Raw genomic sequence first — 230,686 nt, 5'->3', positions numbered from 1 at the left:
GCCAGAGTATTAATTGTGCTGAGTCACCTAAGTTTATTTCAATCAGTGGGCATGAATAAATTCAACTATCTTACGCAATATAAAATTAAGTAATATTGTCTGTTAGTCAGAGCTTCAGTCCTGACTACAAACCTTTGATTATTCATGCCCACTTATCACTTAACTTATCTATCGAATTTGGAAAGTAGCCAATTGGCTGATTAAATGGTCAAAATAGGGAGCAAGAATTTGCTGCCGATCGGCTTGGCAGCGTTTCAAACTAGCAGCCTTGATGCTTTTTAAGCCTAAAATCATTGCATCCAATGGAACTTGTAATTCCTGATAGAGCAAATTCATATAATGCAGTCCTGTGGGACTTGTATATTCAGTGTGGCCACCTGCTATGCCATAAGTAATGCAGCGAAGAAAATGCCAAAAATCTCGCCAGCAAGCTTGGGCGCGTTCAGGTGGATAAAGACCGCCTCCAGGCTGGATAATTTCGGGATAAGTTGCCAAAACTTGTTCTCTAGATTCGTCAACGATTTCGGCGGCGCGATCGCGTAACAATTGAGCAACAGGAATCAACTCAGAATTATCGGGTGACAAGGTTGTAATCTGCGATAAATCTTCATCGCTTAGGTAGCGAAAAGCATCATCCGCAGCTTGAAATATTGCGATCGCTGCTTGTGGATGGGACTGTTGCCACTCAGCAAAGCTGACAATTCTAGCTTTAGCGATTAATTCTTTAACGGTTTCGCTTAATTGAGTCATTGATTTAGGGGATAGGGTATTGGGCATTGGGGTGGGGGAGCAGGGGAGCAGGGGAGCAGGGGAGCAGAGGAGAGTTCTTCTACAAGTTCTTTCCCCTCTGCCCCTCTGCCCCTCCGCCCCTCTGCCCCTCTGCCTCTTGTACCCAATGCCCTTAGATTCAATCTTCTTAGAATGCGATCGCCATTTGGTGACACCTGTAAAATAAAGTAAAGAATAGCTGTACCAAATGCACTTATGGAAATCCATAAAATCCAAGCTGAACTAAAGAACCCAGATTTTCACTATCGTCTAAAGGCGATCGCTGCTCTCAATAGTTATGAATCAGAAGTTGCAGTTCCTCTGCTCACCAGTAAACTTCATGACTCAGAATTTTTGGTGCGTTCTTTTGTGGCCAGGGGTTTGGGTAATCAACAATCAGCGGAATCTTTTGCGGCTTTGATGCAAATTATGAAATTTGATGATACTCCCAACGTGCGGGCTGAGGCGGCAAATTCATTATCGCTATTTGGCAGAGTCGCAGTTTCTCATCTAGTTTTGGCATATTATCAGGATGACCACTGGCTAGTTAGACGGAGCATTTTGGCTGCGATCGCTGAAATGGATTGCCCTGAAGAACTATTTGATATCTGCGTTCAGGGTTTAAAAGATGAAGATTTCACAGTTCAGGAATCTTCTGTTGATGCACTTGGCTTACTGGCTAATTCTAACCAACGTGCTGCGGCATTATCCCAAATACTAACGTTGGTGAATGATGAATCTTGGCGGATGCGCGTGCGAGTTAGTTATGCTCTCAAACGATTTGACCAACCGGAAGCCAAAGCAGCCCTGAACCAACTCAGACAGGATGAGGATCACCGAGTTGTTGGAGCTGCTTTAGAAGACCTGTTGCCACAATAGCGGCGTGGGTTTGTCCGCAATGCAATATTGTGAGAAAACCGATCGGATAAACAGTAAATATTTCATTTTACCTTAAATTTGACCAAAATATCCGGTTAGTCTGCCAAACTCTGGAATAAAAGATCAACTTTTTCTAGATGAGGAGGCATTTGTGACTGATATACAAGCTGGTCAAATGACTTGGCGACTACCAGATTCCTCAGAATGTGCCTTACATTTGCGGCATAATGCTTCGGAACCTTGGCGATCGTATAAAGAATTTCCCCAATATGTTCTACCAGATCCGCCCGGTTTTTCCGAAGGATACGCGACATTTTTAGCACTTCTAAAAAAGAACTGGCAATCATTATGAAAAGTGCTGAGTTAAAAGTGATGAGTGCCTATAAATTACTTTTTCATTCATACTCACAACTCAGCACGGGCTAAACGCCCCGCTACCGCTAACGTTACTCAGCACTATATTGGTCAAGCACTTAAACTTTCACGAGTTGTTGTGCGGGTATAGGCGTTCCAAACGTCGAGTTCTGAATATGGACGGCTAGAAAGCATGGCTTTAATTGCTTCTGTAAGTCCTTGAGCAAGAGTAAAATCTGCCCCAGCGATACTTAGAAGATTCTCCATCTCTGCATCACTGAGATCGGTTGCTCGCAGGTCTGTATCCCGCAAATCGGCTCCAGTCAATCGAGCATTTCGTAAGCAAGCCCCTGTCAAGTAAGCTTTTGTCAAATCAGCACCACTCAAATAAGCACCTTGCAAATTGGCTCCTGTCAAGTCAGCGCCACTCAGGTAGGCTCCACGCAGATTAGCACCTTGTAAATCTGCATTTCGTAAAGAAGCTGTATTCAGAAAAGCACCATTGAGATTAGCACCCGGCCCTACGGCTCCCGAAGCTTTGTAGTTATATTCTTTGGGCCATTTCGTTTGTGAATCATAACGCGCTAATTGGAGTTTGGCTCCCTCCAAATTTGCACCACTCAGATTTGCTTGTTGGAGATCGGCACGGTTTAAATAGGCTCCCTGCAAATTAGCCCCACTCAAATCGGCTCCTTGCAGATTAGCGCCTCGCAAATCAGCCCCACTCAAATCGACATTACTTAATACCACCTCACTGAGATCGGCTCCTAATAGCTTGGCTTTACTCAAGTTAGCTTGTCGGAAATCGACTTCCTTTAGATTGAATTGGTACAACTCTACCGAATCCACAGGGATTCCGGCTTTCAGGGCTGTTAAAATTTCTGGAGTTGGGCTGGGGCGTTCGGCAAAGCCGTTGCCGTAGGCATCGCTAGTAATAAGTTGAATTTCACTATTTGTCATCAGCTGATTAAAATATCACTTTTGGAGTTATTCTACACTTTAGCTAAATCGGGACTTCATCTCATCACTAGTATTAATAACGCCAAAATTTGATAAAACGAGGTTTCAAAACAGATGCATATAATACCACCTTTGACAATGATCGACTTCTTCCGTAAAAGTGAAGGTACATGGTTTACGGAACGCGCCGTTCATCATTTTGACTCGGCGGCGGATGAGTCGGGGGAGTCGAATTTAATTATTAAAGTCATGGGAAATGACGATCCGAAAGTCCAGGAAGTTTGTAAAGCCCAAGGGATAGATCCTAGTAAAGCAACAAGCGGTGCTAGCTTTGCATGGCAAGCTAACCTAGATACAAGGCTACCGAATAGCGATAATGCTGCGATTTTGGTTGATGTTCCTGACGAAACGAGGCGTTCTGGAAAACTGATTCGCAACCAAGGCTATGTTGAGAGTATTCCAGTTGTGAGCCGATATCGGTTTGCTGATGATGGAGTGCTGACGATTGATACTGACTATGACAACAATCAAGGTCAGGAACGTTGTTGGTTTGTTACGGATGATTTTCGTGTCAGGGTCAGTACGGTACGAATGATGAACGGAATCAACTTGATGACTTATTGTTCCGAACGTCGCTGTGTTTCCCAAGAAGTCTTGGAGCAAATGATCGGTCGTAATCATGCTAGGCGTTAGTGGGGAGAAGTGGAGAAGGGGAGCAGGGGAGCAGGGGAGCAGGGGAGCAGGGGAGCAGGGGAGCAGGGGAGCAGGGGAGAAGTTGCAGTAAATTTTTCCCTTCTGCACCTTTGCCCCTCTGCCCCTCTGCCCCTCTGCCTCTTCCCTATGCCCCATTAAGGAATGTTGCTTTGTTTCTCATAAATGAGACGTGTACGATCGCCATAACTTATTTTCATGCAAGGGTTAACAAATCATGCTCCATGTATAAGCCTTTCCTGGAATTTTTAGAAAAAGAGCTATTTCAGCGGTTTGATTTACAAAGTAGGGTCATTCCCCCTAGTTTGGAATTCAAAGTTAGCGATCGCGGCAGAAACCCAGCAACTATTCGCAGTTGGTGTTACCAATCTCAAGAGTTGCGGAAAATTCGCTATACCTACATTGATGCTGGGGAAAGCGCTCAAATTTTTAACAGCGTGATTTATCCCAGTCATCACTACGATTTACCTCTGTTAGGGATTGATTTTTTATCCTTTGGGAAAGTCAAAAACCTGATTGTGCTTGATTTCCAGCCTTTATTTCAGGATGAAGATTATCAAAAAAAATATATATTTCCGCTAAAATCTCTCCACGATAAATACCCGGATTTGGCGCAAAACTTAGAAATGAAGTTTTACGATGCCAACCAGTATTTTTCTAAATATCTATTGTTTGCCAAAACCGACCCGGAAACAGTGGCAACACGAGTCTTTGAAGCTTTTCAGGATTATTTAAACTTGTATTGGCAAATGTTAGCAGATGCCAAACCACTCCAAGACCCTGAAGATATCCAGCGGATTGTCAAAGCCCAAAAAGACTATGACCAATATAGTGCAGACCGCGATCCAGCATCTGGTTTGTTTAGCAGTTACTTTGGTCATGAATGGGCAGAACGCTTTCTCCATGAGTTCTTATTTGAAGATGCTGTTCCCCTAGCAGTCGGTGCCGGCAAAAGATGAAGGCAGGAGGCAGAAGGCAGGAGGCAGAAGGCAGGAGGCAGAAGTTCTTTAATTATTAATTTTGAATTTTGATTAATTTTGAATTTTGAATTTTGAATTTTGAATTCGGAGCGAAGCGACGTGACACTCTATCAGCCATTTCTCGATTATGCGATCGCCTATATGCGATCGCGTTTGGATTTACAGCCCTATCCTATCCCCACTGGGTTTGAGTCCAAGAGTGCTGTTGTGGGCAAGGGAAAGAATCAGGAAGAGGTTGTCACCACCAGTTATGCTTTTCAAACTTCAAAATTGCGGCAAATTCGTGCAGCTCACGTACAGGGTGGCAATTCGCTACAAGTTCTGAATTTTGTAATTTTTCCCCGCCTCAACTACGATTTACCATTTTTTGGGGCAGATTTGGTGACATTGCCAGGAGGACATCTAATTGCTTTGGATATGCAGCCCCTATTTCGCGACGATCTAGCATATCAAGCAAAATATACTGAACCAATTTTGCCCATTTTCCACGCCCATCAACAACATTTGTCTTGGGGAGGGGATTTTCCCGAAGAAGCACAGCCTTTTTTCTCTCCCGCTTTTCTGTGGACTCGCCCTCAAGAAACGGCTGTAGTAGAAACTCAGGTGTTTGCCGCTTTCAAAGACTATTTGAAAGCTTATCTCGATTTCGTAGAGCAGGCAGAACCTGTAACAGATTCACAAAATTTACTAGCCATTGAGCAAGCCCAACTGCGATACCTGCGATATCGGGCTGAAAAAGACCCAGCGCGAGGAATGTTTAAACGCTTCTATGGTGCCGAATGGACTGAAGAGTATATCCACGGCTTTTTATTTGACCTAGAGAGAAAATTAACAGCCATTAACTAGAGGCTCTTTGATCGCACTCAGTGCTGAGTACCTCGTTACTGAAGACTCATCCAAGTCACGTTAAACTAGGAAAATAATCTCAGTAATACCAATTCAAAAAATGTTTGCGACACGATCCGCTGATGCGCACCTTCCCCGATACCTCGGAAAGGGTTGGCGAGGGATCTTATCTATATGTTATGTGTTGCATTCTTTTTCAAATTGGTATTAGCTGTACTTAAACTAGTTTGTCTTCATAATGGTTTCCACCTTTCCCAATCCTTCTTCTGTCGATCTATCTCGCATCCGACTTTCGATCCGCTCATTGCAACCGCAATTAGTAGAGTGGCGGCGGCGATTACATCAACAACCAGAGTTGGGTTTTCAAGAAAAACTAACGGCTGAGTTTGTATCACAAAAGCTGCAAGAATGGGGAATTGAGCATAAAACTGGCATTGCTCACACTGGCATTGTTGCCACCATCAAAGGTAAAGGGCAAGATTCAGAAACAATCCAAAATCCAAAAGTTTTAGCGATTCGCGCGGATATGGATGCTTTGCCAATCCAAGAACTCAACGAAGTTCCGTACAAATCGCAACATGATGGAGTGATGCACGCTTGTGGACATGATGGACATACAGCGATCGCTTTAGGTACAGCTTATTATCTCCAGCAGCACCGTCAAGACTTCTCTGGGATCGTAAAAATTATCTTTCAGCCAGCGGAAGAATCACCAGGAGGCGCAAAGCCGATGATTGAAGCTGGAGTTTTGAAGAATCCTGATGTTGACGCGATTATTGGTTTGCACTTGTGGAATAATTTGCCTTTAGGAACAGTGGGTGTGCGGGCTGGCGCATTGATGGCAGCAGTGGAGTGCTTTAACTGCACAATTTTGGGCAAAGGTGGACACGGCGCACTACCCCATCAAACTGTTGACTCCGTTGTTGTTGCTGCCCAAATCGTCAATGCTTTGCAAACCATTGTCGCTCGGAATGTTAATCCTATTGATTCAGCAGTAGTAACAGTCGGCGAACTTCACGCTGGAACTAAACGTAATGTAATTGCTGATACAGCGAGAATGAGTGCTACTGTCAGGTATTTTAATCCTAGTTTGAAAGGCTTTTTTAACCAGCGTGTCGAGCAGATTATTGCTGGAATTTGTCAGAGTCATGGTGCAAATTATGACTTAGAGTATTGGTCACTTTATCCACCAGTAATTAATGATATTAAAATAGCAGAACTAGTGCGATCCGTAGCAGAAGAAGTGGTAGAAACTCCTGTGGGTATTGTGCCAGAATGCCAAACTATGGCTGCTGAAGATATGTCATTTTTCTTAGAAGAAGTTCCTGGTTGTTATTTCTTTCTCGGTTCTGCTAATCCGGCGAAAGACTTAGCATATCCCCATCATCATCCTCGGTTTGATTTTGATGAAACTGCTTTAGCAATGGGTGTGGAAATATTTATTAGATGCGTGGAAAAGTACTTTGTTTCATGTCATTAGTCATTTGTCCGTTGTAATGAAAAGGGTTGCAGGTTTAGGGTGTGGGGTGTAGAGAACCAGTGACTTAAAAGCAGGGGTTTCAAAACGGACGCTGTATTTCTTGCACATACGTGTCTCAAAAATGCTTGTTTGGTTAAGACTTAAAGATCGAGCCGATAAAATAGGTCTAACTGCTTATCAACTCAAGCATGGGTTATTATCAAACTACCTGATTCAACAACTGAAACGTCCCACCATTTCTATGTCGTTGGTCTAGTTTCTGGTGGCGATCGCTTGGGTTAAAAGCGGCTCATCAAATCCAAGCGCGTAACTTTCTGTACGGATGCTTACCTCACCCCGGATACAGAAGAAGGCCGCCCGGCGATGCCTGTTCGCTCTTTGCGTGTGGTTAGTCCTTTGGGGTGGACGATGGAAGTGGACAGACTTCCATAGCTTGAATCAAGCCGTGTTCAAGGGTGAATCGATGGCCCACGTGCTCATCGGCAAGAACTGCGTAAGCCTTGTCACGCACGCACATCAACCAAAATGCGCCCAGCCTCCTCCGAGTAAAAGGAAACCGGCTCGACGTGCGGATTGATTTCACTCCATTGCTCCGTCCAGTAAGCGCGAACTTCTTCAGACCCACGGACAAAACCGCCTTTGAACGCTTTCGGCCAAGCCACGTCCGGAGTCATGAGGGCAAGGGCAGCGTCAATGTCTCGCGCGTTGAAGGCTGCGTAAGCCGCACGGAGCAGTTCTATTAGGAGTGCAGGTTGATCTGACATTTATTGGTATGGTGAAGGAGATGCAGTAAGGACTAATAATTTATTGTACCAATGCTGCGGACAAAACTAGGCACCAATAACGCCGTAAGAGCGTAGGTTTTGGTAGTTTGTTTTCGCTTTTTTTCAGAATGTCCCCAGATGGTGGTTTCGATGAAGTCTTGCTGTCCAAATCTCTGCTGACTTTTAACTGTTCTACTTCTCGCTGTAGTTCTAAGATTATTTTCTGTAAATCACGTATTACCTTGCTCTGCTCAATAATGATATCCACCAGTTCTTCTTTTGATAACTGGTTCAAGCTTTCTCGATCTAATTCTTGAGGCAGGTTTTGGTTCATATTTGCGATATTTTCCCTCAAGTGCCCCCTTTGTCAATACCCTGCAACCTGAATCCTTACCTTGCTTGATTTAAGACCCTCTGATCTCCTAATGTTTCAATTCCACTGCGGTTGTAACCCCAAACCAACTCATAAATCCAACTTCGGCTATAGCCTGTGACTGCTGCTACTTCTGGTGTACTCATACCTTTGGCTAACAGCCAAATTATCTGGTAATGTGTCCGCAATACTGGTTCTTTGGCTTGCCGATAACCTGCTTCTAACTTTTCCAAACTCAGATGTGGCTCAATTTTGATGATTTTTGGCATTGCGATCGCACCAATTCATGCACCTCTATCTATATTAATTATGGGTGATTTGCCGGACATGATATTACTCCTCAGCCCCAAGCAAATACTGTTTCTTGAAAGAGGGATAAATTAAGAATTCAAAACCCAAGTTTTTTTACTGGAAAACCAACAGGTTAATGTTCTCTAAGCCCGATCTAGTAAAGCAGTTAAGAAAAACTAGACAGCAGTCCTCACACGCCCTATTATAAACGAGACGATCGGTTATCTTGTCTGGTCTGGAGAATTATGAGTCAGTCAGGAGAGTCTTGATGAATGGAGCCGAAGCTAAAGGGGCCTTTGGAGAAACACTTGCGTCTTATTACCATCAGAGTGATAGCGAAACTGCGACCTTGGCTTGGTCACAGCAAAGTACGTTCGCTATTACACGACTCCACTCGGACGTTGGGCTGCCTGGCACCTCAAACCCTATTCCTGAAGAGTCCGCAATTCACGTATCCGTTGCGATCAAGCCCGTTCCCTTACACAGCTATGAACTCTGTATCGACGATCGCGAGATTGCGGTTCCATACATACCTGCGTACCGGACAAGCATTATCGATCTGCAATCGAAACCTGTGTGCTTCGTTGATTGCGGTTTTGACTATGTTCACTACCACGTACCTCGAGAGGGCCTCGACGAAATCGCACGAGATCACAACATCCAGCCGATTGGAAGCTATAAATTTGCGATTTGTGAGGACGATCTGGTCATTGCACAGATGACCAAGAACGTTCTACCATTCATTGGGTCGCAAGATTGGCCTAGTTCCCTCGCTCTCGATCAGTTCAGTCTGATCTTCGGTGCACATCTGCTCCAAAAGTACGGCGGCTTGTCTCGTCTACCAGAAGTCTCGCCGCGAGGGCTTGCCGCATGGCAAAAGCGTCGGGCCACTGAACTTTTGCTGGAACACCTTGATGGGAATGTCCATCTCGCTAGAGTTGCTCAGGAATGCCAAATGTCTGTGAGTCATTTCGCACGGTCGTTCAAAGTGAGCTTTGGTGTTTCGGCTCACCGTTGGCTCATCGAACGCCGCATAGAGCGTTCCAAGGAACTTCTCATCCAAACTCGCACTCCTTTAATCGATGTCGCGCTGCAATCGGGTTTCTCCGATCAAGCTGCATTCACCCGAACCTTCCATCAGGTTGTGGGCGACAGTCCTGGACGTTGGAGGCGAGAACAAGTCGGTCGCTGAAGTTCACTCTCCGGCAAAGCAGCTAATCAATAAAGACACAAAAGAGCAATTTCTGGGTTTCACATCTCTGTGAAGCCTTGTCTGTGGGCGATCGTTTACGTAATCCTGCTCGTAGCACATTTGCCAACAACATCGACTGCTACTTAAACCCCTAACTGAATCCTTTGGCTTCTTGGGCCTTGGTCAGCACCCTGTCAAAGCGTGCTTTGCCGGACATCATACGTGCGTACTCCATCTAAATTAGAGCCTGGTTCGGCTCTTTGCCACTCCAGCCGACTGGTTATTAAGATGCCGTTCTCAACGGGTGCGCCGATAGCTCTGCTCACAATTGCTGATAATTACAAAATAAAGGCATTAAATAATGAAAAAAAGAGAAAAAATTGAACGCGATTTTCAAAATCTTCTTGAAATTATTGAAAACCAACGACCAGGATATATAGTTGCAATGGACGAAGGAGTATCTGATGAAATAATCAGAGATTGCATCAAAATTCATCCAATTCCTGAAGGTTTAATGGCTATATACTCTTGCGTCAAAGGTTTATCTGTATCTAAATTAATCGAAAAGTTTGATTATCCTACAGATTTCATTCCTGGTTGCGATTTAATAAATATTTATGAATTTGATAAAATAATTAATCTTTTAAAAGCAGTACATAGAAACCCTGAGCCTTGGGCATGGCAACCAGATATGATTCCTTTTCTAGTGTATTGCGATGTTGATTACTATTGCGTCAGAACATTGCCTTCAGACCAATCTGTTGTATTCTGTTCAAAAGAAAACCAATGGATTACCATCTGTCAAAATATTGAAGATTTTATTTTAATAATTACTGAATGTTATAAGCAGAATGCTTATTTCTTAGATGATGTATACTTGCAAAAAAATTATGATTTGGAAGAAAAAATTATCTTAACTTTCAACCCTAATTATTATTCTCAAAATGACTTACAACCAGAAGCATGAGCAAAAATATTTTTATATAAATGTTATATTTTATTTTCAAGAGAGTAAGGATGAATATGATGCTTTACCTCCTTCCATTACTGTGCGAGAAATTTACTATTACATTGTTATTCCTGGTTTTCGCACTCAACAAGTCAGCTTAATTACTACTCTTTTAGATAAAGCAACTTATTCTACTCTTGAAAATGTTGGGCTTTACGGTAAACGTTGGGATGTTGAATTAGATTTGAGACATATAAAAACTACCTTGGGTATGGATATTCTCCGATGTAAAACCCCTTCAACGATCCGCAAAGAAATCCATGTTGATTTACTCGCTTACAATTTACTTCGGAGCTTAATGTGGTCGGCTGGGACTACTTACAATACTCCTCCAAATCGTTTATCGCTTCAAGGTACTCGACATCATTTACTGAATTTTATTCCTAAATTAGAAACTGCTCACTCTCAAAAACGCATCCGACTTTATCGTAGTTTGCTGAAAATTATTGTTCACAAGGTTGTCCCCGACCGTCCTGCACGCAGCGAACCACGAGTCACCAAACGCCGCCCCAAAGCTTACCCCAGATTGACCAAGCCCAGACATGAATTACGTCATCAATTGCAAACGGCTTAATTGATAAGGCTTTCCGCTTTTCTTAGTGCCATTCCATTGCGACTCCTTCGGATTAATCGATCGGAATGGTTGAACACGCCACTTGTGCTGCATACTAGACCGTAGTAGCGAAATGCTGAGTGTTGCGCCTTCTTGTGCAAGCGATCGCAATCACCTCAGCAGTAGGATACTTGGCCAGAAACGGTAACTGAACTCCTTTGCGCTATTGGGGCATAGTCAGCACTATGCGAAAGCGTGCTTTGCCGGACATCATGCGTGCGTAGGCTTCAGGAGCCTTCTCAAGGGGCATGGTCTCGATCGTGGGACGGATACCCTGAAGAGCACTGAATTTTAATGTGTCTTCCTCCTCGATGGGTGTGCCGACGTTTTCGCCTTGAATGGTCTTCGACCCAAAGATAAGTTGTGTAGCATTAATTTCGATAGGTTCCGAGGAAACACCGACTACAACGAGCTTGCCACGTGCCGCAAGACCCCCGACAAGAGGACCCATCGATTTTCCACTAGCCGCAGTGGCGAGAATCGCATTCGCTCCACCCATTTTGAGGAGTGCCTCTGCGGGATTCTCCTCTGTGCTGTCGATGTATCCATGCGCCCCCAACTGGTGAGCCAGTTTTTCTTTTTCCTTTCCCCGCTGAATCGCCAAGGTGTGAAATCCCATCCTGGATGCGAATTGCAAAGCCAGATGACCGAGACCCCCGATACCTTGTATGGCGACCAAATCTCCAGCGCGAAGCTTTGAGTTGCGGAGTGCGTTGAAGGTAGTGAGACCCGCGCATAAGAGCGGAGCAACGTCTACAGAGGAAAGGTCTTGCGGAATGGACGCAAGCGCCCGCGCCTCAGCGATGACGACTTCCGCATAGCCACCATCTGTCGTAATACCAGATATAATTAGGTTCGTACAATTAACGATGTCACCGCGTCGGCAGGGTTCACAGTAGCCGCACTCGCCACCGAACCAACCAACACCCACGCGCTGGCCGACCTCCCAATTCACGACGCCCTTTCCAACGGCTTCGATCCGACCAGCGATTTCGTGACCTGGTACGCGCGGATAGATAATTCCTGGCAAGGAGTTTTCGACGGTAACTGAGTCGCTGTGACATACACCGCAAGAATCCACTCGGATGCGGACCTGGCCGGCTCCAGGATCGGTAATCGTTCGCTCGACGAGGTTGAAAACACCCGGAGAGGTGACTTCTACTGCTTTATAGGAATTTTTCATGGGTTGATGTTGATTCACCTGTGCTGAGTTGTGGGGCTTACTGTGCCAGAGAAGCCGCCGCGAGTGCGATGATGTCGGCGACCTCTTGCGGGCGGGAAACAAAGGGAGCGTGGCTTGCCGACACAGACTGCACGGTGGCACCCATCCGTTTAGCCATGAACTCCTGGGCTGGCGATGGGATCATCTGGTCGTCAGTGCACACCAGATACCAAGAAGGAATCATCTTCCAGGCGGGTACACCTTCTTTGTCGGTGAAGCTGGCGACGCTCAACGGCCTCTGTACCGCAGCCATGACGGCAGCTTCGGTTGGGCTGGCATCCGCGGCAAACGCCTGATGGAAGCCCTCCCGGTCGATCCAAAGAAAACCGTTGTTGTCAGACCATATCGCCGTAGAGCCAGGCGACGGCGAACCCTGTTTGCTGAGGGAATCAAGGCTCTCACCTTGGTCAAGACCGAAAGCTGTGATATAGACGAGGGCTTCCACGTCGGGAGTCTCGGTGGCCGCGCCAGTAATCGCAGCACCGCCATAGGAATGCCCAACCAGAACTGTGGGTCCTGTCTGCATCGAGAGAAGACGACGCGTGACCGCAATATCATCTTCGAGCGAAGTCAGCGGAATCTGCGCCGCTGTTACATTTAAACCCTTCGCCTGAAGCAAAGGGATTACCTTGCTCCAGCACGAGCCGTCAGCCCAAGCACCATGTACCAACATCACATTTATACTTTTGTTCATACTTCCTCCATTTGGAAAACAAGTTCTTCGTTCGCTCTCTCGTGTTCGCTGCGCTACACCTTGGCGTTCTCGTGATAGAACGGGTAGTCCGTGTAGCCGTGCGCGTCGAAGGTGTAAAAGGTGTTGCGATCGTAAGCCGTAAGTGGCAGCCCTTCTTTGAGGCGGCGGGGCAGATCGGGATTAGAGATGAAATGGCGGCCGAAAGCCACCGCGTCTGCGGTTCCGTTGTCCAGGATGGCCTCAGCAGTGTCTGGCTCAAATCCGCCGGCAGCGACGATCTTGCCTTGGAAGATCGTCCGCATTTGCTCGGCGGCGATTGCCCCTTGATGCTCCAGAACGACCACATTGCCCTTCACGCGTGGTTCGATGATGTGGAGGTAAGCGAGTCCGATCTGGTTCAGCTGTTCTGCGACGTACTGGAAGAGCGCCTGCGGGTTGCTGTCTGACATGCCATTCCACGTGCCGCTCGGACCGACGCGAACTCCAACGCGATCGCTCCCCCACACTGAAGTCATCGCTTTGACTACCTCAAGCAGGAATCGCGACCTGTTTTCAATGGAGCCGCCATACTCGTCGTTTCGCTTATTGCTGCCGTCTTGCAGGAACTGATCCATGAGGTACCCGTTGGCAGCATGTAGCTCTACGCCTTCAAAACCGGCATCCATAGCCCGTTCTGCCGCCCTACGGTAGTCCTCAACGATGAGCGATATCTCTGCGATGGCAAGCGCCCGATGCGGTGACGGCTGAACCCAACCACTGGATGCTGAAACCAAATGCGACGGGTTCTGCCAGTAAGCTGGATCGACGGAAGCGGAGACAGGCATCTCACCACCAGTCAGTTCAACATGCGAAGAACGGCCGGTATGCCATAGCTGTGCAAACATATGCCCGCCCTTTGCATGGACGCCGGAGACGACCTTCTTCCAGCCTTCAACCTGCTGGTCGGAATAGAGGCCTGGGGCACCTAGCCATCCACGGCTTGTTACCGAGATATTGGTGGCTTCGCCGATAATGAATCCACCCTCGGTAGCCCGTTGAGCGTAATACTCAGCCATGAGATCGCCGGGAATGGAATCGGGCTGAATAGAGCGCGAGCGAGTCAATGGAGCCATCACGACGCGATGCTTCAATTGCATTGCTCCAAACTGAACGGGAGTGAAAAGTGTGGCCCTGTTCATTGTCATGTTCATCTTGGCATCTCTAACTGTGATAATCCGCGCTGGCAACAAATCCAGGTTAGCCGGATGGGTTAGCGGAATTATTGTTGAAATCGGTTATTCTTCTGATTTCTTTATGAGCGAAATTGCAAATACCTCTCGACCGCTCCAATGCTATTAAGGCATCATCTAAAAAGGTTTAATGCCGAAATATTTCTTTTTGCCATTCTTTAAGATTCTTACAACTCATTGACACACAAGCATTGTGAGAACTTGATATTAAGCTGTGTAATTAATTCTTCACTTAAATCAGAGCTTAACTGGCGGATCTTGAGTGGTGGAATTTGAAGAAGTTTCGCAGACTAGTTCATTGAACCTTTGAACCTCGATCTTGAAGTTTGCAATCTATGAACCTGATACAATCGCTGCGACGACAGGGACAATCGGTTTGGCTCGATGGATTTGAGCGAGGCTGGATTAGTCAGGGAGAATTGCAGCATACCATTGATGATGGTGTGCGGGGTGTACTCCTGACTTTTGAAGGTTTAAAGCTTGCTATCCAGGGGCAGGAGTACGATCGCGACTTCAGCGTACTGACTCAACAAGCAGTCAATCGAACGGCTCGATCGGATTATGACTATATCGTTAAGCGGGATCTGCAATTAGCGGCTGATTTACTCAAACAAGTACATTCTCAGACTCAGGGACGAGAGGGTTATGTTCAAGTTGATTTCCCGCCTCATGCATTATTACAGGCTGAAACAGCGATCGCAGAAGCTCAGAAAATTTGGCAAGAGGTTGGGTGGCAGAATTTGATGCTGAGAATTCCAGCGACGCCAATCATGCTTCCGGTGATTGAACAATTGATAGGCGATCGCATAAATGTGAATGTGACGTTTGTATTTTCTCAGCGAACCTATGAGCAGGTATTTGATGTTTATCTCAGCGGCCTAGAGCGACTAATTCACCAAGGAGAGTCGGCGAACGATGTTGTTTGTTTTACCAGTTTTTCGATTGGGCGCTTGGATGCTGCTCTGCATCCCCTGACATCTTTTGGAATCACGCAAGCCGAAATCCTCTACCAGCATTTTCAAAATTTTTGTCAAAATGCCCGTTGGAAAGCGTTACGGGGAAGGGCAAACCCACTTCGTCTAGTGTGGGATTGTACAGATATTCAGCCTCAGGATGCCTGGCGCTATATTCAGGTGTTGGCGTTTCCTGGAACTGCAATCCTGCTGTCAAAAGCAACACTGGAAATGTATCAACAGGTTTCTCTACTGCCCATGAGTGTGATTGGCAGCGAAAGAGTTGAGCAGATGCTGACGAACTTCCCGCTTGTAGCAATTCCTTTGGATGAACTGGTCGATCGACTTGTGGATGAAGAGATGACGCGATCGCTCAACGCCTTCGATCGGTTATTAGACGAGATTGCACAAAAACTGGATGTGCAATCGCCCTAATGCTGAATGGCACTAAGAAAAGGTAAAATCGTTGAGACAGCAGGGGTGCTCTTGAGCACAGGAGCAGGGGAGAAAGAAAAAATTTTAGGCATTGCGTTCAGATATTTAGAAATTCCCCTCTGCCCCCCTGCACCCCTGCCCCTCTGCAATCCTGACGCCGCCTATCCTTCAGCTTAACTTAGTGCCATTCGCCCTAATGCTCAATTGCCCCCAACGTTTTAAGCGTGGATTTTTGAGCCACTGTCAACCCGGTTGCACCTTGAATATTCATGCCTTCGTAAAGACGATCCACCGTCAACGTTCTGATACAACGTCCTGTCGTCACATCCCATAGCTTAATCGTGCGATCGTCACTGCCACTGAAGAGAATTTGACCGTTGGAGCTAAAAATGACTGACCGAACCCAACTCGTGTGTTCGCGCCAGACTTGAAGGCAATGCCCCGTTTGGAGATCCCACAGTCGAATGGTTTGGTCAGCACTGCCACTGGCTAAGAGGCGACCATCTGGGCTGATGGCAAGCGTCCACACAGCTCCCGTCTGCCCCTGCAAAGTCTGCAAGCACGCTCCAGTTTGCAGATCCCACCATTGGATCGTTTGGTCATGACTGCCGCTTGCCAGTCGTTGACCACTGGGATCGAATGCCACTGCGAAAACTGAATCTGTATGCCCCTGCAATAGCTTCAGACACGCTCCGGTTTGCACATCCCAGAGCCGAATAGTGTTATCATAACCGCCACTTGCCAACCATTGACCGCTGGGATCGAATGCGATCGCCCGAATGCTGCTTTCATGACCGCGTAACACCTGCAAACAGCGATGAGTCTGTACATCCCAAAGTCGCACAGTGCGATCTTCACTACTGCTTGCCAAAACCTGCCCCCCTGGACTAAACAGCACTGCCCACACAGACGCGCTGTGCGCTGACCACTGGTCGAGATGCCCAGTTTGGACATTCCATAGGGCAATTGAGCCGTCATGTCGATTGCTTGCCAGCGTTTGACTATCGGGACTAAAGCTTAAATTGCTTAATGATGCAATCCAACGGGTCTTGCTGGATAAGGTTTTGTAGGGGCGAAGCGGCGATAGATTGTCATCCAACGGCAACTGCCACAACTGGATCGTCTCATTCTGACCGCTACTGGCAAGCATTCGATCGTCCGCACTGAGACTCAGGGAGTGAACGCCACTGGTATAGCCACGCAACGTTTTGAGGCTCTGTCCGCTCTGCAAATGCCACAATCGAACTGTATTATCTTGACCTGCACTGATCAACCATTGCCCGTCCGCGCTGATAACAACCCCATAAACGTCGTGTATGTGACCGTTGAGTACATGGACGGCTTGCCCGTCTGGGACGCTCCAAAGGCGCAGAGTACCATCGGAACTGGCGCTAGCGAACAAACGACCATCGGGGCTAAAGGTGATGTCCCAAACCCAATCGGTATGTCCTCGCAGTAGCTTGAAAGCGGGATTTGACTGTTGATCGTTGGAGCAATAACCGCTCCACAGTCGAATCGACCCATCGCGACAGCCACTGGCTAGCTGTTGCCCGTCAGGGCTGTAGCGCACACACTGAACCCCGCTGGTATGCCCCTTTAAGACATTCAGGCAGTTTCCATCGCGGACATCCCAGATCCGAAGGTCAGTATCATGACTGCTACTGACCAAAGTTTGCCGATCGGGAGCGAAGTGAACGGCGTAAACGCTTTGGGTATGCCCTTGCAAAACATGGAGACACTGCCCTTGCAAATTCCACAAGCGCACCGTATGGTCTTCACTGCCACTCGCGATTCGCTGACCATCGGGACTGAAGCTCACTGACCAAACACAGCTTGTATGCTCTGTAAGCACCTGCAAGCAGCGCCCGCTTTGGACATCCCACAAGCGCACCGAAGTATCACTACTGCTGCTGGCTAAAGTATTGCCATCAGGACTAAAGGCAACTGACCAAACCCAGCCCATATGACCTTCAAAGGTCGCTAACAGTTGGGTTGTGGTGATGTTCCAGAGATGAATGTTGCCGCTTGAGTCGCCAACGGCGATTCGCTCACCGTCTGGACTAAGGTCGATCGACATCGCAAGACTGAGTGTTTCTGAAAAGATGGACTTGGCTAAAGCGGCCTGCTGAAAATTGACCCCTGCTAAATCGACCTGCCGGAAGTCGGCTTGTTGCACCACGAGATCGGAAAAGTCAGAGCCACGCAAATCTACTTGAAGCTGCACCAACAGGTTGATCAGGTTGCCGCCAATGTACCCTGGGGTTTTTCCTTGCTGCGCCAATAATTGTCTTGCTCTTGTCTCGATCGCTGCCACACTACCAAAACGAGACAGGAGTCGCTCGATCGCAGATTGCACAATCAACCGGATTTGAATCTCTCGGATATAGTCTTTTGCCTGCACCTGCATTAAGAGATGACTTCGCAAAACGTCAATCTGCTGTGTCTCAAATTCTGCACAGACCTGCTGTACGAATCGTTCTGTGACATATTCCATCACAACTGGTTGCAAGAAGAATAACCCATCCGTTTTTTCGAGCAGCGTCGGCTTTGCCTTCTCGATTAAAGATCGCCTCAGCAGCGAGTTGACCAGATTGGGCACACTTTTCTGATAAATAAGATCGAGCGCATTTTCTTGCATGTCTGCGAGCGAGATTGGCTCGCGATGAATGGCTTGCCAGAACATCAGATGCTGTTCGTTTTCGGTTAAGCGATCGAACTGACGATCGAGCAAATCGCGGATGTCGGTAAAAATAGAAATCCCCTGATTGAGATACGCTAATACCTCTGCAATACTGCCGTTAAACAAATCCTGGATGGCAGCCGCCACTAGTTTCAACGCCAGAGGATTGCCGCCATAGTGATGAATTAGGGTCTGCCATTCGGCTTCGGAACCTGTAAACGTTCCCTTTTGTCGAAAGATGGCGCGTCCGTCAGCGGGTGTTAGTCCACTCAAGGTCAGCGATCGCACTAGAGCCTGTGCGCCTTCCATCAGCACCATTTCCTGTGGCTTTTCTCGACTGGTAAGCAACAAACAACTTGGGTGAGGCGTTTCGCCAATGGCTCTGAGCAACTGTCCGTAACCTTCATAACCCGATCGCCATTGTCCCACCTGCTCGCTGTGCAGAATGATTTCAGCATTATCCAGAATTAATAAACACCGCCGCGATCGCAGGTAATGCATCAATTTCGAGAGCTTTTCATCGAGCGTGGTGGGAATCACTGGATCTTCCCCGTAGAGCGGCATGAGAAACTTCAGCAGGCTCGACAAAAGTTCATCCACGGGTGGCGCGTTGGCGATCGCTCGCCACACGACGACTTCAAATTCTGTCTGCATCCCAAGCGCAGCCTTGACGGCGATCGTACTTTTACCAATGCCCCCAATGCCCAATAACCCGACAATGCGACAGCGCTCAGACACAATCCACTGCCAAAGTTGCGCTAGTTCTGCCGCACGCCCATAAAACACCGAGGTATCAACCGCATTGTCCCAGTCATGTTGCGGATCTGCTCGTCGGGTTTTTGCCACCTCAGGTGATGAATCGGGGGATGTAAAGTCTGCGTTCGTTAATTCCAGTGCAAATGCTCCAAAGAGATACTCTAATGACTGGCGATCGACCCCCAGTTCGCGCTTGAAGATTCGAGCAAGGGTATTCAGGGAGAGTCCAGCGCGATCGCTGATATCTTCCTGGGTAAAGTGCTTACCCCAAGTCTCGTCAGATTCCGCCTGCTGTTTTGCCGTCTGAAACTTCTGCCACCCCTGAGGTGATAGGATGACTCCTCGAACTCGCCCAGATTTTGGCGCCTTTTGATAGTTCATAGACAAGCGAGGGCAAAGGGGCAACGTGAGGCTTCCCCTAAACAATACCGCATTTTTCTCTCATGCCGAAGGGTTCGCTGATACAGGTAAATCGGCAAATGATGCCATTCTTACTGAAGCAGATAGGCTTAACCGTCCCCAACTCGCTGCCTGCTGCTTTCTTCCTGCTTAAATTGCGTTTTAACTCAAATAACTTGAGTGGTCTGCATGGAGCGATCGCTGCATTATGAGCATAAGCAAATGTTGCGAATCAAAGTCGCCAACCCAAGCAAAAGCAATTTACTAATTTGAGGATATTAAGACTATGAGCAAGCTCACAGGTAAGGTAGCAGTCGTTACAGGCGCATCCAAGGGCATCGGTGCCGCGATCGCCAAGTCACTTGCCGTAGAAGGTGCAGCAGTCGTCGTCAACTACGCCTCTAGCAAATCTGGTGCAGACAAAACGGTCAGTGAGATCGTCGCCGCCGGTGGCAAAGCTATTGCCGTGGGTGGTGATGTCTCCAAGGCTGCTGAGGCACAGGGCATCATTGACGCAGCTATCAAGAACTACGGACATCTCGATATCCTCGTCAACAACTCTGGCGTCTACGAGTTCGCTCCGATCGAGGACATCACCGAAGACAAGTTCCATAAGATTTTCAACATCAACGTACTCGGTCTTCTGCTCATGACGCAGGCAGCTGTCAAGCACCTGGGCGAAGGTGCCAGCATCATCAACATCGGCTCTGGCGTCAGCCGTATTACACCTCCAAACAGCGCGATTTATACCGGCACCAAGGGCGCTGTTGATGCCATCACGGGTGTACTCGCCAGGGAACTCGGGCCGAGGCAGATCCGCGTCAACTCCCTTAACCCCGGCATCGTCGAAACTGAAGGCTCAGTAACTGCTGGCTACATCGGCTCTGACTTGGAGAAGGCATTCGTTGCTCAGACACCGCTTGGTCGCGCGGGACGACCCGGAGACATTGCCTCCATTGCCGTTTTCCTGGCATCAGACGATGCTGGCTGGCTCACCGGCGAACAACTGCTCGCTACCGGAGGCCAGCGCTAATCCATACGGACTCCCACTCGACCGAGTACCTCATTCAACATACATCTGCATCTGTGATTGAGTGAGGTCGGTTCCACCGTTATGCAGCGAGGCTTTTTCACAAGCACTCTCAAGAGGTAACACATGAACAAGCTCAAGAAATCTCAACCCTTAGAAGTCTCCGTCAACTCTATTTCTCAAACTGCCGTCAAGGAGGTTTTTTCATGAATACGCAGAACGATAAGCTGTTTCTAATTACAGGAGCGACCGGGAACACGGGTGACACCACAGTGCGCCTGCTGCTTCAACGGGGGTACCGTGTCCGTGCCTTCGTCCACCGTAGCGATGCGCGTTCCGAGAGCCTGTCCGCAGCAGGGGCTGAGATCGTTGTTGGGGATCTTCTCGACTTCCACGCGGTCAGCTCTGCAATGCGAGGGGTGACGGGAGCGTATTTCTGCTACCCGATCAATCCCGGACTGCTCGACGCCACCGTCATCTTTGCCCAAGCAGCCAGCGAAGCCGGTGTCAAGGCAGTGGTGAATATGTCCCAGATATCTGCACGCCGCGAGGCGAACAGCGATGCCGCACGCCAGCACTGGCTTGGCGAACGCCTGCTGGATCGAACCGCTATGCAGACGACACACCTGCGACCGACGTTCTTCGCCGAATGGTTGACATGGTACTGGAATTACCGTGGTGACGAGGGTGTTCTGCGACTTCCTCTCGGAAACGGTCGCCACGCACCGATCGCTGGAAAAGACCAGTCCTACGTCATCGCTGCCATTCTGGAAAACCCGGAACCGCACGATCGCCAGATATACCCACTCTACGGCCCGGTCGAGATGGACTATTATGCGATCGCGTCGGCGATCTCCCAGACATTCGGCATCCCCGTGCGGTATGAACCTATCGATGTTGCCACGTTCGCACAAGGGCTGAATGCAAAGGGATTCCCATCTCACCTCGTCCAGCACCTCAGCAATGTCGCAGTCGACTACCAAAACGGGATCTTCGCCGGAACCAACAACTTCGTCGAGGTCATCGGCAACAGAACCCCGATGACCGTTGATATGTGAACGCCAACAAGGAAGCCTTCACGAAGGATGGTCCCTACGCCATTACCTCGGCCCCGGTTCATGCTCTTCCAATCTAAAGAGACTAATCGGGTGAAGTTTTTACTGCTGATTAGAAACGCATCTCTCAAAGCATAAAAACCAGTCGGAATTTTATGTCGAGATTGCTATACACACAGGACTTACGCAACTGTCATATCATGTCCGCATAATTAGTTATGTATAACCACAGTCATTGCACCCCACCCCTTAATCCCCTCCCCGCAAGCGGGGAGGGGAGACAAAGCGTAGCTTTGGCGGGGGTGGGGTTCTTCGGGTTTAATAAGCAATTAAGCGGACATGATATCACAGGCGATCGCTTGTGACAGTTGCGTAAGTCCTGTTTCTTTTTTCCATATTTAAAAACAGGGGCTTGTACCCGTTGGGTCTGGGAGAGCGTTCATTATCTACACCCCACACCCCATACCCTTCTTGGTAACAAATGACAAAGGACGACCATAACAAAAATTTTGACAATCTCATTTAGGATTGCTATATCTCTAATTTCTGACTGTCGGTTTCTGTTTATTGCTAACTTCTAAAGGCAGGAAAATCGTCATCACTTCCCCATAGTGTGGACGCTGGCGCACAATTAGTTTGCCACCGATCGCCTGAAACAAATGCTTTGTTGCAGCGATATTCAAACTAATCGTACCTGTTTCTGGTTGGAACATCAGCAGTTGACCTAGAGCTTTGCGAATTGGTGGCGTTGCAGGTATGGCGGCTTTATTTGAATCTTTGCACCGGAATTGCGGCGATAATTGTAACTTCAGTTGATCTCCAGCGGGGATAACTTGTACTTGAATATGGCTGCCAGCAGGTAAGCTGCGAGTAAAATTTTCCATCAAACCAGTGAGAACCTGATCCAACATGGTGGGATTGCTTACCACTGTCGGTAATTGCTGGGGTAAAATAACATTTAAAGTTAAGTTCCGCCGATGGGCTGCTTGTTCCCAACGGGGAATGCTCTGCTGCAACACTCGATCTAAAGACATCGGTGTGAGTTGAGTTTTTGACGATTTTGCTGAGGCAGTAGTTTCTAGTTCTGCGGCCTTAAACAGCAATTCCATACGGTCAATTTGCTCTGTACACTCATGATCGATAATTTTTAAGCGATTGATCGCGCTAGCATCTAGGTCTCGCCGCTTTAACAGCAGACGAGTCATGGTGCGAATAGTTGTTAAAGGTGTGCGGACTTCGTGAGCAAAGGCTTGGAGCAATTCTACATCAGGATTTGGAGAAGGTGTGGCCCCCTCTGGGGATAAGGGGTAATGGACATTGGGCATCCCTTCGGCTTCTCTCAGTGCAAGTGGGCATTCAGGATTGGAGAAAACTCTTCTCCCCTGCTCCCCTGCTACCCTGCTCCCCTGCTCCCCTACTTCTTCCCCAGTCCCTAGTAAAGATTCTCTAGTCTCTTCTGGTTCTGTTAATTCCTGAAGCAATAACTGACTAAAGTGAATCATCATGCGGTAGTCTGGTGCTACCGGAGAATACTGTTCTACTAATGCATCCAACCGGGCGAAAAATTCTGGATTAGCCAGCATTACCCGTGCCCCTAGCGATCGCCAAGCCTGCTGCACTATCTCTGGCTCAAAAGAAAATGAAAAGGTTTTTTTACCGTTTTTGTGGGTTGCTAAAACTAGCACTAATCTAAATTTATCTGTAAAAACTAAGCAAAACTGTTCTGCACCCAGAGGATCGGCAGGTAGTAAAGGAAGTACCGAATCATGGGGAGCAATGTCTTCATTTACAGAAGCGTTGGCGTAGTCTGCCGCAGGTATCGCACCTGGCATCTGAAATGGCATCAGCGCCAAAGGGTTAAATGGTTTTGCTGTAAAAGTTACTGTTTGTAAACTTTGAGTCAATTTTGGTTGACTAAATAACGGTGCTGGTGCAGCTAAAACTAATCCTTGGGTTGTGTCAACTGAAGGGTCTGCTAAAGTATTTAATAGCAAATGTTCTGTCGCTGCGAGGCTGATACGCCACTGCTGCTCTGCTTTAGCAGGTGAACATTCTGCCACACTTGATTGATTTTCAGCCAAGATTTCGCTCAGGCTTGGCAATATCCATTGGTACACAGGCTTTCACCCCTTAATTCAAGAGCGACTAACAGCGTCTAGGTTAGACATTTCACTACTATCTAAGAGGTTATAGCTATTTGGATACTGGTGACAGTGGTAGAACCGAACAATTCAGGGGCAATTCCCCTCTAACTGCGATGTCTACGATGGCCACTGAGCTTGTCGTACCCCTCCGGGGAAGCAAGCTACGCGCAGCGTCTCCAAGAGTTGTGCGGGCTATTCGGCGTCGCACTTAGGGGCTGCAAAACATTGGCACTGACTTTTACCGATGGGTATTGCGATCGCCGACTGATAATTGTGCTGGTTTCCCGACTCGAATTGGGATTGTAATTATAAACTCTGCACCTTGTCCCGGTGATGAAATACATTGCAAAGATCCACCATGCTTGCCAGTAATTATCTGGTAGCTAATCGATAAGCCCATGCCAGTCCCCTTCCCAACTGCTTTCGTGGTGAAAAAAGGGTCAAATAAACGCGACTGGATTTCTTCTGGAATTCCTACTCCATTATCAGCAATCCGAATAATTACATTTTCATTTACCTGTTCAGAAGAAATGCGAATCAAGGGATTTGGACAAATTTCTTTTTGGAAACAATCTTCTAAAGCATCAATTGCATTTGCCAAGAGGTTCATAAATACCTGATTCAGTTGCCCTGCAAAACACTGAATTTGAGGTATTTCACCGTATTCTTTAACCACTTTAATTTCAGGGCGATTATTTTGTAATTTCAAACGGTGTTGCAAAATTAACAGACTACTTTCGATTCCTTCATGGAGATCGGCGGTTTTAAACTCAGCTTCATCCAAACGAGAGAAAATTCGGAGACTGAGAACAATTTCCCGAATGCGTTTAGCCCCCATTTTCATTGAGGTTAACATCTTAGGCAAATCTTCTGTTAGGTACTCAATATCTGCTTCTGCGTTAGCATTTTTTATTTCTGGCTCTGGGTTAGGATAATAATTTTGATATAGCTTAATTAATAGCAGCAACTTTTGAGTGTAATCATCAGTGTGTTGCAGGTTGCCGTAGATAAAATTAACTGGATTGTTGATTTCATGGGCAACTCCCGCTACTAGTTGACCCAGACTCGACATTTTTTCCGATTGAATTAATTGCATTTGGGTTTTTTTCAGGTCTTTCAGAACTTGTTGAAGTTCTGCTTCTGCCTGTAGGCGTTCGCTAATTTCGTCTCGTAATTGTTCGTTAGTATTGACCAACTCATCTCTAGAATATTGGAGATCGTCTGCCATTTTGTTGAACGAGCTAGCTAACTCCCCAATCTCATCGTCAGAGCGAATATTAACTCTGGTATCCAGCTTACCTTCAGCCAGATTCATCACAGCTTGCTGGAGTTTTATAATCGGTTTTGAGATGGTTATGGAGAGCAGATAACCTACTACTAATGCAAAGATACCACATCCCAAACTGATGACAGACGTGACAACAATATTTTTATGGGCTATTGCTAGTGCTGCTTTATAAAGTGGTGTATACTCCAAAATTACTGCACCCATTGTTTCACCGTTGCTAGTTTTAAAAGCAACAGCAATCAATTGAATTCCATTTGGGTATTCAGGACTGGTCTCAATATAGGTTCTTGGTACACCATCGTGAATAGTTTTACCAACTTCATTATTGCGATCGCGATCTAATCGCGTACCGATATCTTCCGTAACTACATCTGCCAAAATGATTTTATTACGGTCTACAATCTCCAAATCGCGCTGACGTTGCTTGTGTAGCGATCGAACATGCTCCTGTAAATGACCTAACATCCGATCTTGCGATCGCATTTTGTGGTTTTCAAGCTCATGACTGAGAAAATATCCCAGTAGTCCAGCAACTTCTTCGGCCTCTTGTTGAGCAAGATACTTAGCTATATTCAATTGTTGATTAGCACTAATCGTACCAATAATTCCTGAGAGAGTAGCCATTCCTAGAGTACCCAAAATTAATTTTTGACTAATTTTCATTCCTTGCTCAAAACCTCAAGTGCTGACTGCTGTGCTAATTCAGTTTTCGGGAGTTTGCCCTTTTCCTAAAATTCCCACTTATCAGCCTGAAAGCTACAGAATCAACAGCCATTAGCCAAATCTTTAATCTGGTTCTTTTTGGAACTCCGTTTTGGGCAAACTATACTTGCAACACAAAATCTGATGCCGTGAGAGTTGGCTAATCGCTGTTGCTGATGGATTTGAGCCAATACCAGTTCCAGCAAAATCGGCGATAGTGTCATCACCATCGCCAAGGCGGAAGACAAAAGTATCATTGCCATTGCCACCGGAGATAGTATCATTGGCTGCCACAGGTGTATCGTTGACGGGTTTGACATTGAGATTGAAAGTACTAGTAATGGTACCGCCATTGCGATCGCTGACAGTGAAAGTGAAACTGTCACTGCCGTTGAAGTTGGCATTGGGGGTGTAGATGAAAAAGTCGTCGCCGAGATTGTCTGGAGTGTTGTAGTCGTTAAGTGCCAGTGTGCCATTAGTAGGGTTGGTGAAATCGCTAATAGTTAAAGTATCGCCATCGATAACTGTATATCTACGCAGAAGATTGCTAGCAAGGATGTTAATGGCGATATCTTCGTTAGTGGTAGCGGCAGTCGGAAAGCCAAACACTACATAGCTTTCCCCTGCAAGAATCTGAGCGTTGGGGGAGGCATTACTTGCCCCGATAATCAAGTCATCGAACATCCCATCGTCACCATCCGCCGAATTTCATCACTCTTAAAGCCGATCGCCATTGGACGACGCACCCCTGGTAGCGCCACCACGTCGTATAATTCCAGTACCACTCCCTCCATTCGCAGGGAATGCACAATATCACCGCTTTTCAGGTCAATCACCAGTAGCCCACAGCGAGGTTCAGCATTTTTTTGAAATAATTTTTCGTCTAGAGGCAATCCACTAAAAGTCTTGTTATGCCTGGGCTGGGAAACTCCAACGATCGCAAAGTCGCCATGAAATGCACAACCGCGCATATATCCTGGACAAAATGCCACAGGTTCAAAGCTGCCCCGTTTCAAGTCTAGGTAGCCAAAATCTCCTGTGCCAGAGTTAAGTAACCACAGCTTATCTTTATACCACCGAGGGGAATGGGGCATGGAAAGTCCTCTGATGAGTATCTCGTTACTTTCCACATCAATGACGCAACCACCATCAGCTCGCCTGTCCCGCCATCCTTCTGCCATATCCGACTGACTCACAGCAGTAACATATCTAGGTTGACCATCTCGTATTGCTAACCCGTTGAGATGACACCTGTCTTCTGCGGCCAATTTACTAATAAACGGCGGTTGCCAGAGGGGAATGAAACTATGGGTTTGACTAACTTTGGCTAAACAGCTAAATAGGGTATTGACAAATGTTAGATGCTGTAAGTCATTATTTGCTTGAAAATTACTCAGGGCGATATCATGGATGTCTAAGTCTCCAGTCACATAACTCACTTGGGGCAAATAGACAGCATCATAGTTGTTGTGAACTTGTCCTGGTTGTAAGATGTTTTCAAAGCGCCACAGTTGATATAGCGAACTCATATATAAGCTACTATCTTGGGCATACAAACCCATGCAACGCTCAAAGGTGCGCTCAAATACAGATAGTTGGCCGCTAGATTGTAAGCCGATGAAAAATAATTTACCTGCTTGATAGGTGGTAAAGGCCAGACTCAGATTTTGCTCGAACAGCCACGGAGTAAACTGGCGAGAAGCATTCAACTCCAAGGAAGCAGCTACAGGATTTTGATTCATTTTTTTCCCAGCGAGGAAGTTCATAATTCTTTTCTAATGCTTTCTACGAGACGCTGCGCTATCGAGCGTCACGGCTTGTCGTAGACATCGTATTTTTTAGGTAGATTAGCAATAGACTATCTCAAGGGCACTTTATGACTTCTTTTGATTCAGCTAAAGATTTGGTACTAGTTGCTGGTGCTACAGGTGGAGTCGGGCAATTAGTGGTAGGCAAGTTACTCGAAAAGGGTTTAAAAGTTCGCGTTCTGACACGCAATGCTGCAAAAGCTGAAGAGATGTTTAACCAAAAAGTGGAAATTGTCGTTGGCGATATCCGCCAGCCAGCTACACTGCCAGCTGCAATGCCAGGTGTTACCCACATCATAAATTGTACTGGAACTACTGCCTTTCCCTCTGCGCGATGGGAGTTTGACCAACCCCCGAACTTGATTGAATGGGGAATTATTTTCCTTAATCCCAAATCTAGTGAAGCAAAAGCAAAGAATAGTCCGGCAAAAATCGATGCTGAAGGTGCCAGCAATCTAGTAGCAGCAGCACCCCAGAATTTGAAGCGATTCGTTTTCGTCTCTTCTTGTGGAATTCTTCGTAAAAACCAGTTTCCTTTTAGTATTCTTAATAGTTTTGGCGTGTTGGATGCCAAACAAAAAGGCGAAGAGTCCATTATTAATTCAGGATTGCCCTACACCATTATCCGCCCAGGACGCCTCATTGACGGCCCCTATACCTCATACGACCTCAACACTCTTCTTAAGGCAAAAACTGGGGGTAAATACGGTGTGGTCATAGGCACTGGGGATACACTTTCGGGTGATGCTAGCCGGATTGATGTCGCAAACGCTTGTGTAGAATGCCTTTTTCAACCAAGTAGTTCTAGGAAAATTTTTGAAATAGTCAACCAAGGACAAAGACCACCTGTAATTGACTGGGAAACTCTTTTTTCTGGGATTTAGTAACTGCTGAGTGCTGAATGTTGAGTGCTGAGTTTTGAGTTTTGAGTACTGAGTACTGAGCTATTATTCTCTCCCCATACCCTATGCCCCATGCCCAATCCTCACTGCTTCTGTAGTTTATTGCCTTAAAAGACGGCAAACACCACTCGGACGTTACGGTTCACCCTAATTACTGAAAGTATTAATTCTTCTACATTAGACAGAGTGAAGACAAATTAATCCATGAACCAACTAAAAACACAATTTAGTTAGTTTAACCGTCCCAAGCAAGGTTCGGGAAACCACCCTTCATGGACTGGCTACCAGTAAGCTTCAGTATATATATCAGCATAGTCTGGAGTTTTAACCCCAGGAAAGCCAAATCAAAGGTATTCATGCTGAACTGGCTGATTTATTGACCCTGTTGGTTCAAAATTTAGTGCTTTATATTCTCATTCATTCATTTGTAGTTATACGGAGCCAGCACCTAAAATGGCAAAAGTAGTTGGAATTGACTTAGGAACAACGAACTCCTGCGTGGCAGTGATGGAAGGTGGTAAACCCACAGTAATTGCTAATGCTGAAGGTTTTCGGACAACGCCATCAGTAGTCGCATTTGCGAAAAATGGCGACAACTTGGTTGGCCAAATCGCCAAACGCCAAGCGGTGATGAACCCCGAAAATACGTTTTACTCAGTCAAACGCTTTATCGGTCGCCGCTACGATGAAGTTAGTAATGAAGCTACGGAAGTTTCTTACAAAGTTCTCAGCAGCAACGGCAATGTCAAATTAGATTGTCCAATCGCTGGTAAACCGTTTGCTCCTGAAGAAATTTCTGCAAAAGTTCTTCGCAAACTAGTTGAAGATGCCAGCAAATACTTGGGTGAAACTGTAACCCAAGCTGTAATCACTGTTCCCGCATACTTCAACGATTCCCAGCGACAAGCAACAAAAGACGCTGGGAAAATTGCCGGGATTGAAGTTCTGCGGATTATCAACGAGCCTACCGCTGCTTCTCTGGCTTATGGATTTGACAAGAAGAGTAACGAAACCATCCTAGTATTTGACCTTGGTGGTGGTACTTTCGACGTATCCGTGCTGGAAGTAGGAGACGGAGTTTTTGAAGTATTAGCCACATCTGGTGATACCCACCTTGGTGGTGACGACTTTGACAAAAAAATAGTTGACTTCTTAGCTGAGAAGTTCAGGAAAGCCGAAGGTATTGACCTGCGGAAAGACAAACAAGCTTTACAACGTCTGACTGAAGCCGCAGAAAAAGCCAAAATTGAGCTTTCTAGCGTTACCCAAGCAGAAATTAACCTACCATTTATCACCGCTACCCAGGACGGGCCCAAGCACCTGGATACAACCCTGACTCGCGCTCAGTTTGAAGAACTTTGCTCTGACTTAATCGACCGTTGCCGTATTCCTGTGGAAAACGCCCTCCGAGATGCTAAGTTAACCAAAGGCGATATTGATGAAGTGGTATTAGTTGGTGGTTCTACGCGGATTCCCGCAGTTCACCAGATTGTGAAGCAGGTATTGGGTAAAGACCCCAACCAAAGCGTTAACCCTGATGAAGTCGTAGCAGTTGGTGCAGCGATTCAAGCCGGCGTACTGGCTGGCGATGTAACTGGCATCTTGCTGTTAGACGTGACACCTCTATCTTTGGGTGTGGAAACATTGGGCGGCGTGATGACCAAAATTATCCCCCGCAACACCACAATTCCTACCAAGAAATCGGAAGTCTTCTCCACTGCTGTGGATGGACAAACTAACGTAGAAATTCACGTTCTCCAAGGTGAACGCGAATTCTCTAACGATAACAAGAGCTTGGGAACCTTCCGCCTCGATGGTATTCCTCCTGCACCACGCGGCGTTCCTCAAATCGAAGTGGTCTTCGACATTGACGCTAACGGTATCCTTAACGTCACAGCTAAGGACAAAGGTACTGGTAAAGAACAGTCCATCAGCATAACCGGCGCTTCCACCCTGGATAAAAATGACGTTGACCGGATGGTAAGAGAAGCTGAACAGAACGCTTCATCTGATAAAGAGCGGCGTGAAAAGATTGAACGCAAGAACCAAGCTGATTCTTTGGCATACCAAGCTGAAAAGCAGTTACAAGAATTGGGCGATAAAGTTCCCGATGCTGACAAGACTAAAGTCGAAGGTTTAGTGAAAGAAGTGCGGGAAGCAGTTGCTAAAGAAGACGATGAGCAAATCAAGAAGCTCACCCCAGAATTGCAACAAGCGTTATTCGCTGTTGGTAGCAACATCTATCAACAAGCTGGTGCTAGTGCTAGTGCCGGTGCGGGTGCTGGTGCTACATCTGGTGGTGAACCTCAAGATAGTAGTTCCTCTAGTTCTAGTAACGGCGACGATGTGATTGACGCTGATTTTACAGAGAGCAAATAATTCCCCTACTTCTTTTGGGAAGATTGTTTTGTTCGACCTCATATTACCCACTCAGGCAAATGCCTGAGTGGGGATTTTTTTTTAGGAGTTAGGGGTTAGGAATTAGGTATATAAAGTCCGGTTAATCTCTTATGCCATATCCACAAGCACCTTGGACACTTCAAGGCTATGCTATCCAAACTCTGCATTTGGTAAATATTGACCAAGTGCGCCCTTTGATTCCCTTAGAGTTAGAAATTATTTCTGTATGGCCTGGTAAAACCCTCGCTAGCGTGTATTTATCTAATTACGGGTCAGGCTCGGTACTGGAGTATAGTGAGTTAATTGTTGTCCCAGCTTTGATTAATTACCAGAGGAAAATCGGCGCTTGGGTTTCCCATATTTATGTAGATAATGCTGATTCGATGGCTGGCGGTCGAGAAATTTGGGCACTACCAAAGGAACTAGCTAAGTTTACCTGGGAACAAGGAAAGTATGTTAGTGTGCATCAGGGAAATCAGAGATTGTGTAGTCTTAACTATAATCAACAAAGCTTGGCATGGAGACAGTGGTTAAGTGCTTCTGCTTTCAGCGCCAAGGGTGCTGATTTGCTGATATTCCCAGCTGAATTTGAGTCTGTGTTGGGTTTGATTGGTTCTAAGTTAGAAATCCCCGCTGAAAGTCCTTTTTCTGGAATAGGTTTAGGTCAGCCTTGGTTAACTGTGCGTTGTGAGCAGATGAGTTTGCAGGTTGATGCGCCAAAAGTGGTAGGTCAGATGGGTATCAATAACTTCTCGGTTAGGCATTTTTAATTCGGAATCAGGTTTTGGGAAAAGTGAAAAGGTTAAGGGTTAAAGGTTTTTGCTTTCCTCTTTGCCCTTAACCGAAATAAATTATTGAGAAATTTATACCAATTCAATTAATGATTGCAACACATCCTTGGGTAAAGACGCGATGAATCGCGTCTCTACAAATGGTCTATTTGTCGCATTCTTTTTTCAAACGCACTTTCAAGAACAGCATCATTTTAGGCAATGCCTGCGGCGAATGTAGCGATCGCTATTTTCCACCTTGGGATTATAAAATATACTAACTTCCCAACATCTGCAAGTTATGTAAAGTGGCATAAAGCCCTCCTTGTTGCAGTAGTTGCTCGTGACTTCCCTGTTCGATTAATTCGCCACGCTTGAGAACAAAAATCCGGTCTACATTACGAATCGTAGACAAGCGGTGAGCGATAATAATGGCGGTACGTCTGAGCAAAAGCTGGTTTAATGCCTCTTGAACTGAAGCTTCTGTACCAACATCTAAACTAGCGGTAGCCTCATCTAGTACCAAAATTTGCGGATTGCGAATGGCAGCCCGCGCAAAGGCTAAAAGTTGCTTTTGACCACTAGAAATATTTGTGCCCCGTTCTCGAAGTTGAGTATCATAACCTTGGGGTAATTCTTCTATAAACTGGGCAATGTTGGTTTCTTCGGCTGCTTGTTGAATCTGTTCAATGGTGTAGCCATCTCCTAAAGAAATGTTGCTTTTAACATCGCCAGCAAACAAAAAGCCTTCTTGTAAAATTACTGCCATGTAGCGCCGCAGTTCTGCTTGTGGTACTTCCCGAATATCGACGCCATCTATGAGAATGCGTCCTTGGGTGGGTTCGTAGAGGCGGCACAAAAGACGGATAATGGAAGTTTTACCTGCACCAGTGGGGCCGACTAATGCCACTTTTTCACCAGGGTGAATGGTGAAATCTAAGTCTTTAATTACGTAATCATCATTTTTGTAAGCAAACCAGACGCGATCGAAACGAATCTCTCCCAATTCTGGGGGGGAAGTGAGGTCTGGGGATTCTAGATTTGCTAGGATTTCGTCTATGTAGCCAAATTTCGCATCAAATATTGAGAAGCGAACATTGGCGCGATCGCGAATTTCTATCGGTTCGTCTAATATATCCCCTACGCGTTCAATGGCAGTGAAACCAGCTTGAATTACTGTAAATTTTTCGGCAAAAGCCCTTAAAGGGTCAAATAATCGCTGGGCATACAATATAAATGTCGATAAAGTCCCGAAAGTCAAGTTTTTTTCAAACAGCAACCAACCACCCACGCACAAAACACCTGCGATCGCAATCAGTCCAATCCATTCTAAGGTTGCGGAAACAAATGAATCATAAAAGATGGTTTTATCCATTTGCTGAGTGTAGTGGCTGTTCGTCGCACGAAACAATTCGGCATTAAATTTTTCTCTACGGAACAACTGTACGACGTTAATACCAAGCACATTTTCTTGTAGCTGTGAATTCAGGGTCGAAAGTTCTTCTCGCCCTTTGTAATTGGCTTTGCGGTACTGTTTTTGAATGTAAACAATTACCCAGCTAGTCGGTAACAGCATCAATACCAGCAAGCAAGAAAGTTGCCACTGGATGGAAAACATTAAACCCAAAGTCACCAGCATTAAAAACAAATCGGATATAATGCCAACCGCCCCAGTCGAAAAGACATCGCCTAACACTTCTACATCGCTGGTGATTCTGGTAATTAATTTACCTACAGGTGTGCGGTCAAAAAAGCGCACTGCTAGAGATGTTACATGCTGAAATAAGTCTTGGCGAATTGCTGCGGTGATTTGTTGTCCTAGCTTTTGGACTATATAACCTTGAAAACCTGTCAACATCAATTGGATGGCGATCGCAATTACCAATAATCCCTCTAGGATATTCAGCCCTTGCGAGAAGGGACGATTCCTGAAAAATTCGTAAGTGCTTGGTTCATGACGAATCAGAGAGATTACTTGCCCAATCAAGAAAGGTTGTACGGCATTAGCTAGTGCGATCGGTACGAGTAGGCACATCGACAGCGCCAGTAGCCGTCCGTTACGACGGGCATAGGGCACCAAACGCAAAAATAACCGCCAGTCATTTTCACGCCGACGATCTGGTGTATAAGATTTTTTCAGAGATTGGTAGATGCTCATAGTAAGAGCATTATATTAATGTTTGGAAAAAAACACGCTTGTTTAAAGTAGTGTTTATTTTTCTACTCTGATACCATGCCTGAGATAGAAACTGCAAGATTACTACTAGTGCGATTCGTTGATTAGTGAATCACGGTAATCAGTCCGTACATAACTAACCCAGCCCGTCAGCAGATTACTGACACTAAAGGCTGAACTCTCGGATTGATGCAGGTGCAAGTCCTGTCATTCAGACTCAGAATTGACTCCTTATCTGCCCACACTGACCAGACTCGGTTTCTGGAGGGTGAAGCTGGGAACAGGGCGCAATCAGACGACCGTTGCGGGTTGACACTGGCGCTAACAGGGAGTTCCTATGATGAAACAGAGCCTAAAAAAGCGACTTAAGTCTAGACAGGGCGCAACACAAAAATCCCTGACCTCACTGGAATTAATTCCCGCCGTTCTGAGTTGAAAAACGGTAAGAGTCTAGGGAATCCAGCAGTCGAATTGGCTACATCTAACGGAACAATCAATCTCTCCGAGGGAACGAATAAAAACGAGTTGTGGGTCTAGGGGCTTTTCGTTCCCCAAGTAGCCCAGACGAGCGGAGGAATCCCCACAATTCGGGTAGGACAGACCGTAATTGGTCTGAGGTGTTCAGAATACACAAACTCTAGAAGAGAAAATGATTAGACACAGTGTAAAAACTAGTGAATCTTGGAGAGCTTTACCGTGGAAGAAATTCCGCCGAAATCTTTTCCGCCTTCAAAAGCGCGTGTACAAAGCTGTTCAAGTTGGCGACAAGCGGAAAGCTAGGTTTCTCCAAAAGCTTATTCTAAAATCCACCTCGGCTCGATTTCTTGCAATTAGACTTGTATCTCAGCTAAATGCTGGCAAAAAAACGGCGGGTATTGATGGTAAGAAATCCCTCTCATTTGAAGAACGCTTCAACCTTGAAGAACTACTGAAAATGAATAGTGGAAATTGGAAGCATCAAGGACTACGGGAAATCCCCCTCCCCAAAAAGGATGGGACTACCAGAATGCTAAAAATACCAACCATCGCGGATAGAGCTTGGCAATGCCTTGCAAAATATGCACTCGAACCAGTACACGAAGCAACATTCCACGCCAGGAGTTATGGGTTCAGAACTGGGCGCTCTGCCCATGATGCACAAAAGTACATCTTTGACAACCTATGCTCACAAAGCAACGGAATAGATAAAAGAGTTATAGAACTCGATATCGAGAAGTGCTTCGACAGGATTAACCACTCAGCAATAATGGACGAACTCATCGCCCCCAAAGGCTTAAAACTCGGTATCTTCCGATGCCTTAAGGCTGGAGTCAACCCAGAGTTCCCGGAACAGGGAACACCCCAAGGAGGAGTGGTCAGTCCAATACTTGCCAATATTGCACTCAACGGGATTGAGAGTATACACAGATACCACACCGAATACAAATACGGTAAAAGGATCACAAACAACACCGCAAAAAATAGAATTGTCGAGCCATCAATCCGATACGCGGATGACATGGTTATTATACTCCGACCCGAAGATGATGCGACAGAGATACTTGAAAGAATCAGCGAGTTCCTCCGCAAACGCGGAATGAATGTAAGCCAAAAGAAAACCAAAGTTACCGCTACGACAGATGGGTTTGATTTCCTCGGCTGGCACTTTAAAATCCAGAAAAACGGAAAGTTTAGATGTACTCCTTCAACGGACAATTTCAAAGCACTCCGTAAGAAAGTAAAACACATCGTTAACAACTCGAATTATGGTGCTACCACAAAGGCTGAGAAATTAGCCCCGATAGTTAGAGGCTGGAGGAATTACCATAAGTTCTGCAAGATGGACGGGTCTAGAAACTCGTTATACCACATTCAAAAAAGAGCTTACACGGTATTCAACAAGGAAACCAAGCAAACCCGCCACTCTAGCAAGAAATTACTAGATAAAGCATTCCCAGCAGTTCCTTACTCCGAAAATAAACACGTCATGGTTAAAGGAACCAAATCCCCCTATGACGGAGATATAGCCTACTGGAGCGAACGTAACAGTAAGCTCTATTCTGGCGAATCCTCTACTGCTCTTAAGAAGCAAAACCATAGATGTGCTTCCTGCGGCTTAAAATTCATCGATGAAGAAAGGGTTCACCTGCATCACATCGACGGAAATCATGCCAACTGGAAGAAAAATAATCTTGAAGCAATTCATGAGAGTTGCCACGATTACAAACACATGAGCAAAAGCACAAGCTAAGAACATCGGGAGCCGTGTACACGGAAACGGGTACGCACGGATCTAACTGAGAGGTGCGGGGAATAATATCCCCCATCGACTCAAACAGACCCGATATTCCTCAAGATTTGGATGATTCCCTTTACATTTTGCAATCTTAAAACTATCAGTCCCCTACCCAGAAATGTTGCCACTGTTTAATTTAATTTGGTGGCTCAAAACGATTCACAACCGCAGCCCACAGAATTATTGGCGAACCAACTCCTAAACATAAGGACTTTTAGTCTTCAGGGTGCGCTAACTGGGTTACAGCACAAAGGCTTGATTTATAATGCCGATCCAGGTTATCAACTGGCATTGCCTTTACTGGCCTTGTGGTTGCGGCAACAGTTGAGTTGAAAATAGCGATTTAACAACAAAATTTCCGACTTTTGAAATAAATCGGGAATCGGAGGGCGGACTGCTATGCATAGGTGTCAACTTAACGCTAAACCCGCTTGGTGACAACGTTTTGCCCTCACCCCCAGCCCCTCTCCCATCCGTGAGAGGGGAGCTAGACATTCAATTCCCCTTCTCCCAAGGGAGAAGGAGTTAGGGGATGAGGGCGTGAGGGATTTGCAAAATGCCTGTCCTATATAGTTTTCGGCTTAAGTTGACAGCAATGACTGCTATCCGCTCCTAAAGTATTTGTATTAATTGCTTCATAAATATTCATGTAAGTATGAAAAAATAGCATACTTATCTGTTTACGTCTTATATCTAAAGATAGAAGATTGAGGTTAAAATTTGGGAAACCTAAGAGGGGTTCATTCCCAAGAGATGTTCTACCTACTTATCGCAGAATGCAACTGAGGTCAGATGACGCAACCTTTAAATCAAGTCAAAGAATGGGAACAACGTCGCGATCAAGCAAACCGCTACTACCAACGGGGGAAATTTCAAGAGTCTCTCGATCTTGCAACCAAAAATTTACACTTGGCTAGAGCAATCCCAGACCGAGCCAGAGAAGGTTATACATTAAACGACTTGGGTTTAGCTCACCTCAGTTGCTGGCAACCTCAAAAAGCATTAGAGCGTTTTCATCAGGCGCTTTCGGTTGCTGTTGAAATTGGCAACGCGCCAGCAGAGGCCACTGCACTTAGCAATCTGGGTTCTACCTACAGCCGTCTTGGACGCTTTTCGCAAGCGTTGGAATATTTTGACAAAGCACTGCCAATCTTTAGGCGATCGCAAGATACTCAAAGTGAAGTTTCTACTCTTAATGATGTCGCACTAATTTATACCCGTTTAGGAGAACCAAAACGGGCACTGTTGCTACAACACCAAATTTTGAGGATGCGGCGATTGTTAGGTGACTTTTCTGGTGAAGCAACAACGCTCAATGGCATTGGATTTGCCTACAATGTCTTAGGCAAGTTTGAGCAAGCGCTAGAATTTTTTCAAGCAGCACTGCCAATTCAACGAGCTGTGAAGAGTTTGCTTGGAGAAGCAACTACCTTAAACAATATTGCTTCTGTATATCATGATTTAGGACAACCAAAACAAGCGCTATTGCTCTACTATCAAGTTCTTTTGACACGTCGAGCAATCAGCGATCGCTCTGGTGAAGCAACAACCCTTCACAACATTGGTTTTACCTACAGCACCCTGGCAGAACATCGCCAAGCAATGAAGTTCTACAAGCAAGCCATTGTGATTTATCAAGAACTGGGCGATAATCTCGGAGAAATTTCAACTTTGCTAAATATGGGAAGCGTTTACGCCACCACGAAACGCAAAAAAATGGCGCGATCGTGCTACCAAAATGCCCAAGAGTTAGCAGAGCAAATTGAATATCAGCCACTTTTAGAAAAAGTACAGCAGTTCATAGATTCTCTGTAGCGTCCAGTTCCCCTTCCTCCCAATATGGGAGAAGGGATTAGGGGATGAGGGCAACCCTACTAGTGAAATTAAATATGCGTTATGCAGAACCCTTGTAGAGATGTAGCAACTGCTACGTCTCTAGATTCTTTTTTACCCTAGCTACAATACCAAAGTTGTAGCTAGAAGAAAGACATCTGTGAAAGCTTACGAAATTCAAAGCAACGCCGGAATTGATGCCCTGGCATTAGTCGATCGCCCCCAAGCAAAACCCGCAGCTGGACAAGTTCTGATTCAAGTGAAGGCAACATCTTTAAATTATCGCGATTTGCTTGTCATTGAAGGAGCTTACGGTTCTGGACAGAAATATCCCTTAATTCCCATGTCTGACGGTGCGGGAGAAGTTGTAGCGGTGGGGGAAGGTGTGACACGGGTAAAAATAGGCGATCGCGTCGCTGGTATTTTCTTCCAAGACTGGATTTATGGCTCTTTAACCAAAGAGAAAATGAAATCCGATCTCGGAGGCGGTATCGATGGAATGCTGGCTGAGTATGTCTTATTACACCATGATGGTTTAGTGATATTACCTGACTACCTATCCTATATTGAAGGCGCAACTTTACCCTGTGCAGCAGTCACAGCTTGGCACGCACTGGTGACAAAAGGCAATATTGGCGCAGGTGATAGTGTTTTATTACTCGGTACTGGAGGAGTTTCAATTTTTGCTCTCCAGTTTGCCAAGATACATGGTGCTAGAGCGATTATTACTTCTAGCAGTGATGAAAAGTTGGCACGAGCCAAACAGCTTGGTGCTGACGAGACAATCAACTACAAAACAACACCAGATTGGGAAAAGCAAGTTTATCAATTAACCAATCGCACGGGTGTAGATGGTGTAGTTGAGGTAGGCGGTGCAGGTACTCTGCCAAAATCGTTACAAGCAGTCCGCATTGGGGGACGTATTAGTTTGATTGGCGTATTGTCAGGTAGAGGAAATAAAATTGACCCCATGCCAATACTTTTTAAGAGTTTAACAGTTCAGGGAATTTATGTTGGCAGTCGGGAAATGTTTGAGGCGATGAATCAGGCGATGCAGCAGCATCAAATCAAACCGATTATCGATCGAGTTTTCCCCTTCAATGAAGCACGAGAGGCTTATCATTACCTCAAAAGCGCGGCTCACTTCGGTAAAGTCGTAATGACGCTCGCGGACTCGCTAACGCTACGCTAACGTAATTCGTAATTTTAAAAAGTTTAATTCTATGTTTCAACTGGGGTTTGAATTCCCAGTTGAAACATAGTTATACCAATTGGAAAAAACAATGCGACAAATAGACCATTTGTAGAGACGCGATTCATCGCGTCTTTACCCAAGGATGTGTTGCAATCATTAATTGAATTGGTATTATGAATTACGTTTAAACAGCAGCGAGAGTAGGCGCAGCAAATTTAGCATATCGCTCGATGTAGAATTCTTTAGAGTGAGCGATCGCTTTCACAGATTCACGCTCTTTCAAAGCATGTTTCCACTGGCGTAGACGAGTAAATTGCTCTGGTATTCCAAAGCCACGATACTGCTTTAGTGCAGCCCAGCGCTCAAACCAAGGAAAATAGGTAAAATCGACCAAACTGATAGATTCACCAAACCAGTAAGGGCCTTCTCCAGATAGCTTTGCTAAACCTTCGTTTTCAATGAATTCCAGATGTTTATATAGTTCCTGTTTCGCTTCTTCTTGTTTTTCTGGATCTGAACTCCGCAGCAGCGTAGAAAAAGCGGGAACGAATCTGGTGTTAGCAAAATCGATCCAAATACGAGCTTGTGCCCTATCAATGGGGTTGCTGGGTAACAATGGTGGATTGGGAAATACCTCATCGAGATATTCGTTAATTACTGCTGACTCCCAAACTCGGTTATCGTCATGAGTTAGTGCAGGAACTTTACCATAAGGAGAAACTTTGGTAAACCCTTCAGGCTTATTCTGCAAATCAATCTCAATCAAATCGAAGTCAATGCCTTTCTCTTGGAGTACCAAGCGGGTACGGTGAGCATAAGGACAAACAACTGCACTGTATACTTTAATTTCAGCCATGTTTAAGTTCCTTGGTAAATAGGACTTGTTAATCGCCATTGGGAATTGAATTTTCATCCAAAATCCCAAATCTTAAATTGTTAGTGTCGCAAAATCTTGTTGAAGCGAACGTAGCGTGAAAAATTATCGACACTAAGCAAACTTTTAATAATCAGAAGCTCGTAGTAAGGACTTTAGTGCTTAGAAAATAAGGACTTTAGTCCTTACTACAAACTTGCCTTGACTCGTTTCTGAACAATTCACACTCACTACTCAGCCCTCAGCACTCACTACTCATAACCTGGATTTCTCACAAGTGAGAAATCCAAGGGGTGTGGGAGGATGGGGAAGAAGTCTTACCCCCCACACTCCCCACACTCCCCACACTCCTCTTCCCCTGAAGCCTATGCGTGAGAAATCCGGGATAACTCTTATGGTGCTGGGTTTGGCGACTGAGCATGAACTATATCCAACTCTTCCAAAATGTCTTTGTCGAGAACTACATTCAGACTTTCTAAATTCTCTTTAAGTTGTTCCAATGTGGTAGCACCAATAATAGTGCTAGGCACAAACCAACGACTCCGCACAAATGCTAAGGCTAGATGCGCTGGACTTAGTTGATGGCGCTTGGCAATTTCTACATAAGCTGATACAGCTTGACTGACTTTCGGTTTCAGATAGCGCTGACCAAAATTTTCAAACAAAGTGACTCTGGCTTTCTCTGGTTTGCCGTTTAGATATTTCCCAGTCAAGAAGCCAAATGCTAAAGGACTATAAGCTAGTAACCCAATTTCTTCGTGATAAACTGCTTCTGCTAAGGCTCCATCAAATACTCGATTCAATAAGTTGTAAGCATTTTGAATGGAAACAACTTTGGGCAATCCTAATTGTTTAGCAGCATTACTAAACTGGGCAACTCCCCAAGGTGTTTCGTTACTCAAACCGATATAGCGAATTTTACCAGCCTTAATTACATCGTCAAAAACTGCCAGTTGTTCAGCAATGGGAACCGTTTCTCCCACCTGAGTCGGATCGAACACTGTTTGTCCAAATCGTGGCACGTAGCGATCTGGCCAGTGAATTTGATACAGATCGATATAGTCTGTCTGTAATCTTTTTAAACTATCATCTACAGCTTGTTTGATATTATCACGATCGATTGCTTTGGCTCCTCCACGTACCCATTTAAAGCCTCGGCCGGGGCCAGCAATTTTAGTAGCTAAAATAACTCGATCTCTTTGTTGACGTTTTAACCATTCCCCAATGTAAGTTTCTGTTAATCCATAAGTTTCGCCACTTGTTGGGACAGGGTACATCTCTGCTGCATCAATAAAATTGACTCCTTGGACAATAGCATAATCTAGTTGCTCATGGGCTTCTTCAATAGTATTTTGCTGTCCATAAGTCATAGTACTCAGACAAATTTCAGAAACTTTTAAGTCACTCTTGCCAAGTTGGTTATACTTCATCTTTCTGCGTTGTTATTCAGTCAATTTAACAGTGATATTTTTATTGGAGATTTTGCATTTTGTCAAGCGCATTATTATTTTTTAAGTAAATTAGCTTCAAACAATACTGGATTTGGCACTAAGCCAATATAAATTTTTCAGAGAAAATATTATTTATACTACTGTAAATCAGTAGATAAAAAGTAGTTAATGTATATAGCTGTTTATTATTGCACAGATGAACCAAATAAGTGAGTTAGTTTTGGGTCATCAAAATTTTAAATATGTAGTCGAAAATACTTGCTTTTATTGAGTATTTGTGAAATGGACTGCTTTAGACTGAGTACATAGTACAATAAATCGGTATGCTTACCGTAGTATTTTAAAAATCTTAAGATTCTTCTAGAATAAAGTCTTAATAAATATTCATATTAATATGATTATTTCTAAGTACCTTCTTTTTAAGACAGTTAAAATATACCAAGATCGGTTGGGAGAGCTAAAAACATTTGGTAGCAATGAAAAAGATTTAGGTTTTAATGACTTGTATAATCAGGAATTTTTTGCTGCGATCGCTGACAACGATGCTCATGTCTATAGCAATATGATTAGCGAATATAATTTTATTTAATTTATGCGATCGCAAATGTAATTAAGTTAATTTCGTTGGATTTTTTGTTATTATAAACAACTCATTTAGTGATATCATAAACATGAGTATAAAAACCTCAATCTCTTACTAAAACTTTTTTAGGGAATACACCTTTTGACATTAAGGCTAGACTCTGGATTTTCTCCTTATGCCGTGAGTTGTCTTTTCTAGAGACGGCTATATTTAGGAAAATCCCAATGTCATTAGATAGAAATATCGTTGAGAAACCAGCAAACAAGCTGCTGGCAGCTTTGCCAGCCAGTGATTATGAACGCCTTGTGCCCCATCTAAAGCTAGTTTCGCTCTCAAATCGGCAAATACTCCACGATGCAGGCGAAGCGATCGCACACGTCTATTTTCCTAATAAAGCAGTGGTTTCTATAATCACCACTATGGAAGATGGCTCGACTGTAGAAGCTGGTTTAATAAGCAATGAAGGTATGGTGGGTATCCCAGTAATTTTAGGAGACAACATCACAACCACAACAGCATTAGTGCAGGTTCCAGACAGTGCTATGCAGATGGATGCAAATATATTCAAAAGCGAGTTTAATCGGGGTACAGCCCTTCAAAGCCTGTTGCTGCGCTACGTGCAAGGTGTATACACTCAAATAGCACAAGGATCTGCCTGCAACCGTCTTCATAAGCTAGAGAGGCGGCTGGCTCGCTGGCTGCTAACAGTTTCCGATCGTCTTGAATCAGAAAAATTTCCCCTCACGCAAGAATTTATTTCACAGATGCTGGGTGTACGTCGTGCTGGTGTCACCGAAGCAGCGAACATCCTAAGCGAAGCTGGAATCATCACCTACCACCGCGGTCAGATTAACATCCTGAATCGACAGGCTTTAGAAAAAACCTCTTGCGAATGTTATCAGATTATAGAAGATGAATATGTCCGTTTATTGGGCAATAAGCCCAATAAACGGAAAAAATAATTTTTTTTGAGCCTCTATGTACGATACCGCACAGACTTGAAGAAATGTGTTCATTTAAGATTTTTTAGATTGTCCCCGTGTTTCTTTAGGAATACACCTTTTGACATTAGGATCAGATCCTTAATCCTTTCCTTGTGCCCTGAGTTGGCTTTTCTAAAGTCATCTACCTTAAGGAGAGTGACTTCTAATGTCATTAGATAAAAACCTCTTTCAGCAACGACCAAATAAGCTGTTGGCAGCTTTGCCAGATAGTGATTATCAGCGTCTTTTCCCCTATTTAAAACTAGTTCCGCTCCAAGTTCAGCAAATTCTTTACGAAGCAGCCGAACCCATCACACAGGTATATTTTCCTGATAAAGCAATGGTTTCTATAGTCACCACTATGGAAGATGGCTCAACGGCGGAAGTTGGGATAGTAAGCAATGAAGGCATGGTGGGTATCCCGGTAATTTTAGGAGACAACACCACAACCACAACAGCCTTTGTGCAGATTTCGGGTGCTGCTATGCAAATCAATGCAGATGTATTGAGAGCCGAGTTCAATCGGGGCGGAGCTATTCAAAGCGTGCTGCTGCGCTATGTACAAGCTGTATACTCTGAACTAGCTCAAGGTGCTGCCTGCAACCGTCTCCATACCCTAGAGGAACGGCTGGCTCGCTGGCTACTGACAGTTTCTGAGCGTCTTGAATCAGAAGATTTTCCACTGACGCACGAATTTATCTCCCAGATGCTAGGTGTACGTCGTTCCGGTGTGACAGTAGCGGCTAGCACCCTCAGCCGAGCCGGAATGATTACCTACCAACGCGGTCATATTAGCATCCTGAACCGAGAGGATTTAGAAGCAACTTCCTGTGAGTGTTATCAAGTTATACAAAAGGAATTTGCTCGGTTACTGGGCTTCATGCCCAGTAACCGAGCCAGAAAATTTTTTTGAGTTAGATGTGCGAAACCGAACCGACTCGCAAAAATAACTTGATTTAAAATATTATGAGCAAATTTCTCTTTTAATGTTCAGTGAGCGACAACATTATTAGGCCGCAAGTAAATAGGTTACTTGCGGCTTTGCCAACCAGTGATTATGAGCGTCTTATTCCGCACCTAAAGTTAGTTTCGCTTCCCACTCGGCAAGTTCTTTACGAACCAGGAGAACCCATCACACACGTCTATTTTCCCCAAAACGCAGTGGTTTCTATAGTCACTATTATGGAAGATGGTTCGACGGTGGAAGTTGGGATAGTGAGCAATGAAGGTATGGTCGGTATCCCAGTAATTTTAGGAGGCAACACAACAACCACAAAAGCGTTTGTCCAAGTTGCGGGCGCTGGAATGCAGATGGATGCAGATATATTTAGAACCGAGTTCAATCGGGGCGGAGCTATTCAAAAGCTGCTGCTGCGCTATATACGAGCTATATATACCGAACTAACACAATCATGTGCGTGCAACCGTCTTCATACCCTAGAAGAACGGCTAGCTCGTTGGCTGCTCACAGTCTCTGACCGTTTTGAATCAGATGATTTTCCGCTCACGCAAGAATTTATCGCTCAGATGCTGGGTGTACGACGCTCCGGTGTGACAGTAGCGGCTAGCACCCTGAGTCGAGCCGGAATGATTCGCTACCAACGCGGTCAAATTAGCATTCTGAATCGAGAGGATTTGGAAGCAACTTCCTGCGAGTGTTATCGAGTTATCCAAAAAGAATTTACTCGGTTGCTAGGGAATTAGCCAAGGCGCGTAGGCGTAGCCCGTCGTAGACATCGCCAATGAACAATATTAAGTTACTATGTCCGAAACCGGACAGACACTTGTTAATTAGTTCCTTTAAGATTTAGTAAAGTATGCATCAAATAGCATTTACAAATAGTGGCTTTTAATGTAATTCCTACTTCAAGTCTTTGAACTAAGGAGCCGTGAGAATAATGTCTAATCAATCGATATCTTGTCAAGGTCTGCGATTGCTGGTTGTTGATGATGACGCTGATACGAGAATATTACTTACTTTCCTTTTTGAATTAGAGGGAGCAGAAGTGATTGCAGTTGCTTCAGCAGATGAGGCTCTAAAAAGAATGTCATCTTTTAAACCAGACATCTTAATTAGTGACATTTGCTTACCCAATGAAGATGGCTGCTCACTACTCTTGAAGGTCAAAAATTTGGAAGCAAAGCGGGGTAGAAAAATTCCAGCGATCGCTCTGACGGCATCGACTTTCGAGGACGATCGTAAACGTGCATTATTAGCAGGTTATGATATATACCAACGCAAGCCAATAGACTTAGATGAGTTAACTTCTATGGTTGCTAGCTTAGTTGGAATCGAACAATACGTTTGTCATATTTAGATGTAACCAGGGACAAGCCATTAAGTAAAAAAGCTTTAACTAAATTTTATTTATTTTCAAAATGCGATGTCTACAACGAGTTAGCTCGTGCTAGACATCGTATTTTTTCAGGAATCTTTTGACTAATTTTATTTTTTATTAATTTCGCTATCAATAAAAAACTTTTAAAGCACAGTGATATAAAATATACTAAGAATAAATACAGAGAACGACCAAGTAATTCTCTGCGAGTACTTATTTTTTCATATCAAGGAGTGCATTATGGAATATCTTGCTTATTCCCAGATGTTTATTGCTCAAGAAGAGGCATCTGGAAACACTAATTATCATCTTCCTCAACCTCAATTCAATTGGAAAAAACTGCTTAAATCTTCGGCTTGGTTAGCTTTAGCTGGTGTCGGTGTATTATTTGCTGCTGTAACCCAAATTCAAGTGAGTTCGGCTGCCTATGTAAAGACTAACGGCAGTTGTTTACGTGTCCGTTCCGGCCCAAGCAGCAACTACTCATATGTGGATTGTGTACCAAATGGCGCAACACTTCCAGCAATTGAACGATATGAAAACGGTTTTGCCAGACTTTCTACTGGTAGATACGTTTTTGCCCGATGGATTGGTGATAGACCCAGCAATCGTCCTGTGACTAAACCCGGTGGGGTTGGCGGTTCGGTGATTCTTACCCCTGGTTCAAAAGGTCAGCTCGTCAGAGACCTGCAAACTGCTTTAGGTAATCTTAGAATTGATGGAATTTACGGTCAAGAAACTGTTAGCCGAGTCCGAAGCTTTCAGCAAAGCAAAGGTCTACTTGTAGATGGTGTTGTAGGCCCCGAAACTCGATCGGCTCTGGGTATTTAGCCAGAAGTCAGCCTTGGAAAATCTCGTGGTTTGGTAAATATTGTCAAACTAGTTTTGAGGGTTTGTAGTAAGGACTTTAGTGCTTGAGAAATAAGGACTAAAGTCCTTACTACAAACTTCCTTATCCATGAATGTAATTTTGTACAATCTGCAAAATGCGCTCTGCTGCATGACCATCCCCAAAGGGATTGATTGCGTTTGCCATCGCTTCATAAGCATCTGAGTCACTGAGTAACTCAGCCGCGGCTGCAACAATGTTCTCAGTCGTAGTGCCAACAAGTTTGGCTGTACCAGCTACCACAGCCTCTGGTCTTTCGGTAGTGTCTCTCAAAACTAGTACTGGTTTTCCCAAGCTGGGGGCTTCTTCTTGCAAGCCACCAGAGTCAGTGAGCAAAAGATGCGATCGCCCAATTGCTGCCACCAATTCGCCATAATCTAGAGGATCTGTCAAGAAAATCCGGGGATGATTCCCTAAAAGTTCCTGCAATGGGACTCGCACTGTCGGATTGCGGTGCAATGGTAAGAGCAAAGCTGTATCAGGAAACTTGTCTAAGATTTGTAAAAAACCCTGAGCGATCGCTAACAAAGGTTCTCCCCAATTCTCCCGACGATGAACTGTTGCTAACAAAACCCGATATGATTCCCAGTTTAATCCTGGGACATTGCAAACTACCTGGGTTGCAGCGACATTTAACAATGCATCAATTACCGTATTACCCGTCATGTGAATTTCACCCAAAACACCAGAACGATGCAAATTTTCTACAGCCCAAGGAGTTGGCGCAAAGTGCAACTGAGTAATTTGAGAGATCAATCGCCGATTAGCTTCTTCTGGGTAAGGATTGAAAATATCATCAGTTCTTAACCCTGCTTCTACATGGCCTATAGGAATTTTTTGATAAAAAGCTGCTAAAGCTGCGGCAAAAGCAGTGGTAGTATCTCCCTGCACGATTACGAAATCTGGCTTTTCCGCCTTAAATAATGCTTCTAATCCTTGTAAACTACGGCAAGTAATATCATTTAGAGATTGCTGAACCTGCATAATTTCCAAGTTATAGTCCGACTTGATATTAAACAGTTGCATAACTTGCTCAACCATCTCTCGATGCTGTCCAGTTAGAATTACTTGCAACTGAAATTCTGAAGACTTTTGGAAAACCTGAATCACTGGAGCGAGTTTAATCGCTTCCGGCCGAGTACCTAAGATAATGCAAACGCGTTTTTGATTAGTCATTAGTCATCTGTAATTTACCATCTATAGTCAATCGTCTATAGTCAATGGTCTATGGTCAATAGTCGGCGGTCAATCCTCACATAAACCATAAATATTAATGGATAAATCACACAAGATATAAAAAAAACCGGCTTAACCGGGCAAATGCATTGTTTGTCTAATTAACCTGTAATGACTATTTAAGAGGATGTCTGAGAAGTATTAAATATTTGTTGATCCCCCCTAACTCCCCTTAAAAAATGGGGGATAAGAGTCTTAAAGTCCCCCTTAAAAAGGGTGATTTAGGGGGATCTCCAATGGCTAGGTGTATACAAAAAAACTTTTCAGACATCCTCTAAAATTTCAAATTATAAAAACCATGAAAAAACCCGGCTTAACCGGGCAGACGCACTGTTTGTCTAATTAACCTGTAATAACTATTTAATCTCACAAGTTAGAGGGCAAGCAGCGTAAACAGTAGCCTGCATTTGGTCTGCCTCTCCATGCAGCCAGCTTAACCATTTAACTTCACTAGGATGAACTCCCTTAACAGTTAGCACACCCGCAGCCAATACAACTGCCATGACATTAAACATTATTAGAGCGCCTGCTACAAGCAAAACCGCACTAACAGGCATCACAGATTGCAAGATAATCGACAACAGACATCCGACCGTAGCCATCAAGACAACTAGTGGAAAACCCACAACCAACAAACAGACTGCTAATGTAAAAGTCCATATTAAAAAGCTTTTAATCATCAACAAGGAGTAGGTCTTTCCTTGATTAGAGCTTTGAGCAGAAACCATGACTTTTCCTCCCAAAATACACAACAGATTTTAATTTCAGTCATATCTCGCTTTTTGCGAGTAAGCTGAATTGTTCTTCAGTGAAATTCAGTATATAAAAACTAATTGGGAAAATGAGCATTTGTTTACTAAAGTTTACAGTTAATTTTTCGTAATTATGAATATAAACTCAACTTTCTATCTATTAAAAAAACTTGTTTACTGCATCTACCTTCAGGTATATAACCTAAAAGGTATGAGCTTTTAACCTTGATCCCCACGATATCACTCCTATTCAACTTAACATTTCTTATAAAAATTAGTAGTTTTTCTCATAATTACTAGACGGGCTGAATAAATGAACTGCTAGTATTTGTACTGTTAATTGCTGGCAATTCGTGCCCATGCCTGGGATAAATTTCTCATCTAAGTCATGAGAATATTTACTTTAAAATAAAAGCATTAAAAATTACTTTTAAATCCATGTGTATTTACTGAGGTGTTTTAAGTCCTTACGTGTGTTAAACCAGTTTAGATAGGTTAAATAATCTATCTAAATATTCTGAGTAATGAAATTTTAGGAAATAAAAGATACCAATTGAGGTGGATGAAATAGATTGACCGTGGTTCTAGAGTTTCAATCGCCTTCTATCACCGCTAAGGCTTGCAGACAAGCATTCTCCAAAAGTCATCAAAGCAAGTGACTTTACTTCTCGTTAATTCAACTTTTTAACTGCCAAATGTGAAGATATATGACAGAATCACAGTCTCCATTAAATTCTAACTCTGCTGCCGGACGTAATTTGCCACCAATGCCGCCGCCACCACCGCCAACTCCAACCTTTAGTACGCAGCGGCAGATGACACAAACACTCGATATGTCAATGGATAGAGGCACTAATCCGCCTGTTGCAGGTCATCGTCCGGGTAGTCCACCGCCAATACCTAATTCAGCTACCCCTAAAAACAGCAGTGCGGGGCCGACTTTAGAGAAGTTAATCAGGTTAGCTTACGATCAGGGATATTCTGACTTGCACTTGGGTGTAGGTGAAGTACCCCGCTTCCGCAGCCGAGGAGAAATTCAATCAACGGATTATCCAGAAACAGATAAAGAAGCTTTCATGAGTTGGTTGCGGGAGGTGATGAGTGAGGGGGAAATTCAGCGCTTTGAAGAACATTTAGAATTTGACGGAGCAACTCAATATGACTTTGCTCGCGTGCGGATTAATGTTTTTGGCACGCTTAGAGGACCTGCAATGGTCTTGCGGTTGATTCCTCTGAAAATCTTAACTATGGAACAGTTGAATTTACCGCCAATTTTTCGGGATATTTGTCATCACCACAAAGGTTTAATTTTGGTGACTGGGCCCACTGGTTCTGGTAAGTCCACCACAATGGCAGCGATGGTTGACTACATCAACAAGGAGATGGCCAAGCATATCATCACCATTGAAGACCCAATAGAATTTATCCATCAAAGCCGTAAGTCTTTAGTCAAACAACGGGAAGTGGGAATGCATACCCGGAAATTTGACAACGCTTTGAAAGCAGCTTTACGGGAAGATCCAGATTTGATTCTGGTGGGAGAAATGCGGGATAAGGAAACAGTCAACACCGCCCTAAAAGCCGCTCAGACTGGTCACTTAGTCATGGGAACCCTGCACACCAATAGCGCTGTTAAAACCATTGAGCGGATTCTCAATCTCTACTCTGGTGACGAACAGGATGCAATGCGGGTGGCAATTTCCGAGTCTTTAGTGTCAGTAATTGCCCAAGGTTTGTGTCGCACAACTGACGGGAAGCGGGCTGCTTTCCACGATGTGCTGATCAATACTGAGGCTATTAAAGAATGGATCAAAGACGGCAAGTATGATGAAATTGGCGAGTTGATGAAACAAGCTAGCTTTGACGGCATGGTTACGATGAATCAGTCGTTGCTCAATCTCTATCAAGAGGGGCGCATTACTGAAGAGACTGCTTTGGAAATGTCACCAACTCCTAACGAAATGGCACAGTTTCTCCGAGGTCGAGTTTAGGATTGGGGATTGGGGAAGAGGCAGAGGGGCAGGGTGCGGGGGGCAGAGGAGAAAACTCTTCTCCCTGCTCCCTGCTCTCCCAGTAACCAATCCCAAATATCTTTGCGATCCTGGTTGAGGTTATAGCTAAGGTAAAAGGTAAAAGAGAGAATTTTTACTTTTAGTTCCCTAGCCTCTATGAATAACTTGACAACAAATAAACTATCTACGCCCCAGCTGTTTAAAGGCATTGCGCTATTTACACCTGGAGGAGATTTAATTTACTGCATAGACCCTAGCAAGCAAGGTCGATGGCATTTGCATTTGTGCTCGGCTTTGCAAGAAATTCTAGATTTACCAGAGCCGCCACACTTTTTAGTGCCTTGTTATACTGCAACTATTGACAATTGGTTAGATCCGCGCACTCAACAAGTGCGAACTTTTGCTGAAGCTTATCCGGCTGTAATTAGACATCAAGCTTTGCTTAATGCTGTTTTTGGCACAGGAGAATTAGTATGGCAAGCAGCTCCTTGGCAAGAGGGATTGTGCGATCGCATGGTGTTAACAACCTATCGTTCTTCATTTGGGCAGCTTTGGGAGGATCACGATTTAATTGTTCGCTTAGACCTTTCTGAACCTGTACCAAAATATCACCAACCAGTAATAATACAAAAAAAAGAAGCCATCACCCAAGGCTATGTTCTCCGGTTGTTCGTTGCCGGACATAGCAGTTCTACTGAACGCATTCTGCAAAATTTACACGAATTGTTAGAGCGATCGCTCGGACATCCTTATACTCTGAAGGTGATTGATGTTTTAAGTCATCCAGAACAAGCAGAACTAAATCAGGTTTCTGCAACTCCTACCCTTGTCAAGGTTTGGCCTCACCCAATTCGGCGAATCGTTGGAGAGTTGGATCATGTAGAAAAGATTTTACAGATGTTGGCTGCTAAGGAAAAATTTTAAGTAATCAGACTAGTTTTTTTGCCAAGTGCGCGAATGAGTAGGTGTTGATGAAGGGGGAACTACAAAAATGGCTAGATTGACTTATCTGCAATAATTTGAGAGCTTTAGCATCTTGAAACCATCCGCGCACCTGATATAAACTGACTTCCAGTTATTTACAGTTATCACAATTCCCAGTCCTTATGTTATGATTTTCGCATTCGCGCTATTGAACCTTGAAAACCAAATAACACAGGGCTTTCAGACGCCTGCGATCGCAATCAACTAAAATCCCTATTAGGGATTGAAACAGGATCTACACCTTTGAAGATGCAAGCCCCAATTATCGCAATCAACTAAAATCCCTATTAGGGATTGAAACGAGGCCATTAGCCCCCAAGAGTGGGGAGCAATGAAATCGCAATCAACTAAAATCCCTATTAGGGATTGAAACTGACGACGAAAGATTAAACCACGCATCAAGGCGAATCGCAATCAACTAAAATCCCTATTAGGGATTGAAACGGTCTGGAGTCATTGCAAGCCAAGCCTTGTACTTATCGCAATCAACTAAAATCCCTATTAGGGATTGAAACAGCGATCGTCTGGGTTATTCGATTGTTCGACTTTATCGCAATCAACTAAAATCCCTATTAGGGATTGAAACACTGCTAAAATCAATCCTACTTCCAAAGGATCGATCGCAATCAACTAAAATCCCTATTAGGGATTGAAACGGTGCAATGCTTATCTCTCGTGCGTAAGTCTCAAATCGCAATCAACTAAAATCCCTATTAGGGATTGAAACTCAATTAAAGTATTAGGAACCTGGCCACATCGCGGATCGCAATTAGCTAAAATCCCTATTAGGGATTGAAACCTTTAAGTACACGACTTCGGGTGGTACTGCTTAAACCCAAAGAAAGTCAGTTATATTTAAGTTCATAGGAGAGCATTTGACAAATAATTTGTCGCTCTACAAACAATCGGGATGACTGGATTCGAACCAGCGGCCCCTTCGTCCCGAACGAAGTGCGCTACCAAGCTGCGCCACATCCCGCCATAAAAATGGTATTATAAATCAAGAATATCATAATCTGTGCCAAATAGCAGAATTACATCTATATACGATCGCTTCATCAAAGACTTTGCTTGCTAGGATTAAGTTTGTATAACTCTAGTGGTAAAAGCGGATTGTGACTGTAAAACCAGACTGGTTGCGGGTAAAGGCACCTCAGCGCGAACGCATCGGTAACGTTAAAGAAATTTTGCGGGATTTAGCCCTCAATACAGTTTGCGAGGAAGCGTCCTGTCCGAACATTGGTGAATGCTTCAACGCTGGGACTGCTACGTTTTTGATTATGGGCCCGGCTTGTACACGCGCTTGTCCTTACTGCGATATTGATTTTGAGAAAAAACCCAAACCACTAGACCCTACAGAACCTACACGACTAGCGGAAGCTGTTCGCCGCCTGAACCTTAATCATGTAGTAATCACTTCTGTAAATCGAGATGACTTGCTTGATGGTGGTGCATCTCAGTTTATAGCGTGTATTGATGCAGTTAACTCTGTTTCACCCAACACCACAATTGAGGTGCTAATTCCTGACTTATGCGGTAATTGGAATGCTCTAGAGTTAATTCTACAGGCTGCGCCAGAGGTATTAAACCACAATACCGAAACTGTTCCACGCCTATATCGTCGGGTGCGTCCCCAAGGAAACTACGATCGCACATTAGAATTATTGCAACGCACTCGCCAACTTTCTCCTAGCACATACACCAAATCTGGGATTATGGTTGGACTCGGTGAAACTGACGCCGAAATTCGCCAAGTCATGCAAGACTTGCGAACTGTCGATTGCGACATTTTAACCATTGGGCAATATCTCCAACCCAGTCAAAAACACTTGCAAGTAAATGAATTTGTCAATCCAGAACAATTTGCAGCTTGGAAGGCATTCGGCGAAGAAATTGGATTTTTACAAGTTGTTTCTTCTCCATTGACAAGAAGCTCATATCATGCAGAACAAGTCAGGGAATTGATGGAACGTTACCCACGCTCAAAAGTTAGGAGTTAGGAATTAGGAATTATGAGTGAGCAGATGTACTCCAACACAAAACTTTCTGTTGCAATTCTTGGTGCAGGTGCTTGGGGTGCATCTCTGGCAAATCTCGCCGCTGCAAATGGTCATCAGGTGCGCGTGTGGTCGCGTCAACGTTCCGAAAGTCTTCAAGCAGTTTTAAAAGATGTCCAAATAGTCCTGTCCGCTATCTCAATGATTGGTGTGAGAGATGCTGCTTCCCAAGTTGAGTCTTTCCCCCTTTCTCCAGAGACAATTTTTGTGACGGCGACGAAAGGCTTAGATCCCCAAACTACCTGCACGCCGTCGCAAATTTGGCAAACAATATTCCCTAACCATCCAGTGGTTGTTTTGTCTGGGCCTAATTTATCAAAAGAAATTCAAATGGAATTACCAGCAGCCACGGTGGTAGCCAGTAATATTCCCACGGCTGCGGAAGTAGTGCAGTTAGTATTTTCTTCTCATCGTTTCCGGGTATATACGAATCCCGACCCCTTGGGCGTGGAACTGGGGGGAACACTGAAAAATGTGATTGCGATCGCAGCTGGTGTGTGCGATGGTTTACAACTGGGAACCAATGCCAAAGCTGCTTTAGTCACCCGTGGACTTACCGAAATGGTTCGCATCGGCAATAACTGGGGCGCTAAGACGGAAACATTTTATGGGTTATCGGGTCTAGGGGATCTGTTAGCAACGTGCAATAGTCCCTTAAGTCGCAATTACCAAGTCGGCTATCAGCTAGCTGGTGGTAAGTCACTTACAGAAACTCTCGCAAATTTACAAGGAACTGCTGAAGGAGTAAACACTTGCCGAGTTTTGATGCAACGAGCCAAGCAACAAAACATCGCAGTCCCAATTACCGAGCAAGTTTATCGGTTACTTCAAGGCGAAATCACACCCAGACAAGCACTTGATGAACTGATGTTGCGAGATATCAAGCCAGAGTACAACTACTAGTTATAGCTGTAGTCACATAGGTTAAAACAGTGTTGATTGCTCAAAGTCTTGAAACAACTGATTACTCAGCACGGGCTAAACGCCCTGCTACCGCTAACAGCACTCAGCACTTTGCTGTAGTAGTCTGTCAAGTTGAAATTGGCGCTTTAAGACTGACATACAAGACGACGCAGGAATACGGAGAGGGTATTTAATAACTTATTTACATATACTATCTCCGTGTCGAGAGAATTTTTGCCGTTAATGCTAATCACTTCTGCGATATCTATTAGTTCTACTTATACCTGAATAATCCTGAGAAAAAATTGCTAAATCGTCAGGATATTACTTTTGCACCCATGTAAATGTGACTATGCCAATTATAAAGATGACATTCACTGAAGGATGTTTATACTGTGTTACAAAAGTTACTATCAAAAAACCATCAAGGTTGAAATATTAACTAAGTAGTTGAAATATTGCAAACCTAGCTGTGGATTTAAATAGCTATTGGTTTAATCAAAAGTTTAGCAGCCGATTAAGTTCAGTAATCCTGTATCCAATAAAACCCTTACAGTTAATTTCTAAAAAAATTGTAATGGAACGTTCAACCATGTTAGTTCATCGTTAATCGCGGGAACAATAGCAACAGTTGAATAGCTGACCGTAATCTAAGCTGACCGAAATCTATTGTTACCTGGAGCCATTGAGACGATCTTATGCCAGCAACATCTTTTTATGCAGACGCCCCCTACAACACCAAAAAGTCTAGCCAGGCTTTGGACTCGGATCTCACGGTTGATGACAGTGAGTTATCGGTAGATGATTTACAGGAGCTAGAAATTGCTTCTGTTGACAATGCTAACTTTGCTGCTAGCACTAACCGTCGGAGTACAGACCTAGTACGTCTATATCTTCAAGAAATTGGTCGGGTTCGCTTGTTGGGGCGCGATGAAGAGGTTTCAGAAGCTCAAAAAGTCCAGCGTTACTTGCGGATGCGGATAGTACTTGCTAACGCCGCAAAGCTTGGGGATGAAGTGATTACACCCTATCTAAGGTTAGTTGAAGTTCAAGAACGTCTAACCTCGGAGCTAGGACATCGCCCATCTTTGGAAAGATGGGCTGCTACTGCTGATATAGTTTTATCCGATCTTAGGCCAACTTTGGCAAATGGCAAACGTCGCTGGGCTGAAATCGCCAAGTTGACTGTAGAAGAGTTGGAGCAAGTTCAGTCCCAAGGACTCCAAGCAAAAGAACACATGATTAAGGCGAATCTTCGCTTAGTTGTGTCTGTTGCCAAGAAGTATCAAAATCGTGGTTTGGAATTGTTGGATTTAGTCCAAGAAGGTACATTAGGTTTGGAGCGGGCTGTAGAAAAATTTGACCCAACTAAGGGTTATCGCTTCAGTACCTATGCTTACTGGTGGATTCGTCAGGGTATTACACGGGCGATCGCTACTTCTAGTCGCACGATTCGCCTACCGGTTCACATCACCGAAAAGTTAAACAAAATCAAAAAGGCTCAACGCAAAATTGCTCAAGAAAAAGGTCGCACCCCAACTCTAGAAGATTTAGCAACTGAGTTAGAGATGACACCGACCCAAGTACGAGAAGTTTTATTGCGGGTTCCTCGCTCCGTTTCTTTGGAAACCAAAGTAGGTAAGGATAAAGACACTGAGTTAGGCGAATTACTCGAAACTGACAGTGTAACTCCAGAAGAGATGTTAATGCGAGAATCTTTACAAAGAGATTTGCATCATCTTCTGTCAGATTTAACTAGCCGGGAGCGCGATGTAATTCTGATGCGGTTTGGTTTGGCAGATGGTCATCCTTATTCTTTAGCAGAAATTGGCCGCGCTCTTGACTTATCGCGCGAACGAGTCCGCCAAATTGAATCTAAGGCTTTGCAAAAGCTACGTCAACCCAAGCGCCGCAACCTCATCCGCGACTATTTGGAATCTCTAAGTTAGTCATTTGTCATTAGTCATTTGTCATTAGAAAACTACACTTGACAAATGACTAGGGACAAAATGCTGATTTGATCCCTAAGTTAAAAGCCTTTTATAGGCTTACAGCAAATAATTAGCATTAAACTGTATAAAAGTTGTCCCCAATCTTTGCTCAGATATCTTGAAGGTGGGCAGCAACTAAGCAATTCAAATTTAACTTAGGCAAAATTCAACGTCAAGGGATGCAATAGTTACAAGTATCCTAACTATTAGCTGTATGCAAATTAAATGCACTACAGCTTATTACTTGAATTTTGCTCAAGATTTGATGAATTGTTCTTAAATATTTAGTAAGAATTCTCAATAGGCAATGATTGTTGCAAATTGCTCCCAAGATTTGTTATATTCTCAACTAACAAGCTTTGTTGAGAACTATTAGTATGACTGTCTACACAACTACTTCACTCAAGGCAGAACTGAACGAACGAGGCTGGCGATTAACTCCCCAGCGCGAAACAATTTTACACATTTTTCAAGAACTTCCGCAAGGAGAACATCTGAGTGCGGAGGATCTTTATCATCGGCTCGAAACTGATGGTGAAGGGATCAGTCTGTCAACTATTTATCGGACTTTGAAGTTGATGGCAAGGATGGGAATTTTACGGGAACTAGAATTGGGCGAGGGACATAAGCATTATGAGATCAACCAGCCCTATCCCCACCATCACCATCACTTAATTTGTGTTCGATGCAACTCAACTATTGAGTTTAAAAATGACTCGATTTTAAAAATTGGGTCGAAAACTGCTCAAAAAGAAGGTTTTCACCTCTTAGACTGTCAAATGACCATCCATGCAGTGTGCCCCAAGTGCCAACGGGCGCTAATGCCGCTTTAGCGTTTGGGTGGATAAATAAGACGAAACTACTCAAATTAACCAAATAAATGGAATCTGAGCAGTTCGTAATTTGCTGTTACTGGAGGCAAGCAACCAGTTGGGAACTGATACTAACGACACCAAAGCGGATGTTAAAAGCGTCCGCTCTTAAGATCCTTGAGGCTAATGCCGTAGAATTCTTGGGCTTGTTTAATCGCTTTTTTGGTGTCATCTGCCATCACACCATTCAGCTTGCCTTTATAAAAACCGCGCTCTCGTAGTCGGGTTTGAATTTCTAAGGTATTAAATTCGCTTTTGCTAGTAGTATTAACTGAGCTATATAACTTAGCTCGTGTAGTTGGGCCAGCAACACCACTTGCTGCTAAGAAGTTAGCTGCCTGAAATCTCTTCACAGCATCGGCAGTATAGGGGCCATAGTAGCCATTTGGCTCTCCCTCTAAATATCCTGCCTGGATCAATTGTTCTTGAACAATTCTAACTGGCTCACCGCGATCGCCTACACGAAGTTTGTCTCGATTGACTACCTTTTTGGGAGCCTCTTCTCCATCACCGATGCCAACTCCGGGCAATTTACCTAATGTTGCTGGGCCTGCAATTCCATCAACGCTTAATTTGTAAGAATCTTGAAACCGCTTGACAGCTTCTTCGGTAATTGGGCCAAATATTCCTGTGGCGTTTCCGTAATAAAAGCCTGCGACTCTTAACTGTTCTTGCAAAGCTCTGACATCTTCACCTTCATCCCCCTTGGCAAGGTAGTTGGGATTGCGGCGCTGGCTAGTGGCTGAACTAGTAGTGCTGGACTTTTTCGCTTGTGCGCTTACAGCAGCGGTTCTTTGAGCTTGTGTAGCCCTAGTTGTGGGCTTTTTCGCCTGCCAATTTTCTAATTTTTGCAGGGTGCTTGCTCCAACAATGCCGTCCACTGGTAAACCAGCGGCCTTTTGGAAGCGCCGCACAGCTTCTTGTGTGGATGCGTCATATACCTGGCTAACAGAAGATTGGTAAAAACCTGCTGTTTTCAAATTTTGTTGTAGATTTCTGACAGAAGGGCCTCGATCGCCTTTTTCTAGTGCCATGACGCTGCTGACAGCGCCAAGAATAGATAAAGACAGAGCAAGGGGCAACATATACTTCCAAGCCCTACCTGAAAGCCTTTTCCAGTCTGGTGCAGCTGCGTCCTTAAACAAGGAACTGAGGGAGACCAATTCACTGGGTGTGCTGTCTTCGTAGGCGAAAGCTAGGTGCAAATACGCAAGATTCTCCATATTTGTTTCCTACACCATTGATTTTTCTTCGATAACTGCTTCAGCTTGATGTACTAGGTTCCTCAAAGCTTCTAATGTTCCTATATTTACATCCTCCCATAAATTGCGCTTGTGTGCTTCTAATAATTTTTCAGCAATATCACGCAGTGCGTAAGGGTTATTTTGCTGAATAAATTCTACAACAACTGGATCGAGTAAATAAGCATCTACTATGCCCTGATACATATAATCTTCAGCACATTTTGCGGTTGCATCGTAAGCGAATAGATAATCTACTGTCGCCGCCATTTCAAAGGCTCCTTTGTATCCGTGGCGCATCACTCCTGCAATCCATTTGGGATTAACTACGCGAGAACGATACACTCGTGCAATTTCTGCTTTCAGTTGACGAACGCGTGGTTGGGCGGGTATAGAATTATCTCCAAAATAAGTTTGAGGATTTTTCCCCTGTAGAGAACGCACCGCCGCTGTTAAGCCACCCTGAAATTGGTAATAATCATCAGAATCGAGTAGATCGTGTTCGCGGTTGTCTTGATTGTGCAGGACAATTTGCATTTGAGACAAGCGTTGCTCGAAAGCTTCGGTATTGGGCATTGGGGACTGGGAACTAGGAAGAATTTCTCCCCCTCTGCTCCCCTGCTCCCCTGTTCCCCTGCCCCTCTGCTCCCCTGCTCCCCTGCTCCCCTGCTCCCCTGCCAAGTTTTCCGAAGAATAGGCGTAAGAACTCCAGTTAATGTAGGCGCGGGCTAAATCTTCGTCATCTGTCCAGTTTTGCGATTCGATTAAACCCTGGAGTCCGGCACCGTAAGCACCTGGACGAGAACCAAAGATGCGATAGCGCGATCGCACCACGGCTTGTTCTAAAGTTAATCCTTGGCTTGTCCACAAATCCGTTTCTTGGCGAACTGCATCCGCTAGAGGATTTTGTTCTGGCGGTTCATTTAAGTCTGCTACTGCTGATACTGCTCGATCGAATAAGTCAATTAAGTTGGGAAAAGCATCGCGGAAGAATCCCGAAATTCGCAAGGTGACATCTACACGGGGACGCCCCAAAATCGCTAGGGGCAAAATTTCAAAATCTACTACTCGCCGTGCTGCACCATCCCATACAGGCTGGACTCCGAGTAAAGCTAAGGCTTCAGCAATGTCATCACCGCCTGTTCTCATGGTGGCTGTTCCCCACATTGATAAACCTAGTGTTTTGGGATACTCGCCATGTTCTTGAGTGTAATATTCTACGAGGGTTTCAGCGGCTTTTCTGCCGATATCCCAAGCTGTTTCGGTGGGAATGGCGCGAATATCGACAGAATAAAAGTTTCTCCCTGTTGGTAGAACTTCTGGGCGGCCGCGTGTGGGTGCGCCAGATGGAGCGCTGGGGACATATCCGCCATCGAGTCCGTGTAATAAATGGGTGATTTCTTCGGGGGTTTTTTGTAAGGCTGGGAGGAGGCGATCGCGTATCCAGGTAGAGACGCGATTCATTGCGTCTCCCCCCCCAGCACAGACGCGATGAATCGCGTCTCTACAAGAGGTTTGATTTATTAGTTGTTCTACTAAGAGGGCGGCGTGTTCTTCTAGGACTTCGACGATATCACCGAGGGTACGACATTCTGTGCCATTGACTATTGAGTATTCACCGCTAGGCATTGACAAATCGGCTGTGAGGGGATCGAAGTCTAGTCCCCAATCTTGAGCGATCGCACGGGTAATACCTGAAGAATGGCGATTGGGGATGCGAGCGATCGCTACTATTAAATCTCGTAGCTGCCTTCCTTGGGGACATTGCCCAAAAATGTGCAACCCGTCGCGGATTTGGGCTTCTTTTAATTCACATAGATAGCCACCGATGGAATTCAAAATTAAGGATTCAGAATTAAAAATTTCTGTTTCATTTTGGATTCCTAAATCTAGATGGAGATTTTCTTTGATCACCAGTTCGTGGATGCGATCGCGAATCACTGGCAAACGCGAAGGATCTAAACTGTCTGCTTCATAATACTCATCAATCAAATTTTCTAATTGTTGCAAAGAACCGTAGAGTTCCGCGCGAGTCATCGGCGGCGTGAGGTGATCTATAATCACCGCTTGAGCGCGACGTTTGGCTTGGGAACCTTCGCCAGGATCGTTGACAATAAACGGGTACAGATGGGGAAGTGCGCCAAAAGCTACTTCTGGATAACAATTACTCGATAAAGCCACACTTTTACCCGGTAGCCATTCTAGATTTCCGTGTTTTCCCACATGAACTACAGCATCAGCACCAAAAGTTTCTCTAACCCAATAGTAGAAAGCTAAATAATCATGGGTTGGTTCTAAATCCGGTGCATGATAATTCAAACTGGGGTCATTATCATAACCTCTTGCTGGCTGAATTCCCACGAAGATGTTGCCGAGTTGGATTCCGGGAACGGGGATGGAGGCAGAGGGGCGGGGGGGCAGCACTTCGGCTACGCTCAGTGACCGAGGGGCAGAGGGGAATAATTGTTGATTGCTTCCTTGTTCTAAGTTTCCCCACCTTTCGCTAATACCTTGTTGAACTGCTGGCGGTAATGAAGCGAAATATTCTTGGTATTCTTCCCAAGAAACACTTTGGTGTACCGGAAGCGATTCTCTACCTTCTGGATCGTTGGTTACACCATCTGTCAGCCGTTGAATCAACTCGTCTCCTTGAGCAGGTGGATTTTCTACTTCATACCCAGCCTGATGTAAAGCTTGCAGGATTTCTACACAACTAGCTGGGGTGTCGAGTCCCACACCATTGGCGAGGCGGCCATTGCGGTTGGGGTAGTTTGCCAGAATTAGAGCAATTCGACGTTCTTGGGGGGGTTTGGAACGTAGACGCGCCCAATTTGCTGCTAGTTTAGCAACGAACTCGATGCGATCGCTCACTGGTTCATAAATTACCACATCTGTTTCTAAATGGGGATTACGAGTTTGCAAGGCTTTAAAAGACACAGCACGAGTAATAATCCGCCCATCTACTTCTGGTAGCGCCACATTCATCCCAATATCGCGGGGAGAAAGCCCTTGAAACTGTGACTCCCACTGCTCAATCGATCCGCCACTGAGGATTACCTGCAACACAGGCACATCTAATTTTTGCCAAAGTTCGGTTTGGGGTGTTTCGCTTTCCAAGCGTGCTAGAGAAAAACTGGTAGTATTCAGCAGCACAGCGATTGATTCAGCTTCTTTGGGTTGAAAAAATTCACTCAACTCAACTTGCACATCTGGTTCGCGCAATGAAGAAACAAATACTGGCACTGGTTGTAAATTTTTCTGTACCAAAGCTTCGCATAAAGCATCAATGACTTTAGTATTCCCGGCTAAATAATGAGCGCGGTAGAAAAGGATGCCGACTTTGGGGATTGGGGATTGCGAGATTTGAGGTTCTGAGGTGGATGAACGGAGTTCTGAGGTGGATTCATCCAGTTCCGAGGTGGATGAACGGAGTTCTGAAGTGGATTCATCCAGTTCCGAGGTGGATGAACGGAGTTCTGAAGTGGATTCATCCAGTTCCGAGGTGGATGAACGGAGTTCTGAGGTGGATTCATCCAGTTCCGAGGTGGATGAACGGAGTTCTGAGGTGGATTCATCCAGTTCAAAGGTGGATGAACGGAGTTCTGAGGTGGATTCATCCAGTTCAAAGGTGGATGAACGGAGTTCCGAGGTGGATTCATCCAGTTCAAAGGTGGATGAACGGAGTTCCGAGGTGGATTCATCCAGTTCAAAGGTGGATGAACGAGTATCTGAGGTGGATTCATCCGGTTCAAAGGTGGATGAACGAAGTTCTAACTCTCCCCTGCCCCCCTGCTCCCCTGCCCCCCTGCTCCCCTGCCCCCCCAATCCCCACTCATACAATCCCACGCGCGGAATCGGCTGAGGTGGTGGGGGATTATATGCAGTTAATAAGCAACTATCGGAGATAAATTGCAGAGCATTAACGAAATTTTCCACGCCGCCTTCGCTAAAATACTGCCATATTTGGTTAACAATAGCCAAGGGCACGGTAGACTGGGAAATTAAATCGGGATCAAAAGCGTCATCCCCTGGCATTACAATGAGGGTTCTACCATTACGTTGCACAATTTCTTGCACTACTTCTAAGCCATAACCCCAATAAGAACGTCCTCCTAATAGGCGCAAAATAATTACTTGGGCAAGTTCCAAAACTTGCTCTCCATAAGTATCTATGCTTAATTGTTGCTGTAACTGCAATAGGTTGGCGACTCTTAATGCCGGAAAGCTTGGGGGTAATTTTGTCACCGCAGCTGCCAAGGTTTGAATGTCAGTATCAGCAGCCGTAATCAACACGAAAGGCGCGGGAGTTTGTTCTAAAAAAATTAAACCCTCTGACTGATTCCATCCACCCGATGTGCTACTTATACGATGCATAATCCTGTGTTACCGTTTTAAGTTATTGGTTAGTACATAATCAAAACAAACTTTTTTCCCTGGATTCAGCCCTCTCTTACCAAAATGATTGAAAATGCTTAGTTCTCCTGATTTGAGCTTTTCTCGAACCTTGCCTATTGTTGTATTTAATCAGCTTGGGGAGTTGTTAGAACAGATGGCTCAAACGGTGGGAAGTGCCGTTTTGATACTAACAGAAGCTGTGTTGGTGCGGATTTACATACCTGTGGAGTGGCAAAGGCAAAGGTTTACATTAGTGGTTTCTGAGCAGTTTAGCGTCCTTTTGGTAGGAACCTTTGAGCAAGGAAGCAGGGAAACAGAGGGGCAAGGAATTTACTCAGAAATCAATGCTCAGTTGACGTTTAATTTGGAGGCGATCGCTTCTTTTATCTACGAATTGAGAGACTTGTTTGAGTGCGATTCTTATACTCACCAAAATCTCGAACGCTATCAGCAAATTATTAGACCTAATGATGCCACGCTCCAAAGTCAATTTACGCTGTTGTTATTAGAATATCTCCTAACTCAGCCAAACCAAGAAATAATAGCATCTCCAAGCCCAGTTGGGCCAGCAGTTTATATCTGTCAGCCAGTGGAAGATGCTTTAAAAAAACAGATTTCCCAAGAGCGGTTGTTAAATCAGGTAACAACGCAGATCCGCAAAAGCCTAGATTTGCCTGTCATTATGGCGACGGCAATTACACAGGTGCGTGAGTTTCTGGAATTAGACAGATTAGTAATTTATAAATTTGAAGGTTCCCAAGTCAATAGTAAACAATACCAATCTGATACTATTCCCCTGAATGAAACGGCACTGACAACAGGTATGGAACTATCAGTTTGTAAACCGGCCGAAATCTATTTTTCTATACATGAGAACCAGGGTGAACACTCGCCTTCTGTATCAGTTAATAATCAAACATTATTAGAAGATTACCAACGGTATGGAGGTTATATTGTCTATGAAGCTCGTGCTAGAGATGCTATTACATCGGTATTGAATTACACGGAAAAAAATTGCTTTGTCCGAACCTCTCAATGTTGGGAGAAGTATCAGCAAGGTTTTACCTTAGCTGTGGATGATGTCGAAAAAACTTATGCTTTGGAAGAGTGTTTGTTAAATTTTTTAAGGGAATGCCAAGTTAGGGCTAAGTTCGCTGCACCGATTATGTTTGAGGACAAACTGTGGGGATTGCTGATTGCTCATCATTGCGATGAACCCCACCAATGGAATGATAGCGAAAAAAACTTGCTGGTTGCGATCGCAGAACAATTAGCGATCGCTATTCACCAAGCTGAGTTAATGCAAACCCTCACTCAAGAAAAACAAAATCTCGAACAACGAGTTATTGAGCGCACAATGGCTCTGCGTGATGCTCTCCTCGCCGCCGAAGCTGCTAGCCGGATCAGAAGTGAGTTTCTCGCTACTATCAGTCACGAATTACTCACGCCTTTAACTTATGTGATTGGGATGTCTTCGACATTATTACGCTGGCCGTTGGGTGAGTTGAGTCAACGACAACGCGGTTATCTGCAAACCATCCACGACAGTGGAGAACATTTATTAGGAATGATTAACGACATTCTCGATTTATCACAAATCGAGGCTGGTAAAACGGCTTTAAATATTTCGGAATTTTCTTTGGTGAATGTTGCCGAAAATGCTGTGAAGTCGCTGCGAAAAAAAGCAACTATTGAACAAATTAATCTTATACTTGATTTGCAAATCGATCCCAGGCGCGATCGCTTTACCGCCGATGCAAAACGAGTAGAACAAATTCTTTTGAATCTGTTAACTAATGCGATTAAATTCACCCCTGAAAGTGGCAGCGTTACTTTACGTCTTTGGGTGGAAGACGACACCGCTATTTTTCAAGTAGAAGACACCGGAATCGGTATTCCTGAAGAACAATTACCATTACTGTTTGAAAAATTTCAGCAACTAGATACACCCTATCGCCGCCGCTACGAAGGTACGGGACTTGGACTAGCTTTAACTAAACAACTTATAGAACTCCATCGGGGTAGAATTGAAGTAGAATCAACTGTAAGTATTGGTTCAATTTTTACTGTATGGATACCAACTCAGACAATGAGAGTGGTGAGTTAGGAGTTAAGCAAGAGACGCGATAAATCGCCGAATAATCAGTCGTTTGTAGAGACGGCGATTTATCGCGTCTTTCTGATAATTTATTTCTTCAATTTGAGGCTAGGCTAACAAGCATTTTTTCAAAAATTTTCAACACATGCTCCTCTCCATTGTCTCTAATAAAAATGCCAAAATTTGGGTGAGAGTTGATTTCAATTAACCAATATTGATTATCTCGATCTAATACAATATCAAAACCACCATAATTAAGGTCTAACTCTTCAAAAACTGGTTTAGCAAAATTAGTAATCTCTGATATTATTCGTGGATCGTTAATATACTTTGCTTTCGCACCATCCCAGTGTAAAGGACTGAGATTACCGACAAATTTGGCATCAGTTATATCTTTTTCATAGAGCAAAACTAACTCTCTATTTAAGAAAACCGCTCTATATTCAGATTTGATGTGAATAAATTCTTGAGCAAGAGCGACGTAATCATACTTATTATTGATAGTAAAAATCTCTTTTAAAGCAGTTTCAATTTCATCTATATTCTTACACAAAAAGACATTATGTCCGCTGGCACCGGAGTTTCTTTTAATAATTACTGGTGTTTCAAAATTTTCCTTTATTTCTAATACGATATCTTGAATAGTTGGAAATTTTAAGTAAATTTTATATTTGGTGTCACAAAAAGGGGAAAGAAAACCCACTGTCCGAGGAAGTTTAACTTTTTTATTTAAAACATGATAAGTATATTCTTTGTCTTTGAGCAGGTGTGCTACTGCTTGATTAAGCAACGGAGTACTATAGTTACAAAAATAATGCTGTTTACTATTCAATTTTATTTTGACTAAGTTTTCCGAAGGATGAAGAATTTCATAGCTGATGTTTAAATTTTCACAAGCTTTCAGCAATAGCGAAACGTTGTCTAACATAAATACTTAAAGTTAAACGTCCAAATTACGAATTATTTTAACTTGCTGTTTGCCGTTTAAAAATTACTATTTCAGTCCCAACAACCGGGTTACGAGCTATCAGCGTATTTTGGGAGTCAATAATTTCTAAATGAGTAAAATCAAGTTCTTGAGAGCGCTGTAATATTTCCGCAGCTAGTTTGTCTTGCTGAGATTCATTGAGAGTGTACCAATCATTACTAATTTTGACAGTCAAGTTACTTGTACGGAAGTTGGCTTGAATAGACTTTATCAGACCAGAGGCAACGCGATCGCTAATTTCGGCTACCTGATTTTCAATAGCCGCAATCAAAGCTTGTTCAGGTGTCAATTCTATGATGGGTGTCGGTGTTGGGATTGGCGTTGGTGTTGGGATTGGCGTAGGAATTGGTTCTGGTTCCGGTTCCGGCGTTGGTGGCGTAATTTGTACTTCTGGCGGCGGCGTAATTTCCTCTGGTGGCTGTGGTTCTGGTGCGACTGATTCCGGTGGAGTAGTTATCGTTGGTGTTGGTATGGGAACCTCTTCAACCGGGGGAACGGTTGCTATTTCCGTAGGTTTACCAGTAAATACAGTTGTAGTCGTCCAAACGAGAATTACAGCAACTCCAGTCACAATTCCCGTCAAAGCTGTATCTGATAACTTTGTTGACAAATTTGATGGTAAAAACAAGCGGATTGTCCTTAACAGTCCACCCCATCTCAACTGAAGCTGCTGAAAAAAACCAGGTTTTTCCTCACTACCAGGTGGAGGTGCTGTCTCCAGTTTTTCCACCGTTACTTCTAAAACCCCAATCGTCCCTTGGAGAAGTTGGATAATTTTAGCCTTCCAAAATGGCTGAACTCTCTGGTAAGGTTTTTGGGGAGGTTGAGTTATCTGCTCATCCGTCGGTTTTGACTGATTGTCTTGTGACATGGAACTTTCACCAAAAGCAGCGAATCAAAGACAAACAACGTACATTATTACTGGTGCTGCCTTCTTTTGCATTAATGTATCACTTCATTGCTCATTGTTTTCGCTAAACTGATTATTTATTAAATTTGGTGATTTATGAAACTGAAACGCCGTCAATTTTTATTTTTAAGTAGCGTCAGCGCCATTGGTACAGGATTTTTAAGCTGGATGTTTGCTCATCAAAATCATCAAAGTGCTGATATTAGCGATTCAACAACAGCTATAGCCGCCAACCCAACCAAAAAAGACTTGTTATTACGTTTTGTGTCTGTAGCAGATACGGGGACTGGGGCTAAAGGACAGTATGCTGTGGCTGGAGCTATGAATGCGTATCATAAGAAAAATCCTTATGATTTAGTCGTTTTAGCTGGAGACAACATTTACAATAACGGCGAAATTGAGAAAATTAATGCAGTTTTTGAGCGTCCTTATCAAGGTTTACTCAAGCAAGGTGTGAAATTTCAGGCTTGTTTAGGTAATCACGATATTCGTACCGCTAATGGCGATCTACAAGTCAAGTATGCTGGCTTTAATATGAAGGGACGTTACTATACATTCCGTCGCGGAATTGTGCAATTTTTTGCTTTAGATACTAACGGAAATGCTGATTGGAAAAACCAGCTACCTTGGTTAGAAAAAGAATTAAGTCTTAGTAATGCTCCTTGGAAAGTGGTATTTGGTCATCATCCAATTTATTCATCGGGTCAGTATGGGAATAATCCAGATTTTATTAAAACTTTTACTCCGCTATTTAAAAAATACGGCGTTCAACTTTACATCAATGGTCACGAACATAATTATGAGCGCACTCGTGCTATTGATGGGACAACTTACTTAATTTGTGGCGCGGGTGCTGGTAATCGTCCTGTAGGGCGTTCTGAGTGGACAGGGTATTCTACCAGTGACTTAAGTTTTGCTTCTTATGAAGTGTATAAAGATAGAATAGAAATAAGTGCGATCGCTACTAATAATCGCGTTTTTGATAAAGGGATTATTCAATTAAAATCAGCTTAGTTATATGACTCAGCAAGAACTTACTTCTGGACTCAAAAATATTGTAGAATCATCTCAAACACCAGAGGCTATATTTTCTGCACTATTACCAGCTATAGGCGATTTTTTGCAGTCTGATAGATGTTTTCTATACCTGCACAATCCCCAAAATGATCTTGGTAGAGTTGCCTTTTGTTGGATTCGTACTCCAGATATACCAACTGTTTATAATGAAGAATGGGCAGCACAACCCCCAACTTTAGTAGATGAAGATCCGATGTTTGCGGCTGCGTTACGTGCTGAACGTTCAATCTTTGTTGAAGATGTAGAAACTGCTGCTCCTCAAGTATTAAATCGAGAATTTGAACAGAAGAATTTTGGACATCGGGCCCTTATTCATGCCCATATACGTCAGGATGGACAACTCTGGGGAATTTTACAACCATGCATTTTTGGTCATCCTAGAATTTGGACTGAATATGAACGAGGCGTCATTAATAATCTTGTCGATAAAATCACACCTTTAGCAGTTGATTATGTCAAGTCTGCTTTCGATTAGTTGTAGGTTGGGTATTACGCACCAAGTAAATTACATTCAGCGTTATTAAAACTATGAAAGTCAAGCGCCTGACAATGCAATCCTTCCGTGGAATCGGCGATTTGACGCTTGAGTTCGATGAAGCAGAGCCAACGGTATTTATTGGTATCAACGGCGTAGGTAAATCGAGTATTATTGATTGCCTTGCTATTCTTCTATCGCGTTTTACTAGCTCGATTCAACACTCAACATCTTCAGGAAGAGTCTTCAGGGAGGAAGACATCACTAATGGGCAAAAGGAAACACATAACGAAATCACTGTTTCATTGAATTCTGAAGAAGCAATATGGTCTCTAACCAAGGTACATAAAGGATTAAGCAAAGATACTAACACTAACCTGTCAGCCATAACAAAGGTTGCTGAAAATATCAAAAAAGATTTATATATATCTAATCAATTAAATATTCCTGTCTTAGTTTATTATTCCACCAATCGTGCAGTCTTGGATATTCCTTTGAAGATTCGCACAAAGCATTCATTTGAACAAATAGATGTATATGAAAACGCACTTACAGGAGTAGGAAGTGAGTTTAGAATCTTCTTTGAATGGTTTAAAAAGCAAGAAGATTTAGAGAATGAGTTACGCCTAGAAGGTAATTCTAGTTATCGGGATAGGCAATTAGAATCAGTCAGGCAAGCCATATCTTCATTAATACCGAGTTTTTCTAATTTACGAGTGCGTCGTTCCCCGCTAATGAGAATGACTGTGCAAAAACAAGGTAAAGAACTCATAGTTAATCAACTATCTGATGGGGAGAAATGCTTGCTGGCTATGGTGGGAGATTTAGCAAGACGATTAGCGATCGCTAACCCTAGTTTACCAGATGCACTCCAAGGTAGTGGCGTTGTTTTAATTGATGAAATTGAACTCCACCTACACCCCAAATGGCAACGAGAAATTATTCCAGCTTTGACAAGAACATTCCCCAATTGCCAATTTATTGTCACCACGCATTCGCCTCAAGTAATTAGCCAAGTCAAGCCAAAAGGAATTTTTATTCTAGAAAAAAAAGATGAAGGTGTTGTTGCTAAAAGACCAGAAAGTTCTTTTGGTAGAGATAGCAATCGTATATTAGAAGACCTCATGGGTGTTCCAGAACGTCCCAAGGAAATTAAGGAAAGTCTTTTAGAACTTTTTCGACTAATTGATGCTGGAAATATTGAAGGTGCTAGGCGATTACGTCAACAATTGGCTAATGAAATTGGAGCAGATGAGCCAGAGTTTGTCAAAGCGGATGTACTCATTCGGCGAAAGGAAATTCTCAATAGATGAAGTATATAAAAAAGGTTGCAAAACCGATTAGCTTAACTAAATGGAATAATAACCTTGGCAGTAAGGTACTTCCTTGGATAAAATTCAAAAAATCAGTGAAAAATGATGTGTTCGAGGCATTGCTCTGTGAACAAGGTTATATCTGTTGTTACTGTGGTGCTTCGATCACTAGGAATGAATGCCATATTGAACACTTGAAACCCAAAAGTATTTATCCACAATTGACTTATGAATACGCAAATCTCATGGTGTCATGTCAAGGTGAAGATGAAAAACAACCTCGAGTACCAGTACATTGTGGTCATAGAAAAGATAACTGGTACGACGAGCATCTGATGGTTTCGCCTCTAGAAATAACCTGCACTGATTTTTTCAAATACCCTGCTTCTGGAGAAATTCAACCAACAGATGAGCCAGCGAAAAAAGCTGCTGCTGAAACAACAATTGAAAACCTTGCACTCAATATCAGCAAGCTGCAAAATATGCGTAGGCTAGCAATTGACGCTGCATTGCTTGCTACTGATGGTTTAACTGAAGCAGAAATACAGCTACTTGCTCAAGGTTATGAAAAACTGGATGCCAATGGTCAATATACTCCGTTTTGTGCTGCTATTAGCTATTTTTTCAAGAATTATTTTTAATTCAATAAAATGTTTGCGTAGGAGTAGCCCGTCGTAGACATACATTCAGATTAAACTAAGTAACATTAACTTAATTTTATGAACTATTTCCGACTGTTGAACACTTTGAAAAAATTGCAATATACAAAACAAGAACCCCGACTTCTCAAATAAGTCGGGGTTCTGCGATTTTATCACTCTACTCGTTGCAACTGCGCTACTTTTGGGTCAACTATCTTTCGTCACCCCTGTCTATAACTTTTCAACAATCTGGTCTCTAAGACTATTGGCAAATGCCAACACTTGGTTTTTCTCTGGTTGCTTGACCCCATTTTTATCAAGGGCTAGGCCTATATCATTAACAAAAGCATAAAATTCACCATTGGTGAGACCTCCACCAATTCCACTATGAGAAAGCTTCATAGTCCGCCCAGTATACACACAAGGACCACCTGCTGCTTGGCAGAATTGAGCTATTAGCAACTCACGCAGGCGCTGTTTTGAGTTGGTACTCAAGCCAATAAAGTATTTACCAATCAATGGGTCAGCAAATATGTTTCCTGCGGAATCGTCAATGACTGCGGCAATTGCGTTGTAGCCTCCTAATCTGTTATAGAGAGACCTTCCTGCTGAATTATGAGCTATAGCCACTTCCGCTGCTGGTATTGGAACTAGCGGTGTTGTCGTGGAGCGAGCCAAACTAGGACTTAACCTGAAAATAGTCACAACCATGATTGTGATAAAAACTAATGTCAACCAGAAAACCTTTGTAAATAGGTTTTGTATTTTCATCGTCAAAGCCCCTCTGTTAAGTTTGATGCTGGATCGGTTTTGTTACTTCACACAAAAAAATTCGCCTACAAAGATGAAGCCTAAAAAATAACCGAATTTATGCCTACTAAAATTTGTATGGAATGTCTAAAAAACTTTGTAGTTCTGACTTTATTCCATAGTAAATATCTGAGAAAATCCAAGCTTTTCTCGTCTATTTAATAGCCTTTTTTAATAGCAATGCCTGAAATACAGAACACGCATTTTTAGGAAATATCGCGCCCAAACAGAACTTGTTTTAAAAGTAAGTGCTTTTAAAATAAGTTCTGTTTGATTGATCAAGCAAGAAGTATAGTACCACTGATCTCATGAATATTTAATAATTAGAATAAAATAACCTACTTTTCCCACTTTTCCTACTTTTTAAAATACATATAATTTATTGAAAGGTTTGCTTAGAACATCAGTGCATCTTCAAAAACAAAGTTAATGCCTACATTTTTATGAGTAATTATGCTTAAAATTATACTAAATAACATTAGTCCAATTGTCACCACAAAACTTTATGATTCTTGAGGCAGTTATTCTTAATGTCAAATCTGGTCTAGAATTCGATTTTGAAGCTACTTTCAAAAAAGCTTCTAAAATTATTTCCTCAATGGACGGATATTTATCCCATGAATTGCATAAATGTATAGAAGTCCAAGGTAAATATTTATTACTTGTCAGATGGGAAACTTTAGAATCTCATACTGTAGGATTTAGAAATTCTGCTGAGTATCAAGAGTGGAAAAAACTTCTACATCATTTTTATGAGCCATTTCCTACTGTTGAACACTTTAAAGAAATTGAAATATGAAAGACAACAAGTTACAAAAACTCATCCTTTGATAAGTTCAGAAGAATCTGGAGTGAATACAACTTAAGCTCAACTTATAAATGTTGGTGTTTTAGTTACAACTAACTCGTTTTTAGATAAGTAAAACTAAAGTTGGATTTAATCAATTTAATGATTAATTATAAAAAGTCCAAAAATGATAAGTTAGAAAGGAGTTTTATTAACTAAAACTCCTTTCTAACTTATTAATGAACAAATTTTAGTTAGTCCAGCACGTTCTGGAGTTATAAATGCTTTTTCTGTAGTTGACACAGCTTGTTATGTAGCAACGCACCATCAAAATATAGTCTATCTGGTCGTTTATATACCTCTTACTCTACTCGTTGCAACTGTGCTACTCTTGGGTCAACAATTTTTTGTCCCAAACTGGCAAATTTAATTGCTACAGACATCTTATTACCCGTTCCGAAAACATGAGTGATTTCACCAAGACCAAAAGTTTTGTGTAATACTCGATCGCCTACTTGCCAATTCTGGGTTGAGTCTTGTTTCCCATTAGGAGTAGAGGCACTTTTGGTATAACTTTGACGACTCGCGCGTTTGGTAGATAATAATTCTTCTGGTAATTCGTCGAGAAATTGCGATCGCATCGCAGGTTCCCGCGAACCATACAAACGGCGTTCCCGCGCGTGTGATAAAAATAACCTTTCTTGAGCGCGAGTAATCCCCACATAACACAAGCGGCGTTCTTCTTCCAAAGATGCAGGATCGCTTAGGGAACGGTAGCCGGGAAATAGCCCCTGTTCTAATCCCACCAAAAATACTACGGGAAATTCCAAACCTTTGGAAGCGTGCAAAGTCATTAAAGAAACGGCTGTCTGTCCTTCTTTTAAGTTATCCAAATCGGAACTGAGGGCAGCACTACTTAGAAAGTCTCGCAGAGAAACTTCTTCATTTTCTTCTTGAAATTGCAGCGCGGCGTTATAAAGTTCCTGGACGTTTTGTACCCGATCTGTGGCTTCATCTGTGCCTTGATTCATCAAGTCTTGAACGTAACCAGAATCTTCTAGTATTCCTTGCAAAACCTCTGTTACGGGAAGCGTGGCGACTTGTCCTTGCCAACGGCTAATCGTTGCGGCAAAGTTATTTACAGCTTTTGTCGCCCGTCCAGCTAACGTATTAACTGATGTTTCATCGCTGAGTATTTCCCACAAAGTTGTCCCTAATTGCTGAGATGCGTTCATCAAAGCGTCAATAGTGGTTTTGCCAATTCCCCGCCGGGGAGTATTAATAATTCGTAATAAACTGACTGTATCAGCTGGGTTATTTATCGCTCTTAAATAAGCAACGACATCTTTAATTTCTTTGCGATCGTAGAACCTCATTCCCCCCACAACTGTGTAAGGAATTTGATATTTCACCAACAATTCTTCAAAGGGGCGAGATTGGGCATTCGTTCGATAAAGTATGGCAAAACTACCCCAGTTTAACTCTGGATTTTGCTGTTCTAAAGTGCTAATTTGATTAATTACAAATGCCGCTTCTGCAAGTTCTTCATCGGCTTTGTGACAAGTAATCTGTTCGCCCGTCCCCCGCGTCGCTTTCAGGACTTTATCAATACGTTGGGTGTTATTTTCAATTAATTCATTAGCCGCTTGCAGAATGTTTTCACAAGAACGATAGTTTTCTTCTAGCTTAACCATCGTCCGGGTGTCATCATCTACCAAACCATCGCCAAAGTCTTCCTGAAATCCTAGCAAGATGGTGAAATCTGCCATCCGAAAGCTGTAAATTGATTGATCCGCATCGCCGACAACAAAAACTGAGCGATTTTCCCATTGCCATTCGCTCTTTTTGGTTTCGCCGTTAGTAACTAATAAATTAATAAGTTGATACTGAGTGCGGTTAGTATCCTGATATTCATCTACGAGAATATGGCGAAACTTGCGATGCCAGTAACCCAATACCTGCTCGTTTTGTTGAAATAATCTCGTAGGTACAAGAATAAGATCGTCAAAGTCAAGAGCGTTGTTTTGTGCTAACTTATCTTGATATAAATTGTAAACTTGGGCGATTACCCGTCCGCGATAATTGGGTTGATCTTGCTCAAATTCTTGGGGCGATAAACCTTGGTTTTTAGCGTTACTAATAGCGTAGCGAACAGAGCGAGCGTCAAATTTCTTATCGTCTAAATTTAGCTCTTTATTAACGATTTCTTTGATCAGACTGATAACATCTGATTCATCAAATATAGAGAAATTACGATTCCACTTGCGTCCTTTTTCGTCTACGTATTTTTCAACATCAAAACGGAGAATGCGAGAAAACAGACTGTGGAAAGTGCCACACCATAAGTCTTTGATCGTGTTTTTGTAAACTTGCGATCGCAGTAGCGTTTGTTGGTATTCTGTCAACAAATCCAACCGCTGACCGTGTTGTTTCATCGCCAGTTGTTCCGCAAACAGCCGTTGAATCCGTTCTTTCATCTCCCGCGCGGCTTTATTGGTAAAAGTAACCGCCAGGATATTTTCTGGATCGACACGATGTTTCAGAATCAGATTTGCAATGCGATAAGTCAGCGCTCGTGTTTTACCGGAACCTGCGCCAGCAACAACTAGCAACGGGCCGCAGTAATGTTCGACAGCTTGGCGTTGACTAGGGTTAAGGTGACTGAGAAAGTCGATGGTTGTTGTCATAGATGTGAAAAAGCGATGTCTCCGACGGGCTACGTCTACGCCTGGGGTCACATCAATAGAAAGTCGCTATTGCCCAGATTACAACATCCTAACGAAACTTGGTCAACAAAGATTGTGTGGCAATCTTCTTAACCAGAATGGTACTGTATCATGATTTATGTAGAAGTAAGAAAAAGCTATGCTGTCAGTCAAAGGCACATTCCAAAACGGTGTAGTTCATCCTAACGAACCAATTGAAGGGCATGAGGGGCAGTCAGTTATAATTGTGTTTGTCGAAGAAAACCCCACACCTGAGCCAGCAACGCCAGAAGACTCCGATTGGGATAAACTAAGGCAGTTGATTAAAAACTGTGCAGTTGATACAGATATTAGCGATTTGGCACAGCAGCATGACCATTATCTCTATGGAATGCCAAAGCGAGAATCATAACCTTGACGAAAGTTTTTGTAGACACAGCTGCCTGGATTGCTCTTCTTAATGTTAGGGATAATCTTCATCACCAGGCAAATGAGGTAATGGATAGACTTCTGCGCTTAGAAACGCCTTTGGTGACAACAGAGTTTGTACTATTGGAGGTTGCAGATGCTCTGTGTACACCAGTCAGCCGTATTCAGACAGTTGCTTTCATCAACAGTTTGAGAGTTTTAAAAAGTGTGCAAATCATCCCTTTCGACCAAAAATTGCTGGATGAAGGTTGGATGTTATACAGCCAGCGTCCTGATAAAGATTGGGGACTAACTGACTGTATTAGCTTTGCGGTGATGACACAGGAGGGGATTACTCAAGCCTTTACATCTGACCGGCATTTTGAGCAAGCAGGATTTACAAAACTGTTGTAAATCAAAAAATACTGGGATTTAGACAAAGTTTGTGTTGTGGCAATTCATAATTGCCCTGACAATACGTTAACTTTTCTACGTAGAAAAGTTAGCCACTAGTTATTCCTGCGCGTTGTGTCGTAAAATCAGCCACGGGGAATCAAACATCAAAACATGATGAGCAAGCTCTAACTTGTTCTGTTGTCAACACTAGGAGCAATTAAACTAATAAATTGCCCCAATACGTTTTCGTGGGGACATGAAAATGTTTCCTAGACCGTGGTTTATTTGCTTGCAAAACGCTGTACATATCTAACTGAGAGTATAGTCACAAATCGGACTATTCACTCCTTGAGTACCCAATTGACATTAGGTAACAATACACGATACATCATCATTGAACCGTTAAATTTTTAAAGATGAAAAATTTCTTTAATTGCAGGTTTTACCAGTATAAAGAGGGGTGGATATGGATTTTAGCTTAATTGTATCCAACATTTTGAATCCGCCAATCTTGTTTTTCTTTTTAGGCATGACTGCTGTTTTTGTCAAGTCTGATTTGGAAATTCCCCCACCAGTACCCAAACTCCTTTCGTTGTATTTGCTGTTTGCTATTGGTTTTAAAGGAGGGGTAGAACTAATCAAAAGCGGACTGAATCAGGAAGTAATTCTAACACTCGCAGCAGCAATGTTGATGGCTTGTTTTGTGCCAATTTACACCTTTTTTATTCTGAAGTGGAAACTGGATACTTACGATGCTGCGGCGATCGCAGCAACCTACGGTTCTATCAGTGCCGTCACTTTCATCACTGCCGGCGCTTTTTTAACTGAGCTTGGTATTCAGTATGATGGTTACATGGTAGCAGCTCTTGCCCTGATGGAATCTCCGGCGATCATTGTTGGTCTGATCTTGGTGAGTATATTCACCGCCGATGAAAAGCGAGAGTTTGCTTGGTCGGAAGTTTTGCAAGAAGCATTTCTTAATAGTTCAGTTTTTCTACTAGTCGGTAGCCTCTTAATCGGTGTCTTGACAGGAGAACGTGGTTGGCACGTATTAGAACCCTTTACTCAAGGGTTGTTTTATGGCATTCTCACCTTCTTTTTATTGGATATGGGGCTGGTGGCTGCCAGAAGAATTAAAGACTTGCAAAAAACCGGAGTTTTCCTGATTTTATTTGCCATACTAATTCCTATACTCAATGCAGGCATTGGGTTAGCGATCGCCAAATTCATCGGTATGCCTCAGGGAAATTCGCTGTTATTCGCTGTATTGTGTGCTAGCGCTTCTTACATTGCTGTGCCAGCAGCGATGCGGATGACTGTTCCCGAAGCAAATCCCAGCCTATATGTTTCTACCGCTCTAGCAGTCACATTTCCGTTCAATATTATTGTGGGAATTCCGCTATATCTCTACGGAATTAACCTATTCTGGAGGTAATAATATGCACGTAGTTAAAAAGATAGAAATTATCGCCAACTCCTTTGAGCTTGCCAAAATTTTAGATAATTTAGACAAGTCAGGTGTACATAACCACGCCGTCATTAGAAATGTTGTTGGTAAAGGATTACGAGGAACGACAGAAGATTTAGACATGACCATGCTTGATAATGTTTACATCCTCGCATTTTGTATGCCAGAAGAACTCAAGCGTGTTGTCGAAAATATCAGACCACTCCTGAATAAGTTCGGAGGTACTTGCTACGTTTCCGATGTGATGGAAATTCGCTCTGTCAGATGTATCGCGTCGATTTAAGAGAGTTATAAATTCAATGAAGCATTTCATGGAACGTCGTGACTTTTTGAAGTTGGGAATGACCGGGGCATTTGGGATGATGCTATCTGCCAGCGATTTACTCTGGCGGGTAGAACAGGCTAAAGCTGCCGAAATTCCCTCAACTTCCACTGAATCCCTCACTCCCGATGCAGCTTTGCAAAAGCTGATCGAGGGAAATCAGCGATTTATTCAGCACCATCCTCAATACCCCGATCAATCTGAACTGCGGCTGCACGAAGTTGCTCAAGCTCAACATCCATTTGCAACTATTCTTAGTTGTGCGGATTCACGAGTCCCCGCAGAAATTGTTTTCGATCAAGGCATTGGGGACATTTTTGATGTTCGGATTGCCGGAAATATTGCCACACATGAAGCGATCGGCAGTATTGAATATGCAGTTGTCTTATTAGGTTCTCCGCTGCTGATGGTGATGGGTCATGAGCGTTGTGGCGCAGTAACCGCCGCTGTCCAAAAGGAATCATTACCCGGTGATATTAGTACTTTTGTTAAGGCAATTAAGCCAGCTCTGAAAAGGGTCAAGGATCAGCCGGGTGATGCAGTTGAAAACGCTGTGGTGGCAAATGTGCAATATCAAATTGAACGATTGCAGCGATCGAAGCTTTTAACTAAGCAGGTGGAGTCGGGCAAATTGAAAATTGTCGGGGGTCGTTACGATTTAGATACCGGGAGAGTGACTATTATTACTTAATTCGGCAGAGGATTATTAATAATTAAACAATTCAAAATTCAAAAATTCTTGGAGACTCTGATTCCTATCTGAAAAACTCTTTGCTATTCACTGATATCATGTCCGGGTGCTTACCCATAATAAAAGAACCCCATCCCCAACCCCTCCCCGCAGGCGGGGGTGGGGTTCTTATGATTAGGTGAAAAGAGAAAGGAGTAAGGGGAGATGAGGGGAATAACCTATGTCCCAGTCTCCAATACCCTCAATCCTGCACAGTCATTGGCAAACGAATAGTGAAAGTAGAGCCAATTCCCGGCTGACTTTTGACAATAATTTCACCACCCATCATCTGGCAAAAGTGGCGGCTAATTGCCAACCCCAGTCCCGTACCTCCATACTTTTTCGTAGTTGAGGTATCACCTTGTGTAAAAGGTTGAAATAACTGCTGCTGTTGACGGTTAGACATACCGATACCTGTGTCGGTGACAGTGAAAATAATGCTGCCTAAAGGAGCCTCCGGTCGAAATTCATCCTTTTCTCTGTTAACTGTCAGCGTCACCTTGCCGTTTGTAGTAAATTTACTGGCGTTGCTGAGTAAGTTTAACAATACCTGCCGCATCCTAGTTTGATCGGCATACATGGTGCCAAGTTGCTCATCAAAATCCACTTCTAAAACATTGGCATTTTTTTCTATAGCTGGTTTGACTGTGAGAACAACGTTATGAATCAGCGTTGCAATTTCAAATGTCTCAGGATACAGGGTCATTTTCCCCGCTTCGATTTTTGACAAGTCGAGGATTTCGTTAATCAAGTGCAGTAGATGCTTACCAGCAGCGTTAATTGTTTCTAAATCTGTGATAAAATCTGCCGATAAACCAAGATCGGTAGCGTCGTCTTCTAGAAGTTGGCTTAAGCCGATGACAGCATTTAATGGTGTGCGTAATTCGTGGCTGACGTTGGCCAAAAATACGCTTTTTGCCTTGCTAGCAGCTTCGGCTAATTCTTTAGCTTGTTGTAGTTCTTTTGTTCGCTGAGATACTCGCTCAATCAGATGATTTAGAGATTTGGCGAGTAGGCCAATTTCATCTTCAGTTGTAACGGGCGCTCGTAAATCGAAATTATGTTTCCTGGCAACTTGTTCAGCTACTTGGGTTACAGTGATCACTGGTTCAGCGATCGCTCGACTGGTACGCCAAGCTACAATAGCTGCGATCGCTACCGAAACCAACATACTCACAATCACGATAAATCGCTCAACTATTCTCGCCTGCTCAACGGCTCTTTGCCTTTCTTGCTCTTGATCTTCAGCAGTTTGCAGGATGTTAGTCAAGCTTTGAGAAAGCTGATCTAGTTGCATGGCTGTTTCGCCACGCATTATTGTTAATAACTGCGATCGGGCAGAGGAAATCTGCTGAGGCTGCACTTTTTGAGAGTCAATTTTCTGTAAGACGACCTCGATTTGGTCAACGTAGGCATTTAAATTATTTTTGTAATCCAGCAATAACGTCTGTAAAGTCGAACTTGTTGCTGCTAGTCTTTTAGGTTTACTATCGAGAAATCCGCCAATTTTTGACTCTAGTTGCTTGGCTTTTTCAACATTCTTCAGAAAATCAGCTTTTTTGTTTTGCAGTTGTTGTGAATTTTCTAATACAGCAACTAGGTTAGAACTATGTAATTGCGCCCCTACTACTGCATCTTTATAATTACTCAGTAGTTGCCCTTGTTCATAAGCTTGATTGAATTGTCTAACTTCCCTTCCCCGGTAGTAATTAGCAATCACTAACCCAGTCAGTGAGCCAAAAAAGCCAATTCCAATAGCTACAAAGTACCCATAGCCAATTTTTTGATGGATACGCCAAGAACTAGCTTTGAGTTTCCCTCGTGAAGGAAATTCTATAGTTGGGAGTTCGTCTGTCGATGGCTCTTCGGCTGACACTTTTTTGCTTTCTGAACTGTTGTAGATAGGGGTTGGCTTTTGAGTTGGCATTTCTCAAACCTCCTTGCCTTCCCGCAAAAATAATCAAATTAGTCTAGATTGTTAAAATACCTTAATTTAGTCATTAACATCTACATTATCTTCTTTTATCGCAAGAGCAAATCATTGCTTGCTAGATAATTAGTATCATCTTAGATAAGATAAGTAATTTTTACAACTAATTTTATAAGTATAATTACTAAGTCTAATAGAATTTACTTTTTTTAGGAGCAACGATATAGTTTCCTGCACTAAAAACCCTCCTGAGAGCGTCTTTTCCCTACTACACTACTTTCCACAATATGCGGTTGATAGCAAGCAATGAGTTCTTGCGATCGCCTACGCCATTACTCTACCTTATTGCTTCCTTATAAAATTAATACAATCAGGAGAAAAACAAAACGTTTGATACTTCCTGGGGATTAGGGATGGGGCAAAAGAGTGCTGAGTTTTGTTTATCGTAAATTAAAGGGTTTAAGAACCTGCAATCTACATGTAGCACCCATTTCAGTCGGGGTTTAAATCCCCGTCTGAAGTGTCTTTAATTTTGAATTTTGAATTTTGAATTTTGAATTGTTAACTCCTTGTCTCCCTAATCCCAGGCACTTATATCATAAAACAGCCTATAAGTCTAGTCTATATGAACACAGAAAAATTTTTATTACGTATTAATATCAATACGAATGCGTTAATTGACGAACGCGGCTTAAGATAGCTTTAATATCGGCTAAAATCGGCTTCTAGGCTTATATAAATGAGAAGTGGAGTGATTTTTGCATGATTTGTACTTAGATTTAGTACGATTATGAGCAAATGACACGGAATGGGATAATCACAACCTGAGGATTCCAGTTGATTCCAAAAATAGAACTCAGGAAGTTGATTATAATACATCCTGCTACCTTTTGAGTTCTATCCTCCTACTGACTGTCTACCTTGTAGTTGATGCAGTAGATAGTATGGGGCAAGTATGGTTATAGGACACTAAAATCTTTTTGTGCCTTTCACCAAATTGTACTGATTCGCAAGTACATTACCTAATCAACAACCTTTTGGTTGTAATTATCCAGATTAGAAAAACTCAACTGTCAAATTAATAGGAGTGAAAATGCCAGAACAAGAATTTACCGAAACCGCATCTAAAGAGACTACAGTGGCAGAGATCAACAACCAAACGGGAACTATCACTAAACTCCAGCCTCCGGCACAGCCTCAAGACGAATGGGTAAAATACGGAGAGCAAATTTCTACCTTTTTAGCAACATTACCAGATTATTTGGGAAGCTTCTTTAATCAATATAAGCAACCCCTGGTAACAGTTGGTTTAATTGTAGGATCAATTGTTGCCGTTAAAGTACTCTTGGCAATATTAGATGCTTTGAATGATATCCCTTTGGTAGCTCCTACTTTTGAGCTGATCGGTATTGGTTACTCTGCCTGGTTTGTTTACCGCTATTTACTCAAAGCCTCAACCAGGAAAGAGTTAACTAGTGAAATCACCACTCTTAAATCACAAGTTGTCGGTAAACAAATTCCAGAAGCTTAATATCTAATTATTGCTTCTCTACGTTCGCGCAGCGTGTCGTAGACAGACGCTACGCGTAGCTTGCTCCTGTGTAGAAGTAAGCTCTAATTCCAAATCATGAAGTCTGAATGCCGGAAGTCGGCGTTCAGACTTCTCTCAAAATTCCTGACGAAATTTTTAACAATTTGTAATATCAAAACTACACCCATAACGCTAGTACTCGTAGAAGTTGCTTCCTACGATCCTTGGTTTAATTACGAATTAGTAATTATTGCTGAGGCGAACCTCCGGTGGTCAATTTAGCTTTTGGGGTGGTTTTTTTTGGACTCTGTGGAAGTTCTGGAGATATTTTGGGCGACGATCGCACTATATTAGGAGATGTAATTGCCGACAGTTTGCCCCGTTTGACTAAAGCTTGATGAATCATCGCCGCCACTTCCGCCCGACTAGCTACTTTGTTGGGATCGAGGACTTGGGGATTTGGATAGTTAACTACTAGACCATTGGTTGTAGCAGCAGCGATTTTGGCGATAGCATAAGGCGGAATGTCTTTAGCATCTTTATAAACACTAATAATCTGATTTGGAGAAGTGGGTGCTTTTAAATTCAGCCCACTGACAAGGGCAACTAAAACTTGCACTCGTGAAATATTTTGTTGTGGTTTGAAGGTTTTTTTCGGGTAGCCCTTGAGAAATCCCGCACTGATGGCTTGGTCAATTGCTGAAGTTGCCCAGAATTTTGTTGGTACATCTTGAAATGCGATCGCAGTCTTAGACGGTTCTTGGTCAAAGGCTTTTTCTAGTATGGCAGCAAACTCGGCGCGGTTTACAGGCTGATTTGGTCTAAAAGAATAATCAGGAAAACCTTTGAGAATCCCACGGGCAGAAAGAACGTCTATAAAACGCCGACTCCAAAAGTCATTGGGCACATCGTTAAATGCAATTGGTGGCGGAATGATTGATTTTGGTCTTGCCGGAGTTACTAAAGGCAACGCTGATGATTTGAGTGATGACTCAAGTTCTGTTGGAGGAGATACAGGTGTTTGTGGTTGTGGGGATTGAGTTGGAATTACCAGAATAGATGGTAACATTGCCCGGTAAGGAGTTGCGCTGTTAGTTGGAAATGAAGGTGTCTTGGGTTCAACAACAACTTCCGGTGAAGAATAGGGCAAAACGTTGTTGGGGACTGTATAAGGTTCTACCTTGGCAGTAGGAGAGGGCAATACTGGATTTGGTCGAACACTAGGAGACGGAGTAGATGAAGGCAACAGCAGCCCGTTTAAGTTCCAGCTAGAATCTCTGCGAGACAATGACCAAAAAAGAATCGCTCCGATAGTGGTGAAGGCAACCAGAATGGCTATAAATTCATCAAAGCCAAGGGCAGTTTTTTGAGATGACTCCGGTTCGGAAGGAGGTCTATTTGTCATCGTGATTACCCTGCTAGCAGTAAAAATTTGTGTCTAAACAAATTAAGCCACAGATGACTCTTTTACACCAGCCCTTTTTTAATTCGTAATTCGTAATAATATATCAGGTTTCTGGTTCAATACCGAGCGATCGCAATTGGGCAGCTAGGCGATCGGCTCTTTGGGATTCCTGTTCAGCTCTTTGGGCTTCTTGTTCTGCTCTTTGGGATTCCTGTTCAGCTCTTTGACGTTCCTGTTCGGCTCTTTGTGATTCCAGTTCTGCTCTTTCATCGCCACTCAACAACAAATTACCTTGTAAATCCCACCAACGCAGCCAGGGTAATTCCACATTCTGATAAACTCCCTGCCATAAACCTAATTCAACACCCAAAGCAACTATAGGATAATGTCCTCGTTCATTTGCTGGTAAAACTTGATACTGTCCTTCAATTAGATGATACACTTCTAGGCTGGCTTTACTCGCTTCATAAATACCGTAGAAGGGAGGACGAATCACTTGCTCATAAATCCAAAATTTACCCTTCAAAGGAGTTTTATCCCGTTCTTCACTACCATCCCCAGAGACAAATTCTAAGACAATCAACGGGGCAATAAACTCTCGCCACATCACATAAGAACGTCGCGTTTGCCCATTGAGCAAAAATGGTACATTCGGTACATAAAACCAATCTGGTGCTTCTGCGCCTTTTTCAAGGGGATCGGTCAATCGCCAGTAAATCCCTAAGTCTTGCCCTATACAGTATTCACCTTCAGGATTTAATTGCTTGAGGATGGGTGTAATTGAGTCAGTTAGTAGAAGGCTTTGGGGATGCTCTTGCCAATTTTTCACGAACGTACCATTAGACTCAGGAAGTTGAGTATGATCCGGGAATGGGAAAGGAGTGAGGGCGTTGGGTGGATTAGTTACAGAGGTCATAACGCTACCTTTGCACTCTTCGTAAAGGTTATTTTCAGTTTAGCTTGCGTAGGCGTAGCCCGTCGTAGACATCGCTTTCTGAATATTCTCCACCCAGATTATCAATTGCACGCCAATTACTTCCAGTCGCCTGAAAAAGATTTTCAGCTTGACAGATTACTAGTTTTATTAAATACCTAAACTAAAACCCGATTTTGAGGGTGGCAGAATGTAAAATATTAACTTATTCTTTACCTGTCTTTGAAAAAATCAGGGTGTCTAGTGCCAGAAGAATTCAGTTACCAAATTTCACCGCCATTTTTGTCTGAGGGTAGCGATCGCGATCTTGGTTTAGATTCAACCCTCCAAGAACTACCAATGTATAATTTCTCGGTGGAAATCAGCCACACCGGGATGGAAGTGGCTAGTTTTTTGGACAAATACCCTTTGCTACCAGGAGTAATTTTGGTAGAACAGGGACATTTCATTGGGATGATTTCGCGGCGGCGACTACTGGAATTTTTGATTCGTCCATTCGGACAAGAGTTATTTGTTCAACAACCATTAGCTGTTTTGTACAGCTATGTGCGGACACCGATGTTGCTTGTTACTGATACAACATCGATTTTAACAACGATGCAACTTAGCTTAAAGCGATCGCCAGAATTATTAGCAGAACCAATTGTAGTAGAAACCGAATCTGGTGCTTATAGATTGTTAGATGTCCAAGAATTGAATATTATTTCTTGGCAAATTCGAGGAATCGACAATCTGATCCGCTATGAACGCAGTCAAGCCCAAATGATTCAAAATGATAAAATGGCAAACTTGGGGCGTTTAGTAGACGGCGTAGCCCACGAAGTTTTAGACCCAGTGGGTTTTATTTGGGGTAACATAATCTATGTTTCCAACTACAGTCAAGATTTACTCAAACTAATCGCAGCTTACGAGCAAGAGTTACCATCAGTTTCTCCGGCAATTAATCAAATTAAAGAAGAGATTGAATTTGATTTTTTAGAAAAAGATTTGTCGCGATCGCTTGCTAGTATTCGCACGGGAGCGGAAAGATTAAAAAAACTAGTTACTAGCTTGCAAAACTTCTGTCATATTGATGAACTTTTTCCCAAGCCAGTAGACTTACATGCCTGTATAGATAGCATTATTTTATTAATTAATAGCCGTCTTCAAGGAGAAATCGAAATCGTCAAATACTACGGTCAATTACCCCCAGTGTATTGCTTTATGGGGCAATTAAACCAGGTTTTGATGAATATTTTAAGTGAAGTTGTGGATACTTTACTCAATGAAGCAGTGCGACAGCAGTTACATTTAGAAGAGACAAAGACTGTTCAAAAACCCCGAATTGAGATTACCACAGAAGTTATATCACAAGAAGCAAGCAACCCAGATGCACCAGATTCTCGCTGGATTTTAATTCGCATTGCTGACAATGGCTCTGGAATGTCTGAAGAATTAAAACAGCAAATTATGGAGTCTTTTTCTCTGGAAACAAAGAATGGTAAAAATACTGGTTTAGCAGTAAGTTATCGAATTATTACTGTGAGACATGGCGGTAAATTGAATTTTCATTCACAGATTGATATAGGTACAAAATTTGAAATATTGTTACCTCTGGTGTAAGAAGATATATTGAGGAAAATGACCCATATATTAACAATTTTTTCAAATAAATAATTGCTCAAATACTGATTCTGAAATCAGCATGAGATCGTGTTGAAGTTATTCTTTTATAACTTTAAGATCCTTAGATAGTATTTAAAGTTTCCCACTCATCTAAAGAAACTTCAAACTCTCTCTTAACTTCTTCCATCACTAAATTTTCTGTCTCAAAATAGCCAATTTCTGTAATTTCTCCGGCTGGGGATACATCGAAACGGTAAAAGCCAGAATCTGTTGTATATTGCACAATTCTAATTTCTTTAGGTGGATCTAAGTCTTTTTCTATCCCATTTATACATATACGTCGATATATAGCTCCAGTAGATTTATGGTTTGGATTTAAGAAAACACGATACTTGAGTACAGGAAACCTTTGCTTAAATAATTCAAGGAGTTCAAAGAATACATCACATGCTTTTGCTTCGTCTCCAACTTCTTCGAGAATGATATTTTCCCATCCTGCTGTTGATTCGTTCCATTTATAATATCGAGCTACCCAGTCGTGGAACTGTGTAAAAGGAGGTGTCTCTTCTCCATAAAAGATCCCATTTTCGGCCAGAGCAAAAGAATAGCCGCCAATCAAGCCTCCTAATGCAGTTAAGGAACGCTTTCCTAAATACATTCCTGGTCTTGGTCTAATCATTTCTAAAATCTCATAAAGATTTTTCATTTATACTGCCTATTTAGAAACTAAAATACTTGATTTAGTGATATTTTACCCTGCAATATATTCCCAGCCCCACTCTTAAAAAAGCAGGGCTGTTTCATTTTCTCAACTGAGTTCTTTATTATTAAAATATCGTTTTTAGCAAACTTTCGCCACGTTGATAAATTTCCCGTGCGTGATCAGTCCAAGCACCTTGTCCCCAATAACGAAAACAACTGGTTTGCAGCAACATATTATGTAAAAGAACATTACGATAATGAGATTCTCTGGTTACAGGTTCTGCTGAGTCAACTTGTTGTAATGAATCAAATTTTTGATGGAATAAACTGCTTAATTGATACATGGGAGACAACACATTTTCATATCCTTTTACCCAACTGATATGATTTGTCCACGAGGCTCCATCCAGATGAAAATTAGAGTTTGTTTGCTTTAATTCTTGAATGGCATTCTCTACAGCCTGCGGTTGAGTATTATCTGGTGAAACTCGCTCCCAAATCTGATGTTGTCCCACTGGCTGACAAGTTGGATAATCTTCAGGTTTGCATCCGGCTGCTTCGATTAATTCTAAATATTCTGTACCACACACACCAACAACACCTGATTTTCCTCCGCCATTATTGACCATATCCCACCACGCTTGTTTAAAAGCGCTAGGAAATTCGTTCATCATCACGCCGCCATTTTCACCATCGCCAATTTGGCTAACTATTGGTGGCACAAATACACTACCAATTTGTTGTTTGGATAATGTCTTCGCTTCATAATAAGGCTGCATCTGAGCAACTAATTTCGTATCCGAACCTTGGGTTTTAATTAAAGCTGTGATGCTAATTGTTTCGCCTTGAGAATTACGGGCAATTAGACGATGTGGTAAATGTTTATGAGTCAGAGATTGACCGGTAAGAGTTTCTACAGAATGTTCTTGAACAAGTAGCCAGCGATATCCACATTCTTTCAGCGCTTTCACAAATTCAAAGAGAGCATCAGGGTGATTTGGTAAGTGCATTTCTGGCGGCGAAAATCCTTTGACTCGCGCTAGTGCTTCCCAGCCAAAAATTGCGGCAAAGTGATGTTGCCATGCAACGATATGTAATTTAATATCTGCTATGGGTGTGGAAGGAATAACTGCATGACCCCACATTGTACCCAGCCATTCTACATAAGGTTGGTAGGTGCGATCGCAAGTGATCCGTTTAAGATTATCCAGAACATCACCGCGTCCCATTTGCCGCAGTCCCCACAGCAGATTACCAGAGTAATCCAACATCACACGCGGATTGCAACCTTGACTTACAAGTTCGGGGATCAAGTCACCCATCCGGCTGTAACAATGGGCAAAAGGATCTGCATTGTGGTTATCCCCTTCATGGGGATGTTCAAACATATATTGCAGATTGCTGATGAGTGTACCGCCATTTCCAGCAGGTATAGTTGGCTGGTGCATGTGCAAAGCGATCGCAAATACAGCATTTACGTCTTCTAAGCGCAGATTCGTTGTTGGTAAAAATACTGGTCGATCTTGGTTAACCACAGAGAGAACCTCTGTTTCCCAACCAGAAATATTCGGTAAGCCATCAATGATTTCGGGCAAAGGAGTCAGGGTTGTGGGGAAGGAAAGCATTTCTGATTGCTCCGAAACAAGGTATGTCTAATTATGCGATCGCACAGCAATTTCTGATCTGCAACTTTATCTATTGATGCAAACTGCGATCGCTGTAATTCAACAGTTTTGATATCACACTTGTATAAAAAACGTTAGAAAATATACAGCAATCCTGTTTAATTTTGTTGCTAGAGGCGTACATTTGTACGCTTCTACAGCCAATTTATTACGTTGCAAAGATTTTTTTAAATGGTATGATACAACTCAAAATTAATAAATCCACATTTCATCTAGGTTTCTGGGTTTGAATCTGTTTACCTCTCTTAAATAAGCTGTAAAATCCGCAGAAACTATAAACATTAAATATTATTTTCCATCAAGATAAAATTTACCATTCTATGCTTTAGGCAAATTTAATTTTAGGAGGAGTCTCATGAAACTAAAACAATTTGGAATTACATTTTTGAGTGTTTGTATTGCTGCTTTTTCGGGAATGAAAGCAGCAGAGGCGGCATCATTTTCGGTAATTGCCGATGGTCTTAATAATCCACGAGGTTTAACTTTTGGTACTGATGGGAGTCTCTATGTCACCGAAGCAGGAACAGGCGGCAGTGGAGCTTGTGTTCCTTCACCGAGCGTTGCAAACCAATCTTTATGTTATGGCACAACTGGTGCAGTCACCAAAATTGTAAATGGTACACAAGAACGTATACTTACAGGACTTCCTTCTTTAGCATTACCAGATGGTACTGATACTTCTGGGCCTCAAGATATCAAATTTGATGCTACTGGCAAGCCCTATATTGCAATTGGATATGGTTCAAATCCCACATTTCGCGCCACATTAGGTAACACTGATTTAGGAAAAATTATCACTGCTAATTTCAATACAAATTCCTGGACTAGTGTGGCTGATTTAGCTAATTATGAACTTGCAAATAATCCCGATGGAGGCGATCTAATTAGCAATCCCTTCTCTCTTCTTATAGATGGAAATAATATTGTTGCAGTTGATACTGGTGCTAATGAATTACTCAGCGTCGGGACTGATGGAAGTAATTTAAAAGCGATCGCCACAATTCCCCGGCAGACATTAACTAATCCAATTTTTCCCTCTGGTGCATCGTCATCGCCATTTGAAATCCAAGCAGTACCCACAAATATCGCCAAAGGCCCAGATGGTGCTTATTATATTAGCCAATTAACTGGTTTTCCTTTTCCAGAAGGTGAAGCAAAAATTTATCGAGTTGGTGCTGATGGTCAACCAACAGTTTATACCGATGGTTTTACCCAACTTACTGACTTAGATTTTGATGCTGAGGGTAATTTATATGCTTTGCAGTACGCTAATCAGTCACTCTGGAAAGGTAATCTAGATGGTTCGGTAATTAAAATAGCGAGTGATGGGACTCGCACAACTATTCTTAGTGGCAATGGATTAGAGTCTCCTACTGCTTTGACTATTGGTGCTGATGGTGATATCTACGTGACAAACCGAGGCGATCGCCCTGGACTTGGACAAGTTATCAAAATTGAGAATTCCAAGTCTGTTCCTGAATCTACTTCTACTTTCAGCTTATTAGCATTTCTTGGCACTGTGAGCCTTATGTTGCACAAGGGTAGAGCCAAAAGACTGAAGATTTCGGACAAGTTTGTTCAGGAATGTTGAGTGTTGAGTTAGCGATCGCCTTCGGTGTCTCCCCTTCTCTACGAGACGCTACGCGAAGGGATAAGTTTTTCAATCAGCCGTTGTTTGCTTGGTGCTGGCGGTGTTGCTATTCGTAAAATTAGCTCTAACAACCAAGGGGCGAGGCGTTGACACAACACGGCTAAATGACTTTGCCATCCAACTAAAATTTCTGATGAATCATTCTGCATTCCGGTGACGAGTGCTTTAGCCACTTGCTGGGGAGTCATGGGGATCGCCCAGCGAAATAATTTTAAGTCGCGCACCATGTCTGTGTCTGTCAGGGAAGGCAATAATGCAATGACGCGGATATTATGTTCGGCTAATTCTTGGCGCAAGGCTTGGGTAAATCCTAAGATGGCAAACTTGGTTGCTGAGTATGTTGCCATCGTTGGTGCAGCTACTTTCCCCATCAGGCTCGATACATTGACAATTGTCCCTTGTTTTTGGCTGGCCATGCGTCGAGCAATCAAACTAGTGAGGTTGTACATTCCTAACAAGTTCACAGAAATTTCTTCTTGAACTTGGGGCATTTTAGATTGCAAAAATGAGCTTTGGTATGCGACTCCCGCACAATTAACTAGCAGGTGAATCTGTCCGTAATTGCGCCATAGTTGGGCAACAGCGATATTTACTTCAATTGTCTGCGTCAAATCTAAGGCCACGATCGCAGCTTCTGTACCCATCGCCTCGATTTCGTTGGCTACCTCCACTAACTTGCGGCGATCGCGTGCTACCAATATCATCCGTTTGATGCCTTGTTGCGCTAATTCGAGGGCGATCGCTCGTCCAATTCCACGCGAAGCCCCTGTAATTAGGGCAACTTTACCTTGAATCTCCATTAGTTTTATTCTCCAAAATTTAAGTCTTACCAAACTCTTCGTTATTGCCGATACACACAAGCAAGAGCTACTTACTTGTCGGAACAAAGTAAGACAAATAATCAATCGCAATTGAAATCAAACTGAAACTAAGCCTTTAGCAACGAGACATTTCTTGGTTAATCTGCAATCCCTCATAGTTGTCTATATGAGGCAGAACTTTCTCGTTTTGAACCCGTCAAAGCCGAACACACTTGGCTGAATGGGTATAGCTCATAGATTTTATTTCTCCTAGATCCGAGCGTTCATCAGCATTGCTGTCATACACACGTTAGCAATTAAATCAAGCTATTGCAATATTCTTTAATCAGGATTTCTTAATACTTCTTAACGACAAGTATATATATACAAAAGATTTTCTTAAATAAGTTTTTATGAATCCCTCAGTATAAATATCTCATTTTCCTGACAAATAGCCCTGTTTTAGGAAATTGTGATATCTAATTCATGGTTTAGAAACAAAAAAGACATATAACATTTTTGCTGATGGTTGCAATAGTTATAACTCTCAGCTAACTTATATAATTGCAACAGTATATTTACTGTTTTATTGAAAAGAAAGGTTGATGACTTTTATTGATTGAAAATAATCAAAAATGGCTAGATCGTTGTCTAAGATTATCTGCCAAAACTTTAGAATAAATAGTAATTTGTTTGGGTTTAGCTTTGAGTTCATCCAAGTAATGCTTGAGACTTGCCTCGTCCATAGCAAACTTCAATCATTTGCGAACAATAAGATCCCCAATTTCTTAGAAAAGTCGGGGATCTAACTGTAAGTCAATATAATTCCTAATTGATGATTCAGCCAAAAATTGCACTCCGTATATTTACGTAATTAGTCATTATTACTCCACAGTTAAATCGACTTACTTGCAGCAAGGATGGATACCAATACTGCTCGGTTGAAAATATTCGTAAGTTCGGTTTGAAGTTGTGCTGAGTTTTTTCAAAAATCAAATACTAATCCTATATATAAGCAACAGATACCTCGAAGTCGTGTTGAGGTACTCCAAAGTCGTGTTGAAGTACTTGAAAGTCGTGTTGGAGTACTCCAAAGTCGTGTTGAGGTACTCCAAAGTCGTGTTGAGGTACTCCAAAGTCGTGTTGAGGTACTCCAAAGTCGTGTTGAGGTACTTCAAAGTCGTGTTGAGGTACTTCAAAGTCGTGTTGAGGTACTCCGAAGTCGTGTTGAGGTACTCCGAAGTCGTATGGGAGTACTTCAAACTTTGTCGATGTTTGAAAAGTTTTCTTCTCGGTAACAAAACGTTCTAGATCCCCCTAAATCCCCCTTAAAAAAGGGGGACTTTGATTCCGGTTCCCCCCTTTTTAAGGGGGGCTAGGGGGGATCAGTTAGTGCCTAAAATGACAGCCAACCACTTTTCAAACAACCTCTAAAGTCCATCAGCTTAATTAAGGGGTTAAAAAGTCTAAATGGTTTCCTGGTTGGGCACACAAATCTTCCACAGTTCCCTGGATTTGTAATTTGCCTTGATTTAATAGCACAATCCAATCAGCACGGGCAATTACTCTCGGACGGTGGCTAATCAGAATCGTAGTTTTGCCTTGGCGATGCAACAACAGTTGATTCAAAACTTGAGCTTCACTAACTGGATCGAGTCCAGCTGTTGATTCATCTAAAATCAGGACTGGTGGATCGTTGATGATGGCTCTTGCTATAGCCAATCTTTGCCGTTGTCCACCAGAAATATTTGACCCAAATTCACCTAATACAGTTTGATATTTTTCAGGTAGTTTACTAATAAAATCGTCTGCCTCAGCAATTTGGCAAGCGTTGACAATTTGCTCAAAGGTGACGTGAGGAGAACCTAACCGAAAATTATCAATAATAGAGCGACTCCAAAAATGAGCTTCTTGGGGAACAAGAACTACTTGTTGTCGCAAACAATCAAGAGCTAAGTCTTGTAGATTATAAATACCAATGCGAATATTACCAGAATTAGCTGTATATAATCCTGCAATCAGTTTAGCAAGAGAACTTTTACCACAGCCGGATGTACCAATAAGAGCAACAACTTTCCCACCAGGAATAGTTAGAGAGAAGTCTTGCAGTAACTCTAGCCTCCCAGGGTAGTGAAAGTTTAGATTTGTGCAAATAATATCAGCCTTGTTAGGAATCTTCGTAAAAGGTTTTTTAATATCGCCTTGATTTTCAGGTGTGGAATCGATAACTTCTGTTAAGCGCTGCGTGGCAGTTTTGGCACGAGTGAATTCATCTATAAAGTTGAGCGCAGTACTAATAAATGCTAAAAAATTACCATTCATCCCGTTAAATGCCAGCAGTTGACCGATGCTGAGTTCTTTACTAATAACTAGGATGCTACCGAAACCAATCAGACTAATGCTGCCAATACTAGAAATTAAGCTAGAGAAGATACCGTTAATAATTCCAATCTGAATTGTACGAAATGTTTGATTTGCTAAACGACCAAATCGGTTCTGAAATTCTTCCCAAAACTGGGGAGCGGCGGTAGTAGTTTTAAGCGTCAGGGCGCCTTTAAAGCTTTCAACTAAAACACCTTGATTTTCTGCATCTAAGACTAATACACTTCTAATTTTTTGTTGAAGTGTAGGCAGAAAAACAATTGTAGACAAACTCATTACAATTGCAATAATCACAGCAAATAAGGTAAGTTTCCAGCTATAGAACAACATGAAACCTAAAGAAACTACTGCAATCAATAATTGGCTTGGCAGACTAATAATTGCTTGAGAAATTAGTTGATTAATTTGTTGAATATCTTGCAATCTGCTGACAATCTCGCCACTACGACGCGATTCATAGTAAGTCAAAGGCAACCGCAGGATTGTCCTAGCAAATTCTAAAATTAATCCTAACTCAAGCCGTTGGGCAAAATGGGCAATCAGGTTATATTGGACTAGTTGTAAACTACTTGATACAAGATTCATCGCCACAACGGCAATAATTACAGCAGCAAGAAGCTGGGTGTCACCCCGAACTAGTACATCATCTGTCAGAATTTGCAGCAGGATGGGAGAAGCTAATGAAAGCAGACCAATAATTAAAGCGCAGAGAAAAGCCTCGAATAGTATGTTTCCATAAGGCAATACACGCCGTACAAAGCGCCCAAATCCGTCGATTTTATCATCGGGTTGAGCATAAAAGCGAACCGAATCTGGCTCCAGTAAAAGCATCACTTTATTTGACCAAGCCTCTATTAATTCTTTTCTAGAGACATAACGGATGTTAGCTGCTGGGTCGGCAACTATATATTTCTTGCCTTTTTGACCATACAAAACAACCCAGTGATAGCCTTTCCAGTGAATGATTGCTGGCAGTGGCGCTTGGTTCATCTTGTCTAATATTTCATTTGATGCTCTGACTGAACGTGCATTAAAACCAAGCGCCTCGGCTCCCCGCCTCAGTCCTAACAATGTTGTTCCTAATTGACCAGTGCCTACGGCTTCCCGGATGCGATTTAGTGTAAAGTTGCGCCGATAGTGTTTGGCAATGGAAGCAAGACAAGCAGCTCCACAATCTTCTTCACTATGTTGTGTAACAACTTGGTATTTCATTTCGCACTCCAGTATTTATATCGTGACAAAACCAAAAAAATAGCAGGGTCTTATCCCTGCATGGTTAAAAATTTAACCCATAGTTGAGTCGTACTATGGTTTTAATACTTAAACTAAATATCCTATTTTGATGGTCAGAGGGCTGTAGTTATCAACTTATGTTAGTTATCTTAAATTTGTTTTGTTAAATAAAAGTCGATACAAACTGTATAAGCTTTTACTATCCTTACCTGTCTTTAAGATCGATCAAAGTTTATGGATATCTTGAAGGAAAAGTGGGAATGAAGTCTTATTGATAATTACCATTAGCAATTATCAATAAGACTTTGTTAAGCTTTTTAAAGAAAAGTAGATGGGTAGGAATAAACGTATGTTACTATGACTGCCATGAAGAAACAGCTAATGGTTACTAGGATTAAGTCGATTAGCAATTAAGCCGCACGCAAAATTAATTTAAGCTGCGTCAACAGTGTAAATTATTTGAAACGTGAACTTTGATCCTGAGTAGAGACACGTTAATCGTGTCTTTACGTTTATTATTTCCCTTCTACTAAACTTGATACAAATTGCCTATTGCCCTAGCCGTCGATAATAATGGTGTTGCTAGCATATGCCTTTGCTCCAAAACCTATTGCTTTAGCATTAGCATATTGTTTTGCTACTACTACATTTACATTCACCTTCTTAGAGGGACCACCAAAGTAACCACCACCAGACAAATTGGCTTCTTCGTTGGTGGTTAATGCAGTAAACAATGTGCTTTCCATAGTTTTAGTTCTCACTTGATTGTTGGCATTAAACTCACGTCACATTTGAAGTAACAAACATCAAAATAGGTATTAGTTAACTTCTCTTGTGCCGTTAAATTTATTATACGGTTGCTATTAGCCTCGTCAAGCAACTGTCTTTTAAGAAATATATATTATACTTCTACCAGAGAAATATTATTTAGTTAGTATTTATACAATTTTATAAATTAAACAAAAACCTATTTAAAAACAAATTTTTGACAAAATTTGACAAAATAGTAACCATTATCTTATGTTTAAACTATTTTGTATAACAAATGAAAAGATTGATTGTAATTTAAAACACAATTTATAGAAGTGATTATGTCTTTATACTACAAAAATACAAATTACAACTATCTAGAGAGATAGAGAGTAAATAATAGGAATCAAAGAAGAGATTTTTTTATACAAATTCTATTTAAGTAAACTAGAGAACTTAAATATGTAAATTCTGTCTGGGTTAGAAAAGTGACCCCGCAAAGATACTAGTATCTTTGCCTATTTTATACACCAAGAAACTTAATAACTATAATATATATAAGATATATTCATAGGTAAAAGCTTATATGGGCTTAATTATTTATTTATCTGAAAAAGCTTTTCACCATATTACATAAAATTGTTTTAATAAAATGAAAAAAGAGTAAAATTAAGAGGAGGATTATAAAGATTTGGTATTTATCCTAAAATGCGCTAGTTGATGTTTAAACTGATATATATGTGAATTTTGTCTTTACATAGCAATAGATGCAGGCTAAGTCTTGGTTATTAAGCGAAAGCCAGCAAGATTTTTTGGCGAGATTATTTGCATAACCAAAATACTTTTTAGCGCTCATGCTCATTGACCCCCAACCAGACTTTCTCCGCCTAGTCGAAGGTGATGAATATCTTCCCTCAATCAGTAGATGGACAAGGCTAGGAGGGATATTTTTAATTGGAAGTGTTGGCGCAGCTTTTAGCCTTGCTGGTGTTACTAAATACAACATAATAGTGAAAGCTGATGCTACCGTCCGTCCAACTGGAGAAATACGGTTGGTGCAAGCAGCAGCCGAGGGGACAGTCATAAGCATCAAGGTGAAAGAAAATCAGATTGTGAAAAAAGGAGATACGATCGCACTCATCGATAACTCCCAATTACAAAGTAAAAAAAGCCAAATTGCTGGAAATATCCGGCAGAATCATTTACAAAGAACGCAACTCGATGCACAACTAAGAGCGCTACAGAATCAAATCACAGCTGAGTCCAACTCGATGCGGCGGGCGGTTATCTCTGCACAAGCTGACCTGAGTCGTAATCAACGTGATTATAAAGATAAGCAAATTACGACTCAGGCAGAAGTAGAAGAAGTAGAAGCCTCTGTAGAGTTAGCGAGGGAAGAACTGAAGCGATATCAGCAGCTAGCAAATACTGGAGCGATCGCAAGTCTACAGATTAAGGAAAAAGAACAAGCTTTCAAAGCAGCACTTGCCAGATTAGAACGGATCAAAGCTGGACTCAATCCCACTAGCGCAAATGTGGAGATCGCCCAAGAAAGGATTCCCCAAGAACAGGCAAAGGGTGAGTCTACCCTAGCGGCATTGAACAAAGAAAGACAAGAACTTATTGGGCGTCAAGTAGAAATTCAAAATCAAATCAGCAGCGCTCAAGAAGAGCTAAAACAACTCTCAACAGAGCTGCAAAAAACTGTAATTCAGGCTTCCGAGGCAGGTACTATTCTGAAACTAGAATTACGGAATCCTGGGCAAGTTGTTCGCGCTGGGGATGCGATCGCTCAAATTGCTCCTAATAAAGCACCTCTGGTCATCAAAGCTCGTGTTGCCGCTTCTGATATTAGCAAAGTACAGGTGTGTAAAGTTGTACAAGTAACAAAATGTTCAGAGGGTGAGGTACAAATGCGGCTTTCTGCCTATCCCTACCCAGATTACGGCATCCTCAAAGGAGCTGTTAGAGCCATAACCGCCGATGCTATTACATCTCAAGTGAACGGCAATCCAATTGCGCCTTACTATGAGGTGACAATTGAGGCAGAAAGACCTTATTTAAAAAGGGGCGATAAATCTTATCCCATTCAATCAGGGATGGAAGTTACAGCTGATATCATTTCCAAAAAAGAAACCGTAATGACATTTATTCTGAGAAAAGCAAGGTTGCTAACAGATTTGTAGGCTTTTTCTTGTATTCCACGTCATTGAGAACCACTCAGAATTTACGCATTAGACCTCTTGCACGAATGTAAAACTAGTACCGCAAAGTGGAAGTCAAAAGTATTATGGAATCAGCTTTTTAGGGGTTTTAAATGGTTACTCTATTTCTGCCGTGGCGTACTAGCCCTCATCCCCCAACCCCTTCTCCCAAGTGTGGGAGAAGGGGAGGCAATTTTAAAGTCCATTTCAAAGTCCCTCTCCTTTGGGAGAGGGATTTAGGGTGAGGGCTTTTGATTTATAGGCTCATAAGGGCTAGAAGTAGGTTGAGGATTTGATGGTTTGGTGGACTGGGGAGTTGACCCACTCCAAACTCGATCGAACTGAGCTACCGACAACGACTGTAAAATACTAAGATTAAGCGGCTCTTTGCTGATAAATGTGGCGTAGGAAGGCTGCAAATAAGAACGGTATTCAGGACGGTTGAGGAGATGGGTTTCTAAAAAAGCAACGCTGAGGGCGTTGAGATAGGAATAAACAGCAGCACGATCGGGGCCTAGCAATGCAGGTGGTACAGGTAAGACATCGTTTTCAGGAGTAGGTTCGGCGATCGCTGAAAAGTGGGTGGCATTTTCGATCAAAGCCAGGTACTTATTAGAGTCAGAAAGCCAGGTAAAGGGGCGAATTTGCTCAAATACGGGTGGTGCAAAAACATCTTGACTACCCGCTACCAGCATGATGGGAATTTTAATTTGACTGACTCCCCCCTGACCCAAAACTGAGCTGTCAATGGGATTAATCGCAATGACGGCTTTGATGCGATCATCTTTGAGTTCGTAATTTTTTGGAGGTAACTCGTTTGCTTGACACTGCAAAAACAGCGACAAATTAAAGGATGAATTATCGGGATTGCAATCTTGCCTCAGTTGCTCAAAGTTAATATTAGCTCCTGCTAAAGTCAAAACAGTATAACCACCAAAAGACTGACCGATCGCCCCAACTTGCTGAAAATTGAATTTTCCCTGGAGAGTGGGATCGGATTTATCTAGACGCTGGAGTTCATTGAGTAGATATTTGATATCCAAAGGTCGGTTGATAAATTCTGCTGCATCTGGCGGCCCTGCCAAACCCGCAAAATATTGTTGAAAACGTTCGGCATTACTACCAGGGTGTTCTAGTACAGCAACGGCAAAACCATAGGATGCCAGATGTTCAGCCAAGTAGACAAAGGTAGAGCGATCTGAGGCCAGTCCGTGAGAAATTACAATCAGCGGAAAGGGAGGCGAGAATAATTCTCCAGTGTTTTGCGAACCTGCTGACGGCAGATAGATATCTACAGGTAGACGGCGCGAGCGAGAAATGTCATTTAACTCCAGGCTTTTTTTCTGCCAGGTGAATTTTCCTGGCGATCGCAAATCTGGTTTTTGGGAGAAATCAATATTGGAAGTGGCTGCTTGAGCGATCGCTTCTTTTTGAAGAGAAGCAAAAATTTCATCCTTTTTTTTAATCAATTGCGACAAGTCATCGACTATCCTCAACCCCTCTGTGAAATTCACCCGAATAGTATCGCTAGGAAATTTACGCAGTAAATTCACCACTGTTAAACCCTCTTGTCGATCGGCCGCAGACAAAATTAAAGAGGCACGTATGGCATAAAAGCCATTCTTTCGAGACTCAGTGAGGAGTAATTTGCCCAGTTGTTGCACCAACTGCTCGCCTATCGGTGAGTAGGTAACTTGAGATACTAATGTAGGAGTGAGATTAAACCGCTGCTGGAGTAGATCCCGCAGTTGAGCGAGTTGTTCGGGAGTCGCACGACTAGCATAAAATGAAAAATCTCGATCGATTTTGCCTTCTTTAGCAAAGGTTTCCAGCGAGTCCACCGACAAGGAAAATTCGCCGAAGGGAGGATAATAAAAGCTAATGCGTTCAGCCCCCAATCCGGGAGTAGCAGTCAAGAACGTAGATAGCAAACCTAAACCCAGATATCTCAAAAATTTTTTCATTAGAAAAACCCACTATCTAACCCTGCTTAAACTTGTTTGGGCAGGGAGGAAAGCGGGGCGGGATTTATAACCGCTTTCCTGTTGAATTGGTTTAGATATTTGAACCTCGCATTGATGTGAAGTCACGCGATTCCTGCTTCAACGATCTGTGCCTGAATCGCTCCAGGACTTACAAGTTCTCCACAGGCGTTTAGAGCCTCCGGGATACCCACGGCGGCTGTCTTGAAAAGTCGAGGGATTGCTGGGAAGACCCCAGCAGTATTAATACCCTCGCTTTTCGCTATCAATCTTAACCCCTCACTCAGAATATTTAAACTTGCGTTTACGTCTCTCAAGTTGCGATCGCCACAACTAGGACAAAACCATTCACGCAGCTTTAAATCTTTAACCAATGGGTTGATAAAACCACAATGATTACAAGTCTGAGATGGTTCCAGTAATATCCTGAGATTTGTGGAACCTTACCCATCCCATCTTGGGAAGTTTGAAACGATTTTGTATTATCTGAATGTTGCCGTTAGTCAGGTTAGTTTTGTAAGACTGCTTGCACCCATGCTTCTTTTTGAATTTAGGAAAGCCTACGTTTTTTCTACTTTTAACTTTCTTTAAGTCAGCAAAAAAGTTTTTGTACGCTGTCTCTAAATTCCTAAGTGAGTTTTGTAAGGCGAACTTATCTACCTCTTGGAGCCATTCGACTTCTTTCTTGAGTAGAGTTAATCGCTGACTACAAGCGTTATAGTTTAACGTTTTTGAACGGTTACGGTATAGCTCTTGTTTTAATGCCAGGAAGTGATTATACACAAACCTTGCACAACCAATGCTCTTATTAATTAAGACTTCTTGCTTGTGGTTAGGAGTGAGTGTAACTTTAAACGCTTTCTGCATTTTGGTTCTCGATGTATTTCTTAACTTGTGCCTCTGTGTTTTCTGAAACAGTGCTTACAAAATATGAGGGATTCCAAAGATGACCTCCCCATAACTTTTTTTTGAGTTCGGGAAACTCTAACTCATGACTGGAAGTCACGAGTGTGCGGCTTGAAGACATCAAACAGGCTACAAGCACAATAAAGCAAGTACTTACCAGAAATTTGACAGGAGCTTTGAACGATCGAAACACATCAGTAGCAAATTTTTTAGCCAAACAGCATCAGTAGAGAGATAATAGATATAGAGATCAAAATTAAGTTATATGTCCTTTGCTTCCTGCGCCTGTTGTGTTGTCGTCCTCAACCAACAACAAGAGCAAAATATCTCCCACCAAAACCAGTGCCAGGATGTGCCAGTTAACCACAGTAAGAGCACGGTTAAAAATTGCACTGTAATTGAAAATGGCCGGGTGGTCGTTAAACCCTTACAACCACCACTCGATCAGACTTCCGAGTAACTTTCAGGAATTTTACGCCTTCACTCTAAAGGTAAGACATCGTGGAAGCGATTGTAATCAATGTAGCGATGTCCATCGGGTGTGTGGTGAAAGATATCGACAAATTGATTGTTCCACAAAATCTCATTGGCACTATAGCTATGACGGGCATGAACGACCTGGGCAACCGTTTCATCAATGCCACTCAAAGAGACAATCAGTATAGTATTTGTCTGGGTTAACGATTCTGGTGTCATCCCATATAAAGGACTAAACTCATCAATGACATGCATCACTGACCAGCTTAACGTGAAGCTAGGTGTTTGGTTCCTCACCAGTTTTAGATCGTGGAACCGGCGCATGAATTGTCCTTCTAAGGTTACTTCGTCGCGCATCAAGTAGACTCGCATCTGCGCTTCCAGAATTATATTGCGACGCTGATTAGCGCTGCGAAAGATGAGAGTTGGCATCGCATCATGAGCTGTAATGACAGCAACACGGCTAAAGAGTACGCGGGCTGTAGGTCGAGAGAACCGAGCAAAGGCTAGTCCTGTCATCACAGCAATTCCCACCAAACCGATCATTGCTTCAATGGTGACAATAATGTTGGCGTAAGTTGTTTTCGGATACATTGCCCCATAGCCAATAGAAGCTAGGGTTTGGACGCTAAAGAAAAAGACATCTAAAAAAGAGCCAGGTTGGGCGTTGGCAATACAATCTCCTCCTATCAAGTAAGCTAGGGCAAATAGAGCATTAATAGTTATATAGAAAGTACAAATCAGCAGCAGAAAGCCAGTCCAGGGAATCGTTAGCAGCAGATGATAGGGATCGCGCCAGTAGGAATGCCATGCACCCATACCTATAATCTCAAATTTTCCATTTTGAACTTTAATCTTAATCGGTGAGATCAAACGCTGTCGTTTCTTGGGTGAAAGTCTCTTCAGTCGAAATTTCATTGCAAGTAGCCAAAAGAACGGCAACTACTTAGTATTGTAAATTAAGTTGCTTTAGAGACATTCACTCTAGACAATTAGGCAGTGGGGAGTAGAAGTTTAAACTTTCTTTTCTTACAGCTATTTTCAGGTAAATAGACCACGCGGTAGGGGCCCAAGCCTGGATTTCTCACAAGAGAGAAATCCAAAGGGTGTGGGAGGTGTGGGAGGTGTGGGAGGATGGAGAAGAAGTCTTACCCCCCACACTCCCCACACTCCTCTTCCCCTGAAGCCTACACTATGCGTGAGAAATCCGGCCCAAGGCCTTGCGCCCCTACGACGGGTGTGCTTCAAATATATGAAAACTGCTATAAATCAGCAAAAAAATAGGGTGTGCAATGCCCACCCTACTAATTTATCTGCTAGAAACTTATTCTTATGGCTTTAGTGATTGACCTTTAGAACAGCGGTCAAACCACTCCTGGTATTTTTTCTGGTGCGACTCATCTTCAACAGCAATGGTAACACGCACCTGCTTACAGCCGTTATTTCGCTCTAGTGCGATCGCATTCAATAATAAATTAGCAATTTTAGGTGAGCTAAATTCGCCGCTTACCGTTAAACCGTTGTCATGTGTAACTTCAAGTCTTTCTACTTCCGTCAAATCAAGCCCAGGAATTTCTTCTTGTCCTAAATCGATTTCTGCGAGTTGTTTGTGTTCTGGGCTTATTTGTTCCACAATCAGCTTTTCACGCCGGACAGGAACTTGTACCATCCGAGTTTCAATTACTTTGCGAACAATTACCTCACCAACTTTACGCTTACTGCTTTCAACAACTAGTCGTTCTTCTAGTAGACTAATAATCTGTTCTTCATGAATCTGTTCTAAATTATTTAATGACTCGACTGGGCTATTTGTCGTTTGATTGTTAGCTACTTGCTCAGTTGAGTTAAAATCGCCTGGTGTTTCTGATTCTAAATATTCAGGCATATATTCAATTTCTGATTTGTTTAAGTCTATGAAAACAGATTGAGTCGGCTTGTCTATTTTTTTTATTCTCTGGCTCTGCAACTGAAATAAAGAAGGATGTCGATCGGCTAACTGCTGGCTATATTCAGCAGTTTGTTGATTAGCCTGGTTAGAGATAACGAGGTTTAGCCGACGATTACCATCCACAATTAAATCATGAACTACTCCTACTAGCTGACCTTGCTTATCAAACACAGCAAAATTGTTCACCTTCTTTCTTAAATCTGCCAGCGAGGAGATAGTGCGAGAATTACCCTTTCCCTGTAAAGTGTTTTTTGCGATAGTTTGGCTATTCATCTGGAAAGTTTACTAACTGCTTTCTACTTAGCTAAATTAAATATATTAATCATCTGGATACCATTTAGAAAATATTTGCGATCGCTGGATTTATCCAACTCATATCCAGAGTAATATTTGCAATCAAAAACTCTAAGCGATATCAACGCTTTTCACTTAAAGGGGAAAGGGGAAAGGGTTTGAATTTACCTTTACTCCTTTCCTTTTAACCTTTCCCCAGACCAAAATAGAGATTGTTGGGTTGAACCGAAAAGTATTGTAAGTTATATCAGCTATTGCTAGCGATTAACTAATGACTATTTTTAGTTAGCGTTCTTCAATCGGAAGATTACCAGAATTCACATCTAACTCTTCACGACGCACGGTTTCTTGAGTTTCAACTGTGTCTTGATCGACCACTTTTCTAACTCTGACTTCTTCACGTAAAAATGCTTCTTTGCGAATTTCAGGAGTTTCTTCGTGGATTTCTATACGAGCAACTTCGCCTTCACGGAAGTCTGCTTCGCGCCCAGAAACAGCCGTACCCGCATCTGCTGGAGTTACACGTTCAATCACAACTCGTTCTCTTTCTACTGGCACTGCAATCCGTGCGGTATCAGTTTCAACATGCTTGCCAATCGTTACTTCTCCAGTTTTTTGGCGTCGTTTGCTGGCAATCAGCCGTTCTTCATACAATCTCAGAGTTTGATGATCTTGCTCATTTAACCCGTATAAAGCAGGCTCATTTTCGTAAGTGTAGCTATCACGGGCGTAAGTAGGAGTTGTACCTAATGGTGCTACAGGCGTTCCTAAAGGATCTAATCCTGCTACAGGGTCTAATGGTGTTGCAGCTTCTACAGGAAGGTTGTTGTAGTCTGTGGGTTGGCGATATACCCCACGCACCCGTTCTTCATAATCGTAATCAAGGGCTTGACGTTCATCGAACTCAGGCAAATCTTCAGCTTGCTCTCTAGTCAAACCAATTGTGTAAACGCGATCGACATTATAGTCGACACGGGCGCGGCCAATTGGTAGTAATACTTTTTTACCAAAAATCCAGAAGCCTAAGTCAACAACGAGATAGCGAAAATGACCTTCTTCATCGACTAAAACATCGCTAACAGTACCAACTTTTTCATCAGTTCCCTGTGTATAGACACCCAGCCCTTTAATGTCATGACCATCAAAACTCTCTTGATAGCTAGGCTCAAAATCTTCTAATTTGTAAAGAACCATTATGTTTAACCTCAAATATTTTTTTTTCATCTCTTCATATCTAAACTAGACATTTATTTATTTTTGTACATCCTTCTGTCGAATGAATTATTTACAGGGTTAAATAATCGAAAGTTATAGAGATTTTTGAGCAATATGGCTCACTAGAGACACGAAATAGGAGCATCTCACTTTCTTTTGTAAAAATATATTTAGCCTTGAGCCACGGGATTCTCCAGATATATTAAGATGCTCATCGCAAAATTTTGTATCTTTGCATTTCTACATAATTTATCAAGATGCAATTTTTTTTGAATGTTCAGACTTCCGACTTTTCTCAGAAGTCGGGACTCTTGTTGTTTAATAAAAAAACACAGGCAGAGATAACATTAACTTTGCCTGTATGATTATTCAGATAAATCTATTAAACAAATTTATGAACCAACTACTCAAATAGCTTCATGTGTGGCGATCGCATTTTATTGCACGTCTAAATTACCCACAGTATCAACATCTAATTCCTCTCGACGAATGGTGTCTTGTGCTTCCACAGTGTCTCGTTCTACTACTTTTTTCACCCGGACTTCTTCACGCACAAATGCTTCTTTATGTATTTCAGGAGTTTCTTCGTACACTTCTATGCGTGCTACTTCCCCTTCTTGAAACTTAACTTCATTGGGATTTATAGCCTTTCCTGCTTCTGTTGGTGTAACTCGCTCAATCAGAACTCGTTCTTTTTGAACGGGTACTGTAACGCTTACAGTTTCTGTTTCAATATGCTTACCAACCGTTACTTCTCCGGTTTTGATGCGTTGTTTGCTGGCAATTAATCGTTCTTCATAGAGTTTAAAAGTTTGATGAGATTGCTCATTCAACCCATATAAATCTGGATCTTTTTGGTAATTGTATGTATCGCGATCGTAAGTCACACCGCTAGTTGGAGAACGAAATACACTACGTACCTTCTCTTCGTAATCATTATTAAGGATCGCATCTTCTGTATGATCGGGTAAACCTTCTATTTGCTGTCTGCTTAACCCGTCAACATAGACGCGTCTTTCTGGATAACTGATCCGGCAAAGACCAATTGGTAGTAAGATTTTCTTGCTAACAAAATCTAAGCTTATATCAATAATTAAATACCGGAAATGACCATCATCATCAACTAAAACGTCAGCAACTGAGCCAACTCTGTCTCCTCCGCCAGTATAGAGATCCAGCGCTTTGAGATCGTCTCCGCCAAAAGTGTCTCGATAATTTTGGTCAAAATGTTCAAGTTTATGAAGAGGCATACGCTGTTCCTAAGTTGTTTATAAGGTTTATTCTCTAGTGTAAAAAATATTGCGCTAAGTATCCTCCTGCTGACGACTGAGTTTAATGGAGATATTTGAGGATTTATATTATTAGAGGAACACTCAATGAAACAGCCCTGCGTTTTCAGAGGATTGGGAAATCTCGTCTGCGTAAGTCCTAATTAAGAGCCAATACTGAAACAATGGGAGTAGACACTACAGAACCATGCAGATTATGAGTGAACTTCCAAATACTCTTGAAGATGCGATCGCCCAATCTCGTACAGCCGTCCAAGCTGCCCTTGCAGATGGCTGTACTCGCATACAAGTTGAGTTCCTGTTTCCAGAACTGAAGTTTATGCCGGTAGCGGAACAATTTCTGCCAGCGTTTACAGATTATGATTCCCGTTTGAAAATTTTCTTTGCTGACGCTGGCGCTGCGGCCCTAGCCCGACGTGATTGGGCAGATGCACCATTTCAAATTTTGGATATTGGTACGGGTAGGGCTGCTTCTTTGCAGACAAAAATTCAGCCAGAGGATGAAATTTTCTTATTCATCGCCCCCACATCCGTAGAAGTGCCGCAGTTGGAAAAGCTGTGTGAAGTGATAGGCGATCGCCCTTTAGTCTTGTTAAATCCTCGCTTAGAAGATTCTGGAACCGTGGGCATTGGTTATACAGCGAGAAAAATCCGCGATCGCTTTATCAGTACCATTGAATCCGCTTATTACGTGCGCCCCATAGACGATGAAAGTGCCCTATATCGCTGCTACCCAGGACAGTGGGAAGTTTGGCTGGAAACCAACGGCGAATATCAAAGAATTGCGGAATTACCCACAAAACCATCTGGTGATGATTTGGATCTCATTGTTTTAAAAGGACAACCGCAAACAACAACAGACGCGACACCTGCGAGAAAGCCCAATGTGTTTAAGAGTTTGCAACGGTTCTTAAAGGCATTGAGTAGTTAAGATAATGCAGAGGTAGCAGGAAGAAACTTAATCGCCTGCTGCCTCATTTTGAGTTTTTATACATTGCATTGGTTATGCTGAATGGGAAAAATTAAGCAATCTAGATGTGTATCGCTTACCCTTTATCAATGGTGCAACACACGGAGAGCGAATGAGATTTTTACAAGTAGTTTAGCAACAAGCTTTTAACTCACAGCATAATCTGTATACTGCCGTATGTAAGGAGGGTGAAACCCAACGACAATATCTTGTTTTGGTACTCCCATCGCCGTAAGTTGCTCACCTACATCCTCTTCTGTACCATTCCACTGAATCCAAATTTTGCCGTTTTTGATATCAAAATGCATCACAGGGCCAAAAACCCTACGTCTATTTTGCCAACCAATATATATCAGTTGGTAATGGTCTTGTTCTACGTCAAAAATTGTTTGAGCTTCAATTTCATTATTAGAGGAGGCGCGTTGAGCATATTCTGTAAGTAATCGCCGAATACACTCTCGATATTTATCTAAATCTGCCATCGGATAATTTCCTCCGTTTCCACATCATAAACTATCAGATTGATTTGACTGCGTTGGATAATAGTTTTGATAAATGGTTTATTTAAAAAATCGTTATAAGTGTTTAAAGGCACTGCTAAATACAAAACTCGCTCGGAATCTATCTCTTCTAATGCGTATCGATAATTAATAAACTGTCCCACCGCAGTATGAAACTCAGAAATAGTTGAAGTGCCGATGAAACTTTTAACTTCAACCGCTATTATTTGTCCTTCTCTTTCTGCCGCAATAATTCTCTCTGCTCCCAAATCGATGTACATATCGGTAATATTTTCTATGCGAATTAGCAAAGGGTCATGAGTAATTCGCCATCCGTCCTTTTGTAATGCCGATTTCACAACATGGTGAAATTTATCTCTAGCTGACATAAACTATTTTTTCAGCCTGTATGAGCATTCTAAATATATTTTGCCAAAATTAGGGGAAAAAAAGAGAAGTGAGGAATTTTACTATTAACTCCTCACTCTTAATTTTTTTAATTCGCTTGCAACGGTGCATTCAAGACTTTCTCAATGCGATCGCGCGTTTCTAATAAGTGCGCTTTGGTATATTCATCCTCAGAATTAACACTCTTGAGTTTCTCATCAAGTTGTTTGAGTTTATACCAAGCTAAAGTGCGAGCATCTTCTGGAACATTTTCTTTTCGCAATACCATATCTGTCAAAATGTCCAAATATTGACGCTGCAAGCCTCGCCGCAAACTGGCGATTTTCATTGGTTTACCTTTTGGTTGGATAACTTCCGTCCAAATACCTGATTGCAAAGTGTCAAATAGTTCTGGTAAAGTCAGTGCTTTTCCTTCGGGAGTTTTGAGTTCAATATCTTTGAGACGAGAGAGGCGATCGCTTGAGAGTAAATCTCGCAACACAGAACCCTGCATTAGTAGCACCAAGTCATGAATGGGAAAATCCAAACGACCAACTTGTGGAGAACTACCCCAATGTCGCCAACGGGAAGGTGCTAATTTATTCAGTAATTCTGGTGAAAAACTGAGGGCGTCTTCTGCAAATACATATTTTTGCAGCGTTTCTAAAGCTTGCCGTTGTTCTTCAACTGGCACTGGTTCAAATGGTAAACGGTGTTGGGGGACTCCAGAGACTTTCTCGGCAGGTAGCTCGCTGGGGTGAATGCGATAGAAAGATTGTCCGCCAATGTATTTTGTGGTGAAATATATTTGCTGGAAATAGTTACCTAATACTGTGCTAAAACGTTCGCTGACATCGCTATAACTATCACCAGCCATTGGGAAACGTTTATCGAGACGTTCCCACATCACCCGTGAATTATTCAATTGCCACTGAGAATAAAGCAGCACATTACCGCTGTTATCCCAAGCATTAGCTGTGGGGTCAAGGTCATATACATCTTCATCTGTAGAATAACTCAACTCTGGCTTGTAGGATTGTGCAGCAATTTCCTCCAAAATTGGCTTTTCTGCTAGAGGAGTTGATGTCTGAATTGTTGTGTAGCCGTACTTAATTGCCCAGTCATCATAAGGCCCCACCATAGTAGGAAAATAATCTCCTTGTTTTGTATTTTGAGGGGCGATATTTGGGGGAATATAGTCCATGACAGAAGTTGTCAGACCTTTATTTTTGGTAATTTCTGTATTATTCATCTCCTGTGGTGGTAGCAGTGTACTACCACGGAAGTTATGACGTAAACCAAGAGTATGTCCAACTTCGTGAGCGATGATTAAACGTAAATATTGATTAATATATTCTTTTACCTTGTCTGGAGTAGCCATAGTATCAGGCAGCAGAGACATTGCCAGCGAACCAAAGGCAAACTGGTTAGCAGCTTCCATGCCATAGCATAAATCGTACTCGCCTGCCATTTTTGATAAACGATTCAACAACCCCTCTTGTCCTTGCATCTTCTGGGGTACACCATTGTTTTTCTCATCTAAACCATTGGCGCAAAGTAGACGATTTTGCATCAAAGCTGATAAAGTCGTGCGATTTTCTGTTTGGCTGGGTTGGATGATTTTGCGATATTCACCCTTGAGTGCCCGGATAAAGCTAGCATCTACGAGAATATCTGCATCCAAAATTTCCCCTGTCAATGGGTTAACGCGGGATGGGCCCATCGCAAAGTAGCCATCGACTGTGTTGATCCAGCGAATCGTGTTGTAACGAATATCTGCCGGGTCCCAGGTAGCATCATCTGGCATTTGGCGGACTTCAATTGCATCCTTGAATCCGGCTTTGAGAAAGGCTTTGTTCCACATGAGAACGCCTTCTTTCATGGCATCGCGGTACTCTAAGGGCACAGCGTTATCAATCCAGAAAACAATCGGTTTTTTGGGGTGAGAAATGACTGCTTTCGGGTCTTGTTTTTCTAAATGCCAGCGATTGATGTAGCGGACAAAAGAATCGCCGCGATCGTCGTCTTTGGATAAATCTTGATAGGCGGTGATGAAATAGCCGATGCGATCGTCAGCAAGGCGCGGTCGATAATCTAGATCGGGTAGTTGGGAGAAACTGTAGTGAACGCGCAGGGTAAAGCCACGGTTGTCAGCTAGCGACCCAAAGTTTGTCACTTCACTGCTGGGGTCAACGCTACTAGAGTAATTCAAAATTGACTCGACTTCTAAGTTTTGGGGAAAGGCTTTAGCAGTACCAAAATAGGACTGGCTTGTGGTTTTTGGAACTCCTAAACCTACAGATAATCCAGCTAAGTCTGTGAGTAACAAATCTTCCAAGTCAATGAGAATAGTTTTGCGTTCTGGATGAATGCTTTTAATGGCAATGGTGTAGAGAACAGAATCACTAAACGATCGCGTCAGCGATCGCACCTGGGGATCTCCCTCACGAGTGCGAAAATTCACATTGCGGATGACAAAGTGTAATTTATCATCCACCCGTTTGAAATAAAATAAAAAATCTTGCAGAGGCATACCACTGTAAATACCCTGTTCGCCAATACCCGATTCCAGGGTTGCCGTAGCTAGGTAATTTTTATTAAGTTGTTCTGGCTTAATTTCTAGATAAATCTTATTCTTTTCTTTATTACGATAAAGGGTGAACAATCCCCCAGATTTTTGGGTGTTTTTAATTACTTCGTTAAATGGCTCTAAATCATCCTTTGCTGCTGGTTTCGCGGTAGTACTAGGCTTTGTATTTGCTTTCGCTGAGGGGTTTGCAACTTGTAAAAATGGTTGTTGACCTGCTTGTTTCAGGTTTTTTACTATCCAAATAAACGGTTGAGGCTGTACGTGTTTATTTTGATTAACTACCCGAACTTGATTTGACGGTAGCCTCTGTTTCTGAGGAATATTAATATTATTTGATGATAAGGCTGAGATTTTCGTTGAAGAAGCTTCTGTCGGTAACTGACTATTGAATTTCTCTCCACTTCTGACTGTAACCACATTTTCTCCAACAATATGCTTGGCGGTATCAACATTGTTAACAAACGGTGACTTAGCGCTAGCTGTGGCTATTCCTAAAAATAAACTATGTAACAAAATCATATAAAAGGTTAATCTGTTCATCGCATTCATTACCTGATAACTATCTCTCGTTAATTTTTAACTTTTGCAAAGCCATATAGCTTGCCCTCTGGCGATTATCTTAGCTGCTTTATATTAAGCAATAAACTTTCAGTTTAAATTTTAATTGCCATTTTTCCGCTTTGTTATGCTGTTTTAGTGTAGGATTTTTTCTAACAATTGCATCTCCTACAAATAGTAAGTATGATTTTTACATCAGACTGGGAAATTTCTGGGAGAAAAAGTATCACAAATTAGCTAAATCATAGAATTAGTTGATCTGGGAAATAATTTTGAAGTTAACACTTTATTTATATTATGAGAGGAAGCTTAAGGCTACTACAGGTGAGCGAGAAGCCGCCATTCAGAAACGCCATTGGCAAATTCATCAGAAGTAGCCCACCCTAAATATCGCCAACTCATGATTTTTTTACTATAGTATTTATTTATACTATTGATTGTTGGGAATGCAAAGCAAACTGGCATAGAAAAGTTTTTAATTCGGGATTATCAAAAACAGTTATTTAAATGTAACAACGGAAACAAAAATGTCAACATATTTATCTCAAGTTTGGCAGCTGCTGAGAAATTATGTGAGGGGTACAAGGTTACAAGAGATGCCAAAGACCACATCCCTAGAAACTGAAGCAGTTTTACCTCTAGGAAAAAATATTAAAGAACCAGACAAAAGCGTTAGATTAGCTCAAGATAATTTGCAGGAATATTTATACTCTCCAAGGCTGCAAAAAAGCTTAGAAAAATGGACAGTACCAAAGAACGGTTTGACTTCTCAGACAGACGATCGCACATTGGGCACTTTATCCACTGGGTTTTGCTTTAAAGTATGCGATCGCCAGATGCATGAAGAGATTTATGATTTATTGGGCAATGCTGCCCTGAAACCTGAAGTAGTCAACCAACTAATGGAATTGGTTGTGACTGGTCAAAAAATTCGTCCAGAATTGCTTTTTGGGCGGCTAGAAGATTTTTATCGTCGCTGGTGTCAGGGAGAATTTATTGATGGCACACCAGATGATAACCTGCCTCAGAAAACAAAGTTAAAGCTAGCGGCACAAAATATTGCGATCGGGTTGAGACAGGTAGACATATATACAGGGCTGAACGTACTGATTTTATTACTAGAGTTACACCGTTACGCCCAAGGGCAAGATGAACTCAAACAAAAAATTACCTTCTACCCATCTGCCCAACCAGACACAGACAATTTTTTCACATCCCAACTGCTGCGGATTATTAATTATAGCGATGCCCTGGAAATTGGCAACTTTAGCAGTATAGTTGGACAATTTCTCAAAGGCGGCAACTTTAGGGGTGCTTACCTCGGCGATGCCAACCTTACCGGGGCAGACTTTAGCGGTGCTGACCTAAGTCTTGCTTATCTCGGCGATGCCAACTTAACTGGCGTAAACTTCAGCGGTGCCAACCTTAGCGGTGCCAACCTCGGCGATGCCAACCTCAGCGGTGCCAACCTCAGCGGTGTTAACCTCAGTGGTGCCGACCTCAGCAGCACCAACCTCAGTGGTGCTAACCTTAGCTGTGCCAACCTTAGCCGCGCCGACCTCAACCGCGCCGACCTTAGCAATACCAACCTTAACCGCGCCGACCTTAGCCGCGCCGACCTCAACCGCGCCGACCTTAGCAGCACTAACCTCAGCCATGCTGACCTAAATAACGCCATCCTTTTCGGTGCAAATCTGAGTGAAGCCAACCTTAATAGCGTCAGTCTTAGCCATGCCGACCTTTGCCGCGCCGACCTCAGTGGTGCTGATTTGAGTCACGCCATCCTCAACGGTACTAACCTTAGTGACACAATTCTTTTCAGTACCAACCTCAGCGATGCTATCCTGGTTGCCGCAGACCTCAGCTATGCCAAACTTAACGGTGCCAAACTTAACAATGCCAGACTTAACGGTGCAATGTTCTTAGGTGCCGACCTCAGCGGCGTAGATTTGAGTCGGGTAATTCTCAACGAAGCTGACCTTAGCGGCGTGATTCTCAATGACGCTGACCTCAGTGGTGCTGACCTCACCGACGCGATCTTGTTTGGCACAGACTTTAGCTATGCCAACCTTAACAGTGCTAACCTCAGTGGCAGTAACCTCAGTGGTGCTATCCTCAACGGCGCGGATCTCAGCCATAGCAACCTCAGTTACGCCATTCTCGGTGGTGCAGACCTTAGCGACGCCAATCTAGAAGAGATGATCTGGGGTAAAAAGCAGCAGTGGGAAGGCGTGCGGGGATTAGAGACAGCAGTTAATGTACCGGAGGCATTGAAGGAAGAACTGGGACTGAATTGAGATGAGGCGAGATTTTATCCTAAACTTTAAAGAGCCAATACATTTATGTATAAGTTTTCCCCCTAACTAGAAAACCCCCAGATGAATCCAGGGGCTTGGGTAATTTTGGTTGCGATCGCCTCAGTCGTTACGCGATGTCTACGACGGGCTACGCCTACGCAATCTACGGTAAATGCACTCTAAAATACTTAATTAATTACGGTGATTATTGCTGTAGTGAACCCTTGTACCTGCCCACAGCAACTTCTCCCGTAGCGTCTGATAGTAGGAATTGTTCTCGCGCAAAATAATAAATTTAGCCCGACACTCTGCCATCCGTACATCAACACGGTGTCCGGGCCAAATTGAAGTTCCCAAAACCCCATCTGTCCACAGCTTGGTACTCAAATCGTAATCCCCCAAAGGCCAAATACTCACCACAGAACCAGGGGGTAAAACGAGGGGACGACTAGAAAGGCTCATTGCACAAATAGGAGTGATGGTAAGGGCTTCCATACCATCATGCATAATTGGCCCATTCGCAGAAACGGTGTAACCTGTGGAACCTGTAGGAGTGGAAATAATCAACCCATCCCCGACGTATTGATCGACTACCTCACCATCGATTTCCATTTCCAGAATTGAGGTGATCATTCGGTCAGCGGAGGCGGGTTTGACACAGAATTCATTCAAAGCCAGATAACGTTCGCTTACTGGTTCCAAATTAGATCCATGACCTTCATACACCGCAGCTTGTAACATCATCCGTCGTTGGATAGCATAGCGATCCTCAAACAGTCGATCCCAAACTTTCTCTGTATCCTGAAACTCTTCCACTGACTCAGTTAAAAACCCCAGATGACCTCCCACATTCACTCCCAGAATTGGGATACCAGCTGGGGCTAAATGTCTGGCACCAGTTAAAACAGTACCATCGCCACCGAGTACCAAGGCGAGATCGATTGGTTGAGTTGCCGAAGCCAAAAAGACTGGATAAGGGTTGTCTTTCGGCCCGCTAGGCCCCATCAACACTTGGCACTCGCGACTTTCTAGTTGTTTCGCACAGATTTCTGCCCATTCTTTACTCCGGGCATCCCGCGCTTTATAAGCAATGATTACCTGCTTGAGTTGCACGCACAATTACCACTTCAGGAGATTAAACTGCTCCATATCGACGGTATCGCGGTTGCGATAAATGGCCAGCACGATCGCTAAACCCACCGCCGCCTCGGCTGCGGCCACGGTAATCACAAATACTGTGAAAACCTGACCCTTAATTAATGTTGAGTCGAGGAAGTTGGAAAATGCCATTAAATTCAGGTTAACAGCATTGAGCAATAATTCAATTGACATCAGCACCCGCACAGCGTTGCGGCTAGTAATTAAACCGTAGATGCCAATGCAGAATAAAGCTGCTGCTAGTAATAAAAAGTACTGGAGTTGCATGAATCTGAGTATCCCTCCTGAAAAAGCTGGCTGTTTATCTACGAATCAGGTCGCAAATATTACTCTTTTGTTTCGCTGGTTGTTGATACTAGTTCTCTGGGGCGTTCTTGTAAAGTCAAAACAGTTTGCCCCACATTGGATCGTGTCAGTTGATCTGGCAAATACTCACGACGTGCCAAAATAATTGCTCCTACCATCGCTATCAGCAGCAAAATGGAAGCTAATTCAAAAGGTAGTAAAAAGTCAGTGAAGAAATGTTCGCCAATCAAAACTATAGAACTTTCGCCACCGGCTACAGGAGCGGTTGAATACGCCCAAGGAGTAGCCAGCACCATCGTACTTAAAAGACCAAACAATCCTACACTAACTACACCCGTCAGTACTTTACGCACCCAAGAGTTAGGAAATGCTACAAAATTTTGCCGCTTGTTCACCAACATAATGGCAAACAAAATCAGCACGTTAACCGCCCCTACGTAAATTAGTATTTGTGCAGCTGCAACAAAATCAGCATTTAGCAACAGGTACATTCCCGCTATGCTGATGAACACACCCCCCAGCAAAAAGGCAGAATAGACGATGTTGGAGAACAGCACCACACCAATGGCTGCCCCAATCATCATCACGCCCAGTATGCCAAGTGATACTAACTGTACTCCTTCTGCTAGATTCACTGTTTTTTGTCCTTAGTCAATTGTCACTGGTCATTGGTCATTGGTCATTGGTCATTAGTCATTGGTCATTAGTCATTGGTCAAATAACAAAGGACAAATGACAATGGACAAATGACAAATGACATTTATTTTTCTGTTTGTTCTACCAAGTCTTCTGGACGCGCACCTGCACGTGGCGCATCTGCGGGCAGTCCGTGGGGTTCGAGGACGCCTTTGGGTAGGTAAACTAGTTCGCGCAGTGGTGTAACCATTGGATCGTCTGTTACTTTATACGGCAGACGACCTAGCGCTACGCTGTCATAATTCAATTCATGGCGATCGTAAGTGGCAAGCTCATATTCTTCTGTCATCGATAGACAGTTAGTGGGGCAAAATTCCACACAATTACCGCAAAAGATACAAACTCCAAAGTCAATGCTGTAGTGGTTGAGTTTTTTCTTTTTGCTGGCTTTGTCGAATTCCCAATCCACTACAGGTAGGTTAATTGGACAAACGCGAACGCAAACTTCGCAAGCGATGCACTTATCAAATTCAAAGTGAATCCTACCGCGAAACCGTTCGCCAGGAATTAGTTTTTCGTAAGGGTACTGTACTGTAATTGGACGCCGCCGCATGTGGTCGAAGGTGACAGAAAGCCCCTGACCAATGTAACGCGCAGCTTGTACCGTTTCTTTGGCGTAATCACCAACTTGTTTTAGGAACTTTAGCATTTTGTGTCTCTCTCTTTTCAATTTTGGATTTTGGATTTTGGATTTTAGATTTCAGACTTAATCTAAAATCTAAAATCTAAAATCTAAAATTGGCTTACCCGCCGAAGGCGAAGGGAAAGGCTAGTTTCAGGGCGGCGGTTAATAGCAGATTAACCAAACCAACTGGTAACAAAAACTTCCATCCTAAATCTAACAGTTGGTCAATCCGTACCCGTGGCACTGTCCAGCGCAACAGGATGGCGACAAACACTAGTAAATAGGCTTTGAACACGGTCATGGTGATACCCAAAGCCGCAGTTACTATCTGGAACACGGGATTTAATTCACTGACTCCCAGCCAACCAGCGATGAGGTTGAGGGGAATCGGAAAGTCCCAACCGCCCAGGTAGAGAATTGCTACTAGTAAGGAAGAAAGGATTAAGTTAACGTATGAACCCAGGTAGAATAGACCAAATTTCATGCCTGAGTATTCAGTCTGATAGCCGGCGACGATTTCTTCTTCCGCTTCGGGTAAGTCAAAGGGTAATCGTTCGCATTCAGCGAGGGCGGCTATCCAAAAGATCAGAAAACCAATTGGTTGTCGCCAAATGTTCCAGCCCAGAATGCCGTAGCCAGATTGCTGATTGACAATATCAACAGTGTCGAGGCTATTAGACATCATAGCGATCGCTAACACCGCCAGTGACAAAGGAATTTCATAGCTAATAGATTGCGCTGCTGCCCGCAAGCCCCCTAAGAGGGAGTATTTGTTATTAGATGCGTAGCCAGCCATCAATAAACCAATGGGTTGAATGCTTGACAAGGCAATCCACAAGAATACGCCCATGCCCACATTGCTAATTACGATATTCTGTCCAAAGGGCACAATCAGGAACGACAGAAACACCGGAATTACAACAATAATTGGGCCAAGAGTAAACAGCCAGGGGTCAGACTTGGCTGGTACTATATCTTCTTTAAATACCAGCTTCAGACCATCCGCTACAGGCACCAGCAACCCAAAAGGCCCCTGGTATTCTGGCCCAATTCGCTGCTGTGCGGAGGCAGAAATTTTCCGTTCTAGCCAAGTAGCAACTAATACCCCCACTGTTGCTCCAATCAGCATCAGTATCATTGGCAGCGGCATCCAAATCGCTTTGGCTGTTCCTGCTGGTATACCTAAATCCCGGAGGGATTCAATAAAAGTTCCTTGGAGGTCAATTCCTGAATTCATGTTTCCGCTCTTTAAGACATCGAGTCATGGTGAGTTACAACTATTACTTGAATTAATAACTGTAAATTCACCCATTTTTAATTTTTGCTGTGATGACGTCCGATTGAAGATTTGTTGCCAATTCCCATGCCTAGTATATCGTTGGATGGTTTGACCACCCTGAAGCGAGATGAGAATTCTACTTATGGTTGGCATTGAGTTTGGCTATTGAGGGATGGGGGAGCAGGGGAGCAAGGGGGCAGGGGAGCAGAAGAGATGTTGCAGTAAGTCTTTCCCCTCTGCCCCTCCGCACCTCTGCCTCTTGTACCCAATACCCATTTACCGTTTGTCAATGGGGGTATAAGTAACTTCGTGCAGACCGTTGTAAACCTGGGTAGGACGGAAAATCCGGTTTTCTGCTAGTTGTTCTTTCCAGTGGGCTAGCCAACCGGCAACGCGAGCGATCGCAAATATTGGTGTAAACAAGTCGGTGGGAATTCCCATCTTTCTATACACCAAACCGGAATAAAAGTCAATATTGGGATAAATCCCCTTGCTACCGAGTTTTTCTTCTACCACTCGTTCCATTTCTTGAGCAATGTCATAGAATTTGTCATGGCCAAACTTCTCAAACAATTGCTCTGCTAGTCCTTGTAAAATTATGGCTCGTGGGTCTTTCACTTTATACACACGATGTCCAAAGCCCATAATCTTAGATTTAGTTTCCAGACAATGCTCTATGTAGGGACGGACATTTTCCACAGAGCCAATTTTTTCCAACATCTGAATTACTTCTTCATTGGCTCCCCCATGCAGAGGCCCACCCAAAGTTCCCACAGCACTAGCAACCACAGCATAAGGATCGGTCAAGGTGGAAGCTGTCACCCTGGCACTGAAAGTGGAAGCATTCATTGTATGCTCGACTTGAAGTATCAAGCAGATATCAAAAATCCGCGCCATGAGAGGATCGGGTTCTCGCTCATCGAGCATGTATAGAAAGTTGGCGGAATAGTCTAAGTCATCACGGGGACGCACAGGATCGTTGCCTTTCCGCATCAGTTGGAACGCCGCCACCATCGTGGGAATGGTTGCTATCAGGCGCACCACTGAATCTCGAATGTAGACAGGATTGTGCAAATCGCGGAGCGAATAAAACAAGCCTAAAGCAGCAGCAGAAGCTTGTAGGGCATCCATTGGGTGGCCGCTTTCTGGAAAGCATTTCATCATGTCCCGAATGCGGTATTTTATCCGCCGGTGGTAACGAACTTCATGCTCAAATGTTTCCAGTTCTTCCTTGCTTGGCAGTTTACCCCAGATTAAGAGATAAGCAGTTTCTAAGAATGTACTTTTTTCTGCTAGTTCTTCAATCCGAATGCCACGATATTCTAGTATTCCCTTTTGCCCATCAACATAGCTGATACTTGATTGAGCGGCGGGAATGCCTTCTAAACCAGGCTTGTATTCGCACACCATCATGGCAACACCATTCGCTTTGTGAAATATCTGATCAAGCTAACTTACCAGAAATTTATTGTCGCCATAACAGTAGCCGTTCTAACAACAATTAGAAATGTTGAAAAACTGTTATAGCAGGTACTTGGGTGGTGTCAACCAAAACATCTGACTCCGACCCAGAGCAGAACCTGTTTCTGGTAGTTTTATCCCAATCATACCTGCTTTTTTCAAGACTAAGCTTGCTTTGACTTCTCCCCACAGGAGAATTTCTGCCCAATTGGTTAAATCAGGTTCGTGTCCAACCAGCGCCAGTTGGGTATTTTGGGAATAATTTCTTGGTTCTAACCAGTCTTTGAGCCAACTAGAAATTTGACCATCGTGGGCGAGGTGGCTAGATTCCTCTAACTGGGAGCTTAGTTTTTCTGCTATCAGGATTTCAGCCGTTTGGCGGGCCCGCACTAAGGGACTGGTGAGAATTAAATCAAAGTTTAAACCTAATTTAACAAGTTTCTGGGCAACTTTCTCAGTTTTTTGCCTTCCTTCTTTGGTAAGGCTGCGCTCCTCATCTTTGATGCCTAATCCCTTGTCTTCGGCGATGCCATGACGAATTAAGTAGAGTTCCATTCTTTGTATTATGAGTGATCGGTTAGGCTGCTCTTAGGCAATCTTAAAACGCTATTTACCACTTAGCAATTTGTCATACTCTGGATGTGACCCAATCCAAAACCATACAAAATTTTCATCTTCTTTTACAGCAAGCGCCCGATAATATATACCAATACGGACTGACCAAAACTGACCAATTTTTTTGAAATGCAATGATGGATATTTGGGATCTTCCCGAAGAAACTCATAACATCGATCAGCAAGCTCTTGGATATCAATTGGTAACTGGCGATAGTAATACCAAAAATCAGGGGTTGCTCGATGTTTCACAGGTCAGTACAACGCCCTTCTCGCAGATGTTTGAGCGCTTTCTGTGCTAATGCATCTAACCGACCTTCAGCCACATCTTTTTCAATCTGTTTATCCCAGGCTGCTGCATCGAATTCCGTAAACCAAGCACGAAATGCGGCGAGATCCTCTGATGAAAGTCCACTAACATCGCATTCGACATTTATAAGCTGTTCGTCGTTTACGTTTAATTCTTTCTTTAGTTTCTCATTTCCTAGTGCTAAAAGAAGGCTTTGATTGATTAAATTTTGCCTTAATTCTTCTCGTTTATCCCAGTCTGTTGCATCGAATTCGGCAAACCAGGCACGAAAAGCAACTAGATTCTCTGATGAAAGTTGACTAACATCGAATTCGATTTTCCATTCAGTTAACAATTCACGAACCAAATTGTCCAAATTATGTACAACTGGCAAATTTAGGTTTTCAATATATCCGTGAGCAAGACGATTCCAAACTTCAAAACAAGCTTGAGCAAGGTCAAATTGAGAGATTGATAACTCTCCCAAGGAGTACAGATGTCTTAGTAATCCTATAACGGGGAAACGTTCAATAGGAATTGACACATCGACTGCTCGCTTTCTTAAAGCACCCTCAAATATACTCCACATCAAAAGAAAAGCAGGCTCGATTTCATCATTTTCAATAAGCTTATGTGCTTGCATAAACCGATTGGTTAGCTCTTGCCATGAAGGAAATTGTTCGGATGTTCCAGGTAATGACTTGGCTTCTATGTCTTCAAGCGTTACTAATAAAAAATGCCAACCTGGATGCGTACTAACTTCCTCTGCTATAGCTTTTAAACGATCAACCGACAGACGGTTGAGGCTGTTTTTTACTTCAATTACCAAACTCGAACCGTCTTTAATAGCAATTATATCTGGCTGGTAGTTACCCAAATCAAATGGTAATTCATCTGTTTTTGGTTCAAGCAGAACACGAAATCCTTGAGTTTCGTACTTCTCTGCCAGAAATTTTACCTTTTCATCATATAGAATTTTAGTATTGTTAGTCATAAGTATTTTTCCAATGGTTGAGATTCACTTACTTTTACATAAACACACTCTTTACCTGTGATTACAGCACCCTGTAATAAGGAAGGTAGACTTTTAATCTCAATTGGGTCAGACATAAACCGACGATGGCTTTCTACATCTGATACTAAACTATCATCTTCAAAAACTAAGCCTACAAGTGCATCCTGAATCGGCTTGATAATATTATCGGTATCAGCCGGAAAATCATCACAAAGATAGACAAGCGTCAGTTGTAAATCACCTTGTTTAATGACGCTGCGATCTTTCCAAACTTTTTGAGCTTCAACGCGCACAAAATTCTTCCATGCCTGAAGATTTTCTTTTTTCTTTGTCTGTAACGAAACAGGTCGTCTGGGAATGAGAAATTCAAAAGGTATTATTCGCATCCCAAGTGCATATCAAGTGCATATATTTATAATTAGTTAACATTACAGCAATTTTCACAGATGGCTCCTTATTATGTTGAGCATATCTATACTTATACAAAAATTCTACATGGTTATTCGTCAGCGTTAGGATAAAAGTCTAAGTCTAAAATCTCATAAACAGAAAACGGACAAGCGATCGCAAAGTTATCTTCTGATAAACTTGTTTCCACCATTGCCTCTCGCCGCGCTCTTTGATAGTTAGTATTTATCCACTCGACATCATTTAACAAACGCCGCAAGCTAGGACTTTCTTGCAGCAATTCATCTATATTCAGTCGCTCACGGATAAATAATGGTCACTTGCCAACTGTGACTACAACGTTCGGGTTGATACTTCCACTTCAACAAATGCGATAAAATTAACCGCAACGCACTTTGCAACGCTCGCTGTTGACTCTTACCCAAGTCCACCACTTCCTCAATTAAGTGTTCTAAATCCAGCGTGTCCCAGTGGTGCGTAGCCGTAGCCCGTCGTAGACATCGCAAAAGCTCTGCTGTCTGCTCTACCCAAGCATAAAAATCTTGCTCATACAGAGTTTGTAAGATTTGGAGTTTTGTAGACTTCATGGCGCTCCTTCTTCACAAATAAATAGGTAGGCGCAAGTTAACTTTGATTTAGTTCAGAATTTGTCATAAAACCCAAATTCCCGACTTTTATCAAAAATCGGGAATTGATGCTATGTGACCAAACACTTTGACTGCTGCATTGGTTAAAACTTTTCCCTGTCTCCTTGAGTTCCCTCTACTCCGACTGAATCGGGTTGTCTCTCGGATTAACTAACCTCAACAGTTTTTGCTTAATTTGAGCGTCGAATACTTCCCATTTCATTTTCGCATAAGCAGAATTTTCGTTGCTGCCAGATAAGAAGCCCATTGGAATTTCAAAGCCACCTGCGCTTGTTCTTCCACCGCCGAAAAAGCGCCCTGCACTATCTTGTCCAAAGGCTTCTTTGATGAATTCATCGGGGTCAAGAGTAAGTTTGCTAGTTCTCAGGGAGCCAATGACTATTTCTAGTTCTTCGTCTTCGTCATGAACAATGCCGTAAACTACGGCAGTGTGGACGTTTTCTTCTGTAACCAGAAAATCAGCTGCTTGGGGGATGGCGTCACGGTCTTCGTAACGTAAATAACCAACACCAGCAATGGAAAAGTTATTTTGGACGATGCGGTTTTTGAGCGATCGCTCGATCACATCCATTACCCGCTTGGAACGGTTGGCCTGTAAAATGGCATTCAGCAGTTGGGCATCATAAAATCGGCTTAAATACGCCGCTGCCATAAAGTCTTCTTCTTGCGCTTGCATGAGCCGATTTGTATCCGATCGCAAGCCATGCATCAAGGCAGTGGCGCATTTGACGTGTTGATTTATGCTGCTATCTAATGCTAATAATCCTGTTTGGAGGTATTGAGTAAAAATTGTTGCCGTCGCTCTTACATAAGGACGAATATCCTCAAACTCTGAGTGCAGATCGCCTTGGATACTGTGATGGTCGATGAGTACCACTAGGGGAATTCCAGCCTGCTGCACCGATGACAGTAGTTGCGAAGTGGTTCCCTGGTTGTCAATTAGCACAAAACCTTGATAAGATGACAAATCTTTTGTTTTCAGGGTTTGCGTTGTCCAGCGTTGGATAGGTAAATTAGTCAGCCTTACCAAGGCAATATTTTCTTGATGGCTCAATGCGCCAGCATAAATGATTTCACACTTGATATCATATTGCTGGGCAATTAACTGATAAGCCCAGGCACAGGAAAGGGCATCAGGGTCAGGAAAATCTTGCAGAATTACCAGTTGGCGATCGTGTCGGTGTGCCAATAGGGTTCTTTGCAGTTCTTCTGACTTTTGTTGTGCCAGAGAATTACCACGGTGACTGAGATATATAGCCCCATCACCTACCGATGGCGGTAATGATGGACTCTTAAATGCAACTTCCACTGGCGCTTTCTCGATTTCAGGTTCCTCTGGGTTTGGCTCTGTGGTCAATGACAAACTCTCAAACTGAGTAACGGGAGAATTAAAGTACATAGGGAACTTTTTTAAAGTGTGAGGCTCCTTTAATTCAGAAATACTACGAGCAGCAATTCCCTGAATTTAGCCACATTAATTACGATCTTCGCAAAAATATCAAGACATTGCACTATACATCTAAGTATATTTCTTGCCAGTAACAGCGCTCAACAATCAACTAACTTCCACTAAAGGGGATACAGCAAGGAAGTATAGGATATCGGGCTGTATCTGGCAGCACAAATATGTTTTAGGAGTTTTGTTCTCTTTCGTAAATTGAATTAAGGGGATTTTTATCTAACTTAGGGTATACTTCCTATCTTATACTTTAGGATTAGTCCTTGATATTTGAAATATTCTTATGCTTAATATTCTCATTATTGTGACTATTGAGCAATTAACAATTATTTTTGATGAACTACGCTTATTTCCTATCCCCTTTGAAAATTCTGAAAATTTAGAGTCAAGTCCAATGGAAAAGGGCAAAATACAGGGGGAGTAAAGAGCAAAAGGGAAAATCTATATATATACAACAAATTTAAAAGCTTGATAGTTGATGCAATCACCTTTGTTGCAAGCCATATAGCCACCAATTTTTAACACTCCATCACTAAAGTTATTGGCTATTTCCCAAAGAAAGAGGGTATTTCTTCTTTCTTGTTTCTCCTTTGCTCCTCTGTTTTTTGCTCAAAGACCTATAACATACTTTTGCCACTCTGTATGCAGTCCACTCTTAAGATGTTTGCTGACCTCGAAATAGAGACTGCTATAAGGTTGGCGCGGGGGATGACGCAAAGGCATGTGAGCTTCGTGGGGAGTCCGACTGCCTTTTTTGACATTGCAACGGACACAAGCGGTAACAATATTCTCCCAAGTATCGCCTCCGCCGCGCGATCGCGGTATTACATGGTCTAGTGTCAATTCATCCCCTGTGTAACCACAGTATTGACAGGCATGACCATCACGGTGCAATATATTTCGGCGAGTTAGAGGGATTTCTTTATAAGGAACGCGTACATAATGACGCAACCGGATTACGGTCGGCAACGGGAAATCCGTATACAGAAATTTACCGTTGTGTTCCACGCGTTCTGCTTTGCCCTTGATTAAAAGAACTACAGCACGACGCCAACTCGTTATATTGAGAGGTTCGTAAGAGGCGTTTAAGACTAAAACCTTCCCCATTATTTGCGCTCAGGGTATGAGTTTTACAATATATTAACACAAATACACCCTGCTAGGGAGATGAGAAGAAATTATACTTTCGGAAGAATTTGAAAATTGAGTTTGGAGTTTGGAGTTTGGAGTTGGAAAGTCAAATTTATCACTTGATTAAAATGCTTACGTAGACTGACGTAATCGCGCAGCGTCTCGTAGAGAAGAACTGAGTGAAAAGTTGAGCCTTAAGATTGACTTCTAACTCCTAACTACTCACTCTTAACTTTTACTTGAGCGCCGTAATATCTTGTATCAATTCCAATCTGAAGGTTAAACTTCCTATTTAATCTGATCTCGCTTTTAGGAGCGTGTATAGATAGATAATTTGCAAGTTTAACCGTAGCGGGATAGGAGTCAGTACAAATGTTAAGTCGCAAACAAATCCCTGGTGTAGTTCCTAATCAGCAGTGCGATACCTACGCGTGGTTTTCGCAACGAGCTTGGGTAGAAATTGATTTAGAGGCGTTGTCGTACAATGTAAAGCAATTGGTGCAGTTTTTATCGCCGCGTACCCAGTTAATGGCAGTAGTAAAAGCTGATGCCTACGGACATGGAGCAGTAACAGTCGCCCAAATCGCCATCCAATCGGGAGCTAGTTGCTTGGGAGTGGCTACAATTCCAGAAGCTATTCAATTGCGAGAAGGCGGGATTCAAGCGCCCATTTTGATTTTAGGGGCAACTCATACACTAGAGCAGATTCATGCGATCGCCCAATGGAAACTTCAGCCTACACTGTGTAGCCCTAAACAAGCTTTAGTATTTTCCGATATTCTGGAATCCATGAATCATGGTTCTCCAGTGCCCGTACACATCAAATTAGACACGGGAATGTCTAGGTTGGGAACTGATTGGCGGCAAGCAGGTGAATTTGTGCAATTAGTGCAGCGATTACCACATCTATCTATTGCCAGTATTTATTCTCATTTGGCGACAGCAGACGATCCCGATCCGACGGCAATGGAAGAACAGCATAAACGATTTGAGGAAGCGATCGCTCAAATCAAAGCAATGGGAATTGAACCGCCTTGCTTGCACTTGGCAAACTCAGCCGCCGCACTCACAAACCCGGCATTACACTACGACATGGTGCGTGTAGGTTTAGCCGTTTACGGACTCTACCCAGCACCGCATTTACAAAATGCGATCGATCTCAAGCCTGTTTTACAACTTAAAGCAAGAGTTATTCAAGTTAAAACAATTGCCGCAGGAACCGCTGTTAGCTACGGGCATAAATTTATTGCCCCACGCGAACTTCGCCTCGCCGTCGTGGGAATTGGCTACGCTGACGGTGTTCCTCGCAGTCTTTCCAACAAAATGCAGGTGTTAATTCGCGGTCAGCGGGTGTCGCAAATTGGGACAATTACAATGGATCAGTTAATGCTGGATGTAAGTGCCATACCCAATATCCAAGAAGGAGAAGTAGTCACCTTATTGGGAGAACAGGGAAAAGAACAAATTTCAGCAGACGATTGGGCAAAACAATTAAACACAATTTCTTGGGAAATTCTCTGTGGATTCAAGCATCGTCTGCCTCGTGTTGCAGTTATGTAATTGGGCATGGGGCATTGGGCATGAGGAAAACTCTTCTCCCCAACTCCCCATTCCCTATTCCCAAAAATAATTTCTTATGGTATGATAGTAAACTGATGCGGATGTGGCGAAATTGGCAGACGCGCTAGATTTAGGTTCTAGTTCCGAAAGGAGTGAAGGTTCAAGTCCTTTCATCCGCACTTTTGATAAATTAAATTGCCTTATCTAGGCTGGTAGTTATACTTGAGTTAAAAGTTCAAGAATAGTTACCAGCCTATTTAAATATTGCTTATACCAATTTAATGTGAAGCTGCACTAAATGAGTAACTCCCTATTCTTGGCGCTCTTCTCTAACGAGACGCTACGCGAAGGCGTACTTGGTGAACCAGCGCTGTAGGCGGGTTTGCCGCCGTAAGCGACTGGTGAACCCGAAGGGCGGTTCGTTTAATATTGTGTGCATCTTCATACAGAATTGGTATTAAATAAAAATATGTTTCGCTAACATAGCTTCAAATACAAAAGGATATTTGAAGCTATGTTTGTGGTACAATGCGCCTGTGAACAAGATAGGGAAAGACTTTTAACTGAATAAGTCTGTTCTCCAAATGATAGTAAATGTGTAAAAGTGGATAAGTCCTAGTGGATTTAATAACCTACAATTTTCGTAGGTAGGATGTGTTCGAGACATAATGTACCATTCCGATAACTTTCAGTACCTACTCTCGGCGGTAAAAAAACACTCTGCAAAAAATAAGTTTTGCATTCTGTTTCATCTAAGTTCTGAAATACAAATAACAAAAAATACATTATTGCTTTCAATAAATAAGTATTGTTACTGTGGTCAATTTGAAGTTACTCGATGCAAAGTGGCTTCATTCAGTCCTTACTTGTTTAAAAACTAGATTGTATTTAAGTGTAAATACAGAAGTTCAAAGATATTAGCATCAATAAAATCAGTATTATTTCTGTGGTCAGATTGGGGTTACTCAATGGAAAGTGGCTTCATCTAGTCTTGACATTTTTATGTCTTATTTCTCGAAAGATGTTGAAAAACCTCAGTAACACTAAGTAGATTGATCGCAATTTACGAATTTACTAAGATTTGCTCATCTGAAAATAACGCTACTCTCGTTGAGTTTCACCACAAACCTAGATGTAAACAGATGTACTTTAAAATACAAAAGTTTAATGCTTTTTACTTGATTTTAATTGTGGAATAACTCTACACGAATTTAGCTTACACGTATCGAATTTTAGCTGAAGTAAAAGCAAAATGAGCACAACTCCTATAGGTAGCTACAGGTTGTTCCAGAAACTACATCCGCTATCTCTGTTGGCACAATTAACAAGTCGGCGTGCTACGGGTTGCCTAAGCGTATTTACCGGGATAGTTTCTTGGTCAATCTATCTAGAGGACGGTAAACTTACTTATGCCTCCTATTCAGATAAACTATTTGAGCGCCTTGACAGTCACTTACGGCGCTTGAGTCAGCAAATTCCTGCTCTCAACAGCGCCACTCGCGTACAGATGCGGCTGATGTTTGAGACAAAGAATGAACATCAATCAATACCAAATGCAGATTACCAAGCTATTTGTTGGTTAGTAAATCAGGACTATATTACCTCTGTGCAAGCAGGAAGCCTGATAGACGAATTGGCAAAAGAAGTAATGGAATCATTTCTGTGTTTAAAAGAAGGTAGCTATGAATTCAGTCCAGAAAGCTCTTTGGACGAACAACCAAAGTTCTGTCACTTAGATTTAAGGTTGCTTGTTGAACACTGTCAAAAGCAATTACGAAATCGGCAAAATATTCAGTCATCAATACCGGCTGGCGGGAGTTCCCAAATATTTTCTACAACACAATCGTCTCAAGTTCAGCCACAGCTGCAAATAAAGCTTGGGCAAAAATTGCCAATACCAATCAATTTTGATATTCCTGAGAATAATAAGAATACTCAGCCACCTGTTGGCAAAAAACTATATACAATTGCCTGCATTGATGATAGCCAAACAGTTTTGAATTCTATCAAACATTTTTTGGATGAAAATACATTTTCAGTTGTAACGATCAACGATCCGGTAAAAGCTTTAATGCAAATTCTACGGAGTAAGCCCGATTTGATTTTGCTAGATGTTGAAATGCCAAGTTTAGATGGCTATGAACTATGTTCCTTATTACGTAAACATTCAGCTTTTAAAAATACACCGATCGTTATGGTGACTGGTAGAACAGGATTTATCGACAGGGCAAAGGCTAAAATGGTCAGATCGTCAGGATATTTAACCAAGCCTTTTACACAATCAGAATTGCTAAAAATGGTTTTTAAGCATCTTGGTTGATTGAAATAAGGCAAATAAAAATAACAAAATATGTTTAATTTATTTTTTTAGGAGATTTAATAGTGAGCCTGACTTTACTTGGCACAATTTTGATTGTAGAAGATTCTCCCAGTGAATTGGAATTAATGAGCCATTATCTCAAAGAAAGTGGTTACAACGTAATTAAAGCAAGTGGTGCAAAAGAGGGTTTAGAAAAAGCTGTGTTAGAAAAACCAGATGCGATCGTTACTGATGTAGTAATGCCAGAAATGAGCGGATTTGAATTGTGTCGTTCTCTGAGAAGAAATCCAATTACTGCAAAAGTGCCAATTGTGGTTTGTAGTTCTAAAAATCAAGAAATTGACCGTTTGTGGGCAATGAGACAAGGCGCAGATGCCTATATAACTAAACCTTACACCCGCGAACATCTCCTACGTACTATTAAATCAGTGGTAATTTGAATCAATGACTAGTACAAACATTACTCTTTCTTCAAAACCAATTCCGAATAATTTAGCAGATAGTTATCTGAAGTTTCAGCTAAATCAACAAACTACTGCTGTTTTATCAATGAGGCATACGCAAGAAGCAATTCTTGTGCCTGTTGAATCTATTACGTCAATACCGAATATGCCATCCTGCATATTAGGATTAATGAATTGGCGGAGTCGGATAATTTGGGTAGTTGATTTACCAAGAATGCTCAATTTAGAATCCCTAGATTATCGACTGCGACAATACAATGTGATCGTTATCCAAGTGGAATCATTGGTGTTGGGATTAGTTGTACAAGAAATAAAAGGTACAACCAAGTTCATAGTTGATGATATTCATTCTCCTATAGGACAAGTGACATCCAGTTTAGTTCCTTATTTATGTGGGTGCGTTGTGCAACAGGAAGAAATATTACTGGTATTAGATGCACAGGCTATCGTGCAATCTTCTATTCTCCGCAGTGATTAGGGTTTACTACTAAAAACAGCTTTTTAGTGTTCTTATTCACATACTTAGGAGAACTACTTTTATGTTTAATAAAACCAACACGAATCAAGGTAATAGCTCTCAAAATCGAGCATCACTGATTTCATCTCAAAAAGTTATGGGAACTGTCGTAAAGGTACCAACTAAGCTGACTAATGAAAGTGCTAATAGTTCTTCTTGGAATCAGGGGATTGCCTATTTTACAAGGCTGGGATTGGTTAAGAAAGCGACTATTTTAGCGATCGCAATCGGTACAATACCAGTTTTGGGCATCGGTGCGATCGCTTTTGGTTTTGCCAACAAATCCATTACTAAGCAAATTACCCAATCTCAACAAGCCGAAGCCACTGGCTTAAGTGATAAAGTTAACCGCTTTATGCTGGGACGCTACGGTGATATTCAGGTAATATCAAACTTGCTATTTTTGACAAATTCTCAAGCTAGTATTAGTACTCAAGAAAAGCAAGCAGTCTTAGATCGGGTTGTTGAAGCCTACAAAGCTTATGACAGTATTGCTGTTTTCGATCGCCAAGGTAACTTGATTGTCCAGTCCACAGGCGAACCCCTGGAAAATCAAAAAGACCGTACCTATTTTCAAGACGCTTTACAAAAAGAGACTCCTGTCATCAGCAAACCGGAAGCAGCAAATACAGGTGTTGTGAGTATTTATCTAGCCGCACCTGTGAAAGAGACAAGAACGGGTCAAACTATTGGCGTGGTACAAGCACGTATGCCCGTAAAATCTTTAGAGGAAGTTACCAAAAACTACGCAGCCAACGGACAACAATACTATTTGCTCGATGGTTCAGGAACAGTTTTCTTGAGTCCCCAAAAGGAATTATTGGGGAAAGAGGCTAAGGGAGAGTACTCTAATTTACCTAAACTGCTAGCAGCCAAAAAGGTAAATAGTTTTATAGAAGTTCCCAAAACTCACAAAAAACAAGAACTAGTTAGCTATGTACCAGCTAGCACGATAGATGGTTTACCTGATTTAAACTGGCAGGTACTTTTAGCTACAGATACAGCAACTGTATTTGAGCCGCAAAGACAATTGTTGTGGATTATAGCCATCGGTACAGCAGTGACAGCATTGATTGTAGGTGCGATCGCATCTCGGTTAGCTAAACTGACTACACTGCCAATTCTCAATGCAACTGCGGCATTAGCAAAGTTAGGTCAAGGTAAATTTAATACCCGTCTGGAAATTGAAAGAGAAGACGAATTAGGGGTATTGAGTGCAAATATCAACTTGATGGCTGAACAATTGCAGGTCTTAGTTAAAGAACAGCAACAGGAAGTAGACGTTGAAGGGGCAAAATTACTAGCAGATATTACCCTACGGATTCGGAAAGTTCTCAAAACTGAAGATATTTATCACGCAGCAGTCAAAGAAGTTCAGCAAATCCTCAAAACAGACCGGGTAATTATTTATAGTCTGAATCCAGGTACTTCGGGTGGCGTTGTCGTTGCGGAATCGGGAACTGGTAATTGGCCGGAAATGCTGGGAGTGCAAATTGACGACCCTTATTTTCGGGAACATTATCTAGAAACCGATCGCGATGGAGAGGTGCAAGCGGTTGCCAATATTCATCAAGACCAAAGCTTGAAAAATGCCGACAGTTACATCCAACTGTTGGAAAAATTTGCTGTCAAAGGTCATTTAATCGTACCGATTCTTGCCCAAGAAAAACTTTTAGGCTTATTAATTGCTCATCATTGCGAAACTCCTCGTGTTTGGCAACAGCCGGAAATTGACTTGTTTCAACAGATAGCAACTCAAGTCGGCTATGCCTTAGAACAAGCCAAGTTATTAGAAGAGATAGAAAAAGTCAGAAATGTTGCTGTAACTGGGTCAGACGAAACACTGCAACAACAACTTTTACAACTACTCAACGACGTAGAAGGTGCAGCCAGAGGCGACTTGACAGTGCGTGCAGATGTAACTGCTGGGGAAATCGGTACTGTTGCCGACTTCTTCAACTCCATTGTGGAAAGCCTCCGGGATATTGTTACCCAAGTTAAACAAGCTGCCATCCATGTAAATAGTGCCATTGGCTCTAACGAAGGAGCCATCCGCCACCTAGCAGAAGAAGCGCTAACCCAAGCTGCCGAAATCAACCGCACCCTTGATGCTGTTGACCAAATGACCCAATCCATGAAAGCTGTAGCCGAAAGTGCCGAAAAAGCTGCCTTCATTGCTAACCATGCTGCTCACACTGCTACTAAGAGTGGACACGCGATGGATTTAACAGTACAAAATATCCTCTCTTTGCGGGAAACTGTGGGTGAAACTGCTAAGAAAGTGAAACGTTTGGGAGAGTCTTCGCAACAAATTTCTCGCGTGGTTTCTTTGATTAACCAAATTGCAATTCAAACTAACCTGCTTGCTATTAATGCCGGTATTGAAGCAGCGCGTGCGGGTGAAGAAGGTCAAGGTTTTGCCGTAGTGGCTGAAGAAGTCGGCGAACTAGCAGTCAGGAGTGCCGCCGCAACCCAAGAAATTGAACAAATTGTTGAAAATATCCAACGAGAAACCAGTGAAGTAGTGCAAGCAATGGAAATAGGCACTACCCAAGTGGTAGAAGGTACTCGAATTGTGGAGGAAGCTAAACAAAGTCTGAGTGAAATTTTGGATGTATCTTCTCAAATTGACTTCTTAGTGCAGTCGATTTCCACTGCAACTGCATCTCAGGTTGAAACATCCCAAAGTGTTAGCCAATTGATGAAAGATATCGCTGCTATATCACAACGTACTAGCGATTCTTCTCGCCAAGTTTCTGAATCCCTGCAACAAACTGTGGATATTTCCCAGCAGTTGCAAGAGACTGTCGAGGCTTTCAAAGTTAGTTAAGTTTGTCATTTGTCATTTGTCCTTTGTCCTTTGCGATTTGCTAGTGACCAATGACGAATGACTTTTGTTATTTATCTTTCGTCATTTGTCCTTTGTCCTTTTACTAATGACCAATGACCAATGACTAATGACTAATGACCAATGACCCTTCGGGTGACGCTCGTGCCTCGCTAACGCTGCGCTAACGCCAGTTGCTCATGGGGGAAACCCCCAAGACCGCACTGGCTCACCAATGACCAATGACTAAGGACAAAAACCATGCTACAAGACAAAGAATTAGAAATCCAGATGCAGTTTCTGGAAGAAGCAACGGATTACTTAAATACCTTAGAAGGGGTATTGTTGGAAATCGATACTAGTAACCGCATCGATTTGGATAAAATCAATGCTGCACTCCGGGCCACTCATTCTATTAAAGGTGGCGCGGGGATGATGGGATTTAAATCGCTAAGTGATTTATCTCACCGTCTGGAAGATTCCTTTAAAGTTTTAAAAACTAAAAAAAATTCTTTAGAAATTGATACTCAGTTGCAAAGTTTATTGCTATCTGGAGTTGACTGGCTGCGTCAAATTGTCGAATTGCTTGCAGAAGGGAATGTTGTCGAAGATCAGTGGTTAGCAACTTTTTGTTATCCCATCTTCGATGAGTTGCACGATCGCTTGGGCGACCCCACCCCAGAAGATGCCTCAACTATGCTATCCCCAGAGGACGGGCAAGACGTTATTCCTTTGCTATTTGCCACAGAAGTAGAAGAGTGTTTGCAGCGTCTAGAATCTATATTGGCAGATAACGAACAAGCCGGATTGCATGAAGAAATTACGATTCTGGCAGCTGAATTAGGTGGTTTGGGAGAAATGCTCCAGTTACCAGCTTTTAGCAAGCTTTGTCAGTCGGTAACGCAGCATTTGGAAACTGTTAGTAGCGAACGCATCCCCGAAATTGCCCAGTTAGCATTGCAAGCATGGCGGCGATCGCAAGCTTTGGTGCTGACAAATCAGCTAGATAGCTTACCTACAGAAATTGACTTGGGTAATTATACACAATCCCAGCTACTATTACCAGCAGAAGTGATACCACAACTTCTCCCCACAGATGTCCTCGACACAGAAGTAGCGTCAACAGCGGTTTGGCAAGCAGAGATAACTCCAGAAACTTGGGTTAAAGATGAAGAGTTGGCGCAGCCCACCGCAGGTATCGCAGCCAATTTTACATTTGTAGATGCAGAATTTGCCGACGATGTAAATTCTGTCAATGTCACCGAACACAATACAATATTTGCTAAAGAAGAAAATCCTCCCGATGCCAAATTTAGCGAAGGCAAAGGAGAGCCAGCGGCCGTTGGTAAAGAACGAGAAATTCATGAAAATAGCGTCCGAGTCCCTAGCAAACAGCTAGAGCAAATTAATGATTTATTTGGCGAACTAATTGTTCAGCGAAATGGCTTAAACTCGCAATTAGAAAGATTACGCAAACTCGTTCGCAACCTCAACCATAGAGTCCAAATCCTCGACCGCGAAAACCAGGAATTACGTATAGTCTCCGACAAAATTTCCACTCAAGCTACCATGTCTAATGGGGCGCATCTACAAGCTGAAAATGGTCATCAAGTAGAAGGTACAAATACACAATTTGATGCCTTAGAAATGGATCGCTATAACGAATTAAACCTGCGATCGCAGGAAGTTATGGAAACCATTGTTCAGGTACAGGAAGTTACAACAGATGTGCAACTCAGTGTAGATGATACAGACCATATTGCTCGTAAACTAAACAAAACATCGAAACAATTACAGACCAAGCTAAATCACATCCGAATGCGGCCGCTGTCCGATTTAATCGAACGTTTTCCGAGAGCTTTACGCGATTTAAATGTCGAGTATGGCAAAAATGTCCAGTTAAAAATCGAAGGTGGCAACACTTTAATTGAACGCAGCATTTTAGAAGCTTTAAACGAACCTTTAATGCACCTATTAAGGAACGCTTTCGATCATGGTATCGAAGACTCTGCCACGCGTCGCCTTTTGGGTAAACCAGAACAAGGATTAATTGAAATTACAGCGACTCACCGCAGTAATCGCACTCTCATTACTATCCGTGATGATGGTTGGGGCATTTCTCTGGAGAAAATTCGCACCCGCGCCCTAGCTATGGGATTAGATGCTTCTCTACTCGCTAATGCTAGTGATGAAGAACTATTATCACTAATTTTTGAACCAGGGTTTACTACCTCTGAACAAGTCACAGCATTATCTGGTCGCGGTGTCGGTATGGATGTGGTTCGCAACAACCTCAAACTAATTCGAGGAGATGTGAAAGTTGATACGGAACCAGGAGTTGGTACTACCTTCACCTTATCAGTGCCGTTTACACTTTCCGTTGCGCGAGTTCTGCTGGTAGAAATCAATAAAATTCTATTAGCATTTCCCACAGATGTCATTTCAGAAATATCTTTGCTTCAAGACGAGCGAGTTTTTGAAATGGCTGGTAGCGAAGTTTTAAATTGGCAAGGAACCATGCTGCCACTGATTCGCTTAACTCGTTATTTAGAGTTTAATTGCCTACGCTACGATAGCGCAGAGTTGGAAATTCCGGCAGCCATTAGTACTAACAGTGTGTTAGTGGTCAAAGGTAATAATCAGCCAGTAGCCATCCAAATAGATCGTTGCTGGGGCGAACAAGAAGTTGCGATTCGCCAAGTTGAAGGAAATATACCTTTACCTGAAGGCTTTAGCAACTGCACAATTCTCGGTGATGGTCGAGTCGTGCCACTAGTTAATGTTAATGAGTTGCTGTATTGGATTGCTACAAATAAAAAGACACCGAGAGGAACGCAATTACCATCAGCAAGGTTAAAAACACCTTTCCTGATATTTGATGAAGAAAAAATGTCAGCAGCATCTATTAAGCAGAAAGGCACAATTCTAATCGTAGATGATTCGATTAATGTTCGCCGCTTTTTAGCCCTGACCCTTGAAAAAGGAGGGTATCAAGTAGAGCAAGCTAAAGATGGTCAAGATGCCTTAGAAAAACTCCATAGTGGATTGAAGGTTGAGGCAGTAATTTGCGATATTGAAATGCCTCGCCTTGATGGCTATGGCTTTTTAGGTAAGGTAAATTCAGACGTTGATACAAAAAATATTCCAGTGGCGATGTTGACTTCTCGTAGCAGCAATAAGCATCGGCAACTAGCTATGCAATTAGGGGCACGGGCTTACTTTTCTAAACCTTATAACGAGCAAGAGTTATTGCAAACCCTGGAGGAAATAATTCATTCGGTAGCAGAAAAGGCAGCTTCTAATTGATAATTAATAATTAGGTTTAATATATTTTTTTATGGTGCGTTAGCCTTTGGCATAACGCACCGTTTGTTTTATAGTGCCTTGGCGATTATAAATCGCGGCTATACAGACAAAACCCGCCTGCGCGTGTTAAAAAACTGAGTTATATCAGTAATTGCCTAGCTTTTGCGTCATACTATTTGTGTCAATTGAAATAATTTCTACATAAACTCAATTTGTAGTGAATTTATGGTAACTGTAACATTGACGGTTGTTGCTACTGCGATCGCAACTACACTTTGGACTAAAGCACAGGAGAAAAACACAAAAGCTGTCGTTAGAAATAAAGTTGTTGTCTTTACCAAGCTTGTCCGTTCGTTACCAACACAACTTGTTTTGTTACGGATGCTTATCCGTTGGTAACGACAACTTGTCCGTTCGTTACCAATACAAACTGTTTTGTTACTAAAGCTTATCTATTTGTGGCAAATGCTTATGCAATCGTTACTAAATCTTAGGCAAAACTTATATATACAATTCCTAAACGAGTTATCAAAACCCGTTTTGTGGATTAAATTTAAACATTATGTATTTATGAACTATACAAGTGACTTTTTTATTTTTTGAAAAATTAATCCGAGGAGTTTTAGGTGACAAAAAACAATAAAAAAAAGGCTATCGCTCAAGCTATTTCCACAGTCGTTGCTCTAGGTTGGGTGATAATGCAAGTGGAATCAGCACAAGCTGCTACCTTGACGGTGAACAATCTCAATGACAATGGCGTTGGCTCGTTGCGAAATACGATCGACATTGCAAGTAACAATGATGTGGTAGAGTTCTTATTGGGCAGTAATCCTAGTACAATTACACTGACAAGTGGGGCACTTGCGATCGTTAAAAATCTCACTATTAATGGCCCAGGTGCTAACTTACTTACCATCAGTAGCAATAATCACTTCCCCATGTTTGACATTAACGCCGCAAATGTTACACTTTCTGGGCTGGCGATCGCTGGTAATATCAACGCTTACAATTCTAGTAATCTAACGTTTACCAATAGCACCATCAGCGGCGACAATGTGAATATAGATGGTAACTTAACACTTATCAATACCACTATCAACAGTGAGAATTTGGAGATCAATGGTGGACTAACAGGAATCGATGATAGTAATGTAACGGCTCTCAGTAAGATCACCATTGGCGGCAATTTAACTAGTCCTAGCGGCAATTTAACTATCTCTACTGGTAGCCTGTATATTAACGGTGGTAACATTATTAATTCAGAAGCAGGAGGCAACATAACTGTTACAGCCGAGAGCCTTGTCATTACAGGTGGTAGTCAGGTAAGGATTCCTAATAGCACTAGCGGCAATTCTGGACAAATCAGCGATGGTTTAGGAGGTAACATCAGTCTCAATGCCGGCGATCTTCTTTTATTAAGACGACCAGTACCTGAACCAAGCGCGATCGCTGCTGGTAATATTAATTCAGGATCAGCAGGCAACATAACTATCAACTCTGGTACTTTGATATTGAACCCTGGTGCTATTATATCGAAACCAGTACCCGAACCAAGTGCGATCGCTGGTACTATACTTGCTGGTAGTCTGACTTGGCTGGTGAAGAGAAAGCAAGTAGTATTTCGCAAGGCGAAGGTATAATTACGTATTAAAATCAATTCGTAAAGAAAATAGTTTAAATAATTAGCCCGCACAAACGGGCTAATTATTTTATGGGCAATTAGTCGGACATAATATCAATTACCTGAAACTAAAATAATTCCAGGAACCTTTCTTAAGCCTCGACTTTTACACCCTTCCAGAAAGCCACATAACCTTCAATATTCTTAGCCTTCTCCTTGGCGCTGGGATAATACCAAGCAGCATCTTTATTGGTTTGCCCCTCAACTTCGATACTGTAGTAACTGGCAACACCTTTCCAAGGACAAGTAGTGTGGGTGTTGCTTTCAGTAAAGTACTGCTTGTTAATGGTGTCAACAGGGAAATAATGGTTTCCCTCGACAACTACAGTATTATCACTCTCGGCTAAAACAACTCCATTCCAAATTGCTTTCGGCATAAATGACTTTGTAAATAAACTATACATATAACATTTTGACACTATCAGCTTATTTGTAGTGAATTTATGGAACCGTGACGCTGCCAAAATAGTTCAGAAGTCATGATGAGGCAATGAATTACAGGATTTCCCTCTAGATATTAATTACAATCACTTTTATTTATCAATTTGAATATTAAAAGCATTTGCTTACATCATAAAGATTTTCTAACATATTGGTATGGAAACTTAATTACCCAAAACAAAGTTGGATTTCGGTTGATAGCCTTAAGCAAAAAATATCTAAATATGGAAGCAATGCCTGCGGTGAGCTACGCTAAGGCACTTTCTAGAAATGCTTGTCAGCTAAGGATTTTATTTAGCATATATTTGCATCTTTGAAGCTCTGACTAAACCTTCTCTCGATGTTCAATTTCTCCAGCTTGGGTGAATTGGACTAACCCGTTTGGGTAATTAACAAATCAATCCATCAGATGAACTCATCCTAAAAGGTTGAGATTAATAAAACGGTGGACTCTATTACTAGAGAATACTGATTGCAATTGCATTTTGTTCTAATTGAGGATAACTCTATGAAATTCACAAACTCGCTAAATTCTGCACATATTATTGCTTGGATTAACTCTATGCCTAAAATCACTTGCTTTCATCAAGCCAAGAATCACAATAGCCCATCAATAAACACAGCCATCAACTCTGAAACTTCTCCTAGCTATTCCACAAATGTTAATTATCTCAAACCTTTTGATACTGCTTATATTGCCTATTACATGATGGGTTTTGGGGATTTTAAATGAGCCAAGTTACTTCTGTGCTTTTGAAGTATACCTTAGATCGTTTTATTAATTACAGTTTTGTTTCCTAAATAATACATTTTTAAATTTTAATACTTCTCTTAAAAGATAATTTTTAAACTTTTTAGGGAATTGTTTTACTTAAATACGTGATTAATAAATAAACAAATAGGATGACCTAATCATCAGAGCTTTAAACTCCTCAAAAAGAAGACTTTTTAATTGAGAACACTAATTAATATCTACTAAGGGTAAAATCATGAAATTCACAACCTTGCTCAATTCTGCACTTATTATTACTTCCATTGCTTTTATACCTGGAATTGCTGGCGCTGAAACAGTTAATACTAGCAATGGCGGTGGACAAATAAATACAGATGTCAACTCTAATACTTTACGTAAAAATCCTACAGATGCCAAATATCTGCAACCCTTCAATATTGCATTTATCGCTTATCAAGGTTACTTAAGAGAGCAGGGTATTCCTAGTGGGGGCACTTTGTTATTCAGATACCAAACAGGATACTTGACTGCGAAAGATGTGGTTCAAGCTGCTATCAGGGCTAATAAGTTACCAGCAGAAGTTTTGAACGATCGAGGTTACGTCAACGCAGTCGAGTTACAGATGAGATCATTTGGCGACATTAATGATTCACAATAAAAAATTTAGGAATGCTGGAATCAATCTCCGCATCTCCCCATAACTCTAGACGCGATAAATCGCCGTCTCTACAATAATCAGTCTTTCGTCTTGACGGCGATTTATCGCGTCTCTGCGATCTAGAATTTTCATCACAAAACCTTAATCAAACTGATTAGGTTTGAAAGAAAGTCGCATACGGGGTTAGAATAACTGAAAATATGAGGAGAATCAAAGTTTGTGGCGAATATATCCCACATCCCCAAATTACCCATACCACCGTCTCTTTTGGGGTCAGAAGTTGGTTCTTTTACTGAGTATACAGTTACTCAACGAATGCCTGCGATCGCTCGCAAAGTTATCGCTGAAAATAATTTCTCGTCTGAAATTAATACCAGCTTAGAAAATCTGGCTACAGAATTGCCAGCAGGATATGTGCAACCTCTTTTAAATAAGACTGCTGTAGATTTTTCAGCCTGGAATACATATTTAGAATTATACAAAGGTCAGCGTTGGCTAGATGTTCCTTGGTTTTTTGCCGAAACTTATTTTTTTCGGTTGATTCTAGAAATTACCAATTATTTTCGCCCTGGTGTATCGCAAGGTGTCGATCCATTTGAGTTACAAAAGTCTCAAAGTTTAGAAGCATCCCTAGATTCGATTATTCTACTGTGCGATCGCGCTAACAATTGGTTAAATAATTCCCAACTGAAGGGAGAATCAAATCAAACAGCTTTAATCGCATTGTTATATTTTGCTTTGTGGGGAAATCGAGTTGACTTGAGTTTATGGTCAGCATCCGAGAGCGATCGCAGTCGTTTTGATATTCAAACCCAACTAGCTCACATCCTAGTAAATGATGCCTCCCAAGTCACGGAATTATTAACTAATTCTCAAGGGGGACGGATTGATTTTGTTGTAGATAATGCTGGTTTTGAACTTGTTTGTGATTTATTTTTAGTAGATTTTTTGTTAAGTAGCGGACTGGCTAATCGGGTTTACCTACACTTAAAGCCACATCCGACTTTTGTATCTGATGCCATGATTAAGGATGTACATGACACAATAAGTTTTTTAGCCGCTACTGGAAATCAACAACTTACATCCTTTACCCAAAGACTGCAAGAAAATATTGCATCAGGGCGTTTAGTACTATCTGAAGATTACTTTTGGACATCGCCTTTAGCCTTTTGGGAAATACCCAACTCCCTCAAAAATGAGTTAGCCAATGCGAGTTTGGTTATAGTCAAAGGAGATGCCAATTATCGCCGATTATTAGGCGATCGCCATTGGAATTTTACCACCAACATTGCAGATATAGTTTGCTACCTACCCGTGCCAATGGTAGCTCTACGCACCCTAAAGTCAGAAGTAGCAGTTGGTTTGAAACCAGAAGTTATTGAGAAAGTAGCAAAATCTGACTCTTCTTGGTTGACAAATGGACAGTGGGGTGTGATTCAGTTGGTGGTTTAGGAAATTGTGAAAAATCGAGATAATTTGTAAAATAAGTATACGTATCTTCACTACTTATAGGGTCGTCTACTCTACCCGTATCATTACAACCAGCTTAGGATAGACTAGAAAAACTTTCTAAGGAAAATGGTAGAAAAAATCACAGCTGTGTTTAATGGCCAAGTGTTCTATCCGGCTGAACCGATCGCACTGCCAATTAATACCCGCGTGCGAATCAGTATTGAAATTTTACCGCCAAGCGAATATGAAACGGTATCATTTTTGCAAACGGCGCGATCGCTCAACCTTGAAGGCCCGCCTGATTGGTCTGCCAATATAGATAAATATTTGTACAGTAAATAAACTTTTCATGCATTCTGAAGTCTTTCTTGATACATCATTTGCCATTGCCTTATCTGCACCGAGCGATCGCTTGCATGACCGAGCCTTACATCTGGCTAAAATGTTACAAGCAGCAGAAACTCGTTTGGTGACAACACAGGCGGTGATGTTGGAAATTGGCAATGCCTTATCCCAACAACCTTATCGTCAGGCGGCAATCATATTATTAAATTCTCTAGTAGCAGACTCCAAAGTAGAAATTGTTCCCCTTTCCCAAGAACTCTACGAACGTGCTTTCGAGCTATATCGCGAACGAACAGAGAAAGAATGGGGATTTGTCGATTGCATATCTTTTATTGTCATGCAATATAGCGGCATCACTGAAGCACTGACCGCCGATGAGCATTTTCAACAAGCAGGCTTTCGAGCATTACTGCGAGAAAATTTGCCCTAAGGATTGGGCATTGAGCATTAGACATGGTACATGGGGGAATGGCACTAAGAAAAGCTATAAGCTTTGCCCTAACTGGTTCCCAGCCTCCAGGCTGGGAACCCATTCTCGGAAGCTCCGCCTCCAGTGGCTTGACCAGAGGCAGAGCCTCTGGGAATACATTCCCAGTCTTTAGACTGGGAACGAGATGAAATAAGCCTTTCGGCTTTTCTTAGTGCTATTCGGACATTGGGCATTGGTTATTCACAAATGACTAATGACTAATGACAATTAAATATTTCGTTACAATCGGTGTGTGCGTTAGGCATTCAAGAGTTATCAGCCATGAAATTGATTTCCGATCCACCGATTCCTGTGAAAATTCAAAAAATGAAGGAACGGGTGCGGTGGATGCATCCAAGTTTTGTGCAACGGGGAATTGACCAAACCAGTCTAGTTATTGACGATCGCAGGCAAGATAATCCAGAATTTTCCTTTATGGTTATCGGTGATTCCGGCACTAAATCTCATTCTCGACAGCACCCCCAACGAAAAGTTGCCGAACTGATGCTGCCTCACCGCGATGATTGCAGCTTTGTGTTGCACACTGGCGATGTAATCTATGTGGTGGGTTCCCAAGAATATTATTCAACAAACTTTATTGAGCCTTACCGGGAATTTCTTGTCGGTGGTGACAATCCGAAAAGCATTCCTTATGACCGTATGGTGTTTAATCTGCCGTTCTTGCCAGTACTTGGTAATCATGATTACTACGATGTGCCGTTGATGTACCGTTTATTTACTGGCACAACATCATCACTGCGTCGCCTGTTCCGCTACAAAGATATCGAGATTGGCTGGCATGGATCGTATCAAGGTAATGCTTATGCACGAGCATTTATGGACTATACCCAGGCGATGTCTCCACAAGAGTTAGAACGTCATTTAGATCGGCACTACACTGCAAAGACCGACACAGGGCGTTGTTTGCGTTACGAACCTGGACAGTTTACTCGTTTACCCAATCGCTATTACACCTTTCGTTACGGCGGGATTGACTTTTTTGCACTGGATTCTAATACCTTTAATACACCCTCACCTTTACCTGCAACTCAAGAGGGGGAAATTTACCGCCGGGAATTGCAAAAGCGTCGCCAGGAAATAGATCGAGAAGAATTGGAGATTTTGGGAATATGCGATCGCCTCAACCCAGATAAACCCACCGAAGCGGAACTACTTGATGACTTTAGTGCCAAATTAGACCAAATAAACGAAATCAAAATCGACATTGAAAAACAACTAGCATCTCATCAAATGCCTGCGATCGACTTTGAACAACTTGAATGGTTGCGAAGCAGACTAATCGAATCTTGGAACACCTCTGAAGTGCGCGGACGTGTAATATTTTTCCACCATCCTCCCTACGTCACAGAAGCTACCAAGTGGAATCAGGCACAAACTTTGGCGGTTCGTCACCGTTTGCGCTGGGTATTTGAACAAGTGGCAGAAACTCTTGGTACTCTAATTAAAGAACGTCCCATAGTCGATTTGATTTTAAACGGTCACGCTCACTGTTTGGAGCATCTTTGCACAACTGACACCGGATTTGCAGACTCGCATATTAACTGTATTATTTCTGGTGGGAGCGGTCATCGTCCCCGCTATCAACGGCGAGAAGGGACTGAATTGATGGAAACTTTTGCTGAGATTGCAGGTAAACCCACTCGGAAAGTTGCGGATTCAACGCTATTTGTGGGCCGTCATAACTACAATTTCCAGAACCGACTGCCTTATTCATGTGTGCGGATTGATGTTCTGGATGGTATCCCGCCCAAGTTTATCATCAGACCATTGATTACTGAACGGTTTGAACAAGAGTGGCATAACACGGAACTTGAACCTTTTGCGATCTAAACGGGATGCGAAGTAATTGAACTACACCATTCCCCATCTCACTTAAAAATCAAATCTCAGTGCTGCTGGGTTGCTTTGAGTGATTCTATTGGCAAACTTTTACCAAATGCACCTTTGCATTGAGACAAAAGCTAGGTATATCCTAATCTTGAATAGAGTTATGATAATTTCAAATTATGGCAGGACATAGTAAATGGGCAAATATTAAGCGCCAGAAAGCGTTAGTAGATGCAAAAAAGGGAAAAACCTTCACTCAGTTATCCAGGGCGATTATCGTTGCGGCTAGAAGCGGCGTACCAGATCCAGCGCTGAATTTTCAACTTCGCACAGCAGTTGATAAGGCAAAGGCTGCGAGTATTCCCAATGATAATATTGAACGAGCGATCGCTAAAGGTGCAGGCACTTTTGGCGGCGATAGCGCTACTTTTGAAGCGATTCGCTACGAAGGTTATGGCCCTGGTGGTGTAGCGATTTTAATCGAAGCCCTCACAGATAATCGCAATCGCACTGCTGCTGACTTGCGTGTAGCTTTTAGTAAAAATGGTGGCAATCTTGGTGAAACAGGTTGCGTTAGCTGGATGTTTGAACAAAAAGGTGTTTGTGTTGTGCAGGGTGTAGTTGACGAAGAACAGCTTTTAGAAGCATCACTAGAAGGCGCTGCCCAGTCTTATGAGATGACTGAAGATGAGATGGCTGAGGTTTTTACTGATATGGGAAATTTAGAAAACCTTAGTCATACACTCAAAAATCAAGGTTTTAAGGTAACTGATGCCGAATTGCGCTGGATTCCTAGTAATAGTGTAGAAGTTACCGATCCCGATCGGGTGCGATCGCTTTTCAAGTTAATTGATACTCTAGAAGGCTTGGATGACGTGCAAAATGTCACAGCTAACTTTGAAATATCAGAAGAATTGATGTCTATCACCATTTTCTAATCAAAATTAACTCAAGTATCATAGCCAAATCACAGTTATTTGGATGATGTCCAGATTGTTACATTTAAGATTGAAATGCCAGCAAGTATTTTTTAGCTAAGTATTCCACGTAAGCCCAATACGATTCAATTAAGCTTTTTTGATGAAAATTCTAGATTGTAGAGACGGCGATTCATCGCGTCTCTTGCCTTAACCGAGTAAATCCTATATTTGACGAATGTAAAAATAGACATGAAAGATTCATCTCAATTACAAACTTATGACATACGTCTATTGGATAGTTAAATTGTTGATTACCTGATGAGGATTTTCAAGTGAATAAGTTCGCTAAAGCTTTACTTTTGGCTCTAATTTTTGCTGCACCTGTAACCGCTTTTGCATCTCAAGCTCAAGCTAAAACTATCCATCATACAAGCGTAAAATCTGCTAAAGTTCATCATACTAAACATCACAGACATCATGCTAAAAAACTAGTTCATAAACACTTATAAATAGTTACTATTAGTCGTAAAAGTTTCTAGTAGCTCTGTAATCAAGTTTAGTGTTGGTTTCTCTGAACAAAAACTGTATTATTTAACCCCGCTGGAATCCCTACCAATCAGCGGGTTTTTTTAATTAACTTGCTCAAGGGTGCGATCGTCTCATAAAAATCAAAGTTAAAGCGATCGCAAAATATTTAGAGTCAAAGTTTCGCATAAAAAAGGCTCAAGCATTCCTGCCTGAGCCTTTTCTAAATTCAATTAAGCTTAGTAGCGGTTGTTGCTACGGTTGTAGCCACCGCCACCACCACGGTTTCCACCAAAGGAACCACCACTTCTGTCTTCTTTAGGCTTGGCTTTATTTACCTTAAGGTCACGACCAAGCCATTCAGCACCATCAAGAGCTTCAATAGCTTTTGCTTCTTCATCTTCTGAACTCATTTCCACGAAAGCAAAGCCGCGTAAACGACCTGTTTCACGGTCAGTGGGTAGTTGAACACGCTTTACAGCACCATATTCTGCAAATACAGCACTCAGCGCATCTTGTGTAACATCATATGAGAGGTTACCTACGTAAATTGACATCGAATGTCTCCAAAATCATAAGTTTGTAGAGATTTAGATTTCGGAGAGAAGTCTGTAATACCAAAAGGAAAAAGCCTGTCAATACTAAAAACAAACACTGTCGCCGAATTAATTCTCATTTCACTTCCCATGATGACATAACAACCAAATTTCTGGGTAAAAGTTTGAAAAACTGTTATAAAAAGTTATATAAGTGGTTAATAGCTAGATGCTGGCTGGTCTAAAAACGGGTGAGGCTCTAGTGAACCGCACCCAGGAGATCGACTAATCCACTCTCTTTTCTAAATATTGACCAATCATTAACTGCTCACCAGCACGGGAGATAATGGTTTGTCTGGTGCGGTATTTGCTGCCAATTAACTTTAACTCTTCTTCAAAGACCGAACCGTTGTACTCAGTTCGCAAACACATTGTTTTAGGGTTGGAGAAATAATACTGAGCGGTGACTGGTTTGGATATGGCAAAACCGCGATCGCGATACAAAATATTTCCTAAAGCTCCAAATATAGTTGAACCTTGCGACTCTTTCCTGTCCTTCAGCACATCCATACTTTCCCATGTTACTGCTGCACCACAGATCAAACTACCTGTATCAGACAAATCGTGCATCTGAGCTAGGTTTTGCAATTCATCACAGCCTTGGTTGAGAAAATTGATCGTAACTATACTCTCCATCTCCTTGGTTTCTCCCTTGGGTAGGGTGTAATAGCGCCGTTGCGATCGCCACTTACCCACCGATTCCTGGAAAAATTCGGAAATCTGGGCTTCATCAGCAGTTTGGGCAATTTTTAACAATGATGTCACTTGTTACTTTCCTGGCCTAAATATATCGCCCTCTTCTTTGCTGTATATGCGATGTCTACGACGGGCTACGCCTACGCTTGACCATATACACAGCGTTAGAAAAAGCAACTTATGTTTACTATTCTTAATATATTTGATCGTCCGTAAAAATTACTAAGTATTTTGCTATATTAAATTTGCTTATTTCAGCCATAAGTATACCTACTTAATACTGCCCATTTTAGAAGTAGGGGTGTGAAAGTCCCGTATATTCAGTAAACGCAAGTCTTCTACTAAGGGCAGATTGCAAGAAATTTAAAAATATTTATACTGGGTTAAGAATTGCATTGGAAGCTAAAAAGCTGCTAACTCAATGTAATGAGTTAAAGTGGTGAGAAAATTTTTTGAATAGAAAGTAATTTTTGATACAAAATTCTGCAAGAAGATAGCCAATTGACTCTCGCCGCTTTTCACTATTTATAATGTCTCAAAATTACTTGGTAATGCACGGCTGTTTAACCCAAAAAGCTCCCCAAATACGATAAAAATAAATGATTTTGGACAGAAATAAGCCGCACAAGCAGGCGAAAATCTCACCTTTGGCAGCCGCTAACCAGGTAATTAATACCCCAGCTGTTAAGACTGATGTAGCTGTTGCAGATACAAAGAGTAGCGTTGACACAAAGGTGTCTTCCCCTTTTGCATCCATATTATTGATTCCTTGTTTGCTGGGCATAGGACTGCTGACAGCGAATTGTGGAGCGCTACCCAAAGAAGAACCGGCTGATGCTCAATCTCAGAGTCCTGGTAGTGGACAACGTGGTGGTGCAACGGCTGTAGATGTGGCGATCGCTCGAACTGATACGCTGCAAACACAACCAGAATACACAGGTAATACAACACCCTTCCGGATTGTATCAGTGCGATCGCAAGTAGAAGCTCGGTTGTTGGCTTTGAACTTAGATGTGGGCGATGTAGTTAAGCAGGGACAAAACGTCGGGCGGTTAGATGATGCCATCCTTTCAACCGAATTAAAGCAAGCAGAAGCAGAACTAGCAGCCCTCAAATCAGAAGTAGCTAGGGCAACTAATCAGGTAAGCAATGCCCGTGCAGACGTTGAACGGGCGCGGTTAGAAGTAGTACAAGCTCAGGCAGACTCAGAACGGCAGCAGAGGTTGTTCAAAGCTGGAGCGATCGCTGAACAAACTGCCCAGCAAGCACGTACCCAGGCAAAAACAGCCGCCCAGGCACTCCGGGCAGCCCAAGAACAAGTTCGGACAGAACAGCAAGCCGTCGCTGCTGCCCAAGGTAGAGTACTTGCTCAACAAGCATTGGTTGCCCAAACCAAAGAGCGTAGGTCTTATGCTCGGTTGGTATCTCCAATCGCTGGCATAGTTACAGAAAAGGTGACAGAACCAGGAAACCTGCTGCAAGCAGGTAGCGAAGTTTTGAAAATTGGCGACTTTAACCGTGTCAAAGTCGTTGTGCAAGTTTCCGAATTAGAACTGGCACAAATTCAAGTTGGACAGTCTGTACAAGTCCGTTTAGATGCCTTCCCTAAAGAAGCATTAATTGGCAGAGTTACGCGCATTTCCCCAGCTGCCGATGCCACAGCTCGCTTGATACCTGTAGAAGTAGTGATTTCTAACACTCAAGGGAAGATTGGCAGCGGATTGCTGGCGCGAGTCAATTTTCAAACCCAGACTCAACAGCGCGTAGTAGTGCCGCAAACAGCCATTCAAAAACCAGCAGGGGCAGCAAAGGGAGCAGAAAAAGAGCAAAAAAACCCATCGGGGACGCTATTTGTGGTGAAAGACACAGATGGTAAGACGAAAGTAGCGACGCGTGCTGTCACCTTAGGACAAAAGGCTGATAGCAAAGTGGAAATTTTATCCGGTTTGCAAGCGGGAGAGCGCTATGTTGTTCGTAGTGGTAAGCCGTTAAAAGAAGGTGACACTGTGAGTCTTTCAATTCTTTCAGAAAAGCAATAGTAGGGTGAGCAATAACCACCATTCCAAAGAAAAAAGTACTCAGTAGTCAGCACTTATCACTTAGTATCATGCAACAGGCAAACAATAATAATGGCAATGGCGGATTTAGCCTTAGTGCGATCGCTATCCGCCAACACATTGGCACACTCATGCTCACCGTGGCAGTAATTGTCATTGGGGTATTTTTTCTCACAACGATCCAAGTCGATCTTCTACCATCAATTACCTATCCCCGAATAGGGGTTCGGCTAGAAGCCCCTGGTATTTCACCAGAAGTAGCAGTAGATGAAATCACCAGACCCTTAGAAGAAGCTTTAGCAGCAACCGAGAATGTAGTACAGGTTTTTTCGCGCACCCGTGAGGGACAGGTAAGCCTCGATTTATACTTCCAACCAGGGGGCGATATTGACCAAGCCCTAAACGATGCTACTGCTGCTTTTAACCGAGGTCGAGGACAACTGCCAGATACGATAGAGGAGCCGCGCTTATTTAAAGTCGATCCTTCTCAATTGCCGGTTTATGAATTGGCACTGACCTCTGCTTCCTTGCCAGGTAAAGAGTTACGCGTATTTGCTGATGAAGAGTTAAACCGTGAACTCAGTGTAGTGCCGGGAGTCGCTTCTGTTGATGTATCTGGGGGTGCAGAGGAGGAAGTACGGATACTTGTTGACTTAAACCGATTACAAGCTTTGGGTGTCGGGTTAAATGATGTCTTAGATGAATTAACAGCCCGTAACCAAGATACTTCTGGTGGTCGGATTCTGGGGCAAAATTCTGAGCCATTGACTCGGACTGTCGGACGTTTCCAAAATGCCAAGGAAATTGAAAACCTTTCTTTAGAAGTTTCCTCTTCTTCTCCTGCTAGTGCTAATACCACTAATAGCAGTAATACTACTACCACTCCCACTACTACACCTACACCTTCCCGCCGCGTCTACTTGCGAGACTTTGCAGAGGTAATTGACGATACAGAAGAACAGCGAGTATTTGTTTACCTCAACCGTCAGCCTGCGGTAAAATTTTCAATTCAAAAGCAGCCAGAAGCCAACACAATTACAGTTGTAGATGCTGTAAAGCGGCGAATTGAACAATTACGGCAATCAGGTTTAATTCCAGCAGACATGACTTTGAGTCCCACCACAGATGAATCTGTCTTTATCCGCAATTCTTTAAATGATGTCATCTTTTCGGGGATTTCCGGGGCATTGTTAGCAGCAGCAGCAGTGTTGTTATTTTTGGGATCGTTCAGGCAAACATTTATTATCAGTTTGACGATTCCGCTGTGTACTCTGGCAGCGATCGCTTTAATGAGAATATTTGGTTTAACCTTGAATGTTTTTAGCTTGGCAGGTCTGACATTAGGAGTCGGTCAAGCAATTGATACATCGGTTGTGATCTTGGAGAACATTTCCGAGAAAACAGGGATGACTCCCAATCAGAGAGAGATGGAGGCAGGGGAGCAGATAAGCAGAGGAGCAGAGGGGAAGGGGAGAAATTCTAAATTCTTTATTGACAGTGCGATCGCAGCTTCCCAAGAAGTAGAATCTGCTTTAGTTGCTGCTACAGGTGCCAACTTAGTTTCTGTAGTGCCATTCCTTTTAATTGGCGGCTTTATTGCACTGCTATTTAATGAACTAATTCTGACAATTAGCTTTGCAGTCGCAGCATCCCTTGTTGTCGCCATCACAGTAGTACCGATGCTGTCTTCTCGACTTTTGGGAATCCGCTGGTCTAGTCGAATTAGCGAATTTTGGCTGCTTAGACAGTTTAATCACCGATTTGAAGATGCGACGCGGGGATACGGTAACTTCTTAACCAAGGTTTTACGGTATCGATTGTTTGTAGTAACTGCTGCTTTGGTAATTTTAGGAGGCAGCAGTTTCTTTATGTTTGGTCAAATTCCCCAAGAAATTTTACCCCGCATCAGTACTGGTCAAGCTAACTTAAGAGCGCAGTTTCCTCCCGGTACACCTTTAGCAACTTCTGAAAAAGTTATGCAAATTGTCGATGACATTTTGCTCAAACAACCAGAAACCGAGTCTGCTTTTACAACTGTGGGTGGTTCTTTGTTTGGTAGCAATACTACAGAGAATCCTTTACGTGCCAGCAGCACTATCAATCTAAAACCAGGCACAGATGTCGAAGCCTTCGTCAAAAAAGTAACTCAGGAATTTAACAAACTCAACTTAGCAGGAATTCTGCTGCGCCTCAATCCTGGTCAGGTGCGGGGTTTAATCTTGAGTAATTCTCCAGTGCAAGGGTCAGAAGTTGACGTGATTCTGCAAGGTGAGAATGAAGAAAACTTAACGCAAGCAGGGGCGCAAGTACTGCAAGCATTGCAGGAAAGGGCAAAATTAGCGACATTCCGACCAGATGCCGACCCCCGACAACCGGAAATCCAAATTCGCCCTGACTGGGAACGGGTTTCAGCTTTAGGGTTGAGCGCTCAACAAATTGGTGCAACAGTTCAAACAGCAATTGAAGGTTCAGTTCCCACACAAATTCAACGCGGTAATCGTTTAGTTGATGTGCGGGTGCAACTAAATAAAGAAGCGATTCAACGTCCTTCTCAGCTAGAGCAATTACCGCTATTTACAGAAAACAATCAACTAATCCGCCTTTCAGATGTTGCGAACATTCAAGAAGGTCAAGCACCTGGTGAGGTGCAACGGATTAATCAGCGCCAAGCTTTTATTGTCGCAGGAAATCTCAGCGAGGGAGCTAGTCTTGGTGAAGCGATCGCAGAAGTAAACGAGGTACTCCAGGATGTAGACTTACCTGATGGCGTTTCCATTGTGCCTAGTTCTGCCCAAGAAACTAATCAACAACTTCAGGATGCTTTAAAAACTTTGGGGGCGTTGGCGACGTTCTTAATCTTTGTAGTCATGGCGGTACAATACAATTCGCTGATTGACCCATTGGTAATTATGTTCACCGTACCACTAGCCTTAGCTGGAGGAATTTTTGGACTTTACATTACCAAAACTGCAATTGGCGCAACTGTAATTGTTGGCGTCGTCCTGCTGGTGGGAATTGTGGTGAATGCAGGGATTCTCATGGTGGAACTAGCAAACCAAATTCGGGACGAAGAAGGTTGTAGTCGCCAAATTGCGATTATGAAAGCTGCTCCTCAACGCTTGCGCCCAATTATCATGACTACTGTCACCACTATCTTGGGACTGTTTCCTTTGGCATTGGGTATTGGCGAAGGTTCTGAGTTTTTGCAGCCTTTAGGGATTGTAGTTTTCTTTGGGATGGCGATCGCAACAATGCTGACACTATTTATCATCCCCTGTTTTTATATTCTGCTGCACGATTTGCTAGGTGGAAATTGGGCAAAGCCAGTGTTAACCCGATTGCGTGGATTTACGAAAAAATTTATTTAAATCCCCAATTGGGATTAACGTAAAACAGTGTACACAGTTTATCGAATTACCCAAAACAAAAACCTTACCCTGTCCTAACGGACATCCCTCTTCTTACTAAGGAGAGGGACAGGTTTTGCGTAGCAGAACCAGGGTGAGGTTTCTTATTCGCTTTAAAGTAACGTGAGTTCGATGAACCTCTCCCTCCCAGCCTCCCTCTCCGAAACGGAAAGGGAGGAGAAACGAAAAATTAAGCTTTTTGCTCCCCTCTCCGCGTCGGAGAGGGGCTGGGGGAGAGGTCAAATAAGACTTGTCGAACTCACGTTAAAGTAAAGCGGCGTTGCATCGTTAACTAGCTGATGTCTGGTCTATAATCTTCTTAAATCTCTCAATCACATCCTTTCGGATCAACTTGAAATCTGAATTTTCTATTTTATTTTCAGCTTGGTCTGTGCCATCAACGAGTAAGTGAATAAAAACTAATACCTCACTGCAAGGCATTCTTTCTTGTTTGTGCTTTTTCTGCTTGAAAGCTTATGCTGATCCGCCCCGCCACGATAACTGACGTACCCGCAGTTTTACCAATGGTTGCCAAAATTTGTGCTTTGCATGAGTCTTGGGATTCTGCTAAGTATGGTTTTCTACCGCATCCAGAACAGCGTTATGAACAATGGTTGACACGTTTAGCAAATAGCGATCGCACTGTATTTTTAGTATCCGAAAATGAAGGGCAAATTGCAGGATTTCTTATAGGAACAATTGAGCGAGAAATACCAATTTATCGGTTACAAGAATTTGCTTTTATTCATGATATCTGGGTTGAGCCAGAATATCGCAAAAAGGGGATTGCGCGGCAGATGGTGATGCTGAGTGTTGAACGCTTTCATCAGATGGGCGTCAAGCAAATTCGTCTAGATACAGCAATTGCTAACGAGGCTTCACGGCGGTTATTTGCATCTTGTGGTTTTCGCTTCAGCATTATTGAAATGCTGATTGAATTGAGTCATTAGTCATTAGTTATGAGCAAATGACTAATGACTAATGACTAATGACTAACTAGCTAACAGAGTTTTTTCTAGAGAAGTCCAACGGAAAGAGCGATCGCCACCTCTCTCAATAATGACTTTCACTCGTGGTTCTAGCTGAGGCAAATTCGTTAAATACTCAACTTCCTCATTAGAAAGAATATGCCCTTCAATAATCCACAAGACCAGCCCCTTTGACTTTGGTGGTAACTGTTCTAGATGAGAATTGAGAATTGGCGGCAGATAGTAAACCTGACCCACTGCTGCACCACTACCAGTGCTTTTCTTCCCAAGATGAGGAGGTCTGACTCCATGAATTCTTGTGAGATACGCAGCTACGTCACCCAGTCCTTTAGCGGTAATGTGGAGGGTAGTATAGCCAGCTGCCCGTATTCGGCGCTGATATCGACCTTCATAACCCCCTTCTAGAGGTACATACACACCAAGAGCGCCAAACTTTTCCAGATCGCGGATTAAACCGTTGCCAGTGGTAATTAGTGCCATAGATTTTCGTCTTATCCCACTTAGATATCTCTATTATTTACCCTGAACCGATAGATTAAAAGCATTTTTTTGGGTATTGGGCATTGGGGATAAATTATTCTCCTCTGCTCCCCTGCTCCCCTGCTCCCCTGCTCCCCTGCTCCCCTGCTCCCCTGCTCCCCTGCTCCCCTGCTCCCCTGCTCCCCTGCTCCTCTGCTCCCCTGCTCCCCTGCTCCTCTGCTCCCCCACTCCCCCACTCCCCCACTCCCCCACTTCCTAAAAATAGCTCTATAAATTACTGGACAAACATAAATAAATAATTTATATTATTAGATTGTGACCAAAAACGCAAATTAGGTTGACTTTTTACTGTCATTCTGAGGTAGTGTTAGCATCAAAAACTGATGACTTAATCCAAATTGGATAATCTAACTCAGATTGATCGTAGACTGGTAAACTAAGAAAGCTTTCAGGTCAACATTAGAGCTTATGGAAGAATAACTAAAGTTAATCCTAAGCTCCAAGGTACGTTTACTCCTGTGCCTCAAAAAAAGCAGGCAAAAGCTTAAACAATAGTTTAAGGTGTTTAAGGAAGTAAAGACTGAGCAGCAATGTTGGTTTCATGGCATTACGTCAGTCTCAGTTAACGGATACTGGGCGGTAACAACCGCTTAAGTCCAACTGCAACACGGCAGTAGCCAATCTCCGGGAAGCCGCCCTTGGGGCGTGTACAAATCGGAAAACCCGCCGACAGCGCTGCCTCCAGAAAGTGCCAGAGCAATTGCTTGGACGAAAGCATTGCTGCACACAGCTTAAAGCTGTAGCGCCTTGCATTGATTCCAGAAGTTACTCCTTCCCAACGGGAAGAGACTTGTGGCTGTTCTGGTGATCTAATGAGTGAAGCTAAACAGATTCACCAAGCAGTAAGGACACGGTTTGTTGTGTCCGAAAGCATTTGGAGCGGTTTATTGAAACCATTCCAAATTTCGCAGGCTAACCCAGCCTAAACTGATGCGTACAAAGCGTGTCCTCTAAAGTCCAATTCCAAGGTCAGCAAGTAGAAAGGAGAACCAGTTACTGTGTCTGTAGGTATTCTCGGCACCAAGCTGGGCATGACTCAAATATTTGACGAAGCAGGAGTATCTATTCCTGTAACTGTCATTCAAGCAGGGCCATGCACCGTTACACAAGTTAAAACGAAAGAAACCGACGGTTACTTTGCCATTCAAGTTGGTTATGGCGAAGTCAAACCCAAGGCACTAAACAGACCACTACTGGGTCATTTGGCTAAATCATCTGCCCCAGCATTGCGTCACTTAAATGAATATCACACCGATGGCTCTAGTGATTATGCTTTAGGTCAAGAGATTAAAGCAGATATTTTTAGCGCTGGTCAAATTGTCGATGTCGTCGGCACAAGCATTGGTCGCGGCTTTGCGGGAAACCAGAAGCGCAACAACTTTGGTCGCGGTCCAATGTCACACGGTTCCAAAAACCACAGAGCGCCCGGTTCTATTGGTGCTGGTACAACGCCCGGTCGTGTCTATCCAGGTAAGCGGATGGCAGGCCGTTTGGGTGGAAAACGTATTACAATCCGCAAACTGACCATAGTGCGAGTTGACCCAGAACGCAACTTATTGCTGATTAAAGGAGCCATTCCTGGTAAACCAGGCGCTCTAGTAAGTGTTGTGCCTGCAAAAACAGTGGGATAGTCAAAAGTCATTAGTCAGTAGTCAGTAGTCATTGGCTAAGGACAAAAGACAAATGACAAATGACAAATGACAAAGGACAAATAACAAAGATGGTTGAAAGCGTAGTTAAAAATTGGCAAGGAGAACAGGTCGGTGAGACGACCTTCGAGTTGCGCGTTGCCAAAGAAGGAACAGCGTCTCATATTGTGCACCGCGCCTTAGTACGGCAATTGACTAATGCTCGTCAAGGAAATGCCAGCACAAAAACTCGTGCTGAAGTCAGAGGTGGCGGCCGTAAACCTTGGCGGCAAAAAGGTACTGGTCGCGCTCGTGCAGGGTCTATTCGTTCACCATTGTGGCGTGGTGGTGGTGTGATCTTTGGGCCAAAGCCTAGAGACTTCGACCTGAAATTGAACCGCAAAGAGCGACGTTTAGCACTGCGGACAGCATTTGTCGGTCGTATTGACGACTTGATCGTAGTAGAAGAATTTAGCACCGAGCTATCTCGCCCCAAAACTAAAGACTTAGTGGCAGCGCTTGCCCGTTGGGGAATAGTACCAGAAAGCAAGGCACTGTTAATTTTGTCTGAAATTGCGGATACAGATAACGTTTATTTATCAGCCCGCAACATTGAAAATTTAAAACTAATTGCAGCCGACCAGCTAAATGTTTTTGATTTACTGCACGCTGACAAAATTGTAGTTACGGCATCAGCCCTAGAAAAAATTCAGGAGGTCTACAGTGCCTAGCTTTGACCCCCGCGACCTTGCCGACTTAGTACGTCGCCCAATCGTCACCGAAAAAGCGACCATCTTGATGGAGCAAAACAAGTACACCTTTGAAGTAATTCCAAAGGCATCTAAGCCAGAAATCAAGGCTGCGATCGAAGACTTGTTTCAGGTCAAGGTTGTAAAAGTCAACACCATCCTACCACCGCGTAAAAAGCGGCGCGTTGGTAAATTTATTGGTTATAAACCCCAATATAAGCGAGCAATTGTCACCGTCGCACCTGGGGATGAAGACAAGATTAGACAAGTTCTATTCCCAGAAGTCTAAAAAAGTTGTGAGTTAGGAGTTAAGAGTTACTGAACTCAACATTCAACACTCAGCAACGCCAGTTACTGCAACGGGGGGAACCTCCGCAACGCACTGGCTCCTCAGCACTTAGCACTCAGCACTTAAAAATATGGGTACCCGTTCTTATCGCCCTTATACCCCTAGCACTCGCCAAGTTACAATTTCTGACTTTGCGGAAATTACCAGAACCGAGCCAGAAAAATCCTTAACAACCTCGAAGCATCGTGCCAAAGGTCGGAATAATCACGGACGGATTACTAGTCGTCGCCGGGGTGGCGGACACAAACAACTTTATCGGATCATCGATTTTAAAAGGGATAAACATAATATTCCTGCCAAAGTCGCAGCGATTGAATACGATCCTAACCGCAATGCCAGAATTGCCCTTTTGTATTACCAAGATGGCGAAAAACGGTACATACTTCACCCCAACGGGTTGAAAGTTGGAACAATAATTGTTTCTGGGCCTGATTCTCCCTTTGAAGATGGTAATGCCTTACCACTCTGGAAGATTCCCTTAGGTACTAGTGTTCACAACGTAGAATTCACTCCTGGTAAAGGTGGTCAAATTGTACGTGCTGCTGGTGCTAGCGCCCAAGTCGTGGCCAAAGAAGGTAATTACGTGACTCTCAAGTTGCCTTCAGGAGAAGTCCGCTTGATTCGGCGTGAGTGCTACGCCACCATTGGGCAAGTAGGCAACACCGATGCGAGAAACCTGAGTGCAGGTAAAGCCGGACGAAATCGCTGGAAAGGTCGCCGTCCTAAGGTTAGAGGTAGCGTCATGAACCCAGTGGATCACCCACATGGTGGTGGTGAAGGTAGAGCGCCTATCGGTAGATCGGGGCCTGTTACACCTTGGGGTAAACCCACATTGGGTGCGAAGACACGCAATCGCAAGAAACTTAGCAGCAAGTTGATTGTGCGTCGTCGTCGTAAGTCTTCTAAACGCGGTCGCGGTGGTCGTGAATCTTAAAGAGTTATAAGTTATGAGTATGAGTTATGAGTTGAATCTAACTTATTAACTCCTCACTCCTAACTCCTCACTCCTAATTCCTAAATCCTAAATCCAAAATTGAACTATGGGTCGTTCTCTAAAAAAAGGTCCTTTCGTTGCGGATCATCTCCTAAAGAAAATTGAAAAGCTCAACGACAATAACAGAAAAGAAGTTATTAAAACTTGGTCACGAGCTTCGACAATTTTGCCTCTGATGGTAGGTCATACTATAGCTGTTCACAACGGACGCCAACACGTTCCCGTTTTTGTCAATGAACAGATGGTAGGACATAAGTTGGGTGAATTTGCCCCGACACGAACCTACAGGGGTCATGGGAAAAGCGACAAAAAAGCAGGTAGGTAGTTATTAGTTATTACGTCATTAGTCATTAGCTAAAGACAAGTGACAAATGACAAATGACAAATGACAAAATTGGAGAAAATTATGGCTACTAATACTACTGAAGTAAAAGCGATCGCTCGTTTTATCCGCATCTCGGCTTACAAAGTGCGTCGGGTACTCGATCAAATCCGCGGGCGATCTTACCGAGAAGCGTTAATCATCCTGGAATTCATGCCCTATCGCGCCACTGAACCCATCTTGAAGGTTCTCAGAAGCGCTGCTGCCAATGCCGAACACAACGCTGGGTTAGATCGGACTCAACTAGTGATTACTCAGGCTTATGCCGATCAAGGTCCGCCGTTGAAGCGCTTCCAACCAAGAGCGCAGGGTCGAGCTTACCAAATTCGCAAGCCGACGTGTCATATTACTGTGGCCGTTGCAGCTGCTCCAGAAAAATAAGCACGTTTACACGAATAAATTGCGTAAAGTAAGAAATTTTAGAGGAAGCATTCGTGGGACAGAAGATTCATCCAGTTGGTTTTCGCCTGGGTATTACACATGAACATCAATCCCGTTGGTTTGCTGTTCCAGATCGTTATCCAGAACTTCTACAAGAAGATTACAAACTCCGTCAATACATAGAACAAAAGCTGGGTAGACAGGCTCAAAACAACGCCGGAATTTCCGAAGTGCGGATTGAGCGCAAAGCTGACCAAATCGACTTAGAAGTACGCACAGCTAGACCTGGTGTTGTAGTGGGTCGTGGTGGACAAGGTATTGAATCCTTACGTACCGGACTCCAAGGATTGTTGGGTAGTAATCGTCAAATTCGGATTAACGTAGTTGAAGTTCAACGAGTTGATGCTGATGCCTACCTAATTGCTGAATACATTGCTCAACAATTGGAACGTCGGGTTTCCTTTCGGCGGGTAGTGAGACAGTCAATTCAACGTGCCCAACGCGCTGGCGTTCAAGGTATTAAAATCCAAGTTAGCGGTCGCCTCAACGGTGCAGAAATTGCCCGGACAGAGTGGACTCGTGAAGGTAGAGTACCTTTACATACCTTACGGGCTGACATTGACTACTCTTATTGCACAGCAAAAACTGTTTACGGCATTTTGGGTATCAAAGTATGGGTGTTTAAGGGAGAAATTATTCCTGGACAGGAACCAGAACCGTTACCACCAGCAAGCCGCGATCGCGAACGTGACCCCCGCGATCGCGATCGGGAACCTCGTCGCCGTCAACAACAACGTCGTCGCCAGCAATTTGAAGACCGCTCAAATGAAGGATAAATCGTCATTAGTCATTAGTCATTAGTAAATGGCAGATGGCAAATGACAAATGACAAATGACAAATGACAAATGACAAATGACAAACCATGTTAAGCCCTAGAAGAACTAAATTCCGCAAACAACAGCGGGGACGGATGGAAGGACTAGCCACCCGTGGTAGTACCCTCAACTTCGGTGATTTTGCACTCCAAGCTCAAGAACCTGCTTGGATTACCTCGCGTCAAATCGAGGCTTCCCGTCGGGCAATGACTCGTTATATTCGTCGGGGTGGACAAATCTGGATTCGGATTTTCCCTGATAAACCTGTAACCATGCGTCCTGCTGAAACCCGGATGGGTTCTGGTAAAGGTAATCCAGAGTTTTGGGTAGCTGTAGTCAAGCCAGGACGAATTTTGTTTGAAATCGGTGGGGTTTCTGAAGAAATCGCTCGTGAAGCGATGCGTTTGGCTTCATTTAAACTGCCCATCAAAACTAAGTTTATTGTGCGCTCTCAACCACAGGAGCAGGAGTAGCTTATGCCTCTTCCCAAAATTTCAGAAGCTAGAGAATTAAGCGACGAGAAGCTCTCTGATGAAATTGTCGCGATCAAAAGACAACTATTTCAGTTGCGCTTGCAAAAAGCCACCAGACAACTAGAAAAGCCCCATCAGTTTCGACAATTGCGCCACCGCCTAGCCCAATTGCTGACGCTAGAAACAGAACGCAAACGGGCAGCAAGTCAATCGGCTAAAGAAAAGAAGTAGGAGATTATGGCAGTTAAAGAACGAGTTGGCTTGGTAGTGAGCGATAAAATGCAAAAAACTGTGGTAGTCGCCATAGAAAACCGCGCTCCTCACCCCAAGTACGGCAAGATTGTGGTTAACACCCAACGATATAAAGTTCACGACGAAGAAAATCAGTGTAAAGTAGGCGATCGCGTTCGCATTCAGGAAACTAGACCCCTGAGTAAAACCAAGCGCTGGAAAATCACAGAAGTCCTGAACGTCAAGCCTACTTAAACCTCATCGTTGTTAGAAACTAACAACATTACAAGGGAGAATAATTGTGATTCAACCCCAGACTTACCTGAATGTCGCAGATAATAGCGGCGCCCGCAAACTAATGTGCATCCGCATCTTAGGCGGAGGCAACCGTCGTTATGGTTTTATCGGCGATAAAATTATCGCAGTTGTCAAAGATGCTACACCCAACATGGCTGTAAAAAAGTCTGATGTTGTGGAAGCAGTAATTGTTAGAACTCGTAAAGCTGTATCTCGTGATAGCGGTATGAGTATTCGTTTTGATGATAACGCTGCTGTAATCATCAACAAAGACGGTAATCCCAGAGGCACACGGGTTTTTGGCCCAGTTGCACGGGAACTGCGCGATAAAAACTTCACCAAAATTGTTTCTCTGGCTCCGGAGGTGCTTTAATGGCAACCAAACAGGGTACGCCCAAAGTATTCCACAAAATGCACGTCAAAACTGGCGACACCGTACAAGTGATTGCTGGTAAAGACAAAGGAAAAGTTGGCGAAATTACTCAGGCACTTCCCCAACTGAGTAAAGTCATCGTCAAAGGTGTCAACATTAAAACCAAGCACGTCAAACCCCAGCAAGAAGGGGAATCAGGGCGAATTATTACCCAAGAATTCCCGATTCATAGCTCCAACGTAATGCTTTATTCCACCAAGCAAAACGTTGCCAGTCGTGTTGGTTACACCTTTACCTCAGAAGGCAAGAAGGTCAGAAAACTCAAGAAAACCGGCGAAATTCTCGATAAATAAGAATTAGTCAACTTGAGATTTTAGATTTTAAATTTAATCAAAAATCTAAAATCAAAAATTAAAGCTTCCCTGACCAAGCCCAGGGATATCAGGACAAAAAACTATGCCGACAACAAGACTCAAAACCTTATATCAAGAGACAATCGTCCCCAAACTGATTAATCAGTTTCAATATACCAACGTTCATCAAGTACCGAAGTTGGTAAAGGTTACGATTAACCGAGGTTTGGGTGAAGCAGCTCAAAATGCGAAGTCTCTAGAGGCATCCATCAACGAAATTGCCCTGGTAACAGGTCAAAAACCAGTGGTGACACGGGCGAAAAAGGCGATCGCTGGCTTTAAGATTCGTCAAGGGATGCCTGTGGGGATCATGGTGACTCTCAGAGCCGAACGGATGTATGCCTTTTTCGATCGGTTAGTTAGCCTGTCACTACCCAGAATTAGAGATTTTCGCGGCGTTAGCCCTAAAAGCTTTGACGGACGCGGTAACTACACTCTGGGTGTGAGAGAACAGCTAATTTTTCCAGAAGTCGAATACGACAGCATCGATCAAGTGCGTGGGATGGATATTTCCATCATCACCACAGCAAAAAATGACGAAGAGGGACGCGCCTTACTTAAAGAATTAGGAATGCCCTTTCGCGATCAGTAAGTTCATCTATAGAGGGAACGATGGCGGCTAACGACACAATTGCAGATATGCTGACGCGCATCCGCAATGCCAACCTGGCGCGGCATCAAACTACACAAGTGCCAGCTACAAAATTGACCCGAAGCATTGCCAAAGTGCTACGGGAGGAAGGCTTTATTGCTGAAATCGAAGAAGCAGAAGAAGGGGTAAAACGCAATCTGGTGATTTCCCTGAAATACAAAGGAAAAAACCGTCAGCCTCTAATCACCGCCTTAAAGCGAGTGAGTAAGCCTGGCTTGCGTGTTTATTCAAATCGAAAAGAATTACCAAGAGTACTAGGCGGCATTGGCATTGCCATTATTTCTACATCCAGTGGCATTATGACTGACCGCGAAGCGCGGCGTCAGAACTTGGGTGGCGAAGTACTTTGTTACGTTTGGTAGTCATTGGTCATTAGTCATTTGTCATTAGTGAAAGACAAAGGACAAAGGACAAATAACAAAGGACAAAAAGTCATGTCACGTATTGGTAAACGTCCAATTACTATTCCCGCCAAAGTTCAAGTGGCGATCGATGGTACGAATATTGTGGTGAAAGGCCCGAAAGGAGAACTTTCTCGCACTCTCAGAGATAATGTCTCACTCTCTCAAGAAGGAGACATATTACAGGTAAATCGTCGGGATGAAACTCGTACCTCAAAGCAACTGCACGGCTTAAGCCGCACTTTAGTTGCCAACATGGTCGAGGGAGTTTCCCAAGGTTTTCAGCGCCGTTTGGAAATCCAAGGTGTTGGTTACAGGGCACAACTTCAAGGGCGTAACCTAGTTTTAAATATGGGTTACAGCCATCAAGTTCAAATTGAACCACCAGATGGAATTCAGTTTGCCGTAGAAGGTACCACTAACGTCATTGTTAGCGGCTATGACAAAGAAATCGTTGGTAACACAGCCGCCAAAATTCGTGCCGTTCGTCCACCAGAACCTTACAAAGGTAAAGGCATTCGCTATGCCGGTGAAGTGGTCAGACGGAAAGCTGGTAAGACTGGTAAGGGTGGTAAGAAGTAGAAATGAAACTTACTCGTAGAGAATCAAAAAATCGTCGTCATCGACGCGTTCGTGGCAAAGTGATTGGCTCACCAGAACGTCCCCGTTTAGCGGTATTCCGTTCTAATGAGCATATTTATGCCCAGTTAATTGATGATACTCAGCATCAAACAATCGTGGCTGCATCAACCGTAGAACCAGAGTTGAAATCTAGTTTAGCGTCATGTGCAAACCGCGACGCATCGGTGCAAGTTGGGAAGTTGATCGCAGTGCGATCGCTAGAAAAAGGTATCACCAAAGTAGTCTTCGATCGCGGTGGTAACTTATATCATGGTCGTGTCAAAGCACTAGCTGATGCAGCACGCGAAGCTGGTTTAGATTTCTAAAGTCATTAGTCATTAGTCATTAGTTATTGGACAAATGACAAAAGACAAATGACAAATGACAAATGACAACTGACAACTGACGTTCACCAGAGCATAAATTATGGCAACAGAGCGTAAAAGTAGAACAAAGCGTGCCAAAAAAGAAGAAACCACTTGGCAAGAGCGGGTTATCCAAATCCGCCGCGTAAGTAAAGTGGTCAAAGGTGGTAAAAAACTCAGCTTCCGAGCGATCGTTGTCGTTGGTAACGAACGCGGTCAGGTTGGAGTCGGAGTAGGCAAAGCTTCAGATGTAATTGGCGCCGTCAAAAAAGGCGTAGCCGATGGCAAAAAACACCTCATTGATGTCCCAATCACGAAATCCAACTCCATCCCCCATCCCATTGATGGTGTCGGTGGCGGTGCAAAAGTGATTATGCGTCCAGCCTCACCTGGTACTGGGGTAATTGCTGGTGGTGCTGTGCGAACTGTGTTGGAATTAGCAGGAGTTCGTAACGTCTTAGCCAAGCAACTTGGCTCCAACAATCCGCTCAATAATGCTAGAGCCGCAGTTAATGCCTTATCTACACTGCGTACCCTTTCTGAAGTCGCCGAAGATCGCGGTATTCCTATTCAAAATCTCTACATCTAATTTAGTCATTAGTCATTGGTCATGAGTCATTAGTGAATAACAAAGGACAAATGACAAATGACAAACGACGAATGACAAACGACAAATGAGAACTTGATAACTTATGAGACTCCATGATGTTAAGCCACAAAAAGGCTCCAAGAAACGCAAGAAGCGTGTAGCTAGAGGTATTTCTGCCGGTCAAGGCGCTAGTGCCGGTTTAGGTATGCGGGGTCAAAAATCTCGTTCTGGTAGCGGGACTCGACCAGGTTTTGAAGGTGGTCAACAGCCATTGTACCGCCGCTTACCAAAGCTGAAGGGCTTTCCGATTGTTAATCAGAAGATTTACACTACGATTAATGTAGAGAAGCTAGCCTCCCTTCCCGCGAATACGGAAGTAACTTTGACCTCATTGAAAGCCGCAGGTATCCTGACTGCTGTCAAAGGGCCATTGAAAGTTTTAGGTAACGGGGAATTGAGCATTCCGCTCAAGGTACAAGCGGCAGCTTTTACAGTTTCAGCTCGTAGCAAAATTGAGGCAGCTGGTGGTAGTTGTGAAGTCTTATGAGTGAGCCGGAACAGCGCACTTAAATGCAAGCCAACTCGCTGCCAGTGCTTGGTTCACTATAAAGGTAGCACTCTATGATCAGTCGAGATAAAGCCCCAACGGCTCAAGAAACTTTTATGCAGATGGCGCAGGCAGCTGGCCTCAGAGGTAGGCTGCTTGTCACCGTCGGTATTTTAATTTTGGTTCGCCTGGGTATTTTCTTACCCGTCCCAGGCATTGATAGACCGAGATTTGCCGAAGCCATATCGGGCAGTAATTCCATATTCGGCTTATTGGATATATTTTCCGGGCGAGGACTTTCGACTTTGGGAGTCTTTGCTTTAGGAATTTTGCCCTTCATTAATGCGTCTATTATCATCCAATTACTCACGGCGGCGATTCCAACTTTAGAAAATTTACAGAAAAATGAAGGGGAAGCCGGTCGGCGAAAAATATCGCAAATTACCCGCTATGTCACTGTAGGTTGGGCAATCCTTCAAAGTACAGCTTTTTCGGCATTATTCCTCCAACAATTCGCCTTAAAGCCAGGGCCGATATTTGTCGCTGAAACTGCGATCGCTCTAACTGCTGGTTCGATGTTCGTCATGTGGGCATCAGAACTGATTACAGAACGGGGTATTGGAAACGGCGCATCATTGTTGATTTTTGTCAACATTGTTGCCTCCTTACCGAAAGCTTTAGGCGATACCATCGACTTGGTGCAAGTAGGCGGTCGGGAAGCAGTGGGTCGCGTGATCGTCCTAATCCTAGTTTTCCTCGCAACAATCGTTGGTATTGTGATTGTGCAGGAAGGAATGCGCCGCATCCCAATTATTTCGGCTCGTCGCCAAGTAGGTAGAAGAGTTTTGGCAGAGCAACGGAGCTATTTGCCACTGCGGCTCAACCAAGGCGGCGTGATGCCAATTATTTTTGCTGCTGCCATCCTCAGTTTGCCACTGCTAATCGCCAATTTTACTAAAAATGCCGATTTGGCGAATATAGTTAACACTTATTTGAGTCCAAGCGGTTCTAGCTCCTGGGTCTATGCCTTGGTCTACATGGTTTCCATTGTTTTCTTCAGCTACTTCTATTCTTCGTTGATTCTCAACCCGGTAGATGTGGCGCAGAACTTGAAGAAAATGGGTTCTAGTATTCCTGGAATTCGTCCCGGCAAGGCAACTAGCGAGTATATAGAACGCGTTTCCAACCGACTAACTTTTTTGGGTGCGATCTTTTTGGGCTTCGTTGCTATTATCCCCACTGCCGTAGAAAGCGCTTTGAATGTGAAAACTTTCCGGGGAATAGGTGCTACCTCGTTGTTAATTTTAGTGGGTGTGGCAATTGAGACAGCTAAACAAGTCCAAACTTATGTCATCTCTCAGCGCTATGAAGGAATGGTGAAATAATAGTGACGCGATTAATCTTCTTGGGGCCACCTGGAGCGGGTAAAGGAACACAAGCTCAAACTTTGGCTGAACACTTGAATATTCCCCATATTTCTACGGGTGAAATATTAAGACAAGCCATGAAAGAGCAGACTCCTTTAGGAATTAAAGCTCAAAGTTATGTTGATAGCGGCGAGTTAGTACCCGACCAGCTAGTGGAAGACTTGGTACAGGAGCGCCTCAGTCAACCAGATGCAAAAAATGGTTGGATTCTAGATGGATTTCCCCGAAAAGTGACCCAAGCAGCTTTTCTGGAGAAGTTACTGGAAGCAATACATCAAGGTGGCGAAAGGGTAGTCAATTTAGATGCACCAGATGAAATTGTCATCGAACGTTTGCTAGCTAGGGGACGAAAAGATGATACCGAAGAGGTGATTCGTCGTCGTTTAGAAGTGTACCGCGCTGAAACTGCACCTTTAATTGATTATTACGGCGATCGCAAAAAACTCCTAACAGTCAATGGCAATCAGTCCCAAGAAGATGTCACTGATGAATTACAAAAGGTAATCGCTTCTTAAAAAGAAGGGGAATAGAAAGTATAGAATTCCCTATTCCCCCTTCCCCTCCCAAGAAAAAGATCAATTTTAGCTAAGATATATTAATAAACTGTTGATATATTTCTTAAAATGTGTTTCTTTGCAGATGAAGCGCTGCAACTGAACACGAAATTGTTGAGTTGAGGAAAAAACAAATTGTCTAAGCAAGATTTGATTGAAATGGAAGGCACGGTTACAGAGTCCTTGCCCAATGCGATGTTTCGCGTTGACTTGGACAATGGATTTAACGTGCTAGCACACATTTCCGGCAAGATTCGCCGAAATTATATCAAGATTTTGCCCGGCGATCGTGTCAAGGTGGAGTTAACGCCCTACGACTTGACCAAAGGCAGAATTACCTATCGACTACGCAAGAAGTAACTATATGTAGAGAATTTTACCATAAAACCATTTTTTTGACTGTTTATTAGTCATTTAACTGGATTAATTTCCCTAGAAATGCTATAATTTTATATTTGGAGTCAAAAAATAAAAGGCATGAAAGTTAGAGCCTCAGTCAAGAAAATTTGTGAAAAATGTAACGTGATCAAACGTCGTGGTCGCGTTATGGTGATTTGCGTGAACCCCAAGCACAAACAACGTCAAGGATAACGCTCTTACCAACAGAGCTAGTTGCAGGACGCATATCATCATTAAAACGAAAAGACGCGATTAATCACGTTTTTCCAACCAACAGTAATTGCGACAACAATAGGGAGAGTTCATTGTGGCACGGATTGCCGGAGTAGACCTTCCACGCGATAAGCGCGTCGAGATCGGTCTGACTTACATCTACGGAATTGGATTATCACGCGCTCAAGAAATTATAGCGGCAACTGGTGTGAATCCAGACACCCGCGTTAAGGACTTAAGTGATGCCGATGTAACAGCCCTACGAGGGGAAATAGAAAGCAACTATCAAGTTGAAGGCGACTTGCGGCGCTTGGAGTCTTTGAACATCAAGCGCTTAGTTGACATTGGTACCTACAGAGGTCGTCGTCATCGTATGGGCTTACCAGTGAGAGGGCAAAGAACTCGCACCAATGCCAGAACCCGTCGAGGAAGAAGGCAGACAGTGGCTGGGAAGAAGAAGGCTCCAGGGAAATAATTTTGCAACGCTTGTTAATCCGAGCAAGTTTTACCTTAAATCAACTAAACAAGTATGGCGAGACAACCAACTAAAAAAACCGGGAGCAAAAAGCAGAAACGGAATGTACCCAGTGGAATGGCCTACATCCAGTCTACTTTCAACAATAGCATTGTCACCATTACCGATCAAAATGGAGATGTCATCTCCTGGGCCAGTGCTGGTTCTAGCGGTTTTAAGGGAGCAAAAAAGGGAACTCCCTTTGCAGCGCAAACCGCAGCTGAAAGCGCAGCCCGTCGAGCTATCGATCAAGGAATGCGCCAAATTGAAGTAATGGTCAGTGGCCCAGGAGCAGGTAGAGAAACCGCTATCCGGGCGCTTCAGGGAGCAGGACTGGAAATTACACTGATTCGGGATATTACCCCCATTCCTCACAATGGTTGTCGTCCACCCAAGCGCCGTCGAGTTTAAATACTAAAACTTGGGCAGTGAGGACGAAAAGTTACAGCCAGCAATGACCGATTGAGCGTCTAACGTTCAAACTGTCATTTAGTTAAAGCTTGGGCGACCAGAAGCGTGTCAGATTTTCCCGCCGGGAAAGCTGTTAAGCTTCGAGCTACCCAAATATTATTAGCGCCTGCAAGCTGAATGGGAGTGTCAAACTATACCGTAATTTTATACTAATAGTTTGATAAACCTAATAATCTACAGGACATAAATTCAATTCTGGAGGCAATTGATTTGTCTGCTAGCAGCACCTTAGAAAAAGGGAGGCTCATCCGTGGCGCAGTTTCAAATTGAATGTGTAGAGTCGAATACCGAAGAAAGTCGGAACCATTACAGTAAATTTGTATTGGAACCTCTCGAACGCGGTCAAGGAACAACTGTTGGCAACGCACTGCGGCGGGTTTTGCTGTCTAATCTAGAAGGTACAGCAGTTACAGCAGTGCGGATTGCAGGCGTCTCACATGAGTTCGCCACAGTTCCGGGCGTGCGGGAAGATGTGCTGGAAATCCTCATGAGAATGAAGGAAGTTATCCTGAAAAACTATTCTTCGCAGCCCCAGATTGGTAGATTACTTGTTAGCGGCCCAGCAACAATCACTGCGGCGCATTTTGATTTGCCCAGTGAAGTAGAAGTCATCGATCAGACTCAGTATGTAGCCACCATCGCTGAGGGTGGAAAGCTGGAAATGGAATTTCGGATCGAGAAAGGCAAAGGCTATCGCACCGTAGAGCGAGGACGTGAGGAAGCCACATCGTTGGATTTTCTCCAAATCGACTCAATATTTATGCCGGTGCGAAAAGTCAACTACAGTGTTGAAGAATCTCGTGGGGAAGGCTTGATTCCAAAAGACCGACTACTGTTGGAAGTTTGGACAAATGGCAGTATTTCTCCTCAAGAAGCACTATCTTCGGCCGCTGCGATCTTGGTAGATTTATTCAACCCGTTGAAAGATATCTCCCTAGAACCAACAGATACAGGTTCCGATATTCCAGACGATCCAACTGCCCAGATACCCATCGAAGAGTTGCAACTTTCTGTGCGGGCATATAACTGTCTCAAACGGGCACAAGTTAACTCTGTGGCAGATTTGTTGGATTATACCCAAGAAGACCTCTTAGAAATTAAGAACTTTGGGCAGAAGTCAGCAGAAGAAGTCGTGGAAGCTTTGCAGCGACGCTTGGGCATCACCCTGCCAATGGAAAGAGGCTCTAAACACCCTTAAGAAAAACCTTCATAATTCATAGTGCATAATTATGCGTCACCGTTGTCGCGTCAAAAAACTCAGTAAACCAGCCGATCAACGCCGTGCTTTACTGCGATCGCTCGCCACCGAGCTGATCCGTCATGGTAAGATCACCACCACTTTAATTAGAGCGAAAGTTCTCCGAAGTGAAGTGGAAAAAATGATTACCCTAGCCAAAAATGGCTCCTTATCAGCACGTCGGGAAGCCCTTGGCTATATCTTCGACAAACAACTGGTTCACGCTCTATTTGAGCAAGCTCCAACTCGATATGGCGATCGCCAGGGCGGTTACACCCGAATCCTGCGTACCGTACCGCGTCGGGGTGATAATGCAAAAATGGCAATAATTGAATTGGTTTAAGTCATTGGTCATTGGTCATTAGTCATTAGTCATTGGTCATTAGTGAATAACAAAGGACAAGTGACAAAGGACAAATGACAAAAGACAAAGGACAAAATCTGTATGTTAGAAAGCCACCAGCCTACACAAACTCATCGAGTAGCCTTGGTAATCCAATACCTGGGCACTCATTTTCATGGCTGGCAACGGCAAAAACAACACCGGACAGTCCAAGAAGAGATCGAAATTGCGATCGCTACTATTCTTGGGCATCATGTAACACTACATGGGGCTGGGCGAACCGATTCTGGAGTTCACGCTGCTGCTCAAGTAGCCCATTTTGAAGCTACAGGTTTTATTCCGCCTCACAAGTGGGCAACAATCCTCAACAGCTACCTGCCGCCAGATATATTAATCAGGGCTTCAGCTAGTGTCGATAACCGTTGGCACGCTCGCTTTAGTGCAGCCTATCGACGGTATCGCTACACAATATATACTGAAGATCGGCTTAACTTGTTTGTAAGACCCTTCAGTTGGCATTATTATTATGCACCCCTGGATGAATCTTTAATCCAAGCTGCCTTGAAACCTCTCTTGGGAAAGCATCACTTAGCTGCTTTTCACCGTGCAGGCTCAAAGCGATCGCATTCCTGGGTAGAGGTGCAAGCAGCAGAGTGTCGTCGCAGTGGGCCATTTATCCATATTGAAATACAGGCAGATGGATTTTTGTATGGCATGGTACGGCTGTTGGTAGGGATGCTGGTAGAAGTAGGTTCTGGACAAAGAACACTTTCTAACTTCACCGAACTTTGGAAAGAAGAACGCCGGGAAGAAGTGAAATATGCCGCACCGCCTCAAGGCTTGTGTTTGTTGCGAGTCGGCTATCCCGATTTTCCCTTTCCAAAAGAGATTTGGTACGACACCTTGCCAAAGTTCGTCACTAGTCAAGAGTCATTAGTCATTGGTTCTTAGTAACTACAAATGACAAAAGACAAATGACTAATGACAAATTAAAAATGACAAAGGACAAATGACAAATGACAACAGTTAAAACATACCTTCCTTCTCAAGCAACCCTTGAGCGTGAGTGGTACATAGTAGATGCCACCGATAAACGCCTCGGTCGCCTCGCCAGCGAAATCGCCCAGGTATTGAGAGGCAAAAAGAAACCCGAATATACACCTCATCTAGATACAGGTGACTTCGTAATCGTCATCAATGCCGAAAAAGTAGCAGTCACGGGCAAAAAGCGTACTCAAAAGCTTTACCGCCGCCATTCTGGTCGTCCCGGTGGGATGAAAACCGAAACTTTCGCTAAACTGCAAGACCGCATACCAGAGCGGATTTTAGAGCAAGCTGTTAAAGGTATGCTACCTAAAAATAGCTTGGGTAAGCAGTTGTTCACCAAGCTGAAAGTTTACGCTGGGCCTACGCATCCCCATGATGCTCAAAAACCTAAAGAACTAAAAGTTAGTACAATTCCTGGAGAAGAAAATTAATGGTAGTAGCAGATGCCAATAGCGGTCGCGCCGTATACTGGGGCACTGGCCGTCGTAAGAACGCAGTAGCAAGGGTACGCTTGGTTCCAGGCACCGGTCAACTGACTGTGAACGGTAAAGATGGAAACTTGTATTTCCAATTTAACCCCAATTACCTGGGAGTGATTAAAGCACCCCTGGAAACTCTGGGATTAGAAAACGAATATGACATTTTGGTAAAAGCAGAAGGCGGCGGCTTGACAGGACAGGCTGATTCTGTTCGTTTGGGAGTTGCTCGTGCTTTGTGCCAACTAGATCCAGACAATCGCCCACCTTTGAAAACCGAAGGTTATTTGACTCGCGATCCGAGAGCAAAAGAGCGGAAGAAATATGGTTTACATAAAGCTCGGAAAGCGCCTCAGTACTCTAAGCGTTAGGGAATTGGGCATAGAGCATCCCTTCGACTTCGCTCAGGGTAAGTGGGCATGGGGCATCTCCCCACTCCCCACTCTGTAGCTGCAATTGAACGCTGAAAGTTATAATTTATATAGATTCATCACAAAAAGAACAATGGCTAAAGCTGATATTCACCCCAAGTGGTATCCAGATGCTAAAGTTTACTGCAACGGTCAAGTTGTTATGACCATTGGCTCTACCAAGCCAGAATTGCATGTAGATGTTTGGTCTGGAAATCACCCATTTTACACCGGCACTCAGAAGATTATTGACACTGAGGGTCGAGTAGAGCGCTTCCTCCGCAAGTACGGTATGAGCAGCACTCAAACATCTGGCGACGAACAAGACAAAAAGTAGCGAGTTGGCTCTGCTGTTAACGACGGCCCTGCATCAGCTGGGTCGATTTTCATTTATATGCTCGAGCCAATTTGTTATTTTTTTAAGGAGCGATCGCAATCGTCATGGCTGAATCATACTTACTGGACAAACTAAAATCCGTTGAACAAACTTTTAATGAATTAACACGTCGTCTTGGCGACCCCGATACCGCTAGCAATCCTGATGAGTATCAAGAAATTGCTAAGTCTCGTTCTTCTTTGGAAGAGGTAGTTAATACTTATGAAATTTGGAAAACAGCCCAAGAAGATTTAATCGGAGCGCGTCAGGTTTACAAAGAATCTGCAAGTGACCCAGAGTTGCAAGAAATGGCATCACTGGAAGTAAAAGAACTTGAAGAAAAAATAGAACATTTAGAGTCTCGCTTGAAAGTCTTACTGTTACCACGCGACCCCAATGATGAAAAGAATATCATGTTGGAAATTCGCGCTGGTACTGGTGGCGATGAAGCAAGCATTTGGGCTGGCGATTTGATGCAGATGTACACCCGCTATGCCCAGACTCAAGGTTGGAAAGTTTCTCTAGTGAGCGAGTCTCGCGGAGAAATGGGTGGCTGGAAAGAGGTCATTCTAGAAATTAAAGGTAATGATGTTTACAGCCAGCTAAAGTTTGAAGCTGGAGTGCATCGTGTGCAGCGCGTGCCGGCAACAGAATCTGGCGGACGGGTTCATACTTCCACAGCTACCGTGGCGATTATGCCAGAGGTGGATGATGTGGAAATTCATATTGACCCGAAAGATATTGAAATGACTACAGCTCGTTCTGGTGGTGCTGGTGGACAAAACGTCAACAAGGTGGAAACAGCCGTTGACTTGATGCACAAACCGACGGGAATACGCATTTTCTGTACAGAAGAACGCAGCCAGTTGCAAAACAAAGAACGGGCGATGCAAATTCTGCGGGCGAAGTTGTATGACATCAAGTTAGGCGAACAACAAGCAGAAGTAACTTCCATGCGGCGATCGCAGGTTGGTACTGGATCGCGATCGGAAAAAATTCGCACCTATAATTATAAAGATAACCGCGCCACCGATCATCGGTTAGGTCAGAATTATTCCCTTACCCCTGTTTTGGATGGTGATTTAGAGACACTTATCCAGTCTTGTATATCTCTAGACCAACAAGAACGTCTGGCAGAGTTAGCGACTTCTGCCGCTAACTAATTTTTGTTGTTAAATATCCTGTAAAACCACTTGTTGTTCTGTTGCTTTTAACACAGACAAGTGGTTTTCTAATATCGTGTGGAGTGTATCTTCTATTTCACTGGGATAGTGGTAATAGGCAAATTCGTACTTCATAAGGTAATTTAACTTTGCCCATTCCTTCAAGGTTTGACAGGTATAAATTAAATTTTCTATTTCTTTTTGCCAACGCGCAAAAATCCTGTAGCTAAAAAAGCTGCTGCATATATTTCCTTTTACATCCCAGTAGGAAATACACACTTGATGTTTCAGAAGGTGGATTTTTTTGATTTGCTTAACATCGTAGCCTTTAACTTTTAAAGCTTCTTTGGTTTCTGCGTCAGAAATGTTCCACAGTTCTGGTTTAATTTTATTAGTGGCTATAAAGTTTTTACCTTTGCGGCGATATTGGTTAATTTTGCGTGGCTTGCGAAACATGATGCACCTTCGATATTATTTCTTCGCAGCAAAGTCTAGCTACTAGCACAACTGCTGTAGCAAACTAAGTTTTTTGGGTTGGTTAAAGTATAGATGGGTTTGTCTACTAGCTTGATGCCTGTAGTTGCCGATTTACAACCAGAGATATAGTTTAGTACTAAAACACAAGGCTGTCAATATAAAAGTAAACTTGTAATATTGAAAGTAGACTTGTAAATACAGTTGGCTAGCTATATAAGCAGTGAAGATCGAAAGCAAACAAAAACTGATTGAAATCATTAAACTAGCTCGCGGTTCAATGAGTCAGCGAGCATTTGGTAAGCTTTTGGGGGTATCTGCTACTGCTGTTCAGATGTGGGAAAAAGGTGTGAAGGTACCAGATACAGAAAATTTGGCTCGAATCGCATCGAAAGCAGGCTACACAATGGAAGAGTTAATTAGCTGCATTGATGGCAAGCCAATTCCAGAAACCTCAGATTTGAGTCTGATTCTTAGACAAATCCAGCACATGCCTTTGGCCCAAGTGGCTCAAATTGTGCAAGCTGCGGCAGATAGATTGGCGGCTGTGGCTGAAGCATCCGGGGATGAAGCGAAGGCTAGTTGATTTGGCGCTACGAGAAACTAACTTACCATTACGAACTTTTACAGAGCAATGCTCTTATTTATTTGATGATGCGATCGCAGACAATTTTCTGTGCGATACTCGTCAAGACTGGGAAGGATAATTACTACCATTTTTCTTACGCTCATTTGTTACTTGGAGACACGTTATCCCTCTCTCTAAGAGATGATGCCCAATATTTGTAAGTAAGTAGGTGGGCTGAATTAAATATATAAATAGATTGACATGAAAACGTTGTAGTGATTGGAAAGCTACTAAAAGTTAATTGCACACACCTACTTAGTCAAACTTCCTCAGTTTGAAAAAGGAACATTGCGAAACTCAATATTCTTCCCCCGATTATTATTGGACTTTGGATAAAAAATAAGTGTTAGCGTAAATTTTGGGTGAATAAAAAACTAGGCATCATAAATTACCCCAGTTATTTTACAAACTGAGTTAAATTCTTAAAGCTTAAGAAAATTTACGCTGCTTTTTGTTTACTGGTGTTGATTTTGACATTTTCTTGACAACGGGATGCTTAGTTCGTTGTGTTTGAGCCTGACCTTTGACAACAAGGCAGAGTAAATAAACTTTAGGGAAAACAAATTGAATCAACTTTACCGTGATGAGCGTATAAACCGAAACCATCAGCAAACTGAATTGCAGTTTCTCCATCAGCATGGAGTTTGCCGTAATTATCAAGCAGTAATTTTGTAGGTCTATCACAAATTATGTAATGTATAGGCATTGGTATAAACCACCAACCACACTCAGTACATAAATCTTTGTAAACCTGCCATTGCTCCTGGTTATGCTGGCAATCTAGTTCATTGATGCAATAGTCGAATAGTCCAGCGTAGCTTGCCCATTCCGAATCAGGATAAATAAAGTTATCGTAAAAACGACCAAAAGCGTCAGGACAGTCTTTCAACTCATTACTTAAGCTTTCGCAAAGCCAATCCCATAGAACATTCCATAATTGCGTATGAATTATACTACCTACTTTATCCGTAAGATTTTCATCTAAAACCTTCCAAATTTCTAGGCTGATTTGAGGATTCAGTCCGCTTGGATATAATTCCGTATGTAAATCGCACCATAAATCAGTTCTTGGTTGACCTTCGCCACAAATAGTTTGTAAGCTAGCTACCTGATTAATAATTTCATCATCACTAAGACCATTGAAGTTAGCTGTTGCAAGTCTTAACTCAGCGCTAAAAGCAGCATACAAACTCTCAAAAAAAGTGATTTCAGGCATTGTAAAACTTTCAGGATAAAAATTGTATACATCTTCTAGTACAGCCAATACTCTATTGCGATTTATAGGCTCTGTAGATAAATTAATCGCTCTCTATTTTTGCTGATAAGATACGATGGATTCTTCTTGTTGAGATGTCAGTTTTGTAATCATCGATAATTATTTTTGTAGAACACAATCGCTTAGAATCTTGGTAATGAGCGAGGCGATCGCTAATTTTCGCTGAGTTAAAGGTTCTGGTAGAAATACGTAATGGCTGCACAAACTAAGTCCGTGTGCGGGGACTCCAGCAAGTCGAAACCCACGGAGGTGGGTTTTGTCTGTATAGCTGCGATTTCTAATCGCCAGTGCTAGGGTATTTTACTGGCAGTTAAGGAATAAATGGTTTTAAAATGGTGCAATCTTAAAATATTTAGGAGTGCAGCTATGTCACTACGCAATGAGCCTTTAGATTGGCAACTTGAAACCAATAATCCTTATATACCAGTTTATCATCAAGGTAATTTGGTGGGATTTTTTAAACCAGAATATGCCAGTGAAATTATTAAAATTTTAAATGAAGAAGAAGTTTTAAAGAAAGCGCTAAAAATGGCTTGTACTGATTTAATTAAAAAAATCGGTGGCGATACCAGAAAAGTCAATTATTTAATGGAAAAATATGTGAAAACTAGTGAGCGGCCGAAGCATGGAACTAGAGCGATCGCAGTTTTACTTCAAGATAGGCAAAAAGAGCTTGACTTGAGTAACCAGGAGTTTGCTAAATTCTGCGACACCTTTAAATTATCCCCTACCGAACTGAATAATATTTATGCGGGACAAGCATTTGATGATAGTTTATTAGCGCCCCTTTCACGTATATTAGGGATGGCAAAGGAGCAATTGCTGAAAGTGCGAGATGGTTCGGAAGAATCAAGTAAAACATGAACGGCAAATCAAAATTTTCAAATGAAATAAAATTGTGAAAACAGATATCATCTTTTATCGGCTGTTTCAAGAATTCCCTGATATCTTCTTTGAACTTATTGGTAATCCTCCAGAAGAAGCTAGCCTTTATCAATTTTCATCAGTTGAAATCAAACAAACAGCCTTCAGAATCGATGGTGTGTTTCTACCTACACAAGGAAGCGAGAACCCGATTTACTTTGTTGAAGTGCAATTTCAAGCTGATGGGGAAATTTATTCACGGCTAATTGCAGAAATATGTTTATACCTTCGTCAGAATCAACCATCAAATGACTGGGGTGCTGTGGTTTTATACCCAAACAGGAATGTAGATACAGGAGATATAAAACATTACCGTGAATTTTTTACAAGTGGGCGGGTCAGGCGGATTTATTTGGATGAATTAGGTGAAGGTGCATCGCTTCCAATTGGTATTGCAACTGCTAAATTAGTAATTGCAACCGACGATATCGCAATTGTCCAAGCAAGGGAGTTGATAGACAGAACTAAGTCCGAGATAAACTCACCACCAAAACAGCAGCAATTATTACAATTTATCGAGACTATTTTGGCTTATAAATTTCCCACAATGAGTAGGGAGGAGATGGAGGAAATGTTTGGATTAAGCGAGTTAAAGCAAACCAGATTTTATCAGGAAGCCTTTCAGGAGGGTGTTGAACAAGGCATCGAACAAGGCATCGAACAAGGCATTGAACAAGGTAAGGCTCAAGGCATTGAGCAAGGTAAACTCAGAGCAGTACCAGCAATGTTGGCAGCTGGGTTGACTCTAGAACAAGTAGCACAGGCGCTAGATTTGAGTGTCGAACAAGTCAGACAAGCCGCGCAGTAGGATTCTTCTGATCAAGGAGTAGAGGAATTGGTGGACTACAACATAGGAACTATGAGTTTCAAAGATACAAAAATTTATCAAGAAGCATTTGAAGAAGGGCGTTTGGAAGGTTTACGGCAATCAGTACCTCGTCTATTAGATTTAGCGTTAACTATTGAGCAAGTTGCGGAGGGATTAGGTTTAACTATAAACCAAGTTCAAAATGCGAAACTCTATTATGATGGCATCCAAATAGGGGAGCGTAGAGCCAAATTAAAATTAATACCCACCTTGTTGAAATTTGGGGTGACAGTGGAACAAGTGGCTGAGGCATTTGATTTCACTGTCGAAGAAGTCAGACAAGTAACGCAAAGCCAGCCTTAAGATAGATGTGGTAAATTTTATCCGTGGCTCAAGCCAAATTTGGTTTGCGGCTTCCAAACTCGATCGCGACGAATTTATAGTTAATTTTTGTTAATATTAGAGGCGGTGTTAGTACTTCGTCCTCAACCACCCACTCCCTACCTGAGAGAAACTTAATGCTGCGACTAGAACATATAAGTAAAATTTATCCCACAGGCGAAGTTCTCAAAGATATCAACTGGGAAGTTAAACCAGGCGATCGCATTGGCTTAGTCGGTGTCAACGGTGCTGGAAAATCTACCCAACTCAAAATCATTTCTGGGGAAATTGAACCCACCGCAGGCGAAATTATCCGTCCTAATAGCTTACATATAGCCTACCTCAACCAAGAGTTTGAAGTAGACCCCACCCGCACCGTTAGAGAAGAATTTTGGACTGTCTTCAAAGAAGCCAACGAAGTACAGTTATCTCTGGCGCACATCCCACAAGAGATGGAAACGGCTAGCCCAGAGGAACTGGATCGACTTATCGACAAGTTAGATCGCTTGCAGCGCAAATTTGAAGCCTTGGATGGCTACAACTTAGATGCACGCATCGGGAAAATTTTACCAGAGATGGGGTTTGGGCTAGAAGATGGCGATCGCCTCGTCAGTGCCTTTAGTGGTGGTTGGCAAATGCGGATGAGTTTAGGTAAAATCCTGCTGCAAAAACCCGACTTGTTGCTACTGGATGAACCGACTAACCACCTAGATTTAGAAACCATTGAGTGGTTGGAAAATTACCTCAGAGGGCTGATTACGCCGATGGTAATAGTCTCCCATGACCGGGAGTTCCTTGACCGCCTCTGCACCCAAATTGTGGAAACAGAACGTGGTGTTTCCAGTACCTACCTTGGTAACTACTCAGCATATTTGGAACAAAAAGCCGAAAGTCAATCAGCACAACTGAGTGCTTACGAACGCCAGCAGAAAGAATTAGAGAAACAGCAAACCTTTGTTGATAGATTCCGCGCCAGTGCTACCCGCAGTACCCAGGCAAAAAGCCGGGAAAAGCAACTCGACAAAATCGAGCGCATTGAAGCACCCATTGCTGGGGTAAGAACTCTACATTTCCGTTTTCCCCCTGCACCCCGCAGTGGACGCGAGGTAGTAGAAATTAAAGATTTAACTCATCTTTATGGTGATAAAATCTTGTTTTTGGCAGCAAATCTGTTAATTGAAAGGGGCGATCGCATTGCTTTTCTTGGCCCTAATGGTGCTGGGAAATCTACCCTTCTGCGCGTAATTATGGGTATGGAACCACCCACAGAAGGTAGCGTTCAATTAGGGGATCACAACGTTATTCCCGGTTACTTTGAGCAAAATCAAGCTGAAGCTTTGGACTTGAAGAAAACTGTCATGGAAACTATCCATGATGAAGTTCCAGACTGGGATAACCAAGAAGTCCGAACGCTTTTGGGACGCTTCTTATTTACTGGTGATACTGTATTTAAGGCAGTTGGGGCATTAAGTGGAGGAGAAAAAGCTCGTTTGGCGTTGGCAAAAATGCTCTTACGTCCCGCGAACTTATTAATTTTAGATGAGCCGACAAACCACCTAGATATTCCAGCGAAAGAAATGCTGGAAGAAGCGCTCAAAAATTATGACGGTACGGCAATTGTGGTTTCCCACGATCGCTACTTTATTTCTCAAGTAGCTAACAAAATTGTCGAAATTCGTGATGGTGAATTCCGCGTTTACTTAGGAGACTATCATTACTATCTCCAGAAAATTGCCGAAGAAAAAGAACAAGCAAAGTTAGCTGCAATAGAAGCTGAAAAAGCTGCTAAAAAAGCTGCCAAAGCTGCCAAAGCTTCTGGAAAACGCAAGTGATATATAGCAATCCTATCTGATTTGTGAAAATTTGCGGTATCCAGATCCCCGACTTATTGAAAAAGTCGGGGATCTAACTTTTTGCAAATTATTTAGGATTAAGCTCTCGCGTGTATAACTTGCATTTTTTCGGGTCTGCAACCATTGGTAACTCTGTAATGCTCTGGAAAATTACATACTCAACAACAGCTTATTATAGGTAAAAGCAGATTGATCTGCTTCTTGTCTTATATATTTTTCAAACGAACTCTCTATCAATCCGCCAACGCCGAAAATTTTTGCTTCTAAAGTTGTTTCTATAATCCGTCGGATCTTATTATTCTCCAACGATTCGATCCGGATCGTCTCTTCCCAGCGTATCTTGTCTGCAAAAGTACTTGGTATTTTTTTGGAATCCCAAACTTGGGTTTCTTTGACAAACTTGCCTTCCTCCAAAAATGTCAAGTTTGTACCGAATATTTTGGCTACTGGCCCTGGTAGGTCTATATTGGGTATCATTCTGACTTTACGTGAAATATCGGCGTTACTCTCAGTCTGCTGTTCAAGGATTGTAAACTCAGTGTAGCCAAGACCTTCTTTGTAGACCTGAGTGTTCCAATCCTCGTTAAAAAACTTATTCCAGAATGTGTCTTGGTCGCATGTAATTTCGTGTGTTGTCGTGAAACGCACCATATTTTCTCCTGTTATCTGATTGTTGAGTTTAACCGCACTATTAGTTGATAGTTAGCTAAAAGTTTGTTTTTTCAAATTATCGCTGCGGCTTGAAATACGAAACTTTGAAAAATACTATTACTTTTGTATTGAATATACAAGGACAGTTAAGACAGTTAAGAACTAATTTAAAAATAAAAAGACAGTTAATAAAATTTTTTGTGAAGCTGCGCCAAATCTTAGCTTTTTTTTCAACGTAAAGGTGAAGCAGCGCAGTCTTCTCCCAAAGTGAGAGCGTATTAAATTTAAATAAAGTTCGCTCAGTTTGAAAAAGCTGATAAGCTAATCTGCCCTTTAAGTTGCATAATTCTGAGCTTTAGAAAGACACGGGGACACAAAGACGTGGGGATGTAATTTAAATTATTATTAGCTTAACAAGTAAATTATTACGCTAACTCAATAAGTTTACGGTTTTCATCTTTAACTGGTTCTCCGCTTCAGCCCTAAAAGCTAACATCACAAGCTTTACCATTATTTTGTAGATGCGTAGCAGTTCAAGAGTCCTCAATGCGGGTTTTTCAACCTAGAGAACTTTTAAACTCGTACTGTATAGCAGTACTCGAAGAGGAGAAGTGAAGGCAGGGTATGATACCTTGATTTCCGACTCAGAATACCAGTTGAGACATGACAAAAATCGCACAATAGTTAGTGAATTAAAAAAAAACATTGCAAGTCTTTCATAAAATAAATTAATAAGCAAAAATTCACTTGCGGCGTGGATTAGCAGTGGTATCATTCGGGTATTACAAAAAGTAAAGGGCAATTTTACTATGACCAAAGCACCTGTTGCTCCTGTGGTGCTAGTCATTTTAGACGGATGGGGCTACTGCGAGGAAAAGCGAGGAAACGCTATTGTTGCTGCTAAAACTCCCATTGTGGAAAGTTTATGGGCAGCTTACCCGCATACCCTCATCCGCACATCAGGAAAAGCCGTAGGGTTGCCAGATGGTCAAATGGGCAACTCGGAAGTTGGCCATTTGAACATTGGTGCTGGGCGAGTTGTACCGCAAGAACTGGTACGCATCTCTGATGCGGTCGAAGACGGTTCTATTGCCTTAAACCCAGCACTCGTCAAAATTTGCCAGGAAGTTCGTTCTCGGAATAGCAAGCTGCATCTAGTCGGGCTTTGTTCTGAGGGAGGGGTACATTCACATATCACCCATCTATTCGGACTACTTGACTTAGCCAAAAACCAGCGAATTCCAGAAGTTTGTATTCACGCCATTACCGATGGTCGTGACACCGCCCCAACTGACGGTGTAAGAGCAATCACAATGCTGCAAAATTATATAGACCGCACAGGAATTGGGCGCATAGTCACCCTCAGCGGTCGCTACTACGCGATGGATCGCGATCACCGTTGGGATCGGGTCAAACGCGCCTACGACGTAATGACTCAAGATGGTGTGGTTGATAATCGTAACTCTGTAGAAATCTTGCAAGCATCTTACGCCGAAGGGGTAAAAGATGAATTTATCAACCCCATCCGAATTGCACCCGGCGCAATAGAACCAGGGGATGGGGTGATATTTTTCAACTTCCGCCCCGATCGCTCCAGACAACTGACTCAAGCTTTGGTCAGTCCCACTTTTAACGGTTTTGAAAGACAGCAAATCACACCACTGTCTTTTGTCACGTTTACACAGTATGATTCAGACTTACCCGTAGCTGTAGCCTTTGAGCCGCAGAATCTCAGTAACATTCTGGGAGAAGTCATAGCCAATCATGGTCTGAATCAGTTCCGCACCGCCGAAACAGAAAAATACGCCCACGTCACCTATTTCTTTAATGGGGGTCTGGAGGAACCTTTTGCTGGAGAAGATCGGGAATTAGTAAGCAGCCCAATGGTAGCTACTTACGATCACGCCCCAGCGATGTCAGCAGCAGCAGTTACAGATGTTGCGATCGCTGCGATTCAAAAGGGTACGTATTCCTTAGTTGTAATTAACTATGCCAACCCAGACATGGTAGGGCATACTGGTCAAATCGACGCTACCATTACAGCAATTGAAACAGTCGATCGCTGTTTGGGACGCTTGTTAGAGAGCGTTATCAAAGCCGGCGGTACAACAATTATTACTGCCGACCACGGCAACGCTGAGTATATGCTAGATGAAGGGGGTAATCCCTGGACAGCTCATACCACTAACCCAGTCCCCTTCATCTTGGTAGAAGGAGAGAGAGTTAAAATCCCTGGATATGGTACAAATGTCGAACTGCGAAACGATGGCAAGCTATCCGACATTGCCCCCACAATTCTAGAGATTTTACAGCTGCCTCAGCCACCAGAAATGACCGGGCGGTCGCTGCTGAAAACAGCAGAATATGAGCTACAACGTACTCGCACTCCCGTGCAAGTAGGGCTGTAAAAGATTGCTGAGTACTGAGTTAGGAGTTTACTAAAAACTCCTAACTTCTGAATTCTGTTTTTTTGAAACTTTTTATAAATGAGATTCCTACCATGACAGTTAGTAATATCGTGCAAGGCATTTGGGCATTTTCCGCCACTGGTTTGATTATCTTAGTTTTACTGCATAGCCCTAAAGGTGATGGCGTTGGCGCTATTGGTGGACAAGCCCAGCTATTTAGCAGCACCAAGAGTGCAGAAAACACCTTAAACCGAATTACTTGGGCATTGACAGTAATTTTTCTCGGTTTAACAGTAGTTTTAAGTGCTGGTTGGCTGCCTAAATAAGGATAGGTAAATGGGGAAAATAACCCAACACCCGATACTTAACACCCTAATAAATTTAATTTCACGACGGTTAATTACAGCTCTTGCCTTGTTTCTTGGCACAGGGCTGTTAATCGTTTTTACTAATATCCAGTTGAGTAATGGGTTTGCAATAGTACCAGAATATGTACATTCAGATTTAATAATTTCTCTCCCCACGTCCCCAAAACCCCATCCCTTACCGCCCACACTGGCGCGGTGGCAAGATAACACTAACAGTGGTGACTACTTTTCCCAAGTCACAACAACCCAAGTTGGTTATTTAGTCTGGTCACAATTTCCTGTTCGAGTTTACGTAGAAGCACCAAAAGCTATTAGTGGAAAACAAGCTCAAGCATGGGTTAACGCTGTCTTGCAGGGTATACAGGAGTGGAGTAATTATTTACCTTTAACAATAGTCGAACAGCCAGAAGTTGCTAATATTACGATCGCGCGAAAAGCACCACCTTTACAAATTTCCCCTGGTAGTAATATACCCCGTGCGCGATCGGCACAAACTACTTATGAGTTATACACCAGCAACAAAATTTTATCCCACCGCTTTACCATCTTGCTAAGTCCCAGTCAAACAGGTGAGTATCTCATTGCGGCTAGCCGCCACGAATTCGGTCATGCGTTGGGAATTTGGGGTCATAGTCCGCTACAAACTGATGCGCTATATTTTTCTCAAGTTCGTAACCCGCCGTCTATTTCTCCCAGAGATGTAAATACTCTAAAGCGGGTTTATGAACAGCCAACTACTTTAGGATGGTCTTTAGTTGATAATTCAGCGACTTAATTTTATGGTGTTGCTGAGTTAAAATATGAATATGTTTTGTGTAAAAAATCAAAATTTAAGATTAAGGCAACCAATTTTTATCCAAAATTTGCTCTAAGGTATAAGCACATAATTCAGGTAAATTGGTTACATTTATTTTAGCTTTAACATAATCTAAGGCATTGCTATAAATTCTGCTGAAATTATCCTCTAAATTTTTGCGTAAATTGGCACTTAAATCTTCATTTATTTGATTCCGAAAACTAATAATTTCCGCAGCCCAATGATTAGCATTTCTTGGCTTTTCTAAATCCCAATATTGATAAAGTAATAAATGTCTAATAATCTGTTCTAATAAACTTCTTATTCGCCTTTTTTCATTTTTAGCCAAATCTTCCAATTCTTCTATTAAGTTTTCATAGTCAACGTCTGCTAATTGTCGATTTTTGAGACATTTAATAGTCTCCTCTAACCATTGCAGGTAATTGGATTCATATAATGTTTTTATGTCGATGATTGCAGTCATTTTTTGATTTTGTAGCTTTAATTTACTATTGTTTATTATTTAATGTTAACTAATTTATTAATTTTTGCTGATAATTGCCCAGAAAAAAAAGATACACAGCACTGATAAGTTAAGTCAGAAGATATCCAGCGACTCCCAGAAGAACAATCAAGCAAAAGTTCTACCCTACCGTCTCTCAGTAATCCAAGTCTCTCGCTGTTCCCCCTGAATCGACTGTACAATTCCAAACCTTTCCTCAATTTTGCGTGGCAGAGTGGATGTCCCAAAGATGTAAACGCAAACTTCTTCTGGTTGATTTGTCAAAACACGAACTCTGGCTTCGTTATCTTGTAAACGCTCTATGAAAATAGATGCACAAATTTCAACATCTTCAGGAATCTCATATACTTCCTTGGAAAAGGTGAATCTCTTCTCCAAACTATTTGCAATTTGGTCAATAACGTTTTGTTCGGGCAACAGATTTGTGAAGCAATAGACGTATGTTCGGCAGCACTTTCCATGTTCTAGCTGCTCTAAGTCAGGGATATTTCTCACCTTTATCTGACTTGCATCATACTTCATTTCGTTAACTCTAGATAGCCTTGTAAAACTGGTAAGAGAATTGTTAGTTAGGTATTTGTATTTTACCCGATCGCACTCATTGATTACCATTTGAGAATTTAGAGTGCGATCGCACTTTATTCCCCTTCCTTACGCTCTATGACTTAGTGGTAGAGGTCGCTGTGCTAAAACTCCTTTATACAGTTCTTCCAGCAGACTAATATTTTTACTAAGGGTATAGCGGTCTAATACACGCTGTCTAGCTTTTTGCCCTAGTAGGGTTGTTAACTCTGGATGGTCTTGCAACACTGGCAAGAGGGTTTTTAATTGCGATCGCGCTGTTTTGGTACTAATAACGACACCTGCGCCCTTTTCCAAGACTTCTCCATCTGCACCCACATCTGTTGCTAAACAAGCCAACCCACATGACATTCCTTCTAACAGAGATAGGGATAAACCCTCTACCAATGAAGGCAAAACAAATACATCTGCGCCCCGCAAAATTTCGATGCGTCGGTCTTCATCAGCGACAAATCCCAACCAAATAATGCCGTATTCTGAACCAAAAAACGGCTCTAAGGAAGACTTCAAAGGGCCGTCGCCAACAATTAGCAACTTAGTACCAGGCGCCATTGCCGACTGCTTCCAAGCGCGGAGGAGGGCTTCGACATTTTTCTCTGGCGCTATGCGACCCTGATAGACAAACAAGCGTTCGGCTTTAAATTCTGTTTTGATTTGAGAAAATCCTGGAGAATACTTGGCGGTATCAACACCGTTGGGAATTACGGCAATATTCTCCTCCCTTACGCCCATCCCTGCTAATAATTCTCGCTGGATTTGGGAAAATACAATCACGCGATCGTAGTTAACTAAAAAAGGCGCGTAGAGCTGATAAGCCAAAAGTTGTGTTCCCGATACCAACTTTGCTCCCTTGCCAGCAAACGGTGTGTGGAAAGTGGCAACTAAGGGCAACCTCAGTTCCTCACAGATTTCTGGTAGAAAAAAGTCTAGAGGAGATAAGGTCAAGGAAGCATGGACTACATCTGGTTTGATTTCCCGCAGTGAATCGGTTAAAACTTTGGTGGCTTTAAAAGTGGGAATCGTGTAAACCTGGGACTTGTAAATGAAAGGTAAAGAAACCTCTCGAAGATTTGGCCAATTATCAGGTTCAGAATCTTCCTGGGCGAAGTGAAGAAAGCTAACTTGATGTCCCCTATCTAGCAAGGCATTTGTAATTTCTCGACTGTAGGTAACATTGCCGCAAAAGGGTGATTTTTTTCCAATCCAGGCTATACGCATTCTTTATTTAGCTGTAAGAAAAGCGGGTTTAATGTATTACTTGTGTGTCCTTTGTGATTTTTCTTTTATCTAGCTATACTTGCTGGTTTTTTTTATTTATTAAAAATTCCCAAAACTTTCTACTAGTTTAAAAAGCTTATTGTCAGCTGATTAAACCAGTGAATTGATGGCTTTATTTATTTTAGTTATAAGTTGTTAATTTCTGATATTTCAACAACTTATTCCGACTAATGTCAGATTCATATCCGGCAAGTATGTGATAAATTTTCACTGACCACAGTTTACCATGAACGCAAAAGCTTTAAGTAAATATTAATTACCTCAAGGTAATGAATAATAACTCCTGTTAGCTGATAACTACTTGTGCGAGTTATACCAGGTTAATATACCTCCAGAAAAGACGATCGCAGCTAATCCCAAAAAAACTACCTGTAATCCCAGAAAGGTTTCTGCGACACCAGCTAATGCTAAAGGTAAGGAGAGGGCAATATTAATTACATTGTTCTGCAAGCCAAAAACTTTACCACGCATTTCTGGAGGTGTTTCTGTTTGGATGGCAGTTTGCATGGGAATTCCCACTAGTGCCCCAAAGATACCTAAGAGCGCTACCAGTAACAAGACAAGCCACAGTTGAGTTGTAAATACTGACAGACCAATCAGGGATGCTGCCATACCCATACAACCACACAGACTTAGCTGAGTATAGGAGAAGCGTTGACCAAATTGACCGAGAATTGTTGCTCCTGCCGCGATCCCAACACCGCCAGCTGCTAGTAAAAAGCCAAACTGGGAAGCTTTCATGTTGGGAATGATTTCTGCCATCCGAACGGCTAGAACAGTTAATGCTGCAAAGACAGAAAACAAGATAATCAGTTGAAGCAAAGCATTGCGGACGCGATGATTTGCTTTGAGATAGGCAAAACCGTCCCGTAAGTCAGAGAATACGTGAGGAAATTCTGTATCGGGGTGGTGATGTTTTTCCTTAGTTGCCAGAAGAAACAAAATTAGTCCAGCGATCGCATAACTGCCACCTACTAAAAGTTCTTTGCCCAAACTACCACTACCACCAATTTGCAGCCAAAGTCCATCTGCGATCGCTAACAACGGTTCTCCAACGGCAAACCCAACAATCACCGATGCCATCATCGTTGTTGTGTAAAGCGAATTAGCCGAGAGTAAATGCTGTTCTTCTACGATTAAGGGAATTACCGCCTGTTCTGCCGGAGCAAAAAACTGCGTCAAAGTCGAAACTAAAAAAGTCACACCCAAGATAATTACAAAACCCACTGGCAGCACTCCTATGGGTTTCCAGTCATGAGTCAACCACACCAGGAAGGGAATTGACAAAACTAGGATGCCGCGCCAAATATTCGTTGCCACCAGCACAGCCTTTTTCGACCAGCGATCGACAAACACACCAGCAACCGAGCCAAACAATACGGCTGGAATAGTAAAAGCCATCATCAAGACTGATACCCAACCACTAATACTCTGATTGCTCCCTTGAAACTGAGTATTAATCAAGGCAATCATCAGTACCAAATAAACTTTATCTGCTAGTTGGGAGAAAACTTGACCGCCCCAAAGAGCCAAGAAATTAGGATTTTTCAATACAGGTAAAAATCCTAGCTGTTTTACATTTCCTGCAACAGCTTCCCCACCTGAACCAGATCCATCTAATTTCGGTAACTCTTTTTCTGGGATAGTGGCTACTGGCAAATTATGCCCATTGCCAACGCCATTGCTATCTACCTCGGCAGTGGTTAATTTGTCCTCTGATTGTGTTTCTGATTGGCTTGGAAGATCGGTTTTTGGGATCTCCCCTGTCCAACTTTGATCGTTTTGAGAAACATCTTTTGGGGACATTTCTTGGCCATTTATTTGACTAGGTTTACACTTGGGAACAGCACTCAAGTGATTCCTGACTGTAGGATCTGATACCCTATTCTGTTTTTTGGCGAGGCTTGGTGACAAAGGCAGGATTTTCTTATCCAAATCAGACGGTTGCATCATGGTTGGCAGCAAAATAAGAGTCGATCAAGGTAGCAGAGCGAATAGGGCGACCTAATTGATACTGAGCATACTGGCGCAAAATCTGTTCAACAGATAACCAGTCATGATCTCTAGCACCATCAATTTGCATTATCTCTGGTTGTGACAGATGTTGAAGCAAAGTCAGTTCCATAGCACTTAGACGGCAAGAAATCACAGGTATTTCTTGCCGATGCACAACAATTGTTTGGGCATTGGGGAGCCAGTGCGTTGCGGAGGGTCCCGACGCTCGAGTACTCGCTAACGCTGCGCTATCCGTTGAAGCAACTGGCGTCATTGTGGATGAGTCATTGGGCATAGGGTATTGGTTATTAATCTTCCCCCGCTCCTCTGCTCCTCTGCTCCTCTGCCCCTCTGCCCTCATCTCCCTCTCCTGTTTTCGTAAACGTTCTCTAGCTTCTAAGGAAACCGTTCCACCCGCAGGGATACTAAATCCTACCTGCCAGTTGGGGTCTGTGAAGTCTGGCTTAAGGGAACGTTGAGATAGACAACATATTTGCACTTGTGGCGTCAGCCCTGCTAAGGCTAAAAGGTGAAATACACCATGAGCCAGATGAGCCAAAACACCAGATAGATTTGCACTAGACACCGCCTCTAAGCGATGGAGGTGTTCATTGAACAAATCATAAAGTTCTTCTTGAGGTTGTTCGCTCAAAGCTTCACACAGAACTATTTCTGCTAAATATTGACTGGCAGCCAGTTTTCCCAAATCTTTAGCTAAACCAGGGTAAGTTTTTAACGTTTGTGCTTGAGTAATTTTATCAAGCGATCGCCCTTTGGCAATCAATAGTTCATTCACAACGAACATTCCACTCCTACCGCCCAGGCTGGAGTTGTGCTTACGTGCCCCTGGAGCCACGGCTCGAATCAAGCCGAATTCTCGTGTCAAAATCGTCACTATTTTATCCGATTCTCCTAGCGCCTGGGTTTTAAGATTAATACCAGTTGCTTTGTAGGTTCTACTCATTAGTCATTAGTAGTTATTAGCCATTAGTAATTAGTCATTGGTCATTAGCTTAGGACAAATGACAAAGGACAAATGACTATTCACCCTTTCCCAGGTTATCCCGCTGACGGATCAAATCCATACCGCGAGATGTGCCTAATCTAGTAGCACCCGCTACGATTAAGTCTAGAGCTTGATTGATAGTCTGGATACCACCTGAAGCCTTAATTCCTACCCTTTCTTTTGCCAATTCCTGCAAAAGTCGTACATCTGCCACTGTGGCACCACCATTCCAACCTGTACTAGTTTTTAAGAATGCTGCTCCCGCCTCCATAGCGATTTCAGCAGCTATTTTTTTCTCTGCATCTGTCAACAGGTTAGTTTCCAAAATCACCTTGACCGTTTGCCCAGTCTCTTCACAAATTTCGGCAATCTCCCGGTGGACTTCTTCAGTTTTGCCAGCTTTCAACCAGCCCAAGTTCATGACTACATCCAACTCAGTGGCCCCACTATCGGCCGCTTCTTGAGCTTCGTACAGTTTCACGGCTGAAGTCGTTGCACCAGAAGGAAAACCAATCACCGTACAGACTTTGGGGTTTTTACCGTGAAGGAGTTCTACTGCTTGCTTAACATTAGCGGGGAACAGACAAACCGCCGCAAAGTTGAATCTGTATGCTTCTTCACACCATTGCTCAACCTGCTCTGGAGTAGCTGTCGGTATTAACAGGGAGTGATCGATAAATGGCGCAATATCAATGTCTGGATAGTCTGCTGCCATCGTGTCTTCTGCCAGTGATTGATTATTAAACTTTATAAAAAATTAAAACATTTCTTATATATATATTAAACCACATTTATTACGAGTTTATCCTGAAAACAAGCTGCTGACTTGTCTGGAATATCAGCTTTACAGTTATCCCGTAATTACTGTAAGTATTTAAGTTGACATTAAGTGATAGTAAGGTTAGGAATATCAACAGTATTTTTTACACTAATTCCTAAGAAGTTAATAATAGTTTGAGCTAACGCCTTCGATGCCAAATATGGAAGGCCATTACCAATAGTTTTAAACATATTCGTCAGAGACATATTCTCTGGAAGTACAAAATTTACAGGCAAAGATTGGATAGCTAAAGCTTCTGCTACAGAAATCCGCCGGACTTTGTAAGGATGTAAATGTACTTCATTATTTCCATAGCAAGCTGTCGGAGAGTAACGCCATCTATGCAGACGCTTGAAAGACTTTTTAGAATCATCTCCTTCATCAATAGCAGCAAATTTTGTGATCCCTGCCCTTGGTTTAAAACAGTTTTCAGCATTGGGATGTTTCAGAACGTTATTTTTTCTAAACCAGTATTCAACTGTTAATTCTTCAGGTATGTCATCAGGACAAGGTATTAGAGAATTTTCTTTGAATGGTTCATACTTACGCCAAGGGTAAGCAAAAACTTTTTTGTGAGGATATAAAATATAATTATTCCAAGGAAAAAATCCCTCCGGTAGTAACTTTTCACTACCTATTTTTATTCCGATATCTTGAAGAAAATTATTTTTGAAACCAATTATAATAATTCTTTCTCTATCCTGAGGTACGCCATATTCAATAGCATTAATTAACCGCTCTGTTAATATATAACCTGCTTCTTGTAATTGTTGCTTGAGCGATTCAAAAAATAAACGGTGTTTTGCCGTTTTCCATAAACCCTTAACATTCTCAAATAAAAAGAAATCGGGAATGTTTCGGCAAATTAATTCAACGTAAGAAGCGGAAAGCTTGCCATTATCTCCTAAACATCCTCTATTTTTTCCACCAATAGAAAAATCAGGACAGGGAGGCCCGCCGATGAAACCAATTATATTATGAGATTTGCGGCAGTCTTGGACTAATTCTTGAAGGTATTGTGCTTCTTTTTCCACGATAAGATTTGTTACATCGGCGGCTTCACCGTGATGATATCCATATTCAGGCGATCGCATTTTTAGAACTTCCCGTGAATGGCGATAGGCGGCGAGAAATGGGGCGAAGATTTCATTGACATAAACAATATTAAAACCGCTGGTTTCAAAACCTAAATCGAGGAAACCTGAGCCAGCAAAAAAAGAGAAAATACAAGGGCGATCGCTCATTGAACTACTAGTACGATCAAAAAGTATTATTAATATTCAGATTCTAGGGAAATGGTTTATGTACGTAACTTATACTAACTATCCCAATTTTGATTTAAGGGTTGGCAAAAACTAATATACTTACGGTTTCTACGTAAGTACCAATCAAAAAATAACAATTGAAAAACTGTTTAAATAGTCAAAAAAATTTACAGTTTCCCTAAGTATTACATCTTAAAGTTTACTCAATCTTTAAGGAAAATACCTGACAGAAAAAGAGTCTGGAGTCACAATTAAATATAGGGGTTTCCAAGCCCAAATGATATTTCAGACAAATATTTGTCACTAAATAAAAAACCGGGGTACTTCGGACTAAATTTTTATGCGGATTTTAATTTACTCCTACAACTACTATCCAGAACCGATTGGTATTGCCCCACTAATGACTGAATTAGCAGAGGGACTAGTGAAACGTGGGCATGAAGTGCGTGTAGTCACCGCTATGCCCAATTACCCTGAGCGGCAAATTTACCAGGAATATCGGGGTAAATGGTATGTCAACGAATACAAAAATGGCGTTCAAATTCAACGCAGTTACGTTTGGATTCGTCCACAACCCAACCTATTAGATCGGGTGTTATTAGATGCTAGTTTTGTCGTCACTAGCTTTGTACCCGCCCTCATCGGTTGGCGCCCAGATGTGATTCTCTCAACATCGCCATCCTTGCCAAGCTGTGTACCAGTTGCTCTTTTAGGATGGTTACGTGCTTGTCCTGTGATTTTAAATCTACAAGATATATTACCAGAAGCAGCCGTCCATGTCGGTCTACTGAAAAATAAATTACTTATCCGGTTGTTTACATTATTGGAAAAATTTGCTTACCGCACTGCCAGTAAAATTAGCGTCATCGCCGATGGGTTTGTGGAGAATTTGCGATCAAAGGGCGTAGAAGCTGAGAAAATTGTGCAAATTCCCAACTGGGTTGATGTAAATTTTATCCGCCCTTTGCCTAAAGAAGATAACCCTTTCCGCGCAGCACATAATCTAAACGGCAAATTTGTAGTACTGTATTCTGGTAACATTGCCCTAACCCAAGGCTTAGAAAGCGTCGTCAAAGCTGCTTCTGTCTTGCGCCATATCCCAGATATTGTCTTTGTCATCGTTGGAGAGGCAAAAGGTTTACAGCGATTGCAACAGGAATGTCTAGACTGCGGCGCAGATAATGTGATGTTACTGCCATTTCAACCCCGCAAAGATTTACCACAGATGTTAGCAGCTGCGGATATTGGTTTAGTGGTGCAAAAGAAAAATGTTGTATCCTTCAATATGCCGTCAAAAATTCAAGTGTTACTTGCTAGTGGAGGGGCCTTAGTTGCCTCTGTCCCCGACAATGGTACGGCAGCAAGAGCCATTAGGCAAAGTGGCGGTGGAGTAATCGTTCCTCCAGAAGATCCCCAAGCTTTAGCGATGGCAATTTTAGATTTGTACCAAAACCCCGAAAAAGTCAAAACTCTGGGTTACAAAAGTCGCCAATATGCCGTTGAGCAATATGCTTTTGAGCAAGCTTTAAATCAGTATGAGTCCTTATGTTACTCATTGACAGCAGAACGTAGAGCAATTCAGTCTAGAGGCATAGTTACGAAACAAGAAGTTTAATCTTTACTGCAAAGTTATGTTACATCTGTAGAAATTACAATTATGCCCTCATCTCTAAGTATTGTGAGATACTGAGGGTAGCTAATTTTACTGTAAAAATATAGCGATAGACAAGCAGGTTGTCAGGTGGATTGTTGAAATAAAAATCTCACGGCTTCACTTCATTTCATCCGTGGGTTATTACTGGTAAAATCTGTATAAATAGTGACTTTTTTGCGTATATAATAAAGCGCACTTTTGCTAGACCAGTCATTAGTATGCTGTGTTGGATCATAATTTTTGTTAGACAGTATAAAGCGTAAATGTATAGTTACCTGAAAAATCCTAGCTTTACATTACATATTATGCTGTTTGATGAATCTGCAATTCTTTTCGCTGTCAATTCCTGCTGGAAAGCTATTGGTTGATTGATCGCTGCACAGTAACCATCAGCAATCAGCTGTTGCGGATATCGAAATCTAAATAGCCAATTATCAAACTAATCCCATAGACACCTGTTTTTTTGTTAGTATTCAAAAAAACCTATTGACACATTTGTCAGATCAATTGTTCGTTGTTTGTAAGTAAATGTCAACAATTGTTTCAAAAGGAAGAAAGCACCTGAGGTTTAATGACTGATTATTTCCAAGGAAATTTCCCATTGCAATCTGTCCCACTGATGAAGAATGCGGTAATAAGCCACGGCCAAACCGAAGAGGCGAGCGAAAAATTAGCTGCAACGATCGCTGTTGCGGCATCAGACCGCAAAGCAGGTGAGATTATATTGCTAAAAGTAGCAGAGGTATCTTACCTAGCGGATTACTTTGTGATGATGACTGGCTATTCTAGGGTACAGGTCAGGGCGATCGCTCAAGCAATTGAAGGAAAAGTCGAAACTGAGTTGCAACGCCGTCCTTTAAGGACAGAAGGAAAAGTCGAGGGGAGTTGGGTACTACAAGACTACGGTGATGTGATCGTTCATATCATGATGCCCAAGGAACGGGAGTTTTATAATTTAGAAGCGTTCTGGATTCATGCAGAACGTATTTCCCTTCCAGAATCTGATGAAGGTGAGGGTAAGCCAACATGATTAGGTCTTCGGTTTCTAATTGCCCAGTTCCTACAGACCAACAACCGCTCAATGAATACGAAGAGTTAAAAACTTCCTGGCTGTTTCGTGATACCACTTTAAATTGGCGCGAGTATATCACGAAACTTGTTTGGATTTGGGGTTTATCTTGGCTTTTTGCAGGACCAATAGCTGCGGCAAGTTTTCCCCCTCACAAGTATATTGCACATTTTATTCTCTGTGGTGCCGCCGGAGCCAGTGTCGGGTTAGTACTAATACTGGTGAGGTTGTACTTAGGTTGGTTCTACGTGTGCGATCGCCTTTGTAGTCCCACAGTATTTTATGAAGAGTCCGGCTGGTATGACGGTCAAACTTGGACTAAACCAGAGGAAGTTCTCAACCGCGATCGCTTAATTGTTGCATACGAAATTAAACCCATTCTGCGGCGGTTACAATTTACCTTTGCTGGCTTGGCGGGAATGTACGTTACTGGTACTATAGTTTGGCATTTGTTTTAAAAAGTTATTGGTCATTAGTCATTAGTCATTAGCTAAGGACTAATGACCAATGACTAATGACTAATTTAATTAAAAAAGGTGATAAATATAAACCCATGACAATGGGAAAACGAACTCAAGCCGCAGCACTGGAAGTCCGGTTGCTGCGGGAAGGTATTATTGAATCCAGGCATATAGTTCAAGCTGTTGTCTGCGACGAACGAGGACGGGTTCTAACCGTTGCCGGAAATTCTGAAACTGCTGCATTTATCCGTTCAGCCCTCAAACCATTTCAGGCACTTGCTGTCACAACCACAGGTACACTGGAACGCTATCAACTCAGCGATCGCGACTTAGCAATTATCACAAGTTCCCATAAAGGAAGAATAGATCAAGTCCGACAGGTATTTAACATCCTTTGGCGGGCGGATCTCGACCCGACTATACTCCAGTGTCCAATTCCTGAAGGCAAACGGAGTCCTCTGGAATACAATTGCTCTGGAAAACATGCGGGAATGTTAGCTGTTTGTCAGCAACGCCATTGGCCCTTGAATAACTACTTGGATCGCAAGCATCCAATACAGCAGTTAATTTTGGGCAAAGTCGCAGAGTTGCTGCGAATGCCAGCAGCAGAATTTATCAGCGCTCATGATGACTGTGGCGCACCAACTTATCTGATGCAACTCGGTCACATGGCATCTTTATATGCACTGTTAGCCTCTAGTACCAACTTGGATATGGAGCGGATTGTCCGTGCTATGACTCATCACCCCGCAATGGTCGCAGGAGATGGAGAATTTGATACGGAACTAATGCGCTTAACTCCAGGAGAACTAGTCAGCAAAACTGGTGCCGAAGGAGTGCAGTGCATTGGTAGACTCGGTGAAGGCTTGGGATTGGCAATCAAAGTCATGGATGGGGCAAAACGAGCAAAATACGCCGTGGCTATTCACTTACTCCAGCAAATGGGTTGGATTAGTCCCAGCGCCGCCGAAAGCCTCTCAGAAAAGTTTGTCACCTTGGGAAAATACAAGCGTTTAGAAGTAATTGGAGAATTATCGTTTTTGTAGTTGCCAAACTCTTGACTATAGGTTATTATAAATAAGTCGAGAGCAACGCGGGATAGAGCAGCCTGGTAGCTCGTCGGGCTCATAACCCGAAGGTCAGTGGTTCAAATCCACTTCCCGCCACCACATAGAATATAAAACAAAACCCTACAATCAGTAAAGATTGCAGGGTTTTGTTTTATTTTGATCTATTCTGGAAGAAATAGCCATCCAAAAAGCGCGGAGAATCATGGTTGTGAAGTTGCAGCGACCAATTTTAGTGGGAGGATTGGGACTTTCCTTTTCCCTGTGGATGTTGGACAGTTGGCACGATTCTATAGTGCAGGTGGGTGAGTTCGGTTTGTTGAGTGCCTTAGCTGTAGGTGGTGGTTTGTGGTTATTCCAGCAAAAGCGCCCCAAAAACAGTTTAGAGCAGCTAGATGGTATGGTGGTGGATCGAGCGACTGTGGAAAGTGCGATCGCTAAAACTGAAACTGTAATTAACCAGCTGGCACAAGAAGCAGAAAACCACACAGCATTAGAGACACTCAGAGAACAAGTTGCCCAATTGTTGTTGGAGTTAGACAGGCAAGAAATTAAAGTTGCTGTGACTGGCGGTAAATCCGTGGGTAAAAGCACTTTAATTCAAGTGCTACAAAATCTAGAGACACAAAATTTCGTATCTCTACAAGAGACACCACCTTTATTTAGAGAAGTGGGTGAAAACTCAGATGCGGCTATTTTGGCAGAAGTAGCAAAATCTGATTTCGTTCTATTTCTGACAAATGGTGATTTGACAGACTCAGAATTTCAAACCTTACAGCAGCTAAAGGCAGCAAATCAGCCTAATATGCTGGTTTTTAACAAACAAGATCGGTATTTAGCCGATGAAAGCGCCAGCATCTTGCTGTCATTAAAACAGCGGATGCAGGGAAATGTAGTTGCAACTGCGGCCTCTCCAATTCCCATCAAAGTCCGAAAGCATGAGGCTGATGGTGCTGTGCAAGAGTGGATGGAACAACCAGCAGCAGATATCCAGCAGTTGACGCAACAGTTGGGTGAATTGGTACAACCGGGACAACGGCTAGTTTGGCTAACTACCATGAGAAAAGCCGGATTGTTGAAAGCTGAGGCGAAAAACTGGCTGAATGAAACCAGACGCGATCGCGCCACTCCAATTATTGAACAATATCAGTGGATAGCTGCTGCCGCTGCCTTTGCTAACCCAGTACCAGCCTTTGATATTCTGGCAACTGCGGCAATTAATGCTCAAATGGTAATGGATTTGGGTAATATCTATCAGCAAAAATTTTCCCTAGAACAGGCACAAACCGTAGCTGGAACAATGGGAAGTTTAATGCTGAAATTGGGTTTAGTTGAACTTTCTACAAAGGCTATTAGTACTGTTCTGAAAAGTAATGCCGTTACCTTTGTTGCTGGTGGCGTAGTGCAGGGAGTAAGCGCAGCTTATCTGACTAGAGTCGCAGGGTTAAGTCTAGTTGAATATTTCCAACAGCAGGAAATAGCCATAGATTCTGGAACTGGTTTAAATTTGGAGAATTTGCGGCAAACATTGCAAAAGGTATTTCAGCAAAATCAGCAGATTGGTTTTTTGCAAGGGTTTGTTAAGCAAGGTGTGAAGCGTTTGTTGCCAGAAGTGCAGCAGATTGAAGTAGTTGGTGTTCAGAAGCTTATGAGTTAAGTTAATGCAAAGGCGTAGAGGCTCAAATATTGCACTACGCACCTTACACCTGCAATTTAAATCGTAGGCTAATAGCTTAATTTCGCTAAAGTGGACTAAAAAGCAATATTTAGTCCACTTGAGTGGATTTTAGATATAAAGCAGGAAATTAATTTATTCCTTGGCAATATACGAGACTACAAGATAGAGTAATGCCCACACTTGATTATTGAAAATTTTAAGAAATACAATTCGCGTTCAATCTGCGGTAATTACGTAAATTTTTTTAGTATTTATAACAATTAATTTACTATATTATTTTATTTACAGCTAATATACCTTGTATACTCAATTACTGCGCTAGAATTTACCGAAGACAATATACATTGTATTGGTACATTAAGAATTCTTATATGACAGCTCAAGTAATATCATCTATAAACATGAAAGGCGGCATAGGTAAAACTACATTAACTGTTAATCTTGCAGCTTCCCTAGCTCGATTTCATGGCAAGCGTGTTCTTGTAATTGACCTAGATCCTCAAACTAACGCTACATTTTGTTTAATTAGCCGAAATACTTGGGATGAATGGACAGGTTCTAAACTAACATTAGCGGATTTGATGAATCAGACAGATCATTTCAATATTTCTAAAATAGAACCAAAAATTCAGGATGCAATTATTAAAAATGTAGGAGGAATCAACAGACTGGATCTTATACCATCTCATTTAAAGCTAACTTTTATTGATATTAGTCTAGCTTCAGTGATATCCAGAGAAACAATACTCAAAAGGAAATTGTCTAACATTTTAACTGAATATGACTTTGTATTTTGTGATTGTCCTCCTAACCTTTCATTATCTACTCAAAATGGATTGGCAGCTAGTGATTACTACATGATACCTGTTTTTCCTGAACCACTAGCTGCTTTAGGATTAGGACTTATTAGCAATAGAATCAAGCAGTTAAACGAGTCACTGGGAAAAGAATTGTTATCTCTGGGAATTCTCTTTACTAAATATGATAGAAGAATTCTAGAAACTGAAGTAACAGCATCAGAAATTATTGATGCCAATCCACATGAATACATTTTTAAGACAAAAATCCCTGAAAATACAAAGATAAAAAGTGCTGTGAGAAGCTCAAAACCCATTATTATTACTAATCCTAAAAGTAGTGGAGCGCAAGCTTACAAAGAATTAGCTAAAGAATTTTTGGAGAGAATAGAGAAAATGAATGCATTCAAAAGCGAGTGATTTATATGAATGATCATGATAAAGAAAATGCAAAAAAAAAATTTGAGCAGTTGCAAACTTTAGGACAAATTCTTAGTCTTATACAAACTCTGAATATAGATGAAATTGAAGCTATTACAACTGGTAGTCATTTGGGCGAAGCAGTAAAACTACTGAAAAATCTAAAAAATCACTTAAATTTAGCTATATATGAACTAGAGAAAGAAGAGAATACAACAAGTAAAGTTATACATAAACTAGAGAAAGAAGAGAATACAAAAAGTTATCAGTCAGCTGATTCTGAAATATCAACACAGCCATCCCAGCAGAAAATAAACAAAGATGAAAATACTAAAAAAATTTTAGTAGATTACCTTACGAACGTTGTTTTTGCAGATACGGAATCATTTCCTGATCGGAAGAGTATTTCTGATTTTTTTAAAGAGTATTTTGCTATTGATTATAATCTTAAGAAAGAATCTAGAAAAGAGCTAGTTAATAGACTGTGTAAATTACTTTTGGAAAGAAATATAACAAGAGATGCAATAGGGGATGCTTTATTAAAAATAACTAATTCTAAACATGGCTCTTTACTAAAGGAAAAAGAAACTGGATTCCTTAAAAGTTGGTATGAAGCAATAGAGAAGATGTAAGTTATTTATGGAAATATCACGGGAATTAAATTTAGAATCTAAAAAATATTACACTCAGTTTTTGGGAGAAATTTTACCTGCTGTTAACGAAGCATTGAATGCTACTCTAAATGATTCAAGAGCAAACTCGATAGAAGAATGCTATTTTAAAGCTACATCATTCTCATCTTGGCGCCAAATACTTTTGATTGATACTGGAGATTCTTGTAAAGAAATATACAATGAATTGCAATCCGATTTAGCTGCATCAATTTCATCAGCTATGACTGGTAATTACAGGTTAGCATTCATGTCTATTAGAAGTTTTATAGAATTATCCTCTTTACTAGCCTACTATTATTATCATCCAGTAGAATATAGTTGGTGGCTAAATGATAACCATCTAATTAAATTTTCTGAATTAAATCAAAATTACTTCAAATATTATAAGCAATTAGTCACTAATACTATTAATACGAATATATATTCAGAATGGAAAAAAGTATCTAAGTACGTACATGCTGAAGTTAAAAGCTATATGCAATCTTCTGATAATCTTGCTTTTCTACCTGTTTATCAAAAAGATAAATTAGGACAATGGATATTTCATTTTTCTCAATCTACTATGTATATTAACCAACTTTTCTATATTGTATTTCAAGATGCTTATTATAAAGCTTTTAGTAAAATAGAATTTGATAGTTCATGCCAAATTATTAAAAATAATTTAAATGACGAAACTTTTTTCTTAAACATTAAAGAAGCTCGTTGTAAATAAATGGCTACAAAACCCCTCTCTATTTTCTCCTTTTCACTAGCTCAGTTTTCATAGATTTAGATTTTAAAACCAGCGTTTTTAAGATTATTTATGTCAACGAAATAGTTTCGCTATTTATGGTACATATTACCATGTCGCGAAAATTAGCTTTTTATACCTGTTAAGCAGAGAATGACACTTGCGTGATGTTATAGCAACCGCCAAGATGGTTAGGACAAACAGTATCATCTATGATGAAAGTAAGATTGGATACTGATTAGATATTCAGTACAAGAACAGATCATGCCAAGGCTGTCAATTAAAATATTTGCCATCCTATTCACCCGACCTTAACAAAATTGAGCGGTGCTGGTCATGGTTGAAAAGTCGAATTCGTAAACAGCTAATTCAATTTGACTGCCTTCGGAATGCTATGGAAAATGTTCTTCGTACAGCGTCCTAACCGTATTGGCGGCTGCTATAACTAAACCTAAAATTTACCCAAGCCTAAAATAGGCTTGGGTGTATCTAACAATTATTGTGATTGGGAGTTAGCAAAAAATTGTGAATAAGGGTAATTAGCTAAACAGCACCACTGTTTCTATTAAACAGAATCGCTATAGTTTTGAAAATTAGCTTTAAATCGTACACTAAACTCCAATTTTTTTGATACTGCAAATCCAGACGAATTACATCTTCAAAACTACGGACTGTAGAACGTCCATTTACTTGCCATTCGCCAGTCATACCGGGTTTTACATCTAAACGTTGCCACTCTGGTACTTCATAGCGTTCGACTTCATCGGGTGTAGGTGGTCGAGTTCCTACTAAACTCATCTCTCCTTTGAGGACGTTCCAAAATTGGGGTAATTCATCAAGACTAGTTCGCCGTAAAAAGCGCCCTACCTTAGTAATTCTGGGGTCATTCTCATTTTTGAAAAAAGCACCTTGTACTTGGTTTTTGACTTGGGATTTCTTCGCTTCCGCATCCACACACATAGAGCGAAATTTCCAAATCTTAAACCGCTTACCCATCCAACCACAACGAATTTGACTAAAGAAAATGGGCCCGGGATCGTTAATTTGAATAGCGATCGCAATTGGAATAAATAAAATTCCTGTAATTAATAAACCGATCGCTGACCCGACAATATCTAAGAACCGTTTCATCCAAGATGCCATAGAAGGGTGAGTAGTGGGTAACTGCTCTACTTTACGGGAAGTTGTCTTCCGATTATCTACTACGTCATCTTGTTCTATTAACGACCCATCCTCCACAAGTTCTAGAGGAAAAACCTGATCCAACCCTGTGAGTTTTAGAACTGCCATGACTTGAGGTGTTACATTCCGCAGTGTTAATGTAATATCCTTAGCCTGAGCATATTTAAAATTACTTACCAGGGCACCTAAACCACTACTATCGATAAAAGTAGTTTGGTGAAAATCAATGATGATTTGCTTGGGATGTGAATTGGGCCCAATTAAGCCTTGGCAGGTTTGCTTAAAGCCTAAAGCCTCCAGCACGCTCAACCGCGTCGGCACCTGCACTATAGCAATGTCGTTTAGGGAATTAACTGGAAAATCGACCTCTGTCGGTTGGCTAGTCATGAAGCTCTGCACTTTCGTTGCCATGTATAATGTAATATGCCAAACATTAGTTTGTCCTACAAAATTACTTAACCTAATATCGGAATTGGTGGTAATCAGGACTAACTGCTATTTACCGAGGCTGAGATTGGAGATCGCTAGCGACGATTCACAATAGAACAAGAAGCCAAAAAACATCCTTGCTGTTGTGCCGACGCAGCGCGATCGCGTTGCTCTCATCAAATGATTTCTAAAAATACGGTTACACCTACCGCACGCCTGATTGAGGTCTTTTCTGCCATTCAAGGGGAAGGACTGAATGTAGGGACACGTCAGATATTTATTCGTTTTGCTTTGTGTGATTTGCGCTGTCACTTTTGTGATAGTGCCCACACTTGGAGTGCACCTACAACTTGTCGGATAGAGCGATCGCCTGGATTGCGCGACTTTGAAATTCACTCTAACCCTGTTCCATTACCCATATTAATCGAATGGGTGGAACAACAAAATCTACCTTGTCTACACGATAGCATTAGCTTAACTGGTGGCGAACCACTTCTTCATGCCTCATTTTTAACGCAGTTTCTACCCCAAGTGCGAACCATAACTGGTCTCCCTATATACTTAGAAACCGGCGGACATCGCCCAGAACAACTAGCAATGATTATCCCATACTTAGACTCTGTAGGTATGGATTTAAAATTGCCCAGTGTTAGCGGCGAAAGTCATTGGCAAGAACATAGTAAATTTCTCCAGTTATGTTATGACTCATATTTAAATGTTTTTGTCAAGATAATTGTGTCTCAAAACACAGATCCCGCCGAGTTGGAACGTTCAGCTTCGTTGGTGGCAGAGGTTAGTCCAGATATCCCAGTATTTTTACAACCTGTTACGCCTTTGGCTGTATCAGAACAATTTTCTCCAGTACCTGTACTTGCACCTTCCAGCGATCGAGTTTTGATGTGGCAAGCTTTGATGAAGGGCTTTGTCAAGCACGTGCGCGTGATCCCCCAGACGCATAAAATGCTGAACCAGTTGTAAAATTTTAGTTTGATAAAGATGTAGTCAAGAAAAAAGTAAGATTTTATGAAATGGTAATTGGGCTGTTGCTGCTAATTAGGGAGGCAGGAGCCTCCTCAATAGAAAGTCTAATTAGCTAAATCAAAAGACCACTAAGAGGTTTTATTACGTAAAACCTTCACTTTCCAACTTAGAGATAAACTAAAATTAAAGTTCAAGACAGGAAGAAGTTGGTCAAACCCACCTTGATTTAGGTGTTTCGGGGGGTGGGAAATGCCCACCCAACCTAATTTCTAGTTTCTATAATGCGCCCTCATCTGGAGTTTTGGATTTAGCTTTTGCCTTATTGGCACTGCGTTTGAGGGCAGAGAGTCTTGCTTCATATCTCGATCGTTGGCGCTTACTAGGAGTATTATCAATCAGGGTTTTCAAAGCGCTACCAAGACTCTTATAGGCATTGGGGAGGCTATAACCAAAACGAGTTGCTAAAGCGATCGCTTTCTCATCAGCATTGAGCAATTCTCTTAGTTGCTTTTCCCCATTATTCTTTTGGTACAGTCGCCAGCCTGACACGCCACAAAGCGACAAAGCTAACACCAGCAGCAATCCATCTTGTACCCACAATTCCCCTACAGCACCACCTAAACCGATGGCTAGTGCTGCCATTTCCCAACCATCTTTAGGAATTGTGTCATTTTGAACGCGAGCAACCTCATGCCAGAACAGCAGATTACGCTGATCCATTGCGAGGGCATCCCATTTCACCAAATCAATTTGAATTTCTACTTGGTCTTTACCAATTTCTTCGCAGCGAACCAGGGGTGGATTGACCTCAGTTGTGCCTTCAACCGTGACCCAGCTTTGCAGTTCTGGCGGTAGTAAGGCTTTCAACCGCCGGAGTTCGCTCATTTCCGCTTTGGCAGAGGAGGTTGCATAGGATGTCATAATATCCAGCCCCAGAAAATTTCAGTATATAGTGAGGGTATCACTTTGGAGTATAGCTATTTAAGTGATGATCCGTCTCACTCACTAGGAAAACTTCCTCGCTTTTTTCGCGCTTCCATTGCTTTTTCCAGTAAATCTAACAATCCTGGAGCTTCTTCTTGGATACTGAGTAATAGTCTTTCCCCAAGTTCTATATTCCCCGGATCGAGACCTGTTGCCATCACTTCTGTCAAGCGAGGTATTGCTATGCCATCCACAATCTGAATTAATCCACTCAGACAACGGTGAAATTGTTTTTCTGTGAGAATCGAGTCTTCTAAAGGAAACTCAATAATGGCACGAATTTCACCATCGGATGGGTCATACTCCCATTGCAACATTTTGGTTTCCCAGGAAATGGCAAGCATTGTCTGGAGGATAGCTGCCTTGTGAGGATGGTCTTGGATTCCTCCCAGAACTTGAGGGGCAAATACCCGAAAAAATTTTCCTTCTTCATCCAGTTGGACAACTATTAGGAAATCTTCTAGATTATCAGCCTCCACACCTGTTATTATTCGGTCTTCTTCATCATCAAAACGGTAGTCCCAACCAAGGTTGTCTAAATAGTTGGCAATCTGTTTGAGGTTAGCTCCCATAAAAGCCTCATAAGGAACGTGGAGCAGTTGTTACCAGACCTAGTTTAACCTGGTAGGGGTAGTTGTTTGGGTTGGTGTGGATACTTCCGATCGCATAGAAGTATGCAATTAGGGTATTGGGCATGAGTTATGGGGCATAGGGCATTGAAGATAAGAAAAATAGACGATCGTTCGGTGCTATGAATGATACTTTCTGAATCACTATTGCTCATTATTAAAGAAGCAATAATTACTATTTTTCAAATCTTAGCCAGTGAAATATATACTACTAACTCGCTTGAATTTTAATATTCTTTTATAGTTTGAATGAATTTCTTGATAGAACAAGTATGATGGCAGTATTTGTAATCAAATTTGAAAGCTGAAGCAAAGTTTAAATAATTTATACATAGCATCTGAGGCTTTTATAAATATACGTAAAAACTTCAATAGCTGCTTTTAACAACGAATAATCATAGCATAGAAACTGATACATTTTTATATTACAAGCAACAAATTGTTTTTACGGGATGATTATAGCGATCAATACATTTTTGATTGTCGAGGGTCAATGAAATTTATGCGTCAATCAGTATTAATTCTAGCGATCGCACCTCTAGTTTTTGTTATAAATTTTCTAAAACCTCTGCGTTACTTTGCGCCTCTCTGGGTTTATATATTTATAAATAATTGAAACTTATAAAATATCAAAAAGATGGAACTGCGACATCTGCGCTACTTTATTGCTGTAGCTGAAGAACTGCACTTCAGTAGAGCCGCCGAGCGACTGCACATCGCTCAACCGCCCTTAAGCCAGCAAATTCAGCAATTAGAGGCGCAATTGGGAGTAGAACTGTTTCACCGCAAAACCAAACGACAGGTGCAACTAACAGAAGCAGGACAAGTTTTTTTGCAAGAAGCTTATCAACTTTTAGCTCAACTCCAAAAAGCAATTGAGCTAACTCAAAAAACGGGAAGAGGTGAAAAGGGACAATTACGAATTGGGTTTACCAGTTTGGTAACTTACGATTTGCTTCCTGTGATTTTGCGGCGGTTTAGAGAACAGTTTCCAGAAGTAGAGTTGGTATTGCAAGAATTAACCACAACTCAGCAAGAGCAAGCGCTACAGAATCGGCACATCCATGTAGGTTTTGCCCATCCGCCCTTAGAAGACAACACACTCAATCAAGAGTGCATTCAGCAAGAAGCGTTAATTGTGGCTATGTTGGAAACTCATTCTTTAGCTGAACAAGAAAAGATTTCAGTGCGATCGCTAGTAAACGAAAACTTTATCATGTTCCCTCGCCATTTGGGTCCCGGACTTTACGATCAAATCGTAAGTCTATGTCAGCAAGGAGACTTCAGCCCAAAAGTGACTCAAGAAGCGATTCAGATGCAGACGATTATCGGATTGGTTTCAGCGGGAATGGGGATTGCGATCGCACCGTCTTCATTGCAAAATCTTCAAAGAACTGGTGTAGTTTATCGTACTCTGGAGGAGAAAACACCATTAGTAGAAACGGCTATAGTGTGGCGGGAAGAAGATATGACACCTGTACTAAGGGAATTTCTACAAGTTGTCAAGAGTATCTATTGAGAAATGACGATCTTCTTCTGACGGAGATCCTACATACACTTGAGAAAAAAGGTTAGTTAATCACTTATGATTCAAAATAAATACTGTGTATACATTGTCAGGTTCAAATGTTATCACTTTATCCCAATGAAATCCCACTAAATTGTTGGAATAAACTGGTAGCATAAGAATCGGTCATACCAGAGATATAGTCTGTAATTTTAAGGATTTTGTTATAGGTATCTTCGTCTGGATTCGGGCGATATTCTTGAGGTAGCATATTACAGATTAACTTTGCTTTTTTGCTGTCATGCAGGATAGCGTTAACAAACTCAGAAAATAGTTTTCCTAAAACCTCATAACCAGCTATTTGGATACTAACAACATCGCGATGCTGGAAAACATCTGATTCGGTTGCTTTCTTAATTACGTCTAGATGATTTGCATACCTACTTAGAGATAGTAGGTCTTTGTCAAACTCTCCAGAAAGTATTTCTTGTTCGTGTGCAAAGAAAATTTCAGTTGCCTGCTCTATTAGATTGTGTATAGCTTTGGCACGAAGTCGCTTAACTTTTTCTTCCTTGCTTTCATCATGCTTGTTAATATCAATCTTTGCAATTTCATTAAGCAAATACTCGGTTTTTTCAAAGCAGATATACTTCATGCGATGAGCATCTTCTACATCAACAATTGAGTAACAAATATCATCTGCTGCTTCAACAAGAAAAGCAAGCGGATGTCGAGACCACCATGCTGCATTATCATGACGGCGAATTAGCCCAACCGCTTCTGCTACTTCATCAAATAAATCTTTTTCTGCCTGAAAGAAACCATGTTTTTTAATACTTATATCTGAGTATCCGTTTAAGGTAGATTCTGATAGCAATGATTCTCTAGGGTACTTTGTGAAAGCAGCTAAAGTTGGGCAGGTGAGTTGCATTCCTCCTTTTTGAGGATACATTTCAAGCTTAGTTAGAATACGAAAACCCTGTGCATTGCCCTCAAATGAATCAAAGTCAGCTTTTTGAGACTTGCTGAGAAGTTCTTCTCCTACATGGTTAACAGTGTTGTACCAGGATTCAAACCCTGTACGGATAGCATCTTCTCCAGAATGACCGAAGGGAGGATTACCGATATCATGAGCTAGACAAGCAGCAGAGACAATATCACCAAAGTCTGAAGCACTAAACCCATAGTTATTAAGCTTGTGTGTGTCTACAATTTTCTTACCCACAATTCTACCAAGGGATCGACCAACACAGGAAACTTCGAGGCTGTGAATGAGACGAGTACGAATGTAATCATTTTTAGGCAACGAAAAAACCTGGGTTTTATCTTTAAGGCGACGAAAAGCTGAGGAAAACACCAAGCGGTCATAGTCTCTTAAAAACGAAGTACGGCCGTCCTGGATACTCTCTTGTTCGATCTCACCTAATCTTTGAGGTGTCAGAAGTTTCTTCCAATCCATCATTGCTGTATTATGTGAAAGTAGGTCAAACAACGCCTCTATCAATAAGTGATGGGCAATGCCACATTGTAACTCTACTTGTTGTGAAGTATTAAAATTATCTTTTGAGAGAAAATATTTTAAGTAGTAACCACAATCTCGATAACTCAACTTCGACTGTGAAACACAAGTTAGGAGTGGAAATTCTACAGCAAGTTGATGCTCAAAGTAATATACACTTTACACAGATTATGCATCGCTCAATTCAACCAAAAGAGGAAGAATGAACGATCGCTACAGTATGGTAATTCAATGGTCAGATGAGGATAATTGCTACTTAGTACACTTACCGGAATTCTCTTGGCAGCAATTCCACACTCATGGTAAGAGTTATGAAGAAGCCGCTAAACACGGGCAAGAGGTAATTGAATCTCTGATTGAATGGTATGAAGAGCAAGGAAAACCTTTGCCAGAGCCAATTACTTTTCCTGAAAAACCGTTAAAAGTGGTTTAAATATTTTTAAGATACAGTGCATCGCACCTTACCCCAATCCCTCAACATCTGCACTTTCCCCTTCAAACTCAACAGGCTCAAACCTTACCTTGTTATATAAATCTTGTAGAGAAATCTCAAATGGTACGGTTACAAGAGCGATCGCTTCATCTTCTTCATCATATTCACGAAGCGTCCATTGCTTTTTCCCAGTTTTGGAAAATTGATCTACATGAATCCGAGTTTGGTCAATTAATAGGTATTCTTGGAAAGTGGAAATAGTTCGGTAAGCCTGAAATTTATCTTCGCGATCGTAGTTTTTAGTAGATTTAGACAAAACCTCAACAATAACTTGGGGATTTGTAATAATATCTGTACGATTGTTGAAAAATTCTGGTTCACCGGCTATTACTGTCACATCTGGATATGTGTAGATACGCCTTTGGTGTATCCACAGACGCATATCGCTATTAAACACTTCGTATTCTTCTTGTCTGAACGCGAAGTTTAACACAGCATAGAAATTACCAGCTATCCGATTGTGATTTATTGTTCCACCCGCCATAGGAATTATTTGCCCGTCAATGTATTCACTTTTGTAGTCAGCAGCTTCTTCTAGCTCTAAATATTCCTCTGGGGTATAGTATCGCTGTTTTGTTATTTGCATAATTTTATCGGGTAGCAATGTTTAACGATACGGAGCGTCTAGTGACCCATATTTACTGAACAGTTTAACGTGGTTAGATAGAGATGTTATGTGCTTTGTACAAAGTGAGCGTAGGCGCAGCCCACACTTATCTACGAGACGCTCTGCGAACGACAAAGCTCAGTGACCACTGTAGACTTCGCTATCTCAATTCACAAAGTCTTTTAACTTCTTTTCCTATTGATAACCAGCGGCTTGTAAGAGAAACAATTTGGCATAACGTCCTCCTAGCTGTAACAGTTCTTCGTGAGTTCCCTGTTCTATAACTTCCCCGTTTTCTATAACTAGGATTTTGTCAGCCATTCGTACCGTTGAGAAGCGATGGGAAATCAAAAGTACCATCTGATTTTGAGTAATAGCGCGAAAATGATTGAAAATCTCAAATTCAGCTTGGGCATCTATTGCTGATGTTGGTTCATCTAACACCAAGATATCTGCTTGCGATCGCATAAAAGCACGAGACAGTGCAATCTTCTGCCACTGTCCCCCAGAAAGTTCTTGTCCTCCCTTAAACCAACGACCAAGTTGAGTCTGAAAGCTTTGGGGTAATTGGTCAATAAAAGATTGAGCCATGCCTTTTTCAGCAGCAGTTTTCCACTGTGTTTTGTTTTCAAGATGTTCTACATCGCCCACGCCAATATTCTCTCCCACAGTGAACTGGTAGCGAACAAAGTTCTGAAAAATCACACCAACGCGACGCCGCAACACATCCACATCCCATTCCTGCAAATCCAAGCCATCTAAGAAAATTCGCCCTGAGTCTGGCGTGTAAAGTCGGGTAAGTAATTTGATTAAAGTAGTTTTACCGGAACCGTTTTCACCGACAATTGCCAGTTTCTCTCTGGGTTTGAGATGCAGCGAAATGTTTCTCAATGCTGGCTTGGAACTTCCTGGATAAGTAAATGAGACGTTCTCAAAACGGATACCATCTTGGGGATTTAAACCAATGGTTGCCTTACCCCAAGATTTTGGTACTTCTTCTTCCAAAAAATCATAGAGATTTGATAGATATAGGTTGTCCTCATACATCCCTCCAATAGAAGTGAGGGCATTGGAAAAAGTAGATTGTCCTTGGCGAAAAACGGTGAGATACATTGTCATATCTCCCAAAGAAATCTTACCTAGCACTGTTTCCAGTACAATCCAAGCATAAGCTAGGTAAAAAGCACCAGTACTGACTAAACCCAGGAGATACCCCCACAATCCTCGCCGGAGAGTTAAATCGCGGTCTTCGCCATAAAGTTGCTCAAACAGGTTGCGGTAACGTCCTAGCAACATCTCTCCCAGTTGGTAGAGTTTGACTTCTGTGACAAAATCTTCTCTTGCTAGCAGATTTTCTAAGTAGTGCTGTTGACGAGTTTCTGCTGCACGCCAACTAAACAAGCGAAAGCCTTCTCCGGCAAACTTTGTTTCAGAAATAAATACAGGCATAGCTGCCAAAACCAGCACCACCACTGCCCAACCTGAGAAATTTACTAGCAAAATACCGTAGGTGAACAGGGAAAGACCATTTTGCACCAATCCAAAGGTGCGGTTTACTAACGAAAGGGGACGAACTGATGCTTCTCGTCGGGCATTAGTTAATTTGTCATAAAATTCTGAATCTTCAAACTGCCTAAGATCGAGTGTCAGCGCCTTTTCTAAGATGAGTACATTTACTCGCTGACCCATTAGCGCCCGCAATAACGACTGACAAATAGTGATTCCCCGCTGACTCCCTGCTAGTAAAATTACAGCGATCGCTTCTAATCCTACATAAGATAGCGAGGGATAAATATTGGCAAAACCATTGCTTTGTGAGTTAACTTGAGAGGCAAGTACCACTGCATCCACAATTAACTTACTGATGTAGGATATTGCCGCCGGTAAAAGACCAGCAACTATTGTTAAACTAGCCAGAAGAATAGTAAGCGATCGGCTAGTAGTCCATACTAAGTTTACAGCCCGTCCACTGTAGCGGAAAACCGTCAGTGATTGGCGTAGGATATTTCTTTTTTTTTAATTTTCATCTTTTTTTGGCGAGATACCCCAGCTTGGGCGGATCTTCCTAACTCTATTAAATCTTTATTAATTTTACATTTTTATCAGAATGTTGGCTGAAAACCCCGAAGTTGAAACCTAAAAACTAGTTTTGTAGGGTGTGTTATGCCGTAGGCTAACGCACTAGGGTGTTAACTTTGTACCATTTTAGGTGTTCAAAATTCATGCAAAATATATTTATTATATATGCCAGTAGTTCTAATCAAGCGGACTACAGCTTTGCCACCCCTATTAAGTACATGGGTGTAAATCATCGTGGTTTTTACATCCTTGTGTCCGAGTAATTTCTGCACTGTGCGGATGTCGTAGCCATTTTGTAATAAATGGGTAGCAAAACTGTGGCCAAACGTATGACAACCCACTTTTTTTTGAATACCAGCTTGGCGAACTCCTTGTTTTAACGCTTTTTGTAAACTAGTTTCGTGAAGGTGATGACGACGAACTTCACCACTACGGGGGTCTTTAGAGATGCTTCCAGAAGGAAAAACAAACTGCCAAATCCACTACAGAGTCAATAAGCTTCGGATATGAACGAAAAAATTCAAGATTACGTTGTCGCACAGACACAGAAAGTTGTTCAGTTTCGCCAAGCATTAACTTCAGAATCTGATCGTGGATGTGCGCTGTTTGCTGCGGCGTATTTAGATGTGTGTCTTTCGGATCTGCTTTATGTATCACTTGTAGAAAACAAGAATATTGATAAGGATCTCTTTGAAGGAACAGCACCTCTATCAAACTTCTCATCCAGGATCAAACTTGCTTACTACTTGGGACTAATTTCACGAAATTCCAGACGCGACCTAGATATTGTCAGAGGTATTAGAAATGATTTTGCACATAGGCCAGAGATCATTTCATTTGAAACTCAGTCGATTCGTGACCGTTGCAATAATTTGTCCTTTTCTTACCACGAAAAGGATGCTGAACCGCGTTCACATTTCACGGCTGCTGTAATGACGGTGTTAGGTCATATTCACATAGCTACACTTACAACTACACCCCATACTGAGAAAACGGATGATACACTCTCTGAAGAAGATAAAAAACGTTAGCTTGAAAATCACTACGGAGATCAGGACAATGAGTAATCGGGAGTTTGAAGAGATGCAAGAAAAGTTGGCAAATCAGAAATTAGCGTCTGAGCTTGGCATATCATACGACGATCTGCTTGAATTGGAGTGGGATATTGATACAAACGAGAGCGATGATGGTTTGATCTATGAATATATAGTCACATTCTCTGAAGAATCCCCAAAAAAGATCCTCAACAAAATCGAAGGAATAGAGGATGGCAATATTGTTCGTCTTCAGCCGTCGAGCTTTGAAGAGCCTGACGATTTTGAATAAATATTGAGTACTTACTTTTACACAAAGACTTTCAAATAGCTGTTATACATATAGTTCCAGAGGGTGCCATTGCACAGGTCAAAGTAGGGCGATCGCCTATCGTCGTAGGCTAGGTTGACAACAGGAAACCCAGCATCACTTTTCTCTAGCAGTACTAACCAGAAGCCAGATTGCACTTTAAGCTGCAACCGTGGATGCGATCGCGAGGCTAAGGCTAAAATGAGAGGGCGATCGCTTCCTTTCACCAACCCTCAGACGAGGAGATTCTCAAATGCCATTAGCTGAACTCATGTCACAAATCCAGGAACTTCCAAAAATTGACAAGCTTCGGCTAATGCAGTTTCTTGCCACAGAACTGGTCAAGGAAGAAGATGCAAACTTCTTTGTTGCGAACCGGGAGTATCCAGTCTGGTCGCCGTACAATTGTTCTGAGGCTGCCAATGTCTTGATGAATCTTCTGGCGACAAAGCAGCAAGAGAAGAATGGTTGACACTCAAAAATTTCCCTACAAAATCATTGATAGTAGCCTTGGCATGGTCGATCAAATGCCATACATACCTTTGACGCTCAGTCTTAATGGTCAATTTCTGAACACTGAAGGTTTATTGGATACAGGTGCAAGCGTTAATGTTTTGCCCTATGAGTTGGGTTTACAACTGGGCTTAATTTGGGAGGATGAAACTCTCTCAGTTCTATTGACAGGGAACTTGGCTCGATTTGAAGCTCGTGCAGTCGTTGTTGATGCTCAAGTCAGTTCATTCCCCACCATTAATCTTGCATTTGCTTGGACACAAACACCCAATGTGCCTTTAATCTTGGGGCAAGCTAATTTCTTCTTTGAGTTTGATGTTTGTTTCTTCCGCGCGCGTTCTGAATTTGAAGTTCGTCCCAAAGAGGTTGGATAAAATGAAGACAGGAGCATCAGTTGGCAGCGATCGCTGAGGTACGGTCTAACAATCCCGTTGCACACCGACCGTACAGAGTCTCTTTGTTGAGTCCGAGAGGTTGCTTGCGGCGGGTGAACGGGGGCGTTATACGTCTTTATACATATAGGTCAATAAAGCATCCTACCAGATTCAAGCCAATGTGGATGAGGTTTTCCGACTTGTGTGTACACAGTAAGTCTTTAGACCGGAGAGTGTCAACCCCACAATCTCCGACCTGCTTTCCCACTTAATTTTTGGTGAGTATCTTCTAACAAAGCTGGGATATCTAACTTTTCTGGGCAGCGAGGCAAACAATCACCACATTCTGTACAACGGTTGCCTTTCATTCCAGGGAACCAGTGACCGGCATTTTCAAATATTCCGTAACGATATTGACCATAGTCTTTCATATCGTATGCTACGGCGAGATTACGTAACCGCAATACCTCTGGAATATTGATATTTTCTGGACAGGGTAAACAAGCATAACACTGGCTACAATTATCAGTTTCCAAAGCAAGTTTTTGGTGATTTTCTAACCGCCAGAAAGTGGAAATTTCTGCTGATGTTAACTCTCCATCATGGTCAGCAATTTGCAAAGGTTCTCTTAATTCACCTGGGTTAGCTGGCCCTATACTCAAAGTAGTAATACGGCGATCTGCAAGTAAAAATCGATAATTCAATTCTAAGGGTGAATACGGATAACACAGGTCTTTTAAGGTTTGAGGTGGCGTGTAGAGGCGTCCTCCCTTATCAGCAGGGGAAATAATGAAAATGCCCATATCCTTTTCGGCAGCTAGTTGAATTGCTGGTGCGTGCCGTTGAAAAAAATAGTAATAATGCAGATTGACAAATTCAAATAAATCAGTATTGATTGCTGCCTGAATTACCTCTAATGGCCCGTGAGTGGAAAAACCAACGTGTCGTACTCGGCCATCAGCAACAGCTTCTTCTACGGCTTGCATACAGCCATTTTTGGCTTGCACCCACTCTAAATGTTGCCAAGTGTTCAAACCATGAACCCCTAGGCAATCTAAATAATCTAGTTGTAATCGTTCTAGGGATTCGTCAATGTACCGACGCATGGTGTCAGCATCTGCTGTGGCTGAGATTTTAGTAGTGACATAAAGCCTAGTTCGGGGTACTGACAACCCAGCTTTTAGCGCCCTACCAAGATACTCCTCGCTTTTGCCGTAACCTCTGGCGGTTTCTAGATGATTAATTCCTAGCGCTAGGGCTTGTTCGATAGTCTGGTGAGCATTTTCAAAATCAGCCAAGTAGCGCATTGTTCCCAAGGAAAAAACCGAGAGGCGCAGATTCGTTTTTCCAAAGCGTCGGTATTTCATAAATTGAGTCCTGAGTAGTGAGTCCTGAGTAGAAATACGATTAATAGTGTCTCTACAAGAATGAACAGAGAAAGAATAAAGAAATTATTTTATTCTCTAGATTCTCTATTCTTTCTCAGCACTGGCTCAACCCTAGCTATCCGCTAACAGCACTCAGAACTCAGCACGGGCTAAACCTTAGCTATCCGCTAACAGCACTCTTTTAGCTGTCGCCATTACCAAAACGCTTGATCAAATCTTCAGGACGGAGATTAGAAATAAATTCACGGAAGGCTTGCTGTTCGGCTTCATCTGCATCGCGATCGACAGGGATAGAAGCATCGGCAATGACTTCTTCCATTACCCAAATGGGAGTATTTGTACGGAGGGCAATAGCGATCGCATCGCTAGGACGCGCGTCAATTTCTTTTTTGACTTCGCCTTGCTGGACAATTAAAGCTGCATAAAATGTATCCTTTTGCAGGGAATGAATAATGACTTTTTCTAGAGTCATGTTCCAAGTCTCTAGAATATTTACAATTAGGTCGTGAGTTAAGGGTCTAGGAGGCTTCTGATTCTCCAGTGCGCCCATAATTGCCCTAGCCTGTTCCTGACCAATGTAAATTGGCAAAGCCCGCCGATCTGAAGAATCTTTCAAAAGGACGATCGGGCTGCGGGTTATGGCATCTAATGCTATGCCAGCGACTTTCATTTCAATCATTGCCTAAGCCTCTACAATGCTTTGAGAGCCTTTGATGGCGTGTAACAAATAACACCCTTTTTTAGGCGGTTTGGTGACAGTAATAAACATAAGCATTCGTTCTCTATAATTGCTTCTATTAAACTCCGAACTTGTGGTGAAAACCAGAGTAAGTCAAATTGGTCTTCTTAAAGAATAACCTTCTTAACCAAGTATGCCTTGTGAAGGATGCTAATGTGTTAATATTCCTATCCTAAAAAAAGTCAGAAAATATACTTGGATGTTCGAGATTTCTGTGACAATTACCAATTGACTTCAGGCAAAATTAGGCAATAAATAGAGTTAGTTTGACAAAAAAGCCGTGTTTACAGGATTAATCCAAGCATTAGGAACGATGGAACCCTTAGGGGGCGATTTTTGGCAAATTACTTGTGTAAGTCAGTCGGGTGAAGTAATTATGCAAGATTTGGCTTATGGTGACAGTGTTGCTGTCGATGGTGTTTGCCTGACAGTAGAACAAGTTTTAAAAGACGGGTTTATTGCCACGGCTTCACCAGAAACTCTACGCCGGACGACGTTGGGAGATGAGCAAACCCAACAGAGATATGTCAATTTAGAAGCGTCGCTCAAGGTAGGCAGCAAAGTTGGCGGTCATTTTGTAATGGGTCATGTAGACGGCATCGGTCGATTGCTAGTGGCAGAACAAACGGCTACTTCTTGGGAAATGACCTTTATTGCTTCCGTTGCGATCGCACGGTACATTGTCCCCAAAGGTAGCATTGCCGTCAATGGCATCAGCCTCACAGTCGCCGATTATGAGCCAGAACTCTCCCAATTCAAAGTAGCGGTAATTCCCCTGACATACAGCGAGACGAATCTTCGCTATTTGGTTTCTGGGAGTTTAGTGAATCTAGAAGGGGATATTCTCGGCAAATACGTCGAAAAATTCCTTTATTCTGGCAACCCCCACACCAGAGGCACTGATGACAATAGTATAGATGGCATTACACCCGCATTCCTAGCAGAACACGGGTATTTGTAATTTAGGAATGGGGATAGAGAGTGGTGAGTAGGGTATTAAGAATGGGGTATGGAGCATTAGTTATTCCTCCCCCTGCTCCCCTGCTCCCCTGCTCCCCTGCCCCTCAGCTTCTTCTAGCTGCCTGGTTCTCGGCTTACCTGAGCGGTTTGCAAACCTCGCACTAACTGACTGAGGGCACTTTGTAATTCCACGCCTGGGTCAGAAGCAACCCACCCATCTTGTGTCAGGTGGCGGACTTCAAAGTGCAAGTGAGGGCCTGTGGAGTTGCCAGTGCTGCCAACTCGCCCGATGACAGTTCCAGGTTGTACCCATTGACCGGGTTGAACGAGGATTTCTGACATGTGACCGTAGAGAGTTTGTTCAGCAGATTTGTGATTCAGGATAACGGTTAAACCATAACCACCCACCCAGTTAGCAGTTTCCACTTGACCCGCAGCAGCTGCCAAAACTGGTGTTCCCGTAGGCGCACCCAAATCTGTACCTGCATGGAAGCGTTGATTACCTGTGATTGGATGAACTCGCCAACCAAACAAAGAAGTAATGGGAGCAGGAATAGACAAGGGATACATCATTCCCGTACCACTATAGGCGACTCTCCCCATGTAGGGGATTTGTGGCAATACTGATGCCAGTGAGAAGTCGTAAGCTACGTTGCTAGGGCGGGGTGCAATGTTGCCATCTGCCATTGGTGGCGGTAAAGTACCACCACTCGGTGCAATGGGAGTCGCACTAACTCTTGTGGGGCTGAATTCAGCGGGAGTCGGGATAAACCGATTCGAGCGATATGCGGTCTTGGTGACACCGCTAGAACCACTTTGAGCAGCGCGCCATCTACTGGTGTTGCCAGTAGTTGCAATTTGCCGCACGGGTGGAACTACTGGTAATTGGGCGTTTTGACTTCTTCTGAGCCAATTAGGTGCTGGTTTATCATTAGAATCAGCTACACTCCTCTGGGGTACTTTGGCGCAAACGCCGCCTAATACACTTTGCCCTGATGGCAAAATGGCTCGACAACCACTGGAGCGTTCTGTAACAATTACAGAATTTGGTGCTTGATAAGTACCTGTTGCACCACTGTCATAACTATTAGGATCGATATAGGCGTTATTATAATCCTTGGTTTTCTCCGCTGTTGCACTGACAGGGCTGTTAGAGTTATTTGATGGTTGAGCAACTACTGGAAGTTTTTCAGGTGCATAGCGGGCAGGGGTATTGGGTTTTTCCTGTCTCACCCTTACAGGAGTAACCTGAGAGGCTTCTACTTTGGGCTTTGACTGTCTGATAATCACCACAGGTTCAGCAGCTTCGATTTTCGGTGTAGACTGCCTAACTGGCTCTTTTGATTGAGCAACCTCTGGCTTGCCTAGTCTCTGTCTGAGTCTGGCTCGCCGTTGGGAAAATTCCGGTTGCGCTGGTGTTGCATCGGGCGCAACAGCCTGTTTTTTAAAAGTCGAGGCTTTAACTGAATTTGTAACTGCTGTTGGTTGAGAACTTTCAACAGTGGGAACGATGTTGTCTATTTGTGTTTCCGTTTGGGCAAACACGAAGCCACCGCTAAGGAGGCTAACGCTACTCAGCCAACAGAGGCTCTGAGCTGGTAGTGTTGAGGCAAAACGTTTTTTTGTTAGACCTTGCTGCCATAAATGCAAACGATGATGGGCAGAATTATTGCGCTGCGTCATTTGTTCTCTCAGTTGTGTGTAATTAGCCTAAAGAGATGATGCTAGTGGTTTGTCTTGCCCAAAGAGCGAAATTTTGAACAAACCTCAAATTTAAACGGAAGATTTATGGTACCCCAAACTGATTGTACCGGGTTCAATATAAATTTCCGGTGTAATTAGTTCCTTTGTATCATGTGTTTCTAAATCAACTCGTAAATTTCCTTGAGGAGTCACTCCAACTACTGTACCTGAAAGATTATTGACGTACACCCGATCGCCCATGTTTGTAAGCAAGTCTAGATAGCCAGACAAGAGTATATTTACTCCTTCTTGAAAAAGGCACTCCATACCGGATTCTATTCCCAGTAAGACTCTAGAGGTTAGCATTTCCAGACAAGAAATCGGTCTGCGATCTTGGGAAGCTTGCCACGATTCCAGATTGATTCCAGTTTCTGGGACTGGGTTCGTCCAGTTAATACCAACACCAATTACTGCTTGGGTAATTTGTCCTTTGTTTACTTTGGTTTCTGTCAATATGCCGCCTAGTTTGCGACCATTTAAAACTAAATCATTGGGCCATTTTATCCCAACATCTATACCGCACTGACGCAATTGAGACGCAATTCCCCAAGCCGTAGCGAAAGTTAGCTGGTAGCTGTCAGTAGCCTCTATTTTGTGGTCGAAAGAAATCGCCACGGAAATATATAATCCCCCAGCCGGAGAAATCCACTGGCGGCCCCATTGTCCCCGCCCAGCAGATTGCTGAGTTGCGATGACTACTGTTCCTGAAATAGCCCCTTGGTTGAGTAAGTTCCAGAGGGTTTGGTTGGTTGAGGAGACGCTTTCAAAAAAGTGAAGAGAAAATGGTAAATATGTATGCTTACGCCCTGCTTGCAAGGCTGCTTCCAAGTTTTGCAGATTAAATCCCACAGCAGTTAACCCAAATTCCGTTGTTCAAGTTAGCATTGATTGGCTGATGAGTGATTTCTGTTTAGGTTTGGTTGAAGATGCACACTTGGCACTGGCGCAATTGGGAAGGACTCCCCTATCTAACTTGTAGTATTCTGGAAGGTTGGCACCACGGCTTCTTTACCCAACAGTTTTGGCCGCGATCGCCACAAGTTATCACAGAAGTATTGCAACCAGAGGCATCAGTCTATCGCTTAAAGCAGGTTCATGGCAATACTGTTCTCACCCCCCAAGAAGTTGAAAGCTTCTTAAGCTCTGCTGAGGAGGATTTCGCATCGGCAGATGGTTTAATGAGCGAACAGCCTCTACAAGCTGTTTGGGTCGCTAGCGCAGACTGCACACCCGTGCTAATTGGGGATGTACAAACTCGAAGGGTAGCAGCATTACACGCAGGCTGGCGGGGGACTGCCAAGAAGATTGTTCCCTTGGCGATCGCTAGATTACAATCTCAAGGCAGCAAACTCGATGATTTGAGAATTGCGATGGGCCCAGCGATCGCTGGTGAGGTTTACCAAGTCTCTACCGAAGTGGCTGCTGAAATCGGGGCTACTATTGTAGCACATGAAGACGAAGAAAAAATTCTAACTGCATTACATGAGTTACCAAATTCACCTTTACTAGAAGATCCCGATCCAGGAAAGGTAAGGCTAGATGTGCGGCGAGTGAATACCTTACAACTGGAAAATATGGGAATTAGTGCAGAACAAATTGCGATCGCACCTTATTGCACTTTCCAAACTCCAGAGCATTTCTTTTCTTACCGCCGAGAGAATGAGAAAAAAGTACAGTGGTCAGGGATTGTTAGCGGTAAAACGAGTAAATAGTTTATATTCTCATCACAGGATAGTTAGGATGTTCAGGATTTGGGATAAGTTGTTGATTTCTACAGTCCACCAGTAAATCCAGCGTTTCTAGAACCGTCTGTCCAAGCAGGACTATATTCCCTGTAACTAATGTTGCTTCGGTAGTTTCCCGTCCTGTCAATTCAATAATTACGGGTTCAGTTACTCCTATAGATTCTTCACTACCATTGGCGTATTGAGCAATCTGCTGTCCTCGAATTCTCAAACCAAGTTGCTGGACAATAGACATGGGTAGCACAGTACGTACTGCCCCTGTGTTCACTAATGCTTCTGTTTCAGACACCCGCAGCATATTTGGATTTAGCATTCCTCGGCTGACAAGCGCTTCATCAATGGCATTAGTGAGCTTGATTTTGATGCGAACTGCACCCATAGGTTGATTGCTGGCAGAATTGGCACGATTCAGATTTACCATAATCTGTATGTTTTGGAAAATTCTTTAATCTGCTTCTAGAGTATCCTGTGCTGACCAAGTGTTTACTTGCAAGTCTTGAGTATTGATAGCTAACCACCCATCTGTAAACCCAGTATCGAGTAAAGCTTCAACAGGAAATTTGTCATGATTAGCAGCAACATGCTCAATTTCAAATAGTAGCTCGCCATTATCTCCAAAGGAACCTGCAATCATAACCTGCCACAGGTTCCCGTGTTGTTGAGTCTGAATATGGTGAGTTTTACTTCGTTAGTGTTGCCATAAGCATCATGAATTTTTTGCATTATCCCCAAAAGTGTTGGATCGTATCTAGACAAAAACTTAACTTAAGGCTTCACTCAACAACTCGCAGTGCAGTAAAGCACCATCCACCAAAGATTGGATTTTCTCTGATGATAAAGGATCGCCATTGGCGTAATGCTCCATCCAAGTCAGACCAATCAAATTGGGGTCATCGGGTAAACTTGCTAAATCCCACCCAGGCATTTCTAAGTCTTCCATGAGACGATTTACCTTGGGGTCATAACTGAGAGCAAAACAGCGACAACCTTCAGCAGCAGCCATAATTAAGCTGTGCAGGCGCATCCCAATCGCCATTTCCACACCGCGAAACACACCTTTTAAAAGTTGCGGATCTTCCAGACACAAAATCTTGCTAACATCTTTAAGGTGTGGTTGAATGGCTTCGGCAATACTTAAATCTTCACTTTTTTGAAACGGCAGTAATAAAATAAATGCTTGCGTGGCTTTTTGAAAGTCAACTAAAGCGCGAGTTAAGTTTGCTAAACGTTTTTCTGTAAGTTGGGGATGCGATCGCAACGTTACCGCAACTCTTGGCGCAGGTAAATCCCAAAGTCCCGGTACTGGTTGAGATTCCAACGCCCAAACTGGGTCAGGAGCTATAATACAAGGAATTTTCCACTCAGATAATAGAGCCGCACTGGCGCGATCGCGGACACTAACTTTAGTACAATTACTAAAGGTTTGCCGTGCCAGCCAACGAGTTTGTGGACGCACTAACGGGCCAATACCCTGCGCCCAAGCAACAGTTTTCAAACCCATTTTTTGCGCTAATGCCATCAGCCCCCCATAATAAAATGGGCTGATGGTACTCGTAACATCTTGAATGAGACTCCCACCGCCCCAAATCAAGGCATCACTTGAGCGTAAAGCTTGCAGTACAGCTAAGGGAGCCATGCGATCGTAGGTTTCTACATTGTAGCGATCGCGGGTTTCCTCTGGATTACCAGAAAGCACCACAGGCGTTACGTGAGATGGCAACATTTGCAAAAGCGTTGCCAATAAAGCTTCGTCACCACCATTACCTTTACCGTAATATCCAGACAATAATGCCCGCATTTTGACCATTTTGGATTTTGGATTTTGGATTAATTAATAGCTATTGTTAAATGAATCTCTGTCTCCCATATAGATGGTAAACTCATTCCCAAGTTCTATAGCAGTGGTCAAACAACTTAGGACATTGATTGGCAAATCGTCAGAGAGCTACTGTCACAGCTATCCATAGAAGACTTATCCTAAGCAGGATAGCAGGCGCTATAATTACTTACATTTTTTCAACTACCAAAGTGTTCACTTCCGGTTTCATCAACAGAAGTCTTGCTACCTTGCGGTTTCTTGGTCTGTGCTTGGATACTTCGATACTTGGATAAAGGTTACGATCGCTTATCTTTAAAACTAGCTAATACAATAGACATCTAGTGAAAAATCCTTGTAGAAACTCGAAATTTCGTGTCTCTACAAGGATTTAAATTTTCAAAAGATTGGTTTTGTTACACAAAAAGTAGGAGTAGAGTTCTAATGTGGAACTTGAAAACTGGTATTTTGCTACTCACGCTGAGTTGCATAATTGCAACTGGTATAACCGTATATCTTCTTGGCGGCATTGAACCAGCACAAATTCAAGCTTTGCTAAAATCTTCAGGTATCTGGGCACCTATTATTTATATTGCTTTGTACGTTGTGGCAACCATGTTAGTTTTGCCCTCAACGGTACTAAATTTGACTGGAGGTGCCATTTTTGGCCCTTGGTTGGGTACTGTCTGGACTAGTGTTGCAGCAGTCATTGCGGCAATAATTGCCTTTGTTTTTACTCGGACTATTGGACGCAAAGCAGTTGCAAAACGACTAGCAGGACGCTGGCAAGCGATGGATGCTGAAGTGCGTCGTGGAGGGCTTTTTTATATGTTTGCCATCCGATTAGTACCAATCATGCCCTATGGCTTGGTCAACTTTGTCGCGGGACTGACTTCGATCGGTTTTAAAGATTATGTTCTAGGTACAACACTTGGTACTGTTCCTAGTGTCTTACCTTTTGTATTACTAGGTAGTTCTGGTCTGAAGGCAGTGAATACAGGCGATTTTTTGCCGCTAATACTTGCATTAGGCTTAACTGGAACGCTGGTAGCAGGGTCTACTTGGTATCGCCATCGTCGAACTTTTCCCAAAAAAGCTGTAGAAAGGCTGAAAAAATCAGACTCTTCAGATAACATAAATCCGAAGAATAAATAAAGTATGAGAATGAAACTTGAGTGTTGCTAGCTATACTGTGAACCACACCTTTTCGATCGCAGGCAGCCTCTTATCTTAGCTGTAAAAAAATTAAACAATAAATATTTTTAGATGTTACCAAAGTATTCATTCATTGTTCCAATTTATAACGAAGAAGAAACTATTCCAGAACTATACCGCAGACTGAGTGCAGTAATGAATCGGATGGATGGGCTTGTCGAATTAATTTTAATCAATGATGGTAGCCGCGATCGCTCCCTACAATTACTACGCGACCTCCATCAAAAAGACCCGCGCATTTGCTATCTGAGCTTTGCTCGTAACTTTGGTCATCAAATTGCAGTAACTGCTGGTCTTAATTTTGTCCGCGGTCAAGCTATTATCATCCTTGATGCTGACTTACAAGACCCACCAGAACTAATCCCCGACATGGTTGAAAAATGGCGACAGGGCTATCAAGTCGTCTACGCTCAACGCACTCAACGCCAAAAAGAAGGATGGTTTAAGCGTTTTACTGCCTATTTCTTTTATCGTATCCTTAAGAAGCTTGCAGATGTAGAGATTCCTACTGATACTGGTGATTTTTGTCTAATGGATCGGCAGATTGTAGATATTCTCAATTCTATGCCAGAACGTAACCGCTATATTCGTGGTTTGCGTTCTTGGGTTGGCTTTCAGCAAACAGCAATTCGGTTCGAGCGCAACCCCCGCTTTGCTGGAGAAGTTAAATACACTTTTAGCAAATCCTTAGCCCTTGCTATCAATGGTCTAGTGTCTTTTTCAATAGTGCCACTGCGGTTATCAACTTACTTAGGCTTAATAGCAGCGGCGGCGGCCATCTTCATGGCTTTATTAGTCTTGTATTGGCGTCTTTTTGTCCCCCATTCCCCTTTAACTGGGTTTACGATTATTTTGATGGCAATTTTCTTTCTCGGATCTGTGCAGTTAGTCAGTGTTGGCATCTTAGGTGAATATATAGGGCGCATCTACGAAGAAGTTAAAGCCAGACCCCTCTATACTTTGGCAGAGGTAGGTGGTTTTGAGCGCAAATCCTCCAACTCAACGAGCAATTCTGACAAACTAGATAATTTAGAAGACGCTTACAAATAAAAATCTTTATTTGGCGTTGCATAATAAAGGTTTGTTTAAACAAATATAAAATTCAAGCTACATATCACCTTGCCAGTGCTACTCTCCACTCCAAATCCCTAACTCTCAACTCCTAACTTTCTTATGCACACCCTTTCGATTCCCACCTGGATTATTCATGTTTCTAGCGTTATAGAGTGGATTGTCGCCATTTGGTTAATCTGGATTTACGGCGAACTGACTAATAACCGCAGCTGGTGGGGATTATCCCTGGCGATGTTACCAGCTTTAGTCAGTGCTATGTGTGCTTGTACCTGGCATTATTTCGACAACGCCGAATCTTTGGAATGGATGGTAACGCTTCAAGCTACCATGACTTTAGTTGGTAATTTTACGCTTTGGGCGGCGGCGTTTTTGATTTGGCGTTCTACCAAATCTGTTAACACTGTTGAACCAAAACCTATCAAATCAGAGCAATGATTTCTAAAGAAACCCTGTTTGCACTTTCACTGTTTCCCTATTTGGGTTTCTTGTGGTTTCTCAGCCGCAGTCCGCAAATGCCGCGTTTGGCGCTGTATGGATTTTACGGCACTCTCGTCTTTGTTGCCATTACCATCCCGGCGGGGATTTATGCTGTATTGCATTATGGTAAGTCTTTAGCCAATGTGGATTGGTTGCACGGTAGTGCAGAACTATTTTTGACGCTTTCTAACATCTTGCTTGTGCTGGGTTTTGGGCAAGCTGTAAGGCAATTACAAATGAAAAATGAAAAATAGTAAATTCAGCGATAAATAGTGTTTGGATTGCAATGAGGAAGAGTTAGATGGACGTAATTCCAGCGATTGATTTACTAGAAGGTCACTGTGTGCGACTGTATCAGGGAGACTACGATCGCTCGCAAGTTTTTAGCGAAAATCCTGCTGATGTTGCCAAACAGTGGGTAGATCGAGGTGCTACCAGATTGCATATAGTTGATTTAGATGGTGCCAAAGCAGGTAAAATAGTAAACTTAGAGGCAATTGAAGCGATCGCTCAAGCAGTGTCAGTACCCATTGAAATTGGTGGAGGATTGCGCGATCGCAACAGCGTACAACAAGTATTTAATCTAGGCATACAGTGGGCAATTCTCGGCACTATCGCCGTAGAACAACCCCAGTTAGTGCAGGAACTCTGCCAAGAATTTCCCGAACAGATTATTATCGGTATTGATGCCCGTAACGGCAAAGTAGCAACTCGCGGCTGGCTAGAAACCTCGGAAGTTTTAGCAACTCAACTGGCTGTACAAATGCAAGAATTGGGCGCAGCCGCCATAATTTACACAGATATCCACCGAGATGGTACACTCACAGGCCCAAATTTAGAAGCTTTGCGAGAACTTGCAGCAGCAATTTCCATCCCGATAATTGCTTCTGGCGGGGTAAGTTCTGTCACCGACTTGTTGAGTTTGTTGGCGTTAGAACCTCAAGGCGTAACTGGCGTAATTGTCGGACGTGCCTTGTATACTGGGGATATTTTACTCAAAGAAGCATTACGAGCGATCGGGCCGGGGCGAATTCAAGATATTCCACCCAATCTCGGTTTTTCTACCTTTGCTTGACATTTTCTTGGCAAGTTCGACAAATAGACCATCTTGTAGAGACGCGATGAATCGCGTCTTTACCCAAGAATGTATTGCAATCATTAATTGAATTGATATTAGTTTAATTATTTTGACAACTACCTTTGGATAGATAGGGTAAACACTACGCGATTTCTGATTAGAAAAAGCTTGCGATTCACGAAAAAATACACACTGCATATTTAGTTAATTGTGTCAATATGTAATCCCTAGCATTGCCTAATAAATCAGCAAGGCCTTCTGTGGACTGAATTTATATTCATGCTTTCAGTAGATGCAGTTGTGACTTTGCAAATGCAACAATAAATATGTTCTCAAACAATAAATAGTTGCTGTAGTTCAGATAAAAAATTCAGATTTTATCAGACTCTAGTAACTTAAGCTTTTAGAAAATTGTTTGATGTTTTGAGAAGGTAATCACAATGAATAAAATCCTAAAACGCGCACTTTTACCCAGCCTCATGGCTGCAAGTTTAGCTGGTGTAAGCTTAGTTCCCGCCAAACCCGCTGCTGCTGATGACCAAGTACTAAGAGATGCAGGTATTGGGGCTGTTACCAACGTTGTAACCGGAGCTGTTAGGGGAAATGGCAGTGTATTAGGGAATGCTGTTAAGGGTGGTGTCACTGGTGCAGCCGTCAATGGTGCAAATGGTCTGAGAAATACTCGCAATCGCCGTCACCGGAACGCTGCTCAAGATGTCGGAGTCGGTGCAGGGACTAGCGCAGTAACAGGCGTAATTACTGGCGATAAAAGAGATACCCTTGGCAATGCTATTGATGGTGCAGCTGTAGGTGGAGCAATCCATCTATTAACCAATGGTAAATAATTCGTAAATTCATCGACCTAAAATATTTTCCAACGGTTAACTAACTTATCCCTCCCTAATTGCTCTCCTTCGTAAAAGGAGCAAACCTAACCTCGCTCCCCTAGTAGGGGAGCGAGGTTATAGGTTAGATTTCTTTGAGATATATACCACCGTCAGCATCGGATGACGTTAGGTTTAATAGTAATCCCTAGCCCTTCAACGCCTTTCTAAAGTTTCGACGATAAGACTGATTTGTAATAAACAAAGCTGGCCATAGCAAAGATAAACCAATGCGATTAGTCAAACTTGGATTAAAATTAGTCCGTTCAAACCCTTTCCAAAACTTCCAAGCGCCGCCTCCGTAAACTCCTATCAAGCCAATAAAAATTAAGGTACTCATTCCCATCAACTCCGCTAGTAACTGACAGAATTTAAGTTAAGTTTTAGCACACGAGGTAATCACCTCATAAGCAACACCGAGAAGGTATGATAAAACTCCCCAGGTTTTGATATCTAAGTCAGTTAAACACACATTCTCTTATTCCAGTGTAGATTAGCCTCACGCATCCCAGCTAGTTTCAGGGGTGGCAAGCTAGTCAAAGGATGCAAAAGCGTTATTTTTGAGGGATTTTGGCGACACATTTTGCTTGTATAACAATTAAGCCCTTAGTTTTTAAGACAGAACAGCGCTGTAAAATGGCTAAGAAAGCAGGATTAGTTCCTTGCTGTAGCTTTAATGAAATATCTTTTGTTAGCGATAGCCACTGGATACAACAAGTATTTATAGGGACAGATTCAAATGTAAATGCTGATTCTCTATTACAAAAAAGGTATCCGCTCAATAAATCGGGGTAGTACAAAAAATAAAAAGTAGACAGTCTCTAGATTATCAGACCAAAGAAGTATATTCCGGTGCAAGATTAAGAAGGTAAAATTTTTCTGTATACTATAGGATTCCTACTTAAAGAGTTTTGAACAGAAGTAGGAGAAAATACTGCTGGGTGTAGAAGTTTAACTGAAGTTTCAGTTTAATAACTAGTTAAGCCGAGTGGTGTTGCGGGTGCTTGCTTTTCTTCTTTGTTGTAATCCATAGTTGTAAAACATCATGAAAAAGTTGTAAAACATCATGAAAAAATATTTCTCATCTCCTCGATTGCTTAAAAAGATTGTTCGTTTGAGTAGCATCTTTTTTGCAGTAACCTCTTTGAGTTATTTAAATGCTTCACCTGCTGCCTCTCAAAGCAGCGAGGGATTTTATAGGCAGCAAGACCGTCCAGAAGTCTTTCTAATCTTTAACCAATTGAACGGCGGCTTTTACTGCCGCGTTCAGAATGAAGACCAAATGAAAGCTTATGGTGGATTTAGATTGGTTAGCACTAGAACCTCGTTGAACCTCTCTGGCAGATTTACTGGTGATTGTGGATGGCCTAATGGCTTTTTTAGACGCTCTAACCAAGCAGCAGTGTATCGAATGTATGGAAGCCTCGGTTTTAACAGGTTTAATATCGGCGATAGCTATTGTCGCGTTCGCGATGAAGCTCAAATGGGTAAATATGGAGGATTTGGTGTAGTCAGTGTTGTATCACCAAGTTCAAATTTAGGAAGGGGAAGAAACTCTAGAGGAGTATGTCCCAACCCATAATTTTCAAGTATCCGCTCAATAAATCGGGGCTAACTACCAGTTCAGGAACGACTTTACGCCATTTGAGCCTTGTCACTGAGCGATTTACCCCGGATTATTGAGCGGTTAGCAAAAAAGTGTATCCCATATCAAACTACAAAGTTTTGTGGCGCATTATCTTTATACTTCATCTACCCAATAAAGATAATATCTTTCACTATCCACCCAGCCTCTCTGAAAATCCTTGAGCGGAACAATTTTCAAATCATTGCGATTGACATTCAGTTTTTTATTTAAAATCAGCAAAACTTTCTTTCGCTCATCTTGATTTTGAAGTAGAGAATTAATCTGGCTTAATATCTCAACTTGTTCCACTTCTTGACGACCTTTTTTAAATAAAGTAAAGCTTCCCATTTTTTCAATCTCTGGATAGTAAAACTTTCGATTGAGATAACCCGATAAAGGAGCCATATTTGCATCTCGACTGGCGACAATAAATTCCTTATCTAACCCAGCTTTGTGAATATATTGGGCTGTTTCGTGACTAGCAGAAAATGGTATAACTAAATCTCTTGAAAAACTATAAATTCCTCCCCCAAACTGGACATAAAGAATCAGCATCAAAGCCAGATAATGCCATTTATGAATAAATGTAATTGAACGTGGAACAAGAGAAATTTTATTAAGTAAAACTAGAGACTTTTGATAATAACTTCCCAGCCATAAAGCTGCTATTAAAACTAAATAGAAATGTCCAAAATGCCGTGGCATACCTAAAAATCTAAAGTATGTAAAGGCAAATAATATACAATTACCTATCATGTAAAAAAAGAAAATAACTGGCTTTTCAGATAGTTTTATTAAAGTTAAAACTACAATAAATAAAGCAATTGTCGCACAAACAATTAAATCCAGCCATCTTTTATGTGTAGGAATAATTAATAAGTAACTCCCAAATACTCTGCCGACGCTTCTCAACAGATGACGGATATCTAATTCTATTAGCCAACCATTATTTAACCCACCGTGAAGATAACTATCTGTCGGAGGAGTAATAATATAAATGGATAAAATAAAAGATAATGCAATAATTAAAATACTTAAAAATAAGTCGTACTTTTTGGTTTGACTAAAATACTGCTGCCGATGTTCGCGATCAAAATAAAATTCAGCCAGCAAAGTTAATAATAAAGAAAATGATAATAGTAAACCATAAGCACTACTATTTGCTAGTAAGCCCAACAGAATTGCCAAATAAGTATAAGTTATTTTTCTAGATGCAAAAACTGTACAGAATGCAAAAACAAATAACATACTAAAGGCATAGTTTCGAGAAATTAAAAGATATTCGTAAAAAGGAAAGAACCCAAACGAAAATAGAAATTTTTGTTGATAGTTAAAAGGGCTATATAGGCAAAAAAGTGTCACTGAAACAACAGTAATTGCCAAATGGAAAATTTGCATGATAATAGGATCGGCGACTATTTTTCTCAGAATTGCCAGAGAAAAATACCATAGAACAGGATGACCTTCATAATGAATATTTGCAATTAAATCCCCGAACGATTCACTATCTCTGACAATCAGCCAGGGATTTAGTTCATCTCGCCACATAGAATGGTTAAGAATACCTATTAAACCAAGAAGAGAAAAAAGAATAATAATAAACCAAGGAGAATTAAAAGGTAATTTTGAAGTAAGCTTGCTAATTTTATTGCTTAACATTATTAGTTCAGAATCCAATTTCTTTGGATCGTTAAGATTGCTGTAAATCCTATAATCAGATATTCTTCTGATTCTTTAACTATTCAGACAGATGGATTCTGACTTCTGAATTATTACTCATTTTTACTTATAACTTTCTGGTATACCCACTGGTGATAGACCTGCGATCGCTCGTAAGTTTTGGCAACGAATCAACTCAGTAAAATTGAAACTGGAACGTCCTTCAATTTTGGCTACCGCTTCAATTGCTGATAACAGGTGCTGGGCTGCTTCAACTTCTGAATAACCACGCCGCTGTGCTATTTTAATTGCGGCTGCATCGGCATTTAACTCTGACTCTTGAGATTTATTAGTGCGCCAGATCCGAAAAGCCGCGATCGCACTTAATCCCCCAGCGACAGCAACGCCTACTACATCTGATTGTGCTGCTTCTAAGAATCCGCCTAACAGCCCAGCCAACACCACGCCTTGATAAATATCGGGTTTAAACCACTTTACCCCCGTCAACCAGCTAACCATCTGCAACAGCAGCAAGTCTCGTTGCGGCTTTGTCAGGCGACGCCACAAATCAAAATTAATATATATCGGTCGCGCTTGGTTCCAGGGTTGAGGAAAGGAAGCGTCAATTACTTTTGCTTGCTCTGGCTTACTGACGATTTTTGTCGTCATCCGACCAGAAGCAGGCATCACATCTAACAAACGGCGAATTTCAACATTTGACTCCATAAATTTAATTATTAGCCATAATGTGCATAGTAACTAGGTGTGTAAAAAATAAAGTTTTCATGTTAACCTTTGATTTATGAGATGCTCTCGCAGTCTTGAATAGATTCAGATTGAGCTATAAGAATATTGATTCAGCAGTTTGATAGTATGGCGGGATTTTATAGTATTCCTTTGCCGCCAAATTCCAAACCTCAAAGTTTTGGCTTGCCATTAAGACTATATTTGTAACTACATGGACGCTTTTGCTACCCTCCCACCTGAATGGACGAATAAGGCAATACACGCTTATGATTTTTGCTGTCCTAAATGCCACTCAAGTAGCCTAGAAGCTGAAAAAGTTTGGCTAAATAGGCGATCGCCTGTTCTTACGGAAGACCGTCGTCGCAAATGGCAAGAGTTCTATTACTGTCACTGTGGTTCTGTGTGGTGGGCTTGGAGTAGCGATCGCCCGCCAAAAGATGTATCTAATCAGCCAGATTACAATCCTACATAGCTAATTTCCTTTCTAAACAAAACCCCACTTTTAGGTGGGGTTTTGTTTATCTAATTCTGAGCTTTATATTTGATCGCCAATTTTAGAAGGTGAAAGTAGTACGTAGAGTACCTACGTATTCAGTGTCGTTAGCGTCGTTGTGCTCTGGATTGAAGATTACCAACAAGCCAGGTGTTACCTGAATATTATCGGAAACCTTGTACTTGTAAAGACCCTCTAAGTGATAAGAAGTACTGTCGTCAAAGGTAGTATTGCCAGCGACATTTTTGATGCTACCACCAGCAACTCTGGGTGGTTGACCAAATATCACGCCTAAAACGTTGCCTTCGCCGCCAAAGTCTTTTAAAGCAAGCGCTCCAGCCCAGTACCAAATATCTGCGTCTGCACCTGCATTAGCACCAGTCTTAGCATCAGCAGTTGTATAACCTCCCCAACCACTAATAGCCAACTTAGGGGTAAATTGGAAGGTAGCTTCTACACCGTAGTTATTGGATTCGGTACGAGTGTTAGCCCCAAAAGGAGTGTTGGCAAAAATACTACCTGTACCTTGGAAAAGGTTATTGGCAGCAGTGTCAGTTTGATAAGTGCGAGCGTAGGTTAGACCAATATTAAACGCTTTGGTGGGTTGGAAAGATAACTGACCAAAGATAGCGCTATCACCATCAAACAACCCATTATTAAGGCTAGGGTCGTTAGCAGTCCTAGCTATATAAGCACCGCTGAGACTGATGGCGCCTTTAGGATTGAAGGTAGCAGTTATACCAGCGCCACCTTGACCTTGGCGATATATGGGGCTGAAACGTCCATAGCGTGAGAGCGCACCTCTACCAGAGCTTGCAAAGTCAGAGTTGAAGTTATTGACGTTCTCGTATAATTCAGCACCAGTAGCGTCAATTTTGACACGCACTGCGTCAGTCAAGTTGAAAGCATAGTTGATTTTATCAATGCTAATGCTGTTGCCAGTATCTCCATCAAAACCTAAACGGCTCATGTTGGTACCAGTACCAGTACCCAATGCATCATTACCACGATTGGAGACGATATTTCCAGCATTCAAACGAATTTGCAACTGGTCTTTACCAGTGAAACTGCTGTATAAGTTTAAACGAACGCGATCGCTAAAAGTGGTGTTGTAATTTAAATCTTGAGTAGGAGCGCCACCACGAGCTGCTCTAGTGTCACCAAAAACATCAGACACGGCAAAAATTGCTTCTCCAACCAACTTGGTAGTAGTGGAGAACTGATTAGCTTCCAACTCAGAAGTGCGGGCTTCTAGTCCATCAACACGACCGCGCAGAGTTGCTAATTCAGCAGAATATTCTTCTTGTAAGCGCTGTAAAGTAGCTAAATCTTGTTTGCTGACCAAATCGGCAGTAGCTGTAGCAATCAGTTCGTTAACCCGATCTAAACAGGCATTCAAACCTGCGGCAAATTCATAACGAGTTAAAGCACGGTTCCCACGATAGGTACTGTTAGGATAACCTGCAATACAGCCGTAGCGCTCAACTAGAGATTGTAAAGCTTGGAACGCCCAATCTGTAGGCTGCACATCCGAAAACTGAGAAACTGATGTTACCTGACTCATGTCGTTAGACTCTTGAGTTTCAGATAACTGTCCAACATTTGTTACCTGTTCGTTGACTTCACCTGCTAAGGCACTATTAGCAACTAAAAATGTAGCAGCTAATACAACCGGACTAACCTTAAAAAGATTCCAGAATCGTTTTGTCATGTTTTTAATTTCACTCACACCTAAAATAATCCAGCAATGAGAAAATGCTTTAAACACTTTTCTTTTGTGGATTTCACACACAATCACAGCAACGATTATACCTTTACCCTGTGATTATTACAAGCAATTCATTTAACATGCTGCTGAACTATAGTTTTTAATTAATTTATTTGGTAATCGCAAGATAATGCGGCGTTTGTGACGTAAAACTGTTCCTTCTTCTTCTAACTGCTGTAAGAGTCGGGTAATAGTTACTCGCGTAGTATTTAAAACCTCAGCAATATCCTGATGGGTAACATTTAAATCAATTAGCTTGCCCTTATCTATGTCACGTCCAAATTTTTCACTTAACCAGACTAAAAACTGCCATAAGCGTACCGAAATTGGTTTTCGATGCACAATGCTTAGTAGATCCTCTGCTTGTTGAATATGAGACAACAAAGCATTAATATCTTGATGCCACAAATGAGGTGGCACAATGCTTACTTCTACGCCCGTGAGACATTCAATCTGGTAGGGTTTCACCTTAGACAAAGGATAGCCAATCAGATCCCCTAATCCCCAATAACCAAGAGTGATGAATGTTCCATCTTCACTCCACGTTAAGGTACGAACTGCACCATATTCAATTCGCCAAATTACGTCATTGTAAGGTGGAATTACTTCCCGACGGTTAAATATCTGTTGGGGTAATTGTCCGCCCAAAGCAGAATCATTTGACACGGCAGAAGAGTTTGAAGTAGGACTTGGGGAATACATCATGAACCGTAATTACACAATTATCAGGGAATCTTGCTATTGACAATGGTTAAGAAACTCTAATAATTTGTATCAAAATTTACCTATATATCGAAAAGTCTATTCTTCTCAATCAGAGCTAGGGACTAACTAAAAATCTTCTGATGGTAACAACTTTTGGTTAAGGTATCTATCAGTGAGATAGGCTCAAAATTTTCAGTTGTTTATCCGCTACTTTAATTGCGTAAGTTTAAGAATAGGTAAGCTTTTAGTAAAATATTGAATTAACTTATTTTTAATTATTTGGTATTTTCTGAAGACGAAGTAAGTATGTCAGCGCAAAATTATGAAGATGGTAGGTGGAATGACACTTACTAACTCGCTGGATTTAGATCCCCGACTTCTTGCAGATACCTGAAGGGTAAAAGTCGGGGATTTGGACAACATATCAATTAGGAGCGTTGACCGGTGACAATATATGCTACCCTTTGACCGATATTCGTAGCGTGATCTGCCATACGTTCCAGACAACGAATTGCCAATGCTAGCAGTATAATTGGCTCGACTACACCAGACACATCTCGTTGTTGGGCTAAAGTCTGATAAACGCGATCGTAAGCATCGTCTACAGTATCATCCAGATGCTTTAAACGGCGTCCACCGGCTTCATCGAAATCTCCCAAAGCCTTTAAGCTAGTTGCTAGCATCGCCTGCGCGTGAAGGGACATAGCTTCAATGTCGGGCATTGACGTATGAGGCGCGTAAGGAAAAATTTTAATCGCAATTTCAGCTAAATCCTCAGCATAATCGCCAATGCGCTCTAAATCTCGCACCAGCTGCATAAATGCACTCAAGCAGCGCAAATCGGGAGCCGTAGGCGCTTGTAGCGT

General features: G+C 42.4%; 228 protein-coding genes, 3 tRNA genes, 4 pseudogenes and 1 CRISPR repeat array (1 of these 236 running past the window's edge). Of the genes and pseudogenes, 138 read left to right on the top strand and 97 right to left on the bottom strand.

The features are described 5' to 3' along the window. Positions 1-168: 168 nt before the first annotated feature. A complete protein-coding gene (locus tag V7K84_RS01950; RefSeq protein WP_334835857.1) occupies positions 169-750 on the bottom strand; it encodes a phycobilisome protein in 582 nt (193 codons plus the stop codon). 234 nt (positions 751-984) lie between these two features. Between V7K84_RS01950 and V7K84_RS01945 the strand changes: the two genes are divergently transcribed. Next, entirely contained in the window at positions 985-1,647 is a 663-nt protein-coding gene (locus V7K84_RS01945) for a HEAT repeat domain-containing protein (protein WP_334835855.1), read from the top strand. 151 nt (positions 1,648-1,798) lie between these two features. Then, a complete protein-coding gene (locus tag V7K84_RS01940) occupies positions 1,799-1,999 on the top strand; it encodes a hypothetical protein (protein WP_334835852.1) in 201 nt (66 codons plus the stop codon). A 113-nt stretch (positions 2,000-2,112) separates the two neighbouring features. Here the strand turns inward: V7K84_RS01940 and V7K84_RS01935 are convergent, their stop codons facing one another. Further along, positions 2,113-2,961, bottom strand: a complete 849-nt coding sequence (locus V7K84_RS01935; protein ID WP_334835849.1) for a pentapeptide repeat-containing protein — start codon at positions 2,959-2,961, stop codon at positions 2,113-2,115. Between the two features lie 114 nt (positions 2,962-3,075). Here V7K84_RS01935 and V7K84_RS01930 point away from each other — a divergent pair, with 114 nt between their 5' ends. The 5 genes and pseudogenes from V7K84_RS01930 to V7K84_RS34230 all read left to right on the top strand — a co-directional run. Then, positions 3,076-3,654: a phycobiliprotein lyase gene (locus tag V7K84_RS01930; RefSeq protein WP_334835847.1), complete on the top strand. Its 579-nt coding sequence runs from the start codon at positions 3,076-3,078 to the stop codon at positions 3,652-3,654. Between the two features lie 242 nt (positions 3,655-3,896). Beyond that, positions 3,897-4,631 carry a 15,16-dihydrobiliverdin:ferredoxin oxidoreductase gene (locus V7K84_RS01925; RefSeq protein WP_334835845.1) on the top strand — a complete coding sequence of 245 codons (735 nt, stop codon included), beginning with the start codon at positions 3,897-3,899 and terminating at the stop codon, positions 4,629-4,631. A 120-nt stretch (positions 4,632-4,751) separates the two neighbouring features. Next, complete coding sequence (locus tag V7K84_RS01920; RefSeq protein ID WP_334835843.1) at positions 4,752-5,498, top strand: phycoerythrobilin:ferredoxin oxidoreductase; 747 nt, start codon at positions 4,752-4,754, stop codon at positions 5,496-5,498. 238 nt (positions 5,499-5,736) lie between these two features. Continuing rightward, the gene (locus tag V7K84_RS01915) at positions 5,737-6,978 is read left to right on the top strand and encodes a M20 family metallopeptidase (protein ID WP_334835842.1); all 1,242 of its coding nucleotides are present in this window, start codon (positions 5,737-5,739) and stop codon (positions 6,976-6,978) included. A 121-nt stretch (positions 6,979-7,099) separates the two neighbouring features. Further along, a pseudogene (locus V7K84_RS34230) lies at positions 7,100-7,234 on the top strand (IS701 family transposase); the annotation flags it as partial. Positions 7,235-7,481: 247 nt separating this feature from the next. Here the strand turns inward: V7K84_RS34230 and V7K84_RS01910 are convergent. From V7K84_RS01910 to V7K84_RS01900, 3 genes and pseudogenes are all read right to left on the bottom strand, one after another. After that, entirely contained in the window at positions 7,482-7,742 is a 261-nt protein-coding gene (locus tag V7K84_RS01910) for a nuclear transport factor 2 family protein (protein WP_334835840.1), read from the bottom strand. A 106-nt stretch (positions 7,743-7,848) separates the two neighbouring features. Then, a pseudogene (locus V7K84_RS01905) lies at positions 7,849-8,076 on the bottom strand (IS66 family transposase); the annotation flags it as partial. Between the two features lie 56 nt (positions 8,077-8,132). Then, positions 8,133-8,384, bottom strand: coding sequence for a helix-turn-helix domain-containing protein (locus V7K84_RS01900; protein ID WP_334835838.1), 252 nt, complete (start codon positions 8,382-8,384; stop codon positions 8,133-8,135). 851 nt (positions 8,385-9,235) lie between these two features. On the opposite strand from V7K84_RS01900, the gene V7K84_RS01895 reads away from it, so the two are divergent. Continuing rightward, positions 9,236-9,598, top strand: a complete 363-nt coding sequence (locus V7K84_RS01895; protein WP_334835836.1) for an AraC family transcriptional regulator — start codon at positions 9,236-9,238, stop codon at positions 9,596-9,598. A 194-nt stretch (positions 9,599-9,792) separates the two neighbouring features. On the opposite strand, the gene V7K84_RS01890 is transcribed toward V7K84_RS01895, so the two are convergent. Beyond that, the gene (locus V7K84_RS01890) at positions 9,793-9,924 is read right to left on the bottom strand and encodes a hypothetical protein (protein WP_334835834.1); all 132 of its coding nucleotides are present in this window, start codon (positions 9,922-9,924) and stop codon (positions 9,793-9,795) included. Between the two features lie 35 nt (positions 9,925-9,959). On the opposite strand from V7K84_RS01890, the gene V7K84_RS01885 reads away from it, so the two are divergent. After that, positions 9,960-10,565: an SMI1/KNR4 family protein gene (locus V7K84_RS01885; protein WP_334835832.1), complete on the top strand. Its 606-nt coding sequence runs from the start codon at positions 9,960-9,962 to the stop codon at positions 10,563-10,565. Continuing rightward, positions 10,543-11,181: a transposase gene (locus tag V7K84_RS01880; RefSeq protein ID WP_334835830.1), complete on the top strand. Its 639-nt coding sequence runs from the start codon at positions 10,543-10,545 to the stop codon at positions 11,179-11,181. The genes V7K84_RS01885 and V7K84_RS01880 overlap by 23 nt, the downstream gene beginning before the upstream one ends. A gap of 202 nt (positions 11,182-11,383) precedes the next feature. Here the strand turns inward: V7K84_RS01880 and V7K84_RS01875 are convergent, their stop codons facing one another. The 3 genes from V7K84_RS01875 to V7K84_RS01865 all read right to left on the bottom strand — a co-directional run bounded on the left by V7K84_RS01875 (position 11,384) and on the right by V7K84_RS01865 (position 14,326). After that, the gene (locus V7K84_RS01875; RefSeq protein ID WP_334835828.1) at positions 11,384-12,421 is read right to left on the bottom strand and encodes an alcohol dehydrogenase; all 1,038 of its coding nucleotides are present in this window, start codon (positions 12,419-12,421) and stop codon (positions 11,384-11,386) included. Between the two features lie 19 nt (positions 12,422-12,440). Then, entirely contained in the window at positions 12,441-13,115 is a 675-nt protein-coding gene (locus V7K84_RS01870; RefSeq protein ID WP_334835966.1) for an alpha/beta hydrolase, read from the bottom strand. A 74-nt stretch (positions 13,116-13,189) separates the two neighbouring features. After that, positions 13,190-14,326 (bottom strand): alkene reductase, encoded by a 1,137-nt coding sequence (locus tag V7K84_RS01865; RefSeq protein WP_334835826.1) that lies wholly within the window; start codon positions 14,324-14,326, stop codon positions 13,190-13,192. 374 nt (positions 14,327-14,700) lie between these two features. Here V7K84_RS01865 and V7K84_RS01860 point away from each other — a divergent pair, with 374 nt between their 5' ends. Continuing rightward, positions 14,701-15,753 (top strand): transaldolase family protein, encoded by a 1,053-nt coding sequence (locus V7K84_RS01860; protein WP_334835824.1) that lies wholly within the window; start codon positions 14,701-14,703, stop codon positions 15,751-15,753. Positions 15,754-15,946: 193 nt separating this feature from the next. Here V7K84_RS01860 and V7K84_RS01855 read toward each other — a convergent pair whose 3' ends face one another. Further along, complete coding sequence (locus V7K84_RS01855) at positions 15,947-19,570, bottom strand: NB-ARC domain-containing protein (RefSeq protein ID WP_334835822.1); 3,624 nt, start codon at positions 19,568-19,570, stop codon at positions 15,947-15,949. 62 nt (positions 19,571-19,632) lie between these two features. On the opposite strand from V7K84_RS01855, the gene V7K84_RS01850 reads away from it, so the two are divergent. From V7K84_RS01850 to V7K84_RS01840, 3 genes are all read left to right on the top strand, one after another. Beyond that, positions 19,633-19,800: a hypothetical protein gene (locus V7K84_RS01850; RefSeq protein ID WP_334835819.1), complete on the top strand. Its 168-nt coding sequence runs from the start codon at positions 19,633-19,635 to the stop codon at positions 19,798-19,800. Positions 19,801-19,874: 74 nt separating this feature from the next. Continuing rightward, on the top strand, positions 19,875-20,621 hold the full coding sequence (locus V7K84_RS01845; RefSeq protein ID WP_334835817.1) for a glucose 1-dehydrogenase: 747 nt from the start codon (positions 19,875-19,877) through the stop codon (positions 20,619-20,621). Between the two features lie 203 nt (positions 20,622-20,824). Then, entirely contained in the window at positions 20,825-21,676 is an 852-nt protein-coding gene (locus V7K84_RS01840; protein ID WP_334835814.1) for an NmrA family NAD(P)-binding protein, read from the top strand. A gap of 536 nt (positions 21,677-22,212) precedes the next feature. Here V7K84_RS01840 and V7K84_RS01835 read toward each other — a convergent pair. The 4 genes from V7K84_RS01835 to V7K84_RS01820 all read right to left on the bottom strand — a co-directional run bounded on the left by V7K84_RS01835 (position 22,213) and on the right by V7K84_RS01820 (position 27,573). Next, positions 22,213-23,790 carry a sensor histidine kinase gene (locus tag V7K84_RS01835; RefSeq protein ID WP_334835812.1) on the bottom strand — a complete coding sequence of 526 codons (1,578 nt, stop codon included), beginning with the start codon at positions 23,788-23,790 and terminating at the stop codon, positions 22,213-22,215. A gap of 265 nt (positions 23,791-24,055) precedes the next feature. Further along, complete coding sequence (locus V7K84_RS01830; RefSeq protein WP_334835809.1) at positions 24,056-25,768, bottom strand: ATP-binding protein; 1,713 nt, start codon at positions 25,766-25,768, stop codon at positions 24,056-24,058. Positions 25,769-25,891: 123 nt separating this feature from the next. After that, positions 25,892-26,491 (bottom strand): cadherin-like domain-containing protein, encoded by a 600-nt coding sequence (locus V7K84_RS01825; RefSeq protein WP_334835807.1) that lies wholly within the window; start codon positions 26,489-26,491, stop codon positions 25,892-25,894. Next, positions 26,476-27,573 (bottom strand): TIGR03032 family protein, encoded by a 1,098-nt coding sequence (locus V7K84_RS01820; RefSeq protein WP_334835805.1) that lies wholly within the window; start codon positions 27,571-27,573, stop codon positions 26,476-26,478. Before V7K84_RS01820 ends, V7K84_RS01825 begins: the two co-directional genes overlap by 16 nt. A 110-nt stretch (positions 27,574-27,683) precedes the next feature. On the opposite strand from V7K84_RS01820, the gene V7K84_RS01815 reads away from it, so the two are divergent. From V7K84_RS01815 to V7K84_RS01805, 3 genes are all read left to right on the top strand, one after another. After that, a complete protein-coding gene (locus V7K84_RS01815; protein ID WP_334835803.1) occupies positions 27,684-28,499 on the top strand; it encodes an SDR family oxidoreductase in 816 nt (271 codons plus the stop codon). A 471-nt stretch (positions 28,500-28,970) separates the two neighbouring features. Beyond that, on the top strand, positions 28,971-30,896 hold the full coding sequence (dnaK, locus tag V7K84_RS01810; RefSeq protein WP_334835801.1) for a molecular chaperone DnaK: 1,926 nt from the start codon (positions 28,971-28,973) through the stop codon (positions 30,894-30,896). 131 nt (positions 30,897-31,027) lie between these two features. Continuing rightward, on the top strand, positions 31,028-31,687 hold the full coding sequence (locus tag V7K84_RS01805) for an acetoacetate decarboxylase family protein (protein ID WP_334835799.1): 660 nt from the start codon (positions 31,028-31,030) through the stop codon (positions 31,685-31,687). Positions 31,688-31,964: 277 nt separating this feature from the next. Here V7K84_RS01805 and V7K84_RS01800 read toward each other — a convergent pair whose 3' ends face one another. After that, on the bottom strand, positions 31,965-33,845 hold the full coding sequence (locus V7K84_RS01800) for an ABC transporter ATP-binding protein (protein WP_334835797.1): 1,881 nt from the start codon (positions 33,843-33,845) through the stop codon (positions 31,965-31,967). Positions 33,846-34,512: 667 nt separating this feature from the next. On the opposite strand from V7K84_RS01800, the gene V7K84_RS01795 reads away from it, so the two are divergent. From V7K84_RS01795 to V7K84_RS01780, 4 genes and pseudogenes are all read left to right on the top strand, one after another. Continuing rightward, positions 34,513-36,093 carry a group II intron reverse transcriptase/maturase gene (locus tag V7K84_RS01795; RefSeq protein ID WP_334835794.1) on the top strand — a complete coding sequence of 527 codons (1,581 nt, stop codon included), beginning with the start codon at positions 34,513-34,515 and terminating at the stop codon, positions 36,091-36,093. A 252-nt stretch (positions 36,094-36,345) separates the two neighbouring features. After that, positions 36,346-36,471, top strand: a pseudogene (locus V7K84_RS01790) (ATP-binding protein); the annotation flags it as partial. 459 nt (positions 36,472-36,930) lie between these two features. Beyond that, positions 36,931-37,953 (top strand): tetratricopeptide repeat protein, encoded by a 1,023-nt coding sequence (locus tag V7K84_RS01785; protein ID WP_334835791.1) that lies wholly within the window; start codon positions 36,931-36,933, stop codon positions 37,951-37,953. Positions 37,954-38,131: 178 nt separating this feature from the next. After that, positions 38,132-39,163, top strand: coding sequence for a zinc-dependent alcohol dehydrogenase family protein (locus V7K84_RS01780; RefSeq protein ID WP_334835789.1), 1,032 nt, complete (start codon positions 38,132-38,134; stop codon positions 39,161-39,163). Between the two features lie 187 nt (positions 39,164-39,350). Here the strand turns inward: V7K84_RS01780 and V7K84_RS01775 are convergent, their stop codons facing one another. Next, complete coding sequence (locus V7K84_RS01775; protein ID WP_334835787.1) at positions 39,351-40,022, bottom strand: glutathione S-transferase family protein; 672 nt, start codon at positions 40,020-40,022, stop codon at positions 39,351-39,353. 410 nt (positions 40,023-40,432) lie between these two features. Continuing rightward, positions 40,433-41,470, bottom strand: a complete 1,038-nt coding sequence (locus tag V7K84_RS01770; protein ID WP_334835785.1) for an NADP(H)-dependent aldo-keto reductase — start codon at positions 41,468-41,470, stop codon at positions 40,433-40,435. A 415-nt stretch (positions 41,471-41,885) separates the two neighbouring features. Between V7K84_RS01770 and V7K84_RS01765 the strand changes: the two genes are divergently transcribed. The 6 genes from V7K84_RS01765 to V7K84_RS01740 all read left to right on the top strand — a co-directional run bounded on the left by V7K84_RS01765 (position 41,886) and on the right by V7K84_RS01740 (position 46,227). Continuing rightward, entirely contained in the window at positions 41,886-42,080 is a 195-nt protein-coding gene (locus V7K84_RS01765) for a hypothetical protein (protein WP_334835783.1), read from the top strand. Positions 42,081-42,298: 218 nt separating this feature from the next. Further along, positions 42,299-43,036, top strand: coding sequence for a Crp/Fnr family transcriptional regulator (locus V7K84_RS01760; RefSeq protein WP_334835781.1), 738 nt, complete (start codon positions 42,299-42,301; stop codon positions 43,034-43,036). A 187-nt stretch (positions 43,037-43,223) separates the two neighbouring features. Continuing rightward, positions 43,224-43,970, top strand: a complete 747-nt coding sequence (locus tag V7K84_RS01755; RefSeq protein ID WP_334835779.1) for a Crp/Fnr family transcriptional regulator — start codon at positions 43,224-43,226, stop codon at positions 43,968-43,970. Between the two features lie 80 nt (positions 43,971-44,050). Next, the gene (locus tag V7K84_RS01750; RefSeq protein ID WP_334835777.1) at positions 44,051-44,761 is read left to right on the top strand and encodes a Crp/Fnr family transcriptional regulator; all 711 of its coding nucleotides are present in this window, start codon (positions 44,051-44,053) and stop codon (positions 44,759-44,761) included. A gap of 194 nt (positions 44,762-44,955) precedes the next feature. After that, positions 44,956-45,375 (top strand): response regulator, encoded by a 420-nt coding sequence (locus V7K84_RS01745; RefSeq protein WP_334835775.1) that lies wholly within the window; start codon positions 44,956-44,958, stop codon positions 45,373-45,375. Between the two features lie 261 nt (positions 45,376-45,636). Continuing rightward, positions 45,637-46,227, top strand: coding sequence for a peptidoglycan-binding protein (locus tag V7K84_RS01740; protein ID WP_334835773.1), 591 nt, complete (start codon positions 45,637-45,639; stop codon positions 46,225-46,227). Between the two features lie 121 nt (positions 46,228-46,348). Here V7K84_RS01740 and wecB read toward each other — a convergent pair whose 3' ends face one another. Both wecB and V7K84_RS01730 read right to left on the bottom strand, forming a co-directional pair. Further along, positions 46,349-47,461, bottom strand: coding sequence for a non-hydrolyzing UDP-N-acetylglucosamine 2-epimerase (gene wecB, locus V7K84_RS01735; RefSeq protein ID WP_334835771.1), 1,113 nt, complete (start codon positions 47,459-47,461; stop codon positions 46,349-46,351). Positions 47,462-47,877: 416 nt separating this feature from the next. Then, the gene (locus V7K84_RS01730) at positions 47,878-48,249 is read right to left on the bottom strand and encodes a hypothetical protein (RefSeq protein ID WP_094349008.1); all 372 of its coding nucleotides are present in this window, start codon (positions 48,247-48,249) and stop codon (positions 47,878-47,880) included. A 731-nt stretch (positions 48,250-48,980) separates the two neighbouring features. Between V7K84_RS01730 and V7K84_RS01725 the strand changes: the two genes are divergently transcribed. Together V7K84_RS01725 and V7K84_RS01720 are read left to right on the top strand one after the other, a co-directional pair. Next, on the top strand, positions 48,981-50,264 hold the full coding sequence (locus tag V7K84_RS01725) for a type IV pilus twitching motility protein PilT (RefSeq protein ID WP_334835769.1): 1,284 nt from the start codon (positions 48,981-48,983) through the stop codon (positions 50,262-50,264). A 177-nt stretch (positions 50,265-50,441) separates the two neighbouring features. Next, complete coding sequence (locus tag V7K84_RS01720) at positions 50,442-51,209, top strand: circadian clock KaiB family protein (protein WP_094349010.1); 768 nt, start codon at positions 50,442-50,444, stop codon at positions 51,207-51,209. 253 nt (positions 51,210-51,462) lie between these two features. Next, a CRISPR array of direct repeats spans positions 51,463-52,068; the repeat unit is 37 nt; unit sequence ATCGCAATCAACTAAAATCCCTATTAGGGATTGAAAC. A gap of 106 nt (positions 52,069-52,174) precedes the next feature. Here V7K84_RS01720 and V7K84_RS01715 read toward each other — a convergent pair. Beyond that, a tRNA-Pro gene (locus V7K84_RS01715) sits at positions 52,175-52,248 on the bottom strand. A gap of 136 nt (positions 52,249-52,384) precedes the next feature. Here V7K84_RS01715 and lipA point away from each other — a divergent pair. The 5 genes from lipA (at position 52,385) to V7K84_RS01690 (ending at position 57,053) form a co-directional block, all read left to right on the top strand. Continuing rightward, positions 52,385-53,269 (top strand): lipoyl synthase, encoded by an 885-nt coding sequence (gene lipA / locus V7K84_RS01710; RefSeq protein ID WP_334835766.1) that lies wholly within the window; start codon positions 52,385-52,387, stop codon positions 53,267-53,269. Between the two features lie 24 nt (positions 53,270-53,293). Next, on the top strand, positions 53,294-54,229 hold the full coding sequence (locus tag V7K84_RS01705; RefSeq protein ID WP_334835964.1) for an NAD(P)H-dependent glycerol-3-phosphate dehydrogenase: 936 nt from the start codon (positions 53,294-53,296) through the stop codon (positions 54,227-54,229). A gap of 29 nt (positions 54,230-54,258) precedes the next feature. After that, on the top strand, positions 54,259-54,423 hold the full coding sequence (locus V7K84_RS01700; RefSeq protein WP_334835764.1) for a hypothetical protein: 165 nt from the start codon (positions 54,259-54,261) through the stop codon (positions 54,421-54,423). Positions 54,424-54,927: 504 nt separating this feature from the next. Beyond that, on the top strand, positions 54,928-56,178 hold the full coding sequence (gene sigC, locus V7K84_RS01695; RefSeq protein WP_334835761.1) for an RNA polymerase sigma factor SigC: 1,251 nt from the start codon (positions 54,928-54,930) through the stop codon (positions 56,176-56,178). A gap of 419 nt (positions 56,179-56,597) precedes the next feature. After that, positions 56,598-57,053, top strand: a complete 456-nt coding sequence (locus tag V7K84_RS01690; RefSeq protein WP_012407750.1) for a Fur family transcriptional regulator — start codon at positions 56,598-56,600, stop codon at positions 57,051-57,053. A gap of 131 nt (positions 57,054-57,184) precedes the next feature. Here V7K84_RS01690 and V7K84_RS01685 read toward each other — a convergent pair whose 3' ends face one another. Both V7K84_RS01685 and cobN read right to left on the bottom strand, forming a co-directional pair. Further along, the gene (locus tag V7K84_RS01685; RefSeq protein ID WP_334835759.1) at positions 57,185-58,315 is read right to left on the bottom strand and encodes a peptidoglycan-binding domain-containing protein; all 1,131 of its coding nucleotides are present in this window, start codon (positions 58,313-58,315) and stop codon (positions 57,185-57,187) included. A 9-nt stretch (positions 58,316-58,324) separates the two neighbouring features. Continuing rightward, complete coding sequence (gene cobN / locus V7K84_RS01680) at positions 58,325-62,707, bottom strand: cobaltochelatase subunit CobN (RefSeq protein WP_334835757.1); 4,383 nt, start codon at positions 62,705-62,707, stop codon at positions 58,325-58,327. 94 nt (positions 62,708-62,801) lie between these two features. Here cobN and V7K84_RS01675 point away from each other — a divergent pair, with 94 nt between their 5' ends. Beyond that, a complete protein-coding gene (locus V7K84_RS01675) occupies positions 62,802-64,835 on the top strand; it encodes a GAF domain-containing sensor histidine kinase (RefSeq protein ID WP_334835755.1) in 2,034 nt (677 codons plus the stop codon). A gap of 88 nt (positions 64,836-64,923) precedes the next feature. Here V7K84_RS01675 and V7K84_RS01670 read toward each other — a convergent pair whose 3' ends face one another. Next, positions 64,924-65,754, bottom strand: coding sequence for an ATP-grasp domain-containing protein (locus V7K84_RS01670; RefSeq protein ID WP_334835753.1), 831 nt, complete (start codon positions 65,752-65,754; stop codon positions 64,924-64,926). A 37-nt stretch (positions 65,755-65,791) separates the two neighbouring features. After that, the gene (locus V7K84_RS01665) at positions 65,792-66,685 is read right to left on the bottom strand and encodes a hypothetical protein (RefSeq protein ID WP_334835751.1); all 894 of its coding nucleotides are present in this window, start codon (positions 66,683-66,685) and stop codon (positions 65,792-65,794) included. 135 nt (positions 66,686-66,820) lie between these two features. On the opposite strand from V7K84_RS01665, the gene V7K84_RS01660 reads away from it, so the two are divergent. The 4 genes from V7K84_RS01660 to V7K84_RS01645 are packed head-to-tail and all read left to right on the top strand — an operon-like array spanning position 66,821 to position 70,230. Then, a complete protein-coding gene (locus V7K84_RS01660; RefSeq protein WP_334835749.1) occupies positions 66,821-67,738 on the top strand; it encodes a metallophosphoesterase family protein in 918 nt (305 codons plus the stop codon). A 4-nt stretch (positions 67,739-67,742) separates the two neighbouring features. Next, positions 67,743-68,276: a GAF domain-containing protein gene (locus tag V7K84_RS01655; RefSeq protein ID WP_334835746.1), complete on the top strand. Its 534-nt coding sequence runs from the start codon at positions 67,743-67,745 to the stop codon at positions 68,274-68,276. 53 nt (positions 68,277-68,329) lie between these two features. Continuing rightward, positions 68,330-69,589 (top strand): AAA family ATPase, encoded by a 1,260-nt coding sequence (locus V7K84_RS01650; RefSeq protein ID WP_334835744.1) that lies wholly within the window; start codon positions 68,330-68,332, stop codon positions 69,587-69,589. Next, a complete protein-coding gene (locus tag V7K84_RS01645) occupies positions 69,586-70,230 on the top strand; it encodes a retron system putative HNH endonuclease (protein WP_334835742.1) in 645 nt (214 codons plus the stop codon). Before V7K84_RS01650 ends, V7K84_RS01645 begins: the two co-directional genes overlap by 4 nt. A 231-nt stretch (positions 70,231-70,461) precedes the next feature. On the opposite strand, the gene V7K84_RS01640 is transcribed toward V7K84_RS01645, so the two are convergent. Continuing rightward, a complete protein-coding gene (locus V7K84_RS01640; protein WP_334835740.1) occupies positions 70,462-71,001 on the bottom strand; it encodes a group I truncated hemoglobin in 540 nt (179 codons plus the stop codon). Positions 71,002-71,545: 544 nt separating this feature from the next. On the opposite strand from V7K84_RS01640, the gene V7K84_RS01635 reads away from it, so the two are divergent. Then, on the top strand, positions 71,546-71,839 hold the full coding sequence (locus V7K84_RS01635; protein ID WP_334835738.1) for an antibiotic biosynthesis monooxygenase family protein: 294 nt from the start codon (positions 71,546-71,548) through the stop codon (positions 71,837-71,839). A 350-nt stretch (positions 71,840-72,189) separates the two neighbouring features. Here V7K84_RS01635 and pcrA read toward each other — a convergent pair whose 3' ends face one another. Continuing rightward, complete coding sequence (gene pcrA, locus V7K84_RS01630; protein WP_334835735.1) at positions 72,190-74,514, bottom strand: DNA helicase PcrA; 2,325 nt, start codon at positions 74,512-74,514, stop codon at positions 72,190-72,192. Between the two features lie 178 nt (positions 74,515-74,692). On the opposite strand from pcrA, the gene V7K84_RS01625 reads away from it, so the two are divergent. From V7K84_RS01625 to V7K84_RS01605, 5 genes are all read left to right on the top strand, one after another. Next, positions 74,693-74,944, top strand: a complete 252-nt coding sequence (locus tag V7K84_RS01625; protein ID WP_334835732.1) for a hypothetical protein — start codon at positions 74,693-74,695, stop codon at positions 74,942-74,944. Positions 74,945-74,946: 2 nt separating this feature from the next. Further along, positions 74,947-75,354, top strand: a complete 408-nt coding sequence (locus V7K84_RS01620; RefSeq protein ID WP_334835730.1) for a type II toxin-antitoxin system VapC family toxin — start codon at positions 74,947-74,949, stop codon at positions 75,352-75,354. A gap of 448 nt (positions 75,355-75,802) precedes the next feature. Further along, a complete protein-coding gene (locus V7K84_RS01615) occupies positions 75,803-76,771 on the top strand; it encodes a sodium-dependent bicarbonate transport family permease (protein WP_334835728.1) in 969 nt (322 codons plus the stop codon). A gap of 4 nt (positions 76,772-76,775) precedes the next feature. Further along, a complete protein-coding gene (locus V7K84_RS01610) occupies positions 76,776-77,087 on the top strand; it encodes a P-II family nitrogen regulator (RefSeq protein ID WP_334835726.1) in 312 nt (103 codons plus the stop codon). A gap of 28 nt (positions 77,088-77,115) precedes the next feature. Beyond that, positions 77,116-77,817, top strand: coding sequence for a carbonic anhydrase (locus V7K84_RS01605; RefSeq protein ID WP_334835962.1), 702 nt, complete (start codon positions 77,116-77,118; stop codon positions 77,815-77,817). Positions 77,818-78,058: 241 nt separating this feature from the next. On the opposite strand, the gene V7K84_RS01600 is transcribed toward V7K84_RS01605, so the two are convergent. Continuing rightward, a complete protein-coding gene (locus tag V7K84_RS01600; RefSeq protein ID WP_334835724.1) occupies positions 78,059-79,783 on the bottom strand; it encodes a sensor histidine kinase in 1,725 nt (574 codons plus the stop codon). A gap of 1,096 nt (positions 79,784-80,879) precedes the next feature. On the opposite strand from V7K84_RS01600, the gene V7K84_RS01595 reads away from it, so the two are divergent. After that, the gene (locus tag V7K84_RS01595; RefSeq protein WP_099102215.1) at positions 80,880-81,317 is read left to right on the top strand and encodes a CAAD domain-containing protein; all 438 of its coding nucleotides are present in this window, start codon (positions 80,880-80,882) and stop codon (positions 81,315-81,317) included. Positions 81,318-81,564: 247 nt separating this feature from the next. Here the strand turns inward: V7K84_RS01595 and V7K84_RS01590 are convergent, their stop codons facing one another. Both V7K84_RS01590 and V7K84_RS01585 read right to left on the bottom strand, forming a co-directional pair. Next, positions 81,565-82,722 (bottom strand): S-layer homology domain-containing protein, encoded by a 1,158-nt coding sequence (locus tag V7K84_RS01590; RefSeq protein ID WP_334835721.1) that lies wholly within the window; start codon positions 82,720-82,722, stop codon positions 81,565-81,567. 103 nt (positions 82,723-82,825) lie between these two features. Further along, positions 82,826-83,638 carry a Uma2 family endonuclease gene (locus tag V7K84_RS01585; RefSeq protein ID WP_334835719.1) on the bottom strand — a complete coding sequence of 271 codons (813 nt, stop codon included), beginning with the start codon at positions 83,636-83,638 and terminating at the stop codon, positions 82,826-82,828. 261 nt (positions 83,639-83,899) lie between these two features. On the opposite strand from V7K84_RS01585, the gene V7K84_RS01580 reads away from it, so the two are divergent. Continuing rightward, positions 83,900-85,258, top strand: coding sequence for a sensor histidine kinase (locus V7K84_RS01580; protein WP_334835717.1), 1,359 nt, complete (start codon positions 83,900-83,902; stop codon positions 85,256-85,258). Between the two features lie 124 nt (positions 85,259-85,382). Here V7K84_RS01580 and V7K84_RS01575 read toward each other — a convergent pair whose 3' ends face one another. Together V7K84_RS01575 and V7K84_RS01570 are read right to left on the bottom strand one after the other, a co-directional pair. Next, the gene (locus V7K84_RS01575; protein WP_334835715.1) at positions 85,383-85,967 is read right to left on the bottom strand and encodes a hypothetical protein; all 585 of its coding nucleotides are present in this window, start codon (positions 85,965-85,967) and stop codon (positions 85,383-85,385) included. A gap of 121 nt (positions 85,968-86,088) precedes the next feature. Next, on the bottom strand, positions 86,089-87,588 hold the full coding sequence (locus tag V7K84_RS01570; protein ID WP_334835712.1) for a glycosyl hydrolase family 57: 1,500 nt from the start codon (positions 87,586-87,588) through the stop codon (positions 86,089-86,091). Between the two features lie 415 nt (positions 87,589-88,003). On the opposite strand from V7K84_RS01570, the gene V7K84_RS01565 reads away from it, so the two are divergent. Then, complete coding sequence (locus V7K84_RS01565) at positions 88,004-89,239, top strand: ScyD/ScyE family protein (RefSeq protein ID WP_334835710.1); 1,236 nt, start codon at positions 88,004-88,006, stop codon at positions 89,237-89,239. A gap of 38 nt (positions 89,240-89,277) precedes the next feature. Here V7K84_RS01565 and V7K84_RS01560 read toward each other — a convergent pair whose 3' ends face one another. The 3 genes from V7K84_RS01560 to V7K84_RS01550 all read right to left on the bottom strand — a co-directional run bounded on the left by V7K84_RS01560 (position 89,278) and on the right by V7K84_RS01550 (position 94,460). Continuing rightward, positions 89,278-90,099, bottom strand: coding sequence for an SDR family NAD(P)-dependent oxidoreductase (locus V7K84_RS01560; protein WP_334835708.1), 822 nt, complete (start codon positions 90,097-90,099; stop codon positions 89,278-89,280). A gap of 1,449 nt (positions 90,100-91,548) precedes the next feature. Further along, on the bottom strand, positions 91,549-93,693 hold the full coding sequence (locus V7K84_RS01555) for a peptidase domain-containing ABC transporter (protein WP_334835705.1): 2,145 nt from the start codon (positions 93,691-93,693) through the stop codon (positions 91,549-91,551). A gap of 578 nt (positions 93,694-94,271) precedes the next feature. Further along, positions 94,272-94,460: a hypothetical protein gene (locus V7K84_RS01550; RefSeq protein ID WP_334835703.1), complete on the bottom strand. Its 189-nt coding sequence runs from the start codon at positions 94,458-94,460 to the stop codon at positions 94,272-94,274. 858 nt (positions 94,461-95,318) lie between these two features. Here V7K84_RS01550 and V7K84_RS01545 point away from each other — a divergent pair. Further along, the gene (locus tag V7K84_RS01545; protein ID WP_334835701.1) at positions 95,319-96,650 is read left to right on the top strand and encodes an HlyD family efflux transporter periplasmic adaptor subunit; all 1,332 of its coding nucleotides are present in this window, start codon (positions 95,319-95,321) and stop codon (positions 96,648-96,650) included. A 254-nt stretch (positions 96,651-96,904) separates the two neighbouring features. On the opposite strand, the gene V7K84_RS01540 is transcribed toward V7K84_RS01545, so the two are convergent. From V7K84_RS01540 to V7K84_RS01505, 8 genes are all read right to left on the bottom strand, one after another. Then, the gene (locus V7K84_RS01540) at positions 96,905-98,632 is read right to left on the bottom strand and encodes an alpha/beta hydrolase (protein WP_334835699.1); all 1,728 of its coding nucleotides are present in this window, start codon (positions 98,630-98,632) and stop codon (positions 96,905-96,907) included. A gap of 122 nt (positions 98,633-98,754) precedes the next feature. Next, entirely contained in the window at positions 98,755-99,024 is a 270-nt protein-coding gene (locus V7K84_RS01535; RefSeq protein ID WP_334835698.1) for a hypothetical protein, read from the bottom strand. A 22-nt stretch (positions 99,025-99,046) separates the two neighbouring features. Then, positions 99,047-99,517 (bottom strand): helix-turn-helix domain-containing protein, encoded by a 471-nt coding sequence (locus tag V7K84_RS01530; protein WP_334835696.1) that lies wholly within the window; start codon positions 99,515-99,517, stop codon positions 99,047-99,049. Then, positions 99,501-99,677, bottom strand: coding sequence for a transposase (locus V7K84_RS01525; RefSeq protein WP_442940913.1), 177 nt, complete (start codon positions 99,675-99,677; stop codon positions 99,501-99,503). The genes V7K84_RS01530 and V7K84_RS01525 overlap by 17 nt, the downstream gene beginning before the upstream one ends. Before the next feature lie 359 nt (positions 99,678-100,036). Then, on the bottom strand, positions 100,037-100,951 hold the full coding sequence (locus V7K84_RS01520) for an ion channel (protein ID WP_334835694.1): 915 nt from the start codon (positions 100,949-100,951) through the stop codon (positions 100,037-100,039). Positions 100,952-101,363: 412 nt separating this feature from the next. Then, positions 101,364-102,254, bottom strand: a complete 891-nt coding sequence (locus V7K84_RS01515) for a YsnF/AvaK domain-containing protein (protein ID WP_334835692.1) — start codon at positions 102,252-102,254, stop codon at positions 101,364-101,366. Between the two features lie 306 nt (positions 102,255-102,560). Further along, complete coding sequence (locus tag V7K84_RS01510; protein ID WP_334835690.1) at positions 102,561-103,469, bottom strand: DUF2382 domain-containing protein; 909 nt, start codon at positions 103,467-103,469, stop codon at positions 102,561-102,563. A 458-nt stretch (positions 103,470-103,927) separates the two neighbouring features. Beyond that, entirely contained in the window at positions 103,928-104,740 is an 813-nt protein-coding gene (locus tag V7K84_RS01505) for a DUF2382 domain-containing protein (protein ID WP_334835688.1), read from the bottom strand. Positions 104,741-104,975: 235 nt separating this feature from the next. On the opposite strand from V7K84_RS01505, the gene V7K84_RS01500 reads away from it, so the two are divergent. Continuing rightward, positions 104,976-105,710 (top strand): DUF1995 family protein, encoded by a 735-nt coding sequence (locus V7K84_RS01500; RefSeq protein WP_334835686.1) that lies wholly within the window; start codon positions 104,976-104,978, stop codon positions 105,708-105,710. A 185-nt stretch (positions 105,711-105,895) separates the two neighbouring features. On the opposite strand, the gene V7K84_RS01495 is transcribed toward V7K84_RS01500, so the two are convergent. The 3 genes from V7K84_RS01495 to V7K84_RS01485 all read right to left on the bottom strand — a co-directional run bounded on the left by V7K84_RS01495 (position 105,896) and on the right by V7K84_RS01485 (position 109,766). Then, a complete protein-coding gene (locus V7K84_RS01495; RefSeq protein WP_334835683.1) occupies positions 105,896-106,231 on the bottom strand; it encodes a XisI protein in 336 nt (111 codons plus the stop codon). Then, positions 106,219-106,638 (bottom strand): XisH family protein, encoded by a 420-nt coding sequence (locus V7K84_RS01490; protein WP_334835681.1) that lies wholly within the window; start codon positions 106,636-106,638, stop codon positions 106,219-106,221. Before V7K84_RS01490 ends, V7K84_RS01495 begins: the two co-directional genes overlap by 13 nt. Before the next feature lie 107 nt (positions 106,639-106,745). Continuing rightward, complete coding sequence (locus tag V7K84_RS01485; RefSeq protein WP_334835679.1) at positions 106,746-109,766, bottom strand: zinc-dependent metalloprotease; 3,021 nt, start codon at positions 109,764-109,766, stop codon at positions 106,746-106,748. A gap of 545 nt (positions 109,767-110,311) precedes the next feature. Here V7K84_RS01485 and V7K84_RS01480 point away from each other — a divergent pair. Further along, on the top strand, positions 110,312-112,081 hold the full coding sequence (locus V7K84_RS01480) for a pentapeptide repeat-containing protein (protein WP_334835677.1): 1,770 nt from the start codon (positions 110,312-110,314) through the stop codon (positions 112,079-112,081). A gap of 192 nt (positions 112,082-112,273) precedes the next feature. Here V7K84_RS01480 and V7K84_RS01475 read toward each other — a convergent pair whose 3' ends face one another. The 14 genes from V7K84_RS01475 to V7K84_RS01410 form a co-directional block, all read right to left on the bottom strand. Beyond that, positions 112,274-113,194 carry an NAD(+) kinase gene (locus tag V7K84_RS01475; protein ID WP_334835675.1) on the bottom strand — a complete coding sequence of 307 codons (921 nt, stop codon included), beginning with the start codon at positions 113,192-113,194 and terminating at the stop codon, positions 112,274-112,276. A 6-nt stretch (positions 113,195-113,200) separates the two neighbouring features. After that, positions 113,201-113,506, bottom strand: a complete 306-nt coding sequence (gene nuoK / locus V7K84_RS01470; protein ID WP_006199065.1) for an NADH-quinone oxidoreductase subunit NuoK — start codon at positions 113,504-113,506, stop codon at positions 113,201-113,203. A gap of 59 nt (positions 113,507-113,565) precedes the next feature. Beyond that, entirely contained in the window at positions 113,566-114,180 is a 615-nt protein-coding gene (locus tag V7K84_RS01465) for an NADH-quinone oxidoreductase subunit J (RefSeq protein WP_194045708.1), read from the bottom strand. A 125-nt stretch (positions 114,181-114,305) separates the two neighbouring features. Then, complete coding sequence (gene ndhI / locus V7K84_RS01460) at positions 114,306-114,890, bottom strand: NAD(P)H-quinone oxidoreductase subunit I (RefSeq protein WP_334835672.1); 585 nt, start codon at positions 114,888-114,890, stop codon at positions 114,306-114,308. 94 nt (positions 114,891-114,984) lie between these two features. Beyond that, entirely contained in the window at positions 114,985-116,103 is a 1,119-nt protein-coding gene (gene nuoH, locus V7K84_RS01455) for an NADH-quinone oxidoreductase subunit NuoH (RefSeq protein WP_099102629.1), read from the bottom strand. Between the two features lie 318 nt (positions 116,104-116,421). After that, the gene (locus V7K84_RS01450; RefSeq protein WP_334835670.1) at positions 116,422-117,558 is read right to left on the bottom strand and encodes a citrate synthase; all 1,137 of its coding nucleotides are present in this window, start codon (positions 117,556-117,558) and stop codon (positions 116,422-116,424) included. 108 nt (positions 117,559-117,666) lie between these two features. After that, positions 117,667-118,161, bottom strand: coding sequence for a phosphohistidine phosphatase SixA (sixA, locus tag V7K84_RS01445; RefSeq protein ID WP_334835667.1), 495 nt, complete (start codon positions 118,159-118,161; stop codon positions 117,667-117,669). A 51-nt stretch (positions 118,162-118,212) separates the two neighbouring features. Next, positions 118,213-118,473 (bottom strand): ParE family toxin-like protein, encoded by a 261-nt coding sequence (locus tag V7K84_RS01440; protein WP_334835664.1) that lies wholly within the window; start codon positions 118,471-118,473, stop codon positions 118,213-118,215. Beyond that, complete coding sequence (locus V7K84_RS01435; protein ID WP_334835661.1) at positions 118,470-119,504, bottom strand: hypothetical protein; 1,035 nt, start codon at positions 119,502-119,504, stop codon at positions 118,470-118,472. The genes V7K84_RS01440 and V7K84_RS01435 overlap by 4 nt, the downstream gene beginning before the upstream one ends. Then, positions 119,501-119,911: a RusA family crossover junction endodeoxyribonuclease gene (locus V7K84_RS01430; RefSeq protein WP_334835658.1), complete on the bottom strand. Its 411-nt coding sequence runs from the start codon at positions 119,909-119,911 to the stop codon at positions 119,501-119,503. Before V7K84_RS01430 ends, V7K84_RS01435 begins: the two co-directional genes overlap by 4 nt. 113 nt (positions 119,912-120,024) lie before the next feature. Continuing rightward, entirely contained in the window at positions 120,025-120,213 is a 189-nt protein-coding gene (locus V7K84_RS01425) for a DUF29 family protein (RefSeq protein ID WP_334835656.1), read from the bottom strand. A gap of 19 nt (positions 120,214-120,232) precedes the next feature. Continuing rightward, the gene (locus V7K84_RS01420) at positions 120,233-120,520 is read right to left on the bottom strand and encodes a DUF29 domain-containing protein (RefSeq protein WP_334835653.1); all 288 of its coding nucleotides are present in this window, start codon (positions 120,518-120,520) and stop codon (positions 120,233-120,235) included. A gap of 175 nt (positions 120,521-120,695) precedes the next feature. Then, positions 120,696-121,979 (bottom strand): DHH family phosphoesterase, encoded by a 1,284-nt coding sequence (locus V7K84_RS01415; protein WP_334835651.1) that lies wholly within the window; start codon positions 121,977-121,979, stop codon positions 120,696-120,698. A gap of 669 nt (positions 121,980-122,648) precedes the next feature. Then, complete coding sequence (locus V7K84_RS01410) at positions 122,649-123,146, bottom strand: HNH endonuclease (protein ID WP_094349059.1); 498 nt, start codon at positions 123,144-123,146, stop codon at positions 122,649-122,651. 396 nt (positions 123,147-123,542) lie between these two features. Here V7K84_RS01410 and alr point away from each other — a divergent pair, with 396 nt between their 5' ends. The 9 genes from alr (at position 123,543) to V7K84_RS01365 (ending at position 135,804) form a co-directional block, all read left to right on the top strand. Then, positions 123,543-124,730, top strand: coding sequence for an alanine racemase (alr, locus tag V7K84_RS01405; RefSeq protein WP_334835649.1), 1,188 nt, complete (start codon positions 123,543-123,545; stop codon positions 124,728-124,730). A 97-nt stretch (positions 124,731-124,827) separates the two neighbouring features. Beyond that, positions 124,828-124,909 (top strand) — tRNA-Leu (locus V7K84_RS01400). Positions 124,910-125,982: 1,073 nt separating this feature from the next. Beyond that, on the top strand, positions 125,983-127,050 hold the full coding sequence (locus V7K84_RS01395) for a response regulator (RefSeq protein WP_334835647.1): 1,068 nt from the start codon (positions 125,983-125,985) through the stop codon (positions 127,048-127,050). Positions 127,051-127,112: 62 nt separating this feature from the next. Next, the gene (locus tag V7K84_RS01390; RefSeq protein WP_069071198.1) at positions 127,113-127,490 is read left to right on the top strand and encodes a response regulator transcription factor; all 378 of its coding nucleotides are present in this window, start codon (positions 127,113-127,115) and stop codon (positions 127,488-127,490) included. A gap of 4 nt (positions 127,491-127,494) precedes the next feature. After that, complete coding sequence (locus V7K84_RS01385) at positions 127,495-127,992, top strand: chemotaxis protein CheW (RefSeq protein ID WP_194042956.1); 498 nt, start codon at positions 127,495-127,497, stop codon at positions 127,990-127,992. 61 nt (positions 127,993-128,053) lie between these two features. Further along, entirely contained in the window at positions 128,054-130,861 is a 2,808-nt protein-coding gene (locus V7K84_RS01380; protein WP_334835643.1) for a methyl-accepting chemotaxis protein, read from the top strand. A gap of 258 nt (positions 130,862-131,119) precedes the next feature. Continuing rightward, positions 131,120-134,164, top strand: a complete 3,045-nt coding sequence (locus tag V7K84_RS01375; protein WP_334835641.1) for a hybrid sensor histidine kinase/response regulator — start codon at positions 131,120-131,122, stop codon at positions 134,162-134,164. A 225-nt stretch (positions 134,165-134,389) separates the two neighbouring features. Then, a complete protein-coding gene (locus V7K84_RS01370) occupies positions 134,390-134,563 on the top strand; it encodes a hypothetical protein (RefSeq protein ID WP_334835639.1) in 174 nt (57 codons plus the stop codon). A gap of 227 nt (positions 134,564-134,790) precedes the next feature. Next, the gene (locus V7K84_RS01365) at positions 134,791-135,804 is read left to right on the top strand and encodes a PEP-CTERM sorting domain-containing protein (RefSeq protein WP_334835637.1); all 1,014 of its coding nucleotides are present in this window, start codon (positions 134,791-134,793) and stop codon (positions 135,802-135,804) included. Between the two features lie 133 nt (positions 135,805-135,937). Here V7K84_RS01365 and V7K84_RS01360 read toward each other — a convergent pair whose 3' ends face one another. Beyond that, positions 135,938-136,222 carry a DUF427 domain-containing protein gene (locus V7K84_RS01360; protein ID WP_099101420.1) on the bottom strand — a complete coding sequence of 95 codons (285 nt, stop codon included), beginning with the start codon at positions 136,220-136,222 and terminating at the stop codon, positions 135,938-135,940. A gap of 572 nt (positions 136,223-136,794) precedes the next feature. Here V7K84_RS01360 and V7K84_RS01355 point away from each other — a divergent pair. From V7K84_RS01355 to V7K84_RS01335, 5 genes are all read left to right on the top strand, one after another. Beyond that, positions 136,795-137,019, top strand: coding sequence for a hypothetical protein (locus V7K84_RS01355; protein ID WP_334835632.1), 225 nt, complete (start codon positions 136,795-136,797; stop codon positions 137,017-137,019). A gap of 256 nt (positions 137,020-137,275) precedes the next feature. Beyond that, positions 137,276-137,677, top strand: coding sequence for a hypothetical protein (locus tag V7K84_RS01350; protein WP_334835630.1), 402 nt, complete (start codon positions 137,276-137,278; stop codon positions 137,675-137,677). A 219-nt stretch (positions 137,678-137,896) separates the two neighbouring features. Then, positions 137,897-139,129: a damage-control phosphatase ARMT1 family protein gene (locus V7K84_RS01345; RefSeq protein WP_334835628.1), complete on the top strand. Its 1,233-nt coding sequence runs from the start codon at positions 137,897-137,899 to the stop codon at positions 139,127-139,129. Between the two features lie 126 nt (positions 139,130-139,255). Beyond that, complete coding sequence (locus V7K84_RS01340) at positions 139,256-139,471, top strand: hypothetical protein (protein WP_334835626.1); 216 nt, start codon at positions 139,256-139,258, stop codon at positions 139,469-139,471. Positions 139,472-139,478: 7 nt separating this feature from the next. Beyond that, complete coding sequence (locus tag V7K84_RS01335) at positions 139,479-139,904, top strand: type II toxin-antitoxin system VapC family toxin (protein ID WP_094349077.1); 426 nt, start codon at positions 139,479-139,481, stop codon at positions 139,902-139,904. 68 nt (positions 139,905-139,972) lie between these two features. Here V7K84_RS01335 and V7K84_RS01330 read toward each other — a convergent pair whose 3' ends face one another. Next, the gene (locus V7K84_RS01330) at positions 139,973-140,137 is read right to left on the bottom strand and encodes a hypothetical protein (RefSeq protein WP_334835622.1); all 165 of its coding nucleotides are present in this window, start codon (positions 140,135-140,137) and stop codon (positions 139,973-139,975) included. 88 nt (positions 140,138-140,225) lie between these two features. Here V7K84_RS01330 and V7K84_RS01325 point away from each other — a divergent pair, with 88 nt between their 5' ends. From V7K84_RS01325 to V7K84_RS01315, 3 genes are all read left to right on the top strand, one after another. After that, the gene (locus V7K84_RS01325; protein WP_334835620.1) at positions 140,226-141,794 is read left to right on the top strand and encodes a metallophosphoesterase family protein; all 1,569 of its coding nucleotides are present in this window, start codon (positions 140,226-140,228) and stop codon (positions 141,792-141,794) included. 176 nt (positions 141,795-141,970) lie between these two features. Then, the gene (locus V7K84_RS01320; RefSeq protein WP_334835618.1) at positions 141,971-142,729 is read left to right on the top strand and encodes a YebC/PmpR family DNA-binding transcriptional regulator; all 759 of its coding nucleotides are present in this window, start codon (positions 141,971-141,973) and stop codon (positions 142,727-142,729) included. A 314-nt stretch (positions 142,730-143,043) separates the two neighbouring features. Next, a complete protein-coding gene (locus V7K84_RS01315; protein ID WP_289799254.1) occupies positions 143,044-143,220 on the top strand; it encodes a hypothetical protein in 177 nt (58 codons plus the stop codon). Between the two features lie 255 nt (positions 143,221-143,475). Here the strand turns inward: V7K84_RS01315 and V7K84_RS01310 are convergent, their stop codons facing one another. Continuing rightward, positions 143,476-143,793 carry an RNA recognition motif domain-containing protein gene (locus V7K84_RS01310; protein ID WP_099102602.1) on the bottom strand — a complete coding sequence of 106 codons (318 nt, stop codon included), beginning with the start codon at positions 143,791-143,793 and terminating at the stop codon, positions 143,476-143,478. A gap of 264 nt (positions 143,794-144,057) precedes the next feature. After that, positions 144,058-144,597, bottom strand: coding sequence for a phycobiliprotein lyase (locus tag V7K84_RS01305; RefSeq protein WP_334835614.1), 540 nt, complete (start codon positions 144,595-144,597; stop codon positions 144,058-144,060). A gap of 530 nt (positions 144,598-145,127) precedes the next feature. Here V7K84_RS01305 and V7K84_RS01300 point away from each other — a divergent pair. From V7K84_RS01300 to V7K84_RS01290, 3 genes are all read left to right on the top strand, one after another. Then, the gene (locus V7K84_RS01300; protein WP_334835612.1) at positions 145,128-146,567 is read left to right on the top strand and encodes an efflux RND transporter periplasmic adaptor subunit; all 1,440 of its coding nucleotides are present in this window, start codon (positions 145,128-145,130) and stop codon (positions 146,565-146,567) included. A 68-nt stretch (positions 146,568-146,635) separates the two neighbouring features. Next, positions 146,636-149,953 carry an efflux RND transporter permease subunit gene (locus V7K84_RS01295; RefSeq protein WP_334835609.1) on the top strand — a complete coding sequence of 1,106 codons (3,318 nt, stop codon included), beginning with the start codon at positions 146,636-146,638 and terminating at the stop codon, positions 149,951-149,953. A gap of 515 nt (positions 149,954-150,468) precedes the next feature. Then, complete coding sequence (locus V7K84_RS01290; protein WP_334835607.1) at positions 150,469-150,942, top strand: GNAT family N-acetyltransferase; 474 nt, start codon at positions 150,469-150,471, stop codon at positions 150,940-150,942. Between the two features lie 42 nt (positions 150,943-150,984). On the opposite strand, the gene V7K84_RS01285 is transcribed toward V7K84_RS01290, so the two are convergent. Next, the gene (locus V7K84_RS01285; protein ID WP_179068328.1) at positions 150,985-151,461 is read right to left on the bottom strand and encodes an NAD(P)H-quinone oxidoreductase subunit N; all 477 of its coding nucleotides are present in this window, start codon (positions 151,459-151,461) and stop codon (positions 150,985-150,987) included. Between the two features lie 94 nt (positions 151,462-151,555). Then, a complete protein-coding gene (locus tag V7K84_RS01280) occupies positions 151,556-151,705 on the bottom strand; it encodes a hypothetical protein (protein WP_334835604.1) in 150 nt (49 codons plus the stop codon). An 814-nt stretch (positions 151,706-152,519) separates the two neighbouring features. On the opposite strand from V7K84_RS01280, the gene rplC reads away from it, so the two are divergent. From rplC to prfA, 31 genes are all read left to right on the top strand, one after another. Then, the gene (gene rplC / locus V7K84_RS01275) at positions 152,520-153,152 is read left to right on the top strand and encodes a 50S ribosomal protein L3 (RefSeq protein ID WP_334835602.1); all 633 of its coding nucleotides are present in this window, start codon (positions 152,520-152,522) and stop codon (positions 153,150-153,152) included. Positions 153,153-153,241: 89 nt separating this feature from the next. Further along, on the top strand, positions 153,242-153,880 hold the full coding sequence (gene rplD, locus V7K84_RS01270) for a 50S ribosomal protein L4 (protein WP_094349088.1): 639 nt from the start codon (positions 153,242-153,244) through the stop codon (positions 153,878-153,880). Next, positions 153,873-154,187 (top strand): 50S ribosomal protein L23, encoded by a 315-nt coding sequence (locus V7K84_RS01265; RefSeq protein ID WP_094349089.1) that lies wholly within the window; start codon positions 153,873-153,875, stop codon positions 154,185-154,187. The genes rplD and V7K84_RS01265 overlap by 8 nt, the downstream gene beginning before the upstream one ends. A 130-nt stretch (positions 154,188-154,317) precedes the next feature. After that, positions 154,318-155,181: a 50S ribosomal protein L2 gene (gene rplB, locus V7K84_RS01260; protein ID WP_094349090.1), complete on the top strand. Its 864-nt coding sequence runs from the start codon at positions 154,318-154,320 to the stop codon at positions 155,179-155,181. 106 nt (positions 155,182-155,287) lie between these two features. Then, positions 155,288-155,566 carry a 30S ribosomal protein S19 gene (gene rpsS, locus V7K84_RS01255; protein ID WP_012410721.1) on the top strand — a complete coding sequence of 93 codons (279 nt, stop codon included), beginning with the start codon at positions 155,288-155,290 and terminating at the stop codon, positions 155,564-155,566. Between the two features lie 81 nt (positions 155,567-155,647). Continuing rightward, positions 155,648-156,004, top strand: coding sequence for a 50S ribosomal protein L22 (rplV, locus tag V7K84_RS01250; RefSeq protein WP_069070777.1), 357 nt, complete (start codon positions 155,648-155,650; stop codon positions 156,002-156,004). 53 nt (positions 156,005-156,057) lie between these two features. Next, complete coding sequence (gene rpsC / locus V7K84_RS01245) at positions 156,058-156,840, top strand: 30S ribosomal protein S3 (protein WP_334835599.1); 783 nt, start codon at positions 156,058-156,060, stop codon at positions 156,838-156,840. A gap of 87 nt (positions 156,841-156,927) precedes the next feature. Beyond that, a complete protein-coding gene (rplP, locus tag V7K84_RS01240; protein WP_012410718.1) occupies positions 156,928-157,353 on the top strand; it encodes a 50S ribosomal protein L16 in 426 nt (141 codons plus the stop codon). A 3-nt stretch (positions 157,354-157,356) separates the two neighbouring features. Continuing rightward, positions 157,357-157,584 (top strand): 50S ribosomal protein L29, encoded by a 228-nt coding sequence (gene rpmC / locus V7K84_RS01235; RefSeq protein WP_179068334.1) that lies wholly within the window; start codon positions 157,357-157,359, stop codon positions 157,582-157,584. Between the two features lie 6 nt (positions 157,585-157,590). Next, the gene (gene rpsQ / locus V7K84_RS01230; protein ID WP_094349093.1) at positions 157,591-157,839 is read left to right on the top strand and encodes a 30S ribosomal protein S17; all 249 of its coding nucleotides are present in this window, start codon (positions 157,591-157,593) and stop codon (positions 157,837-157,839) included. 46 nt (positions 157,840-157,885) lie between these two features. Then, a complete protein-coding gene (rplN, locus tag V7K84_RS01225; RefSeq protein ID WP_069070772.1) occupies positions 157,886-158,254 on the top strand; it encodes a 50S ribosomal protein L14 in 369 nt (122 codons plus the stop codon). Beyond that, on the top strand, positions 158,254-158,607 hold the full coding sequence (gene rplX, locus V7K84_RS01220) for a 50S ribosomal protein L24 (protein ID WP_069070771.1): 354 nt from the start codon (positions 158,254-158,256) through the stop codon (positions 158,605-158,607). The genes rplN and rplX overlap by 1 nt, the downstream gene beginning before the upstream one ends. 103 nt (positions 158,608-158,710) lie before the next feature. Beyond that, a complete protein-coding gene (gene rplE / locus V7K84_RS01215; RefSeq protein WP_094349095.1) occupies positions 158,711-159,259 on the top strand; it encodes a 50S ribosomal protein L5 in 549 nt (182 codons plus the stop codon). A gap of 20 nt (positions 159,260-159,279) precedes the next feature. Continuing rightward, positions 159,280-159,681 carry a 30S ribosomal protein S8 gene (gene rpsH / locus V7K84_RS01210; RefSeq protein ID WP_094349096.1) on the top strand — a complete coding sequence of 134 codons (402 nt, stop codon included), beginning with the start codon at positions 159,280-159,282 and terminating at the stop codon, positions 159,679-159,681. Between the two features lie 72 nt (positions 159,682-159,753). Beyond that, the gene (rplF, locus tag V7K84_RS01205; RefSeq protein WP_334700604.1) at positions 159,754-160,302 is read left to right on the top strand and encodes a 50S ribosomal protein L6; all 549 of its coding nucleotides are present in this window, start codon (positions 159,754-159,756) and stop codon (positions 160,300-160,302) included. A gap of 2 nt (positions 160,303-160,304) precedes the next feature. Beyond that, positions 160,305-160,667 carry a 50S ribosomal protein L18 gene (gene rplR, locus V7K84_RS01200; protein WP_094349098.1) on the top strand — a complete coding sequence of 121 codons (363 nt, stop codon included), beginning with the start codon at positions 160,305-160,307 and terminating at the stop codon, positions 160,665-160,667. 100 nt (positions 160,668-160,767) lie between these two features. Beyond that, positions 160,768-161,295: a 30S ribosomal protein S5 gene (gene rpsE, locus V7K84_RS01195; RefSeq protein WP_334730166.1), complete on the top strand. Its 528-nt coding sequence runs from the start codon at positions 160,768-160,770 to the stop codon at positions 161,293-161,295. Between the two features lie 103 nt (positions 161,296-161,398). Continuing rightward, the gene (gene rplO / locus V7K84_RS01190; RefSeq protein WP_069070765.1) at positions 161,399-161,842 is read left to right on the top strand and encodes a 50S ribosomal protein L15; all 444 of its coding nucleotides are present in this window, start codon (positions 161,399-161,401) and stop codon (positions 161,840-161,842) included. Between the two features lie 74 nt (positions 161,843-161,916). Beyond that, positions 161,917-163,227, top strand: coding sequence for a preprotein translocase subunit SecY (gene secY, locus V7K84_RS01185; protein WP_292725306.1), 1,311 nt, complete (start codon positions 161,917-161,919; stop codon positions 163,225-163,227). A 2-nt stretch (positions 163,228-163,229) separates the two neighbouring features. Next, the gene (locus tag V7K84_RS01180) at positions 163,230-163,784 is read left to right on the top strand and encodes an adenylate kinase (protein WP_094349102.1); all 555 of its coding nucleotides are present in this window, start codon (positions 163,230-163,232) and stop codon (positions 163,782-163,784) included. 174 nt (positions 163,785-163,958) lie between these two features. Further along, on the top strand, positions 163,959-164,183 hold the full coding sequence (gene infA, locus V7K84_RS01175; RefSeq protein WP_006276978.1) for a translation initiation factor IF-1: 225 nt from the start codon (positions 163,959-163,961) through the stop codon (positions 164,181-164,183). A 117-nt stretch (positions 164,184-164,300) separates the two neighbouring features. Beyond that, positions 164,301-164,414, top strand: coding sequence for a 50S ribosomal protein L36 (rpmJ, locus tag V7K84_RS01170; RefSeq protein WP_015129703.1), 114 nt, complete (start codon positions 164,301-164,303; stop codon positions 164,412-164,414). A gap of 115 nt (positions 164,415-164,529) precedes the next feature. Continuing rightward, on the top strand, positions 164,530-164,910 hold the full coding sequence (gene rpsM, locus V7K84_RS01165) for a 30S ribosomal protein S13 (protein ID WP_012410704.1): 381 nt from the start codon (positions 164,530-164,532) through the stop codon (positions 164,908-164,910). 54 nt (positions 164,911-164,964) lie between these two features. Next, a complete protein-coding gene (rpsK, locus tag V7K84_RS01160; protein ID WP_069070761.1) occupies positions 164,965-165,360 on the top strand; it encodes a 30S ribosomal protein S11 in 396 nt (131 codons plus the stop codon). Between the two features lie 310 nt (positions 165,361-165,670). Next, a complete protein-coding gene (locus V7K84_RS01155) occupies positions 165,671-166,618 on the top strand; it encodes a DNA-directed RNA polymerase subunit alpha (RefSeq protein ID WP_094349104.1) in 948 nt (315 codons plus the stop codon). Positions 166,619-166,649: 31 nt separating this feature from the next. After that, the gene (rplQ, locus tag V7K84_RS01150; protein WP_094349105.1) at positions 166,650-167,000 is read left to right on the top strand and encodes a 50S ribosomal protein L17; all 351 of its coding nucleotides are present in this window, start codon (positions 166,650-166,652) and stop codon (positions 166,998-167,000) included. 102 nt (positions 167,001-167,102) lie between these two features. Further along, positions 167,103-167,951 (top strand): tRNA pseudouridine(38-40) synthase TruA, encoded by an 849-nt coding sequence (gene truA / locus V7K84_RS01145; RefSeq protein WP_334835594.1) that lies wholly within the window; start codon positions 167,103-167,105, stop codon positions 167,949-167,951. Between the two features lie 65 nt (positions 167,952-168,016). Further along, positions 168,017-168,478, top strand: coding sequence for a 50S ribosomal protein L13 (gene rplM / locus V7K84_RS01140; RefSeq protein ID WP_012410699.1), 462 nt, complete (start codon positions 168,017-168,019; stop codon positions 168,476-168,478). Next, positions 168,478-168,894: a 30S ribosomal protein S9 gene (gene rpsI, locus V7K84_RS01135; RefSeq protein ID WP_012410698.1), complete on the top strand. Its 417-nt coding sequence runs from the start codon at positions 168,478-168,480 to the stop codon at positions 168,892-168,894. The genes rplM and rpsI overlap by 1 nt, the downstream gene beginning before the upstream one ends. 133 nt (positions 168,895-169,027) lie before the next feature. Next, positions 169,028-169,270: a 50S ribosomal protein L31 gene (gene rpmE, locus V7K84_RS01130; RefSeq protein WP_069070756.1), complete on the top strand. Its 243-nt coding sequence runs from the start codon at positions 169,028-169,030 to the stop codon at positions 169,268-169,270. 104 nt (positions 169,271-169,374) lie between these two features. Next, positions 169,375-170,472 carry a peptide chain release factor 1 gene (gene prfA / locus V7K84_RS01125; protein WP_229554268.1) on the top strand — a complete coding sequence of 366 codons (1,098 nt, stop codon included), beginning with the start codon at positions 169,375-169,377 and terminating at the stop codon, positions 170,470-170,472. 9 nt (positions 170,473-170,481) lie between these two features. Here the strand turns inward: prfA and V7K84_RS01120 are convergent, their stop codons facing one another. Next, on the bottom strand, positions 170,482-170,928 hold the full coding sequence (locus V7K84_RS01120) for a hypothetical protein (RefSeq protein WP_334835592.1): 447 nt from the start codon (positions 170,926-170,928) through the stop codon (positions 170,482-170,484). A gap of 241 nt (positions 170,929-171,169) precedes the next feature. Here V7K84_RS01120 and V7K84_RS01115 point away from each other — a divergent pair, with 241 nt between their 5' ends. Together V7K84_RS01115 and V7K84_RS01110 are read left to right on the top strand one after the other, a co-directional pair. Next, a complete protein-coding gene (locus V7K84_RS01115; protein WP_012410694.1) occupies positions 171,170-171,532 on the top strand; it encodes a helix-turn-helix domain-containing protein in 363 nt (120 codons plus the stop codon). Continuing rightward, positions 171,513-171,653 (top strand): hypothetical protein, encoded by a 141-nt coding sequence (locus tag V7K84_RS01110; protein ID WP_334835590.1) that lies wholly within the window; start codon positions 171,513-171,515, stop codon positions 171,651-171,653. Before V7K84_RS01115 ends, V7K84_RS01110 begins: the two co-directional genes overlap by 20 nt. Before the next feature lie 471 nt (positions 171,654-172,124). Here the strand turns inward: V7K84_RS01110 and V7K84_RS01105 are convergent, their stop codons facing one another. Beyond that, on the bottom strand, positions 172,125-172,790 hold the full coding sequence (locus V7K84_RS01105; RefSeq protein ID WP_334835588.1) for a DUF6745 domain-containing protein: 666 nt from the start codon (positions 172,788-172,790) through the stop codon (positions 172,125-172,127). 82 nt (positions 172,791-172,872) lie between these two features. Continuing rightward, the gene (locus V7K84_RS01100) at positions 172,873-173,052 is read right to left on the bottom strand and encodes a hypothetical protein (RefSeq protein ID WP_334835586.1); all 180 of its coding nucleotides are present in this window, start codon (positions 173,050-173,052) and stop codon (positions 172,873-172,875) included. A gap of 164 nt (positions 173,053-173,216) precedes the next feature. Between V7K84_RS01100 and V7K84_RS01095 the strand changes: the two genes are divergently transcribed. The 4 genes from V7K84_RS01095 (at position 173,217) to V7K84_RS01080 (ending at position 176,795) form a co-directional block, all read left to right on the top strand. After that, complete coding sequence (locus tag V7K84_RS01095) at positions 173,217-173,714, top strand: hypothetical protein (protein WP_334835584.1); 498 nt, start codon at positions 173,217-173,219, stop codon at positions 173,712-173,714. Between the two features lie 34 nt (positions 173,715-173,748). Then, positions 173,749-174,582 (top strand): Rpn family recombination-promoting nuclease/putative transposase, encoded by an 834-nt coding sequence (locus tag V7K84_RS01090; RefSeq protein ID WP_334835582.1) that lies wholly within the window; start codon positions 173,749-173,751, stop codon positions 174,580-174,582. Positions 174,583-174,633: 51 nt separating this feature from the next. Beyond that, complete coding sequence (locus V7K84_RS01085) at positions 174,634-174,945, top strand: hypothetical protein (protein WP_334835579.1); 312 nt, start codon at positions 174,634-174,636, stop codon at positions 174,943-174,945. A gap of 155 nt (positions 174,946-175,100) precedes the next feature. Further along, positions 175,101-176,795, top strand: coding sequence for an ABC-F family ATP-binding cassette domain-containing protein (locus V7K84_RS01080; RefSeq protein WP_334835576.1), 1,695 nt, complete (start codon positions 175,101-175,103; stop codon positions 176,793-176,795). 171 nt (positions 176,796-176,966) lie between these two features. On the opposite strand, the gene V7K84_RS01075 is transcribed toward V7K84_RS01080, so the two are convergent. Next, a complete protein-coding gene (locus V7K84_RS01075; RefSeq protein ID WP_334835573.1) occupies positions 176,967-177,467 on the bottom strand; it encodes a DUF2505 family protein in 501 nt (166 codons plus the stop codon). Positions 177,468-178,276: 809 nt separating this feature from the next. On the opposite strand from V7K84_RS01075, the gene gpmI reads away from it, so the two are divergent. The 3 genes from gpmI (at position 178,277) to V7K84_RS01060 (ending at position 181,018) form a co-directional block, all read left to right on the top strand. Beyond that, positions 178,277-179,875 carry a 2,3-bisphosphoglycerate-independent phosphoglycerate mutase gene (gpmI, locus tag V7K84_RS01070; protein ID WP_334835571.1) on the top strand — a complete coding sequence of 533 codons (1,599 nt, stop codon included), beginning with the start codon at positions 178,277-178,279 and terminating at the stop codon, positions 179,873-179,875. 92 nt (positions 179,876-179,967) lie between these two features. Continuing rightward, entirely contained in the window at positions 179,968-180,201 is a 234-nt protein-coding gene (secG, locus tag V7K84_RS01065) for a preprotein translocase subunit SecG (RefSeq protein ID WP_109011945.1), read from the top strand. 10 nt (positions 180,202-180,211) lie between these two features. After that, positions 180,212-181,018: a peptidase gene (locus V7K84_RS01060; RefSeq protein ID WP_334835569.1), complete on the top strand. Its 807-nt coding sequence runs from the start codon at positions 180,212-180,214 to the stop codon at positions 181,016-181,018. Positions 181,019-181,079: 61 nt separating this feature from the next. On the opposite strand, the gene V7K84_RS01055 is transcribed toward V7K84_RS01060, so the two are convergent. The 7 genes from V7K84_RS01055 to V7K84_RS01025 form a co-directional block, all read right to left on the bottom strand. Then, positions 181,080-181,523 (bottom strand): DUF29 domain-containing protein, encoded by a 444-nt coding sequence (locus V7K84_RS01055; protein ID WP_334835567.1) that lies wholly within the window; start codon positions 181,521-181,523, stop codon positions 181,080-181,082. Positions 181,524-181,688: 165 nt separating this feature from the next. Beyond that, the gene (locus tag V7K84_RS01050; RefSeq protein WP_334835564.1) at positions 181,689-182,174 is read right to left on the bottom strand and encodes a hypothetical protein; all 486 of its coding nucleotides are present in this window, start codon (positions 182,172-182,174) and stop codon (positions 181,689-181,691) included. 39 nt (positions 182,175-182,213) lie between these two features. Further along, positions 182,214-183,362: a glycosyltransferase family 4 protein gene (locus V7K84_RS01045; protein ID WP_334835562.1), complete on the bottom strand. Its 1,149-nt coding sequence runs from the start codon at positions 183,360-183,362 to the stop codon at positions 182,214-182,216. Between the two features lie 357 nt (positions 183,363-183,719). After that, positions 183,720-185,372, bottom strand: coding sequence for an MFS transporter (locus tag V7K84_RS01040; RefSeq protein ID WP_334835960.1), 1,653 nt, complete (start codon positions 185,370-185,372; stop codon positions 183,720-183,722). Beyond that, positions 185,359-186,381: a DNA repair protein RecO gene (gene recO, locus V7K84_RS01035; protein ID WP_334835560.1), complete on the bottom strand. Its 1,023-nt coding sequence runs from the start codon at positions 186,379-186,381 to the stop codon at positions 185,359-185,361. Before recO ends, V7K84_RS01040 begins: the two co-directional genes overlap by 14 nt. A gap of 76 nt (positions 186,382-186,457) precedes the next feature. Continuing rightward, entirely contained in the window at positions 186,458-187,138 is a 681-nt protein-coding gene (deoC, locus tag V7K84_RS01030) for a deoxyribose-phosphate aldolase (protein ID WP_094349124.1), read from the bottom strand. A gap of 170 nt (positions 187,139-187,308) precedes the next feature. After that, complete coding sequence (locus V7K84_RS01025; protein ID WP_334835556.1) at positions 187,309-188,487, bottom strand: DNA cytosine methyltransferase; 1,179 nt, start codon at positions 188,485-188,487, stop codon at positions 187,309-187,311. 361 nt (positions 188,488-188,848) lie between these two features. Between V7K84_RS01025 and V7K84_RS01020 the strand changes: the two genes are divergently transcribed. The 10 genes and pseudogenes from V7K84_RS01020 to V7K84_RS00975 form a co-directional block, all read left to right on the top strand. Next, complete coding sequence (locus V7K84_RS01020; protein ID WP_334835554.1) at positions 188,849-190,123, top strand: WcaI family glycosyltransferase; 1,275 nt, start codon at positions 188,849-188,851, stop codon at positions 190,121-190,123. 610 nt (positions 190,124-190,733) lie between these two features. After that, a complete protein-coding gene (gene rsfS / locus V7K84_RS01015) occupies positions 190,734-191,192 on the top strand; it encodes a ribosome silencing factor (protein ID WP_334835552.1) in 459 nt (152 codons plus the stop codon). Then, entirely contained in the window at positions 191,189-191,689 is a 501-nt protein-coding gene (locus V7K84_RS01010) for a CGLD27 family protein (RefSeq protein ID WP_334835549.1), read from the top strand. The genes rsfS and V7K84_RS01010 overlap by 4 nt, the downstream gene beginning before the upstream one ends. Positions 191,690-191,784: 95 nt before the next feature. Next, positions 191,785-192,738 (top strand): asparaginase, encoded by a 954-nt coding sequence (locus V7K84_RS01005; RefSeq protein WP_292729647.1) that lies wholly within the window; start codon positions 191,785-191,787, stop codon positions 192,736-192,738. Between the two features lie 46 nt (positions 192,739-192,784). Next, a tRNA-Met gene (locus tag V7K84_RS01000) sits at positions 192,785-192,861 on the top strand. Positions 192,862-192,964: 103 nt separating this feature from the next. Beyond that, entirely contained in the window at positions 192,965-194,416 is a 1,452-nt protein-coding gene (locus tag V7K84_RS00995) for a YcjF family protein (RefSeq protein ID WP_334835547.1), read from the top strand. Between the two features lie 392 nt (positions 194,417-194,808). Beyond that, complete coding sequence (locus V7K84_RS00990) at positions 194,809-195,654, top strand: ParA family protein (RefSeq protein ID WP_334835545.1); 846 nt, start codon at positions 194,809-194,811, stop codon at positions 195,652-195,654. 5 nt (positions 195,655-195,659) lie between these two features. Continuing rightward, complete coding sequence (locus V7K84_RS00985; RefSeq protein WP_334835543.1) at positions 195,660-196,286, top strand: hypothetical protein; 627 nt, start codon at positions 195,660-195,662, stop codon at positions 196,284-196,286. A gap of 7 nt (positions 196,287-196,293) precedes the next feature. Beyond that, the gene (locus V7K84_RS00980) at positions 196,294-197,043 is read left to right on the top strand and encodes a hypothetical protein (RefSeq protein ID WP_334835541.1); all 750 of its coding nucleotides are present in this window, start codon (positions 196,294-196,296) and stop codon (positions 197,041-197,043) included. Between the two features lie 289 nt (positions 197,044-197,332). Further along, a pseudogene (locus tag V7K84_RS00975) lies at positions 197,333-197,485 on the top strand (transposase); the annotation flags it as partial. Between the two features lie 119 nt (positions 197,486-197,604). Here the strand turns inward: V7K84_RS00975 and V7K84_RS00970 are convergent. Next, a complete protein-coding gene (locus V7K84_RS00970; RefSeq protein WP_334835538.1) occupies positions 197,605-198,654 on the bottom strand; it encodes a sugar transferase in 1,050 nt (349 codons plus the stop codon). A 198-nt stretch (positions 198,655-198,852) separates the two neighbouring features. Between V7K84_RS00970 and V7K84_RS00965 the strand changes: the two genes are divergently transcribed. After that, a complete protein-coding gene (locus V7K84_RS00965) occupies positions 198,853-199,650 on the top strand; it encodes a 7-carboxy-7-deazaguanine synthase QueE (protein WP_334835536.1) in 798 nt (265 codons plus the stop codon). Positions 199,651-199,929: 279 nt separating this feature from the next. On the opposite strand, the gene V7K84_RS00960 is transcribed toward V7K84_RS00965, so the two are convergent. Together V7K84_RS00960 and V7K84_RS00955 are read right to left on the bottom strand one after the other, a co-directional pair. Beyond that, the gene (locus V7K84_RS00960; protein ID WP_292749575.1) at positions 199,930-200,574 is read right to left on the bottom strand and encodes a DUF3318 domain-containing protein; all 645 of its coding nucleotides are present in this window, start codon (positions 200,572-200,574) and stop codon (positions 199,930-199,932) included. Positions 200,575-200,651: 77 nt separating this feature from the next. Continuing rightward, positions 200,652-201,209, bottom strand: coding sequence for a hypothetical protein (locus V7K84_RS00955; protein WP_292774879.1), 558 nt, complete (start codon positions 201,207-201,209; stop codon positions 200,652-200,654). 694 nt (positions 201,210-201,903) lie between these two features. Here V7K84_RS00955 and V7K84_RS00950 point away from each other — a divergent pair. Continuing rightward, positions 201,904-202,785, top strand: coding sequence for a LysR family transcriptional regulator (locus tag V7K84_RS00950; protein ID WP_334835530.1), 882 nt, complete (start codon positions 201,904-201,906; stop codon positions 202,783-202,785). A 118-nt stretch (positions 202,786-202,903) separates the two neighbouring features. Here V7K84_RS00950 and V7K84_RS00945 read toward each other — a convergent pair whose 3' ends face one another. Then, positions 202,904-204,382 carry a deoxyguanosinetriphosphate triphosphohydrolase gene (locus tag V7K84_RS00945; protein WP_334835528.1) on the bottom strand — a complete coding sequence of 493 codons (1,479 nt, stop codon included), beginning with the start codon at positions 204,380-204,382 and terminating at the stop codon, positions 202,904-202,906. A gap of 112 nt (positions 204,383-204,494) precedes the next feature. Between V7K84_RS00945 and V7K84_RS00940 the strand changes: the two genes are divergently transcribed. Further along, positions 204,495-204,725, top strand: coding sequence for a type II toxin-antitoxin system HicB family antitoxin (locus V7K84_RS00940; RefSeq protein ID WP_334835526.1), 231 nt, complete (start codon positions 204,495-204,497; stop codon positions 204,723-204,725). Between the two features lie 28 nt (positions 204,726-204,753). Here the strand turns inward: V7K84_RS00940 and V7K84_RS00935 are convergent, their stop codons facing one another. From V7K84_RS00935 to V7K84_RS00925, 3 genes are all read right to left on the bottom strand, one after another. After that, on the bottom strand, positions 204,754-205,371 hold the full coding sequence (locus V7K84_RS00935; protein ID WP_334835523.1) for a Uma2 family endonuclease: 618 nt from the start codon (positions 205,369-205,371) through the stop codon (positions 204,754-204,756). A 216-nt stretch (positions 205,372-205,587) separates the two neighbouring features. Next, positions 205,588-207,396 carry an ABC transporter ATP-binding protein gene (locus V7K84_RS00930; RefSeq protein WP_334835958.1) on the bottom strand — a complete coding sequence of 603 codons (1,809 nt, stop codon included), beginning with the start codon at positions 207,394-207,396 and terminating at the stop codon, positions 205,588-205,590. A 209-nt stretch (positions 207,397-207,605) separates the two neighbouring features. Further along, positions 207,606-207,950 (bottom strand): tyrosine-type recombinase/integrase, encoded by a 345-nt coding sequence (locus V7K84_RS00925; protein ID WP_442940915.1) that lies wholly within the window; start codon positions 207,948-207,950, stop codon positions 207,606-207,608. Between the two features lie 27 nt (positions 207,951-207,977). On the opposite strand from V7K84_RS00925, the gene V7K84_RS00920 reads away from it, so the two are divergent. Further along, positions 207,978-208,502 (top strand): MltR family transcriptional regulator, encoded by a 525-nt coding sequence (locus tag V7K84_RS00920; RefSeq protein ID WP_334835521.1) that lies wholly within the window; start codon positions 207,978-207,980, stop codon positions 208,500-208,502. A gap of 28 nt (positions 208,503-208,530) precedes the next feature. Next, positions 208,531-208,797: a hypothetical protein gene (locus V7K84_RS00915; protein WP_334835520.1), complete on the top strand. Its 267-nt coding sequence runs from the start codon at positions 208,531-208,533 to the stop codon at positions 208,795-208,797. Positions 208,798-208,814: 17 nt separating this feature from the next. Here V7K84_RS00915 and V7K84_RS00910 read toward each other — a convergent pair whose 3' ends face one another. Further along, complete coding sequence (locus tag V7K84_RS00910) at positions 208,815-209,042, bottom strand: hypothetical protein (RefSeq protein WP_334835518.1); 228 nt, start codon at positions 209,040-209,042, stop codon at positions 208,815-208,817. A 26-nt stretch (positions 209,043-209,068) separates the two neighbouring features. On the opposite strand from V7K84_RS00910, the gene V7K84_RS00905 reads away from it, so the two are divergent. Both V7K84_RS00905 and V7K84_RS00900 read left to right on the top strand, forming a co-directional pair. Then, complete coding sequence (locus tag V7K84_RS00905) at positions 209,069-209,287, top strand: hypothetical protein (RefSeq protein WP_094342777.1); 219 nt, start codon at positions 209,069-209,071, stop codon at positions 209,285-209,287. Continuing rightward, positions 209,280-209,702, top strand: a complete 423-nt coding sequence (locus tag V7K84_RS00900; RefSeq protein WP_334835516.1) for an aspartyl protease family protein — start codon at positions 209,280-209,282, stop codon at positions 209,700-209,702. The genes V7K84_RS00905 and V7K84_RS00900 overlap by 8 nt, the downstream gene beginning before the upstream one ends. A 236-nt stretch (positions 209,703-209,938) precedes the next feature. Here V7K84_RS00900 and V7K84_RS00895 read toward each other — a convergent pair whose 3' ends face one another. Together V7K84_RS00895 and V7K84_RS00890 are read right to left on the bottom strand one after the other, a co-directional pair. Next, a complete protein-coding gene (locus V7K84_RS00895; protein ID WP_334835513.1) occupies positions 209,939-211,069 on the bottom strand; it encodes an aldo/keto reductase in 1,131 nt (376 codons plus the stop codon). Between the two features lie 202 nt (positions 211,070-211,271). Further along, a complete protein-coding gene (locus V7K84_RS00890) occupies positions 211,272-211,769 on the bottom strand; it encodes a bifunctional nuclease family protein (RefSeq protein ID WP_094349146.1) in 498 nt (165 codons plus the stop codon). Between the two features lie 340 nt (positions 211,770-212,109). Here V7K84_RS00890 and V7K84_RS00885 point away from each other — a divergent pair, with 340 nt between their 5' ends. Then, positions 212,110-212,790: a riboflavin synthase gene (locus tag V7K84_RS00885; RefSeq protein WP_334835511.1), complete on the top strand. Its 681-nt coding sequence runs from the start codon at positions 212,110-212,112 to the stop codon at positions 212,788-212,790. Positions 212,791-212,903: 113 nt separating this feature from the next. Here V7K84_RS00885 and V7K84_RS00880 read toward each other — a convergent pair whose 3' ends face one another. Both V7K84_RS00880 and V7K84_RS00875 read right to left on the bottom strand, forming a co-directional pair. Next, positions 212,904-214,472 carry a M23 family metallopeptidase gene (locus tag V7K84_RS00880; protein WP_334835509.1) on the bottom strand — a complete coding sequence of 523 codons (1,569 nt, stop codon included), beginning with the start codon at positions 214,470-214,472 and terminating at the stop codon, positions 212,904-212,906. Positions 214,473-214,562: 90 nt separating this feature from the next. Continuing rightward, the gene (locus V7K84_RS00875) at positions 214,563-215,381 is read right to left on the bottom strand and encodes a biotin--[acetyl-CoA-carboxylase] ligase (protein WP_334835507.1); all 819 of its coding nucleotides are present in this window, start codon (positions 215,379-215,381) and stop codon (positions 214,563-214,565) included. A 77-nt stretch (positions 215,382-215,458) separates the two neighbouring features. On the opposite strand from V7K84_RS00875, the gene pgeF reads away from it, so the two are divergent. Continuing rightward, on the top strand, positions 215,459-216,244 hold the full coding sequence (gene pgeF / locus V7K84_RS00870; RefSeq protein WP_334835505.1) for a peptidoglycan editing factor PgeF: 786 nt from the start codon (positions 215,459-215,461) through the stop codon (positions 216,242-216,244). A gap of 1 nt (position 216,245) precedes the next feature. Here pgeF and V7K84_RS00865 read toward each other — a convergent pair whose 3' ends face one another. The 3 genes from V7K84_RS00865 to csaB form a co-directional block, all read right to left on the bottom strand. After that, positions 216,246-216,698, bottom strand: coding sequence for a retroviral-like aspartic protease family protein (locus V7K84_RS00865; protein ID WP_334835502.1), 453 nt, complete (start codon positions 216,696-216,698; stop codon positions 216,246-216,248). A 24-nt stretch (positions 216,699-216,722) separates the two neighbouring features. Continuing rightward, complete coding sequence (locus V7K84_RS00860) at positions 216,723-216,911, bottom strand: hypothetical protein (protein ID WP_334835500.1); 189 nt, start codon at positions 216,909-216,911, stop codon at positions 216,723-216,725. Positions 216,912-217,037: 126 nt separating this feature from the next. After that, positions 217,038-218,075 (bottom strand): polysaccharide pyruvyl transferase CsaB, encoded by a 1,038-nt coding sequence (gene csaB, locus V7K84_RS00855; protein ID WP_334835498.1) that lies wholly within the window; start codon positions 218,073-218,075, stop codon positions 217,038-217,040. A 462-nt stretch (positions 218,076-218,537) separates the two neighbouring features. On the opposite strand from csaB, the gene V7K84_RS00850 reads away from it, so the two are divergent. The 6 genes from V7K84_RS00850 (at position 218,538) to V7K84_RS00825 (ending at position 222,782) form a co-directional block, all read left to right on the top strand. Beyond that, entirely contained in the window at positions 218,538-219,248 is a 711-nt protein-coding gene (locus tag V7K84_RS00850) for a TVP38/TMEM64 family protein (protein ID WP_334835495.1), read from the top strand. A 111-nt stretch (positions 219,249-219,359) separates the two neighbouring features. Further along, a complete protein-coding gene (locus tag V7K84_RS00845; RefSeq protein ID WP_334835493.1) occupies positions 219,360-220,358 on the top strand; it encodes a glycosyltransferase family 2 protein in 999 nt (332 codons plus the stop codon). Between the two features lie 123 nt (positions 220,359-220,481). Continuing rightward, a complete protein-coding gene (locus tag V7K84_RS00840) occupies positions 220,482-220,817 on the top strand; it encodes a DUF2499 domain-containing protein (protein WP_099099641.1) in 336 nt (111 codons plus the stop codon). Then, positions 220,814-221,113 (top strand): DUF3593 domain-containing protein, encoded by a 300-nt coding sequence (locus V7K84_RS00835; protein ID WP_334835490.1) that lies wholly within the window; start codon positions 220,814-220,816, stop codon positions 221,111-221,113. Before V7K84_RS00840 ends, V7K84_RS00835 begins: the two co-directional genes overlap by 4 nt. A gap of 47 nt (positions 221,114-221,160) precedes the next feature. After that, the gene (hisA, locus tag V7K84_RS00830; protein ID WP_334835488.1) at positions 221,161-221,934 is read left to right on the top strand and encodes a 1-(5-phosphoribosyl)-5-[(5-phosphoribosylamino)methylideneamino]imidazole-4-carboxamide isomerase; all 774 of its coding nucleotides are present in this window, start codon (positions 221,161-221,163) and stop codon (positions 221,932-221,934) included. A gap of 443 nt (positions 221,935-222,377) precedes the next feature. Further along, positions 222,378-222,782: a hypothetical protein gene (locus V7K84_RS00825; RefSeq protein WP_334835486.1), complete on the top strand. Its 405-nt coding sequence runs from the start codon at positions 222,378-222,380 to the stop codon at positions 222,780-222,782. A 187-nt stretch (positions 222,783-222,969) separates the two neighbouring features. Here the strand turns inward: V7K84_RS00825 and V7K84_RS00820 are convergent, their stop codons facing one another. Next, entirely contained in the window at positions 222,970-223,161 is a 192-nt protein-coding gene (locus V7K84_RS00820) for a hypothetical protein (RefSeq protein ID WP_094349159.1), read from the bottom strand. A gap of 726 nt (positions 223,162-223,887) precedes the next feature. On the opposite strand from V7K84_RS00820, the gene V7K84_RS00815 reads away from it, so the two are divergent. Continuing rightward, positions 223,888-224,403, top strand: coding sequence for a hypothetical protein (locus V7K84_RS00815; RefSeq protein ID WP_334835484.1), 516 nt, complete (start codon positions 223,888-223,890; stop codon positions 224,401-224,403). Positions 224,404-224,562: 159 nt separating this feature from the next. On the opposite strand, the gene V7K84_RS00810 is transcribed toward V7K84_RS00815, so the two are convergent. Further along, positions 224,563-226,107, bottom strand: a complete 1,545-nt coding sequence (locus tag V7K84_RS00810; RefSeq protein ID WP_334835482.1) for a hypothetical protein — start codon at positions 226,105-226,107, stop codon at positions 224,563-224,565. Positions 226,108-226,230: 123 nt separating this feature from the next. Further along, the gene (locus V7K84_RS00805; RefSeq protein ID WP_334835480.1) at positions 226,231-226,833 is read right to left on the bottom strand and encodes a DUF3318 domain-containing protein; all 603 of its coding nucleotides are present in this window, start codon (positions 226,831-226,833) and stop codon (positions 226,231-226,233) included. 232 nt (positions 226,834-227,065) lie between these two features. Here V7K84_RS00805 and V7K84_RS00800 point away from each other — a divergent pair, with 232 nt between their 5' ends. Further along, the gene (locus V7K84_RS00800) at positions 227,066-227,326 is read left to right on the top strand and encodes a hypothetical protein (RefSeq protein ID WP_334835477.1); all 261 of its coding nucleotides are present in this window, start codon (positions 227,066-227,068) and stop codon (positions 227,324-227,326) included. Positions 227,327-227,408: 82 nt separating this feature from the next. Here V7K84_RS00800 and V7K84_RS00795 read toward each other — a convergent pair whose 3' ends face one another. The 3 genes from V7K84_RS00795 to phoU form a co-directional block, all read right to left on the bottom strand. Next, a complete protein-coding gene (locus tag V7K84_RS00795) occupies positions 227,409-229,058 on the bottom strand; it encodes an iron uptake porin (protein WP_334835475.1) in 1,650 nt (549 codons plus the stop codon). A 132-nt stretch (positions 229,059-229,190) separates the two neighbouring features. Beyond that, a complete protein-coding gene (locus tag V7K84_RS00790; RefSeq protein WP_334835473.1) occupies positions 229,191-229,820 on the bottom strand; it encodes a Crp/Fnr family transcriptional regulator in 630 nt (209 codons plus the stop codon). A gap of 428 nt (positions 229,821-230,248) precedes the next feature. Then, positions 230,249-230,686 carry the 3' portion of a phosphate signaling complex protein PhoU gene (gene phoU / locus V7K84_RS00785; RefSeq protein WP_334835470.1) on the bottom strand. The gene runs 231 nt beyond the window's last position, so the window shows 438 of its 669 coding nt (coding positions 232-669); its start codon lies off the right edge, out of view — the gene reads right to left on this strand; the stop codon is at positions 230,249-230,251.

It is taken from the genome of Nostoc sp. (assembly GCF_036917315.1).
Taxonomy (GTDB): domain Bacteria; phylum Cyanobacteriota; class Cyanobacteriia; order Cyanobacteriales; family Nostocaceae; genus Nostoc.
This window is presented reverse-complemented; position numbering and strand designations above follow the sequence as displayed.

Bases quoted from the DNA above. Each gene is read 5' to 3' on its own strand.
- V7K84_RS01950 (WP_334835857.1), bottom strand. From the start codon at position 750: ATGACTCAATTAAGCGAAACCGTTAAAGAATTAATCGCTAAAGCTAGA.
- V7K84_RS01945 (WP_334835855.1), top strand. From the start codon at position 985: ATGGAAATCCATAAAATCCAAGCTGAACTAAAGAACCCAGATTTTCAC.
- V7K84_RS01935 (WP_334835849.1), bottom strand. From the start codon at position 2,961: ATGACAAATAGTGAAATTCAACTTATTACTAGCGATGCCTACGGCAAC.
- V7K84_RS01930 (WP_334835847.1), top strand. From the start codon at position 3,076: ATGCATATAATACCACCTTTGACAATGATCGACTTCTTCCGTAAAAGT.
- V7K84_RS01925 (WP_334835845.1), top strand. From the start codon at position 3,897: ATGTATAAGCCTTTCCTGGAATTTTTAGAAAAAGAGCTATTTCAGCGG.
- V7K84_RS01915 (WP_334835842.1), top strand. From the start codon at position 5,737: ATGGTTTCCACCTTTCCCAATCCTTCTTCTGTCGATCTATCTCGCATC.
- V7K84_RS01910 (WP_334835840.1), bottom strand. From the start codon at position 7,742: ATGTCAGATCAACCTGCACTCCTAATAGAACTGCTCCGTGCGGCTTAC.
- V7K84_RS01900 (WP_334835838.1), bottom strand. From the start codon at position 8,384: ATGCCAAAAATCATCAAAATTGAGCCACATCTGAGTTTGGAAAAGTTA.
- V7K84_RS01885 (WP_334835832.1), top strand. From the start codon at position 9,960: ATGAAAAAAAGAGAAAAAATTGAACGCGATTTTCAAAATCTTCTTGAA.
- V7K84_RS01880 (WP_334835830.1), top strand. From the start codon at position 10,543: ATGACTTACAACCAGAAGCATGAGCAAAAATATTTTTATATAAATGTT.
- V7K84_RS01870 (WP_334835966.1), bottom strand. From the start codon at position 13,115: ATGTTGGTACATGGTGCTTGGGCTGACGGCTCGTGCTGGAGCAAGGTA.
- V7K84_RS01865 (WP_334835826.1), bottom strand. From the start codon at position 14,326: ATGAACATGACAATGAACAGGGCCACACTTTTCACTCCCGTTCAGTTT.
- V7K84_RS01860 (WP_334835824.1), top strand. From the start codon at position 14,701: ATGAACCTGATACAATCGCTGCGACGACAGGGACAATCGGTTTGGCTC.
- V7K84_RS01855 (WP_334835822.1), bottom strand. From the start codon at position 19,570: ATGAACTATCAAAAGGCGCCAAAATCTGGGCGAGTTCGAGGAGTCATC.
- V7K84_RS01850 (WP_334835819.1), top strand. From the start codon at position 19,633: ATGCCGAAGGGTTCGCTGATACAGGTAAATCGGCAAATGATGCCATTC.
- V7K84_RS01845 (WP_334835817.1), top strand. From the start codon at position 19,875: ATGAGCAAGCTCACAGGTAAGGTAGCAGTCGTTACAGGCGCATCCAAG.
- V7K84_RS01840 (WP_334835814.1), top strand. From the start codon at position 20,825: ATGAATACGCAGAACGATAAGCTGTTTCTAATTACAGGAGCGACCGGG.
- V7K84_RS01830 (WP_334835809.1), bottom strand. From the start codon at position 25,768: ATGAAAATTAGTCAAAAATTAATTTTGGGTACTCTAGGAATGGCTACT.
- V7K84_RS01825 (WP_334835807.1), bottom strand. From the start codon at position 26,491: ATGTTCGATGACTTGATTATCGGGGCAAGTAATGCCTCCCCCAACGCT.
- V7K84_RS01820 (WP_334835805.1), bottom strand. From the start codon at position 27,573: ATGAACTTCCTCGCTGGGAAAAAAATGAATCAAAATCCTGTAGCTGCT.
- V7K84_RS01815 (WP_334835803.1), top strand. From the start codon at position 27,684: ATGACTTCTTTTGATTCAGCTAAAGATTTGGTACTAGTTGCTGGTGCT.
- dnaK (WP_334835801.1), top strand. From the start codon at position 28,971: ATGGCAAAAGTAGTTGGAATTGACTTAGGAACAACGAACTCCTGCGTG.
- V7K84_RS01805 (WP_334835799.1), top strand. From the start codon at position 31,028: ATGCCATATCCACAAGCACCTTGGACACTTCAAGGCTATGCTATCCAA.
- V7K84_RS01800 (WP_334835797.1), bottom strand. From the start codon at position 33,845: ATGAGCATCTACCAATCTCTGAAAAAATCTTATACACCAGATCGTCGG.
- V7K84_RS01795 (WP_334835794.1), top strand. From the start codon at position 34,513: ATGATTAGACACAGTGTAAAAACTAGTGAATCTTGGAGAGCTTTACCG.
- V7K84_RS01785 (WP_334835791.1), top strand. From the start codon at position 36,931: ATGACGCAACCTTTAAATCAAGTCAAAGAATGGGAACAACGTCGCGAT.
- V7K84_RS01775 (WP_334835787.1), bottom strand. From the start codon at position 40,022: ATGGCTGAAATTAAAGTATACAGTGCAGTTGTTTGTCCTTATGCTCAC.
- V7K84_RS01770 (WP_334835785.1), bottom strand. From the start codon at position 41,470: ATGAAGTATAACCAACTTGGCAAGAGTGACTTAAAAGTTTCTGAAATT.
- V7K84_RS01765 (WP_334835783.1), top strand. From the start codon at position 41,886: ATGATTATTTCTAAGTACCTTCTTTTTAAGACAGTTAAAATATACCAA.
- V7K84_RS01760 (WP_334835781.1), top strand. From the start codon at position 42,299: ATGTCATTAGATAGAAATATCGTTGAGAAACCAGCAAACAAGCTGCTG.
- V7K84_RS01755 (WP_334835779.1), top strand. From the start codon at position 43,224: ATGTCATTAGATAAAAACCTCTTTCAGCAACGACCAAATAAGCTGTTG.
- V7K84_RS01745 (WP_334835775.1), top strand. From the start codon at position 44,956: ATGTCTAATCAATCGATATCTTGTCAAGGTCTGCGATTGCTGGTTGTT.
- V7K84_RS01740 (WP_334835773.1), top strand. From the start codon at position 45,637: ATGGAATATCTTGCTTATTCCCAGATGTTTATTGCTCAAGAAGAGGCA.
- wecB (WP_334835771.1), bottom strand. From the start codon at position 47,461: ATGACTAATCAAAAACGCGTTTGCATTATCTTAGGTACTCGGCCGGAA.
- V7K84_RS01730 (WP_094349008.1), bottom strand. From the start codon at position 48,249: ATGGTTTCTGCTCAAAGCTCTAATCAAGGAAAGACCTACTCCTTGTTG.
- V7K84_RS01725 (WP_334835769.1), top strand. From the start codon at position 48,981: ATGACAGAATCACAGTCTCCATTAAATTCTAACTCTGCTGCCGGACGT.
- V7K84_RS01720 (WP_094349010.1), top strand. From the start codon at position 50,442: ATGAATAACTTGACAACAAATAAACTATCTACGCCCCAGCTGTTTAAA.
- V7K84_RS01705 (WP_334835964.1), top strand. From the start codon at position 53,294: ATGTACTCCAACACAAAACTTTCTGTTGCAATTCTTGGTGCAGGTGCT.
- sigC (WP_334835761.1), top strand. From the start codon at position 54,928: ATGCCAGCAACATCTTTTTATGCAGACGCCCCCTACAACACCAAAAAG.
- V7K84_RS01690 (WP_012407750.1), top strand. From the start codon at position 56,598: ATGACTGTCTACACAACTACTTCACTCAAGGCAGAACTGAACGAACGA.
- V7K84_RS01685 (WP_334835759.1), bottom strand. From the start codon at position 58,315: ATGGAGAATCTTGCGTATTTGCACCTAGCTTTCGCCTACGAAGACAGC.
- cobN (WP_334835757.1), bottom strand. From the start codon at position 62,707: ATGCATCGTATAAGTAGCACATCGGGTGGATGGAATCAGTCAGAGGGT.
- V7K84_RS01675 (WP_334835755.1), top strand. From the start codon at position 62,802: ATGCTTAGTTCTCCTGATTTGAGCTTTTCTCGAACCTTGCCTATTGTT.
- V7K84_RS01670 (WP_334835753.1), bottom strand. From the start codon at position 65,754: ATGTTAGACAACGTTTCGCTATTGCTGAAAGCTTGTGAAAATTTAAAC.
- V7K84_RS01665 (WP_334835751.1), bottom strand. From the start codon at position 66,685: ATGTCACAAGACAATCAGTCAAAACCGACGGATGAGCAGATAACTCAA.
- V7K84_RS01660 (WP_334835749.1), top strand. From the start codon at position 66,821: ATGAAACTGAAACGCCGTCAATTTTTATTTTTAAGTAGCGTCAGCGCC.
- V7K84_RS01655 (WP_334835746.1), top strand. From the start codon at position 67,743: ATGACTCAGCAAGAACTTACTTCTGGACTCAAAAATATTGTAGAATCA.
- V7K84_RS01650 (WP_334835744.1), top strand. From the start codon at position 68,330: ATGAAAGTCAAGCGCCTGACAATGCAATCCTTCCGTGGAATCGGCGAT.
- V7K84_RS01645 (WP_334835742.1), top strand. From the start codon at position 69,586: ATGAAGTATATAAAAAAGGTTGCAAAACCGATTAGCTTAACTAAATGG.
- V7K84_RS01640 (WP_334835740.1), bottom strand. From the start codon at position 71,001: ATGAAAATACAAAACCTATTTACAAAGGTTTTCTGGTTGACATTAGTT.
- V7K84_RS01635 (WP_334835738.1), top strand. From the start codon at position 71,546: ATGATTCTTGAGGCAGTTATTCTTAATGTCAAATCTGGTCTAGAATTC.
- pcrA (WP_334835735.1), bottom strand. From the start codon at position 74,514: ATGACAACAACCATCGACTTTCTCAGTCACCTTAACCCTAGTCAACGC.
- V7K84_RS01625 (WP_334835732.1), top strand. From the start codon at position 74,693: ATGCTGTCAGTCAAAGGCACATTCCAAAACGGTGTAGTTCATCCTAAC.
- V7K84_RS01615 (WP_334835728.1), top strand. From the start codon at position 75,803: ATGGATTTTAGCTTAATTGTATCCAACATTTTGAATCCGCCAATCTTG.
- V7K84_RS01610 (WP_334835726.1), top strand. From the start codon at position 76,776: ATGCACGTAGTTAAAAAGATAGAAATTATCGCCAACTCCTTTGAGCTT.
- V7K84_RS01605 (WP_334835962.1), top strand. From the start codon at position 77,116: ATGGAACGTCGTGACTTTTTGAAGTTGGGAATGACCGGGGCATTTGGG.
- V7K84_RS01600 (WP_334835724.1), bottom strand. From the start codon at position 79,783: ATGCCAACTCAAAAGCCAACCCCTATCTACAACAGTTCAGAAAGCAAA.
- V7K84_RS01595 (WP_099102215.1), top strand. From the start codon at position 80,880: ATGCCAGAACAAGAATTTACCGAAACCGCATCTAAAGAGACTACAGTG.
- V7K84_RS01590 (WP_334835721.1), bottom strand. From the start codon at position 82,722: ATGACAAATAGACCTCCTTCCGAACCGGAGTCATCTCAAAAAACTGCC.
- V7K84_RS01585 (WP_334835719.1), bottom strand. From the start codon at position 83,638: ATGACCTCTGTAACTAATCCACCCAACGCCCTCACTCCTTTCCCATTC.
- V7K84_RS01575 (WP_334835715.1), bottom strand. From the start codon at position 85,967: ATGAAAAATCTTTATGAGATTTTAGAAATGATTAGACCAAGACCAGGA.
- V7K84_RS01570 (WP_334835712.1), bottom strand. From the start codon at position 87,588: ATGCTTTCCTTCCCCACAACCCTGACTCCTTTGCCCGAAATCATTGAT.
- V7K84_RS01565 (WP_334835710.1), top strand. From the start codon at position 88,004: ATGAAACTAAAACAATTTGGAATTACATTTTTGAGTGTTTGTATTGCT.
- V7K84_RS01560 (WP_334835708.1), bottom strand. From the start codon at position 90,099: ATGGAGATTCAAGGTAAAGTTGCCCTAATTACAGGGGCTTCGCGTGGA.
- V7K84_RS01555 (WP_334835705.1), bottom strand. From the start codon at position 93,693: ATGAAATACCAAGTTGTTACACAACATAGTGAAGAAGATTGTGGAGCT.
- V7K84_RS01550 (WP_334835703.1), bottom strand. From the start codon at position 94,460: ATGGAAAGCACATTGTTTACTGCATTAACCACCAACGAAGAAGCCAAT.
- V7K84_RS01545 (WP_334835701.1), top strand. From the start codon at position 95,319: ATGCTCATTGACCCCCAACCAGACTTTCTCCGCCTAGTCGAAGGTGAT.
- V7K84_RS01540 (WP_334835699.1), bottom strand. From the start codon at position 98,632: ATGAAAAAATTTTTGAGATATCTGGGTTTAGGTTTGCTATCTACGTTC.
- V7K84_RS01530 (WP_334835696.1), bottom strand. From the start codon at position 99,517: ATGCAGAAAGCGTTTAAAGTTACACTCACTCCTAACCACAAGCAAGAA.
- V7K84_RS01525 (WP_442940913.1), bottom strand. From the start codon at position 99,677: ATGTCTTCAAGCCGCACACTCGTGACTTCCAGTCATGAGTTAGAGTTT.
- V7K84_RS01520 (WP_334835694.1), bottom strand. From the start codon at position 100,951: ATGAAATTTCGACTGAAGAGACTTTCACCCAAGAAACGACAGCGTTTG.
- V7K84_RS01515 (WP_334835692.1), bottom strand. From the start codon at position 102,254: ATGAATAGCCAAACTATCGCAAAAAACACTTTACAGGGAAAGGGTAAT.
- V7K84_RS01510 (WP_334835690.1), bottom strand. From the start codon at position 103,469: ATGGTTCTTTACAAATTAGAAGATTTTGAGCCTAGCTATCAAGAGAGT.
- V7K84_RS01505 (WP_334835688.1), bottom strand. From the start codon at position 104,740: ATGCCTCTTCATAAACTTGAACATTTTGACCAAAATTATCGAGACACT.
- V7K84_RS01500 (WP_334835686.1), top strand. From the start codon at position 104,976: ATGAGTGAACTTCCAAATACTCTTGAAGATGCGATCGCCCAATCTCGT.
- V7K84_RS01495 (WP_334835683.1), bottom strand. From the start codon at position 106,231: ATGGCAGATTTAGATAAATATCGAGAGTGTATTCGGCGATTACTTACA.
- V7K84_RS01490 (WP_334835681.1), bottom strand. From the start codon at position 106,638: ATGTCAGCTAGAGATAAATTTCACCATGTTGTGAAATCGGCATTACAA.
- V7K84_RS01485 (WP_334835679.1), bottom strand. From the start codon at position 109,766: ATGAACAGATTAACCTTTTATATGATTTTGTTACATAGTTTATTTTTA.
- V7K84_RS01480 (WP_334835677.1), top strand. From the start codon at position 110,312: ATGTCAACATATTTATCTCAAGTTTGGCAGCTGCTGAGAAATTATGTG.
- nuoK (WP_006199065.1), bottom strand. From the start codon at position 113,506: ATGCAACTCCAGTACTTTTTATTACTAGCAGCAGCTTTATTCTGCATT.
- ndhI (WP_334835672.1), bottom strand. From the start codon at position 114,890: ATGCTAAAGTTCCTAAAACAAGTTGGTGATTACGCCAAAGAAACGGTA.
- nuoH (WP_099102629.1), bottom strand. From the start codon at position 116,103: ATGAATTCAGGAATTGACCTCCAAGGAACTTTTATTGAATCCCTCCGG.
- V7K84_RS01450 (WP_334835670.1), bottom strand. From the start codon at position 117,558: ATGATGGTGTGCGAATACAAGCCTGGTTTAGAAGGCATTCCCGCCGCT.
- sixA (WP_334835667.1), bottom strand. From the start codon at position 118,161: ATGGAACTCTACTTAATTCGTCATGGCATCGCCGAAGACAAGGGATTA.
- V7K84_RS01435 (WP_334835661.1), bottom strand. From the start codon at position 119,504: ATGACTAACAATACTAAAATTCTATATGATGAAAAGGTAAAATTTCTG.
- V7K84_RS01430 (WP_334835658.1), bottom strand. From the start codon at position 119,911: ATGCGAATAATACCTTTTGAATTTCTCATTCCCAGACGACCTGTTTCG.
- V7K84_RS01420 (WP_334835653.1), bottom strand. From the start codon at position 120,520: ATGAAGTCTACAAAACTCCAAATCTTACAAACTCTGTATGAGCAAGAT.
- V7K84_RS01415 (WP_334835651.1), bottom strand. From the start codon at position 121,979: ATGTACTTTAATTCTCCCGTTACTCAGTTTGAGAGTTTGTCATTGACC.
- V7K84_RS01410 (WP_094349059.1), bottom strand. From the start codon at position 123,146: ATGGGGAAGGTTTTAGTCTTAAACGCCTCTTACGAACCTCTCAATATA.
- alr (WP_334835649.1), top strand. From the start codon at position 123,543: ATGTTAAGTCGCAAACAAATCCCTGGTGTAGTTCCTAATCAGCAGTGC.
- V7K84_RS01395 (WP_334835647.1), top strand. From the start codon at position 125,983: ATGAGCACAACTCCTATAGGTAGCTACAGGTTGTTCCAGAAACTACAT.
- V7K84_RS01385 (WP_194042956.1), top strand. From the start codon at position 127,495: ATGACTAGTACAAACATTACTCTTTCTTCAAAACCAATTCCGAATAAT.
- V7K84_RS01380 (WP_334835643.1), top strand. From the start codon at position 128,054: ATGTTTAATAAAACCAACACGAATCAAGGTAATAGCTCTCAAAATCGA.
- V7K84_RS01375 (WP_334835641.1), top strand. From the start codon at position 131,120: ATGCTACAAGACAAAGAATTAGAAATCCAGATGCAGTTTCTGGAAGAA.
- V7K84_RS01370 (WP_334835639.1), top strand. From the start codon at position 134,390: ATGGTAACTGTAACATTGACGGTTGTTGCTACTGCGATCGCAACTACA.
- V7K84_RS01360 (WP_099101420.1), bottom strand. From the start codon at position 136,222: ATGCCGAAAGCAATTTGGAATGGAGTTGTTTTAGCCGAGAGTGATAAT.
- V7K84_RS01355 (WP_334835632.1), top strand. From the start codon at position 136,795: ATGAAATTCACAAACTCGCTAAATTCTGCACATATTATTGCTTGGATT.
- V7K84_RS01350 (WP_334835630.1), top strand. From the start codon at position 137,276: ATGAAATTCACAACCTTGCTCAATTCTGCACTTATTATTACTTCCATT.
- V7K84_RS01340 (WP_334835626.1), top strand. From the start codon at position 139,256: ATGGTAGAAAAAATCACAGCTGTGTTTAATGGCCAAGTGTTCTATCCG.
- V7K84_RS01335 (WP_094349077.1), top strand. From the start codon at position 139,479: ATGCATTCTGAAGTCTTTCTTGATACATCATTTGCCATTGCCTTATCT.
- V7K84_RS01330 (WP_334835622.1), bottom strand. From the start codon at position 140,137: ATGCCCAATGTCCGAATAGCACTAAGAAAAGCCGAAAGGCTTATTTCA.
- V7K84_RS01325 (WP_334835620.1), top strand. From the start codon at position 140,226: ATGAAATTGATTTCCGATCCACCGATTCCTGTGAAAATTCAAAAAATG.
- V7K84_RS01320 (WP_334835618.1), top strand. From the start codon at position 141,971: ATGGCAGGACATAGTAAATGGGCAAATATTAAGCGCCAGAAAGCGTTA.
- V7K84_RS01310 (WP_099102602.1), bottom strand. From the start codon at position 143,793: ATGTCAATTTACGTAGGTAACCTCTCATATGATGTTACACAAGATGCG.
- V7K84_RS01300 (WP_334835612.1), top strand. From the start codon at position 145,128: ATGATTTTGGACAGAAATAAGCCGCACAAGCAGGCGAAAATCTCACCT.
- V7K84_RS01295 (WP_334835609.1), top strand. From the start codon at position 146,636: ATGCAACAGGCAAACAATAATAATGGCAATGGCGGATTTAGCCTTAGT.
- V7K84_RS01290 (WP_334835607.1), top strand. From the start codon at position 150,469: ATGCTGATCCGCCCCGCCACGATAACTGACGTACCCGCAGTTTTACCA.
- V7K84_RS01285 (WP_179068328.1), bottom strand. From the start codon at position 151,461: ATGGCACTAATTACCACTGGCAACGGTTTAATCCGCGATCTGGAAAAG.
- rplD (WP_094349088.1), top strand. From the start codon at position 153,242: ATGGTTGAAAGCGTAGTTAAAAATTGGCAAGGAGAACAGGTCGGTGAG.
- rplB (WP_094349090.1), top strand. From the start codon at position 154,318: ATGGGTACCCGTTCTTATCGCCCTTATACCCCTAGCACTCGCCAAGTT.
- rpsS (WP_012410721.1), top strand. From the start codon at position 155,288: ATGGGTCGTTCTCTAAAAAAAGGTCCTTTCGTTGCGGATCATCTCCTA.
- rplV (WP_069070777.1), top strand. From the start codon at position 155,648: ATGGCTACTAATACTACTGAAGTAAAAGCGATCGCTCGTTTTATCCGC.
- rplP (WP_012410718.1), top strand. From the start codon at position 156,928: ATGTTAAGCCCTAGAAGAACTAAATTCCGCAAACAACAGCGGGGACGG.
- rpmC (WP_179068334.1), top strand. From the start codon at position 157,357: ATGCCTCTTCCCAAAATTTCAGAAGCTAGAGAATTAAGCGACGAGAAG.
- rpsQ (WP_094349093.1), top strand. From the start codon at position 157,591: ATGGCAGTTAAAGAACGAGTTGGCTTGGTAGTGAGCGATAAAATGCAA.
- rplX (WP_069070771.1), top strand. From the start codon at position 158,254: ATGGCAACCAAACAGGGTACGCCCAAAGTATTCCACAAAATGCACGTC.
- rplE (WP_094349095.1), top strand. From the start codon at position 158,711: ATGCCGACAACAAGACTCAAAACCTTATATCAAGAGACAATCGTCCCC.
- rpsH (WP_094349096.1), top strand. From the start codon at position 159,280: ATGGCGGCTAACGACACAATTGCAGATATGCTGACGCGCATCCGCAAT.
- rplF (WP_334700604.1), top strand. From the start codon at position 159,754: ATGTCACGTATTGGTAAACGTCCAATTACTATTCCCGCCAAAGTTCAA.
- rplR (WP_094349098.1), top strand. From the start codon at position 160,305: ATGAAACTTACTCGTAGAGAATCAAAAAATCGTCGTCATCGACGCGTT.
- rpsE (WP_334730166.1), top strand. From the start codon at position 160,768: ATGGCAACAGAGCGTAAAAGTAGAACAAAGCGTGCCAAAAAAGAAGAA.
- rplO (WP_069070765.1), top strand. From the start codon at position 161,399: ATGAGACTCCATGATGTTAAGCCACAAAAAGGCTCCAAGAAACGCAAG.
- secY (WP_292725306.1), top strand. From the start codon at position 161,917: ATGATCAGTCGAGATAAAGCCCCAACGGCTCAAGAAACTTTTATGCAG.
- rpmJ (WP_015129703.1), top strand. From the start codon at position 164,301: ATGAAAGTTAGAGCCTCAGTCAAGAAAATTTGTGAAAAATGTAACGTG.
- rpsK (WP_069070761.1), top strand. From the start codon at position 164,965: ATGGCGAGACAACCAACTAAAAAAACCGGGAGCAAAAAGCAGAAACGG.
- rplQ (WP_094349105.1), top strand. From the start codon at position 166,650: ATGCGTCACCGTTGTCGCGTCAAAAAACTCAGTAAACCAGCCGATCAA.
- truA (WP_334835594.1), top strand. From the start codon at position 167,103: ATGTTAGAAAGCCACCAGCCTACACAAACTCATCGAGTAGCCTTGGTA.
- rplM (WP_012410699.1), top strand. From the start codon at position 168,017: ATGACAACAGTTAAAACATACCTTCCTTCTCAAGCAACCCTTGAGCGT.
- rpsI (WP_012410698.1), top strand. From the start codon at position 168,478: ATGGTAGTAGCAGATGCCAATAGCGGTCGCGCCGTATACTGGGGCACT.
- rpmE (WP_069070756.1), top strand. From the start codon at position 169,028: ATGGCTAAAGCTGATATTCACCCCAAGTGGTATCCAGATGCTAAAGTT.
- prfA (WP_229554268.1), top strand. From the start codon at position 169,375: ATGGCTGAATCATACTTACTGGACAAACTAAAATCCGTTGAACAAACT.
- V7K84_RS01120 (WP_334835592.1), bottom strand. From the start codon at position 170,928: ATGTTTCGCAAGCCACGCAAAATTAACCAATATCGCCGCAAAGGTAAA.
- V7K84_RS01110 (WP_334835590.1), top strand. From the start codon at position 171,513: ATGAAGCGAAGGCTAGTTGATTTGGCGCTACGAGAAACTAACTTACCA.
- V7K84_RS01105 (WP_334835588.1), bottom strand. From the start codon at position 172,790: ATGCCTGAAATCACTTTTTTTGAGAGTTTGTATGCTGCTTTTAGCGCT.
- V7K84_RS01095 (WP_334835584.1), top strand. From the start codon at position 173,217: ATGTCACTACGCAATGAGCCTTTAGATTGGCAACTTGAAACCAATAAT.
- V7K84_RS01085 (WP_334835579.1), top strand. From the start codon at position 174,634: ATGAGTTTCAAAGATACAAAAATTTATCAAGAAGCATTTGAAGAAGGG.
- V7K84_RS01080 (WP_334835576.1), top strand. From the start codon at position 175,101: ATGCTGCGACTAGAACATATAAGTAAAATTTATCCCACAGGCGAAGTT.
- V7K84_RS01075 (WP_334835573.1), bottom strand. From the start codon at position 177,467: ATGGTGCGTTTCACGACAACACACGAAATTACATGCGACCAAGACACA.
- gpmI (WP_334835571.1), top strand. From the start codon at position 178,277: ATGACCAAAGCACCTGTTGCTCCTGTGGTGCTAGTCATTTTAGACGGA.
- secG (WP_109011945.1), top strand. From the start codon at position 179,968: ATGACAGTTAGTAATATCGTGCAAGGCATTTGGGCATTTTCCGCCACT.
- V7K84_RS01060 (WP_334835569.1), top strand. From the start codon at position 180,212: ATGGGGAAAATAACCCAACACCCGATACTTAACACCCTAATAAATTTA.
- V7K84_RS01055 (WP_334835567.1), bottom strand. From the start codon at position 181,523: ATGACTGCAATCATCGACATAAAAACATTATATGAATCCAATTACCTG.
- V7K84_RS01050 (WP_334835564.1), bottom strand. From the start codon at position 182,174: ATGGTAATCAATGAGTGCGATCGGGTAAAATACAAATACCTAACTAAC.
- V7K84_RS01045 (WP_334835562.1), bottom strand. From the start codon at position 183,362: ATGCGTATAGCCTGGATTGGAAAAAAATCACCCTTTTGCGGCAATGTT.
- V7K84_RS01040 (WP_334835960.1), bottom strand. From the start codon at position 185,372: ATGCAACCGTCTGATTTGGATAAGAAAATCCTGCCTTTGTCACCAAGC.
- recO (WP_334835560.1), bottom strand. From the start codon at position 186,381: ATGAGTAGAACCTACAAAGCAACTGGTATTAATCTTAAAACCCAGGCG.
- deoC (WP_094349124.1), bottom strand. From the start codon at position 187,138: ATGGCAGCAGACTATCCAGACATTGATATTGCGCCATTTATCGATCAC.
- V7K84_RS01025 (WP_334835556.1), bottom strand. From the start codon at position 188,487: ATGAGCGATCGCCCTTGTATTTTCTCTTTTTTTGCTGGCTCAGGTTTC.
- V7K84_RS01020 (WP_334835554.1), top strand. From the start codon at position 188,849: ATGCGGATTTTAATTTACTCCTACAACTACTATCCAGAACCGATTGGT.
- rsfS (WP_334835552.1), top strand. From the start codon at position 190,734: ATGACTGATTATTTCCAAGGAAATTTCCCATTGCAATCTGTCCCACTG.
- V7K84_RS01010 (WP_334835549.1), top strand. From the start codon at position 191,189: ATGATTAGGTCTTCGGTTTCTAATTGCCCAGTTCCTACAGACCAACAA.
- V7K84_RS01005 (WP_292729647.1), top strand. From the start codon at position 191,785: ATGACAATGGGAAAACGAACTCAAGCCGCAGCACTGGAAGTCCGGTTG.
- V7K84_RS00995 (WP_334835547.1), top strand. From the start codon at position 192,965: ATGGTTGTGAAGTTGCAGCGACCAATTTTAGTGGGAGGATTGGGACTT.
- V7K84_RS00990 (WP_334835545.1), top strand. From the start codon at position 194,809: ATGACAGCTCAAGTAATATCATCTATAAACATGAAAGGCGGCATAGGT.
- V7K84_RS00985 (WP_334835543.1), top strand. From the start codon at position 195,660: ATGAATGATCATGATAAAGAAAATGCAAAAAAAAAATTTGAGCAGTTG.
- V7K84_RS00980 (WP_334835541.1), top strand. From the start codon at position 196,294: ATGGAAATATCACGGGAATTAAATTTAGAATCTAAAAAATATTACACT.
- V7K84_RS00970 (WP_334835538.1), bottom strand. From the start codon at position 198,654: ATGGCAACGAAAGTGCAGAGCTTCATGACTAGCCAACCGACAGAGGTC.
- V7K84_RS00965 (WP_334835536.1), top strand. From the start codon at position 198,853: ATGATTTCTAAAAATACGGTTACACCTACCGCACGCCTGATTGAGGTC.
- V7K84_RS00960 (WP_292749575.1), bottom strand. From the start codon at position 200,574: ATGACATCCTATGCAACCTCCTCTGCCAAAGCGGAAATGAGCGAACTC.
- V7K84_RS00955 (WP_292774879.1), bottom strand. From the start codon at position 201,209: ATGGGAGCTAACCTCAAACAGATTGCCAACTATTTAGACAACCTTGGT.
- V7K84_RS00950 (WP_334835530.1), top strand. From the start codon at position 201,904: ATGGAACTGCGACATCTGCGCTACTTTATTGCTGTAGCTGAAGAACTG.
- V7K84_RS00940 (WP_334835526.1), top strand. From the start codon at position 204,495: ATGAACGATCGCTACAGTATGGTAATTCAATGGTCAGATGAGGATAAT.
- V7K84_RS00935 (WP_334835523.1), bottom strand. From the start codon at position 205,371: ATGCAAATAACAAAACAGCGATACTATACCCCAGAGGAATATTTAGAG.
- V7K84_RS00920 (WP_334835521.1), top strand. From the start codon at position 207,978: ATGAACGAAAAAATTCAAGATTACGTTGTCGCACAGACACAGAAAGTT.
- V7K84_RS00915 (WP_334835520.1), top strand. From the start codon at position 208,531: ATGAGTAATCGGGAGTTTGAAGAGATGCAAGAAAAGTTGGCAAATCAG.
- V7K84_RS00905 (WP_094342777.1), top strand. From the start codon at position 209,069: ATGCCATTAGCTGAACTCATGTCACAAATCCAGGAACTTCCAAAAATT.
- V7K84_RS00900 (WP_334835516.1), top strand. From the start codon at position 209,280: ATGGTTGACACTCAAAAATTTCCCTACAAAATCATTGATAGTAGCCTT.
- V7K84_RS00895 (WP_334835513.1), bottom strand. From the start codon at position 211,069: ATGAAATACCGACGCTTTGGAAAAACGAATCTGCGCCTCTCGGTTTTT.
- V7K84_RS00890 (WP_094349146.1), bottom strand. From the start codon at position 211,769: ATGATTGAAATGAAAGTCGCTGGCATAGCATTAGATGCCATAACCCGC.
- V7K84_RS00880 (WP_334835509.1), bottom strand. From the start codon at position 214,472: ATGACGCAGCGCAATAATTCTGCCCATCATCGTTTGCATTTATGGCAG.
- pgeF (WP_334835505.1), top strand. From the start codon at position 215,459: ATGCACACTTGGCACTGGCGCAATTGGGAAGGACTCCCCTATCTAACT.
- V7K84_RS00865 (WP_334835502.1), bottom strand. From the start codon at position 216,698: ATGGTAAATCTGAATCGTGCCAATTCTGCCAGCAATCAACCTATGGGT.
- V7K84_RS00860 (WP_334835500.1), bottom strand. From the start codon at position 216,911: ATGATTGCAGGTTCCTTTGGAGATAATGGCGAGCTACTATTTGAAATT.
- csaB (WP_334835498.1), bottom strand. From the start codon at position 218,075: ATGCGGGCATTATTGTCTGGATATTACGGTAAAGGTAATGGTGGTGAC.
- V7K84_RS00850 (WP_334835495.1), top strand. From the start codon at position 218,538: ATGTGGAACTTGAAAACTGGTATTTTGCTACTCACGCTGAGTTGCATA.
- V7K84_RS00845 (WP_334835493.1), top strand. From the start codon at position 219,360: ATGTTACCAAAGTATTCATTCATTGTTCCAATTTATAACGAAGAAGAA.
- V7K84_RS00840 (WP_099099641.1), top strand. From the start codon at position 220,482: ATGCACACCCTTTCGATTCCCACCTGGATTATTCATGTTTCTAGCGTT.
- V7K84_RS00835 (WP_334835490.1), top strand. From the start codon at position 220,814: ATGATTTCTAAAGAAACCCTGTTTGCACTTTCACTGTTTCCCTATTTG.
- hisA (WP_334835488.1), top strand. From the start codon at position 221,161: ATGGACGTAATTCCAGCGATTGATTTACTAGAAGGTCACTGTGTGCGA.
- V7K84_RS00825 (WP_334835486.1), top strand. From the start codon at position 222,378: ATGAATAAAATCCTAAAACGCGCACTTTTACCCAGCCTCATGGCTGCA.
- V7K84_RS00820 (WP_094349159.1), bottom strand. From the start codon at position 223,161: ATGAGTACCTTAATTTTTATTGGCTTGATAGGAGTTTACGGAGGCGGC.
- V7K84_RS00815 (WP_334835484.1), top strand. From the start codon at position 223,888: ATGAAAAAATATTTCTCATCTCCTCGATTGCTTAAAAAGATTGTTCGT.
- V7K84_RS00810 (WP_334835482.1), bottom strand. From the start codon at position 226,107: ATGTTAAGCAATAAAATTAGCAAGCTTACTTCAAAATTACCTTTTAAT.
- V7K84_RS00805 (WP_334835480.1), bottom strand. From the start codon at position 226,833: ATGGAGTCAAATGTTGAAATTCGCCGTTTGTTAGATGTGATGCCTGCT.
- V7K84_RS00800 (WP_334835477.1), top strand. From the start codon at position 227,066: ATGGACGCTTTTGCTACCCTCCCACCTGAATGGACGAATAAGGCAATA.
- V7K84_RS00795 (WP_334835475.1), bottom strand. From the start codon at position 229,058: ATGACAAAACGATTCTGGAATCTTTTTAAGGTTAGTCCGGTTGTATTA.
- V7K84_RS00790 (WP_334835473.1), bottom strand. From the start codon at position 229,820: ATGATGTATTCCCCAAGTCCTACTTCAAACTCTTCTGCCGTGTCAAAT.